Origin of the sequence: Spartinivicinus marinus, from assembly GCF_026309355.1 — a bacterium.
Lineage (GTDB): Bacteria > Pseudomonadota > Gammaproteobacteria > Pseudomonadales > Zooshikellaceae > Spartinivicinus > Spartinivicinus marinus.
This window is the reverse complement of record NZ_JAPJZK010000001.1, coordinates 977,740-1,208,425: the sequence shown is the minus strand read 5'-3', so window position 1 is coordinate 1,208,425 and position 230,686 is coordinate 977,740. Positions and strand designations below refer to the sequence as shown.

At 41.4% G+C, this 230,686-nt stretch carries 209 protein-coding genes and 1 tRNA gene (1 of these 210 cut by a window edge); 149 read left to right on the top strand and 61 right to left on the bottom strand.

The window, feature by feature from the left end:
• Positions 1–57: 57 nt before the first annotated feature.
• From OQE68_RS05685 to OQE68_RS05675, 3 genes are all read right to left on the bottom strand, one after another.
• Positions 58–927, bottom strand: a complete 870-nt coding sequence (locus OQE68_RS05685) for a DMT family transporter (RefSeq protein ID WP_180567727.1) — start codon at positions 925–927, stop codon at positions 58–60.
• 202 nt (positions 928–1,129) lie between these two features.
• A complete protein-coding gene (locus OQE68_RS05680) occupies positions 1,130–2,458 on the bottom strand; it encodes a dicarboxylate/amino acid:cation symporter (RefSeq protein ID WP_219339968.1) in 1,329 nt (442 codons plus the stop codon).
• A 265-nt stretch (positions 2,459–2,723) separates the two neighbouring features.
• Positions 2,724–3,536, bottom strand: a complete 813-nt coding sequence (locus tag OQE68_RS05675) for an SDR family oxidoreductase (protein ID WP_180567726.1) — start codon at positions 3,534–3,536, stop codon at positions 2,724–2,726.
• Positions 3,537–4,066: 530 nt separating this feature from the next.
• On the opposite strand from OQE68_RS05675, the gene OQE68_RS05670 reads away from it, so the two are divergent.
• The 7 genes from OQE68_RS05670 (at position 4,067) to OQE68_RS05640 (ending at position 12,014) form a co-directional block, all read left to right on the top strand.
• Positions 4,067–4,807, top strand: coding sequence for a substrate-binding periplasmic protein (locus OQE68_RS05670; protein WP_180567725.1), 741 nt, complete (start codon positions 4,067–4,069; stop codon positions 4,805–4,807).
• An 823-nt stretch (positions 4,808–5,630) separates the two neighbouring features.
• The gene (locus OQE68_RS05665) at positions 5,631–6,752 is read left to right on the top strand and encodes a branched-chain amino acid ABC transporter substrate-binding protein (RefSeq protein ID WP_180567834.1); all 1,122 of its coding nucleotides are present in this window, start codon (positions 5,631–5,633) and stop codon (positions 6,750–6,752) included.
• A gap of 283 nt (positions 6,753–7,035) precedes the next feature.
• On the top strand, positions 7,036–7,929 hold the full coding sequence (locus tag OQE68_RS05660; RefSeq protein ID WP_266195548.1) for an IS982 family transposase: 894 nt from the start codon (positions 7,036–7,038) through the stop codon (positions 7,927–7,929).
• Between the two features lie 399 nt (positions 7,930–8,328).
• Entirely contained in the window at positions 8,329–9,255 is a 927-nt protein-coding gene (livH, locus tag OQE68_RS05655; protein ID WP_180570298.1) for a high-affinity branched-chain amino acid ABC transporter permease LivH, read from the top strand.
• Positions 9,252–10,523, top strand: a complete 1,272-nt coding sequence (locus OQE68_RS05650) for a high-affinity branched-chain amino acid ABC transporter permease LivM (protein ID WP_180570299.1) — start codon at positions 9,252–9,254, stop codon at positions 10,521–10,523. The genes livH and OQE68_RS05650 overlap by 4 nt, the downstream gene beginning before the upstream one ends.
• 1 nt (position 10,524) lies before the next feature.
• Positions 10,525–11,280, top strand: a complete 756-nt coding sequence (livG, locus tag OQE68_RS05645; RefSeq protein ID WP_180570300.1) for a high-affinity branched-chain amino acid ABC transporter ATP-binding protein LivG — start codon at positions 10,525–10,527, stop codon at positions 11,278–11,280.
• A gap of 32 nt (positions 11,281–11,312) precedes the next feature.
• On the top strand, positions 11,313–12,014 hold the full coding sequence (locus OQE68_RS05640) for an ABC transporter ATP-binding protein (protein ID WP_180570301.1): 702 nt from the start codon (positions 11,313–11,315) through the stop codon (positions 12,012–12,014).
• Positions 12,015–12,329: 315 nt separating this feature from the next.
• Here OQE68_RS05640 and OQE68_RS05635 read toward each other — a convergent pair whose 3' ends face one another.
• On the bottom strand, positions 12,330–12,611 hold the full coding sequence (locus tag OQE68_RS05635; RefSeq protein WP_180570302.1) for a hypothetical protein: 282 nt from the start codon (positions 12,609–12,611) through the stop codon (positions 12,330–12,332).
• Between the two features lie 856 nt (positions 12,612–13,467).
• On the opposite strand from OQE68_RS05635, the gene OQE68_RS30755 reads away from it, so the two are divergent.
• Both OQE68_RS30755 and OQE68_RS05625 read left to right on the top strand, forming a co-directional pair.
• On the top strand, positions 13,468–13,911 hold the full coding sequence (locus OQE68_RS30755) for a YMGG-like glycine zipper-containing protein (protein ID WP_180570303.1): 444 nt from the start codon (positions 13,468–13,470) through the stop codon (positions 13,909–13,911).
• Between the two features lie 48 nt (positions 13,912–13,959).
• Positions 13,960–14,844 (top strand): lytic transglycosylase domain-containing protein, encoded by an 885-nt coding sequence (locus OQE68_RS05625; RefSeq protein WP_255490999.1) that lies wholly within the window; start codon positions 13,960–13,962, stop codon positions 14,842–14,844.
• A gap of 63 nt (positions 14,845–14,907) precedes the next feature.
• Here OQE68_RS05625 and pyrI read toward each other — a convergent pair whose 3' ends face one another.
• The 3 genes from pyrI to OQE68_RS05610 form a co-directional block, all read right to left on the bottom strand.
• Complete coding sequence (pyrI, locus tag OQE68_RS05620) at positions 14,908–15,363, bottom strand: aspartate carbamoyltransferase regulatory subunit (protein ID WP_180570304.1); 456 nt, start codon at positions 15,361–15,363, stop codon at positions 14,908–14,910.
• A gap of 8 nt (positions 15,364–15,371) precedes the next feature.
• Positions 15,372–16,304 (bottom strand): aspartate carbamoyltransferase, encoded by a 933-nt coding sequence (pyrB, locus tag OQE68_RS05615; RefSeq protein WP_180570305.1) that lies wholly within the window; start codon positions 16,302–16,304, stop codon positions 15,372–15,374.
• 393 nt (positions 16,305–16,697) lie between these two features.
• Positions 16,698–18,467 carry an adenylate/guanylate cyclase domain-containing protein gene (locus OQE68_RS05610; RefSeq protein WP_180570306.1) on the bottom strand — a complete coding sequence of 590 codons (1,770 nt, stop codon included), beginning with the start codon at positions 18,465–18,467 and terminating at the stop codon, positions 16,698–16,700.
• A 1,910-nt stretch (positions 18,468–20,377) separates the two neighbouring features.
• Between OQE68_RS05610 and OQE68_RS30750 the strand changes: the two genes are divergently transcribed.
• The 3 genes from OQE68_RS30750 to OQE68_RS05595 all read left to right on the top strand — a co-directional run bounded on the left by OQE68_RS30750 (position 20,378) and on the right by OQE68_RS05595 (position 24,875).
• Positions 20,378–21,529: a L,D-transpeptidase family protein gene (locus tag OQE68_RS30750; protein WP_180570307.1), complete on the top strand. Its 1,152-nt coding sequence runs from the start codon at positions 20,378–20,380 to the stop codon at positions 21,527–21,529.
• Positions 21,530–21,762: 233 nt separating this feature from the next.
• On the top strand, positions 21,763–22,758 hold the full coding sequence (locus OQE68_RS05600; RefSeq protein WP_180570308.1) for an AAA family ATPase: 996 nt from the start codon (positions 21,763–21,765) through the stop codon (positions 22,756–22,758).
• Between the two features lie 158 nt (positions 22,759–22,916).
• Positions 22,917–24,875: a ribonuclease R family protein gene (locus OQE68_RS05595; protein ID WP_180570309.1), complete on the top strand. Its 1,959-nt coding sequence runs from the start codon at positions 22,917–22,919 to the stop codon at positions 24,873–24,875.
• Positions 24,876–24,954: 79 nt separating this feature from the next.
• Here the strand turns inward: OQE68_RS05595 and OQE68_RS05590 are convergent, their stop codons facing one another.
• Entirely contained in the window at positions 24,955–25,737 is a 783-nt protein-coding gene (locus OQE68_RS05590) for a substrate-binding periplasmic protein (protein WP_219340150.1), read from the bottom strand.
• A gap of 272 nt (positions 25,738–26,009) precedes the next feature.
• On the opposite strand from OQE68_RS05590, the gene OQE68_RS05585 reads away from it, so the two are divergent.
• Positions 26,010–27,653 carry a M14 family zinc carboxypeptidase gene (locus tag OQE68_RS05585; protein ID WP_180570310.1) on the top strand — a complete coding sequence of 548 codons (1,644 nt, stop codon included), beginning with the start codon at positions 26,010–26,012 and terminating at the stop codon, positions 27,651–27,653.
• Between the two features lie 67 nt (positions 27,654–27,720).
• Here OQE68_RS05585 and OQE68_RS05580 read toward each other — a convergent pair whose 3' ends face one another.
• Positions 27,721–28,968 carry a lactonase family protein gene (locus OQE68_RS05580; protein ID WP_180570311.1) on the bottom strand — a complete coding sequence of 416 codons (1,248 nt, stop codon included), beginning with the start codon at positions 28,966–28,968 and terminating at the stop codon, positions 27,721–27,723.
• Between the two features lie 712 nt (positions 28,969–29,680).
• On the opposite strand from OQE68_RS05580, the gene OQE68_RS05575 reads away from it, so the two are divergent.
• Positions 29,681–30,466, top strand: coding sequence for a YadA C-terminal domain-containing protein (locus OQE68_RS05575; protein ID WP_180570312.1), 786 nt, complete (start codon positions 29,681–29,683; stop codon positions 30,464–30,466).
• Between the two features lie 20 nt (positions 30,467–30,486).
• On the opposite strand, the gene OQE68_RS05570 is transcribed toward OQE68_RS05575, so the two are convergent.
• Entirely contained in the window at positions 30,487–31,425 is a 939-nt protein-coding gene (locus OQE68_RS05570; RefSeq protein WP_180570313.1) for an ABC transporter substrate-binding protein, read from the bottom strand.
• Positions 31,426–31,614: 189 nt separating this feature from the next.
• Here OQE68_RS05570 and OQE68_RS05565 point away from each other — a divergent pair, with 189 nt between their 5' ends.
• Positions 31,615–31,815, top strand: coding sequence for a glycine betaine ABC transporter substrate-binding protein (locus OQE68_RS05565; RefSeq protein ID WP_255491003.1), 201 nt, complete (start codon positions 31,615–31,617; stop codon positions 31,813–31,815).
• A gap of 55 nt (positions 31,816–31,870) precedes the next feature.
• On the opposite strand, the gene OQE68_RS05560 is transcribed toward OQE68_RS05565, so the two are convergent.
• The 3 genes from OQE68_RS05560 to amrB all read right to left on the bottom strand — a co-directional run bounded on the left by OQE68_RS05560 (position 31,871) and on the right by amrB (position 34,534).
• Positions 31,871–32,677: a substrate-binding periplasmic protein gene (locus tag OQE68_RS05560; RefSeq protein ID WP_180570315.1), complete on the bottom strand. Its 807-nt coding sequence runs from the start codon at positions 32,675–32,677 to the stop codon at positions 31,871–31,873.
• A 518-nt stretch (positions 32,678–33,195) separates the two neighbouring features.
• On the bottom strand, positions 33,196–33,768 hold the full coding sequence (amrA, locus tag OQE68_RS05555) for an AmmeMemoRadiSam system protein A (protein ID WP_180570316.1): 573 nt from the start codon (positions 33,766–33,768) through the stop codon (positions 33,196–33,198).
• Positions 33,755–34,534, bottom strand: a complete 780-nt coding sequence (gene amrB / locus OQE68_RS05550) for an AmmeMemoRadiSam system protein B (RefSeq protein WP_180570317.1) — start codon at positions 34,532–34,534, stop codon at positions 33,755–33,757. The genes amrA and amrB overlap by 14 nt, the downstream gene beginning before the upstream one ends.
• Positions 34,535–34,682: 148 nt before the next feature.
• Between amrB and amrS the strand changes: the two genes are divergently transcribed.
• Positions 34,683–35,768 (top strand): AmmeMemoRadiSam system radical SAM enzyme, encoded by a 1,086-nt coding sequence (gene amrS / locus OQE68_RS05545; protein ID WP_180570318.1) that lies wholly within the window; start codon positions 34,683–34,685, stop codon positions 35,766–35,768.
• Positions 35,769–35,811: 43 nt separating this feature from the next.
• Here the strand turns inward: amrS and OQE68_RS05540 are convergent, their stop codons facing one another.
• A complete protein-coding gene (locus OQE68_RS05540) occupies positions 35,812–36,267 on the bottom strand; it encodes a hypothetical protein (RefSeq protein ID WP_180570319.1) in 456 nt (151 codons plus the stop codon).
• Positions 36,268–36,536: 269 nt separating this feature from the next.
• Between OQE68_RS05540 and OQE68_RS05535 the strand changes: the two genes are divergently transcribed.
• Positions 36,537–38,051 carry a thymidine phosphorylase family protein gene (locus OQE68_RS05535; RefSeq protein ID WP_180570320.1) on the top strand — a complete coding sequence of 505 codons (1,515 nt, stop codon included), beginning with the start codon at positions 36,537–36,539 and terminating at the stop codon, positions 38,049–38,051.
• A gap of 29 nt (positions 38,052–38,080) precedes the next feature.
• Here the strand turns inward: OQE68_RS05535 and OQE68_RS05530 are convergent, their stop codons facing one another.
• From OQE68_RS05530 to OQE68_RS05515, 4 genes are all read right to left on the bottom strand, one after another.
• On the bottom strand, positions 38,081–40,471 hold the full coding sequence (locus OQE68_RS05530) for a Lon protease family protein (RefSeq protein ID WP_180570321.1): 2,391 nt from the start codon (positions 40,469–40,471) through the stop codon (positions 38,081–38,083).
• Positions 40,472–40,592: 121 nt separating this feature from the next.
• Positions 40,593–41,018, bottom strand: coding sequence for a globin (locus OQE68_RS05525; protein WP_180570322.1), 426 nt, complete (start codon positions 41,016–41,018; stop codon positions 40,593–40,595).
• A gap of 236 nt (positions 41,019–41,254) precedes the next feature.
• Complete coding sequence (locus tag OQE68_RS05520) at positions 41,255–41,743, bottom strand: protease complex subunit PrcB family protein (protein ID WP_180570323.1); 489 nt, start codon at positions 41,741–41,743, stop codon at positions 41,255–41,257.
• Positions 41,744–41,989: 246 nt separating this feature from the next.
• A complete protein-coding gene (locus OQE68_RS05515; RefSeq protein WP_180570324.1) occupies positions 41,990–43,309 on the bottom strand; it encodes an OprD family outer membrane porin in 1,320 nt (439 codons plus the stop codon).
• Between the two features lie 625 nt (positions 43,310–43,934).
• Here OQE68_RS05515 and OQE68_RS05510 point away from each other — a divergent pair.
• Both OQE68_RS05510 and OQE68_RS05505 read left to right on the top strand, forming a co-directional pair.
• On the top strand, positions 43,935–44,435 hold the full coding sequence (locus OQE68_RS05510) for a hypothetical protein (RefSeq protein ID WP_180570325.1): 501 nt from the start codon (positions 43,935–43,937) through the stop codon (positions 44,433–44,435).
• Between the two features lie 74 nt (positions 44,436–44,509).
• Entirely contained in the window at positions 44,510–44,641 is a 132-nt protein-coding gene (locus OQE68_RS05505; protein WP_255491000.1) for a hypothetical protein, read from the top strand.
• A 73-nt stretch (positions 44,642–44,714) separates the two neighbouring features.
• Here the strand turns inward: OQE68_RS05505 and trmA are convergent, their stop codons facing one another.
• Positions 44,715–45,800: a tRNA (uridine(54)-C5)-methyltransferase TrmA gene (gene trmA / locus OQE68_RS05500; RefSeq protein WP_180570326.1), complete on the bottom strand. Its 1,086-nt coding sequence runs from the start codon at positions 45,798–45,800 to the stop codon at positions 44,715–44,717.
• 25 nt (positions 45,801–45,825) lie between these two features.
• Entirely contained in the window at positions 45,826–47,118 is a 1,293-nt protein-coding gene (locus OQE68_RS05495) for an NCS2 family permease (RefSeq protein ID WP_180570327.1), read from the bottom strand.
• 564 nt (positions 47,119–47,682) lie between these two features.
• On the opposite strand from OQE68_RS05495, the gene hutC reads away from it, so the two are divergent.
• The 5 genes from hutC to hutH all read left to right on the top strand — a co-directional run bounded on the left by hutC (position 47,683) and on the right by hutH (position 54,439).
• Positions 47,683–48,399 (top strand): histidine utilization transcriptional repressor HutC, encoded by a 717-nt coding sequence (hutC, locus tag OQE68_RS05490; protein WP_180570328.1) that lies wholly within the window; start codon positions 47,683–47,685, stop codon positions 48,397–48,399.
• Positions 48,400–48,790: 391 nt separating this feature from the next.
• Positions 48,791–50,044, top strand: coding sequence for an imidazolonepropionase (hutI, locus tag OQE68_RS05485; protein ID WP_180570329.1), 1,254 nt, complete (start codon positions 48,791–48,793; stop codon positions 50,042–50,044).
• Entirely contained in the window at positions 50,037–50,996 is a 960-nt protein-coding gene (hutG, locus tag OQE68_RS05480) for a formimidoylglutamase (protein WP_180570330.1), read from the top strand. Before hutI ends, hutG begins: the two co-directional genes overlap by 8 nt.
• Positions 50,997–51,193: 197 nt before the next feature.
• Positions 51,194–52,885: a urocanate hydratase gene (gene hutU, locus OQE68_RS05475; RefSeq protein WP_180570331.1), complete on the top strand. Its 1,692-nt coding sequence runs from the start codon at positions 51,194–51,196 to the stop codon at positions 52,883–52,885.
• A gap of 21 nt (positions 52,886–52,906) precedes the next feature.
• Complete coding sequence (hutH, locus tag OQE68_RS05470) at positions 52,907–54,439, top strand: histidine ammonia-lyase (RefSeq protein WP_266195547.1); 1,533 nt, start codon at positions 52,907–52,909, stop codon at positions 54,437–54,439.
• Between the two features lie 245 nt (positions 54,440–54,684).
• On the opposite strand, the gene OQE68_RS05465 is transcribed toward hutH, so the two are convergent.
• The gene (locus OQE68_RS05465; RefSeq protein ID WP_180570332.1) at positions 54,685–55,830 is read right to left on the bottom strand and encodes a methyltransferase; all 1,146 of its coding nucleotides are present in this window, start codon (positions 55,828–55,830) and stop codon (positions 54,685–54,687) included.
• A 302-nt stretch (positions 55,831–56,132) separates the two neighbouring features.
• Between OQE68_RS05465 and gorA the strand changes: the two genes are divergently transcribed.
• From gorA to OQE68_RS05410, 11 genes are all read left to right on the top strand, one after another.
• Entirely contained in the window at positions 56,133–57,497 is a 1,365-nt protein-coding gene (gorA, locus tag OQE68_RS05460) for a glutathione-disulfide reductase (RefSeq protein WP_180570333.1), read from the top strand.
• A gap of 191 nt (positions 57,498–57,688) precedes the next feature.
• Entirely contained in the window at positions 57,689–60,439 is a 2,751-nt protein-coding gene (locus OQE68_RS05455; RefSeq protein WP_180570334.1) for a response regulator, read from the top strand.
• A 1,464-nt stretch (positions 60,440–61,903) separates the two neighbouring features.
• Complete coding sequence (locus OQE68_RS05450; protein WP_180570335.1) at positions 61,904–64,627, top strand: DNA-directed RNA polymerase; 2,724 nt, start codon at positions 61,904–61,906, stop codon at positions 64,625–64,627.
• Between the two features lie 240 nt (positions 64,628–64,867).
• The gene (locus OQE68_RS05445; protein ID WP_266195546.1) at positions 64,868–66,022 is read left to right on the top strand and encodes a BRO family protein; all 1,155 of its coding nucleotides are present in this window, start codon (positions 64,868–64,870) and stop codon (positions 66,020–66,022) included.
• A gap of 50 nt (positions 66,023–66,072) precedes the next feature.
• On the top strand, positions 66,073–66,315 hold the full coding sequence (locus OQE68_RS05440; protein WP_180571881.1) for a hypothetical protein: 243 nt from the start codon (positions 66,073–66,075) through the stop codon (positions 66,313–66,315).
• A 3-nt stretch (positions 66,316–66,318) separates the two neighbouring features.
• The gene (locus OQE68_RS05435; protein WP_180571880.1) at positions 66,319–66,801 is read left to right on the top strand and encodes a hypothetical protein; all 483 of its coding nucleotides are present in this window, start codon (positions 66,319–66,321) and stop codon (positions 66,799–66,801) included.
• A gap of 95 nt (positions 66,802–66,896) precedes the next feature.
• On the top strand, positions 66,897–67,055 hold the full coding sequence (locus OQE68_RS05430) for a hypothetical protein (RefSeq protein ID WP_180571879.1): 159 nt from the start codon (positions 66,897–66,899) through the stop codon (positions 67,053–67,055).
• Entirely contained in the window at positions 67,055–67,711 is a 657-nt protein-coding gene (locus OQE68_RS05425; RefSeq protein WP_180571878.1) for a hypothetical protein, read from the top strand. The genes OQE68_RS05430 and OQE68_RS05425 overlap by 1 nt, the downstream gene beginning before the upstream one ends.
• Positions 67,711–68,097, top strand: coding sequence for a RusA family crossover junction endodeoxyribonuclease (locus OQE68_RS05420; protein ID WP_266195545.1), 387 nt, complete (start codon positions 67,711–67,713; stop codon positions 68,095–68,097). Before OQE68_RS05425 ends, OQE68_RS05420 begins: the two co-directional genes overlap by 1 nt.
• Positions 68,051–68,332 (top strand): helix-turn-helix domain-containing protein, encoded by a 282-nt coding sequence (locus tag OQE68_RS05415; protein ID WP_180570725.1) that lies wholly within the window; start codon positions 68,051–68,053, stop codon positions 68,330–68,332. Before OQE68_RS05420 ends, OQE68_RS05415 begins: the two co-directional genes overlap by 47 nt.
• Positions 68,310–69,941 carry a toprim domain-containing protein gene (locus tag OQE68_RS05410; protein WP_266195544.1) on the top strand — a complete coding sequence of 544 codons (1,632 nt, stop codon included), beginning with the start codon at positions 68,310–68,312 and terminating at the stop codon, positions 69,939–69,941. The genes OQE68_RS05415 and OQE68_RS05410 overlap by 23 nt, the downstream gene beginning before the upstream one ends.
• A 15-nt stretch (positions 69,942–69,956) precedes the next feature.
• Here OQE68_RS05410 and OQE68_RS05405 read toward each other — a convergent pair whose 3' ends face one another.
• Positions 69,957–70,253, bottom strand: a complete 297-nt coding sequence (locus OQE68_RS05405) for a hypothetical protein (RefSeq protein ID WP_180572042.1) — start codon at positions 70,251–70,253, stop codon at positions 69,957–69,959.
• Between the two features lie 121 nt (positions 70,254–70,374).
• Here OQE68_RS05405 and OQE68_RS05400 point away from each other — a divergent pair, with 121 nt between their 5' ends.
• From OQE68_RS05400 to OQE68_RS05325, 17 genes are all read left to right on the top strand, one after another.
• Entirely contained in the window at positions 70,375–70,920 is a 546-nt protein-coding gene (locus tag OQE68_RS05400) for a hypothetical protein (RefSeq protein WP_266195543.1), read from the top strand.
• A gap of 10 nt (positions 70,921–70,930) precedes the next feature.
• Positions 70,931–72,808 (top strand): DNA polymerase, encoded by a 1,878-nt coding sequence (locus OQE68_RS05395; RefSeq protein ID WP_266195542.1) that lies wholly within the window; start codon positions 70,931–70,933, stop codon positions 72,806–72,808.
• Between the two features lie 354 nt (positions 72,809–73,162).
• Positions 73,163–73,597 carry a cell wall hydrolase gene (locus OQE68_RS30745; RefSeq protein ID WP_353620495.1) on the top strand — a complete coding sequence of 145 codons (435 nt, stop codon included), beginning with the start codon at positions 73,163–73,165 and terminating at the stop codon, positions 73,595–73,597.
• Positions 73,598–73,609: 12 nt separating this feature from the next.
• Positions 73,610–73,786, top strand: a complete 177-nt coding sequence (locus OQE68_RS05390) for a hypothetical protein (RefSeq protein ID WP_180572034.1) — start codon at positions 73,610–73,612, stop codon at positions 73,784–73,786.
• A 192-nt stretch (positions 73,787–73,978) separates the two neighbouring features.
• Entirely contained in the window at positions 73,979–74,173 is a 195-nt protein-coding gene (locus OQE68_RS05385; RefSeq protein ID WP_180572035.1) for a hypothetical protein, read from the top strand.
• A 14-nt stretch (positions 74,174–74,187) separates the two neighbouring features.
• Positions 74,188–74,367, top strand: coding sequence for a hypothetical protein (locus tag OQE68_RS05380; protein ID WP_180572036.1), 180 nt, complete (start codon positions 74,188–74,190; stop codon positions 74,365–74,367).
• Entirely contained in the window at positions 74,357–75,196 is an 840-nt protein-coding gene (locus tag OQE68_RS05375) for a hypothetical protein (RefSeq protein WP_266195541.1), read from the top strand. Before OQE68_RS05380 ends, OQE68_RS05375 begins: the two co-directional genes overlap by 11 nt.
• A gap of 70 nt (positions 75,197–75,266) precedes the next feature.
• The gene (locus OQE68_RS05370; protein WP_266195540.1) at positions 75,267–75,803 is read left to right on the top strand and encodes a DUF3310 domain-containing protein; all 537 of its coding nucleotides are present in this window, start codon (positions 75,267–75,269) and stop codon (positions 75,801–75,803) included.
• 150 nt (positions 75,804–75,953) lie between these two features.
• On the top strand, positions 75,954–76,091 hold the full coding sequence (locus OQE68_RS05365; RefSeq protein WP_266195539.1) for a hypothetical protein: 138 nt from the start codon (positions 75,954–75,956) through the stop codon (positions 76,089–76,091).
• Entirely contained in the window at positions 76,091–76,276 is a 186-nt protein-coding gene (locus tag OQE68_RS05360; RefSeq protein ID WP_266195538.1) for a hypothetical protein, read from the top strand. Before OQE68_RS05365 ends, OQE68_RS05360 begins: the two co-directional genes overlap by 1 nt.
• Positions 76,276–76,509: a hypothetical protein gene (locus tag OQE68_RS05355; protein WP_180572077.1), complete on the top strand. Its 234-nt coding sequence runs from the start codon at positions 76,276–76,278 to the stop codon at positions 76,507–76,509. Before OQE68_RS05360 ends, OQE68_RS05355 begins: the two co-directional genes overlap by 1 nt.
• 3 nt (positions 76,510–76,512) lie before the next feature.
• Positions 76,513–78,057, top strand: a complete 1,545-nt coding sequence (locus OQE68_RS05350; protein WP_266195537.1) for a portal protein — start codon at positions 76,513–76,515, stop codon at positions 78,055–78,057.
• A gap of 3 nt (positions 78,058–78,060) precedes the next feature.
• On the top strand, positions 78,061–78,738 hold the full coding sequence (locus tag OQE68_RS05345; protein ID WP_180571855.1) for a capsid assembly protein: 678 nt from the start codon (positions 78,061–78,063) through the stop codon (positions 78,736–78,738).
• An 85-nt stretch (positions 78,739–78,823) separates the two neighbouring features.
• A complete protein-coding gene (locus OQE68_RS05340) occupies positions 78,824–79,852 on the top strand; it encodes a major capsid protein (RefSeq protein ID WP_180571854.1) in 1,029 nt (342 codons plus the stop codon).
• A 50-nt stretch (positions 79,853–79,902) separates the two neighbouring features.
• Positions 79,903–80,466 (top strand): phage tail tubular protein A, encoded by a 564-nt coding sequence (locus OQE68_RS05335; RefSeq protein ID WP_266195536.1) that lies wholly within the window; start codon positions 79,903–79,905, stop codon positions 80,464–80,466.
• Positions 80,466–83,231: a phage nozzle protein gene (locus tag OQE68_RS05330; RefSeq protein WP_491907758.1), complete on the top strand. Its 2,766-nt coding sequence runs from the start codon at positions 80,466–80,468 to the stop codon at positions 83,229–83,231. Before OQE68_RS05335 ends, OQE68_RS05330 begins: the two co-directional genes overlap by 1 nt.
• 153 nt (positions 83,232–83,384) lie before the next feature.
• Complete coding sequence (locus tag OQE68_RS05325) at positions 83,385–84,848, top strand: ISNCY family transposase (RefSeq protein WP_266195432.1); 1,464 nt, start codon at positions 83,385–83,387, stop codon at positions 84,846–84,848.
• A 233-nt stretch (positions 84,849–85,081) separates the two neighbouring features.
• On the opposite strand, the gene OQE68_RS30740 is transcribed toward OQE68_RS05325, so the two are convergent.
• A complete protein-coding gene (locus tag OQE68_RS30740; protein WP_180571646.1) occupies positions 85,082–85,405 on the bottom strand; it encodes an STAS domain-containing protein in 324 nt (107 codons plus the stop codon).
• Between the two features lie 106 nt (positions 85,406–85,511).
• Here OQE68_RS30740 and OQE68_RS05320 point away from each other — a divergent pair, with 106 nt between their 5' ends.
• Positions 85,512–85,961, top strand: a complete 450-nt coding sequence (locus OQE68_RS05320; protein WP_180571647.1) for a hypothetical protein — start codon at positions 85,512–85,514, stop codon at positions 85,959–85,961.
• A 10-nt stretch (positions 85,962–85,971) separates the two neighbouring features.
• Here OQE68_RS05320 and OQE68_RS05315 read toward each other — a convergent pair whose 3' ends face one another.
• A complete protein-coding gene (locus tag OQE68_RS05315; RefSeq protein WP_180571648.1) occupies positions 85,972–86,352 on the bottom strand; it encodes a hypothetical protein in 381 nt (126 codons plus the stop codon).
• Positions 86,353–86,380: 28 nt separating this feature from the next.
• On the opposite strand from OQE68_RS05315, the gene OQE68_RS05310 reads away from it, so the two are divergent.
• Complete coding sequence (locus OQE68_RS05310; protein WP_180571649.1) at positions 86,381–86,920, top strand: virion core protein, T7 gp14 family; 540 nt, start codon at positions 86,381–86,383, stop codon at positions 86,918–86,920.
• 2 nt (positions 86,921–86,922) lie between these two features.
• Here the strand turns inward: OQE68_RS05310 and OQE68_RS05305 are convergent, their stop codons facing one another.
• Positions 86,923–87,669, bottom strand: coding sequence for a hypothetical protein (locus OQE68_RS05305; protein ID WP_180571650.1), 747 nt, complete (start codon positions 87,667–87,669; stop codon positions 86,923–86,925).
• Positions 87,670–87,722: 53 nt separating this feature from the next.
• Between OQE68_RS05305 and OQE68_RS05300 the strand changes: the two genes are divergently transcribed.
• The 20 genes from OQE68_RS05300 (at position 87,723) to OQE68_RS05210 (ending at position 103,751) form a co-directional block, all read left to right on the top strand.
• Complete coding sequence (locus OQE68_RS05300) at positions 87,723–89,672, top strand: hypothetical protein (RefSeq protein WP_180571651.1); 1,950 nt, start codon at positions 87,723–87,725, stop codon at positions 89,670–89,672.
• Positions 89,554–92,841 (top strand): hypothetical protein, encoded by a 3,288-nt coding sequence (locus OQE68_RS05295; protein ID WP_266195534.1) that lies wholly within the window; start codon positions 89,554–89,556, stop codon positions 92,839–92,841. The genes OQE68_RS05300 and OQE68_RS05295 overlap by 119 nt, the downstream gene beginning before the upstream one ends.
• Before the next feature lie 3 nt (positions 92,842–92,844).
• Positions 92,845–93,876 carry a phage tail fiber domain-containing protein gene (locus OQE68_RS05290; RefSeq protein WP_180572028.1) on the top strand — a complete coding sequence of 344 codons (1,032 nt, stop codon included), beginning with the start codon at positions 92,845–92,847 and terminating at the stop codon, positions 93,874–93,876.
• Positions 93,876–94,733: a hypothetical protein gene (locus tag OQE68_RS05285; RefSeq protein WP_266195533.1), complete on the top strand. Its 858-nt coding sequence runs from the start codon at positions 93,876–93,878 to the stop codon at positions 94,731–94,733. Before OQE68_RS05290 ends, OQE68_RS05285 begins: the two co-directional genes overlap by 1 nt.
• Before the next feature lie 11 nt (positions 94,734–94,744).
• On the top strand, positions 94,745–95,209 hold the full coding sequence (locus OQE68_RS05280) for a tail fiber assembly protein (RefSeq protein WP_180571970.1): 465 nt from the start codon (positions 94,745–94,747) through the stop codon (positions 95,207–95,209).
• The gene (locus OQE68_RS05275) at positions 95,210–95,440 is read left to right on the top strand and encodes a hypothetical protein (protein ID WP_180571971.1); all 231 of its coding nucleotides are present in this window, start codon (positions 95,210–95,212) and stop codon (positions 95,438–95,440) included.
• Positions 95,427–95,657, top strand: a complete 231-nt coding sequence (locus OQE68_RS30735) for an HNH endonuclease (protein WP_353620489.1) — start codon at positions 95,427–95,429, stop codon at positions 95,655–95,657. Before OQE68_RS05275 ends, OQE68_RS30735 begins: the two co-directional genes overlap by 14 nt.
• Entirely contained in the window at positions 95,647–95,796 is a 150-nt protein-coding gene (locus OQE68_RS05270; RefSeq protein WP_266195532.1) for a hypothetical protein, read from the top strand. The genes OQE68_RS30735 and OQE68_RS05270 overlap by 11 nt, the downstream gene beginning before the upstream one ends.
• Entirely contained in the window at positions 95,789–95,962 is a 174-nt protein-coding gene (locus OQE68_RS05265; RefSeq protein ID WP_180572228.1) for a hypothetical protein, read from the top strand. The genes OQE68_RS05270 and OQE68_RS05265 overlap by 8 nt, the downstream gene beginning before the upstream one ends.
• Positions 95,963–95,973: 11 nt before the next feature.
• Positions 95,974–96,213, top strand: a complete 240-nt coding sequence (locus tag OQE68_RS05260) for a hypothetical protein (protein ID WP_180572229.1) — start codon at positions 95,974–95,976, stop codon at positions 96,211–96,213.
• Positions 96,214–96,278: 65 nt separating this feature from the next.
• A complete protein-coding gene (terL, locus tag OQE68_RS05255; RefSeq protein WP_266195531.1) occupies positions 96,279–97,961 on the top strand; it encodes a phage terminase large subunit in 1,683 nt (560 codons plus the stop codon).
• Positions 97,962–98,906: 945 nt separating this feature from the next.
• On the top strand, positions 98,907–99,239 hold the full coding sequence (locus OQE68_RS05250) for a hypothetical protein (protein WP_180571845.1): 333 nt from the start codon (positions 98,907–98,909) through the stop codon (positions 99,237–99,239).
• A 677-nt stretch (positions 99,240–99,916) separates the two neighbouring features.
• Positions 99,917–100,117, top strand: a complete 201-nt coding sequence (locus OQE68_RS05245) for a hypothetical protein (RefSeq protein ID WP_180571844.1) — start codon at positions 99,917–99,919, stop codon at positions 100,115–100,117.
• Positions 100,110–100,262 carry a hypothetical protein gene (locus OQE68_RS05240; RefSeq protein WP_180572158.1) on the top strand — a complete coding sequence of 51 codons (153 nt, stop codon included), beginning with the start codon at positions 100,110–100,112 and terminating at the stop codon, positions 100,260–100,262. The genes OQE68_RS05245 and OQE68_RS05240 overlap by 8 nt, the downstream gene beginning before the upstream one ends.
• Before the next feature lie 154 nt (positions 100,263–100,416).
• Complete coding sequence (locus OQE68_RS05235; RefSeq protein ID WP_266195530.1) at positions 100,417–100,950, top strand: antirestriction protein ArdA; 534 nt, start codon at positions 100,417–100,419, stop codon at positions 100,948–100,950.
• A gap of 270 nt (positions 100,951–101,220) precedes the next feature.
• Entirely contained in the window at positions 101,221–101,481 is a 261-nt protein-coding gene (locus OQE68_RS05230) for a hypothetical protein (RefSeq protein WP_180572018.1), read from the top strand.
• A gap of 184 nt (positions 101,482–101,665) precedes the next feature.
• A complete protein-coding gene (locus OQE68_RS05225; protein WP_266195529.1) occupies positions 101,666–101,923 on the top strand; it encodes a MarR family winged helix-turn-helix transcriptional regulator in 258 nt (85 codons plus the stop codon).
• Positions 101,924–102,034: 111 nt separating this feature from the next.
• Positions 102,035–103,021 (top strand): tyrosine-type recombinase/integrase, encoded by a 987-nt coding sequence (locus tag OQE68_RS05220; RefSeq protein ID WP_266195528.1) that lies wholly within the window; start codon positions 102,035–102,037, stop codon positions 103,019–103,021.
• Positions 103,022–103,092: 71 nt separating this feature from the next.
• The gene (locus OQE68_RS05215; protein WP_180567200.1) at positions 103,093–103,335 is read left to right on the top strand and encodes an antitoxin; all 243 of its coding nucleotides are present in this window, start codon (positions 103,093–103,095) and stop codon (positions 103,333–103,335) included.
• The gene (locus OQE68_RS05210) at positions 103,335–103,751 is read left to right on the top strand and encodes a type II toxin-antitoxin system VapC family toxin (protein ID WP_180567201.1); all 417 of its coding nucleotides are present in this window, start codon (positions 103,335–103,337) and stop codon (positions 103,749–103,751) included. Before OQE68_RS05215 ends, OQE68_RS05210 begins: the two co-directional genes overlap by 1 nt.
• Here the strand turns inward: OQE68_RS05210 and OQE68_RS05205 are convergent.
• Complete coding sequence (locus OQE68_RS05205) at positions 103,748–105,091, bottom strand: site-specific integrase (RefSeq protein WP_180567202.1); 1,344 nt, start codon at positions 105,089–105,091, stop codon at positions 103,748–103,750. The genes OQE68_RS05210 and OQE68_RS05205 overlap by 4 nt on opposite strands.
• Positions 105,092–106,125: 1,034 nt before the next feature.
• Between OQE68_RS05205 and OQE68_RS05200 the strand changes: the two genes are divergently transcribed.
• On the top strand, positions 106,126–107,445 hold the full coding sequence (locus tag OQE68_RS05200) for a Na+/H+ antiporter family protein (RefSeq protein WP_180567203.1): 1,320 nt from the start codon (positions 106,126–106,128) through the stop codon (positions 107,443–107,445).
• Positions 107,446–107,506: 61 nt separating this feature from the next.
• Here the strand turns inward: OQE68_RS05200 and OQE68_RS05195 are convergent, their stop codons facing one another.
• Positions 107,507–108,439, bottom strand: coding sequence for a GIY-YIG nuclease family protein (locus OQE68_RS05195; RefSeq protein ID WP_180567204.1), 933 nt, complete (start codon positions 108,437–108,439; stop codon positions 107,507–107,509).
• A gap of 455 nt (positions 108,440–108,894) precedes the next feature.
• Between OQE68_RS05195 and OQE68_RS05190 the strand changes: the two genes are divergently transcribed.
• Positions 108,895–109,437 (top strand): flavodoxin, encoded by a 543-nt coding sequence (locus OQE68_RS05190; RefSeq protein ID WP_180567205.1) that lies wholly within the window; start codon positions 108,895–108,897, stop codon positions 109,435–109,437.
• 34 nt (positions 109,438–109,471) lie between these two features.
• Here the strand turns inward: OQE68_RS05190 and OQE68_RS05185 are convergent, their stop codons facing one another.
• Entirely contained in the window at positions 109,472–110,452 is a 981-nt protein-coding gene (locus OQE68_RS05185) for a polyprenyl synthetase family protein (protein ID WP_180567206.1), read from the bottom strand.
• Between the two features lie 415 nt (positions 110,453–110,867).
• On the opposite strand from OQE68_RS05185, the gene rplU reads away from it, so the two are divergent.
• From rplU to proB, 4 genes are all read left to right on the top strand, one after another.
• On the top strand, positions 110,868–111,182 hold the full coding sequence (gene rplU, locus OQE68_RS05180; RefSeq protein ID WP_180567207.1) for a 50S ribosomal protein L21: 315 nt from the start codon (positions 110,868–110,870) through the stop codon (positions 111,180–111,182).
• Positions 111,183–111,201: 19 nt separating this feature from the next.
• Positions 111,202–111,459: a 50S ribosomal protein L27 gene (rpmA, locus tag OQE68_RS05175; RefSeq protein WP_163835145.1), complete on the top strand. Its 258-nt coding sequence runs from the start codon at positions 111,202–111,204 to the stop codon at positions 111,457–111,459.
• A gap of 111 nt (positions 111,460–111,570) precedes the next feature.
• Positions 111,571–112,770 (top strand): Obg family GTPase CgtA, encoded by a 1,200-nt coding sequence (cgtA, locus tag OQE68_RS05170; RefSeq protein WP_180567208.1) that lies wholly within the window; start codon positions 111,571–111,573, stop codon positions 112,768–112,770.
• Between the two features lie 9 nt (positions 112,771–112,779).
• Positions 112,780–113,904, top strand: a complete 1,125-nt coding sequence (gene proB / locus OQE68_RS05165; RefSeq protein WP_180567209.1) for a glutamate 5-kinase — start codon at positions 112,780–112,782, stop codon at positions 113,902–113,904.
• A gap of 54 nt (positions 113,905–113,958) precedes the next feature.
• Here proB and rpsT read toward each other — a convergent pair whose 3' ends face one another.
• Complete coding sequence (gene rpsT, locus OQE68_RS05160; RefSeq protein ID WP_180567210.1) at positions 113,959–114,225, bottom strand: 30S ribosomal protein S20; 267 nt, start codon at positions 114,223–114,225, stop codon at positions 113,959–113,961.
• A gap of 352 nt (positions 114,226–114,577) precedes the next feature.
• Between rpsT and murJ the strand changes: the two genes are divergently transcribed.
• From murJ to ispH, 6 genes are all read left to right on the top strand, one after another.
• On the top strand, positions 114,578–116,143 hold the full coding sequence (murJ, locus tag OQE68_RS05155) for a murein biosynthesis integral membrane protein MurJ (protein WP_180567211.1): 1,566 nt from the start codon (positions 114,578–114,580) through the stop codon (positions 116,141–116,143).
• A gap of 77 nt (positions 116,144–116,220) precedes the next feature.
• On the top strand, positions 116,221–117,153 hold the full coding sequence (ribF, locus tag OQE68_RS05150) for a bifunctional riboflavin kinase/FAD synthetase (protein ID WP_180567212.1): 933 nt from the start codon (positions 116,221–116,223) through the stop codon (positions 117,151–117,153).
• 107 nt (positions 117,154–117,260) lie between these two features.
• Entirely contained in the window at positions 117,261–120,083 is a 2,823-nt protein-coding gene (ileS, locus tag OQE68_RS05145; protein ID WP_180567213.1) for an isoleucine--tRNA ligase, read from the top strand.
• A 120-nt stretch (positions 120,084–120,203) separates the two neighbouring features.
• Positions 120,204–120,668 carry a signal peptidase II gene (lspA, locus tag OQE68_RS05140; protein WP_180567214.1) on the top strand — a complete coding sequence of 155 codons (465 nt, stop codon included), beginning with the start codon at positions 120,204–120,206 and terminating at the stop codon, positions 120,666–120,668.
• A 12-nt stretch (positions 120,669–120,680) separates the two neighbouring features.
• Positions 120,681–121,157, top strand: coding sequence for an FKBP-type peptidyl-prolyl cis-trans isomerase (gene fkpB, locus OQE68_RS05135; protein WP_180567215.1), 477 nt, complete (start codon positions 120,681–120,683; stop codon positions 121,155–121,157).
• Positions 121,157–122,101, top strand: coding sequence for a 4-hydroxy-3-methylbut-2-enyl diphosphate reductase (ispH, locus tag OQE68_RS05130; protein ID WP_180567216.1), 945 nt, complete (start codon positions 121,157–121,159; stop codon positions 122,099–122,101). The genes fkpB and ispH overlap by 1 nt, the downstream gene beginning before the upstream one ends.
• A gap of 52 nt (positions 122,102–122,153) precedes the next feature.
• On the opposite strand, the gene OQE68_RS30730 is transcribed toward ispH, so the two are convergent.
• The 9 genes from OQE68_RS30730 to OQE68_RS05085 form a co-directional block, all read right to left on the bottom strand.
• The gene (locus tag OQE68_RS30730) at positions 122,154–125,261 is read right to left on the bottom strand and encodes a pilus assembly protein (protein ID WP_180567217.1); all 3,108 of its coding nucleotides are present in this window, start codon (positions 125,259–125,261) and stop codon (positions 122,154–122,156) included.
• A gap of 22 nt (positions 125,262–125,283) precedes the next feature.
• Positions 125,284–125,595: a hypothetical protein gene (locus tag OQE68_RS05120; protein ID WP_180567218.1), complete on the bottom strand. Its 312-nt coding sequence runs from the start codon at positions 125,593–125,595 to the stop codon at positions 125,284–125,286.
• Between the two features lie 8 nt (positions 125,596–125,603).
• Positions 125,604–126,182, bottom strand: a complete 579-nt coding sequence (locus OQE68_RS05115) for a pilus assembly PilX family protein (protein ID WP_180567219.1) — start codon at positions 126,180–126,182, stop codon at positions 125,604–125,606.
• An 11-nt stretch (positions 126,183–126,193) separates the two neighbouring features.
• Positions 126,194–126,988 carry a PilW family protein gene (locus OQE68_RS05110; protein WP_180567220.1) on the bottom strand — a complete coding sequence of 265 codons (795 nt, stop codon included), beginning with the start codon at positions 126,986–126,988 and terminating at the stop codon, positions 126,194–126,196.
• Between the two features lie 2 nt (positions 126,989–126,990).
• Positions 126,991–127,557: a type IV pilus modification protein PilV gene (gene pilV / locus OQE68_RS05105; RefSeq protein WP_180567221.1), complete on the bottom strand. Its 567-nt coding sequence runs from the start codon at positions 127,555–127,557 to the stop codon at positions 126,991–126,993.
• Positions 127,558–127,577: 20 nt separating this feature from the next.
• A complete protein-coding gene (locus OQE68_RS05100; protein WP_180567405.1) occupies positions 127,578–128,156 on the bottom strand; it encodes a GspH/FimT family pseudopilin in 579 nt (192 codons plus the stop codon).
• Positions 128,157–128,277: 121 nt separating this feature from the next.
• Complete coding sequence (locus OQE68_RS05095; protein WP_180567406.1) at positions 128,278–128,850, bottom strand: GspH/FimT family pseudopilin; 573 nt, start codon at positions 128,848–128,850, stop codon at positions 128,278–128,280.
• A 283-nt stretch (positions 128,851–129,133) separates the two neighbouring features.
• Complete coding sequence (locus OQE68_RS05090) at positions 129,134–130,489, bottom strand: sigma-54-dependent transcriptional regulator (RefSeq protein ID WP_180567222.1); 1,356 nt, start codon at positions 130,487–130,489, stop codon at positions 129,134–129,136.
• Positions 130,490–130,516: 27 nt separating this feature from the next.
• Positions 130,517–132,124, bottom strand: a complete 1,608-nt coding sequence (locus tag OQE68_RS05085; RefSeq protein WP_180567223.1) for a sensor histidine kinase — start codon at positions 132,122–132,124, stop codon at positions 130,517–130,519.
• A 151-nt stretch (positions 132,125–132,275) separates the two neighbouring features.
• On the opposite strand from OQE68_RS05085, the gene OQE68_RS05080 reads away from it, so the two are divergent.
• Complete coding sequence (locus OQE68_RS05080; protein WP_180567224.1) at positions 132,276–133,898, top strand: NAD+ synthase; 1,623 nt, start codon at positions 132,276–132,278, stop codon at positions 133,896–133,898.
• Positions 133,899–133,979: 81 nt separating this feature from the next.
• Here OQE68_RS05080 and OQE68_RS05075 read toward each other — a convergent pair whose 3' ends face one another.
• Positions 133,980–134,999, bottom strand: a complete 1,020-nt coding sequence (locus OQE68_RS05075; RefSeq protein ID WP_219339940.1) for an outer membrane protein assembly factor BamD — start codon at positions 134,997–134,999, stop codon at positions 133,980–133,982.
• Between the two features lie 472 nt (positions 135,000–135,471).
• On the opposite strand from OQE68_RS05075, the gene rluD reads away from it, so the two are divergent.
• From rluD to OQE68_RS05055, 4 genes are all read left to right on the top strand, one after another.
• Positions 135,472–136,434, top strand: a complete 963-nt coding sequence (gene rluD / locus OQE68_RS05070; RefSeq protein ID WP_180567225.1) for a 23S rRNA pseudouridine(1911/1915/1917) synthase RluD — start codon at positions 135,472–135,474, stop codon at positions 136,432–136,434.
• A gap of 46 nt (positions 136,435–136,480) precedes the next feature.
• A complete protein-coding gene (gene pgeF, locus OQE68_RS05065; protein WP_180567226.1) occupies positions 136,481–137,266 on the top strand; it encodes a peptidoglycan editing factor PgeF in 786 nt (261 codons plus the stop codon).
• Between the two features lie 205 nt (positions 137,267–137,471).
• Entirely contained in the window at positions 137,472–140,036 is a 2,565-nt protein-coding gene (gene clpB, locus OQE68_RS05060; RefSeq protein ID WP_180567227.1) for an ATP-dependent chaperone ClpB, read from the top strand.
• A gap of 315 nt (positions 140,037–140,351) precedes the next feature.
• The gene (locus OQE68_RS05055) at positions 140,352–140,561 is read left to right on the top strand and encodes a cold-shock protein (protein ID WP_180567228.1); all 210 of its coding nucleotides are present in this window, start codon (positions 140,352–140,354) and stop codon (positions 140,559–140,561) included.
• Positions 140,562–140,760: 199 nt separating this feature from the next.
• Here the strand turns inward: OQE68_RS05055 and OQE68_RS05050 are convergent, their stop codons facing one another.
• Positions 140,761–141,144 carry a hypothetical protein gene (locus tag OQE68_RS05050; protein WP_180567229.1) on the bottom strand — a complete coding sequence of 128 codons (384 nt, stop codon included), beginning with the start codon at positions 141,142–141,144 and terminating at the stop codon, positions 140,761–140,763.
• A gap of 354 nt (positions 141,145–141,498) precedes the next feature.
• Positions 141,499–141,585 (bottom strand) — tRNA-Leu (locus OQE68_RS05045).
• Positions 141,586–141,774: 189 nt separating this feature from the next.
• Between OQE68_RS05045 and queA the strand changes: the two genes are divergently transcribed.
• From queA to secF, 5 genes are all read left to right on the top strand, one after another.
• A complete protein-coding gene (queA, locus tag OQE68_RS05040; RefSeq protein WP_180567230.1) occupies positions 141,775–142,806 on the top strand; it encodes a tRNA preQ1(34) S-adenosylmethionine ribosyltransferase-isomerase QueA in 1,032 nt (343 codons plus the stop codon).
• A 32-nt stretch (positions 142,807–142,838) separates the two neighbouring features.
• Complete coding sequence (tgt, locus tag OQE68_RS05035) at positions 142,839–143,972, top strand: tRNA guanosine(34) transglycosylase Tgt (RefSeq protein WP_180567231.1); 1,134 nt, start codon at positions 142,839–142,841, stop codon at positions 143,970–143,972.
• Positions 143,973–144,016: 44 nt separating this feature from the next.
• Positions 144,017–144,346: a preprotein translocase subunit YajC gene (gene yajC, locus OQE68_RS05030; protein ID WP_180567232.1), complete on the top strand. Its 330-nt coding sequence runs from the start codon at positions 144,017–144,019 to the stop codon at positions 144,344–144,346.
• Between the two features lie 154 nt (positions 144,347–144,500).
• Complete coding sequence (secD, locus tag OQE68_RS05025) at positions 144,501–146,363, top strand: protein translocase subunit SecD (protein WP_180567233.1); 1,863 nt, start codon at positions 144,501–144,503, stop codon at positions 146,361–146,363.
• Between the two features lie 31 nt (positions 146,364–146,394).
• Positions 146,395–147,315 carry a protein translocase subunit SecF gene (gene secF / locus OQE68_RS05020; RefSeq protein ID WP_180567234.1) on the top strand — a complete coding sequence of 307 codons (921 nt, stop codon included), beginning with the start codon at positions 146,395–146,397 and terminating at the stop codon, positions 147,313–147,315.
• Positions 147,316–147,394: 79 nt separating this feature from the next.
• On the opposite strand, the gene OQE68_RS05015 is transcribed toward secF, so the two are convergent.
• On the bottom strand, positions 147,395–148,207 hold the full coding sequence (locus OQE68_RS05015) for an inositol monophosphatase family protein (protein ID WP_180567235.1): 813 nt from the start codon (positions 148,205–148,207) through the stop codon (positions 147,395–147,397).
• 196 nt (positions 148,208–148,403) lie between these two features.
• On the opposite strand from OQE68_RS05015, the gene trmJ reads away from it, so the two are divergent.
• The 19 genes from trmJ (at position 148,404) to der (ending at position 166,142) form a co-directional block, all read left to right on the top strand.
• Positions 148,404–149,171 carry a tRNA (cytosine(32)/uridine(32)-2'-O)-methyltransferase TrmJ gene (gene trmJ, locus OQE68_RS05010; RefSeq protein ID WP_180567236.1) on the top strand — a complete coding sequence of 256 codons (768 nt, stop codon included), beginning with the start codon at positions 148,404–148,406 and terminating at the stop codon, positions 149,169–149,171.
• A gap of 6 nt (positions 149,172–149,177) precedes the next feature.
• On the top strand, positions 149,178–150,059 hold the full coding sequence (gene cysE / locus OQE68_RS05005) for a serine O-acetyltransferase (RefSeq protein ID WP_180567237.1): 882 nt from the start codon (positions 149,178–149,180) through the stop codon (positions 150,057–150,059).
• 372 nt (positions 150,060–150,431) lie between these two features.
• Positions 150,432–150,929, top strand: coding sequence for a Fe-S cluster assembly transcriptional regulator IscR (gene iscR, locus OQE68_RS05000; protein ID WP_180567238.1), 498 nt, complete (start codon positions 150,432–150,434; stop codon positions 150,927–150,929).
• A gap of 107 nt (positions 150,930–151,036) precedes the next feature.
• Positions 151,037–152,245, top strand: a complete 1,209-nt coding sequence (locus OQE68_RS04995; protein WP_180567239.1) for an IscS subfamily cysteine desulfurase — start codon at positions 151,037–151,039, stop codon at positions 152,243–152,245.
• Positions 152,246–152,278: 33 nt separating this feature from the next.
• Positions 152,279–152,662 carry a Fe-S cluster assembly scaffold IscU gene (gene iscU, locus OQE68_RS04990; protein ID WP_180567240.1) on the top strand — a complete coding sequence of 128 codons (384 nt, stop codon included), beginning with the start codon at positions 152,279–152,281 and terminating at the stop codon, positions 152,660–152,662.
• A gap of 219 nt (positions 152,663–152,881) precedes the next feature.
• A complete protein-coding gene (gene iscA / locus OQE68_RS04985) occupies positions 152,882–153,205 on the top strand; it encodes an iron-sulfur cluster assembly protein IscA (protein WP_180567241.1) in 324 nt (107 codons plus the stop codon).
• A 21-nt stretch (positions 153,206–153,226) separates the two neighbouring features.
• Complete coding sequence (hscB, locus tag OQE68_RS04980; RefSeq protein ID WP_180567242.1) at positions 153,227–153,778, top strand: Fe-S protein assembly co-chaperone HscB; 552 nt, start codon at positions 153,227–153,229, stop codon at positions 153,776–153,778.
• Positions 153,779–153,912: 134 nt separating this feature from the next.
• Positions 153,913–155,769 carry a Fe-S protein assembly chaperone HscA gene (gene hscA / locus OQE68_RS04975; protein WP_180567243.1) on the top strand — a complete coding sequence of 619 codons (1,857 nt, stop codon included), beginning with the start codon at positions 153,913–153,915 and terminating at the stop codon, positions 155,767–155,769.
• 10 nt (positions 155,770–155,779) lie between these two features.
• Positions 155,780–156,118 (top strand): ISC system 2Fe-2S type ferredoxin, encoded by a 339-nt coding sequence (fdx, locus tag OQE68_RS04970; protein ID WP_180567244.1) that lies wholly within the window; start codon positions 155,780–155,782, stop codon positions 156,116–156,118.
• Positions 156,119–156,132: 14 nt separating this feature from the next.
• Positions 156,133–156,333: a Fe-S cluster assembly protein IscX gene (gene iscX, locus OQE68_RS04965; protein ID WP_180567245.1), complete on the top strand. Its 201-nt coding sequence runs from the start codon at positions 156,133–156,135 to the stop codon at positions 156,331–156,333.
• Between the two features lie 96 nt (positions 156,334–156,429).
• Positions 156,430–156,861: a nucleoside-diphosphate kinase gene (ndk, locus tag OQE68_RS04960; protein ID WP_180567246.1), complete on the top strand. Its 432-nt coding sequence runs from the start codon at positions 156,430–156,432 to the stop codon at positions 156,859–156,861.
• Positions 156,862–156,974: 113 nt separating this feature from the next.
• Positions 156,975–158,117 carry a dual-specificity RNA methyltransferase RlmN gene (rlmN, locus tag OQE68_RS04955; protein ID WP_180567247.1) on the top strand — a complete coding sequence of 381 codons (1,143 nt, stop codon included), beginning with the start codon at positions 156,975–156,977 and terminating at the stop codon, positions 158,115–158,117.
• Complete coding sequence (gene pilW / locus OQE68_RS04950; protein ID WP_266195527.1) at positions 158,077–158,934, top strand: type IV pilus biogenesis/stability protein PilW; 858 nt, start codon at positions 158,077–158,079, stop codon at positions 158,932–158,934. Before rlmN ends, pilW begins: the two co-directional genes overlap by 41 nt.
• A complete protein-coding gene (locus OQE68_RS04945) occupies positions 158,924–159,970 on the top strand; it encodes a RodZ domain-containing protein (protein WP_180567249.1) in 1,047 nt (348 codons plus the stop codon). The genes pilW and OQE68_RS04945 overlap by 11 nt, the downstream gene beginning before the upstream one ends.
• Before the next feature lie 5 nt (positions 159,971–159,975).
• Entirely contained in the window at positions 159,976–161,088 is a 1,113-nt protein-coding gene (gene ispG / locus OQE68_RS04940) for a flavodoxin-dependent (E)-4-hydroxy-3-methylbut-2-enyl-diphosphate synthase (RefSeq protein ID WP_180567250.1), read from the top strand.
• A 227-nt stretch (positions 161,089–161,315) separates the two neighbouring features.
• Positions 161,316–162,587: a histidine--tRNA ligase gene (gene hisS / locus OQE68_RS04935; protein ID WP_180567251.1), complete on the top strand. Its 1,272-nt coding sequence runs from the start codon at positions 161,316–161,318 to the stop codon at positions 162,585–162,587.
• Between the two features lie 107 nt (positions 162,588–162,694).
• Complete coding sequence (locus OQE68_RS04930) at positions 162,695–163,357, top strand: YfgM family protein (RefSeq protein ID WP_180567252.1); 663 nt, start codon at positions 162,695–162,697, stop codon at positions 163,355–163,357.
• A gap of 13 nt (positions 163,358–163,370) precedes the next feature.
• Positions 163,371–164,543: an outer membrane protein assembly factor BamB gene (gene bamB / locus OQE68_RS04925; protein ID WP_180567253.1), complete on the top strand. Its 1,173-nt coding sequence runs from the start codon at positions 163,371–163,373 to the stop codon at positions 164,541–164,543.
• Between the two features lie 132 nt (positions 164,544–164,675).
• Positions 164,676–166,142, top strand: a complete 1,467-nt coding sequence (gene der / locus OQE68_RS04920) for a ribosome biogenesis GTPase Der (protein ID WP_180567254.1) — start codon at positions 164,676–164,678, stop codon at positions 166,140–166,142.
• 66 nt (positions 166,143–166,208) lie between these two features.
• On the opposite strand, the gene xseA is transcribed toward der, so the two are convergent.
• Positions 166,209–167,603 carry an exodeoxyribonuclease VII large subunit gene (xseA, locus tag OQE68_RS04915; protein ID WP_180567255.1) on the bottom strand — a complete coding sequence of 465 codons (1,395 nt, stop codon included), beginning with the start codon at positions 167,601–167,603 and terminating at the stop codon, positions 166,209–166,211.
• 109 nt (positions 167,604–167,712) lie between these two features.
• On the opposite strand from xseA, the gene guaB reads away from it, so the two are divergent.
• Together guaB and guaA are read left to right on the top strand one after the other, a co-directional pair.
• Positions 167,713–169,182 (top strand): IMP dehydrogenase, encoded by a 1,470-nt coding sequence (gene guaB / locus OQE68_RS04910; protein WP_180567256.1) that lies wholly within the window; start codon positions 167,713–167,715, stop codon positions 169,180–169,182.
• A gap of 84 nt (positions 169,183–169,266) precedes the next feature.
• Positions 169,267–170,844 carry a glutamine-hydrolyzing GMP synthase gene (guaA, locus tag OQE68_RS04905; protein WP_180567257.1) on the top strand — a complete coding sequence of 526 codons (1,578 nt, stop codon included), beginning with the start codon at positions 169,267–169,269 and terminating at the stop codon, positions 170,842–170,844.
• An 80-nt stretch (positions 170,845–170,924) separates the two neighbouring features.
• On the opposite strand, the gene OQE68_RS04900 is transcribed toward guaA, so the two are convergent.
• Positions 170,925–171,644: a hypothetical protein gene (locus tag OQE68_RS04900; protein WP_180567258.1), complete on the bottom strand. Its 720-nt coding sequence runs from the start codon at positions 171,642–171,644 to the stop codon at positions 170,925–170,927.
• A gap of 778 nt (positions 171,645–172,422) precedes the next feature.
• Between OQE68_RS04900 and OQE68_RS04895 the strand changes: the two genes are divergently transcribed.
• Positions 172,423–172,899, top strand: coding sequence for a Dps family protein (locus tag OQE68_RS04895; protein WP_289623307.1), 477 nt, complete (start codon positions 172,423–172,425; stop codon positions 172,897–172,899).
• A 75-nt stretch (positions 172,900–172,974) separates the two neighbouring features.
• A complete protein-coding gene (locus tag OQE68_RS04890; RefSeq protein WP_180567260.1) occupies positions 172,975–174,579 on the top strand; it encodes a Na+/H+ antiporter NhaC family protein in 1,605 nt (534 codons plus the stop codon).
• Between the two features lie 8 nt (positions 174,580–174,587).
• Here the strand turns inward: OQE68_RS04890 and folM are convergent, their stop codons facing one another.
• The 3 genes from folM to OQE68_RS04875 form a co-directional block, all read right to left on the bottom strand.
• Positions 174,588–175,313: a dihydromonapterin reductase gene (gene folM / locus OQE68_RS04885; protein ID WP_180567261.1), complete on the bottom strand. Its 726-nt coding sequence runs from the start codon at positions 175,311–175,313 to the stop codon at positions 174,588–174,590.
• A gap of 268 nt (positions 175,314–175,581) precedes the next feature.
• Complete coding sequence (locus OQE68_RS04880; RefSeq protein ID WP_180567262.1) at positions 175,582–176,964, bottom strand: class II fumarate hydratase; 1,383 nt, start codon at positions 176,962–176,964, stop codon at positions 175,582–175,584.
• 146 nt (positions 176,965–177,110) lie between these two features.
• The gene (locus OQE68_RS04875) at positions 177,111–178,349 is read right to left on the bottom strand and encodes an HDOD domain-containing protein (protein WP_180567263.1); all 1,239 of its coding nucleotides are present in this window, start codon (positions 178,347–178,349) and stop codon (positions 177,111–177,113) included.
• Positions 178,350–178,448: 99 nt separating this feature from the next.
• Here OQE68_RS04875 and tadA point away from each other — a divergent pair, with 99 nt between their 5' ends.
• Positions 178,449–178,955: a tRNA adenosine(34) deaminase TadA gene (tadA, locus tag OQE68_RS04870; RefSeq protein ID WP_180567264.1), complete on the top strand. Its 507-nt coding sequence runs from the start codon at positions 178,449–178,451 to the stop codon at positions 178,953–178,955.
• Between the two features lie 57 nt (positions 178,956–179,012).
• Here the strand turns inward: tadA and mltF are convergent, their stop codons facing one another.
• On the bottom strand, positions 179,013–180,443 hold the full coding sequence (gene mltF, locus OQE68_RS04865) for a membrane-bound lytic murein transglycosylase MltF (protein ID WP_180567265.1): 1,431 nt from the start codon (positions 180,441–180,443) through the stop codon (positions 179,013–179,015).
• A 364-nt stretch (positions 180,444–180,807) separates the two neighbouring features.
• Here mltF and purL point away from each other — a divergent pair, with 364 nt between their 5' ends.
• Both purL and OQE68_RS04855 read left to right on the top strand, forming a co-directional pair.
• Positions 180,808–184,713, top strand: a complete 3,906-nt coding sequence (purL, locus tag OQE68_RS04860; RefSeq protein ID WP_180567408.1) for a phosphoribosylformylglycinamidine synthase — start codon at positions 180,808–180,810, stop codon at positions 184,711–184,713.
• 225 nt (positions 184,714–184,938) lie between these two features.
• The gene (locus tag OQE68_RS04855) at positions 184,939–185,265 is read left to right on the top strand and encodes a YqfO family protein (protein ID WP_180567266.1); all 327 of its coding nucleotides are present in this window, start codon (positions 184,939–184,941) and stop codon (positions 185,263–185,265) included.
• Positions 185,266–185,401: 136 nt separating this feature from the next.
• Here the strand turns inward: OQE68_RS04855 and OQE68_RS04850 are convergent, their stop codons facing one another.
• Both OQE68_RS04850 and OQE68_RS04845 read right to left on the bottom strand, forming a co-directional pair.
• Positions 185,402–185,947, bottom strand: coding sequence for an NUDIX hydrolase (locus OQE68_RS04850; protein ID WP_180567267.1), 546 nt, complete (start codon positions 185,945–185,947; stop codon positions 185,402–185,404).
• Between the two features lie 55 nt (positions 185,948–186,002).
• Positions 186,003–186,380 carry a DUF3135 domain-containing protein gene (locus OQE68_RS04845; protein WP_180567268.1) on the bottom strand — a complete coding sequence of 126 codons (378 nt, stop codon included), beginning with the start codon at positions 186,378–186,380 and terminating at the stop codon, positions 186,003–186,005.
• Positions 186,381–186,826: 446 nt separating this feature from the next.
• Here OQE68_RS04845 and OQE68_RS04840 point away from each other — a divergent pair, with 446 nt between their 5' ends.
• Positions 186,827–187,450 carry an NUDIX hydrolase gene (locus tag OQE68_RS04840; RefSeq protein ID WP_180567269.1) on the top strand — a complete coding sequence of 208 codons (624 nt, stop codon included), beginning with the start codon at positions 186,827–186,829 and terminating at the stop codon, positions 187,448–187,450.
• Between the two features lie 72 nt (positions 187,451–187,522).
• On the opposite strand, the gene OQE68_RS04835 is transcribed toward OQE68_RS04840, so the two are convergent.
• Together OQE68_RS04835 and OQE68_RS04830 are read right to left on the bottom strand one after the other, a co-directional pair.
• Positions 187,523–188,785, bottom strand: coding sequence for an HlyC/CorC family transporter (locus OQE68_RS04835; RefSeq protein ID WP_180567270.1), 1,263 nt, complete (start codon positions 188,783–188,785; stop codon positions 187,523–187,525).
• Between the two features lie 108 nt (positions 188,786–188,893).
• Positions 188,894–189,697, bottom strand: coding sequence for a cytochrome C assembly family protein (locus OQE68_RS04830; protein WP_180567271.1), 804 nt, complete (start codon positions 189,695–189,697; stop codon positions 188,894–188,896).
• A 337-nt stretch (positions 189,698–190,034) separates the two neighbouring features.
• Here OQE68_RS04830 and ffh point away from each other — a divergent pair, with 337 nt between their 5' ends.
• The 6 genes from ffh (at position 190,035) to OQE68_RS04800 (ending at position 194,698) form a co-directional block, all read left to right on the top strand.
• Positions 190,035–191,423 carry a signal recognition particle protein gene (gene ffh / locus OQE68_RS04825; protein ID WP_180567272.1) on the top strand — a complete coding sequence of 463 codons (1,389 nt, stop codon included), beginning with the start codon at positions 190,035–190,037 and terminating at the stop codon, positions 191,421–191,423.
• 199 nt (positions 191,424–191,622) lie between these two features.
• Complete coding sequence (rpsP, locus tag OQE68_RS04820; protein WP_180567273.1) at positions 191,623–191,883, top strand: 30S ribosomal protein S16; 261 nt, start codon at positions 191,623–191,625, stop codon at positions 191,881–191,883.
• A 28-nt stretch (positions 191,884–191,911) separates the two neighbouring features.
• The gene (rimM, locus tag OQE68_RS04815) at positions 191,912–192,469 is read left to right on the top strand and encodes a ribosome maturation factor RimM (protein ID WP_180567274.1); all 558 of its coding nucleotides are present in this window, start codon (positions 191,912–191,914) and stop codon (positions 192,467–192,469) included.
• 3 nt (positions 192,470–192,472) lie between these two features.
• The gene (trmD, locus tag OQE68_RS04810; RefSeq protein ID WP_180567275.1) at positions 192,473–193,225 is read left to right on the top strand and encodes a tRNA (guanosine(37)-N1)-methyltransferase TrmD; all 753 of its coding nucleotides are present in this window, start codon (positions 192,473–192,475) and stop codon (positions 193,223–193,225) included.
• Positions 193,226–193,271: 46 nt separating this feature from the next.
• Positions 193,272–193,625: a 50S ribosomal protein L19 gene (gene rplS, locus OQE68_RS04805; RefSeq protein WP_163835080.1), complete on the top strand. Its 354-nt coding sequence runs from the start codon at positions 193,272–193,274 to the stop codon at positions 193,623–193,625.
• Positions 193,626–193,885: 260 nt separating this feature from the next.
• Entirely contained in the window at positions 193,886–194,698 is an 813-nt protein-coding gene (locus tag OQE68_RS04800) for a carbohydrate-binding protein (protein WP_180567276.1), read from the top strand.
• Between the two features lie 49 nt (positions 194,699–194,747).
• On the opposite strand, the gene OQE68_RS04795 is transcribed toward OQE68_RS04800, so the two are convergent.
• The 3 genes from OQE68_RS04795 to OQE68_RS04785 form a co-directional block, all read right to left on the bottom strand.
• Positions 194,748–195,497, bottom strand: coding sequence for a ParA family protein (locus OQE68_RS04795; RefSeq protein ID WP_180567277.1), 750 nt, complete (start codon positions 195,495–195,497; stop codon positions 194,748–194,750).
• On the bottom strand, positions 195,494–197,068 hold the full coding sequence (locus tag OQE68_RS04790) for a CHAD domain-containing protein (RefSeq protein WP_180567278.1): 1,575 nt from the start codon (positions 197,066–197,068) through the stop codon (positions 195,494–195,496). The genes OQE68_RS04795 and OQE68_RS04790 overlap by 4 nt, the downstream gene beginning before the upstream one ends.
• A gap of 150 nt (positions 197,069–197,218) precedes the next feature.
• Positions 197,219–198,100 carry an alpha/beta hydrolase gene (locus OQE68_RS04785; protein WP_180567279.1) on the bottom strand — a complete coding sequence of 294 codons (882 nt, stop codon included), beginning with the start codon at positions 198,098–198,100 and terminating at the stop codon, positions 197,219–197,221.
• Positions 198,101–198,196: 96 nt separating this feature from the next.
• On the opposite strand from OQE68_RS04785, the gene xerD reads away from it, so the two are divergent.
• The 9 genes from xerD (at position 198,197) to OQE68_RS04740 (ending at position 209,376) form a co-directional block, all read left to right on the top strand.
• Positions 198,197–199,090, top strand: a complete 894-nt coding sequence (gene xerD / locus OQE68_RS04780; RefSeq protein ID WP_180567409.1) for a site-specific tyrosine recombinase XerD — start codon at positions 198,197–198,199, stop codon at positions 199,088–199,090.
• A 181-nt stretch (positions 199,091–199,271) separates the two neighbouring features.
• Positions 199,272–200,003 carry a DsbC family protein gene (locus tag OQE68_RS04775; RefSeq protein ID WP_180567280.1) on the top strand — a complete coding sequence of 244 codons (732 nt, stop codon included), beginning with the start codon at positions 199,272–199,274 and terminating at the stop codon, positions 200,001–200,003.
• Positions 200,004–200,322: 319 nt separating this feature from the next.
• Positions 200,323–201,627 carry a homoserine dehydrogenase gene (locus tag OQE68_RS04770; protein WP_180567281.1) on the top strand — a complete coding sequence of 435 codons (1,305 nt, stop codon included), beginning with the start codon at positions 200,323–200,325 and terminating at the stop codon, positions 201,625–201,627.
• 102 nt (positions 201,628–201,729) lie between these two features.
• Positions 201,730–203,133, top strand: a complete 1,404-nt coding sequence (thrC, locus tag OQE68_RS04765; RefSeq protein ID WP_180567282.1) for a threonine synthase — start codon at positions 201,730–201,732, stop codon at positions 203,131–203,133.
• Positions 203,134–203,333: 200 nt separating this feature from the next.
• On the top strand, positions 203,334–205,076 hold the full coding sequence (gene recJ / locus OQE68_RS04760; RefSeq protein WP_180567283.1) for a single-stranded-DNA-specific exonuclease RecJ: 1,743 nt from the start codon (positions 203,334–203,336) through the stop codon (positions 205,074–205,076).
• Between the two features lie 76 nt (positions 205,077–205,152).
• Positions 205,153–206,251 (top strand): peptide chain release factor 2 gene (gene prfB, locus OQE68_RS04755; RefSeq protein ID WP_180567284.1). Its coding sequence is split into 2 segments (ribosomal slippage): positions 205,153–205,227 and positions 205,229–206,251, totalling 1,098 coding nucleotides; the frame shifts between segments, so codons are not numbered across the junction.
• Between the two features lie 42 nt (positions 206,252–206,293).
• Entirely contained in the window at positions 206,294–207,799 is a 1,506-nt protein-coding gene (gene lysS, locus OQE68_RS04750) for a lysine--tRNA ligase (RefSeq protein ID WP_180567285.1), read from the top strand.
• Between the two features lie 361 nt (positions 207,800–208,160).
• Positions 208,161–208,868, top strand: a complete 708-nt coding sequence (locus tag OQE68_RS04745; protein ID WP_180567286.1) for a TetR/AcrR family transcriptional regulator — start codon at positions 208,161–208,163, stop codon at positions 208,866–208,868.
• A gap of 205 nt (positions 208,869–209,073) precedes the next feature.
• Positions 209,074–209,376, top strand: coding sequence for a PA3694 family proteiin (locus OQE68_RS04740; protein ID WP_180567287.1), 303 nt, complete (start codon positions 209,074–209,076; stop codon positions 209,374–209,376).
• Between the two features lie 21 nt (positions 209,377–209,397).
• Here the strand turns inward: OQE68_RS04740 and OQE68_RS04735 are convergent, their stop codons facing one another.
• Positions 209,398–210,342 (bottom strand): HDOD domain-containing protein, encoded by a 945-nt coding sequence (locus tag OQE68_RS04735; RefSeq protein ID WP_180567288.1) that lies wholly within the window; start codon positions 210,340–210,342, stop codon positions 209,398–209,400.
• Positions 210,343–210,449: 107 nt separating this feature from the next.
• Between OQE68_RS04735 and ung the strand changes: the two genes are divergently transcribed.
• Positions 210,450–211,133 carry a uracil-DNA glycosylase gene (gene ung / locus OQE68_RS04730; RefSeq protein WP_180567289.1) on the top strand — a complete coding sequence of 228 codons (684 nt, stop codon included), beginning with the start codon at positions 210,450–210,452 and terminating at the stop codon, positions 211,131–211,133.
• Here the strand turns inward: ung and OQE68_RS04725 are convergent.
• Positions 211,119–212,018 (bottom strand): helix-turn-helix transcriptional regulator, encoded by a 900-nt coding sequence (locus tag OQE68_RS04725; RefSeq protein WP_266195526.1) that lies wholly within the window; start codon positions 212,016–212,018, stop codon positions 211,119–211,121. The genes ung and OQE68_RS04725 overlap by 15 nt on opposite strands.
• 145 nt (positions 212,019–212,163) lie before the next feature.
• Here OQE68_RS04725 and OQE68_RS04720 point away from each other — a divergent pair, with 145 nt between their 5' ends.
• The 5 genes from OQE68_RS04720 to mmsB all read left to right on the top strand — a co-directional run bounded on the left by OQE68_RS04720 (position 212,164) and on the right by mmsB (position 217,875).
• Entirely contained in the window at positions 212,164–213,666 is a 1,503-nt protein-coding gene (locus OQE68_RS04720) for a CoA-acylating methylmalonate-semialdehyde dehydrogenase (RefSeq protein ID WP_180567290.1), read from the top strand.
• 137 nt (positions 213,667–213,803) lie between these two features.
• Positions 213,804–214,964: an acyl-CoA dehydrogenase family protein gene (locus OQE68_RS04715; RefSeq protein WP_180567291.1), complete on the top strand. Its 1,161-nt coding sequence runs from the start codon at positions 213,804–213,806 to the stop codon at positions 214,962–214,964.
• A 9-nt stretch (positions 214,965–214,973) separates the two neighbouring features.
• On the top strand, positions 214,974–215,795 hold the full coding sequence (locus tag OQE68_RS04710) for an enoyl-CoA hydratase (protein WP_180567292.1): 822 nt from the start codon (positions 214,974–214,976) through the stop codon (positions 215,793–215,795).
• A gap of 48 nt (positions 215,796–215,843) precedes the next feature.
• On the top strand, positions 215,844–216,977 hold the full coding sequence (locus OQE68_RS04705) for an enoyl-CoA hydratase/isomerase family protein (RefSeq protein WP_180567293.1): 1,134 nt from the start codon (positions 215,844–215,846) through the stop codon (positions 216,975–216,977).
• 13 nt (positions 216,978–216,990) lie between these two features.
• Entirely contained in the window at positions 216,991–217,875 is an 885-nt protein-coding gene (gene mmsB, locus OQE68_RS04700) for a 3-hydroxyisobutyrate dehydrogenase (RefSeq protein WP_180567294.1), read from the top strand.
• Between the two features lie 73 nt (positions 217,876–217,948).
• Here the strand turns inward: mmsB and OQE68_RS04695 are convergent, their stop codons facing one another.
• On the bottom strand, positions 217,949–218,467 hold the full coding sequence (locus OQE68_RS04695; RefSeq protein ID WP_180567295.1) for an aminoacyl-tRNA deacylase: 519 nt from the start codon (positions 218,465–218,467) through the stop codon (positions 217,949–217,951).
• Positions 218,468–218,652: 185 nt separating this feature from the next.
• On the opposite strand from OQE68_RS04695, the gene OQE68_RS04690 reads away from it, so the two are divergent.
• On the top strand, positions 218,653–224,499 hold the full coding sequence (locus OQE68_RS04690) for a transporter substrate-binding domain-containing protein (RefSeq protein WP_180567296.1): 5,847 nt from the start codon (positions 218,653–218,655) through the stop codon (positions 224,497–224,499).
• 136 nt (positions 224,500–224,635) lie between these two features.
• On the opposite strand, the gene OQE68_RS04685 is transcribed toward OQE68_RS04690, so the two are convergent.
• Positions 224,636–225,472, bottom strand: coding sequence for an HDOD domain-containing protein (locus OQE68_RS04685; protein WP_180567297.1), 837 nt, complete (start codon positions 225,470–225,472; stop codon positions 224,636–224,638).
• 104 nt (positions 225,473–225,576) lie between these two features.
• Positions 225,577–226,605 carry a CAF17-like 4Fe-4S cluster assembly/insertion protein YgfZ gene (gene ygfZ / locus OQE68_RS04680; protein ID WP_180567298.1) on the bottom strand — a complete coding sequence of 343 codons (1,029 nt, stop codon included), beginning with the start codon at positions 226,603–226,605 and terminating at the stop codon, positions 225,577–225,579.
• A 155-nt stretch (positions 226,606–226,760) separates the two neighbouring features.
• On the opposite strand from ygfZ, the gene OQE68_RS04675 reads away from it, so the two are divergent.
• Both OQE68_RS04675 and OQE68_RS04670 read left to right on the top strand, forming a co-directional pair.
• A complete protein-coding gene (locus OQE68_RS04675; protein WP_180567299.1) occupies positions 226,761–227,018 on the top strand; it encodes an FAD assembly factor SdhE in 258 nt (85 codons plus the stop codon).
• A complete protein-coding gene (locus OQE68_RS04670) occupies positions 227,018–227,482 on the top strand; it encodes a protein YgfX (RefSeq protein ID WP_180567300.1) in 465 nt (154 codons plus the stop codon). The genes OQE68_RS04675 and OQE68_RS04670 overlap by 1 nt, the downstream gene beginning before the upstream one ends.
• A gap of 59 nt (positions 227,483–227,541) precedes the next feature.
• Here OQE68_RS04670 and nadB read toward each other — a convergent pair whose 3' ends face one another.
• The gene (gene nadB, locus OQE68_RS04665; RefSeq protein WP_180567301.1) at positions 227,542–229,152 is read right to left on the bottom strand and encodes an L-aspartate oxidase; all 1,611 of its coding nucleotides are present in this window, start codon (positions 229,150–229,152) and stop codon (positions 227,542–227,544) included.
• A gap of 534 nt (positions 229,153–229,686) precedes the next feature.
• Between nadB and rpoE the strand changes: the two genes are divergently transcribed.
• Together rpoE and OQE68_RS04655 are read left to right on the top strand one after the other, a co-directional pair.
• Positions 229,687–230,271 carry an RNA polymerase sigma factor RpoE gene (rpoE, locus tag OQE68_RS04660; RefSeq protein WP_180567302.1) on the top strand — a complete coding sequence of 195 codons (585 nt, stop codon included), beginning with the start codon at positions 229,687–229,689 and terminating at the stop codon, positions 230,269–230,271.
• A 104-nt stretch (positions 230,272–230,375) separates the two neighbouring features.
• On the top strand, positions 230,376–230,686 hold the 5' end (the start) of the coding sequence (locus OQE68_RS04655) for a sigma-E factor negative regulatory protein (protein WP_180567303.1). Its footprint extends 361 nt past the window's final position; 311 of the gene's 672 nt are visible here — the first part of the coding sequence; the start codon lies at positions 230,376–230,378; its stop codon lies off the right edge, out of view.

Sequence of the window (230,686 nt, the reverse complement as noted above, 5' to 3'; positions counted from 1 at the left end):
TTTTATTTTATTAGCTTTGACTGAAAGCCTTAATGTATCACTTGATATTAGAGTGACTCAGTTTGCTCGTTGGGGTTGCATGGTTTTTGTTGTTTTACTGATAGCGATTCCACTAGCGATAATAAACAGAGAACCAAGAATAATAAAAATGTCTGGTTTAGTTTGCCAAATCAGATAGCCTATGATCATTCCCCAGACAATACATGAATATTGAAATGCGCCGACGGTAGAGGCGGGAACAGTTTTTAACGCATTAAAAATAAAAATTTGGGCAAAGCCAGCAGCTAGTCCACAGGCAGCAAATAAACTTAAGTCTAATAATCCAGGCATTGAAAAAGAAGGAATTATCATTAATCCAGAAATAAGAATGGTAAAACTCATCCCATAAAAAAGCATTGCACCTTTATTTTCTGTTGCACTCATTTTCTTCATTAATACGGTATTCAGTGCGAAGCAGGTGGCCGCTCCTAAAGCGCCTAAAATACCCAAATTAAAAATTGTAAACCCTGGTCTTAATACAATTAAAACGCCGATAAAGCCAATTCCTATAGCCAGGTATTGGTAGATAGTATTTTTATCACCCAGTAGGAAAGGAGAGATAATACAAAGTATAATTGGCCCAGTAAGGATAAGAGCAAAGCCATCAGCCAGTGGCATTAAGCTAAATGCAAATAGTGCTGTTAAACGGAGGCCTAGAATAATTATGCCTCTCAATAAATGAAGGCTTGGGCGTTGAGTGGTCAATAGCTTTTTGAGTGGTACCTTGGTTAGCATAAAACTAACGGGCAATAAACTAAATAAAGAGCTAAAAAAAGTAATTTCAACAATGCTATAGGTTTGGGTTAGCCATTTGCCTATCGCATCCATCAGGCTAAATAAAAAGTAACCAAAAATGGCACAGTAAATACCAGAGTGTGCAAATCGCAAAATATAATCCTTCACTACTTAGAAGCAGGTATGTGCCTCAAAGACACTGTATATATGAACGTTAGGTTAGTTGATATACCCTGTGCGAGTCATTTTTAGGCTTAGCCTCTATATTCCCCTAAAAATCTTTTGCACTGGGTATAAATACTGACTGTTGAAATATAACAAGGACAACCGGCCAGCTGCCTGGCCGGTTAATGTGCTAGGCTGACTTATCAATTAAATCTGAAGTGGATGCAACAGCATAAGTGCAGACTAAGTCTCCAGTTACATTATTGGCTGTTTCAAACATGTCTAAAATTGGGTTAATGCCTAATGCCAGAGCAACAATAATGGAAATTTGAGTCGGGTCTAAGCCCATTGCTTGCAAAATAATAAACAGCAGCATCAGGCTGCCACCAGGTACACCGCCAGCACCAATTGATGCAAGTACAGTGGTGATTACCAATACCACCAGAGCACTAAAGCCTAAATCAAGGCTAAACATATTAGCAGCTAAGATAGCAAACATAGGTAGGTGCACACATACGCCATCCATATTAATGGTTGCACCTAATGGCAAAGAGAAGCTGGCTAACTCATTCTTTACCTTTAAATCATCTTCTGCTACTCGAATTGATACTGGCAAGGTAGCAGCACTACTACGGGTAATGAAAGCAGTGATAATTGCTTCTTGCATAATTTTCATTATAGGGATGGGGTTGCGCTTTGTAACAACAGCCAGTAGCAGGGGATAGGCAATGAATATCATGACTAGCACCCCAGCAATGACACCAAGGGTTACTTCCACATAGGGGCCGGCAATTTTAGGGCCGTAGGCGCTAAAATTAGCAATAGATAGGGCAAATACGCCAATTGGGGTGTATTCCAAAATCCAATCGACTAGTTTAAAGATAATATCCCGGCCTGCTGAAATCATTTCCATCAGTTTATTTAATGCACTTTGTTGCTTCGCCTCTTTACTACCCTCTAGTAAAACTCTAAGTGCTAGGCCAAATAAAATAGAAAAGGTGATAATGGCTAAGAAGTTACCATTGGAGAGTGCGCTGAATGGGTTTTCAAACATACTCAATAAAATACTAAGGATGCCGCCTTGCTTGGTCTCAGCCTGAACAGCTTTTAATTGAGCTGCTTCTTGAACTTGGCTAGAGGATGCAATGCTTTCCCATGCTTGTAGAGCCGCTTCACTGCCTGGATTAAAAGCTGTAGCCATTAAAGCGCCTACAGCAGCAGCCAGAAATGAGCACAATAAATACCAGCCGATGACTTTTAAGCCCACTTTACCAAACCGTTGGATCGGTAAACTTGCAGCACCAACAATTAACGATAAGCAAATGACTGGCACAACAATCATCTTTAGCATGCTGACCAATAAATCACCAAAAGGCTTAATATATTGCAATGCACTTGTCGTTTGCTCAGGGGTGCCTAATAGCCACATAGCACAGCCTATGGCTGAACCAGCTAAAAAGCCAATAAAAATACGCATTAGCAGCGATGACGAAAAATAAAGCTTAGCAAGTTGTTTCACATTACATCCTATTACTAACTATTGCTGACTCGCTGATTCATCAATGGCTGCTTACAATAAGAAACCAAAGGAATCACAGGCCAGCCCGAATTTCGCCAGGCCATAGAAATGTTCACCAGGCCATGGCAGTACTTGGGCTAGCTAAACTTAAAGCGGGCATATTTTATACGTAGTAGTACTAAGAAGCGAGTATACGAAAGCATGAGGTGGGATAGACAAAACTTCCGCTTGCTTAACTCAAGTAGCAAGCGGAGAGAAAAGTGGATTAGCTTTTCCCTTTAAACATTTTAAGTAACTCATTCATAGCTGTTGTTGTTCCTGCAAGAGACCAACCTCCATCAACAGGAATGACTGTACCACTGACATAACTGCCATAATCAGAAGCAAGAAACATAGCCATATGGCCAATATCATCTGTCGTTCCGAGTCGATTCAAAGGAACAGACTCTTGAACCATTTCTTGGATTGCTGGCGTTGGTGCCAATCGCTTCATTCCTTCAGTATTTTCAATGGGGCCAGGTACAATAGAGTTAATTCTAATGCCATCAGCTCCCCACTCTAGTGATAAGACTCGGGTTAGCATATCAACGCCTGCTTTAGCTGCACATACATGGCTTTGCATGGGAGATGCAACAAAGGCTTGTGGAGCAGAAATATTAATAATTGATGCGCCAGGTTTAGTGAGGTAAGGGTGAGCTGCTTGCAATACGTTAAAACTTCCCAGTAAATCAATATCAACTACCGATTTAAAACCATTAGCAGACATACCTAAGGCTGGTGAAGGAAAGTTGCCTGCTGCTCCAGACACTAATACATCAAAGTTGCCCCATTGACTGTGCGCTTGCTTAAACGTTTCTTTGACTTTCTCTGCATCACGAACATCAACGCTAAAACCGATGGCTATTGCTCCTAACGCCTGCAACTCACTAACGGCTTTATCTACTTTATCTTGAGAGCGACTGGCAACTGCAACCTGTGCACCATGGCTGGCAAAGCATTTAGCAATGCCAAGGTTTATGCCGCTAGTGCCACCCATTACAAATACTCGCTTGTTATTAAAGTTAAATGCTTGGCTCATACTTTCTCCTAATTCTACTGATCTTGCAGTTTAGTAACTAAGCAGCACGCTAGTGGATTACTCTTGTTTCAAGTAAATAAGCTAAAAGTGCCTTTCTGTTCTGAGGTAGTTAGCCTGAATGCTCTGAAGGTCTGCTATCTCATGGGATAATCGAATAGCTACTCTTACAAAGCCATTTTTAATGGCAGCCCTCTGATATACTAACATAGTTAAAACGATTGTTTGAATTATGGTGGTGGTATTCATCAATACTGCTGAATAGAAAACACACTACTGTTGATGAAACTACTGATAGCACTGGCTAGTCCATATGAACTTGACTAACCTGATGTCAGGTAAGCCCAATAATTGTACGCTGTTAGTCTTATGTTGCGAAAGCAGGCTGTAAGTAAATACCAAAACGGGCGTATAATAAATTAAACTGCCCTCATATGGGGCTGGGTGGCTGGCTAGAGATAGGAGGCTCATTTATAAGTGTCAGAGTGATCACCAGCTAGAAAGATAAAAACTGAGTAGTTCGAGAGGAATTAATGTACACCAGAATATTCACTCTTATCTGTTGTAGCTTGGTTACTACAATAGCAATGGGGGCCAGCTATAAATTAAACCTGCTCACAGAAAACAACCCTCCGTTCAATATGAGTACTAATGGGAAAAAGTTCGCACGAGAGGAGCAGGTGGATGGGCTAGCAACAGTTATTCTGCGGGAAATGTGCAAGCGTGCCCAGATAACTTGTACTTTTACACTACGCTTTCCTTGGAGTAAGGTTCTAGAGCAGGCGCAAACGAAACCTGGCTATGCTGTTTATACGACAGTTCGAACCCCAGAACGTGAGCCTAACTTCAAGTGGGTTGGGCCAATTACACGAAATGATTGGATATTTGTTGCGAAAGCAGACAGTACCATCCAGTTGAAGACACTAGATGAAGCTAAGCAGCTTAGAGTAGGAGGTTATAAAGGTGATGCTAAGGCTAAGTTCTTAGAAGGCAAAGGGTTTAGCTTGGTTACATCGTTGCAAGATATACGTCTTTTAAATAAACTGGATCAAGGAAAAATTGACTTGTGGGTTACCAGTGATCCAGCTGGACCACAGCTGGCGCAAAAAAATAATATTGCAGTTAAAAAGGTCTTTGTTATTCAACGAAAAGATCTTTACCTTGCTGTTAATAAGCAAGTACCTGATGAAATTATAGACAAATTGCAAAAGGCTTATAAACAGCTGGAGCAAGAAGGAGTAGTCAAGCAAATTGAAGAACGCTTCTTACAATAAATGCATCTTACGGGAGAAGTATCTGTTGTTTTTTCTCTAGCGATATTGTTAAAAATGTACTAATTAGGGGTGGGCAACCTCAGCCCACCTAAAGCTTTTGTTGAATAGATATTTTTCTTAGAACTCATACATCTTTTGAGTTTCTTGTTAAGTACGATACATACTTATCCCCATTAATTTGTTAAATATTTATTTGTTTTTTGTTTCAATAAAAATAAATAAATAATTTATATATTAGCAATTCAAACATTAACCTACTTTTGTCGTAGTTCTTAACCCTTTGCAAGCTAGCGATACTTGATGTACTTTAAGTATTATTAAGGAATAGAACTAAAACCAGTTTGATATAAGCAATAATTATTTAGGCGTCATATTGTTGTCTAAAATTATATAAAAACATGTTGCTAGAACACATTTTTTAAGTCAAAAATTGCATAGACTGTAAATAGAATGTAAGTTTTTATAAGTACAACCTGAAATAAGACAGCTTATATACCGATAAACATAATAAACAATAAGTGTAAAATAATTAAAATTACATGGGGGAAGAAATGGTATGGACAAATAGCTATCAACAATTAGCTATCAACAAATTAGCAGTAACTGAAATGGCAATAGGCAACCAGCGCTAAAAATAGGAAGGGCCATATTGACTATATGGATGCTACTACCTGTAATATATAAGTAATAACTAATAATGCTGCAAATAGTTTATTGTGTAAGGCCCTATATCAATATAAGAAAACTTGTACATGGATAGGCATGAGGCAAGGTAATGAAAAAAATAATGAAAACCAGTCAGAGAATACTAAAAAAACAAACAATGATAAAAAAAATTACCAAATTAGTAGCTACTACTTTGGTAGCATCTGTATCATTATTATCCTCTACAATCGCATTTGCTGAAAAATTAAAAATAGCACTCGCTGGGCCTGTAACTGGTCCTGTTGCTCAGTATGGTGACATGCAGTTCATTGGAGCCAAAATGGCAATTGAGCAAGTGAATAAAATGGGAGGAGTAAACGGCCATACACTTGAAGGAGTTGTATATGATGATGCTTGTGACCCTAAACAAGCAGTAGCCGTTGCAAATAAAATTGTAAATGATGGGGTTCGTTATGTGATAGGCCATTTATGCTCAAACTCTACACAACCTGCTTCAGATATTTATGAGGATGAGGGAGTGTTAATGGTTACTGCTGCATCGACTAACCCTGAAATTACCACCCGAGGTTATCAACTTGTGTTTCGGACCATTGGTTTGGATAGTTTACAAGGGCCAACTGCTGGAAAGTTTATTGTTGAAAAAATTAAGCCTAAGCGGGTTGCCATTATTCATGATAAACAGCAATATGGTGAAGGAATAGCAACCGCTGTTAAAGACGTGTTAGAAAAACATAAGATCACTGTTGCATTATTTGAAGGGGTGACATCTGGAGATAAAGATTTCTCTGCACTGATAGCTAAACTGAAAAAAGAAAATGTCGACTTTATCTATTATGGTGGTTATCATCCTGAGTTGGGATTGATTTTACGTCAGTCTGCAGAAAAAGGCCTTAAGGTACAGTTTATGGGACCGGAAGGTGTTGGCAATAAAGATATTAGTGCTATTGCAGGAAAAGCATCAGAAGGACTGCTGGTTACTTTACCAAAAAGTTTTGATGAGGCCCCAGAAAATGCCAAACTTGTAAAAGCTTTCAAGGATAAAGGTGAAGATCCATCAGGGCCTTTTGTATTTACCGCATACTCTGCTGTACAAGTAATTGCAGACTCTATAAAAATTGCTAAATCAACCGACCCTGAAGCTGTAGCAAAAACGCTACGTAGTAATCAATTTAAAACACCTACCGGTGATCTATCTTTTGACAAAAATGGAGATTTAAAGGATTTTAGTTTTGTTGTCTATACATGGCATGCAGATGGAAGTAAGTCAGTTGTAAAATAATAAAAGGGTTTAAATGTTAATAAAGAGATAAAAGCCTTTTTGTTATATACCCAATACGAATGGCTTTTGGGTGCGGCCATCGAGTAAAGAAGCCTCATGAGGCTATAAATAATAGGTGATTGGGGTGAGGAATGAAGATAACAAAACCTAGAAGTCATTCGTGAAGGGTATAGCCTAATTTAAAATAGTATAATATAACGCGATGCTCGACTTTTAATAACTTGAAATGACAAACCCTAACCCCATCCTAAGTTTGCGAAAACAGGGATATCAAGGAAAGGGAATGTCACTGGAAGAGTTTATCATAACTACTTATTGTTGGGTCGATGATGTTTTAACTGATTTATTAAAACAACGGCGATTACGTCAGCGAGGAATTAAGCCCTCACTGTCGGATGCAGAAGTCATTACCATGGAGTTAATTGGTGAATTTCAAGGCCTTGATGCTGATACCGCTATCTGGAAATACTTCAAAGAGCATTGGAAAGCGTATTTTCCAGGCATAGGCTCAAGAAGCCAGTTTGCTAAACAAGCTGCTAATTTATGGGCGATAAAACAACAATTACAAAAGCAAGTAACAGCTGAGCTGGGTACTATTAATGATCCTATACATGTTGTCGATGGTTTTCCTTTGCCTGTTAGCCACTTTAAACGTGCAAGAAATTGCCGCCGCTTTAAAGAAGAGGCTGAGTATGGCTATTGTGCATCCAAGGGGGAAACCTATTATGGCTTTGAAGGGCACCTCATTATTGACTTTCATGGAGCCATAGCAGGATTTACATTAACCCCAGCAAGTGATGGCGAAAGGGAAGCTGTATGGGAGTTAACAGAAGGTATGCCGTCAGGCATGTTGTTAGGGGATAAAGGTTATTTGGGGGCTGAATTTAAAGCTGAATTGTTAGAGTTAAAATCGCTTCAGCTAGAAACCCCGGTTAGAGATAACATGATTGATCCTTTACCCAAGTCCTGGAGGAGCCAGCTTAATCGGTTACGACGACAAGTTGAGACAACCATTGGTCAGCTAGTAGAAAGGTTTAATATTCAGCGGACCAAAGGCAGAACCCTGTGGAGTTTGACTAATCGAATGACCCGCAAGCTGTTATCGCACAGCTTATGTGTATTATTTAATAGGAACCAAGGCAATGCTCCACTACAGTTATCTAAATTAATAGGCTGAAAAGTCGAGCATTGCGTTAATATATTAAATAATAAAAACTGGACTGGTGCTCATCGTGAGAATTGTATTTAATTTAACTCACATGAGCTATTTTACGTCAATTCTTACCTATAGAAGAATGTTGCAAAAGCGAAGAAATATAGAGTGATAGGGTATTCTGGAGTCGCTAGAAGAGTGAGACAGTGCTTCTGGGCGAACGACAGTAACTCTAATTTATATACAGCAAGAGCATTGACTAGACCAAACTAAAATTTTAAAGGTCATGGATGACTCTTCTAGAGTGGCTGCAAAATACCCTGTTACTTCAATAGTTTTTTCAAATACCTTTTCGCAACATCTTTATAGAAGAGAGTAATACCTTATAGCTGGTACTTTTCTGGGTACTTAAAGGCTTAAATAATGTCTGAAAGCATTTACTATTTTATTCAGCAGTTATTGAACGGTTTAACTATTGGTAGTACCTATGCACTTATTGCTATAGGCTACACAATGGTATATGGCATTATAGGAATGATTAACTTTGCTCATGGCGAAGTATATATGATAGGCAGTTATATAACATTTATCGTGTTAGCTGGGCTGATGATGTTTGGTGTGGATAGCCTTGTTGTATTGCTGGTAGCTGCCTTTATTATTAGTATGATTATTACCAGCACCTATGGATGGAGTATTGAGCGAATAGCTTATCGGCCATTAAGAGGAGGGAATCGACTCATTCCATTAATTTCTGCTATCGGCATGTCAATATTTCTGCAGAATTATATTCGTTTAGGTCAAGGGTCAAGAGATATTGCTATGCCTTCATTAATTGAAGGAGGTTGGAGTTTTGGCCCAGAAACAGGGTTTAATGTCACATTATCCTACATGCAATTAGTCATTTTTGTGGTGACTGTTGTTGCTATGTCAACTCTCTCACTTTTTATAAGTCGATCTAGGATGGGAAGGGCCTGTCGAGCATGTGCAGAAGACTTAACAATGACGAGCTTGTTAGGTATTGATACAAATAAAATCATTTCGCTTACTTTTGTAATAGGAGCTGCTTTGGCGTCAATTGCAGGGGTATTACTAGGTTTGTATTATGGCGTGATAAATCCTTACCTAGGGTTTATGGCTGGTTTAAAAGCATTTACTGCAGCAGTATTGGGCGGTATCGGTAGTATTCCTGGCGCTATGTTAGGAGGTATTTTATTAGGTATTGCAGAGGCCTTTACGGCTGGTTATTTAAGTACTGAATATAAAGATGTTGTAGCCTTTTTATTTTTGGTTTTAGTTTTATTGTTTATGCCGACGGGTATACTAGGTAAACCAGAGGTTGAAAAAGTATGAATATAAATCTACTTAATGCTCTGGTTGCGTCCATTGCAACACTTATTTTAACGGTATTATTATTAGGCGTGGATTTATCTCCGCAAGGAACGGAGCTGATAGTAGTCAGTGCTGGTCAAACTGAGTGGTTGCTGATCTTATCTGCAATAATCATTGTATTTTGTTTTCAGCTATTTAAAAAGCAGCTACCATTAGCTGCTTTGGCAAATCTAGGGTCTAAGCTGCCTGCATTGCCCAGTAAAATGCCTGCAATTATTGGGTCAAGTGATACGACAAAAAAATTATTAGTCATGTTTGGTTTAAGTCTGATTTTGCTTTGGCCTTTTGCTGCAACCCGTAGTTCGATTGACTTGGCGACACTCACCTTAATCTATGTCATGTTGGGTTTAGGTTTAAACATTGTTGTAGGATTAGCGGGACTATTGGACTTAGGTTACGTTGGCTTTTATGCTGTTGGTGCTTACAGCTATGCATTACTGGCTGATTATTATCAATTTTCGTTTTGGATGAGCTTGCCTATAGCTGGCTTATTGGCTGCGCTTTTTGGTTTTATTCTAGGCTTTCCAGTATTAAGGTTAAGAGGAGATTACTTAGCTATTGTTACCTTGGGGTTTGGTGAAATTATTCGAATCCTACTAAATAACTGGACTGCACTCACAGGTGGGCCAAATGGCATTGGTCAAATTCCAAAGCCTACGCTATTTGGGCTTGAGTTTGGCCGGCGTGCTAAAGAAGAAGGTAATATTCCTTTTCATGAGTTTGTTGGAATTCCTTATGACAGTAGTTATAAAGTTATCTTTTTATATATCTTGGCAGTTCTTTTAGTGTTAGCAACTTTATTTGTTATCAACCGAGTATTGAGAATGCCCTTGGGTAGAGCTTGGGAAGCCTTGAGAGAAGATGAAATTGCCTGTCGGTCACTTGGCTTAAACCCAACTGTAATTAAGCTATCTGCGTTTACTATGGGAGCAACTTTTGCTGGATTTGCAGGTGCTTTTTTTGCCGCGAGGCAGGGGTTTATTAGTCCTGAGTCTTTTACATTTATTGAGTCAGCCATTATCTTGGCGATTGTTGTATTAGGAGGAATGGGGTCTCAAGTGGGGGTTATTTTAGCTGCAATAGTGATGACTGTATTACCTGAATTAGCAAGAGAGTTTCAGGAATATCGGATGTTATTATTTGGTTTACTAATGGTGCTTATGATGATTTGGCGTCCTTCAGGCTTATTACCTATGAAACGACCAAAAATTGAGCTAGCCAGGTTATAATATGTTAAATGCCAAAAATCTAACTATGTGTTTTGGTGGGTTGGTTGCAGTAGATAATGTTGAGCTTTCTATTGATAAGCACCAAATTGTTTCTATGATAGGCCCTAATGGTGCAGGTAAAACAACCGTATTTAATTGTTTGTCTGGCTTTTATAAGCCAACATCTGGAGAAATATTATTTGAAAATAACCCTATTCATAACTTACCTGGCTTTAAAATAGCGCGTAAAGGGTTGGTTAGAACCTTTCAGCATGTGCGATTATTTAAAGAAATGACCGCAATAGAAAATTTATTAGTAGCGCAGCATTATAATTTAAATACTAATTTATTTTCAGGGCTGTTCAAAACCCCAAGTTTTAGAAAAAGTGAAGCGATAGCCTTAGATAATGCTGCATTTTGGCTTGAACAGGTGCAACTGATTCAGATGGCTAATAGACCTGCGGGTAATCTTGCTTATGGACAGCAGCGTCGTTTAGAAATCGCAAGGTGTATGGTTACCCATCCCAAGTTGCTTATGTTGGATGAGCCTGCTGCAGGACTAAATCCAAAAGAAACCAATGAACTGGATGAGTTAATTCTCATGCTTAGAAATGAAAATGGTATAACGGTCTTATTGATTGAGCATGATATGAAACTGGTAATGGGAATCTCGGATAAAATTATTGTAATTAATCAAGGAAAGCATTTAGCAACAGGCACACCTGATGAGATAAAAGCAAATCGTGAGGTTATTAATGCTTATTTGGGGGAAGAATAGGGTGTTTACCAATATGCTGGTAAAGGTGGCTTATGCTGAAAGTTGAAGGTATCTCAGCTCATTACGGTAAAATTCAAGCATTAGATAAAGTAAGTATTGAAGTTGAAGAAGGTGAAATCGTTACGTTAATTGGTGCCAATGGTGCTGGTAAAACAACGCTACTAATGTCTATTTGTGGTGATCCCCGAGTATCTGAAGGCTCTATTCATTATCTCAATCAAGATATTACACAGCAACCTACGTCTAAAATTATGCGCTCAGGTATCTCAATAGTTCCAGAAGGTAGGAGGATTTTTGCGCGTTTAACTGTTGAAGAAAATCTTCATATGGGAGGTTTTTTTACCGAGCCTAGGACATTTGATGAACGACTTAATTTTGTTTACCAACTTTTCCCTCGCCTTAAAGAAAGAGAAAAGCAACGAGGAGGCACAATGTCAGGTGGCGAGCAGCAAATGCTTGCTATTGCCAGAGCATTAATGAGTCAGCCTAAACTCTTGTTTCTTGATGAGCCATCTCTTGGTTTGGCCCCCATTGTGATTCAACAGATATTTAGTATCATCCAACGGTTAAGGGATGAAGGTGTCACTATATTTTTAGTGGAGCAAAATGCAAACCAGGCTTTAAGATTAGCTGATAGAGGGTATGTATTGGAAAATGGTAGAGTTGTATTACAAGATGTTGGCAGTAAGCTACTAACAAATAATGATGTAATTAAAGCATACTTAGGTGGTTAAAAAATACCAGCAGCAATCGATCACTTATACAGCTTAATACTACTACCTAATCAATTGTACTGGTTACAATTTACTTTAAACATGCCAATAAATCGCACGGGACGTCAGTTATTTTATTAGAAAAGTGTTGTTAAAATATATACGACGAAAGGAGAATAAAAACTGATTTAATTTTGAGCTATGTTACGTTAAATGTCTATAGACTTTTGGGTTAATACTTATTTTCGGTATTCAGGTTAGGTGCTTTTGGTTGGTAATTTGATATTCCTAACTAAAGGTATAAAGAGCCCGATCACAGGCTCTTTATAATTAAACTTAAATAGCGAGTTGTTGGATACTATCAATAAAAATAGCTCCCATTAATGAGTCACCTTTCAAATAATCATAACGCTCACTTTGACCTTCGAGTTGGTCAGAAACTCTATCTGCCATTCTGGGTCGATCTATATTGATATTAAATCGCTCAGGCTTTTGGAAAGTATGTTGTATCTGGCTCTGCGGTTCTTGCCAGTTAGTCCCGGCGCAGTGGTCATATAGTTCTTGTAAGGCTAGGCTGTCTACATTATAAAAATGATCAATTGTTATACTTTGGTTCATGGTGGCTTCCTTTCCCTTTAAGAGAGTGCTGTTATTGACGCACTCCCGGATTTAGTTACACTGCTTTAGCATAGCTAGGCATAATATATGCCAACTTTTTAGCTAACCTTGGTTTTTATTTTTTTAATTAGGTCTCTGCTAAACTGGTTCATCACACAAACAACATTAGTCTACTGTATAAATATTTCATTGATATAAATTAACTTTGCATTCAATAATGCCATCTACATTTCAGTGTGGATACTCTCTAGCGTATTGCTAGCATATAAAAAGAGGCTACTTAGCTGGGGTTGCTTGAATACTAAACTACTGACAGGTTATTTTGAAGCTTATTACGAGAAGTTAGCCTGTAGGCTTGCACTAATTTAAAGTAATGCACACCATTTTGGCGCATATTAATAGTGAGGAAGCGTTCAAATATGCTCTTTATTACACTCTTTCAAGTGTATATACCCTTCACGAATGATCTCTAGGTTTTGTTATCTTCACTCCTCGCCCTGCCCCAATTACCTAGTGTTTGTAAGCTCATGGCTTCGTCACTCGATGGTTGCACCTAAAAACCATTCGTATTGGGTATCGATATACAGCTTATAAGCATTTCAAGAAATTAAACCAAGTGATACTTAACAAACTTCTTGTGCTTTCTATGATAATAAGAAGTAAATATTTCACATTTATGTAATGAAAAACCGAGAGATAGGCTTTATAACAGTTTTTTCATTGCAGTCACCTGGATATTACGCTTATAAATCATTTTTGGTATAGCAGATTGAGACTCGCTGTTGTGGGGACTATTAGTATTTTTCTACATCAAAAGTGAATCGTGACCAGTATATTTTGAGGGAGAGGAGTTTTGGTGGCCTTCTTAAAACGTAGTTTTATTTTGCTCATAGTTTTATCTTTGAGTAGCTGTGCTGAGTTTCAGCCTTCAAATACTTTTATGGGGTCACTATTGGGTGCCGGGGTTGGTGCAGGTATAGGTTATGCCGCTTGTAAAGATAAGAGTAAAGTTGCTCGAAGGAACTGCATGATTGGTGGTGGTTTAGCGGGGGGCATCATTGGTGGAGTCGTTGGCTCCTATATGGATAGTAGTGACCAGCAACGGGCTTATCAGGGGCTGCGTTCAACTCCCTCGAAAAAACAGTATCATTGGACGAACCCTCGAACGGGTAATCGATTCACCATTAAACCTCTGAATAAGCAATCAAAAAAAGGTTCTACTTGTCGTGATTACTTAGTCTGGAGCAGGCCAAAAGGGGCGAAGAAAGCCCATAGGCAAAGAGGCTCAACATGTTACTAATCAGTTGGCTGTTGTCTAATAAAAGGCTTAAATTGAAGTATTGATAATATGATGAAGAGTAAGTGTTCCTATTGGTCAATATTGTTTGGTTGTGTATTTATATCAAGCTGTATGCTTGCTCCACAGACAGGAGTTGAGCAGCGCCTTTATGATGATACTCAAGCATTGCTTGAGTTTCAGTTAATGGATGGTGAAATAGCCAGTTGGGAAGATAAAGAGCAACCTGGAGTAGAAAGAAATCTGGCCATTTTTCTTACCCATCACTACCGAGGAAAAGTTTGTCGGGATTATTATACGGTGATTGTTGATCATGGCCGCCAACAACCAAAAGTATATGGTACCACCTGTAAATTGCCTAATGGGCAATGGCAAGCAGTGAGATGGAGTAAATCTACAAAAGCAGTTAATTCTGGTCGTAAAGCTCAACGACGATATCAGAATTTAAAGCAGCTTGGAAAGCAGTTGAAATATAAAGGCTATGCTGGTAATTACCGTTTACCTACAGGGTTGGCAAAAGCCAGCCAGCGGGCAGAGAAAAAATACCGCTTACCACTAAGGCAATATATAGATACTGCCGCTAAGCGTAATAACCTAAGCCCTGTATTAGTGCATGCTGTTGTAAAGACGGAATCAAACTACAATCCACGCGCTGTATCACGGGTAGGAGCGAAAGGCTTAATGCAGTTGATGCCTGCTACAGCAAAAGAAGTGGGTGTACGTAATCCATTTAATGCTCAGCAAAATGTTCATGGTGGTAGTCGTTATTTAAAGAAAATGCTAACTCGGCCGGGTATTAATGGCAATGTGGCATTAGCGCTAGCGGCTTATAATGCAGGCTATGGTAACGTACGTCGCTATGGCTATAAAGTGCCACCATATCGAGAAACAAAGGCATATGTAAAGCGGATAGTAGGGCTTATGCATTCAAGCTAACCCTTTAATATTTTTGAATTTATTTTATAAGCGCAAAGATAGCGCTTATAAAATAGGAAGAACCTATACACCAGCGACAATTTCCTTATTAAAGCTCTTCTCACAGTATTTGCATTTTAAGAATATGGCATTATTTGTCTGTTTAACCGAAAAATAACTTTTTACAGGCTCTGTTAAAGAGATACAGTTTGAGTTAGGGCAGGAAAAAATCCCTTCTATAGCATCGGGTATAACCATTTTAAATTTATCAATGACTTTATAATCTTCAATGACATTGATGGTAGCGCTAGGTGCAAATAATGCTAATTGATAGGCTTCATGCTCTGAAAAAAGTCTGTTTTCAACTTTGATAAGATCTTTAAAACTGAAGTTTTTGCTGGGTAAATTAAAACCAACCGTAATTTTTTGTTTGCCTTCAATTAAATGTAACTGCTTAAGAATTTTAATACCTTGCCCGGAAGGAATATGGTCTATCACTGTGCCAGTGCGGATAGCTTCTACCATTAATTTATTAGCCATGATGCTACCTACCCTTTAACTAATGATTGATTTAATACCAGACTTAACAATGCTTCTCGAGCATAGACACCATTTTTTGCTTGCTCAAAGTAATAAGCGTAGCGGGTTTCATCGACGGCCACGTCGATTTCGTCTACCCGAGGCAACGGGTGTAAAATTTTCATATTGCTTTTAGGGTTAGTAAGTTGAGCTTTTCCTAAAATATATTTGGCAGCAATGTGTTGGTATTCAGTTTCATCAAAGCGTTCTTTTTGTACTCGGGTCATGTAGATAATATCTGCCTGAGGAATAATTTCTTCGAAATTATTGCAAGTCTGAAAATTAACATGCCGTTCGTTAAGCTCTGCCAAAATATAATCTGGCATGGCTAAAGCACTAGGGGATAAAAATTGAAACTGGCAGTTAAATAATGAAAGGGCTTGTGCCAGTGAATGAACAGTGCGGCCATATTTCAGGTCACCTACAAAAGCAATATTCAGATTATCCAAACGTTGTTGGCACTCATAAATACTGAATAAATCTAATAAGGTTTGTGTAGGGTGTTGGTTGGAACCATCGCCACCATTAATTATGGGAACAGATGAAAACTCACTGGCTAAGCGTGCGGCACCTTCTTTAGGGTGTCGAATGATGACAGCATCTGCATAGGAGGAAATAATACGAATGGAGTCCGATAATGTTTCCCCTTTTTTGCCAAGTGATGTATTAGTTCCGCTGTCAAAGCCAATAACAGTTCCTCCAAGCCTTTGTATTGCAGTCTCAAAAGATAGCCGAGTCCGGGTGGAGGGCTCAAAAAAACAACTGGCAATCACTTTGTTTTTTAGTGCGTCATGCTTTGCAGCGTGTTTTAGCTGCTCGGCTGTAGTGATAATCAGCTCCAACTGGGCACGGGTTAAGTCAGAGATTGAGATAATGTGTTGTTGAAATAATGGATTCGACATAGCAACACTCTCATTATATAAGCCAAAAAAAAGCCCCTAAGTTAGGGGCTTGAATAAAAAACGTGCTAACTGCACTTGTAAACAGTTGGTTTGGTTGTAGTATGAAAAAGTCTTAATAAAATTTGATTTCATATTAAGTACTACAATTGATCCAGTTGGCTATCAATTAGCTTACAGCTTGCCTTTGGGTTATTTAAAGGCAGCCCTAGAGGTTACAGATTACTGAAACCTTATTGAGTATGAGTAATAGTTTAGCTGAACTCTTTGCCGTTGGACTTTTCTTGCCATTTTATACTAGAGTACCTGTTAAGCAAGTGCCGCACAAAATTCACGGAATTTTACAGGTTGATGAAGAAAACTCAACTCTTTTTTATTATGTAGTATCTCAACTTGCTATGCGGGCGTAAAAACACGTACTGTGTTGTGTTTGCCTCGTATAGGAATATCTCCGATTTCTTTAAAAAAAGCTTGGCTACACTGTCGAACTGTGGTTTCTGAGACCAAGATAGCTGTACCATATTCTTTATTTAAGCTTTCCAGGCGAGCAGCCAGATTAACTGAGTCGCCATGTACGGTGTAGTTCAATTGATCTTGAGTACCAACGCTTCCTGCAATAACTTCACCTGTGTTGATGCCTATCCGACACTGTATGTTAACGCCATTGAAATATTCTTGTTTTAGTTGAGTTTGAATAGCTATGCTAGCATTTACAGCTTGGTTGGCATGATCTGGCTGAGGGTTAGGGATGTTAAATATCGCTAAAATAGCATCGCCTTGAAACTGAGTGATAACGCCGCCATGCTTGTCTAGTACTTCTGCCGTTAGTGAGAAATACTGATTCAGTACTGTAACTAACTGGCTAGGTGATAACTGTTCAGCCATGCTGGTAAAGCCCACTATATCTGAATAGAAGATAGTAGCGGTATGGATTTCTGGTGTGACCTGGCCGTTGGCAGCCAGAATTTTTTTTGCAATATCAGTGGGTACATATTGACCAAATAACCGTCTGACTTCTTCATGCTCTTTGAGTTTATTGATCATTTGGTTGTAAGCAGTTGCTACTGAGTCAAACTCGGCAATGGGGTGATGGGGAAGTTTTTCTAGATCAGTAACTGCCATATCTGCAATGTTATCGAAGCCACTAGCAATGCGCTTGAAGTCTTTACCAATCCGATTACCAAACCAGAAGGCCAATAGAACAAATACAATTAGCAGCACTATACCAACGACCAACAATTTGACCATTGTCTTGATAGGCTCAAATACCTGTTCGTGAGCCAAGTGGATACCAACTAGCCATGGTTTGCTACTAAAACCACTCAGCCCCTGAAAAATAAAATAATAACGGTTATCTTGCCAGTGAACCCGATGTTCATTGAAGCTTCCTTTACCAATCAGATACTGATGATGATTGTTGTTTTGCCAAAATATTGAAAGAGGGCTTTCTGTCAATTCAGTGAGTTTGGGTATTGGCTGTAAGGGAGTAAAAGGTAATTGAATGGGCTGATTGGGTTCAGCTACTGCAATTGCTTGTTGCTGTTGGTCAATAATGAAAATAGGCTTTTTAAACTCATGACTAATTGTGGCTATTAGTTGGTTTAGCTTAGTAAGACTGATGCCTGCAACCAGTACGCCTCGGGTTTTATCTGGCAGTAATACTGGGCGTAGTATGGGAATGATACTTTGTTTTAGTTCATGAGAATAAACAGGATCAAGCCATTGGTTTTGGTGGTTAATAGTGGTGTTGTTTAAGGCCTCTTGTAAAGGTTGGTAACTGAGCCAATAATCAGTTACCAACAATTGTTTCTTTCGGTTATAAAACCGAGAAAAGTATAGGTCATCCACATAGGCAATTCCTACTGACTGTGGCACAGCAGCTAAGGTACCATTCATCATTTTATTAAACTCTGGTGAGTTGTCTACTTGTAGTGTACCTGACTCTAAAATAGAGGCGGCATAATCAAGCTGCTCATTAATGGGGTTTAGGTATTCAGAAACCTGCTCTTTGATAGCGAATAGGGAAACTGTAGCCAGCTCTTCAAGTAAGATCATGGTGTTTTTTCGTGTGCTAGATATCCCTAAATAAAGCACTAAACCCACGGCAATGAGTAAGATTAAACCAAAGCCAATACTTAAAATAGAGCTAATTGAAGGTTTTCTCATGGCCCTCATTCACAATGAAAGATAGAAGAACAGTCATACTCATCAACTGTTGTATCCTTTATGAAGTTTAAAATCAGTATTATTACAAACAATACTACTTTATCACTTAGATGATTTTGATAACACCGTGTTTTACTTGGTTAATATACCCAATACGAATGGCTTTTAGGTGTCTCTATCGAGTGACGAAGCCTTATGAGCCTATGAATAATAGGTGATTGTGGAGAGGAATGAAGATAACAAAACCTAGAAATCAATTGTGAAGGGTATAGATAGGTATAGAAGTAGCTGGTATGGCTTATAGCTGGAGAATAGTGAATGCTTTAAAGTATATAAGTGTTGCTGCAAAAGCCTTCATGCCACTAAAAGGATTTGTAGTCAGTCAATACAGTTTGTGAGTGGTTGCTTGTAATGATGTAGCTTTAATTTATTTATAGCGTTTTGCGTAGGATACAAATTAAGTACCTGTGGGTGAATGGTAATGTATGACTATAAACTGTAATAACCCACGCTGGGGTCAATAAAAATGCAGTTTTACTTACACTTAGAAATAATGACGCATATTGTTCGATTATAATGATATGGGTTTCAACCGTCGTACAGTAAAAGCTTCATCAAATCTAAATAAAGAAAATAGTTTAACTATACGCTATTACAGCGTGTTGGTTTTTCTTTGCTGAAATTTAAATATTTTTTATGTTGAGTAGAACTCCTAAACAGAGTTGTCTTATGCTAGCTTTCTTTTACATCAATAATATCAGTATAGTTATGGCTTTATAGGTCAATATAAGGGTGCCTCTAAAATTTAAATATAGCTTTAATTTTAGAGATGCTCTATAGAGGGCCTTGGATTTATAGCCAAAGCGAATTTTTTCGGGGCGGCCGTCGAACGATGAGGCCCCATGAGTTTATGTATTTATAAATGATTGGCAAGATTTAATCAGTAACAAAAATTGCGATAAATATTATTGTACAGTTAATTATAACTGTTTGATTGCTGCTATCAATCACTTGTTGCTTTTATCCTTTTTTGAGGATAGCTCTATTAGTTGCAAGGGTAGTAATAGTAGCAATGTGTTAGGGACGTTCATCTTTGCCTAAAAATCTTCATATTGGTTATAGTTCAATAGCTAATCAGAATAGTGTGAAAAAAATCAAGTTTTTTAACTAACCCGCGTCTCATATTTAAAAACTATTAAGCAACAAGTGATGTAGTTGTCAGAACCTCCTGCCTAGGAAGCTATAGAATTCACGAAGATGAAGTCGAGTGATTCTCAATTTTTTAATTAAACTCGACACAGTAATTGTGGTAAATGTAAGCGCTATTTAAATCCATGTGTTTAGAATATTATGGGTTAAATACAGAAGCTTTGATTATATGACTGGTTCAAATATAATGTGTGACCTGCCTTTAAATTATAAATGGCAGCTAATGATGCGCTTAATTATCGGTTGATTTATGGTGCTTGCTTGTCATCCGGGTGAGTGAATTAGTATGTTTTGAATTAATGGATTGAGTGGAGGTTTTTTGTTAATAATGGATGATTAAGTTTTTATATGATTATAGATCAGCTGTAAAAATAGTTGACTGTATTTTCTGTAACAAATAAATGGCTCGTTTATATAACTGACAATATCATTAATCACTGAACTTAAGAGTGATTTTGTAATTCGAGACTTTTTACTACCGACTATAATTTGGCTTACAACTAATATAACTCTAGACAATAATTACTGGACAGGATATGTGCAGCATTAGCTGAAACCAGTAATTGATCAAAAGGCTTAAATAAGATGTTATTAGCCTTAATATAGAGTGATGTAACCCACCATTAGGTAGCGGAATAAAGCCTCGTATGGCAATGGTCTGTAAGTGATGAATTGTCAACCGGATACATGGAGGAAGGTTTGTGCTACTTCGCAGTCTAAGACTGGTGATAGCGTTCATAATAACACCTGTCGCAGTTGCCAACACTACGTCTAATCACACGCCTAATAATCAACAGTACCATCATCTGTCGAAGGCGTTACAACACTATAAACAGTTGGAAGAATCTGGTGCGTGGAGCCAACTACCCACTTATTCTCAGGTTTTAACTCTGGATCCGGTAAAAAGAGCAGCACTGTTACATAACCTACTGCTATTGACTGGGGATATAGTGAAACCGGGGGGCTCTTTGCAAAAAGGCTTAATCAGTTTTCAAGCCCGGCATAAGCTACCATCTAGTGGCATACTGGATTATAAGAGTTATCAGGCATTGGCGCGTCCACCTGAAGAAAAAGCAGCGATTATTGCCAAAAATCTTACGCGGTTGGACCAGTTACCAGAAAACATGGGAGATCGCTATGTGTTGGTAAACATAGCTGACTATAGTTTGAAGTTGGTAGAAGACAGTAAAACCAAATTAACAATGAAAGTTATTGTGGGTAAAAAAGCTCGGCAGACGCCAATCTGGGCTGACACGATTAAGTCGATAGTTGTAAACCCGCCTTGGAATGTACCAAGAAAAATAGCGGTGAAAGATATTTTACCAAAGCTAAGGCGACAGCCTGACTTTTTGCAAAATCATAATTTTCTTGTCTTGAGAGGGTGGGGGCAAAATGCCCAAATGGTTCCCCCTTATTCACTAGTCGAATCAGGAATGCCTTGGCAAAAAGTGTCGTATAAACGGTTTCCATATCGGTTAAAGCAACTTCCTGGGCCGGGAAATGCGTTAGGGCGGTTTAAATTTGACTTTCCAAATAAACACTCTGTTTACTTGCATGATACATCTCAGCCTCATTTATTTCGGCAAAATAACCGGGCATTAAGCTCAGGTTGTGTGCGGGTAGAAAAACCAAGGGAGCTGGCTGAGAGCTTGTTGGGACTCAATCGAGGGTGGCAGCCGACAAAGCTGGATAGGTTGTTGGATACAAGTAGAACCGTTACATTGAGGTTAGAGCAACCTATTCCCATTTATTTGGCTTATATGACGGCTTGGGTTGATACACTTGGTAAAGTGCATTTTGCCAAGGATATCTATGGGCATGATCAAAGGCCGCTTGAGGTAGCCAGACGTTAGTTTGGTTGGATTCTAGCCCATACCTACGTGGGCTAGATTATACCCTTCCCATTTATTACGCAGAAATAACCCCACTCCAAAATACCTTGCGCTAACCTGAATATTTCACTAGTCCTCAGAAGTTCACCATTGCAGCCCAATGAAAGAATATCTGGCGAAAGGGTATACATTGACTTTGTTTGCTTATAGTTTAGCTGCCTGTTAAGTAGCACTAATAAGGTATTTATCCATTCATGAATAAAGCAAGTGGCAGTCACTATGTCATGAGTGATGAGCTAGTGAACAGTGGAGAAGTAGAGCACTGTTGGCTAGTAGGTCCTTTTCCAGAGCATCAACCCTTCTGCGATTACCTTTTTTATTTTGCTTACCATTTTGCTAACAATGTTCATGTTGTTGTAAAGAGTATTACTGAGAAGCAGAAGGTTAGCCAGAGGTATCCTTTTGCCCATATCCATTTGGGGGCCCGAGTTAGTTTCTCTGCGGTTGTGGTATCAGAGACTGGTAGAGTGAAAGCCAACCAGTTTTTTATAGTGTTTAAAGATGCTGACTGGGTAATGGCAAAAAGCGTCGGCATGACTCCATTACCTATTGAGAAAATGCTTGTTAATGCTGAACTACTCCAGACGGTTGCTTTTCAGCCCAGTTCAATATCTGCTAACTCATTAACACAAAAGCCAGTTAAACCAAGACAATACCTACCTGTTAGTCACAATAAAGTAGCTATTATGGGGCCGGAATCTGCTGGTAAATCGACGCTAGCTTTAGCGTTAGCGCAACAACTGAAGCTTCCATTGGTTAATGAGTATGCAAGGCTTTGGTTGTCATACCAAGATGATGTTGGTGGCTATGAAGATATTGCCTTAATTGCCAAAGTACAGCAGGCTTTTGAACAAACTGTTTCAGCGCAATCGGAAATAGCATTGTTTGATACCGGCCCTATGACGACCCAGGTTTGGAGCCAGATGTTATTTGGCAAAGTGCCTGAGTGGCTGGTAAAGCAGGTTCAACAAGATTGCTATGCCTTAGTATTGCTTGTTGCCCCTGACATACCCTGGCACTTTGATCCTCAGCGTTGCCAGCCTGCACTAGAAACGCGAGAGCGTTTTTTTCAGCTATGTGAAACATTATTAGGCCAGCTTGCTATTAGCTATCAGGTTATTTCGGGAGCAGACCGGTTTGAGCAGGCAAAGCAGGCCCTAATAACTAAATTTTCTTGTATTAGCTGCTGATTTCTAAACTGCCAGTTTATTAACCACTAGGTATTCAGTAGAATGGCCCGAATCCTAGCGCTTCATCCTATTTATCAAAGTTACTTAAGTAAGATGCAGCACAAGCCTTAATGGCTATTAAAAATTGAACGAACCAATACGCAGAAGTCCTTTCACTCATGTTAAGTAATGATTCATTAGCCCAGCTGAAACAATTAAAACAACAACTCAAGGCTCAAAAAAAACTATTTCAAGGGAAAGTAAAAGACTCTCCTCTTAAGACAACTACTGTCCAATTGGATGATGGCAGACAAGCATTATTGAATGCAGAAGAAGCACAAAAAGTTCTCCCTCATGATTTGGTGAAAGTGACTGTAACAGGGGGGAAAGGCAGCCAACTGACTGCTGAGATAGAAGAGTTAGTGCGTAGTGACTTTAAAGAATTCACAGGCAAGATAGTAATAAAAGGCAAAGCTGTTTTTGTTGATCCTGACTATGGACGGATGAGCCGCTGGATATTTATCCCACCTAAACAACGGGGTAAAGCACAAGCAGGGGATTATGTTCGTTGTCGTCTGATACAGCACCCAATAAAAAATGGAAAACCACAGGCAGAAGTGCTCACGGTGATTGGCAGTGATAAGCAGTCTGGTATTGAAGCAAGCTATGTCATTAACAAGTATCAACTCCAAGATGGTTGGTCAGAGACTGTACAGCAGCAGGTTGAACAGATTCTGGCTACTAGCGTGCGAGATAAAGTCACTGAGCAACACCAAGACTTAACAACTACCCCTTTTGTGACTATTGATTCAGCAACGACTCAAGATATGGATGATGCATTGTTTGCTGAAGCCAATGAAGATGGCAGCTGGCGGGTAATAATTGCAATTGCTGATCCCGCGAGTTGGGTGGAACCAGGTTCACCGGTTGATCAAGCTGCCCGTGAGCGTGGTATGTCTGTTTATCTACCTGGTAGTACGCTAGCTATGCTGCCAGAAGCCTTATCTAATGATCGTTGCTCTTTAATGGCTAACCAAGAGCGGTTAGCTTTGGTTTGTGAGATGCAGCTAGCAACAGATGGCGAAATTAAAAGTTATCAATTTTACCCTGCTGTAGTTTGCTCAAAGGCAAAGCTTAGCTATGAGTTGGTAAGTGAGTATATCGAGCAGGGAAATAAAGCTGCATTGGGTGAAGATAGCGAAACGCTAGCGAAAACGGTTGATTCCCTTTATACGGTGCAACAGGTATTAACTCAGTATCGTGAGCAGCAAGCAGTTAGTTTTGACAATAAGCCTGACTACAAGCTGGTGCTGAATGAACAGCAAAAAATAGCCAGCATTGAAAAACAGCAGCGGTTTACAGCTCATAAACTAGTTGAAGAATGTATGGTGGCTGCTAATCGTTGTGCAGCTCAGTTTATCAAAACGAAAGCGGCTAGCTCAGGTATATATATTACCAATGCAGGTCTGAGAAAAGAGCGCCTGGACGATGTGGCTAAATTGCTTGAACAACAACTACCCACGTTCGATTTTGCCCAGCTATCCGATCCTATGGGCTATCGTCAGGTATTGCTTGCGCTTAATAACCATGCCACTGAGGTGCCAGTAAAAGCAATTCTTAGTCGTCAGTTAGAGCGTAGCTTATTCAGTAATGAGCCGTTACCTCATGCTGGAATGGGGTTTGATATTTATACAACATTTACTTCTCCTATCCGTAAATATAATGATTTATTAATGCATCGCTTGATTAAAGCATTATTGCTTAGTCAGCCAGTAGAGCCGATAGCTAATGAAGTTCTTGAGCAGTTGCAACAACAACAATATCGTACTCGCCAGGCAACGAATGAAATGGAGCAATGGTTGATTTGCCAATATTTACAAGATAAAACAGGCGAGGTATTTCAAGGTAAAGTAGTTCAGCTTAATAGCTTTGGTTTTACTGTCCGGTTAGATGATAATGGTGTTGAAGGGTTTGTAGATGCCCGAAAACTACCACAAAGCTATAGCTTTGATCCTTTGTATCAAACTCTTCATAGCAAAGATAAAGAGCAGCGTTTTACTTTAGAACAAACCGTTAGCGTACAACTATTACAGGCTGATGTTAAGCGGCGTAGTGTTCGATTTACTTTAGTAAATTAGGCTCATTAGAAAGAAAAGCAAAAGCCACATAACTAAAACAAGGTATATGGCTTTTGCTTTAAAGGTTTATTTAACTTATTTATTTTTTATACCCACCAGCCATTAAGTCTTCTCGCCATTTTTGATCTAGTCCCTCATCCTTAAGCTTTTTTAGTCCTGCATTAAATATTTTTAATAATTCCTCATTGTCTGCTTTTTGCTTAGAAAATAATAAGTGCCCAGTAGACTCCACAAGAGGTTTAGGATGGAAAGTAATCAAATGGAGTGATGTTTCATCAAACTTATCAGCAAGCAGGCCATACCCTGCCACTGTGCCCATGGGGAATAGATCTACTCGAGAAGCTAATAGCTTTTTAAAGTTTTTATCATCACTGGAGGCGGTGCTGATTTTTATGGTGCCATTTTCTCCTGCTTCCCAAAATTCTTTGGTATAAGTGTACCCTGTGGTGGCACCAATCGTTTTGTCTTTTAAGTCTGCTACTGTGTTCCAGTCAGCTAACGGGTTAGTTTTTAAATGAAAGAAAACAGTTTTTTCGGTAGATACTGGATCACTATAGTAAAAGTCTTTTTCTCGATCAGGAGACTTAAACCAAAAAGAGGTAGCGTGGAACTCTCCTTTTTTAGCTGACTCATAAGCTCGTTTCCAAGGAAAAAACTTAAACTCTACGGTATAGCCTTCACGCTTGAATGCTTCATTAACAATGTGGCTGACATAGCCAAGATGTTTAAGTTTTTTAGAAACCCAGGGGCTATACTCACCCGTAGAAATAGTCACTGTTTTATCTGCATAACTGTTTAGGGAGTAAACGCTTGCAATTGAAGCGAACAGAGCATAGCAGGCTATTTTCTTCATAAATATCATTATTACTACCTATGCAAGTGGCACCACTTTTAGATGAGAGTAGTACAAAATTCTAGAAAAAGTAGTTGGGTATTACAAAATCAGATCCTGTACTAATGCATCAGTTTAAAATGATAAAACCAGTGATGGTTGAAAAAGAGAGTAACTTAAGGGCAAACAGTAACAAAACTAAAAATACTGAAGAGTATTCTCGCATTGAGTCGGGTGGATATTTCCTGTTATATATATGAACGAAATAAAATGGACTAGTACAAAAGGACGAGGCAATAATAATGAAACTTTATTCATGGGGGCTAGCAGGGGTAATGCTAACAGGGGCTGTTGTTGGAGTTGCCCATACGAGTGATGACCTTATTAGCCAACCAAAAAAAACAGTAAAAGCTTTCTTTCCCAATCTAACTAAAGCGCATCAGGCCGTTGTGCAGTTTGATACCCTTGAATCTGACTATCAAACAGGGTATTTGACAATTGCAGCTACTTCTCAAGAGCAGCAAAAGTTGCTTAGGATGGGCTTTAAGTTAGAACCATATCCAGGCTATCAGGAGAAATTAGATAACATTCGAAATCGAGCAGACAATGACAGTGGTATACCTGGTTACAGTTGTTATCCAACAGTTGAGGAAACTTTTCAGCAAATAGTAGCTTTTCAAGCAAAATATCCAGATTTAGTGCAGGTGGTTGATATTGGTGACTCATGGGGTAAAAGCAATAATCAAGGAGGCTATGATTTACTGGTACTTAAGTTGACTAATCGCACCCATGATGTTGAGCCTAAACCTAAGTTAATGATTAACAGTGCTATTCATGCCAGGGAGTATGCAACGGCGGGTTTGACTTTAACCTTTGCTCAACAGTTATTATCTGGATATGGCAAAGAAGCAGATGCTACCTGGGTTTTAGATCATCATGAGGTTCATATTTTGTTACAGGCTAATCCTGATGGTCGAAAAAAAGCGGAGCAGGGGATATTATGGCGTAAGAATGTAAACCTGGATGCAAAGTGTGCTTGGAGCAGTAACCGCACAGGGATTGACTTAAATCGTAACTTTAGTTATGCCTGGAATACGACCAGCAGTGGTTCAAGTGGTAATGTTTGTAATGATACCTATCGTGGCACTGCTGCTGGCTCAGAACCTGAAGTGCAAGCACTTGAAGCGTATTTAAAAGAAATCTTTCCAGATCGACGTGGGTCAGATCGTGATGATCCCGCACCAGAAGACACTCGTGGTATTCACCTAGATATCCATAGTCACGGCAAGTTAGTGCTTTGGCCTTGGGGCACTAAGGGAAGTAATGCACCTAATCATTTGGCTTTACAAACCTTGGGGCGTAAGTTTGCTTATTTTAATGATCATACTCCTTATCGGTCAGTTGAGTTGTATGAAACTGATGGTACCAGTGATGGCGCGAGTTATGGTGAGCTAGGGGTGGCTGCATTGACTTTTGAATTAGGAAAAGCATTTTTTGAGTCTTGTGATTATTATCGGAAGGAGATTTTACCCACCAACTTACCAGCACTTATGTATGCGGCCAAAGTTGTAAGAAGCCCTTATAAAACACCGGCGGGCCCAGATATTGTTGATTTAAAGCAGCAGGCATTGGGAGATGGACTTAGCCAAACCATTGAACTGGTTGCAACAGCTGATGATCGTCGATATAGCAATAAAAGAGGAACAGAACCAACTCAATCTATTCAAAAAGTAGCTTATTTTATTGATGAACCACCTTGGTTAGCAAATACCCCCAGTGGTTGGTTTGAAGCTGTTGATGGTAGTTTGAATCAACCGGTTGAGTCAGTTAAAGCTATTCTTGATACTGCAGGTTGGAGAAAAGGAAAGCATACGGTGTATGTAAGTGCACAAGATACAGATAATAATTGGGGAGCAGTAAGCGCGATATTTGTTGATAAAAAGTAAATAATTAAAAAAGAGATGCCCCAGCTTTGTTAGTGGGGCGTATTAGATACAGTACTTATTTAATAATTTACTGCACGGCTATTCCCACAGCGCCTCCAGATATTGATAGCCCATTTTCAAAAGTACCTAGCGGGTTTAGCTTTGAACGTCTAACAGAGTACGCACTAATAGAACCGTTAGCTGCATTGACAACATATAGGTAACGACTGAATTTATCCATGGTTAAATCTACTGGATTTTCAAGGCCAGTGGCTGCCGTTTGGTTGGCTATTGTTACTTTTCCATTTCTTTTTACATAGTAGGTAGAAATTGTACCGCTTCCGTTATTACTTACAAATGCATAACGATTAAGTCTGTCTAAAGTAATCCAGCAGCTAAGGGCTTGTTGATTTGGTATGGAGGAACTAACAGGATTAAATGCTTTATTTGGATACGAGTAATATTGGTAAGCGTTTGGCTTATAGGAAGAAACAGCGCCGACATTTAAGTCTCCAGGGCTGCCTGCACCGAAAGCCTCAGCTATTAAAAGCCGGTTTCTTCTGGTAACAGTAAAACCAAAAGGCGTTGAACCACTGGAGTTAGTGGTGATGGCTTGCTGGCTGGGGCGGCCTTCATCATCTAAATCAAACAGTTGAACTTGGTTGAGACCTTTAATCGTAACAATTAAACGGTCTTCATTTTGATCAAAGCCAATTTGTGCCGGAGAAGTTGCAAAAAAAGGTGGATTGCTACTATTCGCATTTAAATTTCGAGTGGAATTGTCAATAGGTGTCAACTGTCCGGAATCATGATTAAATCTAAAGCCTGTAATATTGCCCTGGCCACCAGCATTGAGTACATATAAATAATCTTCAGATATAGCAAGACTAACAGGAAAACTACCGCCAGATGGAAAGTTTCCACCAGTAGTCTGTATTACCCGCTCTAATTGATAATCTACCTCATTATTTGCAACTCTTGTCATAACTTCAAAGACAGTAATGTCATTACTACCAGCATTTACTGTCAGTAACCATCGGTTATTTTTGCTTAATATTAAAGAGCCTTGAGAGCCCAAAGCATCTTCTAAGGCTGCTTCTGTTTGTTCTTCATCTCCACCATTTGCAAGCCCACCACGTCCTCCTGTGGGGTATGCTTTAGAAAATGAAAGGGTTCCATCTAGATGTCGGTTAAAAACGACAACTTGATTACCCTCTACAGCATTTGTCATAGAATAGACTGCACCTACAACAGGTTTAGTATTGTTGCCTGCTTGGGTATTAAAACTGATGCTGGCAAGGGCTATATAGATAATAAAGGCTATCTTTATAGGCATTGGGTTTCCTTATTTGATGGTCAGTGTCGTCAAGTCGAAAGGTTTTTTAGGAGACGAGGTTACGAGTTTGAAGTTAGCGATAGCATCACTTAATTACTTTTGAGTTGAAATAAGGATGCTTGATAACAATCGTGCTAACTTGATTTAATCTGTTTACTCAACGTTTTGATGTTTTTGACTAATCATCGTTTGTCTGTAGAGGAAACGATTGAATTGATTAGTTGATTATATAAGAGCACTTTTAAAGTGAAAATATTTCAGGCAGTGTAATTTTCTTATATAAGCTCATTTCATTAAGTCTGGCTATATATCTGTGGTTATATAGGCGTAAGAGTAGTCTAGACCGGCTGGATGATACAGTGTTGTTACAAGGTTAAATGATAAGTGAGTATACTTAACGTAGGGTTTCTATTGAGGTTGAAATTTGTTTTTCGCGATATAATTAATTTTTGATTGTTGTTGGAAAATAAATTCACTTAAATTGCGGGTTAAGAGGTTTGATTATAACTTGTTGATTATTATGGGTAAGTGAGTTATTTGTAGCTGTGTTTTATAAAATAATGCCGTCTATTTTTGATAATTTTTTGATAAATAATTAATTCCCGACAGTTGATTTGGGTTGGGTGGCTTTGTAGTATTTCGCATAATTTATGTTTACTTGATGTTTTTGGGTCACTGATTTATTTAACAAATTGATTCAGGTAGGTTTATTATGCAGTCAACATTTTTAATACCAGCGGCGTCGTTATCACTGATTTTTTTGTCGATCAATGGGTATGCCCAAAACCACGCTGGTGTGGGCGAAAATACAGCTATAGAGTTGGATAGAAATAAGACCGCTATAACAATAAATAGTCAAAACATAGAAAAAAATAAGCAAAATATAGAGAGCAATAGGATAAGTGCTGAACAAAATGACGGCGCTATTCAAAAAAACGTAGCAAATATTGAAGGTAATAAGAAGACATTGGAAAAAGTTAAGGGAACTAATGGTCGGCAAACACGACGGTTGAATAATCACAATAAACGGTTGAAGAATCATAATCGTCGTTTAAACAATCAAAATGATAGAATAGAAGCTAACAAAGAAATTATAGAATTTAACCAAATAGATATTGGTAATAATAGTGATCGACTAAACAACCATAATGCACGTATTTCATCTAATTCTGAAAGATTGGGTGTTCATGAAGGACAAATCTCGGCAAATACCAATAGAAGCTTAAATAACAGTGCCCGTATTGATAATTTACAAACTCAAATTGATCACTTAGAGGATGATGCGTTTTCTGGTATTGCTACTTCAATGGCGATTGCGGGTATGCCACAAGCGGTGGGTGGTAAAAACCTAGTTTCTTTCGGTGCGGGTTACTATAAAGGTAAACAGGCAATTGCTGTAGGAATTTCAACTAACCGCGGTAAGCATACCACTAAGTTTTCGCTTGGCTCTGGTGGGGGCGAGGTATCTGGTTCTGTAGGCTACGGCTACTCTTTTTAAAAGCTGTAGTTTAAGCTGCATTATTCATCATAAATACTCATAGAGTCTCTTTTGCACTCAGGTGGTATCCATTGTTGCCAGATATGCTTTTTAGTTTTAATCCATTGTTGTGCGGCTTGTAGATGGGTTAAATATTGCCCATCTACCCAGTAAACAAGTTCGGCAATTAATTCATTGGTAAAATTCATTTTATTTGCAACTTGATAGGCACAAGGCCATTTATTGGGAAATTTAATCCAGGCAATTTTTTTTAGCCAACCATTTTTAGGGTTGCCACAATCATAAGTTGCTTCTGGATTAATTCCCCATGATGGATCTGTCTCGCATTTTGTAGAGTATTCTGGAAACTCTACAAATTTGCCTTTGTATTTATACTCAATCCAGTTTGGTGTCCAGTTGAAAAGCACTATGGGTTTTCTTTTATTGTAAGCTTGTTCTAGTTCGATCCATAGTTGATCGCCATGAGAAACCCTTTCTACATTAAAATTAAGCCCTAATACTCTTATTCGTTTGGCATCTGGTTTTTCCCATGGGCCACCTAAGTAAATACCTTTACCATTAGACTTCTCATTTGTAAATAATTCTGAGCAGCCAAGAAGCGCTTTCCAATCTGGTAGGCCAGGGCATTGTTCTTCTACATAGTCAGGATACCACCAGTCTTCCCGAGTTTTAGCATTGTGGTTACCAAGATCAATAATTCTATTGTTATCCATCAGTTTTTGGTATTGGGTAGCCATGGTACCTTCCCACACTTCTAACTGTAAATGAATATGTCCTCTGCTGATCATACTCCACTGAGCATCAGTCGTTAGTTGAACAAAGGAAGCTTTATAACCCATCTCTTGAAAAAAAATAGCTGCGATATTTGACATAACAATCTGGCTGGTCCAGTCATTTATCACTATTTTTATCCGTTCATTAGAGCTTCCAATAGCAAACTCTGACATTGAAACTGACATCGATAATATGATGCTTTGAAGCAAAAGGTTATAAATGCACATTTTAAATAGCAATTTAATAGGCTTATATACTATTGTAAATATAGTCTACTAATGGAAGTTAAACTAAATTGAAAATTGTATATAAAGCGCAGTTGTTAAAACAAAAAAATTGATTGTGGTAGCCCTAAAGGTGGTTGGTTGAAAAAAATGCTTTCTGTAAAAATGAAATCTAAATGGCCTTGTGTCTATAAGCTAGTTAATAATTTTAATTTTTCTAATGAGATGATAGCAGAGGTTGCTGTCTGGGTAGATGTAGATAAAATGTCCCACAATGAGGCAGCAGATAAATGGATTAAACAGTATGAAGAAAAGTGGAAAACTTGGATACTCCAAGACTGTACTGCATAAGGGTTAATAAATGATATACCTAACCTATAGAAGAAGGCGCATATCTTGCCTTCTTCTACCAAGTGCTAATTCCATAACTGATAGAATATTTTTTAACGATTTTATCATAGCCCCCGTTTGATCTAAGTGCTACTAATGCAGAATTAAATGCATTAAATAACTCTGGAGAAATGGTTTCTTTACTTAATAAATAGTGTACTTGCCCAGTTTTTATGACAGTTTCATAGTGTAAAGAAAATTTATCATCTAAATTATTTCTGATCAGTTGAATGATTTCTGTCACAGGATAGCCAATAAAACCATCGATTTTTCCTTGGCTTAATAGTGGATAAAAATCTGAAGAGTCAGTTACAAAATACAATTGATTTTTATGGCTGGCTAATAAAGTATCTATTTTAGAACCATAGGTATTAGCTTTAGTAACACCTAATGTGAAGGAGCCTGATAATAGTTCGGGTAAGGTTTTGTTAGCAAAGCGATTTTCATCAGATCTTTTGATGTAAATACCAGCATATTCATTACGATAAGGGAAACTATAATGAGCCCACTCTGCTCGGCTATTATCCCAAGAGGCGCCAGAAGCAATGTCTAGCTCTCCTTTCTTTATCATGCTTAAACGCTTTTCCCAGGTTAGGTCTTTATTATTGATTAGTTTAAGTTTGCAACCTGATTGTTTAACAACTGATCGCAATAAATCAATATCAAACCCAGAAATAGTTGTATTTTTTTGTTTTATAACAAAAGGTTCTCGTTGTGTGCCAATAGCCATTCGTAATGTTTGATTACATTTGAACTCACTGGCAGTTGCTATTTGCGGGTTAAACCATATAAATAGACAACTAAAAAAAATACGATATTTCATACTATAAGTGTTCGGTTGTTTATGAGTTGTAAAAAAGTCTATATTGCTAATGTTAAATGTACCCGACTAATTTACTATTTGGGATAATTTGTGGTTGATCGCTTCCTTGGTAATGCGGCTCTCGTTAAAAAAGGATAAGTGCCTATTTTACCTGTTATCACAAATGTAAATATCTTAATGGTCGTTAATTTATAGTCAGAGTTAGTCTGGTATTGCGAAATATGGTTTCAACGGTAGACAGATAGTAACTATTTTATACTTTTTGTGTCAACTATATTTACATTGAATTGAGGGTGGGTATTAGAAATGGATGTGCAATGAGTGTGATGAGTTTTAATTATTGAAAATAGTTATATTTATATTATTTCTAGATTAAGCGTGTGGTAATAATCGGTTTTTAAAGTTTGTGTGGTGGTTGAGTTAGAATGTCTGTTGTATTTTATTTAATGGTATGAGAGTAGTCAGGCATGAAAATAACTTTTGTTAACCAGGTTTTATTAAAATGAGTAATGACGCTATTAATTTTCATGAAAGGCAAATACTTGGTATGTGTAGCATTTTATTTGTTCGCTCCAAAAATCAGGAGGCAGGTTTGCTTTTTGCTTGAGTTGTTGAAAAAAGTCGGTAGGTTTGGGTAGTTTTTCCCAAACTTGAGGTAAAAAGGTACCACGGTGTTGTTTGTATTGCAGAATTACACCATCTTGAAAAGGCTTAAGTTGATTTATTAATGATGCTTCGTCAATAAAATTAATGAGCTGATGAGGAGATAATATGGATATTTCAATTTTAACTTGGTTCAGCTCGCTACTATCCAGGTTAGGAAAACGATAGTCCTCAAATGCACTAGCATGGGCATTATGACTAACTTCTAGGACTAAAGGGCGGGTAGGGTTAAGACTGCCGATACAGCCCCGTAATAAATGTTGCTTTGTTAATGTAACAAAAGCACTGCGTGTTTCCTGCAAATCAGAAGAATATTCAGCAGGATTAACCTCAGGCAGTGCCTGTTTTTGACAGCCAGCAGTGATCACTTGGCGTGCCAGTTTTAATAAGGTGTGCTGGTCATCTAAGGTAAGTTCAGCGGAGGGCATAAGCTCCATATCCTACTACGGTATCTTTAGGGCCAGCGGTATCGCCAGAGTTACGAGTATCTAATGTTGTGACTTCTAATCCTTTACGTTTAGCTGTTAGTAAAATGCCATTGATTGGTTTACAGCCACAGGCTTCTTCTCCATGTAAATGGTAGTCAAGCAGTTTAATTTTTTCGGTTGTAGCTGCATCAATAGTCTTGGCTTCTTGGTAGGGATGGTAATGACTCAAATCTGAACTAATGACTATCAGGGTTTCTGGCCCTCCCCAGAATTGTTCAATGACATTGGCTACAGACTCTGCACTGGCGTGACCGACAACAAAAGGGATTAGCTTGAAGCTGGCTAGCATAGTTTGTAGAAAAGGAAGCTGTACTTCTAAACAATGCTCATGGGTATGGGCAATATCCAGAATTTGCACGTCTTCCAGTTGAGCTGCTTGCTCTATGGCTATTTTATCTATGTTAATCATTCCAAGCGGGGTATTAAAGGCTTCGGCGGCTGGTAGTGCTAAGCCAGTAAAAGGAACTCGGTGAGAGGGACCAAACATTACAACTCGCTGAATGGTGTTTTTTAATGGTTCAAGCAAGTGATAAGCCTTCGCTGCTACGGTTCCTGAATAAATGTAACCCGCATGAGGCACAATTAATACTTTAGGGACCATTGTGATTGGATCATCAATGGCTAGTAAGCTTTTGACTGTATTACCGAGATCTTGAGGCGACTCTGGGTAAAACATGCCGGCAACTGCAGGCTGGCGAATCTCCATAGCGAACCTCCTAACTCGGGTGTACTCTAATGGGTAACATCGTATTTGAATTTAATACCACTCTATATGTAGGAGCATAGGTGAGAGGAAATAGTTCGCGCAAGTAGATCGTATGTATACATAGCCTGCTGGCTGGTAGGGTAGCTCAATGGCTTTTGAAAGTGAAAGTACTGTTGCCACAAAATATTGGCATCAATTAGAAGATGGTCGGATTCAATGTGATGTTTGTCCACGGCATTGTAAGTTACGGGAAGGACAGAGAGGGTTATGTTTTGTTCGGGCCTGCGAAGATAATCAGATTGTCTTAACCAGTTATGGTCGGTCCAGTGGCTTTTGTGTTGATCCTATAGAAAAAAAACCCCTTAACCACTTTTATCCGGGTACACCTGTACTGTCGTTTGGCACTGCAGGTTGTAATTTGGCCTGTAAGTTTTGTCAAAACTGGGATATGAGCAAATCCAGAGAAATGGATACTCTGGCAGATCAAGCATCACCTGAGCAATTAGTAATAGCAGCGAAAAACCTGGGCTGTCGTAGTATTGCTTATACTTATAATGATCCTGTCATTTTTATGGAGTATGCCTTAGATGTTGCAGCAGCCTGTAGAGAAAGTGACATTTTTTCTGTTGCGGTAACAGCAGGTTATATTTGTAAAGAGCCGCGCGTTGAGTTTTATCAGGGAATGGATGCTGCAAATGTAGACTTAAAAGGTTTTACTGAACGATTTTATAAAAAAATTTGTGGAGGTCAACTCGGTGCGGTATTAGATACCCTGAAATACCTAAAAAATGAAACAAATGTATGGTTTGAAATTACCAATTTACTTATTCCTGATGAAAACGACAGTGAGGCAGAAATTCATCAAATGTCAGAATGGATTATGGAAAATCTGGGGCCATTTATACCGGTTCACTTTACGGCCTTCCACCCAGACTGGAAAATGCTGGATAAACCTCGCACCCCATCCCAAACGTTGACCAGAGCAAGAAATATTGCGATCAGTAAAGGGTTGCACTATGTGTATACTGGTAATGTATTTGATGTAAAAGGTGAGAGTACCTATTGTCATCAATGTGGTGCTATGTTGATTGAGCGTAACTGGTATGTACTTGGTTACTGGGGGCTGGATGACCAAGGTTGCTGTGCAAGCTGTGGTACACCACTAGCGGGTTTTTTTGAGCCTCATCCAGGCATTTGGGGAGCCAGGCGGTTACCGGTGCGGATGGTTTCCTAACTCATAAACTTTCTGTAAATAGATGAAGTTTTCAGGTAAAAGCTTAATCTATATTGAGTTGTAAAGCATTTAGCAGAAATTGTTTTTTTCGCTGTTTTTCTAGATAAAGTAAATTATTAAGTGTTTCTTTGGCTTGATGTGACTTTGCATGACTGGCGAGTAATTGATACAAGTCAATCAGTCGGTCATCCAGCTCTAATGCAATTTGCATAACATCATTAAGGGAAATATCCTTATCAAAGTCCTTGGCATGGTATTGCCTGAATAATGGGTCGTTAGTTAGCTCTTGATACCATAAGTTAATCACCTGACTTGGCGTGTGTTCTTCAATTTTTATTAAATAATCACTGATTGCTTTTTCGTGTTCTACTAAGTAATCCAGTAGTAGCTTCACTTTTTCTTGTTCTGCCTTATGGCTTAGCTTTTGATAAAGCTGACTCATCTGCCAGTGGGTCTTAACCACATAATCCAATACATCGTGTAGCTTTGGAAATTGCATAAATTCACATTCCAACATGGGTGAGGATATCTAAATATAAGTTTAGACTTACTATCGTGAATATTTCATCTGATCACAGGAAATTTCTATGTGGCCCAACGAGACTGTAGCTATTAGATATCTTTTAGATATCTGGGCTAGAATTTTTATGGGTTATACTGTTCCAAGCAGTAAATTGCTTTGACTGCTAATGGAGGGTAGTGTTGTATTAGAGGTGCCCTTGATTATAATTTTTTTGTTAGTTATTGCTTTGTTACTGAAGGACCATAATGGAAGCAGAAAAACAACCATTGCGACTACGTAGAATTGGCATTGATACCCACCAAGAGCCGGTTGCTTATTTACGGCAAGACTGCCATGTGTGCAAGTCAGAAGGATTTTCTGTTCATTCACGAATCAAGATAGCCACTGAAAATCGAAGTATAATTGCCACAATACAATTTATTACTAATCAGTTGTTAACTAATCAAGAAATTGGCTTGTCTGAGGCAGCCTGGCAACTATTAAAAGCAGATGAAGGTGAACAGGTGCATTGTAGTCATGCAAAACCTGCGGAGTCTTTTGCTTGTGTGAAAAGTAAATTGGCTGGTAAATCGTTTGAGGAAAGCTCTGTCTTTGAAGTGATGCACGACATTTGCCTGGGACATTATCCTGATATTCAGTTGGCCACTTATTTAGCGGCTTGTTCTGGTACCCATTTGTCGCCCCCAGAAGTGCTTGCTATTACTAAGGCAATGGTAAACTCTGGACAACGAATTGATTGGAATATACCGCAGGTGCTGGATAAACATTGTGTAGGAGGCGTGCCAGGTAATCGCACTTCACCGTTAGTCGTAGCAATAGTTGCTGCTGCTGGTTTAACCATGCCAAAAACCTCTTCTCGGGCAATCACTTCGCCTGCAGGTACTGTTGATACGATGGAAGTGATGACCCCTGTTAATTTGAGTTTGGAGCAAATTCGTCAGGTGGTAGAACAAGAAAATGGCTGTCTAGTCTGGGGTGGTTCGGTTAGCTTGTGTCCTGCTGACGATATTTTATTAAGAGTGCAGCGAGCCTTGAACCTTGATAGTGAAGGGCAGATGGTTGCTTCGGTATTAGCCAAAAAAATAGCGGCTGGTTCCAGCCATGTACTTATTGATATCCCTATAGGTCCTACGGCTAAAATTAAAAATCAATCAGCTGCTTTTCGTTTGCAGCGGTTATTGGTTGCTACCGGTGAAGCACTGGGCATTGAAGTAACCGCAATGACTTCTGATGGAAATCAACCGATAGGCTTTGGTATAGGCCCTGCCCTGGAAGCAAAAGATGTGCTTGCTGTCTTACGCTGTGATCCTGATGCACCAATAGAACTGGCACAACGAGCCCTGATTATTGCTGGAAAATTATTAGAAATAGGCAGTAAAGCGGATGAAGGAGAAGGTTATCGGCTTGCCCAGAAAATCTTAAACTCTGGGGCAGCCGAGAAAAAGTTTATGGCCATTTGTGAAGCACAAGGCGGCTTCACTGAACCGCCGGTGGCTAATAATGTTTATGAGGTGACGGCCTCCCATAATGGTATAATTACCTATATTGATAATCGCTTTATTGCCAGGCTGGCCCATTTTGTTGGGGCGCCAGTAGTGAAAACCGCAGGCCTTGAAATGCAAGTTAAATTGGGTGATCAGGTTGTATCTGGACAACCGTTATTTACCTTACATGCGGAAGCAAAGGGTGAATTAAATTATGCATTAGAGTTTTTGCAACAGCACCCTGATGCTATTCGGATTGAGGAAACCTGGCTGTAAAGCTTATTGTTATTGTAAATGTTAATCGCTTAATGGTGATGATTATTAGCCAGCTCAGCCAATTTTTTTAATTTAGTAATGGCAATCCCATTAATCGAATTAGTAGGGTATTGATGGTTTTCATCAAGTTCACCTACTGGACGGTGGGTGAGTAATTCTAATGCTTGATCAACTTTGTTAATGGCATAAATAGCAAACTTATCGGCAGTGACGGCCTCGACCACTGGTTGATTAAGCATTAGGTTTTTTACATTGGCAGCTGGAATAATCACTCCTTGATTACCGGTGAGGCCTCTTTTTTCACACAGCTTGAAAAAGCCTTCTATCTTTTCATTAATTCCGCCAACGGCTTGTACTTCACCATATTGATTAATTGAACCGGTTAAAGCTAGGCTTTGGGAAAGAGGGATTTGAGTGATGGCCGAGATCAAGCAGCACAGCTCAGCCAGAGAGGCGCTATCACCATCCACCTTGCCGTAGGATTGTTCAAGGGCAATATTGGCGGTCAAATTAAGTGGAAAATCCTGCGCATATTTTTGACCTAAATAACCTGATAAAATCATGACGCCTTTGGAGTGAATAGCCTGACCTAGCTCTGCCTCTCGTTCAATATCAACAATACCGGCAGTGCCTGGAAAAACAGTTGCGGAGATTCTTGAAGGGGTTCCAATGCAATTGTTGCCTAAATCCAGTACAGTTAAGCCATTTATTTTACCAACATATTCTCCTTGAGTATCAATTAAAATAGTATTGTCCAGCATGTCATCCATAATCTCACTAGACAGGCGATTAGTGCGCCACTCTTGGCCATGAAGGGCTCGTTCAATATGTTCTACCTCAATTAATTTATCTCTCGCCATTCGTCTTAAGCAGTTCGCTTCACTGACTAAGTCAAACATATCTCTGAATGAGGCTGATAGTTTAGATTTATTTTCCGCTAACCGTAAGCTATGTTCAATTAATCGTGCAACAGCTGCAGAAGTAAGCGGTTTAAATAGATTTTTTTCGACATAGGTTTGCATTAGTCGGGCAAAGCCATCTTTGGTTTCTTCATTAAGTAATATTTCATCATCAAAATCGACGGTCACTTTAAATAGTTTGTGAAAATCGCTGTCGTAGGCTTGGAGTAGGTGGTAGGTTTCTCGGTCGCCAATCAGTACTATTTTTACCTTCAAGGGAATAGGTTGAGGATTCAGGCTTATCGTATTGACTAACCCCAGTTCAGAAACAAGCGACTCAAGCCGTATTTCCTCTTCTTTTAATGCTCTTTTTAATGCATCCCACACATGAGGTTCAGTCAGTAGTTTATCGGCATCAATAATCAGGTAACCACCATTAGCTTGGTGTAGCGATCCAGGGCAAATGTGACGAAAATTAGTGACTAACGTACCTAAGTCACTGCTGTATTCAACTCGTCCAAATAGGTTTCGGTAGCTAGGGTGTGACTCATGAATAACAGGGGCGCCTGCTGTTTTATCTCGTGCTACGACTAAATTAGGAGCAAACTCACTAGTTAATGCTTCTTTCTTTTCGGCATCTTCTCGCGCTTCCTCACTTTCTTCAACTAATAACTCGATCACTGTCTTGTGTAACTGCTCTTTAGTGGCTTGAAGAAAGTCTTGGATTTTTGCCATTCCTTTATATTTATCATGTAAGGGACGAAATAGAGGAGCGATAGCTCGATTAATGGTTTGCCGGTTAAGTTTGCGCATTTTGTCCGATGATTCCCGCTTCCATTGTGGGAGTCCTACCAGAGCCTCATTGAGTAATATCTCCAGGTGAGAAATATGTTGATGAAAGGCTTCTCGTTCGTCATCGGGTAAACTGGCAAACTCGGCTTCATCCATCATTTTCCCCCCTTTCACAGGAGTAAAGCTGATGGTGTTGGTATCTTTGAATAGTGCAATGCTATGCTTTAAAGCTGCTTTTTCGACTGTATCGATAGCACGGTCGTATTGTTGGTTAAATTCTTGTTCAACTCTGGCTTTTTGTTGTTGATAACTGGGATGTTCAAAGGCGGCGGGGAATGTGGCTAATAAATTATCCAATAGCTGTTCAAAATCATCTCTAAAAATATTAGCCATCCCTGCAGGCAAAGCTAAAACAAAAGGCTCTCTAGTGAGTCTATAATTATTTACATATAAATAATCATGCGGGGTCGTTTGTCGCTTAGCTTCTTTATCAAGAAAAGCTTTTACATAAGAGTTGCGACCGCTACCAGGTCTTCCCATCACATACATATGATAGCCACTTTGCTGCATAGCCACGCCGAACTGCAAGGCAGTAACGGCTCTATCCTGGCCTAAAATGCCATAGTAGGGCTTTAGCTTATCTGTGGTAGCAAATGGAAAGTCATTGTGAGAAATAGTGGTCTTCAGCCGTTCAACACTGAGCTTTAACTTGTCTGTTTGTTGTTTCATAGAATGACCCAGCCATACTTTCTTATCAGTTTAGCTTCAAAGTATCAAAGGCTGGGGGAAGGGCTGAAAATTGTACTGTTATTGGTCTGGAGGGGACTGCTTCGCCTGAAAAAAGGAGGGTTTACTCCTCAACATGACTATATTTAAACTTCATATAGGTGATTCCACTAGCTAAAACCAGTCGCCAGGCAAGCTCTATATTATCTGAAAACTCGTCATCATATTGGGCAACGGTTTCTACAAGGGCTTCTAACCAGATGTCATACCATTCAGGCAGAATATTAAGGTGAAGGCGATTGTGCTGAATCGCAATTTTTTCTAAATAGTCTGTGGCATTATTGGTGGCATAAAAAGTGAGTAGTTTATAAAAAGACTTTTCTAATAACCGTTTTTGCTTGCTCATATCAGTGTTAGCAAAGGCTCTGGCAATTGCATCTGATTTATTGGTAAAGTTAAGATAAAAGGCATCAAAAAATGATCTGGCATTAATTTCTTTGCCTAACACTCGCTCATAACTGGCGTCGAATATATTTTCAAAGTCGCTCATCGTGTTTTTAACATAATTGTGAGTGCAATACTCGGATCCTCTTATAAATATAGCATTTAAGTAAAGTGATGTTTTTGTGTCAGATCAATGGATGTTGTATTAATAAGGGGCTTCTCTCTACTATATATTTTGATGGCTTCGCAAAAATTGATGCCCCCTTTGAAAAAAGGGGGCGGTTGGATTGTGCCATTGTGCTAATCTTCCCTTCCTTTTCGGTGCTGGGAGGAAAAACTTACTTATTCACACTCCATAACCTGATTGGTTTCTTTAAATACTACCTGCATTGGAGCATGAGGAATTTTTACCTGCACTAACTGGTAGGGTGATGTAAGAGAAGTAATCACTGCGCAGCGTTTTCCCGGTTCTATTGAGTTAACTGTCGCAATGACTTTATTTTCTTTCTCCCGTACATCTGCTACTTCAATCATAAAACCGCCGCTGGGTTGAGTACCCATATAAATGCCCAGCACTAAATATTCATTAAAATCAATAATGGGTAACCCTGTGCCTCCACTTGGATTTTCTGCATAATAGCGGGCTGCTAAAGTACCTTGGTCGGTAATCACTTCGAGCTTTTTAGACTCTTCAACACTATAAACTCCTTGGTCAATGACTGAATAGGGTAGAGGCTCTGAAATTGGGTCAGCCAGGCTGTAATCTGCCATGGTGACATTGGCAGACAGTAATGAAATGGCCGCAAATGTATTGATGAAGAGTTTTCGCATGATTAACAGTCCTTGTTAGTCGCTATTTACATTATTCAATTTGATTGCAAAATGCCCAAAGTAAGGGATATAGTCCATTTAAACGACAATCATTGTATTAGCAAGGACTAAAAATAACGTGATTTCTTTCACAGTTGCGGTAAGTGTTGTAAATAAAAAAGCCTGTCAAAAATGACAGGCTGAAAGGAATAGTAGGTCATTAGATAATGTACACGTCTAGTCGTGTTTAATGATTAGGAGTAATTACTAGAAGATGTTGAAGGTGTAATCAATGTAAATTTGGTTGTTGTCTATATCTTCATTTTTTAGGCCAGATGCTTCTCTATGGGTATAGTTAGTCCACTTAAGTTTTAAACCTTTAAGTGCAGCTGTTTGAAATTCATAAGCGATGGTTGTATCCCTGCCCCATTCCTTGTTGCCACGGCTAGTCGTCTCAATGCCAGTGTTGTTCTTATCGCCATCAAAGCCTTTTCTATAGCCTGCTTCTAAGGTAAGTCCAGGTACCCCAACTCCTGCAAAGTCATACTCAAAGCCAACCATTATTGCCTTTTGGTCTTTACAAATAAAGTCTGACCAGTAGGGAACCATGGAATTAAATCCTCCAAAACCTGAGGGAGAAGCTGCCCAATCATATTCAAAATCTGCACCTTTAGTTTGATGGTAAGCTGTTTTTAGCGTTAATTCATCTACTGTAAGTTTGGCTAGGAGTTGGGTGTTTTGGGAATCATAACCGTCAAAACTAGCTGCTTGGGCCGCGGTTCTGTCTTTATTTATTTTACTTCGAATAAAAGCATCACCATTTTCTTTAACTCTATGATGAATGCCTTCTAGATAGAGTTGGGTATTATCAGCTAAGCTGAATGTGTGGTAAACCTTGAACTGTTGTCCTTCTAAAAAGCTGTTTGATTCTCCCCAGTCATATTCAAAGCCTAAGCCATTATCAAACTCATAAGCTAAGCCATAGCTTTGAATGTAGTTAACTTCTTCAGTACCATCACCAAAGTGCTCAAAGTGTCCCATATTACGCCATGATCCTTCGGTTAAATAAGTACCATGTAACTTTAGTCCATGAACATTGATGTCAGCTGCAGTGCCATATACAGAGCTGGGTACAGCACGGGAACCAGAACCTTGAATTAGGTTCGTGTCACGACGCATTCGACCATGTTTGAAATTAAAATTTAAATCATCGTCACCTAACTTTACTTTCACATAAGCTTGGCCTAGCAGGCTTATATCGTTAGTTTCTTTAGGATTTCTTCCATCTGCAGGTAAATGAGTAAAATTATTACCTGGGGAGTCTAAATCCCAAGCGCCATAATAAGAAGCATCAAACCCTATGATGTCTGCAAAGTAACCGGATGTATAATTGAGTTGGAGACCTTGTATCCATTCTCTATTGTCATAGTCAGAGCCGTGGCGGCCATCCCGGTTAAAATAAACATTCCGAAGAACTGCATCTAACGAGCTGCCCTCAATAAAACCTTCATCTGCATGGGTTACCATATTAAACGAAGATGCGGCCACGATAGCGGTACAAAGCGCGGTGCGTTTGAATATATGCATTGTTATTATCTACTCCTAAAGGTTGTTTTATACCCTTTTTTATAAAAGGCTATAGCTACTTCTTACTCACTTACCTGCCGTATTTTTTGGCAAAAAACCACCTGCCCGATAAGTTTTAATAAACTAATAGGCTAAAATGTAACCTGCACACTACAGCTAACTGCTAGTTAGTAGTGGTAGGATTTAGATTTATTAATGGTTAAGTAAGTGAATAAAAACTTTTTATTATTATGAAACTCGCTTTAGTTATTTGTCTGGTTAATATCTGTTATGACTGAGGGTGTATTGTTACTAAACTTTAACTTGAAAAGAAAGTTTTTTTTATTCGACTTTAGTAAATGTTGGATTGTTAAATGCGATATAAATGGCTTTAGGGAGTAAAAGTCCTTCAATTAAAGTCTATCTCTAAAGATTCTTAAATACAGCAGGATGTTGCATCTAGTCTATTGGTCTATAAATGACTATTCAGTCTGAATAAAATATTTATTGTATGTTGCTTTTTTTGTGTTGTTTTTATTTTATAAATAAGAAACTGCTGTTTTAGTGTTACTTAAAACTAAATTGAAGTTTTTTTGGTTTTAAGTTGTTTACTTTCAAAAGCAAACCTTTACTTAAGGAACCAACCTTGAAACGTTATTGTTTATTTTTTGCTTCACTTTGGGCTGCCAGCAGCCAAGTAGCAATTGCTGATGATTATGTAGCACGGTATTTGTGTTATGCCGATGGAAAAATACGTCAGAATGGAGCGGGTGCGCCAGTGAATTCTCGGTTTGAGATGAAGTTGATGAAGGATGAAAAGGGGTTAATTTATTTAACTCAGGCCCTTGGTCATGTGTTAGTAACTGATGAAACTGGGCCTTCTATTTTAGCTGATCGTTATGGTTATTATGCTTTATTTCGATTTGGCCGACTTTATCAAAACCCAGATTATAACCCCGTTGTTTACCATGATCATTATCAGTTTAAGCCTTTTAATGCAGTGACCACCAATGGTTTTGATGGTGGTGGTATGTGGGGTTCTTTTGTTCTACCAAAAAGTCTCAATAAAGAGGTGAGTGCTCATTATATTTTTCAAGCAGGCTCCCATATTGGTGGAACTATTGATTATAAATGCAAGCGCCGTTGATCTTAATCAACTCAGGAGTTAATCCTCTCTTTTAATCTATTGCTTATATTCTTTGATAGATGCAAAGGGGTGAAATGATGGGCTCAACAGTTGCGGTTGCTGGTATGACATTGATGATTTCTCTGGGCACTATCTTGATTGCAGGGCTTGCTGTAGGAATTATCGTTGCGCTAGTAGAAAGCCGAATTGAGCGGCCGGATCATTAGGAGGCAGTTGAGCTAGTGCAGTTGAGATAGCACAGTAGAAAAAAAGGCTGTATTTTACAGCCTTTTTTTGATGTTATCTTTTTTGCAGCAATACACCTGCTTCCATATGGTGGGTGTAAGGAAATTGATCAAATAAAGCAAAACGTTTTACCTGATGGGTATCCATTAGGTTTGTAATATTTTGCTGTTGTGTAGTTGGGTTGCAGGAAATATAAATAATATTATCAAACTGCTTAACCAACTCTTCTGTTGCTGGATCAAGCCCAGCTCTGGGTGGGTCGACAAAAACCGTGGAAAACTGATAATCGTCTAAGTCTACATGGGCTAAACGGCGAAAGGCTCTGACATTATTCAGAGCTTCTGTTAATTCTTCACTAGCCATTCGTGCAATGGTGACATTCTTAATATTATTACGCTGAAAATTGTACTCTGCTGCTTTGACAGAGGTTTTTGATATTTCCGTTGCTAACACTTTATTGAACTGCTTAGCCAGTGGCACGGTAAAATTACCATTCCCACAATAAAGCTCTAGTAAATCACCACTTAGCTCTTCAGCGATCCCAGTTGCCCAGCTCAACATTTTCTCGCAAACATGAGCGTTAGGTTGAGTAAAACTGTTTTCGATTTGTTGATAGAAGTAGTTTTGCTCATCAATGGTCAACTTTTCAATAACATAGTCTTGACTCAGTACAATACGCTGTTTTCGTGAGCGACCAATAATATGAATATTCAGCTGCTGCTCTAGTTGCTTAGCGGCTTGTTCCCAGCTGGCATCTAATGGCTTATGATAAATTAAACTGACTAATACATCACCTGTTTGACTAGCAAGAAATTCCACTTGAAATAGCCGCTTGTGTAAAACTTCCTCAGCTTGTAAAGCGATTAATAATTTAGGCATCAACTCAGAAATGGATAAGGTCGCTACTGGAAACTCAGTGACCTCAATCACTTGCTTATTTTCTGGGTTGAACATGGCGTAATGAATACGGCCATTATCTCGCCAAATTCTAAATTCTGCCCGCATTCGGTAGTGCTGTGGCAGCGAAGGATAAATTTCCAGCTGGGGTGGGTTAAAGTCAGCATAAGCTGCACTGAGCTGTTCCGCCTTTTCCTTGAGTTGCTGGGGGTACTGCTTAGGGTCGATATCAATAACAGCCATGAGCTCTATACCAATCAGAATTCAATTAATTAAAAAGGGATAACTTAACTAAAAATAAAACACTCAAGATTAATAGCGCTGGGTTCAATTGGCTGGTTTTACCACTGAGTAATTTGATAATAGTGTATGAAATAAAACCAAGCGCTATGCCATTAGAAATAGAAAATGTGAGCGGCATAGTTACAGCTGCAATCACGACAGGAGCGGCATCAGTAATATCATCCCAGTTAATATGAGTGAGTCCGCCAGTCATGAGTACTGCTACGTAAAATAATGCGGGAGCTGTAGCATAGGCAGGTACGGTACCAACCAGTGGCGAGAAGAACAGGCATAATAAAAATAAAATAGCGACAACTACTGCAGTTAAACCGGTTCTGCCGCCTGCTTCGATACCTGCTGCACTTTCAATATAACTGGTGGTAGTCGAGGTACCTAACATGGCCCCGGCCATTGAGGCTGAGCTATCAGCCATTAAGGCTTTGCCCAGTCGTGGTAATCGGCCCTGCTTATCAAGCATTTTACCTTTTTGGGCAACAGCAATCAGAGTGCCGGAGGTATCAAACAAGTCAACGAAAATAAACGCGAAAATAATACTGATCATGCTGACTTCTAAAGCATCAGCAATATTTAGCTTCATTAAGGTTGGGGTCAAACTGGGAGGCATTGACACAATGCCTTGGTATTCGGTTTGGCCGGCTAACAGGCTAATCATTGTCACTGCTAAGATGCTCACCATAACGCTGCCAGTTATTTGGCGGTAACTTAGGGCAATGATTAAAAAGAACCCTAGTGCAGCCATGGCTACAGGGAATGAGGCAATATTGCCCAAGGTAACAAATGTTGCAGGGTTATCGACCACCAAGCCGGCATTCTTTAGTGCAATAAAGCCTAAAAATAAGCCAATCCCTGCGCCAATCCCTACCCGTAATGCCATGGGGATACTGTTGATGATCCATTCTCTAATACGAAAAGCGCTTAATAAAAAGAAACAGATACCGGAGATAAAGACAGCTCCTAATGCGACTTCCCATGGATAATGAAGCTGATTGACGACGGTAAAAGTAAAAAAGGCATTAAGTCCCATTCCGGGTGCTAAGGCGATGGGGTAGTTTGCCCAGAGCCCCATAATCAAACAACCAATAGCGGCTGCCAGGCAGGTAGCGACAAACACAGCCCCTTGATCCATTCCCGCTGCGGCTAGCATATTGGGGTTAACAAACACGATGTACGCCATCGTTAAGAAAGTGGTAAAACCGGCTAATACTTCAGTTTTTACACAGGTATTGTGGGCTTTGAGTTTAAATAATGCCTCAAGCATTTAATAACTTCCTCATTGACCAAAATGTAGGGCTGTAGAAGCTAATGGATATGGAATGACAGGGTATTCTGTAGCTGCGACATGGGTTAACCAGCTACTGCATGGTTAACGACAGCAACTCTACTTTGAGATAAAGAGTGTTGGCTGGGCTGTCGCTTTGACTCTTGATGAGCCAAGGATGGCACTTCAAGAATGGAGGATGAATATCCTGTTATTTCATATCAGACACACAACTTACTTCAACCCCTTTTGAGATACCTTAGTTAGGTATGGTGTTGAAAAGATGGGCGATCTTACCGCAAATTGATTGCAGGTTCGAATAATGTTTGCTTGGAAGTAAGTAATTGATGGTATTCTAAGAATGCCTGTTAATTTCTACGCATGAGTGGTTATGGGAGTAAGGGTGTTTTTTGGAATGCCCGCCAGTAAAAAGGAGTAGTTGCCAAATTGAGCAGCTGTGCTAACAGCTGGTAGATTCATTAATACAGGCGTTTGACCCAAACAAATTCACATACTTATCCACAGTTTGTGTGAGTAACTCAGAAAAAGCAGAACTAGAGCGTTATGGTGACAAACGATAAACCCCGCTACCAACAGATAAAAGACTTTATTTACCAGAATATTCGTGATCGTCACTATAAGCCGCATGAGCGAATTCCTACAGAGCATGAGCTTTCTGACAAGTTCCAAGTAAGTCGAATGACGGCTAATAAAGCGATTAGGGATTTAGTAAAAGAAGGGTTATTGGTGCGTTACCCTGGGCAAGGGACGTTTGTGACAGACCTGAAAGTCGAATCGCCGCTGTTGGAAATAAAAAACATTGCTGATGAAATCCGTAGTCGAGGCCATGTGCACAGCAGCAAGGTGGTTAAGTTGGAGGCTGTTTTTGCCACTGAGCAAACGGCTTTAAAACTAGGAGTGCAAGAAGGGGAAACAATTTTTTATTCACTGATTGTACATCAAGAAAATGACCAGCCATTACAGGTGGAAGAGCGTTATGTTAACGCAACAACAGTGCCTGACTATTTAAAACAGGACTTCACTGCTACCACCCCTAATGAGTATTTATCAAAACATTGTCCATTATCAGAGGCAGAGCATGTCGTTGAAGCCATTATGCCTGATGAAACCATCCAGCAGTTGTTACATATTGAGTCTGCTGAGCCCTGTTTATTGGTTAATCGTCGTACTTGGTCAACAGGTCAACTAATTAGCGTTGCTAAGCTGATTCATCCTGGCTCTCGTTATAAGCTTCGCTCCCAAGCAATTTTGGCTGAATAAAATTCAGCCAAACTTCCCATTCTTATGAATTAAGTCAAAAATTAGCAATTGACGAGCAAGTTGAACTCGATCTATATTTGTATATACAAATATGGTTTTATAAGAGGCTAGCAGTTTAGCTAAGCCAATATGAATAGCTAGCCAGAAGTGGAAACGAACAATGTTGCGCGTGGCTAGATACAGGATACAGAACACGCCTCAATCCTGTATCTAGTTCTAAGCTAGGAAGCATCTACTAATTCATACCGGCATCAAAGTTAGTACTCTATCTGCTTTAAGGTATATCTAGTAATAGAAAGAACAAAAGAAGAAGTAGTTGATAAATAGTAAGCTAGTTTGTATATACAAAATAACTACTAAATAAAGTAATAGCAATTAGGACCAAGTCTGAATGGAACAAACACATTCTACAGCCATAGCAGATACTGTCTGGACCAACGTTAACCTGATAACCGGTGAGCTAGCAGACCAAGGACTAGTGACTGCAAAAAATCAGTCGGTAGTGGTCAAGGATGGCCGGATTATGGCTATTTTTGATCAATCTTCAGGGGCTGCTTTACCACAAGCTGAACGAATTATTGATGGTGAAGGTGGCTGGTTAAGCCCTGGGTTAATTGATTGCCATACTCACCTGGTATTTGCCGGGAATCGGGCCGATGAATTTGAACAGCGCTTAGAAGGTGTTCCCTACGAAACCATTGCTAAACAAGGTGGTGGTATTCTATCCACCGTTATTGCCACCCGATCTGCCTCTGAAGAAGCGCTGCTTAAGTTAGCTTTGCCACGCTTGGATGCACTCATCGCTGAAGGGGTTACTACGGTAGAAATTAAAAGTGGCTATGGCTTAACCCTGAACGATGAATTAAAAATATTGCGAGTTGCCAAGCAATTAGCTAATCACCGGCCAATCAATATTTCTACAACTTTATTAGCTGCTCATGCGGTTCCTCCTGAGTTTAAAGGTAAGGCAGACCAGTATATCGACTTAGTCTGCAATGAAATTATTCCTCAAGCAGCGGAACAGCAATTAGCGGATGCAGTTGATGTATTTTGTGAAGGTATCGGGTTTAGCCCTGCCCAGTCAGAAAAAGTGATGCAAGCGGCTAAAGCTTGTGGATTAGGGGTTAAAGCCCATGTGGAACAACTGTCGAACTTATCTGGTGCGGCTTTAACGGCAAAATATCAAGGCTGGTCGGCGGATCACTTAGAGTACTTGGATGAAGCCGGAGTAAAAGCGCTTGCTGAAAGTAATACTGCTGCTGTGTTGTTGCCAGGAGCATTTTATTTTTTAAGGGAACAGCAATTACCCCCAATTGACTTACTTAGAAAATACCAAGTACCCATGGCGTTAGCCACAGACTTTAATCCCGGTACTTCGCCGTTGGCATCCATACGGCTAATGATGAATATGGGCTGTACCCTGTTTCGCATGACACCCTCAGAAGTGATTGCTGCTGTTACTGCTAACGGAGCTAAGGCGTTAAAAATGGAGGAGTCCAGGGGGATAATAAAAGAAGGTATGGCTGCTGATATGGTGCTTTGGGATATTCAGCACCTGGCAGAATTAGCCTATCAATTTGGTCCACAAGTTATTAAACAAAGAATGGTTAATGGTCAGATCACAGGGAGTGGCGCACATGTATAAGCCAGCCAATATGTCGCTCTGGCAAGGACGAGTGGATGAGTTTGAAGGTGAAGCTGGGCTACGCTGGCATCAATTAATTCAGCCCTTTAAACCAGGGGTGGCTGCTGGGGTCACTATCTTGGGTTTTGCCAGCGATGCGGGAGTTAAGCGTAATCAAGGCCGGCTCGGTGCCAGCCAAGGGCCGTTTAATGCACGGCAGGTGTTGGCAAATTTACCTAATCGATTATCCCGGCCGGTTTATGATGCAGGCGATATTATTTGCTCTAATGATCAACTGGAATTTGCTCAATTAACCTTAGCTTGCCAGGTGGAAATGCTATTAGCAGCACGGCATTTTCCATTAATTATCGGTGGTGGCCATGAAGTTGCCTGGGGTAGTTATCAGGGGCTAGCTAAATACGCTGAAGGCTGCCATCAACAACCTGTAATCGGCATTATTAATTTTGATGCCCATTTTGATTTACGACAGGATGCTAAGCCCAGTTCTGGGACACCTTTTCGACAAATTGCTGAATACTGTCAAACCCAACAATCCCCCTTTAAATATTGCTGCTTAGGTATCAGTGAGCCCAGTAATACTCCTGCTTTATTTAATCGTGCTCAACAATTGGAAGTGAGCTATCGATTGGATCGAGACATGAGCTGGCAACAACTGCCGGCTATTGAAGCTCAACTTGATCAGTTTATTCAGCAATGTGACTGGTTGTATCTCACCGTTTGTTTAGATGTTTTTCCATCAGCAATTGCACCTGGAGTAAGTGCTCCTGCTGTGTGTGGAGTGGAGTTAGCTCTGATAGAACATTTAATTCAAAACAAAATTAAACCTGCAATCGATGCTAATGGTTTTCCCAAACTTAAATTAGCGGATATTGCAGAATTTAATCCAGAGTTTGATCGTGACCAACAGACAGCAAGGTTAGTGGCGCGATTAACCGAATTAATAACACGATAAACAAGAATGTTTACCCAAAGCGTAGGGTTTTTAGACGAGGCCGTCGAGCGATGAAGCCCCATAAGCCTATTGAAATAGGTGATTGGGGTGACAGTTAAATGCTCCATGCATTAACTGTATTTCCACCTTCCATGGTGGTCAAGAGCGACGACAACAAAGTATAAAAATCATTCGCGAAGGGTAATAGGAGACAAGTGATGAGTAGAGTAGACAAAACTAGAAAAATTAAAGCAGCAACTGGTACAAAATTAACAGCCAAAAGCTGGCTCACTGAAGCTGCTTTACGAATGCTAATGAATAACCTGGATCCCGAGGTAGCAGAAAAACCTGAGGAACTAGTGGTTTATGGCGGGATTGGTCGTGCTGCCCGCAATTGGGAGTGCTACGACAAAATCGTTGAAGTATTGACTCGTTTGGAAAATGACGAGTCTTTATTAATTCAATCCGGTAAACCGGTAGGGGTTTTTAAAACCCACCCTGATGCTCCTCGGGTATTAATTGCGAATTCTAATTTAGTGCCTCATTGGGCTAACTGGGAACATTTTAATGAGTTGGATAAACAAGGGCTAATGATGTATGGCCAAATGACTGCTGGCTCTTGGGTGTATATCGGTTCTCAGGGAATTGTTCAGGGCACCTATGAAACCTTCGTAGCAGTAGGCACTAAACATTTTAATGGCGATTTATCGGGTAAATGGATTTTAACCGCCGGTTTAGGGGGAATGGGCGGTGCTCAGCCACTGGCTGCAACCATGGCTGGTGCCTCAATGCTAGCAGTTGAATGCGACGAGAGCCGAATTGATAAGCGTCTGGAAACCCGTTATCTGGATTATAAAGTCAACAATCTCGATGAAGCTTTACAAATGATGAATGATACTGCCAAGCAAGGTAAAGCCATTTCGGTAGGGTTATTAGGTAATGCCGCGGATATTTTTCCAGAATTAGTTGCTCGGGGTGTAATTCCTGATGTGGTGACGGATCAGACCAGTGCCCATGATCCACTTAATGGTTATTTACCTAAAGACTGGTCGTTGGAATATGCCGATGAAATGCGCCAAAAAGATCCACAGGCGGTGGTAAAAGCAGCGAAAGCTTCTATGGCAATTCATGTGAAAGCAATGTTAGCGCTGCAGGAAAAAGGCGCTGCTACCCTGGACTATGGTAATAATATCCGACAAATGGCGTATGAAGAGGGAGTGGAAAATGCCTTTGATTTCCCTGGTTTTGTTCCTGCGTATATTAGGCCATTGTTTTGTGAAGGAATAGGGCCATTCCGTTGGGCGGCATTATCTGGAGACCCTGAAGATATTTATAAAACCGATGCCAAGGTAAAAGAATTAATTCCCGATAATCCACACCTGCATAACTGGTTGGATATGGCACGGGAAAAAATTCAGTTCCAAGGCTTGCCTGCTCGTATTTGCTGGGTGGGTTTAAAAGACCGGGCAAGGTTAGCGCAAGCATTTAATGATATGGTTGCCAGCGGTGAATTAAAGGCACCTGTTGTGATTGGCCGAGATCATTTGGACTCTGGTTCCGTTGCCAGCCCTAATCGTGAAACTGAAGGGATGTTGGATGGGTCTGATGCAGTATCAGATTGGCCTTTACTCAATGCTTTATTAAATACCGCTGGTGGTGCCACTTGGGTCAGTTTCCATCATGGTGGTGGCGTTGGGATGGGCTTTAGTCAGCATGCGGGGGTGGTGATTGTGGCTGATGGTACCCAAGAAGCTAAAGCAAGACTCGGTCGAGTTTTATGGAACGATCCAGGTACAGGGGTGATGCGCCATGCGGATGCAGGTTATGAAATTGCGGTCGACTGTGCTAAAGCAAATGGTCTTGATTTACCGATGTTAGAAGCAACTGTTAACAGTAAGCATGCTGAATAGTTTGGTTGGGAGGTTATTGCAGTGTATCAATTAACATTAAAGCCAGGCCAACTTACGCTGAATACATTACGTTGTGTACTTCAGTCGTCGGTTAATGTTCAGCTGGCTGAAGAGGCCTTGCCAGCTATTGAAAAAAGTAATGCTACAGTCAATAAAATTGTGGCAGAAGACCGAGTGGTTTATGGGGTGAATACTGGTTTTGGTTTGCTGGCTAACACCCATATTAAAAAAGATGAACTGGAAACATTGCAACGCAGTTTGGTGCTATCCCATGCAGCAGGCACAGGTAATTTCATGAGCGATGATGTGGTTCGGCTGATGATGGTATTAAAAATTAACAGCCTGGCCAGAGGGTTTTCTGGAATTCGCTTGGAAGTCATTGAGGCTCTGACGGCGTTGCTTAATAAAGAAGTGTATCCACTCATTCCTGCTAAAGGGTCGGTGGGGGCATCTGGTGATTTAGCACCGCTGGCCCATATGAGCACCGTATTATTAGGGGAAGGGGAAGTACGCTATCAGGGGGAAAGGCTTTCAGGGGCTGAAGGACTAAAGATAGCAGGGCTTTCACCAATAACCTTGGCACCCAAAGAAGGGTTGGCGCTACTTAATGGCACTCAGGCATCAACAGCGTTTGCATTGACTGGCTTATTTGCGGCAGAAGATTTATTTTCAATGGCGGTGGTGGCAGGTGCCATGTCAGTAGAGGCAGCTTTAGGTAGTCGTCGACCGTTTGATGAGCGGATTCATCTTGCCCGTGGTCACCAGGCACAAATTGATGCTGCAGCCTGTTATCGGGATTTGTTGGAGCATAGCGATATTGAAAAATCCCATCAGAATTGCGAAAAAGTGCAGGACCCATACTCCTTGCGTTGTCAACCTCAGGTAATGGGTGCCTGTTTGCAGCAAATTCGTGATACTTCAAAAGTGTTGTTAACTGAAGCGAATGCGGTGTCTGATAATCCGCTGGTGTTCAGTGATGATGATGAAATTATCTCCGGAGGTAATTTCCATGCTGAACCCGTTGCCATGGCGGCTGATAATTTAGCTCTGGCGATTGCTGAGGTGGGTGCACTCTCTGAGCGGCGGATGGCACTGTTAATAGACAGCACATTAAGTAAGTTACCACCCTTTTTGGTGGATAATGGTGGGGTGAACTCAGGGTTTATGATTGCCCAGGTGACTTCTGCTGCCTTGGCCAGTGAAAATAAGTCCCTAGCGCACCCAGCGTCTGTGGATAGTTTGCCAACCTCTGCTAATCAGGAAGATCATGTCTCAATGGCTACCTTCGCAGGTAGACGACTAATAGAAATGGCTGACAATACGGCGGGTATTTTAGCGGTTGAATGGCTAGCGGCTTGTCAGGGTATTGATTTCAGAGCGCCACTGACAACTTCACCCAAGCTGCAAGAAGCTCATCAGCTGCTTAGGACAGAGGTGAGCTTTTACGACAAGGATCGTTATTTTGCTCCTGATATTGAGTTGGCCAAGCAACAGATAAAGTCGGGACAGTATCGAGGATTTGTTGCGCCGGAAGTATTACCCAGTTATACCTGAGTATTGGAGTTGGCTGAGATAAATAAAAACCCCTGTCAATAGAGGTTTGTATTTATTGCAAAAAGCTAATTTTTAGCCTGTTAATGAAGTAATAAAAACCGTATTGTCATGAATATATTGTGACCGATTTGTGAAAGTTACTGAAATTAAAGCCCCTTTTTTAGTTAAACAGTAAGTCGTTAACAGGGTTATCCACAGAATCTGTGGGTAAGTGTTGATGTGGGTAAACACTTCTTGTTAACAAACTATTTTTTAACAGCCTGTAGGATTACGAACTTACTGTTGCTGGCCAACATTTGGACATTGCCAAACAACCGCTTCAATTTAATGTGATAACCCAAATGTCGGTTACCAATAATTCTTAACTCTCCACCTTGTTGCAGTACTTGCTTGGCTTGGCTAAACATTCGCCATGCAATATGGTCACCCACAGTATGCTGCTGGTGGAAGGGTGGGTTACAAACAATATAGTCAGCACTGTTGCTTGCAAAGCCTGTTAAACAGTCATTAACAACAAAGCGGGCTTGGTTTTCAGGTAACTCGCTGCTTAACCAGCCAGCTTTGGCAGAAGCAACCGCAGAAAAAGACTCATCAACCAGGGTAAATTGCGAGTCTGGGTGGTGTTGATAAGTGGCCATTGCTAGTAAACCGTTACCACAGCCTAAATCGATAATCTGTTGTGGCTCATGATCACATGCCAGGTTTTCCAGAAAAAAGCGGCTGCCGATATCCAGTTTATGTTGCCCAAATACATTGGCAAAGTTGATGAGGTTGAGTTTTCTATTGCCACCAGGCAGCTCAACACACAATTCCTTTGGATATGGGTTTTTAACCTTGGCTGTTAATAGGGAGTGGTCTGGGGTGATATGTATTAGTCGGGCTTTTTTCTTGGCTAGTGACGGCCTTGTTGGACCAACGAGTTGTTGAATAGATTCAATCATACTTGTCTGGATGTATTTAACCATTCCTGCCGCAATTATTAGTGTATCGGAATTAATCAGTGGTCTAATTTTAAGTAAAGCAGCCTCTAATAATGCTAAGGTTTTAGGTATTTTGATAATGATGGTTTTAAAATAACCACATGGTTTTTCAAGAGGCTTGATTAGCGGCAAGATAGTAGGGCAGTCAAGCTGGTTTGTTTGGCTATTGGCTATGATACTCTGCTGACTGAGGAAAGAATCAGTAATAACTGTTGGGCTTAGCTGATGTAGGCTGGTACTTAGGGCTCCAAAACCATCATTGATAATTAAACAAGGCCCTTGAATATTTTGCTCATGCAAATAGCTAAGCAAGTATTCATCTGCTGCATCCCAGGCTCTAAGTGTTTCATTTTTTTGCTTTGGATAGCGATTAAGTTCTAAGCTGTGCCAGACAGTAGTTAAGTGATTCATACAAAACATGTAAGGTATGTTAAAGAAAGTAGGGTAGGCCCTGGTAACTGGAAAAAACATTATATACTGTTTTGCAGAGGGGATGTCGTAAAAGGCTTCGGTGTATAAATATGGAGCAACAGAGTATTCTTCCACTGCTCTACAAGGCCTTCCCTGGCCTTTAGAGCTTTCGCTGTTCCCGACAGCTGTTACAGAATACCCTATTGCTCCATATAGCCAAGTCTGTACGGATTACATCAACATAATTTCAGAGAAGTGTTTGAGGCATCCTGTGGATTTAGGGCGTGGTAAAGAGAATATAAATGACTAGCTCAAAATATGATTATGATTTATTTGTTATCGGTGCCGGCTCTGGTGGTGTAAGAGCCAGTCGTATGGCTGCAAGCTTTGGTGCCAAGGTTGCCATTGCTGAAGACCGTTATATGGGGGGCACCTGTGTTAATGTGGGTTGTGTACCTAAAAAGCTTTATGTTTATGGTTCTCACTTCGGTGAAGATATTGCCGATGGAGCTGGCTATGGCTGGCAGGCTAGTGATGTTTCATTTGATTGGACGACATTGCGAGATAATAAAAAGCAAGAAATTTCTCGCTTGAATGGTGTTTATCGCAATTTACTTAAGAATGCAGGGGTAAAGTTAATCGAGGGGCGGGCTGCTTTGGTTGATGCACATACCGTTAAAGTGGGTAAGAAAAAATACTCTGCAGAGCGTATTTTAATTGCCACTGGTGGCTGGCCTTATATTCCTGAATTTCCTGGTAGTGAGCATGCGATTACTTCTAATGAGGTTTTTGATTTAGATAAATTTCCACAGCGAATAATTGTTGTTGGTGGTGGTTATATTGCGGTTGAGTTCGCTGGTATTTTTGCTGGGTTAGGGGCTGAAACCCACTTAGTTTATCGCCGAGACTTGTTTCTAAGGGGTTTTGACCAAGATATTCGTGAATTTGTGCGCGATGAAGTAGCTAAGAAACATGTCAATCTACACTTCAATACTGAGATTGATAAAATTGAAAAACTGGCTACCGATGCGTTAGTGGCACACACCAATAAAGGTGAGCAAATTGCTGCCGATGTGATTTTATACGCTACTGGCCGTAAGCCTAATTTGCATGGACTTGGTTTGGAAAATGTTAAAGTCAAACTCAATGGCGATGGTACTATTAAAGTGGATGATTACTTTAATAGCAGTGAGCCATCTATCTATGCAGTGGGTGATGTGATTGGTGGTCCAGAACTTACCCCGGTTGCATTGGCAGAGGGAATGGCGTTAGCCAAAACCCTTTATTTAAATGAACCAAACAAAGTTGACTATGACAATATTCCAACGGCGGTATTTTCCCAACCTAATATTGCTACTGTAGGACTCACTGAAGAGCAAGCCCGTGAGCGAGGCTATGAACTGGAGATTTATAAAGCTAGCTTTCGGCACTTGAAGCACACGTTATCAGGCCGAGATGAACGCACGATGATGAAGCTGGTAGTAGAGAAAGAATCGCAAAAAGTATTAGGCTGTCATATGGTGGGAGCCGATGCTGGAGAAATTATTCAAGGCATGGCTGTGGCGATTAAGGCAGGAGCGACCAAAGCTGTGTTTGATAGCACTATTGGTATTCATCCGACAGCTGCTGAAGAGTTTGTGACTATGCGTGAGCCTGTCAGCAATTAATCCTTCATAAAACTCTAATAATCTTACCATTAAGGGCACCTCTAATAATTGTTTGCAGTCTCTTATTAGAGGTGCCCTTAAAATGACTAACCTTTGAAAGTGCACATACTTCATATTTTTGCTGCATTTTCACAGGTTAGATCGTCTATGCTTAAAGTAACTGCATCAACTCCACGGATGGCTGATGAGAGATGTTTTTTAGTACGATCAAAGGAAAAATATCTGCTGTTTTTAGTTGTTTAGTATTAATCATCATTGGTGTTGCAGTTAGTAGTTATTGGAGTGTAGACAAAATCCAATCTCTTTTTGAAGAATACCGCGATGAAGATGCGGTTGCTTTTACCATGGCTGGTATTAAGCACCAGGCCAATACCCTTCATAACACGCTCCTGCTTTATCAAGCAACAGGTGAAGAGCGTCATCAGCGAGAGGTTATTGATCTGATGACTGGTTTGCAGCGTGAGATTAATCAGACGATAGAACGCTTAGAGGATGAGCGAAAAAACAATGCCAAACAGATTAGTGAACAGCTGCTGGCGTATGAACAGTTATTTAGCCAGATGGCACTAGTGCAGCTGGAGTATGGTGAGTCGATTACTCGGGCCGGTTATCACTTTAATCGTTTTTTTCTTGCAGCTACTAGCAGTTTGCAGCGTTTCAATCACAATCACAACCTGGATGGGCTGATTCGCCAACAGCAGTTATTAATCATGTTGCATACCCAGGTGGTGGGGCAGCGCCTTTTAGCTGCGTCGCAAAATTCGCTGACTAGTAGAATATCTGAGCAGGCAGCAGATTGGCAGCTTAATTCTAAAGTCCCTGCTTGGCAACTAATCGCTAATGATTATATGTCGGAGTATGACAAGCTGGTTAGTTTTCAAAATAGTTATCGATTATTGAAAAAAAAGCTGCAGCAGATGACAAGTGAGTTAATGACACTTGTCACCGAAGCAAACCAACAAACGTTTGTAGCGATGAACTATTGGCAAAGTCAGATTAACCAATCGGCTAACTGGATTAACTCAACAGTTAAATGGTTAGTTTGGCTAGGTATTTTAACTGGAATAATGCTTGCGTTATGGATGGCAAATTCGATAGCTAAACCACTAGAGGCAATTAAAAGGGCATTGGTGCGTTTAGCGGAAGGTCAAGCTGAAGAAAAAATTCCTTATCTAAGTAGAAGTGATGAAATTGGGGATATGGCCAAGGCGGCAGATGTGTTTAAACAGGCTAATCAAAAAACCCAGATGTTATTAAATAAAACCAGCATTTTAGTGACGGAACAACAAAATGCTAACACTAAATTGCAGCAAGAAATCAAAGAGCGTCAGCGAGTTGAAAAAGCGTTGGTCAAAGCTAGACAAGCAGCAGAGCGGGCCAGTCAATATAAAAGTTTATTCTTAGCCAATATGAGTCATGAGGTTAGAACCCCTTTGGGTGGTGTAGTAGGGATGTTGTCTTTGTTACAAGAGTCAGAGCTTGCAAAAGAACAACATGGTTATGTTGATAGTGCAATGAAGTCATCAGAGGCTTTACTTTCGATACTTAATGACATTCTAGATTATTCAAAAATTGAAGCAGGAAAATTGACGTTACAATTAGCACCATTTAATTTACGATATTTGGTTGAAGATGTCGTATTTCTGTCGGCGTTTAGAGCAGCACAAAAAAATATTAATTTACAGTATGTTATTGCTAAGCATCTGCCCTTACATTTAATCGGTGACGTGGGAAGAATAAGACAAATACTGACGAACTTTGTAACCAATGCAATTAAATTCACTGACAAAGGTCATGTACTAATTACGGTGTCTGGACATTGTGAGTTTGATGAAGTCATTCTTGAATTAAATGTGGAAGACACCGGCTGTGGTATACCGCAAGAGCAGCTTGATATTATTTTTGCAGAATATCAGCAGGCAGACCAAGTGGGGAGAGGCGGAACGGGCCTGGGACTGGCGATTACGAAAAAGCTGATTGAAATTATGTGGGGACAGGTTAAGGTTTCAAGCGAGGTGGGCAAAGGTTCTTGCTTTAATGCCACTTTACCCTTAACCATTTGTCATGAGCCATTGCCTGTGATGAAACTCTCCAATGCGATGGTTAAAGGTTTAATGATTGACCCAGATCCTATCAATGGAAAAGCAGTATCATTGCTGGTTGAAGCGTTGGGAGCTGAACTGTTGTATGTACAACAGCCGACAGATGTTGCTGATGTATTGCGGCAGTATCCTGAGCAGGTAAGTTTTGTTTTACTCAATGCCCTTTGGATTGAACAAACCCAAAGCTTGATCAGTTATCTTCAATCATTACCTCTCCTCACTAAAGCGCCCATTATTGTATTAGGCCCACTGGGTAGCATACAAACGGTAGATAAGTATCAAGCTGACCATTGTGCAGGCTATTTGGCTTATCCAATAAAATTGGAGGCACTTTGCCGAACACTAAGACAGACTGGTACAGAGCAGTTTAAATTAATTGAGCAAGGGAAGGCTGTAGAGGAGAGTAAAAACTCAAAAGCACTTGATAAGAAGCCGATTTGTAAACAAAAACTTCGAGTATTGCTGATAGAGGATAACCCTGTTAATCAAAAAGTCGCAGCCAAGATGCTGGAAAAACTAGGGTGTGCTGTTGCTGTGGCAAATAATGGGCAAGAGGGGGTGGCTCAATGGCAGCAACAGTCGTTTGACTTAGTGGTAATGGATTGCAATATGCCGGTAATGGATGGCTATCAAGCCACTCGAAGAATTCGCAACTTAGAACAAGAACGAACAGATTCCCTACATACAACAATCGTAGCGTTAACGGCAAATGCCATGAAAGGTGAGCGAGAAAACTGCTTATCAGCTGGAATGGATGATTATTTAACTAAACCAGTAAAGCTAATCGATCTGAAGCGAGTGGTTGACCAGGTGGCAAAAGAGGTTGTTTTTAGTGCATAGGATAAGATGGCTGATAGCAAAAAAATGGCTTCTTTTATTTTTATGTGGGAACTAACTTAACGACAGTCAGTCTTACTTTTTACCAAGATATAGTTGATAAGGTGTTCTTATAGCACTACCTATCCTTCAAGCCACCTTATTGGTAAGCAATATCTGGTTTTCATTGAGTCTCCCCGGATACAGGCAGTCTGTATTTCTTTAAGAAATATAGCTGTCTGTTTTTTTATGTAAGTAAAATCACTGATTTTTGTTTCATTTTATATTGAAAACCGATGCAATTGTTTTTCTTAGCAGAGTGTTTACATTGGCTTCATAGCTACGATTGATAGCAGGCTTGTAGCCAGATAAGTTGGAAAATTGATTTTTCCACAAGCAAAACAGACGAAATACAAAATATCCTGCGTCATTTCACAATAATTTTTTGACATTTGTCACATTTTTGGGCAGAGTGTAGCCGCTGGCTAACAATATTGGTCAGTTCTTAAGGCTTTACTTTGTGTGGAATTTATTACGCCAAAGTTTGTCTTACAGTAGTTCCCGAATTAAGAATTTTGCCCAAAAATCAATAACTTACTGCCTTTCCTCAACTTTCTTCCGCATCCACATCTAATTGTAAAGCATTACTGATACAAAAGTAAGCCGAATTTTTGAGACAAAAATTTTCTCTTCTTTATTAGTTTTTTCTGATGTTATGGAGGGGCACCATTATGTCTAATGATGTGCTGTTATTTTTGTAGCTAAATTGTCATAAATCTTACTATATAGGAGTGTGGTTTTATATAAAAATTAAGTTTTCAGTTCTAAATAAACTCTACAGGAGGTACCTAATATTTACTACCAATTCAGATTCGTGTGCAGATATAGGAAGTAGCTTTGAGTTAAATTAATACTAAATCAGCTTTAAGTCTCTTAACCGGGACTAAATAAAAATAAACAACAAAAGTGTACCAGTGGCCGCCAAAAGCACCCACAAGACAATTAAAATTATAAATAAGATAGTCTAAATAATAAGCAAGAACTTCTTGCGCCATCTAAAAATAATCCCATTTGTTAGTCTAAATATTCCTTGTTACATACCATAATGCGACATGAGGCGTCTTCCCTTCACCCTGGCACAAGTCCGTCTCATCCGCTTACGTTAGCAGATGAACACCACTAGATTTATAGCTTTATATCTAGCTATACCTGCCTGTTAGCTTTACCTATCTACCCTTACTGTCTTACTCATATACGACACTGTGATTAAATATTCATGACAGTCTTGTTGTGGGTATAGTAGTATCCGATATATCCCATTTGCGGGACATAATAGCGAGGCATCTTGTGTGCGCATCTTTATGTGCTCTCTTTGTCTCTGAATAAATGCTGACCACAAAATTATGGGGCTCCAATGAGCGCTCAGGGCATTCCTACGCCCAAATCATCCCTTTATTGGGATTCAACTAACTATTTAAGGAAAGAAGCATGAATAAATACGTTAACATTAAGCGCGTTTTAGGCACTGAAGAAGACCAAGTAAAGCTTGAGTCTGACATGGCTCAGGAAGGACGTGATAGTTACATTAAAAGTACGCTACGTGCTGTAGAACGAGGAGAAGAAGGGAACACGGCATACGGCAACCGCCTTGTTTCAGGAATGACAGATGAGCTGGCCGCTGCAATTACAGAATGGGTTGAAGCACCAAGAAAAGGACCCGGAAGACACCATAAAGCTCTGCCTTATTTAAAAATGTTAGATGCACGTACAGCAGCCTACATCACTTTACGTATGCTTGTTGACAGTATCTCTAAAATGACCTTGATGAGTGCCACTGCAATAAAAATAGCTGAGGCATTAAGCCTTGAAGTTGCTATGCGTAACATGTCGCAGGAGGACAAGATATTACATAAAGGCATCCTTACCTGTGCCAATAAGCGCTCTCAATATCACCGCAAGCAATACACAGCGACTTACATGGCTGAACAACACGGTACTGCGTTACATGAATGGGACAAGGATATAAACACATCAGTAGGCACAGTGCTTATAGAGCTATGTGTAAGTAAGCTTGGAATCATTGAAGTGGCCTTAGAATTGGGTAAGAACAAACAAGAGTACACAATAAAGCCAACTGAAGCCTGCTTAGAGTGGATACGTAAATGCAACGCTAAACACCTGGACATTGCCACTATTTATCAGCCCATGGTGGTCCAGCCTTTCCCCTGGCAAGACCCATTTACCGGAGGATACCTGACAAATAATGTACGTCCACTCACCTTTGTTAAAACAGTAAATAAAACCTTCTTAGAAAAATTAGAAACTGTAGAAATGCCTGGAGTATACGAAGCGGTTAATAAGGCACAAAGTACAGCCTGGAGAATCAACTCAGAAATACTGGACTTGTTGGATAACCTTATTGAAACAGAGAGCGAGCTAGGCAAGCTGCCACCAGCTAAAGATAAGAAGCCAAGAGAAGTTCCTGAAGACTTTGATACTAATGAGGAGGCTAAAAAGAAATGGAAAGCTCACGCATCCAAGGTATATAAAGATAACCGAAGTAATAAATCTAAGCGCTTAACACTGCTCTCAATATTGCAGACTGCTAAGAAGTACGCTTGTTATGAAAAAATATACTTCCCCCATCAGCTTTGTTTTCGTGGTCGTGTTTACTCAGCAACTAATGGCTCTTTATCTCCGCAAGGCCCTGACTATGTTAAGGCGCTGCTTCAATTTGCTGAAGGGGAAAAGTTGGGGACTCAAGAAGCCGCCGATTGGCTAGCAGTTCATGTAGCTAACGTATGGGCAATCGATAAGATTGATAAAGAAAGCTTTGCAGCTCGTATAGCGTGGACCAAGGCCAATACAGAAATGCTCTGTCGTGTAGCTGAGAATCCCTACGACTTCAGACAATGGACTGATGCTGATAAACCCTTTCAAGCTGTAGTCGCTGCGATGGAGTGGAAAGGCTACATTGAGAATGGCTTAGACCACGTGTCTCGTATACCTGTTGCTCTTGATGGGTCTTGTTCTGGATTACAGCATTTAGGTATGGCTTTACGATGCAAGGAGACAGGGAAAGAGGTTAACTTAATGCCAGCAGAAAAACCCCAGGATATTTACCAAACTGTAATTGATAAGGTTTTACCTGAATTAATTAATATTGTTGGTCCTGGTTGGGAAGACCTAGATTACCCAGGGATAATTAAACACGCCGAAAATGCAATGGAGGAAATTTATAATAAAAATAAAAGTAAGTTTCGAATTAAAAAACCTTTTGCTGAGTGGAAAGAAATAGCTAAAAAAGAAAAGAAAAAGAAAGATGGAACATTAGCTAAGCGAATTGCACCAGAGCAGGAGGCGTACGAAACTTACCACAGGATAATTGCAGCCTTCGCTTGGCTTAATTTCGGGTACGACAAAAAGACCGGAAAATTAAGCCGTAAATTAGCTAAAAATGCTGTTATGACTTTCGCTTACGGTAGTGAACAATATGGCTTTACAGAGCAACTAAAGGTCAGGGTAATCAAGAAAGCCATGGACGAGGGAGGGAGCAATGAGACCTTTGACGGGATAATTGCGCCTGTATACTCCCTTATATGGGATGAGGGCAAGTATAAAGCCCTGTCTGCTAGCTTACTCGCAAAGCTTTTATATAAAGCTGTTACGGGGACTGTGGTCAAAGCTGCTGAAGGAATGAAGTGGTTACAGGAGGCTGCAAAAGTAGCAGCAGAAAACGGTAAGCCTCTCCATTGGCAAACGCCTTTAGGTTTCCTGGTGGAGCAGAATTATTGGAAAACTGAAGATAAAAGAACACAAACTAGCTTTTTAGGAGGCGAAAAAGTCCGCTTTCGTATCCAAGTTGAAACTAGTGAGTGTGACAAGGAAAAACAAGCTTCAGCAATAGCGCCTAACTTTGTTCACTCATTAGATGCAACACATTTAATGATGGTAGTAAATAAGAGTGAGTTTAAAAATTTTGCCTTAATACACGACTCATTCGGTACATTACCAAGCCAAACTCAAAAGTTGTATGAAAATATTAAGGAGACTTTTTATAAGTTATATACAGCGAAAGACCACTTTGAAGATTTAAAAGAGCAGTTAACGAAGCGAGTTAAAGATGTAGAAGGAGCGCATTTGCCAATGACTCCTATAAAGGGCAATTTAGACCCGCAAGAAATCCTCAACTCCCCATACTGCTTCGGATAGAAGGCCATGCCCTGGTGTAAAAGCTGGGGCTTTTCAACCCAAAAGAGGTATATGTAAATCGTATTTTTCTAATATAGCTGCAACCCTTACCAGCCGTGGGATACAAAAAGTAGCCCGTATTGATAACACATCGCAAAACTAAACTGACCAAAAATCAATCAATCAGATTAACCTAAAGATTAACTTTAAGATACCTAAAGATAACTCTAATTATCTCCTTAACTAAAAGGACCTCAATCAATGAATAATATTAATTCTTCATCATTAACAACCACAGCACCTATCATCATTGACCAAGTTGAAATAAAACAAAACGAGGATGGCCTCTACTGCCTTAATGATATCCATAAAGTCTACGGACGTAATAAACCAAGGAAACATAACCAGTGGATAGACCGTAGGTTAACTCAGGTCCTAATTAACGTAATTGAGCGTGAGACAAAGGCTCCCCGTGATAAAGTTATCTCAGGTCAAAGAGGAGCTAATAAGACAGGAGCAGGCACTTATGCTTGCCTAGAGCTTGTCCTTGATTATGCTTCATGGGTATCTACATCTTTTGGTATTAAAATTAAAAAGGCATTTGATAAGGTTAATAAACCAGTTGTCGTACAGCCAGTGGTGCAACCAGAGCCACCTAAAACACCTAGCACAGAGTTAAGCACGTTTAATCATGCCCTTTTCGGGAAAGTGCGCGTTGTTAATAAAGGTGGTGAGCCTTGGTTTATCGCTAAGGATGTCGCTGATGCTTTAGGTTATTCTCTACCTAGTGCTATGACCCGCTATTTAGACGAAGATGAAAAGGGTATGTCAATTAAGCATACCCTTGGTGGCCCCCAAGAATTACAGGCTATCAACGAGTCAGGCCTTTATTCAGCCATACTACGCAGCCGTAGACCTGAAGCCAAAATGTTTAAGAAATGGATAACTAGTGAGGTCCTACCTACCATTAGAAAAACAGGCTCTTACTCATTACACCGAGAAACGCAGACACATCAACTACCAGACTTCACCAATCCCTCAGAAGCCGCTAGAGCTTGGGCTAATGAGTACGACGGTCGCCTTGTAGCTGAGCAGAAGGTAACAGCGCTTGAGCCTAAAGCAGCCTTTGCTGAGGAGTACTTAGAAGCTGACCACAACGTTGCTCTTCGATATGCCGCACAAGAGCTTGGTCTTCCTCCAAATATATTTAATGAAAAGCTGCGCGCAGATAAAGTGCTTTACACCATAGATTCACGTAAAAACATGCCTTATCAATATTATTTAGAGAAGGGCTACTTTGTTGTGAAGACCCGTATACATGCTAGAACAGGTAGAGCCCATTTACAGACTTTGGTTACACCTAAAGGTCTCTATTGGTTGAATAAAAAATACAGCCACTTAAAAGGTTTTGTTTAATTATTTTTGATGTGGTCCATTAAATTAAAATTAATTAAGGAAAATAGTATATGGCCTTAGTTTCTAAGGAGTATGCAGAAAGCCGTATAAAAGACGTTGAGTATATTTATAGGAATAAATTAGTTATCTGCGTTATTACCACAGTAGACGATGACCTAATTGTTGGAGATTGTGATTTTAAAAACCGGGGCACGCTAGAACGAAGCCGTAAGCTATCATTCAGCCAGGCTTTTCGTAGTATGCGTCACAGAGAAACCCATCGTCTTTTTGTCGAATCTGAACGAGGAAAATAATTTATGGCTTTTTCACGCGAAGCTCTAAATAAACACTGGAAAATCATTGACGCTTACCGTAAAGGCGCTGAAATTCAAACTCAGTGTGCATTATCAAAGAAATGGCAAAATGACCCAGAACCGAGCTTTATTGCCCCACAAGAATACCGAGTTAAACCCAAGGGACTAGAGCACGTTAAGCCCGGCCAGCAGGTTTACCATAAAAGAAATGATGGCACTTATGGTCCCCTATTAGTAACTTACACCCCATGTAAGTACCGCTTGTTTTATGTGTCTACGGGTAAGCAATACGGTCATAGTGAATCTTCAAACGATACTTCCTCTGTAGAAGCGTCATCTCTTTTCTCTGGCTCAGGCTACTTAATCTCAGAAGAAGAGTATGAAAAAGAACAAGATATAAAGCGTAGAGAAACAATGAGAAATATACTGCATTCTACACATATCTTTCATCCACGTAGCCCAGTATTTAAATCAACTGACTTTTAAAAATAAATAATTCCCCCTCCCAGCGCTCAGCCTGTGACCGTGCGGCCTCATCTGGTCCGCCCTAAATAAATAAAGAAAAACAAAAGGATTTTCCCATGACTAATTTGACACGCGCCTATCTTCATTTCTGGGACCACGGCAAGACACTACCTTTAGACCTTGCAGCTCGCCTAGTAGAAGATGGGTATGACGTAGAAGCCCTTGAACAAAAAGAAGTAAACAACGAGAAACAACGGAGAAACAAAAAGCACTAATGACAAAAGAAACATATATCTCACCTCTTGGAACTCTTGGCCCCTTCCCACGCTTAAATAAACCAGATACAAAGTTCAACGCTGATGGAGAATATAAAGCCCAGCTTGTTGTCCCTGCTGAAGATGCCCAAAAGCTTATCGACAGAATTAATAAACAGTACGAAGAGTTTTATAATGAGTTAACGGAAGAAGAGCGTAAGAAAAAGAAAAAGCCAAAGCTAAAATTGAAAAAAGCTGATTTGCCTTATGAAGTTGACGAAGATGAAGGTACAGTTACTTTTAAATATAAGCTTAAAGCCCTAATCAAAAAGAAGGATGGAACAATAATTAAACGCAGGCCTATTATTTATGACTCTAAGGGAAAGAAGGTTCCTGAAGTCACAGATATATTTATAGGCCAAGGCAGTGAGATTAAAATTTCAACTTTATTCTATACTTGGTATACACCAACATTAGGTGCAGGCATTACACTTCAGTTTGATGCAGTCCAAGTCATAAAACTCGAAAATAAAGCTTACTCTCCTGATGCTTCTTCCTTTGGATTTGTTGAGCATGAAGACGGCTTTTCAATTGAGGACCAAGCACCTTTCGATACAGATGAAGATGACGAAGAGCCAGAAGATAGTAACGAAGAGGAGGACGACGGCGACTTTTAGTGAAGCAACCTATCACAGTTAAAACTAAACCCCTCTCAGTCAATGAAGCCTTCCTTGGCCGCAAGGTAAAAAGCAAGAAATATCGTGATTACGAAGAAATATTAATAAGCACCTTACCTGACGTATCCGTGCCTGAAGGTAAATTAACGCTAAAACTTCTTGTTTCTTACAGCAATAGTAGAGCTGACATTGACAATGCCCTTAAGCCCTTCATTGATGTTCTCCAAAAAAGATATGACTTTAATGATAATAAAATTTATCGCTTAGTTATCGAGAAGAACATTGTTAAGAAGGGTGAAGAATTTCTTAAATTCCAATTGATACCGTATGAGAAACAAAATGGCAAAGAAGAAAACAAAGAAACCCCAGCGCCAAATTATTTCTGAACATATTTTAAAATATGGACACATTACAAGGAATGAAGCCATTGGCCTTTATCGTATAACCCGGCTAGCAGCCGTTATCCATAGCATAGCTAAAATAACCAATGCGTCTTTCATAAAAGAAGAACGGGATGGTGACTATGTTTACAGCCTCCCCTGGCCTTATATAGAGGAACTCCGGGCCTATCTTGCTCTTCGGGCAGTAGATAACAGAAATGCACCCGCATTTATCCACTAGAGTTGTAAGCCGCGAGCCATGCCCCAGGTGTGGCTCACAGGATAATGTTGCAGTTTATGATGATGGACACGCCAATTGTTATACCCCTAACTGCAACTATTTTCTTAAAGCCAATGGAGAGGAAGGAGGGAGTAAAAAATCAGTGTCACACTCTTTAATTGAGGGTAATTATAAAGAACTAGTTAAACGCAAAATTAGTGAGGAAACATGCCGTAAATTAGGCTATAAAATAGGCCGCTTTAAAGATAAATCCGTTCACATTGCTAATTACGCTTGCCCTAAAACACGAGTCGTACAAGCCCAGAAAATACGCTTTCCTGATAAAACTTTTACAATACTTGGAAATACCCGAAAGCTTCCCTTTTTCGGCTGGCACACTTGGCGTAACGGTGGGCGCAAGCTTGTAATAACTGAAGGTGAAATAGACGCTCTCTCAGTCTCTGAGGTCCAAAATAATAAATATCCTGTTGTGTCCTTACCGAACGGAGCCTCTTCTGTTAAGCAAACCTTCATTGATAACAAGGCTTATCTCGATGGCTTCGAAGAAATTATTATCATGTTTGATAATGACGAGGCGGGCCAGATAGCAACAGAAGAAGCTTGTCGTTTACTTGGTGCTAAAGCTCGTGTTGCCTCTCTCCCATTTAAAGATGCCAATGAAGCGCTTGTGGCAGGGCGTAGTGATTTAATTATACCTGCCATTTGGGACGCAAAGCCTTATAAACCCGCTTGTATATTCACTGGTGAGGAAGTCTTAGCAACAGCTTATCAAGAGCCTGAAATGGGCTTGTCCTGGCCATTCCCCACGTTAACCCAGGCAACCTACGGTAAAAGACCAAATGAAATGTACGCCATCGGCTCAGGCACAGGTTGCGGTAAAACAGATTTATTAAAGGAGGATATTGCCCACAATATTAGGGTCCATAACGAAAAGTGCATGACCTTTTTTCTTGAAGAACCTAATTTACAGCTAACGTTAGACACTATCGCTGGCAAGGTGGACTCAAAGTTATACCACGTTCCTGGTGCTGAGTATGACAAGGAACAGTTTAAAAAGACCAGGGAAAAAGTAGCCAAAAATTTATTAATGTATTCTGTGGATGGCAATACGGAACCTGAAGATATTCTTCAATATATCCGGTTAGGCGTTGAAGGTTACGGAGCACGTCATGTCTACCTAGACCACATCACCTACATTATGGATGCAGTAGGAGAAGGCCAAGGGCTTGAGGTCCTTAAATCTTTTATGCGAGGTCTTAATGACTTAAACAAAGAGCTTCCCTTTACCCTTTATTACGTTTCGCACCTACGAAAAAAAGACGGTAAAAAGAGCCATGAAGAAGGCGGCCGCGTTACCCTTGACGACTTTGCAGGAGGAAAAGCCAATGTCCAATATGCCAATTTCACCTTTGCCCTTGAACGAGACCAACAAGCGGAGGAAAACGAAGAAAAAAATAAAACTGTATTTAGGATACTTAAGGATAGATATACCGGCCAGTCCACGGGAACCACAATACAGCTGCTGTATGACCCCACCACGGGTAGGAAACAGGAATATGACCCCTTTGATGTAGAGGATGTAAAGGAGTCATCAACGAGTGAATTCTAATAGAAACTGACCCAACTAAGAATCATGCTTTCTTATTTTTTTATACCAAAAAATACTAACAGCAATAGATAAGCAGTAAAACAGTAACAGGCTGATATAGGCACCATAAGTGCTTGAGTAAACTTCTGTTATAAATTTCCTTGGTATTACAAAATATAATAATGACTGCGTAGCAGATACAAGATAAAAAATGCCCAGGACTGCTAGGTAGTTTGTAACTTTATTTATCTTGCCTGTTAAAAACAATGCAAAAATAAAAGGAAACAAGGCAAGCAAAATGCCAATAAAATAAATGCTATCCATACCATCCATAAAAGTGCGACTCATCAAAGCATAAAAGAGCCGATTGTATTGTATCTAGTATAAATTATCAACAGGAATAACTCCTTCAATTGGTTTAGCAGATAAACAAGAAAAGAAAGAGGATTTCTCAATGCAAATGCAAATTAAGCCAATCCCTTCTGAGTGGTCCCAGCTAATTTCCATGGTCAACAAGCTAAGAAAAACCAATGTAGTTTATTTAGCCGGTGGTGCACCACGAGACTACCTTTTAGATAAACCAATAAAAGACTGGGACCTTTTCGTTTACACAGAGAGCCCTTTAGCTATCCGAAGCTGTCTCCAAGATGACTTTAACCTTCAACGCTCAGTCGGTAATGCTGATGGCTTTTACGAAGGCTTAGCTGAAGAACGAGGCGTTCAGGCAATTGATTACTTTGTGAATATGAATGGTGAGCTGCAAGTCATTTACCTATCACGCAACATGCCCCTTGTAGAGCTGCTAGAAGGTATGGACTTCGGGCTTTGCCAAGTGGGGACTGACGGTAAAAGCTGGACATTTACAGAAGCCTTTATTAAAGACATGGAAAACCAGACCCTGACGCATTACCGCTACTTTGAAGCTGAAAAGCGGATGAAGGAAAGGTACGCCCGGCTTAGTAAAAAATATCCAAATATGAAATTAAAATTCGCTTATTAAGAGGAGGTAAATGACTTCAATTGAATTTGATATAGAAACCAACGGCCTCCTTGATGTCCTCTCAAAAATCCACTGCATTTGCACCTACGATAAAGTAAACGATATAAAAGAAAGCTTCCGCCCTAATGAAATTATGGATGCTATTTTATACCTTGAAGACGCCGACGAGCTTATAGCACACAACGGATTTGGGTTCGATTATGTAGCAATTAAAAAGCTGTACCCCCGCTGGAAACCCCGTGGCGTATTGCGTGATTCCCTGGCAGAAAGCCGCCTCATCTACTCCAACCTAAAGGACATAGATTTCGAGAAAGGCCGGAAAAAGAATTACGCCTTACCGGGTAAGCTATACGGCTCTCATTCTCTCAAGGCTTGGGGTTACCGTTTGGGCGTGCTTAAGGGTGACTTTTGTGAAGACACTGATTGGCAATTCTTTTCTGAGGAAATGCTTTCTTATTGTGAGCAGGACGTGGAGGTCACTAGAAAGCTTGTAGCCCTGCTAGAAAGCAAAAATTATTCGCCTATGGCACTGGACCACGAGAACCGTATTTCTGCTCTCATGGCACTACAGGAGCGCAACGGCTTCGCTTTTAATAGGTCGGCTGCTGTTAAGCTTTATCAAGAACTCGCACAGAAAAGGGCTGTAATTAAGGAGGATTTAATTATTTCCTTTGGCTGGTGGAATAAAAAGAAGGAGGTCAAAAAGCCTAAAAAATCTCTGAATTATAAGGACCCACAAAGAGCAAGTGTTGTTGAAGGAGCACCTTACACCACTTTTGAGCGCATAACATTTAATCCTGCTAGTCGTGCGCATATTGTCCAGCGCCTTAAAAAGCTTTACGGCTGGGAACCAAAGGAATTTACAGATAAGGGGCAGGCTAAAATAGATGAGAAAATATTAGGTCGCTTAAATAACCCTCATGCCAAAGCTTTATGCGAATATTTAATGATTAATAAGCGCATTGGCCAACTAGCAGAAGGAGATAACGCTTGGCTGCGTATGGAACGCAACGGCTTTATCCACGGTCATGTTAATCCCAATGGTGCAATTACAGGTCGAGCTACCCACGCTTATCCTAACATTGCCCAAGTGCCAAGCACTAAAGCGTCCTATGGTAAAGAGTGCCGGTCCCTTTTCACGGTTCCTGAGGGTTGGGTATTACTAGGCAGTGACGCTGACCAGTTGGAACTCCGCGTCATGGGGCACTACATGGCTCGCTATGACAAAGGTAGATATGTCGAGGCTATTAAGGCTGGCGATATTCACTGGACCAACACATTAGCCCTTGAGCTTTTACCAAAGGGTACTGTGCGAGATATACATAACCCTGAGCATGAACACGCTCGTGACAAGATAGCTAAGCGCTTTGTATATTTATTAATTTATGGAGGAGGTGATGAATTAGCAGGTTCAGTAATTAAACCAAATGCACCACCAGAGCTGCATAAAAAATTAGGTAGAAAATATAAAAATAAATTACTTAAAAACTTACCAGCTCTTAAATACTTACTCGACGTTGTAAAGAAAACAGCAAAGGACCGTGGCTATCTAGTAGGTCTCGATGGTCGGCATGTAGCTGTTTCTTCACAGCACAAAGCCCTCAATTATTTACTCCAAGGCGCTGGTGCTCTCATTTGTAAACGTTGGCTTTTAGAAATAGAGGACATGTGCCGTGATGCTGGCTTAATCCATGGGTGGCAAGGAGATTACGCCCTCTGTGCTTGGGTCCACGATGAAGTACAAGTGGCTTGCCGTAATGAAGAAGTAGCTAAGCAAGTAGGCTCATTCTGTGAGCTTGCGATGGGTACAGTAACTGAAATATTTAAATTTAGGTGTCCATTAAAGGCCAGCTATAAGCTTGGATATACTTGGGCTGATACACATTAAATAAGAAATAATTATGGAAATTTCAAATTGGACTTATTGCATGGCGTCGGAAGAAAGGCTCAAACATGCATTAATCCTATATGCTGATTATATATAAAAAAGGGCAATCCCTATAGAAAAGTAGCACATAACAACGACGTAATAGCATATTGGATAAGCTTTTCTTGCAACAGGTGTTGTCTTGTTTTCTTTTCTAAAAATCCAGCGTACTGATGGGAACAGCTCTCCAGTAACTAATGAATGTATACCTAGGAGAATCAAAATCGCTCCAATTACAGAAATAATTACTACATACTCTTCCATATTTACCATTCAAAGTAAAAAATAATTATATTAATTATAGTCTATAAAGTGATGATACATGTACCACTTTTATTCTCACTTCTCATTTTACTAAATGCTTGTACCACTCATCCTCCATCAACCAAAGACTTACAATGTCTAACCCTGAACATTTACCACGAAGCCCGTGGTGAAGGGCTTATGGGTATGTTGGCAGTAGGTGAAATCACGATAAACCGTGTGAATAATAAGAAGTGGCCTAACTCTATATGTGCTGTGGTCTATCAGGACAAGCAGTTCTCATGGACTCACGACCAGCTAACAGACAGCATGAAGGAAGAGGAAGCTAAGCACCTATCACAACTAGTAGCCAAGCTAATTCTTTCTGGGGTGAGGCTTAATTTAACTAGGGGAGCAACACATTATCATGCAAATTACGTAAGGCCCTACTGGGCTGAATCTTTAATTAGGACCACAACAATAAATAAACACATTTTTTATAAATAAGGAAAATTAATTATGACTGAAGAAAAAGTCACAATTACAAAAGAAGAATACGAACAGCTTCTTTACGATTCTTGTAGCCTCGCAGCCTTGGAGTGTGTCTATCCTACAGATTGGGATACATGCAGTGAAGTTACAGACCTAAGAAACCAGATGCTAATCTTGGATGGTTTAGAGCATCGAATTGACTAGAAAAAGTATGCGTGACGTTCTCGGAAACACAATCAGCATAGGCGATAAAGCTCTCTACTCATCAATCGGTGGCTACCTTCTCTTTGGCCTCGTAGAAAAACAAGACGAATATTTAAAAGACTATTTATGGGTCGATGGCTGTCGTTGCTACTACAAGACCGTGATAAAGGTAGAAAATAATAAAGGAAAAAAATGAATAAATATCTACGCAATAACCCTCGGATTACTGTAGGTGAACTAAAAGTTTTTCTTGAAAAAAATAAAGTGCCTGATTATGCGCTGCTACAGATAGAAGACAGTCAGAAGCCATATTGTGGCTCAGGTCGATTATACGCAACTAACGCTTTCTACGATGCAGAAGAAACAGCCTTAGCTTTTGAGTTTTAAAGAGAGGAAAATAAATGGTCGAATTTACTACAGAAGACATTATTACAGTTAAAGATTTGAAGCAATTTCTAGATGAATATGAAGTCCCAGATGACACCATGCTTTGTAGTAAGGCATTTGAGCATTTCGCAACAACACCCACAGATAAACTCTATTTCGATAAGGTAGACAGGAGCTTAACATTTGAGTTCTAAAAGAGTAGGACTCCTCGACACAGATATACTTTGTTTTCAGGCTTCCTCAGCTGCTCAGACCGCTATCAATTGGGGCAACGATTGGTGGACTTATCACGCTGACTTCTCTGTTGTTCGGTCCATATTTGAAGGTAAATTAGATTACATTACCAAGGCTTGCCAATTAGACGAAGTAATTATGTGCCTAACGGACGCAGGAAACTTTCGTAAATCTATTTATCCAGAATATAAAAGTAACCGGAAAGAAGTACAAAAGCCGTGTGCTTATGCTGGTATCGTTGAGTACGTTAAAGATAATTACGAAACCTTCCAGCGGCCAACGCTAGAAGCTGATGATGTAATGGGCATTCTGGCAACGTGGCCTAAGTACAAGCCTGGAGCATCTAAAGTTATTGTGTCCGAGGATAAGGATATGCGTACCATAGGTGGCGTATATCTATTTAATCCCAACAGAGACCTTGAACCAACCTTTAATAGTGAAGAAGACGCAGAGCTGTACTTTATGCAACAGGTGCTAACAGGAGACGTAGCCGACGGTTACCCAGGCTGCCCAGGCGTAGGCGAGGGACTAGCAAAAGAGCTGCTTAAAGGTGGCTTAAAGTTTGAGCCTTACGAGCACACATTTAAATCAGGTCTACGCAAGGGGACCACAGAAATAAGGTGGCAAAAAGTTCCTTCTATCTCTCTCTGGGAAACTGTTGTGTCTTGCTACGAAAAAGCTGGATTAAGTGAGGAGGCCGCCTTGATTCAAGCCCGGTGTGCTCGGATACTAAGAGCATGTGATTATAATTTTAAAAATAAGGAAGTAAAACTATGGAATTATTCTTAATTGATTTTTGTGTGACATTTATTACTGGCGGTATTATTTATTTAATTGCAACTCAGGAGAAGAAAGAAGCTTGAACTTTAAAGTAGGTGAAAAAATAGCTGTAACAGATGAGTATGTCCAAACATGTAATGCTCGTGGCTTTAGGATACTTTTAAACCCTAACGTACTTTACACAGTCAAAAAAATCTGTAGGGATTGCAGTTTAGAGCTAGAAGAAATTGATGGTCAATACCATTTTAGCCATTTCAAAACAGCTCCATATAATACTGAGGAATTCTGGACGGGTATTGGCCAAAATACTTCAAGGGACGCTTCTATAGTAAAAGCTATTCAATACAAGTTCAGTGAGCCTGATTACCTAAAAGAGCTGGAGCAATACGTCGACAGTACCTACAGCCAGCACTATGCATCAAAAGGCGTACAAACAGCAGAACTTATTTTCGCAGATGCCCAACGTGGTCTACATTACACATTAAGTAACATTGTGAAGTACGCTGACCGCTTTGGGAAAAAGGACGGTAAGAATAGACAGGACTTACTGAAGATAGCTCACTACACCATACATGCCCTTCATTGCTTAGATAAACTGGAGGATAACAATGGCTAAGAAGAAAAAGAAAGACAAAGAACCCAAAATAACAGCACTGGATTACCTAACGTTAATTTCTGAGACTCTGCGAATACAAGACACAATGGAACTTAAACGGTTTCTTGAGGACGGCTCAGTGGAAACTTTCATCGTGAGGAGAGCTGATTAATGAAGCAGGCTATTAAAGCAGTTATTAACTACTTTCTTGACAGAGAAGAAGATAAAACTATTTTTACTTACACCTTACCTGATGGCCGTAAAGCATACTTAACCTGCCTCCTGGTAATTGACGAAATGGCTAATTAATGGACGATATAGATTTAATAAAGCATAAAGAATTAATCCACTTCCTAGACAAAGAATTTCCATTCAGGACACCAGGACCTAGCGATAGTATTGCAGACATTATGTATGCCGCTGGTGCTAGACATACAATAGATGCACTTGTATTCGGGCTTAAAGACCAAGAGGAGGGAGCTTACCAGAAGTAATGTGTTCATCAAGACGCCCCAAAATCCCCCAGCAACCACCACCTCCACCGCCGCCTCCACCTCCCCCAGAACCCGCTCCAGCTCCCGCTCAGATAGCTACACCCGACAAGGGTAGCGCTCAGAGTCCATCAGCTAAAAAAGCGAAAAAGAAAAGTGGACGGTCATCACTACGAATTAATCGGGCGACTCGCATTGGTGGCTCTGGTGCTGGTTTAAATATTAATGCAGGTTAACCCTTGGAGTTAAATAAAAGTACAGCTAAAGGAAAATACGAAAAATTAAAATCAGAGAGAGGTCCATTTCTCGAAAGAGCACGTAAATGTGCAGAGCTAACCATTCCAACCTTAGTCCCACCTGAAGGGGCTACAGGTCACACAAATTACGCAACGCCTTATCAATCAATTGGCGCTCGTGCGCTTAACTATTTAGCTGCTCGTTTCCTGTTAACCTTGCTGCCACCTAATGCTCCCTTTTTTAGATTAAAAGTAGATGACGAAGTAATGAAAAAAGTTAATGCAGGAGATAAAGGTAAAGTTGAGCAGGCACTTTCAGCGATTGAAAGACAGGTGATGGACGAAATAGAACAAATGGCTTTACGTGTCGCCTGCTATGAAGCCCTTAAACACTTAGTTGGCACAGGGAATGCTTTGCTCTATATGGACCCAAAAGATAATAAGACGCGTGTCTTTCACCTATCATCTTATGTTATCTCGCGGGACCCATTAGGCAATGTGCTTGAAATAATTACGCACGAAACCTTGAGCCCTTATGTACTGCCTGAAAAAGTCCTGATGTATCTGGCAGAAGGCAATACAGATAAAAAGGAGGAACTGTCAAATCAGAAAACACTTAACTTATATCGTCATATTAAACGAGTAAAAAATCAGTGGGTGTCGTATGAAGAAATTAACGGAAAAGAACTGCCAGAAACAAGGGCTATATTCCCGCTTGATGGCTCACCTTGGCTACCTCTGCGCTTCACTACAGTTGACGGTGAGTCCTACGGTCGCTCTTATGCTGAGCAGTATTATGGCGACCTACATAGCCTAGAAAAGCTTAGCAAAGCCATTGTAGAGGGCTCTGTTGCTGCGTCTAAAGTTCTTCTCATGGTTCGTCCTGATGCCATTACCAAGCGTAAAGATATACAAGAAGCAGCTAACGGAGAAACAATAAGAGGTGACGTTAATGATGTCGGTGTCCTGCAATTAAATAAGTTTGCTGATTTTCGTGTCGCCTCAGATACCATACAGCAGTTAACCCAACGCATAGCAGCAGCTTTCCTAATGAATAGCAGTGTGCAGCGAGACGCTGAAAGAGTCACTGCTGAAGAAATCCGCTTTATGGCTCAAGAATTAGAAACGGCGCTAGGTGGTGTCTATTCGATATTAAGCCAGGAATTCCAATTACCTATCGTTAAAATAATTCTTAAACGGTTACAACGGAAAGACAAAATACCTCCGCTTTTTGACAAGGTGCGTCCATTTGTAACTACTGGTATTGAAGCGTTAGGTCGTGGTCAAGACTTAGATAAATTAACCACATTCTTGCGTTATCTTGAAGTTTTAGGACAAGAAACCATAGCTCGTGAATTAAATCTTAACGATTACATGGCACGTCTTGCGGCATCCATAGGCATAGACACAAAAGGCTTAATTAAGAGTGCAGACCAGAAAGCAGAAGAAGCTAAGCAACAGCAAGAGGCAATGAGCCAACAAATGATGCAGCAGGCGGCACTTAATGCTGCTGGTCCTGTAGCAAATAATTTAACTAAAGGAGAATAATCTTTGGACGTAAACGAACAAGAAAATAATACGCCAGAACAAGAAACACCCGAAACACAGCCGCAAGAAAGTCAACAAGATATACCACAAGAGCCACCCCAAGCTGAACCTGAAGCAAAACCCGAAGACCAACCAAAAGCTGACGTTGACGAGGAGCAAGTTAAAAGCCTCGTTGAACAGGCTGGTCTTGATTTTGATGTATTTCAAAGTGAATACGAGGCTGGTGGTAAATTATCTGATGAGAGCTACCAAAAGCTAGAGGCTGCTGGTTTTCCGCCAGAAATTGTAGATGCTCATATAGATGGTCTGCGTGCTACTGAAGAATTACAAATGCAGGCTTTATATAACACAGTTGGAGGTGAAGAAAATTTAAATCAACTTTTATCCTGGGCTGGTCAACACTTGAAAGAAGAGGACATTAATTCCTTTAATGATATAGCTGCTAATGGAGACATGAGCCAACTCACACTAGCTTTAAATGGCCTCAAGGCCCAATATGAATCACAAAATGGCTCAATGCAAATAACGTCGTATAGCGGGACTCAGCCTCAAATCACTACTGATATTTTTCATTCACAAGATGATGTCCAAGAGGCAATGTCAGACCCGCGTTATGGCGTTAATGAGACTTACACAAAAGAAGTTGAAGCAAAAATGATGCGTTCTTTAAGAGCTCGTTAATCCCTCCCTCCTTTATTTTTACCCTTCCTAAACAATCTTCGGTGTTGCCATTCGAGCGACACCACCTAATCCGCAATGGAACTAAATGACAACTAATACAAACTTTCCCTTAAATCAAACCGTATCTTTCACTGGCCAAGAAAATATTGCTGGTGATAAACGTGCTTTATTCCAAGAGCTTTTTGCAGGTGAAGTATTAACTGCTTTCAAAAAGAAAAATATTATGATGGACAAGCACCGAGTTAAAACAATTAAAAATGGCCGGTCTTATTCCTTTCCTATGGTAGGTACTACGGGTGCTAAATATCATATTCCTGGTCAAGAGATTGAAGCTGACCCAATGGCACATGCTAAACGGACAGCAACAATTGATGAGCTGTTAATTAGTCCAGTCTTCCTTGATAACTTAGACGAGGCTATGAATCATTATGATGTTAGGTCCATTTATACCACTGAGTGCGCCAAGGCATTATCAAACACGGCTGATAAAAATATTATCCGTATGGCATGTAAAGCGGCTGCAATTACAAACGAAGAGCAGTGCATTGCTGCTGGTATTACCCCAGTAAAAGGTGAAACCTTCACTAATAATATTGCACTCAAAGCAAAAGGTGATGAAACAAAAGCATCTAAAGTCTTTGCGGCTTTAATGCAAGCTGCTGAAGAATGGGATACGAAAGATGTAGACGAGGAAGCTGTGTGCATATTACCTCCTTCTACTTACTACGCCCTTTTTAATGATACAGATATTTCTAAATTAATTCACATTCACCGTGATGTTGGTGGTGAAGGCTCTGTAGCGAAAGGCACAGTTGCTGAATTGGCAGGCTTTAAACTGTTCAAAAGTAATAACATGCCTAACGCTAATGAGACTACAGGCTTAGTAGGCACACCTGAGTCACGTGTGCGTCCTGAAGCTTATCGGGGTGATTTCTCCAAGGTAATTGGTTTAATTATGTCACCAAGTGCTATATGTACCGTGAAGTTAATGGACTTGCAGACCGAGAGTGAATATCAGTTAAGTCGCCAAGGTTGGCTTTTTGTTGCTAAGTACGCCATGGGTCATAACATTTTACGCCCAGCGTGTGCAATGACAATTAATAAAGCCGGTTAATTTAAATCGGGGGAGTACTTAGCTCCCCCTCTTATTTTTTGTCTAACTATATGAGCATATTTGTTTTAAGCGCAGTAAATGAAATGTTGCAATCAATAGGCGAAAGTCCGGTCACTTCATTAGACAGCGGCCTTTTGGAAGCAGCAATAGCACTCGATTTACTGGACCAACAAAATGAAAAGATACAGGCTATTGGTTACCCTTTCAATACAGAAAAGAACTTTCGCTTATCCCGAGACATTGATGGAATAATTCACTTACCTGATAACACCTTAAAAGTCTGTGGTCCACTTACTGATAACGGGTATGTAAAACAAAGAGGTCAAAAGCTTTATAACAGCAAAGAACAATCATTTACCTTTTCAGCAAGTGTCGTAGTTAACTTAGTCCTGAAGCTTCCCTTTGATGAACTGACAGTCACAACGCGTAATTATATCACGCTTAAAGCTGCTCGAATTTTCCAAGATAGAATAATAGGTGCTAATGATTTACACGGCTACCAAAAGCAAGACGAGGAAGAAGCAAGAAGACTCTTCTTAGATGAAGTAGACACAGAAAAATACAACATATTCCACGGACCGATGAGGTATGACTTACAACGGGATTTATTTTAGTGCTAATTGAAAAACCAATACCTAACTTAATTAATGGAGTCTCGCAGCAACCGCCGGGCATCCGTTTGCCGACCCAATGTGAGGAACAGATAAATGGCCTATCTAGTGTAGTCTATGGGCTGCAAAAAAGACCACCAACGGAGCACTTAGCAAGAATATCTAGCTCTAGTTTTACCGGCTCTTTTATCCACACAATAAACAGAGATAAATGGGAAAAATATATTGCTGTCATTGCTAACGGTGATATTCGTGTTTTTGATTTAAACGGAAAAGAGCGGACAGTTAAAAAGCCAAGTGGCGTAACTTATTTAAAAGCACATGACCCATCAACAGCCTTTTCAGCTGTCACAGTAGCCGACTACACTTTTATAGTTAACAAAGAGCGTATAGTCAGAAGCTACGACCCAACCAAGAATATAAAGCTCACGCCGGTTAACCAGCGATACCAAACAATAACAATTACGCCTATCGTGCCAGCTTACAAAGATGAGCTGTGGAAAAGGGAAAAATGGTTTCGTTGTTGGTCACTTTATAAATGTCGCATTGGTGGCCGTACCTATTCCTACTCAGCCGAGAATGGTGGTGCCTCGGGTTTCGCTTCGTACCTTGCAGCTAAGCTTAGAGATGACACAGGGCTTCACGTAGTTAATAACGGCCATGCTGTCGAAATACCCTTAAATAGTGGTCAGCAGCCGTTCCCAGTAGTCGACGAGAGCGCTACAAGTTACCTCACTTGGGATACCCGCACGTATTACAGAGATAAGCGGGAGGGCGTCGAGAGGATTACAGAGAAGACAAACCCAAGGTGTACCTACAAGCAAACTAGCGGGATTGTCAGGAGCACGACAAGTACTCGCCTAATTGGGTATAGGAGTGAGACAGGCGATATTCTTCCAGCGCCAACGCCTACAAATAAAATGGGTATTGTGCATGTTCGTGTGGGCGACTACGGGACAACATATAATGTTAATATTAATGGTGTTCTTCAAGGACAAGTTAAAACAAGCGATAAAAATAGAACGGAAATTTCTACTGTAGCGATTACTGAAGGACTGTATTCACAGTTAAGTAAAAAACTAAGTGCTTCTTTTACAGTGGCACAAAAGGATAATGTCATATCAATTACTGCAAAAAATGCTAACGCAGACTTTACGTTAACTTGCAGCGACAGCTTAGGTGATAAGGCTATTTTTGCTTGTAAAGGCCGTGTCCAATCATTTACCCATTTACCCGCCACTTGTTTCCACGGTTTCACAATTAAGGTGGCTGGCGAAAATGGCGTAGCTGATGATGATTATTATGTGCAGTATCAAGAAAATACTAAAGGAGAAAGAACGTCGGGCTCATGGGTTGAAGTAGCTAAGCCAGGATTAAATAGGCGTCCATCTTATCAAACTATGCCGCACCGTTTAGTGTCCAATGCTGACGGAACATTTACTTTTGAAGCTATCGATTGGAACGCAAGAAAGGCTGGTGATGAGGACACAGCACCTGAACCCTCATTTATCAATAAGCCCATTAGTGATATTTTCTTCTTTAAAAATAGGCTTGGTTTACTCTCAGATGAGAATATTATTTTTAGTGAGCTTGGGTCCTATTATAATTTCTACCCTGCAACAGTAGTTCAAATGCTGGACACCAACCCGATAGATATTGCTGTAACCAATGACACAGTATCCTTATTACGTCATGCAGTCCCTTTTAATGAGACTCTTTTATTATTCTCGGATTTAACCCAATTTATTATTCGTGGGCAAGACCGATTAACAGCAGAAGAAGTTTCTGTCGATGTTACAACACGTTTTGAGTGTGAGCTTAAAGCTAAGCCTGTAGGTGCTGGTAAGAACGTTTATTTCTCCACAAGACGTGGTAATGCAGCAGGTATAAGGGAATATTACGTGGACCCTGAAAGTAAGGTTAATGACGCTGCTGATATTACTTCACATTGCCCGACGTATATTAAAGGCAGCGTAAGGCACCTGTCGGCTTCTTCAAACGAGGATATGCTACTTACTGTCACAGACCAGGACCCAAGCTCACTCTACGTATATAACTACTACTGGCAAGGGAACGAAAAGCTACAAAGCTCTTGGTCCCGCTGGGAGGTTGACGGCGTTATTCTGGCAGCTTCTTTTATGGAGTCGAACATAATTTTAGTTATCGACAGGACAGATGGTGTGTGCCTGGAACGCATCACGTTAACACAGATTAATGAGCCCTCTTCACGCTCGTTCCCGACAGAAATAAATTTGGATAGACGCTGCTTTATTCCTAAAGGTGGCAGCAGGCCATATCAGGATAACAGGACACGAGCCGTAGATATTGAGGGCAACATTTATGAAGGCGACAGGTTAACTGCATTCTTTGCTGGTGGCGCTAAGCAGGACTGCTACATTGGCATACCTTACCGCTTTTATTATCTCTTTTCTGAACAGGTAGCAACTGATGGGAATAAGGTAGCTATTTTAGATGGTCGTTTGCAGCTTAAGCGCTTTACGGTGTCCTACGTTGACAGTGGGTTCTTTCAGGCATCCGTCGAACCTGAAGCCAGACCAGAGCAAAGCTACACATTTACAGGTCGCCTTATTGGGTCCACTAGAAACCGTATTTCACGGGTGCCCATTGAAAGCGGCAAGTTCTCTTTTAATATCCAGTCAGAGGCAAGCAAGGTAAAAATAGCGCTTCACTCTGATTCACATTTACCACTTACATTTCAGGCGGCACAGTGGACAGCTCGATTTTACAAAAGGAATCAACGAATTTAACTATATAGTGCTTGACCGAAAAATCATAACTGATTGATAAATAAGATAATTCATCATAAATCCGTCATCGAAGATTGCTATATTAAGTCCTCATAAAAATGAATCGGCCTAGGTTTTTAGTTAAAACCAGCCAAACTTCGCGGAGAATACGATATGAGGCAAGTCCAAAACCCACAACTTCAATTCGGCCAAACAGATATTACCGAGATCAAGTTTGACCCGAAGTCTAGAGATGATGTGCCTCAATTGTTAAAGGGATTACAGTACATTTATATTACACCCGAAGTTAGAGAGCAGGTATTCACTATTTTAGAGGAGTCTATAGTGGGTAAAACGAATCCAAGACTTGGAAGGCCAGGCATGGAACTTTGGAAAATACTGGTGATGGGGGTTTTGCGCATCAACTTAAATTGTGACTATGATCGTTTGCATGAATTAGTGAATCAGCATCGAACTATTCGAGCGATGTTAGGGCATGGTGTCAATTGGGAAGATCTGACAGAATATCACTTGCAGACCATAAAAGATAACGTCTCTCTTTTGACCCCAGAAATTCTGGACAAAATTAACACAGTTGTCGTCGAGACAGGGCATAAACTGTTAAAAAAAAACGAAGAAGCAAGCCTTGAAGGGCGTTGTGACTCATTTGTGGTAGAAACAGCTGTTCATTATCCCACTGATATCAGTTTATTATGGGATGCAATGAGAAAAGTGATTAATCAACTAGCTGATATGGGCGAAAACTACCATTTAAGTGATTGGCGACAACATAGGCACAATCTGAAGTCACTTAAAAAATGCTTTAATCAGGCAAGGCAAAGCAACCAATCAAAAGCAAAAAATGCCGATGACAAGAAACGTGAGACACATATCAACTATCTGAATAAAGCGCAATGGTTTATTGATAAAGCTGAACTCACATTGGATAAGCTTAAAGCCATAGCAGCCCCGATTTGGTTATTACGAAATATTGCCAACAATCTTTCTCATGCTAAACGGCAGGTGTCGCAAATTCACAGGCGAGTAGTCGAAGATGAAAAAGTCCCAGCTGATGAAAAAGTTTACTCAATATTTCAACCTCACACTGAGTGGGTGAGCAAAGGGAAAGCAGGGGTACCAGTGGAATTAGGTATTAAAGTGTGTGTTATGGAATGTCAGCATGGCTTTATTCTTCACCATCGTGTGATGGAAAAAGAGCAAGATGTTGATGTTGCCATCGTCATGATCAGAGCAACCAAAGCTAAATTCCCTGAGCTCAACCAGTGCAGTTTTGATAAAGGGTTTCATTCACCTGAGAATCAGTTGAAGTTGGCCGAAGAATTAAATCGGGTAGTGCTGCCTAAAAAAGGACGTTTATCAAAAAAGGAAACAGAACGTGAAAACGATGAGGCTTTCAAAAAAGCAAGAAAGCAGCACTCAGCGGTTGAGTCTGCTATTAATGCGCTTGAAGTACATGGCCTTGACCGATGTCCAGATAGCGGTATTAATGGCTTCAGGCGTTACGTTTCATTTGCTGTATTAGCACGAAATATCCAAAAGTTAGGTGCCTTATTGTATAAACAAGAAAAAGAGGAGCAATACCGTCAAGCCAAAAGAATACGTAAAAAAGCAGCTTAATAGTCCTTAACTGAGATTTAAAATAATTTTCCAGTGAGCCTTTGCCTAACTGGCTAGGTTTGGCTGTCTGTGAAAAGACGATTCTAAAGAAGCTTGATCAAAAAACAACCTTATTTTATATGCCCAAGTCAAAAACAGTCATAAATGAGTAATATTAACTTATAAGACCAAAATAGTTGCCCCTTCAACTGGCAAACTAGACTACTTTTCTGTCAGGCACTATATAGTTAATTCTATGTAACACTCTCAGAAGTTTTTATTTCAATAATATTGCGAAGAATAGTATTTAATATTTCTTTGCATTCAGGGGATGGGTTAACTATAACAAGCCTACCATCACGTTTATAAAGCATGGAATGAATAACTAATAATTCACCGATGCCCGCAGAGTCAATGTACTTAATACCTGTAATATCTAGGTGAATAATTTTGGGGCAGTGTGTTATTATTTTTTCAATACTATTACTCAGGTTAGATTTAATGCTTTGAGTCAATTCTCCAGTAAGAAATACATGTGTTATCTCATTTATTACTTTATATCGCAATTTACATGGCATGTCGGAATACGACCATAGATAGGGTATCTCAACTAAGTGTAATATAAAGCAGCCAAACATCAATAAGAGAAATAAAAGTTATATAATTATTAAGAGGAATACTTATTTGATAGAAATTAGAGAAACAGATAAAAGTGATTGCTATTTATTGGCTTCAAGGTTACGACAGCAAGATTTAGACGAGCTAGAAGCCCTTGGAAGTAAGCCATTAGATGCCCTTTTACGTGGACTAAACTGGGGCCTGGAGTGTTACACGGCATGGAAAAATGGAAAGCCTATTGCTATGTTTGGCGTTGCTGAGCAGGACGGACAAGCTATTCCTTGGCTCCTTGGTAGTGCAGAATTGGAAAATAAGGGCATGGCTTTATGTAAGCTAGGAAAAAAATACATAAATAACTGGTTAAATAAATATGGCTACCTTACGAATGCTGTTTCTACTAAAAATACAGTAGCCATATCTTGGCTTGAATATTTAGGAGCTACTTTAGGCGCCTTTGGGGTTTTTGGCACTAATACATTTCAAATATTTTCTTTTTCTTCAAGCATGTCCGAATAGGCTTGAATATTTAAATGTCCCATTTAATTTTCTTGAAGACATAATTTATATAGTGAGGTGTTGTATCATTAGGAGATTCCTTATAGGTCACAATTACACTCCACCCTTTTTTTGTACAAAGTTTCTTAACTGTGTTGCCGATTATGCGAAGCTCATTTTCGCCTACTTCATTCTTATAGTGACTCTGTGAAATTTCATTTTGTAATGTTCTACTATTATTTGTAATACATTTATCCATCGCCTTTACAGTATTTTTAACTGCATTTATAAGTACATCTTTATGTGCCTCAGACATAAAAGCGCTAATAGAATAGGAACTTGGAGGCTTGACTATGTCAACTAACTGTTTATCAGTACATAATTCATTTACTTGTGCTTCCAATTCATCCATAACCAAATCTCCATATAAAAAGTAATATATGTGTCATCCAGCAATTCCCGCAGCAATCGCGGCTGTAACCTCTGCTTATAGTATACACGAGCAAGGCCAGCAAGCCGCCTTTCAAGACGCTCTCGCAGAGCACAATCAAGACAGGCAAAATAAAGCCTTATTAGAAGATTACAAAAATCAGAATTCTCAATTAAATATTCAAGAAGCCGAAGAAGACGACGCGGCTACAGAAGTAAAAATAAGAATACAACGAGAGACCCAGAAGCGTATAGCAGAAGCTCGCGTTAGCTCAGCGGAAGCTGGCGTTTCTGGTCTATCCATCGACTCCCTAGTTAGCGACATAATCAGAGGAGGAGCCAATAACGTTAGCACAATTGAAAATAACTTGGAGTCATCCGCTTGGCAAAGAAACAGAGAACGACAGGCGCTGTGGAATAATGCCCGGTACGGATTAAGGACACACGCCAGTTATAAGCCAAGTAAGATGGCTAAAAGTGTTGGGGCTGCTTTGCAGATAAGTAGCGCTGCTATGGGTGCCTATTCTTCTGCTGGCGGCTCCTTCGACTAAATTCAGGTCTTAATCGCTTTGCCTATGCGCATCTCAACATCACTCGGAGCGAAGTCCCTTACTGTCCAGACTAACTGTATTATTTCTTCAGGTGTTTGTGGGTATAACATAAGCTGCTTACCACTTTTTAGTAGTAGCTGCAGCGGTAGGTGTCTATATCTTCTCTTATATTTTACTCGGTCAGAAACGGACACATATTGTGTTGCCAGTGTAACTTTATCTAAATCCTTTAATCTAACTACTCTTTTTCTAAGAAAACGCTTGAAGTTTATAATTATATGTCTATCGTCTACGGTCACTTCAGCTATAGGTAAGTACCAGTTAAAAAAAATCATCACGATGATGCTAATTCCTACTAAGGTAATAGCAACGATGTCACTAGGATTTACAAAATATTCTACAAGCGAATAAGTCAAATTAGGTATAATAAAAAGAAGTACTAATAAAACTGAAGCAAAATGAGTAGTTGCTCTACATTTAAAGAATTTCTTATTTATATCTATTTTGCTGTGTTTCAGACATTCAAAAAGTACTGTATCAAAAAACTCGTCCTTGTAATGTAGTGTTATTAGACTGATACCTTTAAATTTAATAAATAAATTGCCTTCCTTGGAATAGTCCAAATACTCTAAGTCACTCCAAAAGACCTTACGAGGCTGTGTTTTACTCTTTTTGTCAGTAATAATCAAAGTATCTCCCAAAAACTCTAGGAAAAAATCTTTGTTATAAGCTCTTTTAGTTGCATCCACAATAAACCACTCTTTATCAAAAACTTTACTTATACAGAAAAACTAGCAAAACTATGGTAAGACAAAAAGTAGAACCCAAGGGCCAATATAGACGACAGGTCCACGCTAGGCCCACAACTTCCTTTGCCTCTGCTGCTCCCATCACTGGTTCCATAGACCCTCAAAGTAACGCGCTTATCCGTGGGTTAACATCCTTTACGCAAAGCCTTGCAGGAGCTGTACGACAACAGCGGCAAGCCACCTTTGAATCTCAAGCCCTTACAGCTCACGCCAATAAATCAGCGTACATCAAAGAGGCTTCAGAGTACCTGGAAAACACACCTGATGGTGGCTTAGGTGACCCAGCGCAGTATCAAGAAGAGTTAGGTAAGCTGCGTGAGAAGTACTTCAGCAGTATTACGCATGGTCGTTTGAAAGAGAGCATAAATACAGAAATAGATGCTTGGAATTCAGGACATTTAGGTGCACTCCAGCAAAATGCAGCAGCTAAACAACGCTTGGAGTTAGGCCAAAATGTTCTTGAGTCCAAGGTAAAGGAATTAGGTGCTCTGCTTGATAAAGGTGAAATAAATCAAGACCAGTATAACCAGGAAATAAGCACTGTATTTAAATATGCCCGTGAATCTGAAGCTATCGCCATGAGCGAGGAAGATGTAGGCCGCTTTGCTATTCAGTTACAAGAATTAAATGGACGGAACCCTGCCTTAGCAAAGGCTCTGGAAAACTCGGAGCTACTCTCAGTTGGTCATAGGGCAACCCTGAAGAAACAAAGGGCAGAAGCTGAGGCCATGCAGCCAGCTGAACGACAGCTGAAGCAATTAGAAGTACAGCCTGCAATTGAAAAGTTGATGGCTCAGAACCAGCTAACCCGCGCTTGGTTTAAGCCTTATGTGGCTAAGGGCATCTTCACGGCTGGCCAAGTGCAAACTTATTTAAATCAGCAGAAAAAGCTACAGGAACAGGCCAAGACTAACTTTAATTATCTTGCTATTTTTGGGTCTGAAAATATTAAGCATCTTCAGCTAAAAGACCAACAAAAGGCTCTGCAATTTAGCCACCATGAATATATAAAGCAATACGGGTCCAAGCAGGGCCAAGACCTTTTCGATACGAAGTTACGGAAAAATGGCATTGTCTATAAGCCGTATCAGGCTACGCTACAGGCTGGGCTTCCTTCGCTTGGTGCTGTCATTAATTCAGAGAAGGATATTCCTAAAAATACCATAGAAGCGGTTAATCTTTATAAGCGGCTAAAGGCAATGGGCATGGTTGATTTGTATCTATCGAATGAAGAGGCCACGGCTTATGCTGCTATTGATGCCTATGTGGAAACGGGCGATACAATGGAAGAAGCTTTAAATAAGCACTTAGCTGTCGAAAATGACCCAAACACACAGCACCTTGTGCCTACCTGGAATGAGCTAAACGATGTGGCAGCAGATATTAGAAGCGAGATGTCGCCTTATTGGGGAGATGCACCTCCTATGCTTTCGGGTCTTGAAGCTTCCGCGAAGGCTATGTACACCAATCTGATTAAACGCAAAGTTTCCCCAGAAAAAGCGAAAGAGCTTGTCGTTAATCGACTAACAAATACCTATGACGTTATTGATGGTCAGTTAATTAATAAAAGGCTGCTCGGCTTTAATTATGACAGAGACGACTTAACCACACGTTTTCATCATTTAATTGACCACTATAAACGAGAGAATCAGGGTATTGATGCAGATGAAGAGTTAGCCCTGGAACCCATGGAAGGAGGGTTTTTCCGTTTGGTTGATAAAGAATCGGGCTTTCCATATTTTGATAATAAGGGCAAAGCTTACCGTTTTTCTTATCAACAAATGATGGGACAAGGCGAAGATACAGTGTCAAAAATAATGAAGAATGCTAAGTTACAAGCTTTGCAGGAGGAAATTAAAAATAGAAATCAAATTAGACACAACAAAGCCGAAGCAAGAAGGCTCTTTAAATACAGACACATTCCTTACAGCCCCGAAGACTAATCAACAAGGTATCTTAAGCGAGCCTGAAGATACTGATATAACTTCCATGCGGCCTATTTCAGATAGGCAATACGAGCAGTACAACGCTTACTTAGAGCAAAAAGAAGATGCGTTAGCGGACAGCGTTTCTACCAGCGAATTTATTTCTACCACATTTGACGAGCATTGGATTTCATCTCATGCCCTACGCCAATTTAACCGTGACGACCTTGTACCTGACCCCTCGTGGGTCCCCTCAATGGAAGAATACGACCAGTTAATTAATGGGATACCTGAAGATTTACACGACGAATTTAATAGTGCGGTAAGTCGTGGTCATGCCTTTCAAATTAAGAATGAGATTTTAGAGTCCTTAAAACGAAAAGAAACGCTAATGTCTCAAGGTGCCTTTATTGGGATTAGCGCTGGCTTGGCTGCGTCCATAATTGACCCCGGAGCCTGGGGAATGGCCGTGGCAACTGAGGGCTTAGCCTCGCCACTCTTAGCAGCCCATAAAGTAACGCGGTTTAAACGTATTTTATCCTCTGGTCTTCTTACAGCGGCAAGCTCAGCGACAGTTGAAGGCTATATTGCATCACAGGACCCAACCTATGACGCAACAGATGTGCTCATTGGGTCAGCTGCATCCTTCTTAATGGGGGCTGGCGTATCAACTTGGCGTACCCGCTTTGATGCTAAAGTAAATGAGTTTAGGCAGGTGCAGGAGCTTGAAGAAATACGACAGGCTGGCGGTGAACTGAGCGAGGCAGGAAAAAAGAAATATAAAAAGCTACTTAATGCTGATGGCTCAATTCCAACCCCAGAAGAACGAATAGCCGCTATTTTTGAAGATGGCGCAGAGCGTGGAACAGAGTTTGGTAAGCAGCGCTTTGACAGAGCAGGCATTAATTTAAGCTCAGATTTAGACGAAGTTAGAGGACTTTCAGCCGCTTTAATGTCAGATGCATTAGGCGGAAAGAAAGGCGAACTAGTTAAAGAAGCGGCTAGCGTCTGGAAACGGATGAAAACCGATGGCTTCATGGTTGCCTTTTACAAAAGCCACAATCAACATTTTAATAACTTTTTACGTGCTGAAGGTATTTCTACTGTTGGGTCCAGTATGAAGCACCAGCACAGAGAGCGCTTTAATGAGATGGTAACCCGTTATATTCGCGGAGAAGCCATTGATAATGTGCACGTAAAAGCCCATGGAGATATGCTGAAAGACGCCTACAAGCGTATTTTATCTATGGCGAAGAAACCCCAAGGTGACGAGACTATACCGAATGCTGTACCTGTGCGGGGCTCTGAAGAGGTAGATTTTAACGAATTTTATAGCCCTCGACACTGGAGCGCCGCAAAGATAGTCCAGCAAATTCAACAAGCCGGTTACACCAGAGTTCAACATACCATAGCTGGTGCATTTAATAATGTTGAAGGCGAAGCTGCTTTAGAACTAGCTGGGGCTTTTATCGATATTATTACCACGGCAAAAAAAGGTAATGTTAATTTACCTCAGTTAAATAAAGCCATTAATGAAAATATTTCTGAGCAGTTAATTAATGAGCTTGGTCTCGATGCAACAAAAGCAGCTGAAATTGCTAAGCGAATCCAAAAGGCCATTAAAGAAAAAGACCAGGGCAAAACGACACGCTTAAAGAGTCGTGTTGATATGGACGAAAATAAAATAGCTGACTTGCTGGAGAATGACTCAGAATTACTTTTCCTTAATTATTCCAATACGATGCTGGGTCACATTGCCTTAGCTCGCCAAGGGATAGACAGCGAAGGCACCTTTAAGGCCGCCATGGAGAAAATCGAGAAGAAGCGAGCTTATAATCCTGGTAAAACAGAAGCGGAACGGACACGGCATAAGCTCGAAATAAAGCAACTGTACGATGCCTATAACCACCTTGTCGGTCGTCCCATTGATACAGACCCAACCGCCAGAAGTAGCCGTATTCTTCGGACAATAAGAAAGATTCAATATGCCCGGAACATGAACCAAGTAGGCTTTGCACAGCTAATGGAAATGGGGCCAGCCTTAAGTCACGTTGGGTGGCTGCAATTTATGAAGCATGTCCCAGAGCTGCGTAAAATGATTAAGCGCATGGAGAATGGCAACTATAAAGATGACTTGTTAGAAGAACTCTCAGACGCGATGGGTGGCTGGGTCAATGGTCGGCTTATGCACCAAGTGACTAATCAAATAGACGACTTTGGTGCGACTTTTAATGGTCATACAAATAAGTGGGATAAGCTGGAGCGTGGATTAGACCACATGGGAAAGTTTACAGCTAACATGTCGGGTTTCCATTCAATTAACCACATGCTGCAAAACCTAACTATGAAAGGTATGGCTCAAAACTTTCTGGATTATAGCCTGAAAAATAAAAGAGTTATGTCAACAGATAGGTTACGGGAGCTAGGTATTGATGATGCGCTATTAGCAAGAATTAAAAATGAATATCGGCACGTTGAGCATAAGAACGGCAAGTTAACCAAAATGAATTTCGATAAGTGGGACCCTGACGTTTACGCTAAATTTTCCTATGCAATAGGCTTGTGGGGCAGAAGGATAATTCAGGAACAAGATTTTGGTGACGGCGTTTCCTACTTGATGAGCAAGGAGCTTGGCAAGACCTTAATTCAATTTCGTACCTTTGCTATCACTGCTTACTCAAAACAGTTGTTGCATGGTCTAAAGCACAGGGACCTACAAACCGCTTCTCTGTTCCTACATTCAACTTTCTTTGCTGGTCTTGTCTATGTTGGCCAAACTCATTTACAAGCGACAGGCAGACACGACAGGCGGGAATTTCTACGTAAGCGGTTGGAGCCTGAAGCTATCGCTAAGGCTGCTTTTCAGCGCTCGGCGTATGCCTCAGTATTCCCCATGTTTGCCGATAGTGCCGCAGAGATGGTGACAGGCGAACCTTTCTTTAATTCACGTATGTCAGAGCTGGCAACCAATGTGTGGACTGGTAACGCCTCGTATGACTGGATAGAAAAAGCTTCTTCAGGTGTGTCAGGTCTAGCTCAAGCAGCATTAAGTAATAATTATGACTTTTCACAAAGGGATTGGAATAATTTATACCGCACCTTACCTTTTCAAAACATGTTAGGCATACAACAATTTCTACATAATTTAGGTGGAAACCTACCCAAATATTCGGAGGACAGATATTAATTAATGGCATTATCATACAAAGATTATATTGCCGATGGACAAACTAAAGACTTTGCTATTCCTTTTAAATTCTTAAACTCAAGCCACATTAAAGTTTATGTAGCTGGTAAAGAGGTTAGCTGCTCAATAAATAATAATGTTGTTTCTTTATCTTCACCGCCAGCAGCTAATGTTGTGGTCCGCGTTAAACGAGAGACACCATTGCATGAGCGCGCTGTTGATTTTGACGATGGCGCTATTTTATCTGAGGCAGTCTTGGACATGGCTAATGAACAGCTCTTTTATGTTGCGCAGGAAGTGCTCGATTATTCCGAGGGCTTACTGAAGATGAGAGAAGACGGACACTTCAGTGCTATTAATAGGCGTATTCGTAACGTGGCAAATCCAGTTGAGAATAATGACGCTGTTAATTTGGGTTATATGCAGTCACAATACATCCCCGCTGCGCGAACTGAAGCAAACCGGGCAGAAGCTGAGCGGATAGCAACCGGGGCAATTCGTAACGAGGCTGCTGCTATTCGTGATAATACTGGTGTAATTCATAATCAGACTGTTGTTGTAAAAAAACAGACTGAGCAGATAAAGAACCAAGCTGAACAGCATAGGAACACAGCCAATGCGCACAAAGAGAAAGCTATTGCAGAAGCAAATAAGGCAACGTCGGAGGCTAATCGGGCGCATGGAGAAGCCAACCGAGCAAAGGGCTATGTTGACCAATATAAGCCAGAAATAAAAGGCGCTTGGACTTTTGATGATTATGTTCAGTGGCCAAGCCTTGGCTATGGAAAAGGCCACGGCTCAATTTATAACGATGGTCTATACCATAAGTGCCTTATGATTCACGGAAATGATTCTAAGGTGGCTGGAGAATTTCGTGTAGGCATGTGGAATCATGTCACGGTCTACGGCAGTTTATACATCACAGGTGAGCTATACGTTAAAGATAAGCCTGCTTATCACCGAGGAAATATTCATATAAGCACTGGAAATCCTTCTGGCGGAGCCAATGGTCATATATGGTTTAAATACAGCTAATGTCAGAAACATTTTTAAATATTAATAATAATTGGCGCTCTCTATCTCAGGCTTATGTAAATGTACAAGGCTCCTGGCGTGAGGCTGATGTCTACGTTAATGTAAATGGGACCTGGAAATTAGTTTCATTAAAACGTACTACAGTAACTGGAGGCGTCAACTTTGATTTATTTGGGAATTTACTACCCCATGTTGGCGGTGCCAGTAACATTGAAATCACTTTAACAGGCACTTTCCAAGCTTCTACGACAAGTAACGTGGCCTTGGCGTTAGGCACTCACTTTGCCGGGAGGAAAGTTAAAATAATTAATAATGCCCTCATTTTAGGTAAAGAAGGTGCCGGAGGTCCTGGCGGTCATGGAATAAAAAATAATAACGGTACAGGGCACGCAACAAATGGACACGGAGGAGGAGCTGGTGGTACAGCGTTATGGATTAACCCTAGTCACGGCTGCAAACGCTTAGAATTGTACAACACATCAGGTGGACGTATTTATGCCGGTGGTGGTGGCGGAGGCGGTGGTGGTGGCTCATGGGGCCAACGGCGTAACGATGGTGACCGTCATCAGTTTGTAGGCTCAGGCGGTCACGGTGGTAGAGGGGCTGGCTCAGGCGGATATGCAGCAGGAGGTGCCGGTGGTAGTGGCAGAGAGACTGCTCGAGGTGGGGCAGGGGGCCATGGCGGTAACTACGGGGCAGCAGGTGCTGGAGGAGGTCGTGGATTCAGTATCATGCAGTTTCCTAAGTTAGGCTCGGGTGGCGCTGGAGGCACAGCCGGTATAGCTATACACAATGTTGGGTCCATTGCTTTAACTGGCTACAGAGATACAAGTTACATAATAGGAAGGAGAATTTAATAAAATAAAACATGAAATTTAAAATAATAAATTACCACAGAAATACAGGCTCACTTGATATTGAGCTGGAAAATGGATTTAAAATAAATATTGGTCTTGACTCCCTCATTGATGAAGATAACCCAACAGAACAAGCGTTAATAAAAGCAATATCCCGGTCCCTGCCTGAAGATGCCTACTTTAACCGTAATATTCCAGAAGCCCCTGTCATAAGCACCATGCTTAACAAGCTGTATAACCCAGTTGTTACCGAGGACCACTCAGAGATAAGCACCTGGGACATTATACGCGGCCACAGAAATAATTTATTGCGTGCTACAGATTGGACCCAAATGCACGATAATAAACTGTCTGAGGAGCTGAGAAAGGCTTGGTCTTCATACAGGCAGAAGCTAAGAGATATACCGCAAACAAATAATGAACCACAGGAAGTAACGTGGCCAATTCCACCAGATACAGAAGGACTTGATATATAAGTGCAAGACTGGTTTAAAACCTCCCTCCCTGCAATTTTAGTTACTCTCACATTAGCCTTTGGTAGCTACGTCGTTCTTATAGAGCAGCGGCTAAGTAATTTAGAAGCTAATTATAAGCACCTCGAAACGCTTACTCAGGTAGTTAATGATTTAACCAAGCTGAATTATAAAATGGATAAACGTATTAGCATTATGGAGACAACACTATTAGGTGCAAATGAGGAATTATAAAAAAGAATATAAAGAATATCACAGTAAACCTGAACAAAAAAAGAGACGCGCAATGCGTAATGCCGCGAGACGCTTAATGATTAAAAAAGGTCTCGCTACGAAAGGTGATGGTAAGGATGTAGACCATAAAGATAGAAATCCCTTAAATAACAGTGTTAGAAATTTACGAATAACAAATCAAAAGAAAAATAGAGGATGGAGAAAACATGATAAGTAGTTTTATTTTACGATTTCTTGCGACAAAACTAGTGAAGAAAATAATCCTAACCTTGTTAAAAGAAATGGCTAAACGGACTGATAATAAAATAGATGATGCAATTGTGGCTATCGTTGAAAAGGAAGCTCTAAATGACTGATGACTTCACTAAGACACTGGTAGATTACGAAGAATTATTTAGACAGATTAATCACCCATATAACTTAATCGAGCACGAAAACGGCTATTTTACGATGTCTTATGCAACTGCTGTGGGTAAAGAGTCAGCCTTAGAATTTCGTCCTGATGGCTCTTTAATTAACTAATAGGAGACTTTTTGACTGATAGAGATGTAAACGTATTATTAGCTCAGCTACATAAAGAGCTAGCCGAACACCTTCTTGAAAAACTCCGCAACGGAGAAATGAAAGCAGCAGAGCTAAACGTGGCTCGCCAAATGCTGAAAGATAACCATATTAATGAATTTCCTTCCCCAACGAGTCCGCTAGCTGAACTTGAAAATAAACTGAATGAAGTAGACCCATTCGACCCGGACGACGTTCGTTATACCCACTAAATAAACAAGTTGAGGGCTGCTCTAAGCCCTCCTTGTTCCCGCCTATATTAACCCACCAGGAATTAATGAAACAAAGAGAGAAAGAACTAGAACACCGATTAAAGACAGATTTTACCTTCTTCTTATCCGTTATATGGAAATATTTACGGCTACCGCCTCCAACGGAGTTACAAAAGGACATAGCGCTTTATTTGCAGGAGGGACCCAAACGAAAAATAATTATGGGGTTCCGTGGCGTAGCTAAAAGTTGGATAACGTCAGCTTATGTACTCTGGCGGTTGTATAAAAATCCTCAAGTGAAAGTATTAGTTGTGTCCGCAAGCAAGGAGCGGGCTGACAGCTTCTCTACGTTCACCAAGCGGCTAATTGATGAAATACCCTTCCTCAATCATTTAAAGCCCAGGAGAGACCAGAGGGACAGTAAGATTGCCTTTGATGTAGGTCCAGCAGCAGCTGACCACAGCCCCTCAGTTAAATCTGTTGGAATTACTGGGCAACTGACAGGCTCACGCGCTGATATTATTGTGGCTGATGATATTGAGGTCTTAAATAACAGTGCAACGCAAACTGCCAGGGATAAATTAGCAGAGCTGGTTAAAGAGTTTGATGCTATTTTAAAGCCCTTAACAACCTCTGAGATAACCTTCCTTGGGACCCCTCAAACGGAAATGTCCCTGTATAATAAGCTGGTTAAAGAACGGGGTTATAAAGTCCGTATCTGGACAGCGCTTTATCCTGACCCTGATGTAATCGAAAAATGGCAAGGCAATTTATCCGCGCTTATTTATGACAAAGTTATTCGCAACGCTTCCTTAGCTGGCACTACAACAGAGCCTTCCCGGTTCCCTGATTCTGATTTAGCTGAACGGCGGCTGTCGTATGGTAAAGCAGGCTTTGCCCTGCAATTTATGTTGGACACGAGCTTAAGTGATGCTGATAAGTACCCGCTTAAATTAGCTGATTTAATGGTGATGTCCCTTGACTTAAAACGGGCACCGATTGATTTAGCCTGGTGTAACTCAGCAGATAAAGTATTAGAAGTGCCAACCCTTGGTTTAACAGGTGACCGCTTTTACTCGCCAATGTGGATGGACAAGGAAATGGCAGAATATACAGGCTCAGTCATGTTTATTGACCCAAGTGGCCGGGGAGCTGATGAGACAAGCTATGCTGTGGTCAAGTTTTTACACGGCTATCAGTTTCTAATTGATGCTGGAGGCTATCGGGACGGCTATACACCTTCCACATTACAAAAATTGGCGAACACTGCTCAGCAGCATAAAGTGAACATGGTGCAAGTGGAAGATAACTTCGGTGATGGCATGTTTATCGAGTTATTTAAACCCATACTGAGGAAGGTACACAGTTGCCAAGTTGAGGGCAAAAGGGCTAAAGGACAAAAAGAAAAGCGTATTATTGATTCGCTTGAGCCTGTCATGAGCCAGCACAGGCTAATAGTCGACACCCGTCTTATAGAAAAAGATTACAAGGAATGTGAGGGTGACTTTAGCTACTCCCTCTTTTATCAAATGTCCCGTATAACACACGACAGAGGAGCCCTGAAGCACGATGACAGGCTTGAAGCTGTCGCAGGGGCTGTTGCGTATTGGGTAGAGCAGATGGCTCTGGATGGGGCTGTGGAGGCGGAGAGACATAGGGCTGAAGCTCTGGAAGCTGAGTTTGAAAAGTTTGCTGAAGGGTGTCTTGGGTTAAAGCCAAAGAAAGAGGTAGGGACTTTTTGTAGTTAAGCGTTATTTGTACAAAAAATGGTTAAAAAGTGTACGTAAAACTTGTTTTTCTAATATAGCTAGAGATTACGGCTGGTAAGGGCTAGAAAAAGTGTACCGTATTGAAGAAAGGAAAAAGCCTCCAGCCTGAGTAAAGATTAAGCTAAGAATCTTAAAGATACTTATAGATATCTAAAGATTACCTTAAGGATACCTAAGCTAACTTTAAGACCACTATGGACATAGTTTACTTAAAGCTGCCTTAGCTAAACCTTAATACACCTTCAGCTTTGTTTTCCTTTGTTGTTTATATTCCAAGTAAAAAGAAAAATAATAACCTACTAAGACACATAGTCTGTAAGCTACTTAAGACCAAGGCTAAGCTTTACCTTGGTCATCTTTTAGCTGACTTTCTCTTCTTCTTTAGTCAAGCTTATAGAACCTTTACATAAAATGTATTTGCTTATAAACATTACATTTTTTTGACTCTCATTCTGTACAATGGTACTTTCTTATTACACTTTTATTTTGAAATAGGGAAGTTCATATCAAATGGAAAAATTAATTCTTGCAGCTGTTGTTATTATTCTTACAGGGTGCTCTTCAGCTGGTCCTTATGTCACTTCTATTAGTAGCAATGGCAATGGGACGCTTAACATTGAAAAGTGTATGGCTTATTTTAATTCATTTACATACACGATAAGTAATAGTGATTGTACGTCAACTTCAATATATGTTGATAATACACAGGGACTAAGTAAGAACAACTAAAGTCGAAGATGTATTGTATAGCCTCTGAGAGCTTATCTGGGAGGCTTTCATGATAATATATTCCCTATCTCTTTCAGTTAAAATTAACGGCTCCTAAGGTGTCTCAGTTAGAGTGTAGTGTCATGTAGACGCCTGCTGTAGTCTCAAGTAAACTCTGGTGTCTTTTAAACTAGAGTTGATTGGAGAGCTTGTAAGTTGCCTCGTTTTAAAGACATTGCGCACATGCGGAAAACTCTTGCAGAGTATGACTTAACATTATTTCAACTCGAAATCTTGTTAGCTGTCGAGCTGAATGAAGGCGCAACTTTGTTCGACATATTTGGGAGAGGTCATCTTGACGAAAGTGTAGGGGTGTCTGTCACAGCTAAAGCCATACAAAGGCTTGCAGAAGGTGTATCAGGAGCAGTTGGGCGTAACTTGATATTGAAAGAAGTAAGTTCTCACAATGCAAAAGCTAGAACTTTACGGTTGTCTTCTGAAGGAAAAACCCTTGTGACAACAATAAAAAAAGAGTTGGGCATAAAATAATTTTCACTAAAAAATCTGAGTCCTCTTTTTGAATAAAGCCCGCCGAGAGTTTCCCCCGTGGGCCTCCTAAATCACTTAACTTATCATTATGTAGACACACAGTTTAGTCACATGTAGTGCTGAAAGTACCTATAAATAAGGGACAGAAAGAAACAGTATATTTTATACTTATCATTTCTTTTTTATTTGGCAGTGGTTTTTTTTAATTTTTTCATTGTTTTCTTTATCCTGTTTTTATTATTGACAACACAAACTAAATTCGCTAGATTATATGTCACCCGAGGCGAGTTAAATGAAAACAATAACTCCTATACATCTTAGGGGCAAAGAGAAAGATGTAAAAATAAACCCTAGTTATTGCTTTTAGATGCTTATTGTTACCTATATTGGTTCTCTGTAAGTATATATAATAAGTCTCCTTAGATACAATTAATTGCAGTCACAGCACGTTTCCAGTTAAGCCTAGATGCCTAGCGCGCGCTTGTGTTAGTCCGCTCTTTAACAATTTGGATAAATAAGCAGACAGATTTAGTGCAAGTAATATTGTGCCTCTCTCTGCTTAAACTGAAGCACAGCAAGTGCGTTTTAAGTAGGTCATTAGTTATCTAGTGGCTTACCTAAAGTCTACTAAAAGAAAATAAATACAATTTTAATTTAATAAAAGGAGACCACAGCCAATGGACCTATCATTAAATAAATCTACAACAGATATACATGCAGGCCCTACATGCATCTTATGCAACCAAAGAGCCTACAGCTTACATTTAGTCACAGCAGAGAGTAGCGAGGGAGCAAGTTTTATTTGTGGTCTTCTTTGTCCGTCTTGTCATGGCCAAGTACTTAATAATAAAGAGCAAGGAGAGCAATTAAATGACTAATTACATAGCAGGTTGGAATGTTCCCGGCTATTTGCCTGAAGTTGAACCTGCCACATTTAGCACCCACAGCGAAGCCTTAGATTATATAAAAGATGAGATTAAGAAGCATATAGACCTACTTATAGACTCAGGCCAGAGGGAGTAGATAGCACCTAACTTAAAAGCTTTATGCTGTCTTGAGCACTGCCAGAAGGAAGGTAAGCCTGTTGCTGTCTTCTTCGCTGATTATGTTTACTGGATTCAGCCAGAATAAAAATAATTATTTGTTTTTTCTCTATTAATTAAAAGGATATTTAATCATGGCAACAATCACTTTCTACTCTCTCTATGACTACAACTGTGGTGAACTCCTTGCTAAAACTTTTGACCTTGACAACTATGAAGAATGCGCCGAATTAATCAGCGATATACATGCATGGCTACAAGAATTAACCAAGCAGATTAATGACGGGGTTCTTCGCGAAGAGTGGATAGTCGCTGATTATGAGGATATACCCGAGAAATATGTGGGAGAGCATAGCCTTGACTCGGAATATTTTTCTTACGTTTCTGTCCTTAACGAGCTTAGTGAGTGGTACACGAATGACGCTGAGAACATACTGCAAGCCTGGATTGACTACGGCTACCCATTAGACGCAGAGCAGGTAAAAGACGCTTACGTTGGCCACTATGCGACACCTCGCGACTTTGGAGAGGAATATTTAGCAGAGCTTGAAGACTTGTCTAACATTCCTGAACGCTTACGCTATTACATTGATTGGGAACGAATGGCAGGAGATGCCTTAATAAATGATTTTTGGGAAACAAAAGGTTACACCTTCCTTAGAGTATGAGTGATTTGTGCAATAAAAAATAATTGCAGATAAATAAATATTGTTCGGAAAGTACTATATTCACAGCACTTGACTTGGTTTTCTGTTGTCACCTACTATTTAATTCTTCTTGTTGAAATAAATACCTGACAGGTGACGTATGAAAGTGAAAAATTTCACCTTCCATTTATATACAAATTCCGTTATGTTACACAGTTCAAAAATAGAACAATCGTTTGGTTTTGGTCATATTGTTCATATGGCCGATAGTAATGTAATGGAGTCTTGCGTATGAGTAGCGCAAAGCATAAGAAGTATACAGATGGAATTTTTCTAGAACAGACTGAACTTGTAGGCAACCTATTTAATGCTTATGAACAGTATCCCGATGTTATCGAGTGGTGGGCTGTGGCCCCTGAAATTGGGAGGCTGCTGGCTAAACAGACAACAGATTGTGTAGTTATTGATTCCGTTTTAGGGACCTGGGTCGGGCTTTATTCATACAAAATAACTATAGATTGTATGGTTGAAAAGGCTTTACAAAGGTTTTAAATTTGTGTAAATGTTCCCGTATGCGGTATAAAATAATTGCATTTCAAATGTGAGGTGAATATAGTTGAGGCCAATTTTAGGCGCAATGTACATTAAAAAACACTGAGAGTACTAAGGTATGGGCGGGTTAAAGTTATTAAAGTTTTTAAGTGCGGTACAAGCTCTGCGAGAAGTGGACCCTAATATGACACTAACGCAACTTGAGGCACTACTTACAATAGCTAAGGATGAGGGGATAAGCGTTGTTGAGGTCCAACGCCGCGCTAACCTATCAAGAACAACAAGCTCACGTATTGTCCGAGCCTTGGCAGGTGAAGACGAGACAAGTAAAGGCTATAAATGGGTAGAAATGCGGACAGACCCGCACGACGTCCGCCGCCGCGTTTTGTATTTAAATGAGGAGGGAAAGAAAGTAATACAAGGCGTATTAAAGCATATATAAGTACTCACTGTAAGAGTAAGTAAAAAGCCTTGCTCTTACCTTTTCCTATTTTTTTTCTTCCTTCTCTTTCTCCTCAAATTAAATAAACACCTATCATCAAAAGGAATTCCTATGGCTATCCGTAAGCGTGGCCAAAGGTGGCAAGTTGACGTATATATAAATAAAAATAGAGTACGTGAAAACTGTGCTACCAAGGCAAAAGCCCAAGCAAGAGAGGCTGAGTTATTAGCAGTCAAAGCAGGCAATGAAGAAAACCCACAAGCTCCCCAGCAGTACAAAAAGCTAACCTTAAGCGAGCTTTTAGAGTTAACCACAGCGCGCTACTGGACCGGTACAAAAAGCGAGGTGGTGCAATATAAAACAGGAATGCAGATAATAAAATTGCTTGGTCCGTCTACATTAGCAGCTGATATTAATCTTAATACAATTGATGCCTTTATTAGCTCTTGTAAAACTGAAGGCAACGCGCCAGCAACAATAAATAGAAAAATAGCTGTACTACAAAAAATGCTCCGTTATGCCCACGAGCGCGGCTATATTTCCTCAATGCCACGCTTTGAGCGCATGAAGACAAGGCAAGGCCGTATCCGTTACCTATCATATGAGGAAGAAGAGCAGTTGCTTTTATTAGCTGATAAAGATTTGGCCGACTTTATTTTGCTCGCCATAGAAACAGGTGGCCGCCGTTCAGAAATATTTAAATTAAAGCCGCAAGATATTCTCGACAATAAAATTATTTTTAGCGATACGAAGAACGGCAAAACGCGCTCAGTCCCATTAACCAGAAAGGCCAAAGGTGTCTTACAGCGTCGTTTAGAATCTGCTGGCAACCTGTGGCCTGCCCAATGGACAATCGACAGCATTACTCAAGCCTGGGCCAAGCTGCGTAAACAGATGAAGCTGGAGCACGACACTGACTTTGTATTTCACTGTACCAGACACACATGCGCTACCCGCTTACTTAGGGCTGGAGCCAGCTTGAGAGAGGTTCAGCACTGGCTAGGCCATTCGAATATTACGCAAACGGCTATCTATGCTCACCTTGAAGAAGACGCCTATTACAGCCTTGCAGAGCGTTTAGAGGAGGTAAGAAAGTGAAAAGGATATACCTTGATATATCACATATTGATGCATATACTTTGGTATATGACAGTGAGAAGGGGCCACCCATGAGACATACCGCAAAACTCTTTATGAACGGACGGAGCCAAGCAGTCAGGCTACCTTCAAGTTTCCGCTTTGATTGCGACGAGGTTTATATACGCAAAGACCCCGAAACTGGTGACGTAATTATTTCTAAGAAGCCGGGTAGCTGGGATGATTTCTTCAAGCTTGTTGAAAATACTAAAGTGCCTGAAGATTTCATGGCAGAACGAGACAACGAAGTCGAGCAAGAAAAGGATTTATTTTAATGGATAAGCTTTACATGCTAGACACCAACACCGCTAGCTACATTATCAAAGGAGTGTCGCAGGTCAAGGAGCGCCTTTGCTCGGTGGCTATGGCTTCTGTGTCCATCTCAGCTATTACTGAAGCCGAGCTATTGCGTGGAGTTGCAAGGAAGCCCGAGGCTAAACATCTTGCTAACCTTGTTAAAGAGTTTTTACTTAGAGTCAATATTCTACCCTGGAATTCTGATGCGGCTGAAGCATACGCCAAACTACGTACATCTTGTGAAAAAGATGGGTTTTCTTTAGGTACAATGGATATGCTCATAGCCTCGCACTCTGTAGCAGTCAAAGCCACGTTGATAACAAATGATAAGGCTTTTTATAATGTTGAAAGGCTCTTGTCACTAGAAGACTGGACAAGGCCCTTAGAACATTAAGCTTCCTTTATTAAAATATCCCTCACGCAACTAAAGTCTATCTGCTGCATACTTTCATTAAGTAAGGACAAGCTAAAGCCTGAACCATAGACACCATGGGTCATATCGCCTTGTGTGTGGCCTAAGAGCGCCTTTATGTGCTCACTAGGAACACGACTCTCGACGGCAAAATCACGGAAGGTATGACGGAAGCTATGGAAAACTTTTGTTGAAGGGAAGTTGAGCTTATTTTTTATAAAGGTAAACCATGCAGATACAGTCTTACCATAAATACCTTGTAGTAGGGATAAATTAAATAATTTTACTTCATCTTTACGACTGTTGATGTATTCTAAAAGGCCAATTTCCAGTAGGTCTTTATGTAAGGGAGTCTTACGTATAGACGATTTATTTTTTAGTTGATGGCTGCCTCTGTCGTGGATATCTAAATAATAAATACCTTCGCTTTGTTTTATATCATCGACGTCAAGTTGTGAAATTTCTTCAAGACGCGCTCCTGTATATAAAGCGAGAACAGGAACCCAAAAGCGCCAGGGTTTATCTGGGTCTTCTCCTTTAATAATCCGTTTGGTGAATAAGGTATTAAGGTCGTTTGCTGTGAAGGGCTCCTTGGTTCTTGCCGCTGCTTTTTTGGCTCTAGGTTTTAGTCCAGAAAAGGGATTAGCTGCCATATATTCTCTATTGACCAACCAATTAAAGAAGGTTGTTAAATGCATGAAGTGTTTTACAGCGGTTGTTGGAGCAATTGTTGGTACACCTAATTTTTTAAGTTCTTCTAGACTTAGGTTTCTATTTTTCCATTGATTGCGCTTTGCTGGGTAGTCATAAATCTGTTGTGTAACTTCAATAGCAAGTCCTTTGCTGAGCTTGTTAAGCCTTATATTACCCACAATATCTATAAGGCAATTAAAGGCTTGAACTCCATCGGCTTTAGTCCTCTCATGCCAATCCATTTTTATCTTTTCATCAAGGTAGAGAGCGTGAGCTTCTTTTAGCGTAGGGCTTTGCTCTTCTTTTTCTTTTTGGTCAGCCGTGGTGTTTGAGGGAGTACTTACAATGACCCTTTTCAGCTTGGCGTTACCTGTTGCACGAAAGTCATCCAGATAGGTCACTAGCTCTTTGTGAACAGTCCTTCTTTTAGCAAGGTCAGTTAGCTCACGCATTTCATAGATTGCAGTGTCAACTGCTCCAAGAGCAACAGCAGCTTTTGACCTAGCTAACCGCTTAGATTTAGTTTGAAGTGAAAAGGTTATTTCCCTCTTACGAAAGGTATCGTATACATCTACAGGCACTACTTTACGAAAGTAATATGTAGAGCCTCTTACAAAAATGTTATGCATCTTTATGTCTCACTTTTGTAACAAATTCCAGTTGAAAAAGTGGTTTATAGATGCGGATTTACAACCAATTTTGTAACAAGAGCTGAGGTTAAATTTGTAACAAGGCAAGCTAAAAGGCAGTTTTTCCACAAGCAAAACAGACGAAATACAAAATATCCTGCGTCATTTCACAATAATTTTTTGACATTTGTCACATTTTTGGGCAGAGTGTAGCCGCTGGCTAACAATATTGGTCAGTTCTTAAGGCTTTACTTTGTGTGGAATTTATTACGCCAAAGTTTGTCTTACAGTAGTTCCCGTACGTTATTTATACCCTGTTGTTAATCAATAGGGTTTTTTTTGCCTTATCACTCTCCCTCTCTTATTTATATACGCCTTTAGTATTACGCTGTTATTACTGATGATTTGCTGCGGGGTAGTATTTTAAATGTGCTTTTCTGTAAAACCACGTTAGTTTTATGCTTTGCTCGCATATTTTTCAACAAAGCTGCAAGTTTTGATGGTGTATTACTTTATTTCAACGTTTTTGGTGTCTTGATAAAAACTAATTTTTTATTGAGGCTTTTATAGATACCATCAGTGAAAGAAGATACAAGTGGTTAAGGTGAAAAGAGGTTTGGTTTCGTATTTTATCGGAAGGAAAGATAAAAATATTTGGCGGTTAGTAACTATTCGGGTACCATCGTGACTTTTTGGTTGGAAAGTGACAAGTGCTGCTGGGTACTTGTTTGGCTTTTCTTTATTTTGCTTTTACATGATCGCTTGCTGCTTTTCTATGAAAGCTGCTTGCAGGTGTCGCTTTGCAGATGATGTTCAACACTTTGTATAGACCTTTCCGAGCATTCTACCTGCAAAAAACGCTAGGGTCACTACTTAAAGTGTAAATTTTTTGTGGTGAGAGGTAAGACTTGCTGATATTGATTTGCAGATATGTTGGTGTGATTAAAAAAGTATCAATTTGAGATGTCAGTAGGTGCAAGTAGTGCATTTTTTGTGTGCGCTATGTAGGTCAATTAATGGGGAAATATTAAATAATGAATGCAGTGGTTGTTGCCGTAGCCACCATGTTGTTACTGAGCATTTTGCGACTTAATGTTGTGATGTCATTAATCATTGGTGCTTTAGCGGGTGGTCTAGTTGGTGGTTTAGATTTTTCGGAAACACTAAAGGCTTTTAATCAAGGGTTAGGTGGGGGAGCAGAGGTAGCACTGAGTTATGCTTTACTTGGTGCTTTTGCTGTAGCAGTTGCCAAGTCAGGCTTACCCCATTGGATTGCAGACAAGTCATTAGCACGGCTTAATCAGCAGGGAGGTTCAGCAACGGGCTATTTGAAATGGTTGATTATTCTGGTGTTAACCTTCGTGGCAATGAGTTCGCAAAACCTGATACCAGTGCATATTGCATTTATTCCCATGTTGATTCCTCCCTTACTTATAGTATTTGCGAAATTGCAGCTTGACCGTCGTTTAGTTGCTTGTGTACTTACATTTGGGCTAATCACGCCTTATATTTTTCTGCCTGTAGGGTTTGGTGGAATCTTCTTAAATAATATTTTGTTAGCCAACCTTCAAAACTATGGTATGGATACCAGTCAGGTAAGTGTTATGCAGGCAATGGCTTTACCTGCACTAGGTATGCTGTTTGGTTTGCTGGTTGCTGTGCTGTTTAGTTATCGCAATCCTCGTCAATACAATGTAGATGCGATAAAACAAGTAGAAAAAGCAGACGTCAGTTATTCTCCTAAATCTCTGTTGGTGGCCTTGATAGCTATTGTTGTGACATTTGTTGTGCAATTGGTAACTGACTCGATGGCACTGGGTGCCCTAGTAGGTTTTGTCGTCTTTTCTGCAAGTGGTATTTTTAAGTGGTCTGAGGCTGACGGCTTGTTTGTTGAAGGGCTGAAAATGATGGCCATGATAGGTTTTATCATGATAGCAGCAAAAGGTTTTGCTGCTGTGCTGCAGCAAACGGGTGATATTAAAACACTGGTTGATACATCCGCAGCCTTGTTTGGTTCCAATAAAGTGCTGGCTGCTTTGGTAATGTTATTGGTGGGATTATTAATTACCATGGGCATAGGCTCTTCTTTTTCAACCATCCCCATTATTGCGGCGATTTATGTTCCATTAGCGTTAGAACTAGGGTTTAGCCCTATGGCAACAGTCGCACTGGTTGGAACTGCTGCAGCTTTGGGGGATGCAGGCTCACCTACCTCTGATTCTACTTTAGGGCCGACTGCAGGTTTAAATGTTGATGGTCAGCATAATCATATTTGGGATACCGTTATTCCTACTTTCCTTCACTACAATATTCCATTATTGGTTTTTGGTTGGATGGCAGCGTTGGTGCTTTAACAGAATATCATCAAGCTAAAAAAGGGGCCTATAGGCCCCTTTTTTAGCTTAAGAATTAAGTTTAAGAGGCTGCTATTGGCTGCTTAAGTTCAACAGCTCTTAACTCTAATTTAGTTAATAAGTCTGCCAGCTGCTTACGCTCTTGCTCAATAACCGTTGGTGTCCTCTCACTTCGCAACTGTCGTTGTTTATTGATGGCAGCTAAAATACGTTGTTGATGCTCATTATATACAGGCTCTGGTGCTTCAACCGTTTTTGTCTCAACTAGGCTGTCACTGCTAGCTAAGCCACTGTCATCAATTTTGTTGCTTACTGCTGTTGGCTGCTCTGATTCTGGTTTGGCTTGAGAGCTATATGCACTAACTTTTGCAAATAAAGAGTCTAGCTGCTCTGAGTCAACCTCAACGAGACCAGATGCTTCTTTATTGCTTTTAGCGGCTGCTTTATTCTTGGTTGCTGGTGTACAGCTTCGCTTATAAGCTTTTGCACTAGCCGTTAACTGAGCCAAAATAGAAACAGGTTTTTCTACCGGTGCAACGGGTTGCGGTGCTGGTACTTCTATTTCAGGCTCTGGCTCAGGCTGTACTTTTGCTTCAGTAGGTAAAACTGAAGCAGTTTTTTCTGCACTACCTTCTTCTGTATCGCTCGGCTCACTTGTCGATGGTTTGGCGCGACTGGATGAGGCTCTTTTTTTAGGGGCTGTTACAACTCGCCTTTGGGTAACAGCTGTCTTATAGCCTCTTAGGCTTTCTGCTTGCAAAGAGTCTACCGCTTCTTGCTCAAGCGCCATTAACTCTTCTCGAGTATCGGCGAAGTCCCACTCTTCAACATCAAATTGGTCATCGCCATAACGACAGATTTGCTTGTATAAAGGGTAATCTAGACCTTGCTCGGCAGCAGAGACAATTTTAGCCCACTGAGACTCAAGGCTGTTTCGGGTAGAACCGACAAACACTTGACCTGTAACTTTATTGGTAATGGTGAAAATAATCAACACGACACCTATACAGCACTGACTACTCAGAAAAAAAGGCGAAATTATACAGATGAAAAACTATCTCGGTAGGGGTTGACAGAGCCTTTTGTGAAAAAAAAAATTCAACGTAGATATTAGTTTAAATCCGTTCAAAATATAGTCATAAATTAAAAATAATTGTATGTTTATTGAGCAGGGGTGGTGGTTGCTTGTATACAAAAAGACAACAGTTAGTTTCTATTAAGTATTTATTGAAAATGCGTCCTTAGTTTAAACGTTTTTACTAAAACAAGCATTCAATACCAGCGTGATTGGTTTTTAGTTGGTGTTTTGTTGGATGTGTTCACATGTGAGTCATAGGCAAAAAAGACAGGCTTTTCAATTAAGTGTTTTAGATTTTGCATTGAGAACAGAGTAGAGCTTGGTTATTATTACTTAAAGATAATGTTTCTCATTTGTATTTGGAGGCGTTTGTGCTCACGATTGGACTGTTTTATGGCAGTAGCTTGGGAAATACGGAAGCTGTTGCAACTAAAATTCAGCAAGGATTAGCCGAAGTGGTCGAAGTGGTATTACATGATATTGTTGAGTCAACACCAGAAACATTTGAACTGTACGATTTTTTGATTATGGGGATTCCAACCTGGGACTTTGGTGAGTTGCAGAGTGATTATGAAGACCAGTGGGAAATGCTTGAGCAGGTTGATTTTTCAGGTAAAGTCATTGCGCTGTTTGGTTTGGGCGATCAGTTTGGTTACGCTGATTACTTTTTAGATGCTATGGGTGCATTACACCAGTTAGTGATTTCTCAGGGGGGGATTACTGTTTCAGAGTGGCCTGTCAGTGGCTATGATTTTGAGGCTTCTAAAGCATTGACTGAAGACGGCCAGCACTTTGTGGGGTTGGCTTTGGATGAAGACCAGCAATTCGAATTAACTGACGAGCGAATTGCTGGCTGGTTGGAACTGATCAAAGAAGATTTTGGCTTACAAACAACCGACTTAGCAATAGGGTAGAATCGAAGGCTGCATACTTAAATAAGATAAGAGGCTAGTGATTTCTATTAACAGAAAAGTGAGCTAGCTCTATCATTGCTTGTTTATGCTCCGACTCAGGTAAATCGGCAATACATTTGATAGCAAGATCAGCCTGTTGCTCTGCAAGCGACTGGGTATAATCTAGAGCACCACTGCGTTTAACAGCTGAAATAACTGCCTTTAGGTCAAGCTGGCTGGGGTTTTCAATGGCTTCCTTAACCAGTTCGGCGTCATTGATAGAGCCTGCTTCAATAGTGTGAATTAATGGTAAGGTAGGTTTGCCTTCTGCGAGATCATCACCCACATTTTTACCCATTTCTTCGGCACTGCCCTGAAAGTCCAGTACATCATCAATTAGCTGAAATGCCATGCCTAGATGGTAGCCATATTGGCGTAAATTATTCTCTTGTTCAGTAGAACTGTTAGCCAAAATGGCTGCAGTCTGAGAGGAAGCTTCAAATAGCATGGCAGTTTTACAACGAATCACTTCGAAATAATCTGCTTCAGTGGTAGCTGAATTGCCAATATTCATCAGCTGCATGACTTCGCCTTCAGCAATGACATTGGTGGCATCAGCTAGCACTTGCATTATCTGCATATTGCCAAGCTTAACCATCATTTGAAAGGCACGGGAGTATAAGAAATCGCCAACTAGTACACTGGGTGCATTACCCCAAATGGCATTTGCGGTTGCCCGACCTCGACGGAGGTTTGAAGTATCTACTACATCATCGTGGAGTAACGTTGCGGTATGTAAAAACTCGATGATGGCTGCAAGTGGAATATGGTCCTGCTGTTTATACTGGCAAGCTTTAGCTGACAAAAGTACCAGTAACGGCCTGAGGCGTTTGCCTCCTGCTTCGGTAATATAGTGGCTGATTTTATCCACCAAGCTAACATCCGAGTGCAGCTGGCTAATAATCTGGTCATTAACACCACTGAAATCTTGTTCAACAGTTTGATAAATACGCTTTAGGGGGTTGGCCTGAGACATGTCAGCAAATCATGCAAATTCAGCTAGGATGGGGCCGAATCCTATGGGTTGATGCCAGGAGTGTCAAGGTGATCCTTTAAATCAGCTATGCTTGTACCTATTAAGTTGTGTTGGATCATGATGTTAATGGTACATCGCAAGCTTGCTTAGAGGGTTGACATCCCTTAAAATGCACGCCCCAAATTCGAAGATCCAGGACTCAAACTAGCTTTGTTATGTCGGTTAAGGTGATATCTGCCTCGACATGGGGTTTGTTAGTCCTATTATGTGCGGGTTTGAGAGGTAGCCAGCTGTCAGTGACATAAATATTACTGTTAGTCAGGGCCCACCTAAGCGCAGGGTTTTTCGAGCTGAAATCCGGTTTGCCGGATGCCTTTAACAAAAAGGCTTAATTTAGGATTTTCGGAGAAAAATTATGTACGCTGTGATTGTTAGCGGTGGTAAACAATACCGCGTTGCTGAAGGCGACACGCTTAAGCTGGAAAAACTGGATGTTGCCACAGGTGATAACATCGAGTTTGATCAAGTACTTTTAGTTGCTAACGGTAGCGAAGTAAAAATCGGTGCTCCTGAAGTTGCTGGTGCTAAGGTTGCTGCAGAAGTAGTAAGCCATGGCCGTGGTAAAAAGATTCAGATCATCAAGTTCAAGCGCCGTAAGCACCATCGTAAGCAAATGGGCCATCGTCAATGGTTCACAGAAGTTAAGATCACTGGCATTAATGCAGGTTAATTCTTAGGAGAGGTGAATCATGGCTCACAAGAAAGCAGGTGGTAGTACCCGTAACGGTCGCGACTCAGAAAGTAAACGCCTTGGTGTGAAGCGCTTTGGTGGTCAGGTTGTTAAGGCCGGTAACATTTTAGTTCGTCAGCGTGGTACACGTTTTCACGCTGGAGACAATGTAGGTCTGGGTAAAGACCACACATTGTTTGCAAAAGCAGACGGTAAAGTTGTATTTGAAGTAAAAGGCCCGAGCAAGCGTAAGTTTGTACGTATTGAGGCGGTCTAAGAAAGCAAATACCTTGAAAAAGCCCCGTCTCTGACGGGGCTTTTTTGTATCAGGCCTAAATTTTTAAAGGGCTTTTAACATTGAATAAGTATCTGGCCGGGAGGTTGAGACATGAAGTTTGTAGATGAGGCCTTAATTTCCGTAGAAGCAGGTAACGGAGGGCATGGCTGCCTCAGCTTCCGGCGTGAGAAATTTATCGCCAAAGGTGGCCCTGATGGTGGTGATGGCGGTGATGGCGGTAGTGTTTATCTGGAAGCTGATAATGACTTGAATACCTTAGTGGATTTTCGCTATCAGCCTAAGTATCGAGCTCAGCGAGGTGAAAGTGGTCAAGGCAGTAACTGTACAGGCAAGTCTGGTGAAGACTTGATTCTAAAAGTACCTGTAGGTACCACAGTTATTGATGATGAAACGTTGGAGGTGATTGGTGATATGACAGCAGTGGGTCAACGCCTGTTGGTGGCCAAAGGTGGCTTTCATGGTTTGGGTAATACCCGCTTTAAGTCCAGTACCAATCGTGCTCCTCGAAAAACTACCAATGGTAAGGAAGGTGAAAAACGCAGTCTGCGCTTAGAGCTGAAAGTGATTGCCGATGTGGGGTTGCTAGGTTTACCCAATGCCGGTAAGTCTACTTTTATTCGCGCGGTCTCAGCTGCCAAGCCGAAAGTAGCTGATTACCCCTTTACCACGTTAGTACCTAACCTCGGGGTAGTGAAAGTACAAAATCATCGTAGCTTTGTGGTAGCTGATATTCCAGGGTTAATTGAAGGTGCTGCAGAAGGGGCTGGGCTGGGAATTCGCTTTTTAAAGCACTTGGCTCGTTGTCGCATTTTATTGCATTTGGTCGATATTGCACCGTTGGACGAATCTGATCCTGTCGAAGCAGCTAAATCTATAGTGAATGAGTTAGAACAATTTAGCCCAGCTTTGGCAAACCGAGATCGTTGGTTGGTTTTTAATAAAACCGATTTATTACCTGCTGATGAAGCAGATAAGCGCTGTCAACAAGTAGTCGATGCTTTGCAGTGGCAGGGGCCTGTTTATCGAATTGCAGCAATTGCTAAGCAAGGTACTGAACAGCTTTGTCAGGACATTATGCGTTTTATTGAGGCAAAAGCTGAGCAGGAAGCAGAGAATGTTGAGTTGGCCGAACAAGAGGTTGAGTTCCGCAGCCGTATGGAAGCTGAAGCACGTGAGCAAATGCAGCAGTTGAGGGAATCTCGCCAGGCTGCCCGTCAAGCAGCTAAGGTGCAGGACGATGACGACGATGACCTTGATGATAGCGATACTGAAGTTTTCTACGTCCAATAAGCTAAGAAAATGAGTAAGCGACAGTTGTTAACCCAGGCTAAGCGCTGGGTAATAAAAATTGGCAGTGCGTTATTAACAGATAATGGCAAGCGGCTTGATACCCAATCAATGGCGGGTTGGGTTGATCAAATAGCCGAGCTAAGTCGGCTAGGCCATGAAATTGTTTTGGTTTCGTCTGGCTCCGTAGCGGCGGGAATGTCTCGCTTAGGTTGGACAGCTCGACCAAGTGCTATTCACGAGTTACAAGCAGCGGCTGCTGTTGGGCAGATGGGGTTGGTCCAAGCGTATGAAAGCCACTTTGACACCCATGGCATGACCACGGCGCAGGTATTGCTGACTCATGCTGATTTATCTGATCGGCAGCGTTATCTCAATGCGAGAAGTACACTCAGGTCTTTACTAGGGCTGGGTGTTATCCCTGTGGTTAATGAGAATGACACAGTAGTGACGGATGAAATTCGCTTTGGTGACAACGATACCCTGGGCGCTTTGGTTGCTAACCTGATTGAAGCTGATCTATTGGTAATCATGACTGACCAGCAGGGACTTATGACGGCAGATCCTCGACAAGAACCTACTGCTGAATTGGTTTCTGAGGTAATGGCCAGTGATCCTAAACTGGATTTGATGGCTTCTGGTGGCAGTGGGCAGCTGGGGCGTGGTGGAATGGCTACTAAGTTGAGAGCTGCAAGACTAGCTGCGCGCTCCGGTGCGGCTACTGTAATTGTAGGGGGGCGAGAAGCCAGAGTGTTAACACGCTTGCAACAAGCTGAGTTGTTAGGCACTTTGCTGCTGCCTGAACATGAGCGATTAGTTGCACGAAAGCAGTGGCTAGCAGGACATTTAAGAACCAAAGGCCAGCTGGTGTTGGACCAGGGTGCGGCTCGAGTGCTGAGACAAGAGGGACGTAGTTTATTACCTGTTGGGGTGAAAGCAGTTTCAGGCGAGTTTCAGCGAGGAGAGATGGTGGCTTGTGTTGATGAAAATCACCAGGAAATTGCCAGAGGATTAGTTAATTATAATGCGCTTGAAGCAGCAAAAGTCGTGGGTAAGCCCAGTCATCAAATTCAGGCTATTTTGGGCTATGTGGATGAACCTGAGTTAATTCATAGAGATAATCTGGTGCTAGTCTAAGCGCCAAAATAAAAAAAACCGGCATTTGCCGGTTTTTTTGCATTCACTTTAGTCTTAAGCAGCTAATGCTTTGATTTTGGCATTTAGGCGGCTTTTATGACGAGCAGCTTTGTTTTTGTGAATGATGCCTTTGTCAGCCATTCTGTCGATAACAGGTACAGCTGCAGTGTAAGCTGCTTGAGCTTGTTCCAGGTCTTTTGCTTCAATTGCAGCAATAACCTTTTTGATTACTGTACGAACATATGAGCGCAGGCTGGCATTGTGTTGACGACGTGATTCAGCCTGGCGCGCACGTTTTTTTGCAGAGGGAGAGTTTGCCACCGTCTTGGTCCTCGAATTCTATATGCACTAAATTAAAGACGCGCCACTATGCCTACTTGCAAGACACTTGTCAATATTTGTCCTAATGAGTGGCAGCTACCTGTGAACACTATAGCCATTGTATAACGATAAGCTAGCTCATCGTTATACTAATCAGCGTATAATACTGCTCCTGTTTCTACCTTAGGGTGTTACAAAAGGTTGTTGGAAAGAAGTCTAGTGTCTGCTATAGGCAGCAGGCCATAGCTGCTAGCTTTTGCGACAGCCTCTAAATCTAAAGTAGGGAGGCTAGGTTGTACCATATTTCTAACCCTCGCCTTTAGTGACGCCCTCCACTGGCTTAGGTTTTGATATGTCAGATAATTCAGTTGAACAGCCTACCAGTAAGCCTAAAGGATTATTAAAATCCAGCTTATTGGTAGGTGTGATGACAATGCTTTCCAGAGTGCTGGGGTTAGCAAGAGATATTGTAATTGCCAATTATTTTGGCGCTAAAGCTGAAGCAGACGCTTTTTTCGTGGCTTTCAAAATCCCTAATTTTTTGCGCCGTTTATTTGCTGAAGGGGCTTTTTCGCAAGCATTTGTCCCAGTACTTTCAGAGTATAAAACCAAGCGCAGTTTTGCTGAGGTGCAGTTGCTAATTGCCAGTACAGTAGGGACTCTGGCAACGATTTTAATGCTAACCACCATAGTGGGAGTACTATTGGCTCCTTGGCTAGTGATGTTATTTGCTCCTGGTTTTCATGATATGCCAGAAAAAATGGCATTAGCGGGGGAGCTGTTGCGCCTGACCTTTCCCTATTTGTTACTAATATCACTAACGGCTTTTGCTGGCTCAGTGCTGAATAGCTTTGGTCGTTTTGCTGTACCAGCTTTTACGCCAGTCTTGCTAAATATTACATTAATTGGTTGTGCCATTTTTCTAAGCCCTTATTTGGATGTGCCAGTGATGGCATTGGCTTGGGGGGTGGTGATTGCAGGCATTGTTCAACTGGTTTTTCAGTTACCATTTTTGGCTAACATTCACTGTTTACCGGGGCCTCGCTGGGGAGCAAAACATGAGGGGGTAAAACGTATCATGAAGCTGATGCTGCCCGCTTTGTTTGGTGTTTCAGTGAGTCAGATAAACCTATTGCTTGATACTGTACTGGCTTCTTTTTTGGTAAGTGGTAGCGTGTCTTGGTTGTATTACTCAGACAGGCTTTCGGAGCTGCCCTTGGGGATTTTTGGGATTGCCATTGCTACAGTAATTTTACCCAGTTTATCCCATAAGCATGCGGCTGATTCAACAGACGCTTTTGCTAAAACCTTGGATTGGGCGGTGAGGATGGTGTTGCTGATTGGTCTGCCTTCTGCTGTCGCTTTATTTATATTGGCTGAACCACTGCTTGCTACGTTGTTTCATCATGGGCAGATGACTGACAACGATGTGTATATGGCATCGTTGAGTTTAAGGGCCTATGCCTCTGGACTGCTGGCATTTATGCTGATTAAGGTGTTAGCGCCTGGCTATTACGCCCGACAAGATACTAAAACACCAGTAGGCATCGCTATAAAAGCCATGATTGCCAATATGGTATTTAATTTAATTTTGGTTTACCCCCTCAAACATACTGGACTAGCCTTGGCAACGTCATTATCAGCCTTTTTTAATGCAGGGTTGTTATTTTGGGGGCTTTACCGTTCCCAGGTATTTCAATTGCAACCAGGCTGGTTTAAATATTTAGCTCAGTTGCTGTTAGCGAATGGAGTAATGGGAGGGTTAATTTTTTATCTGGTAGCCCCTGTTGAGCAATGGTTGGGTTGGAGTTGGTTTGATAGGGCGGTGTCTGTGGCAATTTTGGTTGGTGCTGGAGTGCTAGCTTACGCTTTAGTGTTATTACTGGTTGGGATTCGCCCACGACAGTTTAAGCATTAAACTCTATACGGGTGTTTTCTGGTTATAGCTACGATATAATCAGCCATTTCGTTAAATTCACTAGATTAGGATTTTTCATGCGCTTAATTCGTGGTCTTCACAACTTAAAGCCGGAACATCAAGGCTGTGTAGCCACAATTGGCAATTTTGATGGTGTCCATCGAGGCCATCAGCGTATTTTAGCCAGCTTACAAGCAGAAGCTAAGCAACGGTCATTACCGGTTACGGTCATTACCTTTGAGCCACAACCGAGAGAGTATTTAACTCCACAGCAGGCACCTGGCCGACTCACTAGTTTTGCTGAAAAATATCACTGTTTTGCGAAATTGGGCATCGATCAACTGCTGTGTTTGTATTTTGATCAAAAACTACAACAGTTGTCGGCAGATCAGTTTATCGACCGGGTGTTGGTGCAAGGGCTCCAGGTTAAGCATTTGGTAGTGGGTGATGATTTTCGGTTTGGCTGTGACCGTAGTGGTGACTTCAAAAAACTAACTGAGGCAGGGCAGCGTTGTGGTTTTGTAGTGAAACCAACAGAAACAGTAACCACTGATGATGGGGAAAGAATTAGTAGTACCCGGATTAGACAGCTTGCTTTTGCTGGTAAGTTTCAGCAGGTTAAACACTTGTTAGGTCGTCCTTTTCAGATTTGTGGTAAGGTCATTCATGGCCAAAAACTTGGTCGTCAGCTGGGTGTGCCTACTGCGAATATAAAACTCAATCGTCTTCAGCTGCCTTGTAGTGGTGTGTTTGCCATTAAAGCTATCATTGGTGAACAGCGCTTTAGTGGCGTGGCTAATTTAGGTATTCGTCCCACAATTAATGGTCGCCAGCCATCGTTGGAAGTACACTTATTCGACTTCCAGGGAAATTTGTACGGTCAGCGAATGGCAGTTGAATTCCTGCAGAAAATCAGAGATGAAAAAGCATTTAGTGGCTTACCTGAGTTGCAAGCGGCGATTCAGCAGGATATAAGCATTGCCCGCAATCTTTTAATTGCCCAATTATAGTATCATAACCAAAGCGAAGGCATTTTAGGGAGACTAGTTATTGGTCACCGGCACTAAAAGTATTCGTGAAGGAGTGTTTGTTAACAGAGCGTTTGGTATTAACCATCATGACAGATTATAAATCGACATTAAACTTACCCAAAACCAGCTTTCCTATGAAAGCTAACTTGGCTCAGCGTGAACCACAAATGCTCACTCGTTGGAACAAAATGGGCCTTTACCAGCAAATTCGGAACATCAGTAAAGGCCGGGAAAAATTCATTCTTCATGATGGCCCTCCTTATGCAAATGGTGATATTCACATTGGGCATGCTGTTAACAAAATATTAAAAGATATTATTGTTAAGTCGAAAACCTTAAGTGGTTACGACGCACCTTATGTTCCTGGTTGGGACTGTCATGGCCTGCCCATTGAACATAATGTTGAGAAAAAAATTGGTAAAGCAGGGAGTAAGGTTGATTACCCAGCATTTAGAAAAGAATGCCGTAAATATGCGTCCAAACAAGTGGCTGGACAAAAGAAAGACTTTATTCGCTTAGGTGTATTAGGGGATTGGGAAAACCCATACCTCACTATGAATTATCAGTTTGAGGCAGATATTATTCGTGCCTTGGGCCGTATCGCTAAAAATGGTCATTTGCATAAAGGCTATAAGCCTGTTTATTGGAGTGTGGTCGGTGGCTCTGCACTAGCAGAAGCGGAAGTGGAGTATCAGGATAAAACTTCATTTTCAATTGATGTGCGTTTTAGTGTTGTTGATCAGGCGACAGTCTTAAACCACTTTAACATCGCGGATAAAGGTGCTGGTCCTGTCAGTGTAATCATCTGGACTACCACTCCGTGGACGTTGCCAGCTAACCAAGCCGTTGCTGTACACAAAGAGTTGAATTATGCACTAGTGCAAGTAGATCTTGGCCAAGGTGCTGAGCGGGTTGTTTTGGCTGCTGATATGGTGGAGGCCATCATGCAGCGCTATGAGGTAACCGCTTATGAAGTGCTGGCCACTTGCAAAGGAAGCGATTTAGATCATTTAGCCTTACAACACCCGTTTTATAACAAGCAAGTGCCTGTGATTTTAGGTGATCATGTGACCACTGATGCTGGTACTGGTGCTGTTCATACGGCACCTGATCATGGTGTGGATGACTTTAATGTGGGCAAGCAGTATGGCCTTGGTACTTTGAACCTGATCGATGATGGTGGTGTTTATCGGGAAAGTACGGAGCTATTTGCGGGCGAACATGTTTATAAAGTTGATGAAAAAATTGTTGCGGTTTTAGAAGAGCAAAGCAAATTGGTTCGTCAAAGCAAAATTACTCACAGCTATCCTCATTGTTGGCGGACGAAAACGCCACTGATTTTTCGGGCGACCCCACAGTGGTTTGTTAGCATGGAGCAGCAAGGGTTATTAGAACAAGCTGAAGCGGCTGTAAAAAAAGTGCAGTGGACACCCGCCTGGGGACAAAACCGTATCGAAGCGATGCTGGAAAGTAGCCCTGACTGGTGTATTTCCCGTCAGCGTACTTGGGGTGTACCTATTGCTTTATTTATTAATAAAGAAACCCAAGAGTTACATCCAAATACCTCTGAATTGATTGAAACCGTTGCTAAAAAGGTAGAGGAAAAAGGTATAGATGCTTGGTTTGCATTAGATACAGAGGCGCTACTTGGTGATGAAGCAGATCAATATACTAAAGTGACCGACACTTTAGACGTTTGGTTTGATTCAGGTGTTACTCATGCGGCAGTACTGGAGCAGCGTGAAGAACTGCAGTTCCCTGCTGATTTGTATCTGGAAGGCTCTGACCAGCATCGAGGATGGTTCCAGTCATCACTGAAAACAGCCATCGCCACTCGCGGCGAAGCACCCTATAAAGCCGTGTTAACCCATGGTTTTACCGTGGATGCACAAGGCCGCAAAATGTCTAAGTCGGTGGGTAATGTGGTGGCACCACAAGAAGTGGTTAACAGCTTAGGTGCTGATATTTTACGGTTGTGGGTGGCAGCCACTGACTATAGTTCTGAAATGTCCGTTTCTGACGAAATTTTAAAGCGCACCGCAGACGCCTATCGTCGTATTCGTAATACAGCACGGTTCTTGTTGTCTAATTTGCATGGGTTTGAACCAACTGAACACTTAGTGCCATTTAATGAAATGCTGGCATTAGATCAGTGGGCTGTTGATAGAGCTTATCAATTACAGCAAGAAATAGTTGCAGCCTATGACAGCTATGAATTAATTCAGATTTATCAAAAAGTCCATCATTTCTGTTCGCTGGATATGGGCGGCTTTTATCTGGATATCATTAAAGATCGACAGTACACCACTCAAGCCGACAGTTTAGCTCGTCGCAGTGCACAAACGGCGCTATATCATATTATTGAAGCATTCAGCCGCTGGGTTGCGCCAATTCTTAGCTTTACCGCTGAAGAAATCTGGCAAGCGATTCCAGGAGAGCGGGCCGAGTCAGTACAGCTAACTACTTGGTACGACAAATTGGAGCAACTGCCTGAGTCTTCAATTATGGATAGAAATTATTGGCAGCAGGTCTTACAAGTGAAGACAGCTGTGAACAAGGCGCTAGAGGCTGCCAGAAATGAAGGAAAGATTGGTGGCTCTTTAGAAGCGGCTGTCACTTTGTATGCCTCAGATAAGTTGCAACCAGTGCTGACTGCCTTAAGTGATGAATTACGGTTTGTTTTAATCACTTCACAGGCAGAAGTGAAATCATTGACTGAGTCTGATGAAAGTGCAGTGGAGACTGAGTTAGAAGGGTTAAAATTAGCTGTGCATAGCTTAAGTCATTCAAAATGTGTACGCTGCTGGCATCGCCGTGAGGATGTAGGGCAGCATACTGAACATACAGAATTGTGTGGTCGCTGCGTTGAGAATGTGGCAGGAGCAGGAGAAAAACGCTTATATGCATAACCAAGAAAATTTTGGTTGTAGGCATTAATGAAATAAAGCCACTCTAACAGTTAATGTAGGGTGGCTTTTTGTTATCGGAATTATACCTAAAGTGAAGGGTATATAGGTGTAGAGAAGACTATGTTGAAATGGTTATGGATTTCTGTATTGGTCATCATTCTTGATCAAGTGACTAAAGCCGTCGCTGTGGATGTGCTGCAGTTTCGCGAGCTGGTGCCAATTTTGCCTGTTTTTGGTTTTACCTTAGCTTATAATACAGGTGCAGCCTTTAGCTTTTTAAGTGATGCCGGTGGTTGGCAGCGTTGGTTTTTTAGTGTTATTGCCATCGCTGTGAGTGTTTTTTTAGTCTTATGGCTAAAAAAACTGAAGGAATATGAGCGTTGGCAGGCCATTGCATTAGCGCTTATTTTAGGTGGTGCGCTAGGTAACTTGTATGACAGGGTTGTGTTGGGTCATGTGGTAGATTTTCTTTTATTACATTACCAAGATAACTATTTCCCCGCTTTTAATATTGCAGATACGGCTATCAGTATGGGTGCGGTGATGCTTGTTATTGATATGTTTAGAAAACCTCAGCAGCAGTAGGAAATCAGTTTTATGACTTCATTAGCCATAGGTCCCAACTGTCAGGTAACCATGCACTTTGCTTTGAAGCTAGCTGATGGTGCGGTAGTTGACTCAACATTTGACAAACAACCTGTCACATTTGTGGTAGGGGATGGCAACTTACCTGAAAATTTTGAGCAAACCATTTTTGGTTTACAAGCAGGAGATTACAAGGAGCTGGTATTAACCCCCGAGTATGCGTTTGGTATGCCAAACCCCAATAATATTCAGCGGATTGCGCGTAAGTCTTTTGCTTCTGATATGGAATTATCCCCAGGCTTAGTCTTGTCTTTTGCTGATGCGAATAAAGCTGAGTTGCCTGGTGTGGTGAAGTCGTTTGATGATAAAATGGTTGAAATAGATTTTAATCATCCCTTAGCTGGACAAACCCTTAATTTTGAGGTGAAAGTAATAGCTGTTGAGCCAGCAAATGAAGTAAACCAGGTGATTGATCAGGAGGGTCGCTAATGAAAATTAAATTAGCCAATCCACGAGGCTTTTGCGCGGGGGTTGATCGAGCCATTGAAATCGTCAACCGAGCGTTGGATATCTTTGGCCCACCTATTTATGTCCGTCATGAAGTAGTCCATAACAAATTTGTCGTCGAAAACCTCAAAGAAAGAGGTGCAATTTTTGTTGATGAGCTTCATGAAGTACCTGATGATGTCATTGTCATTTTTAGTGCCCATGGTGTTTCAAAAGCAGTACAAAATGAAGCGCAGGAGCGAGGCTTAAAAGTATTTGATGCGACTTGTCCATTAGTCACCAAAGTCCATATGGAAGTGGCACGCTATAGTCGTGACGGTATGGAGTGTGTGCTGATCGGCCACAATGGTCACCCAGAAGTTGAAGGTACCATGGGACAGTTCGACTACAGTTATGGTGGTAATATTTATTTAGTTGAAAATGAAGCGGATGTTGCCAAGCTAGCAGTAAAAAATCCAGAGAAACTGGCTTATGTTACCCAAACCACTTTATCAATGGATGATACGGCAAAAGTTATTGATGCCTTGAGAGCCCACTTCCCAAAAATCCAAGGGCCTCGAAAAGATGATATTTGCTATGCGACCCAAAACCGGCAGGATGCAGTTAAAGACTTGGCTGCTCAGTGTGATTTAGTGTTAGTTGTAGGGTCTCCAAATAGCTCAAACTCTAATCGTTTGCGAGAGCTGGCTGAGCGGATAGGTGCTACGGCTTATCTCATTGATAACGAAGATGAGATACAAGCAGAATGGTTGAAAAATACCAATAATATAGGCTTAACCGCTGGAGCATCAGCACCAGAGGTTCTGGTTAAAAAGGTTATCAACCGACTACAACAGCTAGGTGCTGATGCTCCAGAAGAGTTACATGGCTGTGAAGAAAATGTGGTGTTTTCGATGCCAAAGGAACTAAGGGTAAAGCAGGTTTGATTATTTTTGGTTTGAGGAAATAAAAAAGGCAGCGGAAGCTGCCTTTTTTATATTAATTATTTTTATTATCTCTCCAGAAAGTCCTGGTTATTTTTTCACCAATAGGTAGTTTTATAACATCCTCTGTGCCAACAATGACTTTGCCTTTACCTTTTGTATCGCTCTTAGGATATACAAAGGGGGTTGAAGGGATACCGCCAGCTGAGAGTTTAACAATAGTTCTACTATGATTTGTCTCTCGTTTATTTGGATCAGGCACATCACCAGCATTAAGGAACGAAGTACCATCCAAAATATTGATCAAATATAACCTGTTGTCAGCAGGAAAACCGGAACATGAGCTGGTATTAATACCGAGGTTAGATGGTGGGGAGTAAGTAGTAAACATTAAAATCCCTTCAAAGGTAGTAGAGCGACTTAATACTTTCTCACCACTAGCTGCATCTAGGTTAATAAACCAGCCTTTTTTGTTATTAAGTGCGTTGATTGCATTTTGTTTTGTTGTGCCTGTAGCGGTACCAATAGTATTGCTTGTTGCATCATATAAGTCTGATGATGTGATAGTGGTATAACTGCTTGGTTCAGAAAAAACATCATAATTTTTAAAAACATAAAAACGATCATTAATGCTGCTGTCAGACTTTGGAAACGCTCGGTTTCCTGATCCAATAGCTACTACAAAATAGGTTGCTTGACCACGCTCTTGTACAAATGAAACGTCAGGCATTTCAAAGAAACGTCTTGCATCTGTTGCATTTGTAGCACTTCCAAAATTTGCGATGCGTCCTCCTTTAATGGATGAGGCATCAACATTAATGGTTTTATCTAGTGGGATATCAAAGCGCCAAATTTGTCCGCCAATATCTGAAGCAAATAGTTTGTCTACTAGGTCATCTCCATTGACATCAATCCCAGAGATTTCGCCAGGAATACTGTATTTCATGTTGGAAAGAGAAAGGTTGGCACCGCTTGCAGAAGAGGCCCACCATAGTACATCGCCATTCTTAGCATCGACGATGTAGACAGCACGCCCCATAGTACTTTCACTGGTATCATTTTTAATATCTCTAGAGGTAGCGCTTTCAACATAACCACCACCAAATACAAGAACAACTTTAGTGCTTGAGCCCCAGCGAATTTTCATCACTTTGGGCTTAGACCAAGTGTATCCAAGCTCACTATAATCTGAGTCGGTATGGGTTTTCTTCCATAATAGCTTGGGGGTACTTCGGTTAGTAACATCAAAGGCGTATAAAATACGTCCTCCTCGGCGCATACCTGCATAAAGATAGGCATGCTCGCCGCTATCAGCAGAACTATTTACACCACTACCGGTCAAAATGTCTCCATCATGGTTTTTGTCATTAACCCACACATCAATAGGTCCATCTAAGCCGTATGTTTTGGTAAATTGAGTAGGGGTTTTTCCTTCACTATCACGATATATTTTTAAGTTTTTGATTAACTCACTAGGAATATATGCAAACTGTTCTGTTCCGCTATCACTTGTTTCCTTTGTTTCGGTTACTTGTTTACCGCCTGTAGTAGTCGTTACTTCTGTAGTTGAGACATTAAATCCATGTAAAAATCCTAAATTTGAACCAAAAAATGCTGTTGCATCTAATTTTTTATTATTAACATCAGAATTATCTTTATAGTATGTGATTACTTGCAGACCAGAGTGAAGCGGGTCGCCGATACGTGACTTAACCCAATTTAGAATTTCTGTTCGTTCAGTTTCAGGGTTAGCACTTGATATTCCAAACAATGAATAATCCTTTTGCTCACTGATAGGTTTATTTTCGATGACACTGTTACTAGGGTTAATAATATCAGTAATCATAATTCGATTATTTGGTAATTTATCTAGAGCTCCCCCTTTGCTTACATCCTGACCATCTTTTTGCGTACTCCAAAAACTAAAAGAGCTATCTTTAAAAAAACCTGAATTACTAATAGCAACGCTTTTATTTTTATCAATAATCTCACCTATATCATTAAATTTATAGTGCTTTAAGTTGCCAATCCAATGAGGCCCGACTTCAGGCTTGAATAGCGGATAATATAGATCCTTAGTTAAAGAAAGCACATTAAATGAACTGACAGGCACAGAGGGTGGAGCAAGAGTACTGCCCCCTGGAGGAGCTTTTCCTACAGCACTTTCTAGTGCTTTTTTGATTTGTGCTGGTGTATTTGCAGAACTGAAGGTTCCACCGCTCCTTGCAGCTGCACTGATTATTAATTGGCTATTACTATAGTTTAAACCAAAGCCTCCTATTGTATGAACAGCTATATTGTGATCCCCTGCAAGCCTAGTATTTAAATCAGTATCACCTAGATACCATGCAAGTTCATCAAGGCAATTAGTACCACTTTTTGGTCCGTGACAGCTTTTAGATAGCGCCAATAGTTTTGGATCTGAAGGTGTGCCAGTAGGTTTGGATGAGAGAGAGAAGCTTGCAGGAAAATCAGTACTAACTGGTAATTTACTTTTAGAAATTAAGGTTTTAATTTGTCTATCATATGTTTGATCTGTAGATGGTTCTCCATCTGTAAAATAGACAATGCTATTTGTTTGGCAGGCTTTAAAAGGGGAGCTACCTCCAACGAAATGTTGATATGCTTGATACAAGGTATCAGATAGTGGCGTGCCACCATTAGCAGGTATTCCGTATATTTTATTAATTATATTCTGTCTAGTTGAGTCGGGAGTATTTTTATCTAAATGGATAAAATTCTGAACAACTCCGTTGAAAGTACGAATAGCAAGGTATATATCACTTTTATTTGCAACTAGGTCTGCTGCTGCGTCTTTTATGATTTGGCTTCGAGTGCGTGTTCTATTAACGCCTAATCTGTTTATAAGTCTTCGGTTTGACCCATTGACATTATAACTAGTTTGGTCAACCTGGTTAGTAGGGCGATCGCTAGTGGCAAATTTTCCTAGGTTGTAGTTACTTCTATAGTTTGATTTAACTTCAACTACTCCACCATTGAATTGTGTGCTCATGCTTCCTGAAGAGTCTAAAATAAGTAAAATATTAGGATCTTCATTTTTAGTGAAGAATACTTCAGTATCATCTGCCTTTAAGAAGAGGCTTGTAAATAAAGTAGTTGAAAATAAAGTGCATGAAATAAAATAACGATATAACTTAGTCACGAATTATTTCCTCGATAAAAAACTAGTTTGAGGTGGTTACTTCTACTATTTCATTGGTTGTGTCGGAGTATGAAACCACACCACCTTTAAACTCCAATGAAAATAGCTTTTCTGGAGTTACTTTTTTACCATTTAAGTAGATAGATTTTTTTTTATGTACTTTAAGAACTATAGGAGGACATTCTTTGCAGGCATAAACTTCTGTAGTAACATGTTTTCCCTTTGAACCAAAATAGAATTTTATGATCGATGCTTCAATTGAAACTTCATCGCTTAATGCTATTGAGGGAATAAGTAATAAAAATAGTGAGTAAGTTAGTATTGTTTTTTTCATTTTTTTTTTTAATCCTCGACAATTATGTTTTGGTTTTTATTTTTATAACTAAAACCGTAGGTTTGCCTGGATGCGGCAATTATATTTCTATCAGTTGTTCCAGGGGCGTCACCCATTTCGGAATTAGAGTTTAGATCAAAGTGATACAAAACATATCCTTCTTTTATATCAGCAGAGCTTGTAAACTTTTTAGATGGTCCAATTGATGCAGTTTTGTAGTTATAAAGAACACTAGAGTTTATGTGTATACCTCTCTGATTTTCGTAGACAGTTTTATTTTTTGGGTCGTACTGACTGGCATCAGTAAACTTATATGTCTTTTGCTCTTTCGTTCCTGTTTTATTGGCATTAGCTTTGTCTATTGCTTTGACAAGGTCTTTATCTGTTGCATCACCAAGTAATCGAACAATTTGTGAATCTAACTCACTTAATGCCACTTGAAAGTTTTCTAGCTGTCGCTGGGTATTTCCAGTCATGGTTTCTTCAAGAGATGAGGTTGAAATAGCTGCTAAGCCAATGATAGTAAATATTGTTAATAACACTAGGCTTACAATTAAAGATGAGCCTTGTTGAGTATTAATTTTCATATTAATTCCTTTTAAATAGAATTATTAATTCGAACGGTGGTAGTATAGATGTGTCGTTGTGTACCTCCGTTGAGTTTGATTTCTTGGCCGAGTACTTTATATGTATTTTTTGGCCCTACAGCAGGTTTTTCCTCTCCTGAATTGACTAATACTCCAATTTTAACTGTTCGTATATTTTGCCACATGCCTGAACCAACTTTGTCTGCACTTAAGTATTGAGTTTTGTCATCGTTATCTCGAACACCATATAGCACTTGCATACTTTGAACTCCGCTCAATAGTGCCTGATTATTTGTGATTTTGACTTCTCGTGATGGGCTGTAACTACTACAGGAAAGGTCATCACCATCTATAAAGTAAATATTTACAATGGTTTGATTGGCTGATGTATTCGATGGGTCTCTAATATCTGCTCCAGCACAATCTAATTGATCAGTAGGCTCAAAAAATACAGATAATCTATCCGAGCTATTATTAGCAGGATCATTTCCTTCTACTGCTAATAGATCATTTGTACAGTTTGCTAAGTTTGCTGTTGTTGAACCAGGTTTTAAACAATCTTTAAGAAAAAATGGAATAGCATCACGCTTACCTGGTTCTTGGTAACCTGCAGACCTAATATCTTGTGCAATAAAGTCTAAGGAAAACCTTCCATTTTCTTGAATTCTAGATAAAGTTTCATTTTGGCGAAATGTTTGGGTGACTCCTAAAAAAAGTTGTAAGATACCAGCGATTAATAGTAAGCCTAATACTAGTGCGATCATCAACTCAACTAGTGACATCCCTTGTTGTTTATAAAAATGCATGGTTAACCTTCTAATCTAATTATTAATTCAACTGTTGGATTATCACTACCGCTTCCAGTCGTTTTGGTTGTTCTTTGAAAGCTTGTTTGTGCTTCCTCCCACTCTAAGGTAATGTGTATGTCTGATCCGTCAGCACAACTTGTAGGTGTACATACTAGGTAGGGATTAACTCTAGGCAGTGGAGTGGTACTTGCATCTGCACAAAAAAGATCCCAAGCATCATATCTTGCTAACTGTTCATCGTTGCAAGTATTTGTTGCGTCACAAGCTTTACTTGGAGTGGAGCAGGGTTTGTCTGAGCCTGGGTTGGCAGAGATCTCAGCTCTAACAGTATTAATAGCATTTAAATAGTGTTGATTACTGACAGCACTTGGATTTGCTCTCATTCTCTCTGCAAGTTCTTGTGCCATCCAAATAGCTTGTGAGCGTTGGCCTGACTGATAGGTGCTTTTCATTGATTGTGCTTGCATACCTGCTAAACCAAGCAAACCAATTGCTATCACCAGAATAGTAATTAAAACTTCAATTAAACCAATTCCTTGTTGTTTATTTATTGCTTGATATTTCATCTTTGATTCCAGGTAATTATTTAAAGTCTGTAGTTGCATTGGTTTGCTGGAATAGGGTTAGCAGGACTATTTTTGCTACTGTGCTTAGTCTTTTCTGCTCTACCAATTCGGTTTAACTCAAAAGCAGTGCCATCTCTACGTTTATCGCAGACTCTTAGTATGAAGTTTCCGTTGGTATCCTGGGGGATGTTAGATGCAGTGATTAAACCTTTTGCGTTAAAACGAAAATTGCCTGCATTAGTGGTAAGATTACCCGCTATTGAAAGTTCAAGATCACCTCGACCTTCTTTAATGATCGATTCGCCTGTATCTAGGGTATTGTTTGAGTTTGCATCTAAATAAATTGACCAGTTATATCGCCAGTCATTGAGAGAGCCTGCATTAGTGTTTCTGGTGAATTCTAAGCTTACTTCAGTGCTTCTTTTAATCGCCTCACTTTTAGCCAAACTAAGACTGTTAACCAATTGATTTGTCTCAGAAAAGACCCGATAATCCTGTATAAAATTTCCAAACCACGGAATACTAAAAGCGGCAATAAAACCAACTATAGAGATTACTATCAACAACTCGATCAGTGTAAAACCTTGAGTGCGCTGCATGATGCGTGGCCTCCTGTAATAAACTTATCACGCATTCTCCATACAGGCTTAATATAGTCACTGATCAACCGATAAGCAGGATATTTTGTAACCTAACTGGTTATTTAGCTGAAAAAAACTACTAACAGTTCTCGTTTAGTATTTTTTCGGCGTCACGACTTTGACGAGGTGGGGTGTTGTGGCGAACTCTGCCAACAAAATTGACAATTAATTGTCGGGGAGGGTAACTTTCTTGACTTATAGGACATAAAGTAATGCGGCCAAAAATAGGGCGGGATAGTCCTTCTGGGTGATACCGCAAATACTGCCTTCGTGATGATAGGCGAGCATTAATATAGCCATTGATATTAATATGTATGATTTTTAATAATTTCTCGTCATTATCTAATTGGCCGTTTTTATTTGGGTCTGTAAAGATCATTAGCTCTTCAGTTTGCCAGTGAGGTAAACATTGTTCGCCTTTACTTGGGCAAATAGCTACAAAGGTTTGTTGAGTAATGGCATAGTCGCGAGTTAGATGAATAGCGCTATGCAGTTGCAGCATTGTGGTGCGTTCTTGATAGTTATGAATCATTGAACTCAATGCTGGAATGCCAATGCTGATTATCAGCGAAAAAACTGTAATAGTTGTAAGTAATTCAATTAATGTGAAACCTGCTGAATTTGCTTGATATAAATCCTTATATTTGTTCATTAGAGTCCCTATTAGTGCTGTTGATTTTTTTGCAGTGTAAGGATTCTTAGAAAGCTATGTTGTTAACCACTGAACAGAATTATTTTTGTATTGCTCGAAAGAGAGGGTTTTAAATGAAAATGTTAATTGCTTATTATTGTGGGTTTTGATTTTGCTAAAAAGAAGTAGGTGTGTTGATAAGTACGATGTGTTGAATGGTAGATTAAAAGTAAAAAATGCTTGATGAGTGATGTGGTATTTTAAATGGCTAATTAATAAAAATTGAGTTTGGAAGCTGTGGATTTTATTCTAAATCAAGTTTTTTTAATCGATAACGAAGTGCGCGAAAAGTAATGCCAAGTTTTTTTGCTGCAGCTGTTTTATTCCAGCGAGTTTCTTCTAAGGCCTGAACAATAGCTTTGCGCTCTAGATCTTCTAAATAGTCTTCCAATGAACTAACCCCTTCAACTGGTAGTGATTTATCTTGTATAGTCAATAGACTATTAGAGTCAATGTCGCTTAATCTTAGATCATCTTTTTTAATTAAATCCTCTTCACAAAGGGTAAATGCTCTTTCGAGAGTATTTTCTAACTCTCTGACATTGCCTGGAAAAGGATAGTTTTTTAATGTAGTTAAGGCTTCATTTGAGAGTTTTGGTGGATCAAGGTCACAGCTGTTGGCAATTTTTTGCAAAAAGTGTTCTGAGAGTAAAGGTATATCTTCAGAACGATCTCTTAATGGAGGAACTTTTAATTCGATAACATTAATCCGATAAAACAAGTCCTGGCGGAAACTCCCTTCATTGACCAGCTGACTCAGGTCTTTATGGGTGGCGCTAAGGATTCGAACATCTACTTTAATTTCGGTTTCGGTGCCTACTGGACGGATGGATTTTTCTTGAATTGCCCTTAGTAGTTTTACTTGCATCGACATTGGTAAATCTGCGACTTCATCTAAAAATAATGTACCATTATCTGCCGCTTGAAATAAACCTGGCTTATCATTTACGGCCCCGGTAAAGCTTCCTTTTTTATGACCAAAAAACTCACTTTCCATTAGCTCTGTGGGGATTGCACCACAATTAACGGGGATAAAAGGCGCATCTACTCGTGGGCCTTCATCATGAATGAGTCTGGCTACTAGCTCTTTGCCGCTGCCTGATTCACCACTGATATAAACAGGGGCTTGGCTTCTGGCTAGTTTTATTACTTGCTTACGTAATTGTTTAATGGCTTTAGATTCTCCTAGCAGTTTGATTTCACTGGTTGTTTTCTTGGTATCGTGATGGGGTTTGTTAAGTTTTAATGCTGAGCTGACCAAATCACGCAGTCGTTGTAAGTCGACTGGTTTCGATACAAAATCAAATGCGCCAGCTTTTAATGCGGTAATGGCTGTATCCATGTTGCCGTAGGCTGTAATCATTGCGACAGGTGTTTTACTGTATTTTTGTTGAATATATTTTACTAGGTCGATGCCGTTACCATCAGGCAGGTTCATATCGGTTAAACAGAGATCAAATGTTTTATGGTTTAAGTGCTGGTATGCCTGGTCGAGGCTGTCAGCAGACTCTGTATCAATTTTCATTCTTCCTAGAGTGATTTCCAGTAGTTCCCTAATATCAGGCTCATCATCAACTATTAATGCCAAGGGATTTGCCATGGGTAATATTACCTTATTCTTACCAAATTAATGCTCTAAATAACTTTGATTTCGTTGCGGATGGGCAAAAGTGATTCTAAAGCAACACCCACCCTGACTCCTTTTGATTAAGTCTAGGCTGGCTTGGTTGGCTTCACATAATTCCCTTGAGATATATAGTCCTAATCCTGTACCTGTGGTTTCAGTTGTATAAAAAGGCTCAAAAACTTGTTCTGCCAGACCATTTTGGATACCTGGCCCTTTATCAATAATATCCACACAAGGTTGTCCTGTATCGGATTTAATATGAGTAATGATTTTTATATAGGCTTCACCACAGGTTAGGTAGCTATAGCGTAGGCCATTTTGGCAAAGGTTGGTGACTATCTGACTTAATTGGTGGGGGTCAAATACCACTTCGATAGGTGTACTGTTGTTTTGAATATCAAATACTGGAGACTGAATATTGGTAAAGTGTTCTTCATTTAAATGTTTTTTTAACCAAGGCTCAAGTAAAAATGTTTCTGGCTGCGTTTGTTTGCGCTTAGCCACTTGTAAAATATTTTCAATAATATTATTCACTCGTTTAGAGTGGTTTTGGATGATCTCAATCAGACGAATATCAGCGGAGGTAATATCCGGTGACTCGTTAAGTAATTGTGCGGCATGACTAATGGCACCTAGAGGGTTTCTGATTTCGTGAGCAATACTGGCAGTAAGGCGGCCCAAAGAGGCTAGTTTAAGCTGTTGGGCTTGCTGGGTAAGCAATGATATATCATCTAAAAATACTAATGTATTAATGTGGCCACTAACGGGAAGTCGAGTGAAGCTTGCTTTTACCTTTGGACTTGCGGAGGTTGCTTGAAACGGTTCAATGTGAGCTCTAGGATTGTTTTGCCATAGTGTGAGTGCTTGTTTGAGTTGTGGTGATGCCTGCTCTAGTGTTTTGGGATAATCTGTACTGTTAAGTAATAATTTGGCGGCTTCATTCATCATTACCAATAATTGATCATGACTGATTACAAGAATGCCTGTACGCATTCGTTGAATGATAACCTGATTGAGTTTTTGTAAGTTAAAAAATTCTGTTCGGCGTTGTTCTGCAAGTGCTTCACTGCGACTTAATCGTTCGGATAAGCTTTGGATAAAAAAAGCAGTAGCAAAATAAATAATACCTAATAAACCACTACTAATATGGGTTTGTAAACCAATAGTTAATTGAGTGCTGCGAAATAAAGTAATTACAACAATACAAAGTGAGGCAATAGCAGCAAGTAACAGGCCTAGCTTACCTCGAATAAGAATATTACCCGCCGCCACAGATACGACAACTAAATTACCAAAAGCCAAGTTTTTTGACGTCTGCAATGAAAGTAGCAAGCTTAATAGCAAAATATCTGTGCAGCAGATACAAAAAGTGACAGGTGAAGACGTCGAGTGATGTATGCTGATGAGAACAATGATATTAATGAATAAGTAAACAACAGCGAATAGCTGTAGTGACTTCAAATTAGTAGGGTTAAACAGTACCGTATTGATGGGGCTGAATGCACTAAGGGTAAGTACCAGCCCTAAAAAGGTGCGATAAAGGTTATATATACGCAACACTCTAAGATTAAGGTTGGCTGGTGGCCCAGTTGAAGTCTTATTGTTCATTTTAATGACGAAAGCAGTTTTTATTCGGTTTGTTTCAGTTTAGCAAACCCCGTTATGGTTAAGAGAAGAAAAGGGTTAGTGAACTCTGTTCTTTAACTAAAATTAATGGGACAATAGGCTTGTTAACAACCAGTTCAATGTGGGGATGGTTATGGCGGCTGTATTACGAATTGTAATGGCGCAAGTGAATGTGCTGGTGGGGGATTTGGAAGGAAACACCCAGCGAATCATTGAAACAGCACAGCAGGCAAAGCAGCAGTTTGCGGCGGATATCGTTGTTTTTCCAGAGCTATGTATCTGTGGGTATCCACCAGAAGACTTATTATTGCGAGACAGTATGCAAGTTCGAGTGCAACAGTCGCTTAATAAGCTGAGCGAAGTTACTGATATTTGCCTGGTATTAGGGGCTCCTGGAGGAGTCAATAGCGAATATAACCAAGCTGTTGTACTAAATGGAGGTCAACAGCTGGCTGTGTATTCAAAGCAATGTCTGCCCAATTATCAGGTATTTGATGAGCGGCGTTACTTTGTGCCTGGCCAGGAGGCTGGTGTATTTGAATACAAGGGAGTCAAGATTGGCTTGACGGTTTGTGAGGACATCTGGTTTTCAGAGCCGGTTATGCAGGCAAAAGCGGCAGGAGCTGAGCTGATATTAAGCCTTAATGCATCACCCTTTCACCGTGGTAAAGAGGTAGAGCGTAGAGAAGTTGCTAAGCAGCGCTGTTTAGAGGCACAGCTGCCAATGGTTTATGTTAACCAAATAGGTGGGCAGGATGAGCTGGTATTTGATGGTGGCTCTTTTGCCATGGATAAGGATGGAGAAGTGGCAGTGCAGGCTGAGTTTTACCAGGAAGGACTGTACTTAGCCGAATATAATATTGCTGACCAACACTTTGTAAAGCAAACCAACCAGCCTGAAATCCCTGAATTACTTCCCAGTATTTATCAAGCGCTGGTGCTAGGTGTTCGAGATTATGTCAATAAAAATGGCTTTAAAGGCGTGGTATTGGGTTTGTCTGGGGGAATCGACTCTGCATTGACTTTGGCAGTAGCTGTGGATGCTTTGGGCAAAGACCGGGTTGAAGCGGTAATGATGCCGTTTCGCTATACCTCGCAAATGAGCTTGGAAGATGCTGAGCAAGAAGCAAATACGCTAGGGGTACGCTATTCTGTGCTGCCAATAGAGCCAATGTTTAATGCTTTTATGGAAACATTGGCTGAAGAGTTTACTGGTACCAAAACAGATACGACAGAAGAAAACTTACAAGCCCGTTGCCGTGGTGTGTTACTCATGGCTATTTCTAACAAGAAAGGCTATTTGGTATTAACTACGGGTAACAAAAGTGAAATGGCTGTGGGATATGCCACTTTATATGGTGATATGGCGGGGGGCTTTGATGTCCTGAAAGATGTGCCAAAGTCTATCGTTTATCAACTGTCGCGCTATCGTAACCAGCATGGCGTTGTTATTCCTGAACGAGTGATTGAGAGACCACCTTCTGCTGAATTAGCACCGGATCAAGTCGACCAGGACTCACTGCCTCCTTATGACATACTGGATGAAATTCTGGCGCTTTACATAGAACAGGATAAAAGTGCTGAGGCTATTATTGAAGCAGGTTTTAATCGTGACGATGTGTATCGAGTTTTACGGTTAGTGGATATTAATGAATATAAGCGACGTCAGGCTGCTATTGGGGTGAGGGTTACCGCTAGAGGGTTTGGTCGTGACCGACGCTATCCAGTGGTCAATGGCTGGAAGCTGGGTATTTAACTAGCAGCTCTTTGAAATAAAAAAAAGGGAAGTATTACTTCCCTTTTTTGTAAGTTGTTGGCTAACCTGTTTAGGTTAAATCTACTCAGTAGCTTCGGGCTCTTCTGAATGCTCAGAGCCATCATCTCCCACCACGCCAAAAGTCATTATATTTAACCAGGAACGGTCACCACTGGTTTGTTCATCTTCAGTTTTTTCCTGCTCTTTCTCTTCAGCAGGCTCTACTGCCTGTTGACGGCTTGGCGGAATGCTTTCTTCTGGGTCGTCTAATAAGCCAAAGCTGACAATATTCCAAACTGATGGGTCAACATCATAGTAAACCTTGTACTGAACAAAGTTGCCCTGACTATCCAGTGCTGGGTGTTTAGGGTAGTTGGTTCGCAGGACCTTTAAGGCATTGTTAGACGCTTTGGTTAGCCCTAAATGCTGGTTGGCTTCAACTAATATTGCTAGTGCATCAGGAATAGCGGGGGTTTCCTGCATGTTTTCAACCACGAAACGAGCTCGGTTAGCAGCCGCTACATACGCTTTTCGTTTCATATAGTAGTTAGCCACATGAATTTCATAGCGTGACAATTGGTTACGTAGGTGAATCATCCGCTTTTGGGCATCAGGTGCATAGCGACTATTTGGGAAACGCTTAAGCAGTTCAGAAAACTCATTGAACGAATCTCTTGCCTGACCGGGGTCACGCTTACTCATATCAATTTCAACAAAGCGCTCGATAAAGCCTACATCAGCAGTATAGGAAGCCAGCCCCTTCATATAATAGGCGTAGTCAACATTCTCATGCTGGGGGTGCAAGCGAATAAAGCGTTCTGCTGAAGCTTTTGCCGCTTCTTGCTCCTGGTTTTTGTAGTAGGCAAAAATAAGGTCAAGCTGGGCTTGCTCAGCATAAGAGCCAAAGGGGAAGCGAGACTCTAAGGCGCGGAGTTTATCAATTGCATTGCTATAGTTGCTGGTATCGAGTGCAAGCTGAGCCTGTTGATAAAGCTCGGCTTCAGTTAACTCTTCAGGGATATCTTGCTTGCTATCGGAAGCACAGGCACTGAGCAATAACGCCAGGCTTAGCAATAATGAATACTTGATCATGCGCACCATTAATAGAGTTCCTTAGCTGTGGCTTAAATACCCTTCACATTGGGTATAATGTAATCACCAATAAATAAAATGGCGTTTATTTAAATACTAATGGGGTAAGCTTCCCATAAGCTGCCATTGGTTGACGATAGCTGTCAAATAAGGCTTTTGTACTGCAATTTGAAACACTTTCATTAAACACTGCTGTTTTTTAGTAGTGCTCTTTGCTAACACATTCTACAAGGTGCTTATGAATGGCATAACGGCTGATAGTTGATGTTCTAGTTTGCCTGAAGCTTAACTGTGGTAAACTTTCAGGTGCTTATATCATGACTATCATTCACTTATTAACATTAACCGTTTTAACATTTACCATTCACACCGGTTGTAAAAACGTGAAGCGGCTTCAAAATAATCGCTGTATTTAACCACAGCTAGTGAAGTAAACCAAAGTAAACCCCTGTAGTTGACAATATTTTGCGAAAATCATCCCATGGCTGAACATATTGTACTGGAATCTGTTGTACCTTTTGAGCAGGGTGGTAGCCGATTAGACCAAATTGCGGCCCACTGCTTTCCTGATTTTTCCAGAGCTAAGCTGCAAGCTTGGATTAAGCAAGGGGAGTTAACTGTTGATAATGAAACTCGCAAACCAAAAGATAAACTCTACGGTGGTGAACTGTTGCGTTTGAATGCTCAGGTCGAAAATGATGAAACCCATCAGCCGGAAGAAATCAGCCTCAATATTGTTTATGAAGATGACGATATTGTGGTGCTTAATAAGCCTGAAGGTTTGGTAGTGCATCCTGCAGCTGGTCATCATAGTGGTACATTATTAAATGCCTTATTGCATCATTGTCCTGATTTAGCCAGTGTACCTCGTGCAGGAATAGTCCATCGGCTGGATAAAGACACTACGGGCATTATGGTGGTGGCAAAAAATTTAGCCGCACATACCAGTTTAGTGGCTCAGTTGCAGGATAGAGTGATATCCCGTGAATATGAGGCAATCGCTTGCGGGGTAATGACGGCGGGAGGCACAGTAGATAAGCCACTAGGCCGTCATCCAACTCAACGAACCAAAATGGCAGTGATTGATTCTGGCAAAGAAGCGGTTACTCATTATCGGGTATTGCATCGGTTTCGTGCCCATACCCATGTACGAGTAAAACTGGAAACAGGGCGCACCCATCAAATCAGAGTGCATATGAGTCATATTCACTACCCACTGGTTGGCGACCAAGTTTACGGCGGGCGCCTGAAACTGCCAAAAGGTGCAAGCAGTGAGTTTATTAACACACTACAGCAATTTAAACGACAGGCGCTGCATGCTCGGCAACTGGGTTTATATCACCCAACAACTGATGAATATATGGAGTGGGAAATTCCCTTACCTGATGATTTTGAGCAACTACTACAAATGCTGTCTGATGATCTGCATCAGTGTTATGAGTAGTTAAACTGTGCAATGAATAATTGAATAGAGCTATGAGTCGCTAGTGGTGGAAAATATTACCCCTCAATTGTTAATACCTGATTGGCCTGCCCCTGCTGCTGTGCGCTCACTTGTGACTACCAGGCAGTGTGGTGCAAGCCAAGCACCTTACGATCATTTTAATCTTGCATTACATGTTGGCGATGATGCTGAGCAAGTTAAAGCTAATCGGCAGTGGTTGAAAGATCAGTTTTCCCTTCAGCACATTCAATGGCTTGATCAAGTGCATGGTACGGATGTCATTGCAGCACAATATACAGCTGCTGAGGTAGAATCAGTAGAGGAAGCGGTAGACGAAATAGTGCCAAAAGCTGATGCTGCTGTTACGAGTCAGCCCCAACTGGCTTGTGCAGTGATGACGGCAGACTGCTTACCCGTCCTATTTTGTTCCAAGCAGGGAGATTGGGTCGGTGCAGCCCATGCGGGTTGGCGAGGGTTGGCTGCGGGTATATTACAGCAATTGGTTTGTGATTATACGGGAGAAAAACAAAACTTAATGGCCTGGCTTGGCCCTGCCATTGGTCCTCAGCATTTTGAGGTAGGGCCAGAAGTGAAGCAGGCCTTTCAGTACTTAGGTGTCGATGCCAAAACAGCATTTCAGCTAAGCAATAGGCCAGGTCATTATTATGCTGACCTTTATTTGTTAGCAAAGTTGCAGTTGAATCAGCTAGGGATTGACCAAGTTTACGGTGGTGGCTTTTGCACCTATAGTGACCACCAACGTTTTTATTCTTATCGGCGCTCCCCGCAAACGGGCCGAATGGCATCTTTGATTTGGCGAGAAGCGCCGTAAATCTATTCAACTGCTTTAAGTCAACAGGCAGTCCTTGAAAACTTTTTAATAAGCTCCATATAAACTAGTAAGTAAGCATCCTGGTAGGCTCAGGAGCAAAAGCGCGCAAATCTCACCGGTGAAACTTTCCTTTGACTAACTGCTGCTATTTTTAAACAACAGTTATGGCCTACTTATGTAAAAAATTTATAGGTGGAAACAGCAAATGAGAGTTGATCGACTGACCAGTAAACTACAAATGGCATTGGCTGATGCCCAGTCAATAGCTGTGGGGCGTGATCACAATTACCTTGAGCCAGTGCATTTAATGATGGCCCTGTTAGAGCAAAAAGGTGGCTCTATCAGACCTTTATTGATGCAGGTGGGTTTCGATGTTAATCAGTTAAAGCAAGGTTTTGAAAAGGCATTAGATAATCTTCCTGTTGTATCAAGCGGTGATGGCGATGTTCAAATGTCACCCCAGCTTGGGCGGCTATTAAACCTGGCAGATAAATTATCGCAAAGGGCGGGTGACCAGTTTATTTCCAGTGAAACTATTTTGTTAGCTGCAATGGAAGACAAAGGCCAAGTAGGAGAGCTGCTAAAGACCCAGGGAGTTAGTCAGCAAGCGCTTGAAACAGCAGTTAAAAACTTGCGTGGTGGCCAAGCAGTAAATGATCCTAATGCAGAAGAACACCGTCAGGCACTGGATCGCTACACCATTGATTTAACGGTTAAGGCAGAAAAAGGTCAGCTGGATCCAGTGATTGGTCGAGATGATGAAATACGCCGGACTATACAAGTATTGCAGCGTCGCACCAAAAACAACCCCGTTCTGATTGGAGAGCCTGGGGTGGGTAAGACTGCAATTGTAGAAGGTTTAGCCCAGCGTATTATTAATGGTGAAGTACCCGATGGTTTAAAAGACAAGCGTATTTTAGCGTTAGATATGGGAGCACTGATTGCCGGCGCAAAATTTCGTGGTGACTTTGAAGAGCGGTTAAAAGCCGTTTTAAACGAGCTGGCGAAACAAGAAGGACGAATCATTTTATTTATTGATGAGCTGCATACCATGGTAGGTGCAGGTAAAGCTGAAGGTGCAATGGATGCCGGTAATATGCTAAAGCCTGCTCTGGCTAGAGGTGAATTGCACTGCGTCGGTGCAACGACTTTAGATGAGTACCGACAATATGTAGAAAAAGATGCAGCACTGGAGCGTCGCTTTCAAAAAGTCATGGTTAATGAGCCCAATGAAGAAGACACTATTGCTATTTTGCGTGGTTTAAAAGAGCGCTACGAAGTACATCATGGGGTGGATATTACTGACTCTGCCATTATAGCGGCTGCTAAGCTCTCTCACCGATATATTACTGATCGACAACTGCCGGATAAAGCTATTGACTTAATTGATGAAGCGGCCAGTCGGATCCGGATGGAAATGGATTCTAAACCAGAAAGTATGGATCGGTTGGAGCGGCGTTTAATTCAGTTAAAAATTGAGCGTGAGGCACTGAAAAAAGAAGATGATGAGGCATCCAAAAAGCGTTTAACGAAACTTCAGGATGATATCAGTAAACTGGAAAAAGAGTACTCTGATTTAGAAGAGGTCTGGAAGTCTGAAAAAGCATCATTACACGGTTCGCAAAAAATTAAGGAGGAGTTAGAGCGGGTGCGTACCGAACTGGATGCGGCCCGTCGGAGTGGTGATTTAGCCAGAATGTCTGAATTGCAGTATGGTCGAATTCCAGAGCTGGAAAAGCAGCTAGATTTGGCAAGTCAGGCCGAAATGAGCGATATGCGCTTGCTGCGAAATCGTGTGTCAGAGGAAGAAATTGCTGAAGTGGTGTCGAAGTGGACTGGTATACCTGTTGCCAAAATGTTGGAAGGTGAGCGAGAGAAACTGCTTCGAATGGAGGATGCCCTACATAAAAGAGTCATTGGTCAGGATGAGGCAGTGCTTGCCGTATCGAACGCAGTGCGTCGATCTCGGGCTGGGTTAGCTGACCCTAATCGCCCCAATGGTTCATTTATGTTTTTAGGGCCAACTGGGGTTGGTAAAACAGAGTTATGTAAGGCACTTGCTGAGTTTTTGTTTGACACTGAAGAAGCGATCATTCGTATTGATATGTCTGAGTTTATGGAGAAACATTCAGTCGCTCGGCTAGTAGGTGCACCTCCAGGGTATGTTGGCTATGAAGAAGGAGGTTATCTGACCGAGGTGGTGCGTCGTCGCCCTTATTCAGTAGTGTTATTGGATGAAGTGGAAAAGGCTCATCCGGATGTATTTAATATTTTGTTGCAAGTGTTGGAAGATGGGCGTTTAACCGATGGCCAGGGGCGTACGGTTGATTTTAAAAATACCGTAGTGGTCATGACATCTAACCTGGGTTCAGACTTAATTCAAAAGCAAACTCATGACTTTGAAACACTAAAAGCAACCTTAATGGATGTTGTGGGAGATCATTTTAGGCCAGAGTTTGTTAACCGAGTTGATGAGCTAGTGGTTTTTCATGGTTTATCGGTAGGACAAATTAAAGGTATTGCTGAAATACAATTGAGTCGCTTACGGCAGCGACTACAGGAAAAAGATTTAAATCTACAGCTGGCAGACAGTGTGATTGATAAGTTAGTGAATGTAGGTTTTGATCCTGTTTATGGTGCTCGACCACTAAAAAGAGCGATTCAGCGCTGGCTGGAAAACCCATTAGCACAAGAAATATTAGCTGGTAAGTATAGTCCTGGTGAAACTATAGAGGTGAACTTGGTGGATGACCAAATAAGTTTTGGCTAATAGAGGCTATTACAGGATTCAGCGCTAGTACTTGACAACTAACGGCGTAACTGCTGTAAAGTGGGAGTCTAAATTGCAGTCAATAGTGCATTCTGTATGTTTGAGTGTTTAGTAGCCAATAACTTACTGAGCGCTTCTAGTTTATAGAGTGCTCAATGAAGTGTAACGTTGTAAGCAGCGAATGCTTCAGACTGCGGGTTAGCTTTACTTTGTAAAGTAGTGTTAAAAGTTCTGCACATGAGATGTAATTATATGAGTTGACGGCACACCTGTTTACCCTATAATTCATGTGCTTAATTAATATCGGATCGATCTATGTCTAATCAACAAACTGGCACAGTTAAGTGGTTTAATGAATCTAAAGGCTTCGGGTTTCTTGAGCAGGAGTCTGGTCCAGATGTATTCGTTCACTATAGTGCTATTCAAGGTACTGGGTTCAAAGTGTTAACTGAAGGTCAGCAAGTACAGTTTACTGTTACTCAAGGACCTAAAGGATTACAAGCTGAGAATGTAGTTCCTCTATAAGTAATAATTGTTGCTTATATTATCTTGTGGGTGGTGTGTTGCACTGCCCCTATCTTTTAAATCCCTCCTTAAAAACCACTTCTTTTGCTTTTATGAGTTATTAATAATCAAATGGCTGGTTCTATGACACTATATAGCCACTGCATACTATTTCATCAAGTTATTAAATAATCAATTCTGGTTATTATTTAATTATATTTTAGGTTTCAACACTAGGAGTAGTGCGGTTTAGTTTTATTGTTACGAACACAGTTTTGGTGTTGGAAAAACTTAGCAAATAACCACCTAGTAATAAAACAATTCCGAAACAGAAGAGCATACCTGCTAGGCCGATTTTTTGGATAATATCATGAGTAAAAAAAGGGCAGTAACATTGGCCAAAGAGGATCTCAGGAGTAAAGTTAACCCATAGATCTGACTCAATAAAGTGTAATAGTTGTAGTAGTACTACGAAAATTGTAGCCACTAATGCAAAAGTGCCTGCTGTAGACAGAAGTAGCGCAATGAATTGGATGAATAAATTGAAAAGTTTAGAGATTGCTGAAATAAAGTTGTAAGGTGAGGAAGTATTAGGTTGGTTCATACTCAGCCCTTATGATGTCAGTAGTAATTCACGACTGCTTCTAAAAGTTTAGTGGGATAGAGTAAATGTGTTTTTGAATTTATGAATAATAATTTGCTGCCCAACAAATAAAAAATATAAAGAAGAGATTAATTAAAATATTATTAAAGATGCCCTTAAGGTTTGGGGCTGTTGATTTTGCTAAATCAATATTAAATAAACGATTAAAACATAGTTGTCATTAGTTGCTGCTAGCTAAAGGAAGAGCTAAACCTAGGCAAATGAGTTTTAGTGGCAGAGATTGGGGTTAAACAATAAGGAAAGATTAAGGAGGTTTTGCTAGTTTGATCGGTCAATAAGCTTATAAAATAGATGTGGTACCAGCGGGCGGACTCGAACCGCCACGCTATTGCTAGCAATGGATTTTGAATCCATCGTGTCTACCAATTTCACCACGCTGGCACAATTGCAGCGAAGTATAACAAAGGTTTATGTAAGGTCAACTGTTAATTTCCAATCAGTCATTAAACGCCTTTCCTTTGCTTTTCACTGAGGAAGCCCGCTATTTTCAGAGGAGAATAGCTTTTTCTGATTGGTCCAGCGCCACTTTTTCGGTAAGCTAGCGTGTTTTTATAGCTGTTGTACTGAGACATGCAAGTTAAAGATTTTAGCTTTGAGCTACCTGAAGAGTTAATCGCCCAGTATCCCTTAGCGTCGCGCTCAGCAAGCCGACTACTGTGCTTGAATGGTAAAACTGGCGATATTACTCATCAACAATTCAGCCAGTTAGTGGACTTTTTAGAGACAGGAGATTTACTGGTGTTTAACAATACCAGGGTGATTCCTGCTCGAGTATTTGGACAGAAGGCAACTGGTGGCAAGCTTGAGATATTAATTGAGCGGGTTGAATCTGATAATCAAGTGTTAGCTCATATTAAGGCAAGCAAGCCTCCTAAACCTGGTAGCAAGCTCAAACTGGCCAATGGCATTTGGGTAACCATGCTGGAGCGTGTAGAGAGTCTATTTCGGCTGCAGTTTTCTGAAGAACACTCAGTGTTAGATGTACTGGATGAAATTGGCCATATGCCACTTCCACCGTATATGAAGCGAGAGGATGAGCTGGCTGATCGTGAGCGTTATCAAACGGTATACGGCAGTAAGCCTGGTGCAGTTGCAGCACCAACAGCAGGCTTACACTTTGATGAGGCTCTGTTCTCACTGCTTGAAAAAAAGGGTGTTAATAAAGCATTTGTGACTCTTCATGTGGGCGCAGGAACTTTTCAGCCAGTGAGGGTAGACAATATTTTAGATCACAAAATGCATGCAGAACTAATTGATGTATCTGCTGAAGTGTGTCAGCTAGTTAGGCAAACCAAGGCAGCTGGTAAACGAGTGATTGCGGTAGGCACAACTAGTGTTCGTTGTTTGGAAACGGCGAGCAAGATGGGTGAAATTGAACCTTATCAAGGAGAAACCGATATCTTCATTTACCCTGGTTATCAATTTAAAGCGGTTGATGCTTTGGTAACTAACTTCCACTTGCCAGAGTCCACGTTATTGATGTTGGTATCAGCATTTGCTGGTATGGAAGCAACAAAGAAAGCTTATCAGGAAGCCGTTGAGCAGAGGTATCGCTTTTTTAGCTATGGCGATGCCATGTTTATCAGCCAGAAACAGAATTAATAGACTTTTTGTAAAATAGTATTGAGTACTTTATGGCTCGTGAATGTTTTTTAAAATTTGAGCAAATAACCACTGACGGCTTTGCTCGTCGATCCAGATTACATTTCCCCAGAGGTATTGTTGAAACGCCAGCATTTATGCCAGTGGGTACTTATGGCACGGTTAAAGGTATGTTGCCCCGAGATATCGAAGGTATCGGTGCGCACATTATTTTAGGCAATACTTTTCACCTAATGTTAAGGCCTGGCACTGACATTATCTCAGCTCATGGCGATCTCCATGATTTTACTGGCTGGGAAAAACCAATTCTGACAGACTCTGGTGGGTTTCAGGTCTTTAGCTTGGGTGAAATGCGAAAAATTACTGAAGATGGTGTGACTTTTCGCTCCCCTGTTGATGGCTCCAAAGTATTTATTAGTCCTGAGCGCTCTATGGAAGTGCAGCGAGCACTTGGTTCAGATATTGTGATGATATTTGATGAGTGTACACCTTATCCTGCCTCACATGATCAAGCCAAACGCTCAATGGAATTATCGCTGCGCTGGGCGGAGCGAAGCAAACAGGCGCATGGGGATAACCCTTCCGCTTTGTTTGGCATTATTCAGGGAGGCATGTACCAAGACCTTCGAGAACAGTCATTACAAGCGCTAAATGGTATTGGTTTTGATGGTTATGCCATTGGTGGGCTTTCTGTTGGTGAGCCGAAACATGAAATGATGCAGGTCTTATCGGGTGTTACCCACTTGATGCCTGAGAATAAGCCCCGATATTTGATGGGAGTGGGAACCCCCGAAGATATTGTTGAAGCAGTCAGGCGAGGGGTGGATATGTTTGACTGTGTTATGCCAACACGAAATGCCCGTAATGGCCATTTATTTACTTCCACGGGAGTGGTAAAAATTCGCAACGCTGTCAATAAAACGGATACTGGGCCACTGGATGCTGAATGTGATTGTTACACTTGCAATAACTTTAGTCGTGCTTATTTGCATCACTTGGATAAATGTAAGGAAATTTTAGGTTCTCAGCTGAATACGATTCATAATTTGCGCTATTACCAGCAACTAATGGCAGGGCTGCGAGAAGCTATTGGAAATCATCAATTGACAGAGTTTGTTACAGCGTTTTATCAAAAACGTAGTGAGGCGGTGCCTGCACTGGGTTAGTGAATACCAATACTGATTTATATTAACGACGGAGTAATACAACCATGAGTTTTTTTATTAATGAAGCTTTTGCTGCCCCCGCTGCTGCAGCGCAAGGTGGTGGAATGATTCAAATTGGTATGCTGGTGCTAATGGTGGCAGTATTTTATTTCCTGCTAATTCGCCCACAAAAAAAGCGTATGAAAGAGCACCAGCAGCTGGTTGAAAACCTGAATAAAGGCGATGAGGTAGTGACTAACGGAGGGATTGTTGGCAAGGTCACAAAGGTATCTGAACAATTTGTCACATTACAGGTTTCTAACAATGTGGAGTTGAATTTTCAGAAGCAGGCCATATCTGCTGTATTACCGAAAGGTACTATCAAAGCAATCTAATTATTCAGGCGAAGTATCCTAATCATCATTCAAGGCTTGGCTAAGTAGCGCTTTTTTAGCAGCCTTTATTAGATTAACCCGCCAACTACCGACCCGTCAGGCAGGCTTAGGCTTGCCGGGTTCTGTTGAACAAGAAGGAATATAGGGCAGAACCATGCTCAATAAGTATCCAATTTGGAAGTATTTCCTCGTTATTTTTATTGTCTCGATAGGGGTGATTTATGCATTACCCAACTTATATCAAGATGATCCAGCCATTCAAATCTCCCATCACCGCTCAGCAACTGCTGTTTCTGAGTCGACGCTGCAACAAGCTCAAAAGCGTTTGGAAAAGCAAGGTATTGGGATAAAAGGATTTGAAGTAACTAATAAAGGGGCGGGTTTGCTCCGGTTGAATAGCTTTGAAGACCAATTAAAAGCTAAGTCAATGGTAAAAGACTGGTTGGGTGATGACTATATAGTGGCACTTAACCTGGCTGCGACTACGCCTGACTGGCTTCGCTCAATGGGTGCTGGGCCAATGAAGTTAGGTTTGGACTTAAGTGGTGGGGTTCACTTCTTATTGGAAGTGGATATGGGTAAAGCCATTGCTACTCGCTTAAAAGGCATTCATAACGAAATTCGCTCTGAGCTGAGTAAGCAGGATCTGCGCTACAAAGTAGGTAGTAGCTCTACCAGTGCTCGCTGGGTGTTAAATTTCAAAAATGAAGCTAAGCGTGATAAAGCCATGCAGGTGGTTCGCGGTAAATACTCTGACTTGAATATTAATGCAGGCGAAGATAGCGCTATCTACTGGCTTAGCTATCAGTTTTCTGAGTTAAAAGTAAAAGATATCGAAGACTATGCGATTAAGCAGAACCTGACTTCACTTAGAAACCGGGTCAATGAGCTGGGAGTTTCTGAGCCACTGGTCCAGCGGCAGGGGCGTAATCGTATAGTGGTGGAGTTGCCGGGTGTTCAGGATACAGCAGAAGCTAAAAAGATTATTGGTAAAACGGCTAACCTGGAATTTCGCTTAGCAGCACAGCTTGACGCTAAAGCAGGGCAATATGAAACCCTTAATCGTAAAGAAGGTGGTCAGGCCAAGCTAGAAAAGAAAATAATAGTGACGGGTGATCAAGTGGCAGATGCTCGTGCTAGTTTTGATGAAAATGGCCGCCCTCAGGTAAATATTACCTTAAGCGGTGGTGGTGGTCAGCTTATGAATAAAGCTACACGTACCAATGTTGGCCGCCAGATGGCAGTGATCTTTATTGAAGAGCGTCCTTATACAAAAGAGGTTGAAAAGGTTGTTGACGGTAAGGCGACGGTTGTTAAAGAAACCCGCTTTAAAGAAGAGCGCAAAATTATTAGCCTGGCGACTATTCAGTCTGCATTAGGCACTCAGTTTAGGATTACTGGATTAGATTCAGTTGGCGAATCAAAAGAGCTAGCGCTGCTATTAAGAGCAGGTGCTTTTGCTGCTCCTATGTATTTTGTTGAAGAGCGTACGGTTGGTCCAAGCCTGGGTAAAGAAAACATCGAGTTAGGCTTTAAATCAGTAGTAGTCGGTTTTGTCCTGGTGCTGCTTTTCATGCTGGTTTATTACAAGGTGTTTGGCTTGTTTGCTAATGTGGCTCTGGGGCTTAACTTAGTTTTGCTGATAGCCTTTATGTCTATATTATCAGCCACCTTAACTTTACCTGGTATTGCGGGGATAGTGTTGACTGTAGGGATGGCAGTAGATGCCAATGTGCTTATTTTCTCTAGAATTAAAGAAGAAATGAAGCGAGGACTACCCCTTCAGCATGCTATTCATGAAGGTTACGACCGAGCGTTTGTGACCATCCTTGATGCCAATATAACTACCTTATTAGTCGCCATTATTCTTTATGGTGTAGGCACTGGTCCAGTAAGAGGTTTTGCTGTCACATTGTCCATTGGTATTGTGACTTCAATATTTACTGCCATCGTTGTGACTCGTGCATTGGTCAATATGACCCACGGTGGTCGCCAGTTGAAAAAATTGTGGATTTAGTTCCTAACTTAGCAGATTTAAAGGCAAAAGGATGAATGACAACGAAAAAGTGTTAAATTTTATGGGGGCGCGGGTGATAGCTGCCGCGCTCTCTATAGCGCTCGTGTTGGGTTCGATTATTTCTCTGTTTTCTAACCAGTTGCAGTTCGGGTTGGATTTTACAGGAGGGACTCTGATTGAGCTTGGTTATGATAAAACGGCTAATTTAGAGAATATTCGTAAAGAATTACAGGCTGCTGGCTACCCTGATGCGGTTGTTCAGGACTTTGGCTCTGACAAAGATGTGCTGGTACGGATTGCTGGTGATAAGCCTTCACTAGGCAATGATGTGGCTGCAATTTTGAAGTCATCCTATGAGGGGGAAATTGAGCTAAGGCGCTCTGAGTTTGTTGGCCCTCAAGTAGGTGAAGAGCTGCGAGAAGATGGTGGTCTGGGTATGCTACTTGCGCTGGGTGTGGTGATGCTATATATAGCAGCTCGCTTCCAGTTTAAGTTTGCCTTGGGTGCTGTATTAGCACTGGCCCATGATGTAATCATTACGCTTGGTGTTTTTTCTGTCTTTAATTTAAGTTTTGATCTGACCGTGTTGGCTGCATTGCTAGCGGTTATTGGTTACTCATTAAACGACACGATTGTTGTGGCTGACCGAATTCGTGAAAACTTTAGAAAACTAAGAAAAGCAACGCCAATTGAAGTAATCAATTCATCGCTCACTCAAACGTTAGGTCGAACCTTGGTTACGTCGCTGACTACCTTGTTAGTGTTAGTAGCTCTGTTTATTTATGGTGGAGAACTTATCCATAACTTTGCGTTAGCGTTAATGATTGGTGTTGGTGTAGGTACTTACTCTTCTATTTATGTGGCAGCTAATATTTTGTTGGTGATGAAAATCAGTCGTGATGACTTAATGCCTCCAGAAGTAGAGCAAGAAGCGGTTGACGAGCTTCCCTAAAATCAATTCTTGAATGATTTTTAAAGAAAAAAGGTGGCTAGGTTGGCCACCTTTTTTTGGAGTGTTAATAACGATATGGTTATTTAGAGCCTTTGGAAAAGTGAGGCTGGATTTGTTGTAGCACAGATTTAAAACACTTTGGGTTGCCGCCTACGATTTGCCCATTATCCATAAACTCATGACCTCCTTTAAAGTCGCCAACCAATCCACCTGCTTCCTGAATAAGTAGTACACCTGCAGCGATATCCCACTGGTTTAATCCGAACTCCCAGTAAGCGTCGTAACGACCAGCCGCAACATAAGCTAAATCCAGGGCTGCGGAACCTGCTCGGCGTATACCAGCAGTTTGCTCGACTAGAGACTTAAATATGCCAAGGTAATCATCAATTTTATCCATTTGATCGGGGCGGAAAGGGAAGCCTGTTGCAAGCAATGACTCATTTAGCGGTTTGTTTTTACTGACCCGAATGCGCTTACCATTTAATTGAGCACCTCGGCCACGGCTTGCTGAAAATTCTTCTTTACGGATAGGGTCTAAAACAATGGCGTGCTCAATACGCCCTTTATACTGGCAGGCAATTGAAACTGCAAAGTGAGGAATGCCATGAATAAAGTTGGTGGTGCCATCTAATGGATCAATAATCCACAGGTAGTCCTGTCCTTCACCATGGCCTGGGTGATGGCCTGTTTCTTCTCCATAGAAACCATGATTAGGGTAAGCTTTTTTTAACGTACGCAGAATTACTTTCTCTGCTGCCTGGTCAACTTCAGTAACAAAATCGCGGTCGCCTTTTTTGTTAACAGTGAGTACATCTAACTGCTCAACAGCACGCTCTATCACGTCACCGGCATTACGAGCAGCCCTCAAGGCTATATTAAGCATTGGTTGCATAGGAAAATCACTTTGGCATGTAAAAGAACAAAAATTAATTATATCAAATAATAAATCATGGCTGTTAACTTTAGTGTGTTGGTATTTATACATAGCTGATTTATCTGCATGTGTTTACAGTCAGTTACCTTATGAATCCGAACTCTGTTAAAATCTGCAACTTGATTTTATTGAAGACAGTTGGGTGGTACGGCTTGTGTTGGACAATATTAGAGTGGTGTTAGTGAACACCTCTCACCCTGGTAATATTGGTGCAGTTGCCAGGGCGATGAAAACCATGGGGCTTAGTGACTTACGGTTAGTTGAGCCTGATCAGTTTCCCCACCCTTATGCGACTAGTCGCTCTGCTGGAGCAGAAGACTTGCTAAATCAGGCGTGTGTGGTGAGCACTCTTCAAGAGGCTGTAGCTGATTGCCAGCTAGTGATTGGTACCAGTGCTCGTGAGCGTAAGATCCCCTGGCCGCTGATAAACCCAAGAGAATGTGCGGAGCTAGCAGGGCAGGCAAGTCGTAGCAATAAAAAAGTGGCTGTTGTTTTTGGTAGAGAGGATCGTGGCTTAACCAATGATGAGCTAGCTCTGTGTAATTACCATGTTAATATTCCTGCCTGTGAAGGTTATAGCTCTCTAAACCTCGGTGCAGCAGTTCAGGTTATTGCTTACGAGCTGCGAATGAGTCACCTGGAGCAACAGCAGCCAGAAAAGCTATCAAGCTCTGTTAGTCAGGACTGTGCTTTTCCTGATGCGTCACATGAAGAAGTAGAAAGGTTTTTAGCTCACTTTGAGGAGCTGCTGACTCAAATTGAATTTCTTGACCCCTCTAATCCGGGTGTGGTGATGACAAGGTTTCGTCGCTTATTTCAACGTGCCATGTTGGATAGTAAAGAAGTAAATATGTTACGTGGTGTACTGTCTGATACTCAGCGGATAATCAAACAACTTAGCAAGACTCAACCCACAGGTTAACTCCCCATGTTTGAGCGCCTTCGAGAAGATATAGCTAGTGTTTTTGATCGTGATCCTGCGGCTCGTAATACCCTTGAGGTATTAACCAGTTATCCAGGGGTACATGCTTTATTATTTCATCGCTTGAGCCACATACTTTGGACTAAAGGGCTTAAATGGTTAGCTCGGTTTATTTCATCTATTGCCAGGCTACTAACCGGTATTGAAATTCATCCGGGTGCAAAAATTGGGCGACGATTTTTTATTGATCATGGTATGGGAGTAGTTATTGGTGAAACCACGGAAATTGGTGATGATGTGACACTCTATCAAGGAGTTACTCTGGGAGGAACTAGCTGGAATAAAGGAAAGCGTCACCCCACTTTAGAAAATGGGGTTGTAGTTGGTGCGGGTGCAAAAGTTCTAGGCCCATTTACCGTAGGAGAAAATGCCAAGGTGGGCTCAAATGCGGTAGTGACCAAACCAGTCCCTGCTGGTGCTACTGTGGTCGGTATTCCTGGTCGTATCATTCAAAAATCGTCTGCCAATGGAGTTGACCCTCGACATCAGGCAATGGCTGAAAAAATAGGCTTTGACGCTTATGGTGTGACGCAGAATATGCCCGATCCTGTGGCTAAGGCAGTCACAAGCTTGTTAGGACACCTACATGCAGTGGATACCAAAATTGATGTTATGTGCAAAGGGTTGAAAGACTTGGGTATTAATTACTGTGATAAAGCCTTGCCTGAACTAAACGATGAAGACTTTGCTTCGGTGAAAGAGAATGGTAGTGCAAGCTCTGTGACTACAGAGGATTCAAATGAAAAACCAGTCGAGACTGTTGTAGTCGCACAAAACTCTTCATTAGAGTCAAGTGAGTCTGATAAAGAAAAAGACAATATTATATAGCCTGTCTATTTAGCTATAAATGCTTTATATATAGCCAGTTTAAGTAATATGCATAGTACTTTTAGTGTAGTGGCTAGTGGCACTTTCACGCTATGGTTCCTGGTCTGGCTGTCACCCATTAAAACTACTGACCTGCTTGTTCTATTAGGTAAGTTTTTTAGAGTTAAAAATACTTGACTAAAATACTAGGATAAATACTTGATCAATTTGGTTGGTTTTAGCATAATCTTTAACTAGAGTTTGCTAATAACTTTTTGAAGTTTAACTGAAGAAAAGTTTTAAAATTCTTAAAGCTCAAGAGAACCGCGATTATATACCATAGCTTCTCAAAATTGTAAGCGATAACAGCAATCGACACACAGAGTAATCGACATGCGCTTAACTACCAAAGGCCGTTATGCAGTTACAGCAATGTTAGACCTTGCCCTACATGCTGATAAAGGGCCAGTTGCGCTTGCAGATATATCAGAACGTCAAGGAATTTCATTGTCTTACCTGGAGCAGCTGTTTGCTAAGTTGAGACGTAATGAGTTAGTTACTAGTATTCGAGGTCCTGGTGGAGGCTATCGGTTGAGTCGCTCCTCCCAGGCAATTCATGTAGCACAAGTCATTGATGCAGTTAATGAGTCGGTGGATGCGACCCGATGTCATGGCAAAACCGGCTGTCAACAAGGTGATACCTGTTTAACCCATCATTTGTGGTGTGATTTAAGTAAGCAAATACATACATTTTTAAGTGGAATTAGCTTGGCTGATTTAGTGGCCCAGCGAGAAGTACGTGATGTTGCAACTCGCCAAGAAGAGCGAGTCAATAACCAGAAGCAAAGTGAGCAAAAGTTAGTAGAGCGAATTGATGCCTCAACCTTGTGACCTGACTCGCTGCTAGCTAGAACCGTTTATAAAATGAGAGCAGCTGTAGCTGCTTGATAGAACTGAGATTAAGCCTGGAGCGTAGTAAGCGCTGGAGATAGTAATCAATGAAACTACCGATATACCTGGACTATTCTTCTACCACTCCGGTTGACCCAAGAGTGGCTGAAAAGATGTCGGAATATCTAACGACACATTTCGGCAATCCTGCCTCAAGGTCTCATGCCTTTGGCTGGAAAGCAGAGGAAGGAGTTGAGAATGCCAGGCGTCAGGTGGCGGACTTGGTAAACTGTGATCCGCGTGAAATTGTTTGGACCTCTGGTGCTACTGAGTCTGATAACTTAGCTATTAAAGGTGCTGCCCGTTTTTATCAGAAAAAAGGTAAGCACATCATCACTTCTAAAATTGAGCACAAAGCAGTGCTTGATACTTGCCGTCAACTGGAGCGTGAAGGCTTTGAAGTCACTTATCTGGAGCCTAATCCCGAAGGAATTATTGCCCCACAAGTCGTTGCAGATGCCATTCGTGAAGACACTATTTTAGTGTCCTTAATGCATGCTAATAATGAGATTGGTGTGATCACTGATATTGCTGCGATTGGTGAAATTACTCGCGAGAAAAAAATTATTTTTCATGTCGATGCTGCGCAAAGTGCAGGGAAAATTGATATTGACCTGACCACTCTGAAAGTAGATCTAATGTCGTTCTCTGCTCATAAAGTTTATGGCCCTAAGGGCATTGGAGCCTTGTTTGTTCGGCGTAAACCTCGGGTAAGAATAGAAGCTCAAATCCACGGTGGTGGTCATGAACGTGGAATGCGCTCAGGTACGCTGGCAACTCACCAAATTGTTGGGATGGGCGAAGCTTTCCATATTGCAAAAGAAGAATTGGCGGCTGAGCAGGAACGTTTATTAGCGTTACGCAATCGCTTCTGGGATCACTTTAAAGATATGGAAGAAGTCTATGTTAATGGCAACTATACCCAACGCTTACCTGGAAACTTGAATGTTAGCTTCAACTTTGTTGAAGGAGAGTCACTCATCATGTCGCTGAAAGATTTAGCTGTTTCCTCAGGCTCAGCCTGTACTTCAGCCAGCCTAGAACCTTCTTATGTGTTAAGGGCTCTGGGTATTAATGATGAGCTGGCTCATAGCTCACTTCGCTTCACACTTGGACGTTTTACAACTGAAGAAGAAGTTGACTATGCCGCGAAGGAAGTGCGTAAGGCGGTGTCTAAGTTAAGAGAGCTTTCGCCTCTATGGGACATGTATAAAGACGGCGTAGATATTTCAAAAGTTGAGTGGGTTGCGCATTAATAGCAGTCGAATATCAAGGGTGAGGAGTTCAAAATGGCTTACAGTGATAAAGTAATAGATCATTATGAAAACCCGCGTAATGTGGGTAAGTTGGATGCAGAAGATCCTTCTGTCGGGACTGGAATGGTAGGTGCTCCTGCGTGTGGTGATGTGATGCGCCTGCAAATCAAGGTAAATGACGAAGGTATTATCGAAGACGCTAAGTTTAAAACCTATGGCTGTGGTTCAGCAATCGCTTCTAGTTCTCTTGTAACTGAGTGGATGAAAGGCAGAACTATTGATGAAGCTGAGCAAATTAAAAACACCAATATTGCTGAAGAGCTAGAGTTACCTCCAGTGAAAATTCACTGCTCGGTGCTGGCAGAAGATGCAATCAAAGCTGCAGTCACTGACTATCGCAACAAGCGTAGTAGTTAAGTCTTAACCTAGTGTTATTAAAAACCAGAGCTTTTGTAGGGAAGTACCCAGCGAAAGTTTTGGTTTTTACTGAGAGTGAAAGCTAGCTGCTGATGCTTCTATTATGATGCAAAATCTGCAATGCAAAGTACTTAGGCATAATTGAATTGAGCTTTAATTTGCGAGTTTTCAGCCTATTAAAGGCAGGCAGCATAGTGACAAGACAAAGGTGTTAATATTATGGCAATTACCCTTACGGAGTCTGCAGCTAAACACGTGACCCGTTACTTAAGTAATCGTGAGAAGGGTGTAGGTGTCCGGGTTGGTGTTAAAACCACCGGTTGCTCAGGGCTTGCCTATGTACTTGAGTTTGTTGATGAGCTGGCAGCAGAAGATCAGGTATTTGAAAGTCGAGGGGTGAAGGTTGTCGTTGACCCCAAAAGCCTCCTGTATATTGATGGTACCGAGCTCGACTTTGTTAAAGAAGGCTTGAATGAGGGGTTCAAGTTTAATAACCCTAATGTCGCCAGTGAATGTGGCTGCGGCGAAAGCTTTAATGTGTAATCTGACTTTTGAAAGTAGCCAATGACGATCAACGCTTTAGATTTAACTGCCAGCTTTTTTGAGCTATTTGACCTTCCTGTTCAATTTGACCTTGATCTTGCCGATTTAGCCAGCCGCTACCGACAGCTCCAAAAAGTGACTCATCCAGACCGGTTTGTGGGAGCTTCAGATCGAGAGCAGCGGCTTGCTGTTCAATATACAGCTCATGTTAATGAAGCTTACAACACGTTGAAAAGTGCCACCCAAAGAGCGATCTACCTATTGTCGCTAAAAGGTATTGAGCTAAATATTGAAAATAATACTGTCATGGATCCAGGCTTTTTAATGGAGCAGATGGAATGGCGGGAGCAGCTGGAAGAAGTGAAAGGTGCAAGTAATCCCGATGAAGCAATAGCTGACTTAATGGCAGCCGTTGAGGCAAAATCCACCCAGCTCCAGCAGCGTTTTGTAAAAACTTGGCAGGAACAGTCGCCACAATCCCTTAAACAAGCTGAAACCATAGTAAAACAGATGCTGTTTATTGATAAGCTACTGGTAGAAGCTGAGCTTCTGGAAGCAGAACTTGACAGTTGAATGCTTAATTAAGTTGTTGATGAGCTTTTGACTTCCTTAGATTTACAGTCATCAAGCAACTTGTAATGTGGCTGGCTAGTTACTCGAAGCTGGCAAACTAAAGAAATAGTGCTAAGACGACATACAGATTTATCATGGCTTTGTTGCAAATATCAGAACCCGGTGAAAGCCCAGCACCTCATCAACGAAAGTTGGCAGTGGGGATTGACTTGGGAACCACTAACTCATTAGTGGCGACAGTAAAAAGTGGCAGTCCTGAAACCCTAGCTGATCAGCAGGGGCAGGTTGTACTACCTTCAGTGGTTTATTATGGTCAGGACCAATTTCTGGTTGGTCAGTTGGCAAAAGACCAGGCTACGATCGATCCATTCAATACTGTTCAATCTGTTAAGCGGCTAATGGGAAGAGGCGTCAGTGATGTGAAGTCACTGGGTGATGTGTTGCCTTACCACTTCAAAGGTGATGAGGGGATGCCGCTGATTCAAACTGCCGCAGGTGACAAAAGCCCAGTTCAGGTTTCAGCTGATATTTTGCAGTCTTTGGCAACACGTGCTGAGCAGACTCTAGAAGGTGAGCTGACTGGGGCAGTGATTACTGTGCCAGCCTATTTTGATGAAGCTCAGCGACAGGCAACGAAGGATGCAGCAACTTTAGCAGGTATTAAAGTGTTGAGGCTATTGAATGAGCCTACTGCAGCAGCAGTTGCTTATGGGCTGGATCAAGGTAAAGATGGTGTTATTGCTGTTTATGACTTAGGTGGTGGCACTTTTGACATATCAGTTTTGCGGTTGAACTGCGGTGTATTTGAAGTGCTCGCTACAGGTGGAAATTCAGCATTAGGTGGTGATGATTTTGATCATGTCGTTGCGAATTGGATTCTTCAGCAAATGGGAAGCAATGCCAATGATTTTAATGCAGCCCAGCAGCGCCAATTACTTGCAACGGCTTGTGAGATAAAAGAACAATTAGCTAAGCAGCAACAAGTTTCAGTGGCATTTGCTGGCTGGCAAGGAATACTAAGTCAGCAGCAACTAGCTGAAATACTGAGCCCCCTGATTCAGCAAACCATTAAATCCTGTCGCCGAACCTTGCGTGATGCCGGCTTAAAGCCAGCTGATATTAATGAAGTTGTCATGGTGGGAGGCTCTACCCGCACGCTGGCTGTGCGTGCTCAGGTAAAAGACTTTTTTGCCCAAGAACCATTAATTGATATTGATCCCGACCAAGTAGTTGCCCTGGGTGCAGCAATTCAAGCTGATGTATTAGTGGGTAATAAATCGGGCGATGACATGTTGTTGCTGGATGTTATTCCTCTTTCTTTAGGAATTGAAACCATGGGTGGTTTGATGGAAAAAATAATCCATCGAAACTCCACGATTCCTGTGGCTAAAGCCCAAGATTTTACTACCTACAAAGATGGCCAAACGGGCATGGTGATTCATGTTTACCAAGGTGAGCGAGAGCTGGTACAGGATAATCGCTCTCTTGCCCGCTTTGTTTTGCGTGGTATTCCACCAATGGCCGCCGGTGCAGGTAAAGTACGTGTCACTTTTCAGGTTGATGCAGACGGCTTGCTCAGTGTTAGTGCAAAAGAGCTAACCAGTGGTGTTGAAAGCAGTATTCAAGTAAAACCTTCCTACGGTTTAACAGATGAGTCTATTAGCAATATGTTGCAGGACTCATTTGGTCATGCAGCAGAAGATATGGCCGCAAGGGCGCTACGAGAGCAGCAAGTGGAAGCGGAACGGCTTCTAGAAGCCGTGGGTGTTGCTATAGCTGAAGATGGTGAGAAATTGCTAACAAATGTTGAGTTACAAACAATTAATGATGAAGTTCAACGTTTAACTCAGCAGCTAGCAGATGAAAAGGATCACCTGGTGTTAAAGAGTCAGGTAGAAAAAGTCAGTCAGCTTACAGAGTCATTTGCAGCTAAGCGGATGAATGAGTCCATCAAAAAAGCCCTAACAGGCCACTCAGTCGATAGTATTTAGGTAACCGATAATGCCTCAAGTGATTTTCCTGCCCCATGAAACCATTTGTCCGGAAGGTGCTGTTGTTGAAGCAAATCCGGGAGAAAGTATTTGTGATGTTGCATTACGCAATGATATAGAAATTGAGCATGCATGTGAAAAGTCCTGTGCTTGCACTACTTGTCATGTCATTGTCCGTGAGGGGTATGATTCCTTAGAGGAAGCTGACGAACTCGAAGATGATCTACTAGATAAAGCTTGGGGATTGGAACCTGAGTCAAGATTAAGTTGCCAGGCTTTGGTTGCTGAGCAAGACTTGGTGGTGGAAATTCCAAAATATACTATTAATCAGGTTTCTGAGCGTCATTAGGCGAGGTGAGGGATATGAGCTTAAAGTGGACTGATGTTCAAGAGATAGCCATTGAGCTGGCTGAGCGTCACGAAGAGGTCGACCCTCGTTATGTTAACTTTGTTGACTTACGCAACTGGGTGGTGGCTTTAGAAGAGTTTAATGATGATCCATCCCATTGTGGTGAAAAAATCCTTGAAGCAATACAAATGGCCTGGATTGAAGAAGCTGATTAACAGACTGTCCCTAGCAGGTGCATTTTCCCTAAACCCGCGTATAATTCGCGGGTTTAATTTATTCAAAATAACTTTTTTAACTTGGAGAAGTGATCAATGGCTGTTGAACGCACTTTATCAATTATCAAACCAGATGCTGTTGCTAAAAATGTAATTGGCCAAATTTATAGTCGTTTTGAACAAGCTGGCTTGAAAATCGTTGCAGCAAAAATGTTGCATCTTTCTCAAGAAAAAGCAGAAGGCTTTTATGCTGAGCACAAAGAGCGCCCTTTCTTTAAAGATTTGGTTGCTTTCATGACGTCTGGCCCTGTAGTTGTTTCTGTTTTAGACGGTGAAAATGCTGTTATTGCTCATCGTGACTTAATGGGTGCGACTAACCCTAAAGAAGCGGCTGCGGGTACTATTCGCGCTGATTTTGCTGAAACAATTGATGAAAATGCGGTGCATGGCTCTGATTCTCCTGAGTCAGCAGCCCGTGAGGTTGCTTATTTCTTTGCTGATGAAGAAGTTTGCCCTCGCACTCGCTAAAAACTAAAGCTATTGTGCAGGCAAAAATAGAGGAGCCTTGTTTTTGCTTGCACTTATAACACTGCTCTAAAAGCAGGGTGAGTTAATGTTGTCTGCGTTGAAAGGTGAAGAAGATGACCAGTGTTGTTGCTAAAACCAATCTGCTAGGTTTAACCAAGCCTAAATTAGAGGCTTTTTTTGAGTCGATTGGTGAGAAAAAATTTCGAGCAACTCAAGTCATGAAGTGGATTCATCATTATGGCGTGGACAACTTTCAGGAGATGACTAACTTAGGGAAGTCACTCCGTGAAAAGTTGGCAGAACTGGCTGAAATTAAAGGGCCAGAAGTTGTTAGCCAGCACTTTTCTGAAGATGGAACGCGTAAGTGGGTTGTTAGGGTTGCTAGTGGTAGTTGTGTCGAAGCTGTTTTTATTCCTGAGCGTGGTCGTGGCACCTTATGTGTTTCTTCGCAAGCAGGCTGTGCCTTGGACTGTAGTTTTTGCTCAACAGGTAAGCAAGGCTTTAACTCAGATTTAACAGCATCAGAAATTATTGGCCAAGTATGGATTGCAGCCAAGTCATTTAACAGTGTGCCTCATAAAGAGGATAGAGCTGTTACCAACGTTGTTATGATGGGAATGGGCGAGCCACTGCTTAATTTTGACAATGTAGTAGATGCCATGAACCTTATGATGGATGACTTGGGTTATGGTATTTCCAAACGACGAGTCACATTAAGTACATCTGGTGTGGTACCTGCGTTGAAAAAACTAGCCGATGTAACAGATGTCTCTTTAGCACTTTCGTTACATGCACCAAATAATGAACTTCGTAATGAGCTGGTGCCTCTAAATAAAAAATACCCCCTTGAAGTACTTCTACCCACTTGTATGGAATATATGTCAAGATTAAGCGACAAGCGGCGTATTACAATTGAGTATACTTTAATTAAAGGTATTAATGATCAGCCTGAGCATGCTAAACAATTGATTAAGCTGCTAAGAGATATTCCTTGTAAAATTAACTTGATACCTTTTAATCCGTTTGCTTTGTCGGATTATCAAAGGCCAAGTAATAACGCCATCAGGGTATTTCAGCAACAGCTTCTAGATGCAGGTTACAATACTACGGTAAGGCGTACCCGGGGCGATGATATTGATGCGGCCTGTGGGCAGCTGGCGGGGCAAGTGAATGACAAAACCCGCCGTAGTGAGCGCTATCGTGATAAGTTGTTGAATGTTAAGCAGTTGGCATCAGAACAAGCTAGACCACTTTAATTATCAGCTAACTACTTTTTTGTTTCTAATGGGGGCTATGGTGACTAATAAAAGAACAACCATTTGGGTAATGTTAGGTTGTATGTTGCTTCTCCTGCAAACGGGTTGTGTTACAACAGCGCCGAATGGCAAAGAAATTGATGAAGATAAAGTTGTAACTGCACAAATTCGCCTAGCTAAAGCTTATATTCGAGAAGGGCAGGCAGGCTTAGCACGTAAACCACTGGAGAAAGCGCTTGATTATGATAGCCGCTCAGGTGAGGCTTATTCCGTGCTGGCTATGGTTAATCAACTGGAAGGTGAGAATGAGCTAGCTGAAAAAAGTTTTCGTAAAGCCATTCGATATAGTGATGAGCCCTCTGATGTACACAACAACTATGGTGCTTTTTTATACGCACAGAGTCGTTATGAAGAAGCATTAAAACAGTTGGATAAGGCAGCCTCTAATGTGCATTACCCTAAACGTAGCTATTCCTATCAAAGTATGGGGCTTGTAGCGCTTAAACTGGGCAAAAAGGAAGAGGCAAAGGAATACTTTGAAAAAGGACTTCGACTAAATAATAGGCTTCATAAGGCTCACCTTGAGCTGGCTGACATACTTTTTCAAGAGCAAAAATATATACCAGCAAAGAGCCATTATGAGCGATTTAAACAACTAGCCCGCCAAAATGCGCGCTCTTTATGGCTTGGGGTGAAAATTGCCAAAGTCTTTGAAAATAATGATGTAGTTGCCAGTTATGGCTTAATGCTGAAAAAGATGTATCCTGGCTCAGAAGAGCTAAAGCAGTACCAGGGTTTATTAACGAATGAAGAGTGAAAATATCAAACCACTGGAGTCATATCAGGATCATATTACTCCAGGGGAAATGCTAGCTCAGCAACGGCAGAATCTTGGTGTTGGGCAAGATGAAGTTGCTGATAATCTGAAAATCAGTGTTGACTTTGTTCAGGCAATAGAGTGCTCTGCATTTGATAAGTTGCCTGGGTTAACCTTCGTTCGAGGGTATTTAAGGCGTTATGCTGATTTTGTTGGCCTGGATCCAAACCAGGTAATTCAGGCATTTGATCGCTTTACCGGCGCTGCTGCAAAAGAGCATAAACCAATCTCAGTGACAGAGGTTGAAGCCCCTGATGAAAGCAGTCACCCAGTCTTTAAATGGTTTACTTATTTATTGATTGGTGGGCTCGTGGCACTAACGGTTGTTTGGTGGCAAAACGAGGTTAATCAGCCAATGACTGAAAATCCTACTGCTGACTTGGAAGAAAATGAAATTACTGTTGAAACTGTAACAGGGGAGACAGTGGTGAATGTGCTGGCTGAGGCTCAGCAACAAGAACAACAAGCAGTTGATACTAAACCAAGTGTAGAGGTGGCTGTTGCTGAAGCAATCGCCGAACAAGTTTTGCCTGAGCAAGAGGAAACTCAGGTGTTGGCTGTAGCGGAAGAGCCAGAAATAAGTGAGACTACCGCTTCTCAAACTGAAGAAATATCAACCGCTACCCGTCAAGCAGGAGAGGCTGTTGCAGAAAATACACCTGAATCATTGGATAGTGAGGTTGCTTCAGAGCAATCTACAGTTGCTTTAACGGCTACTGAGGAGGGGGTTAATCACTTACTGATTACTTTTGATGGTCCTTGTTGGACAGAAGTGAGAGATGCTCAAACGGGTAACGCATTAGTCAAAGCTTTGTATCGGGCAGGTAGTAAATTAGAACTCAAGCAAGCTGGACCGATAAAAATTAAGCTAGGTAAAGCAAGTATGGTAAAATTGCTCCAATTTAATGGGGGTGCAGTGAATGTTGCCCCATTCACCCGTGGTGATGTCGCCAAGTTAGTACTAGGTAAGGAGTAATCTTCATGTTTGCTGAATCCCCCATTAAAAGACGTAAGTCACGCCAAATTCATGTGGGAGATGTTGCGGTTGGAGGGGATGCTCCTATTTCAGTGCAAAGCATGACTAATACGGAAACCTGCGATGTTGCTGCTACAGTAGGGCAAATAGAAGCGTTGCAAGAAGCAGGTGCTGATATTGTGAGAGTATCTGTACCTAGTCTTGATGCGGCGGAAGCTTTCGCTAAAATTCGCCAACAAGTGACAGTGCCTTTAGTTGCAGATATTCACTTCGATTATCGTATTGCCCTGAAAGTAGCTGAAAACGGTGTTGACTGCTTGCGGATCAACCCAGGTAATATTGGCAGAGAAGATCGGGTGAGAGCGGTAGTTGATGCTGCAAAAGATAAAGGTATCCCCATTCGTATAGGGGTTAATGCAGGCTCACTTGAAAAAGATCTGCAAAAAAAATACGGCGAGCCAACGCCGGAAGCTTTGGTAGAGTCTGCTTTTCGTCATATCGATATTCTCGATAAGCTTGATTTTCAAGAATTTAAAATTAGCCTGAAAGCTTCTGATGTATTTACTACAGTAGCAGCCTATCGCTTGTTGGCTACTCAAATTGATCAGCCACTCCATCTAGGGATTACCGAAGCAGGTGGGTTTCGTTCTGGAACTGTAAAGTCTTCAGTTGGCTTGGGCCTGCTACTGATGGATGGCATTGGTGATACCTTGCGAGTATCCTTGGCCGCTGACCCTGTACAAGAAGTGAAAGTGGGCTTTGATATTTTAAAAAGTTTAAAACTACGAACGCGTGGCATTAACTTTATTGCTTGTCCAAGTTGCTCAAGACAAAATTTTGATGTTATTAAAACCATGAATGAGTTGGAGCAGCGACTGGAAGATATTAATGTACCCCTAGATGTTGCTGTAATAGGTTGTGTGGTGAACGGACCAGGTGAAGCGAAAGAAGCGGATATCGGTTTAACGGGCGGCACCCCAAGTAACCTGATTTATGAAGATGGCAAGCCCAGCCATAAGTTGAAAAATGATACTTTGGTGGATCACTTGGAAAATATGATCCGTACTAAGGCTAAGCAAAAAGAAGAAGAGCTAGCTAACGTAATTGCTAAAGCTTAACCTTATTAGTCACCTACTTTGTTCGTAATCAAAAGCCCTTTTATTAGGGCTTTTTTGTGTATTTACCTTTTGCAGTAGTTTCTCTAGTTAACAAGCTATGGCCAGCAGCACTTAATATCCGTAAAATCACTTTTCTTATACCTGGTGGCTACTATTAATGCCGGGCCGGGGCTTGAACAGATTAATTACAATTTAGTAGCAGACTTAGATAAAAAAGGTACAGTTCCTTGGCGAAAAAACTTCAAGCAATTCGTGGAATGAATGATATTCTGCCAGCTGAATCCAGTAGTTGGCAGTATGTTGAGCAAATAATTCGCCAACTACAAGCAGCCTATGGTTACCATGAAATTCGTACCCCCATCGTTGAAAGCACTGACTTATTTAAGCGCTCTATTGGTGAAGTCACTGATATAGTTGAAAAAGAAATGTACACCTTCGAAGATCGCAATGGCGACAGTTTAACCTTGCGCCCTGAAGGAACAGCTAGTTGTGTTCGTGCTGCAATTGAACATGGTTTGATTTTTAATCAGATACAGCGCATGTGGTATATGGGGCCAATGTTTCGTCATGAACGGCCTCAGAAAGGTCGCTATCGCCAGTTCCATCAGTTAGGGGTTGAAGCATTTGGCATGCAAGGCCCTGATATTGATGCAGAGCTAATCATAATGACTGCGCGTTTATGGAAAATGCTAGGCATTGATGGTGTGGTGCGTCTAGAAATTAACTCGCTTGGTACCACTGAGTCGCGAGCTCGTTATCGGGAAGCACTGGTTGAATATCTTAATCAATATAAAGATCAGCTGGATGAAGATAGTGTACGCCGTTTATCGTCTAATCCACTGCGGATTTTGGATAGCAAAGACTCTCAAACTCAAGCCATCTTAAAAGGTGCGCCGGTTTTAATGGAGTTTTTAGATGAAACTTCTAAAGTACATTTTGATCAATTATTAGCAATCTTAGATCAGGCTAAGATTGGCTATCAGATTAACCCTAAACTTGTGCGCGGCTTAGATTACTACTGTGACACGGTTTTTGAGTGGATTACTGACGAACTAGGGGCGCAAGGTACTGTTTGTGCTGGTGGTCGTTATGATGGTCTGGTCACTCAGTTGGGTGGTAAGCCTTCTCCTGCGGTGGGTTTTGCGATGGGGATGGAACGACTGATTTTAATGCTGGAGTCACTAAATAAAATCCCCGCCGCAGCCAAGCAACAGGTTGATGCTGCCTTGCTAGGCGTGGGAGATGTGACTGGATACTCGTTAATGGTTGCAGAACAGATTCGCTCTGCTTTACCTGGGTTGCGACTGCAATCCCAGTGTGGCAGCAATAGTTTTAAAAGCTTGATGAAGCGGGCTGATAAATCAGGCGCTGCTGTTGCACTGATTATTGGTGAGTCTGAGCAAGAGCAGCAACAAGTAACCATTAAATGGCTGAGAGAGGATAAACCACAGCAAACGCTCGGTTTTGATCAGTTAATCACTGAGCTTAAAGCCCTTTAATATGATATGGCAGCTTATGCCTTATTTTTGTGCTACCATGTGCGGCTGCAAAATCGCAGCCCATTGAGTAAATGAAAGATAGATAAAAATTTGTACAGGAGTGAAGGGTGGAAGCCTACCGTACTGAGGAAGAGCAGTTAGAAGCACTGAAAAAATGGTGGAAAGAAAATGGTACGGCCATTTTGGTTGGTGTCAGTGTCGCGCTGGCTGGTGTATTCGGTTATAAGGGCTGGCAAAACCATAAACTGTCGGTTGCTGCTGAGGCGTCAGCAATTTATAGCGACCTGCTGGAAGTGTCTAGCAAGTCTGCTCAAGGAGAGTTAAGTGAAGAAGATAAATCATCTTTGGAACATCTTGCCAACCAGTTAAAAACAGAATTTTCTGATACGACTTATGCTGTATTTGCTGCGTTTGTCAAAGCAAAGCAAGCTGTAGCTGAAAAAGACTTAGCTGCAGCCAAAACTGAATTGGAATGGGTATTAAAGCAAGATATTGATGTTAATCTCAAACTGGTTGCCAAGCTGCGTTTGGCGCGGGTAACTTTTGCGGAATCTACTGACCAAGCAGGTCAAGCATTGGCATTGGTTGAAAATGTTGATGCGGGTAAATTTACTGCTAATTATGAGTCCTTTAAAGGGGATGTTTATTTAGCTCAAGGTAATCAGGCCAAGGCGCGAGAAGCATACCAAAAAGCATTAGATGCCAGTAAAGATAGTGGTCAGCCCAATCCGTTTGTTCAAGTCAAGCTAGATGATTTAGCTGCTCAGTAAAGGAAGGTGTTAAGTGAAGCAAAATAGTCACACATTCCTCAAGTTAGTCAGTACAGTGACCTTCTTTGCATTGGTCTCTGGCTGTAGCTTGTTTGACTCTGATGATAGTGATACTGCTCTGGAACCAAAGCCTTTAACCGATATTGAAAACTCCATTAAGGTTCGCGAAGTTTGGAGCCATCAAATAGGTGATGGCTATGATGATAAGTACTATAAGCTGACCCCTGCAATTGATGGCAACCGGATTTTTGCTAGTGATGTTCATGGTGAAGTGGTCGCACTGGATCGTGACTCTGGAAAAGAACTATGGGAAGTTGAGCTTGAACTGCCAGTGAGTGGTGGTGTTACTGCTGGTTTTGGCAAAGTACTGCTAGGTACAGAAACGGGTGAGGTAGTTGCACTAAACCAAGATGATGGCAAAGTCGCCTGGAAAGCCCAACTAACCAGTGAAGTGCTTGCTGCACCACAAACCGATGGTCAAGTCGTTATAGCTCGCAGTATTGATGATAAATTGGTGGGGCTAAATGCTGATACGGGCGAGCGTCTTTGGATTTATGAAGGTAATCCGCCAGTATTAACCCTTCGAGGTACTAGCTCCCCATTGTTGATTAAAGGGCTGGCTGTCAGTGGCTTTTCTGATGGCAAAATGAAGGCATTTGCTGCTGATAAGGGAATTCAGGTTTGGGAACAGCGTGTGGCTGTACCTCAGGGACGTAATGAGCTGGAACGAATAGTCGATATTGATGCAACACCACTATTCCATGAAGGTGTCATTTATGCTGTCAGCTATCAAGGGCAGTTGGTTGCACTTGATCCTCGTTCAGGTGAAGTGCTGTGGCAGCGTAAAGCCTCCAGCGCAGAAGGCTTAGCTCAGGGTTTTGGTAATATCTATTTATCTGATAGCCAAAGCTATGTAACAGCAGTCGACTTAAATTCCAGCTCTACATTGTGGCAACAGCAAGATTTGGAAAACCGCAAAATCACTGCTCCTACACCAATCAGTAATTATGTCGTAGTGGGCGATTTTGAGGGCTATATACATTATATTTCCCAATTAGAAGGGCAGTTTGCTGCAAGGGTTAAAGTAGATAGCTCAGGTATTCGTACTCAACCAGTGACGGATGGCGTGTTTGTTTATGTATATAGTAATGATGGTGACTTAACTGCACTGGAAATTGTTAAGTAAACGATCTTACTTTACTTTAAAACGGCTGCTTGTGATCACAAGCAGCCGTTTGTTGTTATAAGCATTTAAATTAATAACCTATCATTGGGTTAATTCGGCACTTAGGGTGCTTTTGAAGTTGTAGGAAATGTTATGACACCAGTCATTGCTCTAGTGGGAAGACCAAATGTAGGAAAGTCGACCCTATTTAATCGACTCACCCGTTCCAGAGATGCATTAGTTGCAAACCTGTCTGGCTTAACCCGTGACCGCCAGTATGGTGAAGGAAAGCTTGGTAATCGTGATTACTTAGTGATTGATACTGGAGGTATCAGTGGTAATGAAGAAGGTATAGATGCCATGATGGCTGGTCAGTCGTTGCAAGCGATTGATGAGGCTGATGCGGTGTTATTTCTGGTTGATGCTCGAGCAGGATTGACTCCAGCCGATGAAATGATTGCTAAGCATTTACGGATAAATAATAAGTCTGCATATCTAGTGGTAAATAAGCTGGATGGTTTAGATGCAGATGCCGCATTGGCCGACTTTTATCAGCTAGGTCTTGCTAATGTTGAAGGTATCGCTGCAGCACATGGTCGTGGTGTAAAAACGCTGATTAATAAGGTTTTGGATGAATTCCCCAAACTTGAAGAGTTGGTTGAGCTATCAGAAGAAGAAAAGGCTGAAGAACAGCAAACAGCTGAAGCTGAACAAAAAGCTCAGGGGATAAAAATAGGTATTGTCGGGCGGCCAAATGTTGGTAAGTCTACGTTGGTCAATAGAATGCTGGGTGAGGATCGGGTGGTAGTGTTTGACCATGCAGGTACTACGCGCGATAGCATTTATATTCCTTTTGAACGACAAGAGCAAAAATACACGTTAATTGATACAGCTGGTGTACGTCGTCGGGGTAAAGTCAAAGAAGCCGTTGAAAAGTTTTCTGTTGTTAAAACCTTACAGGCAATTAGTGATGCTAATGTCGTGATTCTGGTTTTAGATGCTAAAGAAGGTTTGGTTGATCAAGATCTGCACTTATTGAGTTTTATTTTAGAGTCAGGCCGAGCGGTTGTAATCTCACTAAACAAGTGGGATGGCATGGATGCAGATATGAAAGCCCAGGTTAAAGAAGAGCTAGAGCGCCGTCTGGGTTTTATTAATTTTGCTCGAATTCACTATATTTCTGCACTCCATGGCTCTGGCGTAGGAAATTTATATAAGTCAGTAGAAGAAGCCTATCAAGCAGCAATGAGTCGCTGGTCAACTAACCAACTGACGCGTTTGTTAGAGGATGCAATAGTTGAGCACCAGCCTCCTTTAGTGCGAGGGAATCGAATTAAATTACGTTATGCTCACATGGGAGGGAGTAATCCACCCATTATTGTGATTCATGGTAATCAAACCAGTGAAGTGCCTGCTAGCTATCAGCGCTATTTAGAAAATACTTTTCGCCGGGAATTAAAGATTGTTGGTACGCCAATACGTATTGAGTTTAAAGGCAGTGAAAACCCTTATGCAGGGAAAAAGAATAAATTATCAGACCGTCAAGTTAATAAGAAAAAACGTTTGATGAAACACGTGAAAAAGGCAGAGCATAAAAAGAAACGTAAGAAAAAAAGCTAGCCACGCACAAGGAACAACTGATGTAAGAAAAAGCCCTGATTAATAACAGTGTCAGGGCTTTTTACTTTACTTGGTCTTTAAAACACTGCGCTTTGTTGTTTTTTCGACCCGGCAGCTAATTTCTCCATCGGCCACTAAAGTCGTTAGCTGGTCACCTGGTTTTACCTCACTATAAGAACGAATAGCCTGGCTTTTATCTTCAGTTAAGGTAATCGAATAACCACGACTTAATGTAGCCAGTGGACTAACCATCTGTAACTGTTTGGCTGCGTGCTGCATTTTAAGCTGGTTGTTTTTTAGGGCTTGTTGAGTGCTGTGATATAAGCGATTGGTGAGTAGCTGGACGAACTGTTTATACTGCAACAATTGTTTAGCTGGTGACTGCTGCTGGATGGCATTATGTTGAAGTTGCAGCTGATTTTTGGCTATAACCAGTTTTTTATCCATTGCTTGTTTTAAGCGAATCTCTAAGTCATCAAACCGTTGACTTAATTCCTGTAAACGGTGACCAGGGTGACGAAGTCTTTTTTGCAGGCTCGTTAATTGGTGCTGGTGAAAAGCAAGGATGCTTTTTAATTTTTCTGTGAGTAATGTTTGGTAGTTTGAGATGGCTGATAGCCACTCTTGTTGGCTAATGCTACATAGCATTTCGGCAGCAGCAGAAGGGGTTGGGGCACGTAAGTCAGCCACAAAATCGGCAATAGTGAAATCTACTTCATGACCTACCGCGCTGACCACTGGAATTGAGCAATTATAAATAGCATGGGCGACCATTTCTTCATTAAAAGGCCATAAATCTTCTAAAGAACCGCCGCCTCTACCAACAACTAGTACATCACATTGGCCATAGCGTTCAGCTGCTCTAATTGCGGCGACGATTTGTGGTGCGGCTTCTTTGCCCTGAACAGCAGTGGGAAATACAGTAATGGGAATGGCAGGAAAGCGCCTTTTCAGTACTGATAAAATATCATGAATAGCAGCACCAGTCGGTGAGGTAACCACCCCAATATGCTTAGGTAGTTCAGGAATAGGTCTTTTATGTGCTTCTTCAAAAAAGCCCTGTTGAGCCAGCTTTTGTTTTAATTGCTCAAATGCTCGTCTAAGAGCTCCATTACCAGACTCTTCTAGATACTCAGCGATGAGTTGATAGTCGCCACGCCCTTCATACAAACTCACTTTGGCGCGCATTAATACCTGAGTGCCTTCTTCAGGAATAAACCCTAATAGTTGGTTTTTATTGCGGAACATGGCGCAACGGACTTGAGCGTTAGCATCCTTTAGAGTGAAGTACCAATGACCAGAGGAAGGAATCGCCAGGTTAGAAATTTCACCTTCTACCCAAATCTGGCCTAAGCTAATTTCCAGCAGTCGGCGTACCTGTTGATTGAGTTTAGTAACACTCAGCACCTGCCGTTCTGGAGTGGATTTGGAAGTATAGGGGTCCGCTGTTGGTATGGTCATAGCAGCCTTAGATGATTTTAAAAGCAGTCGATATTGTTAGCAGTAGCTAAAAAAGCTATACTGGCGGGATTTATTTACCCACCTTGCAAGCCAATACGGTAGACATAGTATGTTGCGCGTTGCCCAAGAAGCCCTAACATTTGACGATGTTTTATTAGTTCCAGGTTACTCTGAAGTATTACCTAAAGATGTATCCTTAAAAACCCAGCTTACCCGGGAAATTCAGCTGAATATTCCCCTGATATCTGCAGCAATGGATACAGTGACGGAGTCTCAGCTTGCCATCGCCATGGCCCAAGAGGGTGGTATTGGCATTATTCATAAAAACATGACCATTGCTGATCAAGCTTACCATGTTCGTGCGGTTAAAAAGCACGAGAGTGGTGTGGTAAAAGATCCTATCACGATTGAAGCAGGGGCGACAGTTAGGCAGCTACTGGATCTTACCCGCCAGAATAAAATCTCAGGCGTACCCGTTATGCAAAACGGTGACTTGGTAGGGATTGTCACCAGTCGCGACGTTCGATTTGTTTCTGAGCTGAATACTCTGGTTTCGGAAATAATGACCCCGAAAGAAAAATTGGTAACAGTAAAAGAAGGGGCTGATCCAAGTGAAGTGCAACAGTTGTTGCATAAGCATCGCATCGAAAAAGTCTTGGTGGTTGATGACAAATTCAACTTGACTGGGATGATGACCGTAAAAGACATTCAAAAAGCACAAGATTTCCCAAATGCTTGTAAAGATGTTGCTGGTCAACTGCGGGTTGGTGCAGCAGTAGGCACAGGTGTTGAAACTGAAGAGCGGGTAGCTGCATTGGTTGAAGCAGGTGTTGACGTAATTGTTGTGGATACGGCTCATGGTCATTCTAGAGGAGTATTAGACAGAGTAACCTGGGTTAAAAAACAGTTTCCGCATATTCAGGTTATTGGCGGCAACATTGCCACGGCTGAAGCAGCTAAAGCATTAGCAGCTGCGGGTGCTGATGCAGTAAAAGTAGGGATTGGACCTGGCTCAATTTGTACCACTCGAGTGGTAACAGGCATTGGTGTACCTCAGATCACAGCGGTAGCCAGTGTGGTAGAAGCGTTAAAGAACGAAAATATCCCAGTTATTGCTGATGGTGGTGTCCGCTACTCTGGTGATATTGCCAAAGCGATAGTTGCAGGTGCTAGCTGTGTCATGATGGGTAGTATGCTTGCCGGTACTGAAGAAGCGCCGGGTGAAGTAGAGCTGTACCAAGGTAGAAGCTATAAAGCTTATCGTGGCATGGGCTCTTTAGGTGCCATGTCTCAGGCTACAGGCTCCAGTGATCGCTACTTTCAGGATGCTCAGGCTGGCGTTGAAAAGTTGGTACCAGAAGGCATTGAAGGCCGGGTACCTTATAAAGGCCCGATGGCCAGTATTCTTAACCAAATGATCGGTGGTTTGAGAGCAGCCATGGGATATACCGGTAGCCCGGATATTCAAACCATGCGTACCGTTCCCCAGTTTGTTCGGATCACTAATGCTGGGATGCGGGAGAGTCATGTCCATGATGTAACAATTACTAAGGAAGCGCCCAACTACAGAGTGGGTTGATCCACAGGCTATGAATGAAAGTTAAAGCGGGGCTGATTATCAGCCCCGCTGCTCTTTTACCTCGATAAAACTTTGAGATTAATTATGTCTTTAGATATTCATGCTGAACGTGTCTTAATTTTGGATTTTGGCTCTCAATATACCCAGCTAATTGCAAGACGGGTGCGTGAAATAGGGGTTTATTCTGAAATCCATCCATTTGATATGGCGCCAGAGGCGATTAAAGCATTTAATCCAAAGGCGATCATTTTGGCGGGTGGTCCTGAATCTGTTGCGGCGGAAAACTCGCCTCGGGCGCCAGAAATTGTTTTTCAGTTAAGTGTGCCTGTACTCGGTATTTGTTACGGCATGCAAACCATGGCTGAGCAATTTGGTGGAAAGGTATCCTGCTCTACTAAGCAAGAGTTTGGTTATGCGCAGGTAGATTTAACAAATCCAGGGAAATTATTCAGTGGCATTGAAGACCATGTTAATGCAGAGGGTACTTTTTCTTTAGATGTGTGGATGAGTCATGGCGATAAGGTGACGAAATTACCCAGTGGGTTTGAGCTAGTAGCAAAAACCGACAGCTGTCCTATTGCTGCTATGGAAAATCCAGAAAAGCATTTTTATGGTGTGCAATTTCATCCAGAAGTGACTCATACTAAGCAAGGTCAACGGATTTTAGAGCGTTTTGTGCTAGACATCGCTGGTTGTCAGCCTTTGTGGACGGCCAGCAACATTATTGACGATTTAATTAATAAGGTAAGAGAGCAGGTTGGTAGTAATAAAGTACTGCTTGGCTTGTCTGGTGGGGTTGACTCCTCGGTTGTTGCGGCTTTATTACATAAAGCTATCGGTGATCAATTAACCTGTGTATTTGTTGATAATGGCTTATTACGCCTACGTGAAGGTGATCAGGTAATGGCCATGTTTGCAGAAAATATGGGAGTGCATGTTATTCGTGCCGATGCCGAAGACTTATTTTTAAATAAATTAAAAGGCATCAATGACCCGGAACAAAAAAGGAAAATTATTGGTAATACTTTTATTGAAGTATTTGACCAAGAAGCTACAAAACTAAAGGACGTAAAATTCTTAGCGCAGGGGACTATTTACCCCGATGTTATTGAATCTGCAGGAGCTAAAACTGGGAAGGCTCATGTCATTAAATCACATCATAATGTTGGTGGGTTACCAGATGACATGGCTTTTGAACTGGTTGAGCCTTTACGTGAATTGTTTAAGGATGAAGTCCGTAAAATTGGTTTAGAGCTAGGCTTGCCTTACGACATGGTTTACCGCCATCCGTTCCCTGGTCCAGGCTTAGGAGTACGGATTTTAGGTGAAGTAAAAAAAGAGTACGCTGATATTCTCCGTCAGGCTGATGCTATTTTTATCGAGGAACTACATAATGCAGATTGGTATCATAAAACCAGTCAGGCATTTGCCGTATTTTTGCCAGTGAAGTCAGTTGGTGTCGTAGGTGATGGACGTCGTTACGAGTATGTTGTTGCTTTACGTGCCGTAGAAACGATCGATTTTATGACCGCTCGCTGGGCGCATTTACCTTACGAGTTACTTGAAAAAGTATCTAACCGAGTTATTAATGAAATCAGTGGTATCTCACGATTGACGTATGACGTGTCGAGCAAACCACCTGCAACGATTGAGTGGGAATAGTTGTATTTAGTCTTTTGAAATAAAAGAGGTAGGCTATAAATTTAGCCTACCTAAAATATTACTTTATTTTATTGTCTGTATTATAAGCTAGTCAGAGCTAATGTAGCGCCTTCAGAGTTTTGTTCACTGTCAGCATCCATCCAAACAAACTGTTTTCCATTACCTGATAGGTAATGAGTAATAGTTTGTGGAGTTGGGTTTGCGCCTTTTACGATAGTGTAATCTTTGTTTTCAGTGACTGTGCCTAACGCAGTAACACGTGCATTTGCGTTTGGTGTTGGGTTGACGATGTATACAGTAGCTGTGCTTTCTTGGAACTGTACACTGATAAATTGGTTAATATTGCTGTTGATTGATACGTTATACCAATGTGAGGCAGGTACAGAGTAATACCGGCAATATTTGTTAAATTGCTGTGGTTGACCTGTTGCGTCTAAATGCTGATTATTTAAACCAGCAGTATTAGTTGGCATTTGAACACTGCCCATCCAAATATCCAAATTATTAGTTGAGTGAACTCCATTAGGAACAATAGATATAGATACAGTATCAGTATCATTACCAGAAACTAACACTATTGAGGCCAAACCTTCGTTAGCAGTAGTACCTGGTACAGTTACCTGTACAGGAGGGGTAGAGTTGCTGCCCACTACAGTAGCTTGTATATCATGATCGGCATTGCTGCTGTTATATAAAAATAGAGCATATAGTTGGCCTGGGTTTAAAGCCTGACATTTAGCAGTTGCTCCAGTTGAAAGATTGAGTCGACGTCCATCATCCCAATTAATATATTCATTCATTTGAATATCCCTTAAATTCATTTCAAAAATAGATGTAGTGATGAATTGTATGTGGTGTTACATACCACTCGAATGGAGTATAGGGTAGCTTTTAAAGTATATTATTAAGTTTGTGTGAAGAAACTTGCCTAATTGCTCCTTACATGAATTACCTTGAAAGAGCTAGTTCATGGAACTTTGTCATTAGATAACTCGCTTGACTTTTTTACTTTAATTAGTACAGCTATTGTTAGCTGTGTAGTAGCAAGCTGGCTCCCTAAAAATCATCAAGAACGCTTGTCGAAATACTGTAATTAAAATAATAAAAAACAGTTGTGAATAGCAAAAAACCTACTTTTAATAACTCAAGTAATGTGTATATTGCACTTGAAAAATTAACCCATTGTAATTTGGAGGAATAATGTTTTTTTAAGAAAAATTGCCTAGCTGAAATTAGATTATTTATATGGAGGGAAGGGTAAGAAAGCCCCCCAAAAAACCAACAGCAAAGATTTAACGTTTAGGACTCTGTTAATAAAGTGGTTTAGAAGAAAGGCGATATATTATTCCAGGGGTAGTAAAGTACATGATATTGAATTTGAGGTTTATTTGGCCGTTATAAACGAGGTGGTACTATCGATTGTTTTAGTGGTTTTGCTAAACAAGGCCTTGGATTATTTCGATAGTTTTTTTCTATTGCTGGAATTTATTTAATTGGTTTTATTGTGTATGCTGTTCGTCCTATACTATCAACCAATAAACTAAACAGAAATAATAGCAAATGGTTGAGGAGAGCGTGATGAAACAAGTACAAGATGTCAATATTGGTATTTCAGCTGAAGCTCGGGAAAAAATTGCACAGAACACATCTCGGTTGTTAGCCGACAGTTACACTTTATATTTAATGACCCATAATTTTCACTGGAATGTAACAGGCCCACAGTTCCGCGATTTGCATTTAATGTTTGAAGAGCAGTATACCGAGTTGGCGACAGCCGTGGATGAAATTGCCGAACGAATTCGCACTTTGGGCTATCCTGCACCAGGCACTTATAAGCAGTTTGCTGAACTTTCTGCTATCAAAGAGGTAGAAGGCGTTCCTTCTGCTAATGAAATGCTGAAGCTATTAGCTGAAGCGAATGAGACGATAGTTAGAACTTCTAGGGAAATTTTACCAGCGGCCCAAGAAGCAGACGATGAGTCGACTGTTGGATTAATTTCGGATCGAATGCGCTTGCATGAAAAAAATGCTTGGATGTTAAGAAGTATGTTGTAAAACAAAGCGGTTCTCATTTACTAGTCAGTCAGTATAATGCAGTGCTTAATTTTCACTAAATTAAGGGGCTGCTTAATGGACTTTTCCGTGCCTAATGCATGGTCGTTATTACCGCCAATTGTGGCGATTGCTTTAGCGATTATTACTCGCCGAGTGCTTGTGTCTCTTGGTGCTGGTATTTTAGTAGGCATTTTATTACTAAATAGTGGCGATATATTAGCCAGTGTTGGGCACCTGGGCACCGCTGGATTAAGCCTGTTTTGGGAGGCTGGTGAAAGTGGTCAAGCAGGCAGTATTAACCACGGCAAAGTTGATATTATGCTGTTTTTATTGTTGCTTGGGGTGATTACCAGCATGGTCACGTTGCTTGGTGGTGCTAAAGCTTTTGGGCGATGGGCACGGCAGCGGGTTAGAACTGGAAAAGGCGCGCAACTAGCAACCTTTTTGTTAGGTATTATTGTTTTTATTGATGATTATTTTAATAGCCTTGCGGTAGGTAGCACTAGTCGCCCATTGACTGATCAGCATAAAGTATCTCGTGCCAAGTTAGCTTATCTTATTGACTCAACTGCAGCCCCAGTTGTAGTAATTACCCCTATTTCAAGCTGGGGGGCTTATATTATTGCGCTAATTGGCAGTGTGTTAGCGGCTCATCAACTTACTAGTGAAGCACCATTGACTGCTTTTGTTGCAATGATTCCCATGAATTTATATGCGATCTTTGCATTATTAATGGTATTGGCAGTTATTTATTTTAAATTGGATATTGGCTCAATGAAGCGCCATGAAATGATGGCTGCTGAAGACCAGCTTTACGATCCTGCTAAAGGTACCCCAGCAGGTACAGTTAGCTTTAAAAATGAACGAGAAGGTAGGGTATACCAACTGGTGTTGCCTATTATATCGTTAATTTTTGCTACTTTATTTTTTGTTTGGTTTACTGGTTATCAGACCTTAATGGCTGACAATTTACCCATTACTGTACTAGGGGCTTTTGAAAATTGTGACCCAGCAGGAGCAATGCTTTATGGTGGATTGGTTGGTACAGTAATAACACTCGCAATTGCTATTAAAGAGCGGTTATCAGTTAAAGAAATATTGATAGGGATTGTTCAAGGCTGTCAATCCATGCTATCAGCTATCATTATTTTAATCTTTGCTTGGGTGCTAACAGGTTTAATAAAAGAACTATCAACGGGGTTATATTTATCAAGCTTGGTAGAAAGTTGGTTAAGCCCACAGTTGCTACCTGTCATTTTATTTATAGTGTCTGGCGCTATGGCGTTTGCAACCGGCACTAGCTGGGGAACTTTTGGTATTATGCTGCCAATTGCAGGCGATATGGCGGCTGCAATAGAAATCAGCTTAATGCTACCAGCGTTAGCCGCTGTATTAGCAGGCTCAGTGTTTGGTGACCATTGTTCGCCTATTTCTGACACAACTATTCTTTCTTCAACGGGTGCAGGTTGTCACCATATTGATCATGTTATGACCCAACTGCCATATAGTCTTGCGGTAGCTCTAATAGCTGGCTGCGGTTTTATTGCAATGGGAGTAGCTGACTCAGTAATTGCTGGTCTACTGGTATCTTCTATTGCTTTTGTGGTCGTGGTGATAGGGCTAAAGTGGTTAGCTGGTAGAAAAAATACTGGAGAATCTTTGCAAGCGATAGTTTCTTAGGCGGGACCTTATTTAATAGTCCTGCCACCATCCAGTGCAAGGGTGTGTCCTGTCATATAACGATTACCCAGCAAAAAACAAAGGGCTTCGTAAAGGACCTCGGGGCCGGGTTCAATGCCTAATAATGATTTACTAAGGGATTTTTCCTTATACTCTGTAGGGTCGTCAGGATGAAACATTAATAAGGCGGGGGCAATTGCATTTACTTTAATATCAGGCGCATATTGTTTTGCAAAGGAGCGAGTCATATTATCTAACCCTGCTTTACTCGCTGTATAAGCAATATGGGAGTAACTGCCTTTAGCTACTACACAGTCAGTGATGTGAATAATATCAGTGACAGCTTCCTCTGCGCTGTCCAATAATGACTGACAGTGCAGGTTAATTAAATAAGGCGCCACCATATGTACTTGGGTCATGGTGTTTATTAATTGCTCGGGTGGTACTTCAGCATCTTCTTCTGTCAACCAGCTTGAAGCATTATGAATAATTGCACGTAGTGAAGGAGTAGTACTGATTAACTCCTGAATAAAAGCCAGAGTTTGCTCTGAGCTGGAGAAATCAGCTTGGATACATTTAACGCCGAGGTCTGTGATTTTATCTACATTTTCATGGTGCTGGCGGTAGCTAATAATAACTGGCTGGCCCTGCTGAGCAAAACGTTGGGCGCAGTGGTAACCAATGCGTTGCGCTCCTCCAGTAATTAAAATAGGTGCTGTTGATGGCTTAAACATAAGGTGACAGTCTTATTTTTTATTAAGTATTGTTTCCATTATGCCTGAAAAAAAGTCTGAAATAGAAGAGAAGACTTAGAAGGCAAAGAGGCTGTCGCAAAAGTCAGTGGATATGGAGTAGGGTATTCAGTCGCCTAAGGCATGGATGCCTTGTTAGCTCCTGATAGACCAGGGATGGTCTTTCAGGAACGGCGAGGAATAGCCTGTTATTCCATATCGCACTCAACACTCTTTGAAAAAAGGAGCTAGGGGGAGTAAACAAAGAAAATTACCCTTGAATGCCGCCTTCCGCTAACTTGGCTGGGTCAAGTAGTTTCATTAATTCTTCACGGCTTAAATCTGTAGACTCTTCTGCTACATCAATAATTGGCCGGCTTTCCTGATAGGCTTTTTTAGCAATTTCAGCCGCTTTTAAGTAGCCAATAATGGGGTTTAAAGCAGTGACTAAAATGGGGTTTTTAGCCAAAGGCGCTTTTAAGTTATCTTCTCGCACTTTAAAACCTTCAATGGCTTTATCGGCTAGCACAGTGGCACCGTTTGCCAGTAACTCAATACTTTGCAGTAAGTTGTAGCCAATGACAGGAAGCATCACATTTAATTGGAAGCTGCCGGACTGAGCCCCAATGGTAATTGTGGAGTCGTTACCAATTACTTGTGCTGCAATCATAGCCACTGCTTCTGGAATCACTGGGTTAACTTTACCTGGCATAATACTACTGCCGGGTTGTAAAGCAGGTAATTCAATCTCTCCTAACCCTGCGAGCGGACCACTGTTCATCCAACGTAAATCATTGGCTATTTTCATTAAACTAACAGCAACAATTTTTAATTGTCCTGATAGCTCGGCAGCGGTATCTTGACTGCTCAAGCTTTCAAAAAAACTACTATTGGGTTCTAAGGCTAACCCAGTTTCTACACTTAGGCGGGCAGCCATTTTGCTGGCAAATTCTGGGTGGGCGTTTATCCCAGTGCCTACTGCTGTGCCACCTTGAGCTAACTTATGAAGCCGAGGCAGAGTGGCTTCTATACGGTCTATGCCATTGGCAACTTGTAAAGCCCAGCCTTCTAATTCTTGCTTCATGGAAACCGGCATAGCATCCATTAAGTGAGTGCGGCCTGTTTTAGTGTATTCAGCCAATTGATTGGCTTTATTGGTTAAGCCGTCTTTTAGGTGGTGAAGTGCAGGTAATAACTGCTCTTTAAGACCAATAGCGGCGCTCAGGTGAATAGCAGTGGGGATAACATCATTACTGCTTTGCCCCATATTGACATGGTCATTAGGGCTGACAGTTTCATTTAGTTGTTGGCTTGCTAGGGTGGCTAAGACCTCATTCATATTCATGTTACTACTGGTGCCAGAACCTGTTTGGAAAACATCTACAGGGAATTGCTCTAAGTGTTTTCCCTCAATAATTGGCTGGGCGGACTGAGCAATGGCTTCGCCAATGGGGTTGGAGAGAAGCTCCAGCTCAACATTGGTTAATGCAGCAGCCTTTTTAATTAAAGCCAGGGCTCTGATAAATAGAGGTGGCATCGCCAGGCTACTGATGGGAAAATTATTGATAGCCCTCTGGGTTTGAGCTGCGTATAGGGCCTGAGCAGGGACCTGAAGCTCCCCCATACTGTCTTTTTCAATACGAAATTCAGTCATAACTCACCTGTCTTGGTTTTTGTTAATAGTAATGATTTTTATTATTATCTTCTATGTCTATTAATTCCTATTCGGCAGTTAGCTTGATAGTAAGTGCCTTCTGAATAATGCCTGGATTATGAGTTAGGAATATGGCTGGCTGTAGGTTATTTATTGGCCACTAATGCATGAAAACTCTCCATGTTTTTATCCGCTTCTTTTTTAATCTGTAAGCTGAATTGTGGGTTAAAATCGCCAATGCCAATATGCTTAGATGCAGGAATTAGACTGATTCGAGGCAGCTCAGGAAAGTGTGTGCGATTGAACATGGCATAGTGTAATTGGGCCATGATTAAAAGGTTAGTGTAGTCTTCTGGCTTACTGCTGACATAATACCAGTCGTGGCTGTGTAATGCGGCCTCTGCAATATCTTCTGGGAAGTTCCATTTATGTAAGATCGCTTGAGTTATACGACGACCATACTCTTGGTTGAGTTCATCTAATTCAGCGATAGTACACTCTTCATCGGTATTATCGGCATACAACACAATAGGAATAAAACCAATGTTGTGTACCAAGCCAACCAACAAGGCTTTTTCTGGATTGAACTGATTGCTGTGTTTCGCTAAGGCGTGGCTTAAGCAAGCCACTTCAACGCTCTCACGCCAGAATTCATTAATCTGTGGCCGTAATAGGCGACTTTTGACTTGTAAAAGTTCCTGTAAACTAAGAGCAATCACCAACTGTTCTGTTGCTTTGGTACCGAGCTGGGATATAGCGCCAGAAAGTGTATCGCAAGGGTTGATTCCTCGAAATAAGGGACTATTAGCCGCTGCTAATACTTTGGCAGCAATTGCAGGGTCTTGTTTTAAAATTTGAGCGATGTCATTAAGGTGGTTGTTGCTTCGATTTAACTCTTCTTTTACCGCTACGGCGATTTGTGGCAATGTTGGGAGTTGTAGCCTGTTTTGGGTCAAATCCTCTGAAAACTTATCAAAGAAAGATTGCTCCTCTATTTCATCTTCGTGGATTAATGAACTTAAGGTTGTTCTGTTGCTACTTAAAAACTGATCAAGCCGGCTTTGATCAAACACCAGCAGTTGGCTTTTTTGGGTGGTTTCACCTTTAAATAGTCTAGGTTTCAGTCTTGCCAGTGGTGCAATGGCTTCTTTACTATCCGCTATAATCGTTTTACTAATACCATCGGCAGCAGTAAGTTTTATTGCCCCGCTGAGTAAAAAGTACTCTTTATCATCTGTTTCACCAATATTAAATAAGGTTTTTTTGGCGCCAACCGATAGCTGCTCACAGGCAGCTGCAATTAATATCAGTTGTTGCTTGTTAAGATTTTCAAAACAGGCAAAGCGCTGTAGTACATCAAGAGGGGGCTGATTGTTTTTTTCCATTGCCCATTCCTTGGCTGGAAAATTCTATTCGCTGATATAGTTATTTATTTTAGTGTAGACCGTTATTGTACAGTCAGTAAGATCACTTGAGACCAAATAATGACAGTAGTAAGTAGTAGCCAAGTTGATATTAACTGGATGCATCAGGCAATTGAGCTTGCTCAGCGAGGCGCTAAAGCTGGAGAGGTACCGGTGGGTGCGATTGTCGTCTATCAGGGTGATGTCATTGGGCGAGGTTTTAACCAGCCGATTAGTAGTCATAACCCTGTTGCTCATGCTGAAATGATGGCTTTAATCGAGGCTGCACAACACTTGAACAACTATCGGCTGGTTGATTGTGATCTCTATGTGACGTTAGAACCTTGCACCATGTGTGCTGGGGCAATTATTCATAGTCGAATTAATCGCTTGGTGTATGGTGCTTATGAGCCTAAAGCGGGTGCAGCAGGGAGTGTGACAGATGTCTTTAGTCAACCACAGATGAACCATATTGTTGAAGTGACAGGGGGGGTATTAGCAGAGGAGTGTGGGCAACTGTTGTCTGATTTTTTCAAAGCGCGTCGTCAAGCTAAAAAACTGCTGAGACAACAACAAAAAGAACAATAATAAAGTTATGGTGTAGCAATGGTATTAAAAAATCTTTCTAAAAGACAGGATGCAAAACTAGCCGTCTTTAATGCCGGGGGAGTGCTCACTTTTAGCAACGGGCAGGTTTTCAATTTGGGGAACAGTCAGCCATCGTAGTAAATCGTAATAGCGGCGAATGTTTTGCACATATAATACCGGCTCATAACCCCTGGCATAGCCATATTTAGTCAGCTGATGCCATTGTTTTTTGGAAAGGAGTGGTAAACTCTCTTTGACATCAACCCATTTATTAGGGTCACCACCACGTATTTCAGTTAGCTTTCTGGCATCTTGCAAATGGCCATAGCCTACATTGTATGCGGCCAGTGCCATCCAGGTTCGGTCTGGCTCTTTAATATCCTGGTTAATACGCGCTTTTATTTTTTTAAAATAGCGACTACCTCCCATAATACTTTGCTTTGGGTTTAACCGATTAGCAACACCCATTTCTTTAGCGGTGGCACGAGTTAGCATCATTAGGCCTCTCACCCCGGTGGGCGATTTTGCTTTAGGTCGCCAGTGGGATTCTTGATAACCAATTGAAGCAAGTAGTCGCCAGTCCATGTCATAAGACTCGGCGGCTTTTTCAAAGTAATTACGGTATTTAGGCAGCCGCTTTTGCATCTGCTTGGTAAAGGTCTTAACCCCTACATAATTAATTTGTTCGACATGACCATAAAAGCGCTCATAAAGATGGGCCAAAGTGCCGTTGGCTTTAATTTTGGCAAAAAATAAATTAGCCCGGTTGATTAAGCTAGCATCAACACTTTTGGGAAATGCCCAGGCGAGCTTGTCACTTGGAGCAAGGTCAAAGGCAACCCGGATATTAGGGAAATAAATAAAGTTCATGGCAAGCTCGTTGGAATCAACCACTGTGTAGTCGATTTCGCCATCATTGACCATTCTTAGCAGGTCAATATTTTCATGTACTTCCGTGGTTTCCCAGGGGATAGGAATTTGATCGCTGTACTGTTTAAGTCGTTCGGCATGACTGGAGCCTGCCAGTACTAGAAATTTACCTGGGGATAGGTCGGCAAATGATTTGGGCGCTTTCAGTTTAGCGTTATAAATCAGCTGCTGAGTAACATCCATGTAAGGCTGGCTAAAATGTACCTGTCGTTGGCGGTGGTCGGTGACAGCTAAACCAGCAGCAGCCAGGCTAATGCGTTGAGCTGCACCGTTATCAGCAAGGGCATGGAAAATATCGGGAAGCGAGTTTGCGGTGATAATCGTTAACTTGACACCTAACTCTTTGGCAAAACGTTTAGCTAACTCAAACTCAAAACCTGTCGGCTGCTCTTTGCCTTGATAGTATGTGGTGGGGCTATTACGGGTAACAATAATCAGCTCTTTTTGTCGTTTAACCTGCTGCAAAGAGGTGGGTTGTTCACAACCTGTTTGCAACAGACAGACAAACAAAGTGAGTAAAAGTCTTATTGTTGTATTGCTATAAAAACAACCAGTCATTCGGTTACGTAAATTACTTGCATGATGTACATCACAAATTTTCAGCCATCATACTTTAACCTAGGTGTTTCATAAAGTTCTGCATAACCTTATTTGCTCATTGTTTCAACAGAGAATATTTTTTCAGCCACTCGAAATCTCTAAAACGAGCCTTTTCCAAAAATTTCGCTGTGAAAGTCTATGCACTTACAAATAAGGGCTCTACATCATTTTTATGCGAATTCATAAAACATCCGGATTAAGTTATCTACAATTGGAAAACCAGGTGTAGCGTGTTGACCATTAAGACAAGTAGCTGCCTGAGGTCAGATACAGTATGATACGCCCGATTTTCAACCCTCATCGCTCACTCAGAGGTCCTAGAATGCTTGAGTTGCGTGGAACCCCTGCACTATCCGACTTTCGTCGTCAGAAGCTGTTACAAAAACTGAAACAACTTCATCCGGAAACAACTGATATTTATGCAGAATATATCCATTTGGTGGATTTGGCAGAGCCATTATCTGTCAAAGAACAAACTGTTCTAACCAAGCTGCTGACTTATGGTCCGAATATTAAAGAACACCACACTCAAGGTGAAAGGCTGCTGATTATTCCTAGGCCTGGTACTATCTCCCCCTGGTCAAGTAAGGCGACCAATATTGCACACAATTGTGGTCTGCAAAAAATAAAGCGGGTTGAGCGTGGTGTAGCTTATTTCATCACAACCAATCACCCGTTAAATAAAGGGCAACTGCAGACATTATCACAGTCACTGTATGACCGAATGACTCAAGCAGTCTGCTATACCACAGATGAAGCGGTGGCTTTATTTGCAGAGGACGCTCCAGCACCATTGAACTATATTCCTGTCCAGGAAGAGGGGCGAGAAGCATTAGTGCAAGCAAATACGACGCTTGGCCTGGCATTAGCGGATGATGAGGTCGACTATTTATACGACAGTTATCAGAATAAATTACAGCGAAATCCTACAGATGTTGAGTTAATGATGTTTGCCCAGGCAAACTCAGAGCACTGTCGTCATAAAATATTTAATGCCAGCTGGTCAATTGATGGTGAACAGCAAGGTCGCTCGCTATTTGCGATGATCAAAAATACTTACCAAATGCACAAGGAAGGGGTGCTATCTGCTTATAAAGATAATGCAGCGGTTATTGAGGGACATCAGGCTGACCGCTTCTTCCCCAACCCGGCAACCAAAGAATACGGTTACAATCAAGAGGATGTGCATATCCTCATGAAGGTGGAAACCCATAACCACCCCACTGCAATTGCTCCCTACCCTGGTGCTTCTACCGGATCTGGTGGCGAAATAAGAGATGAAGGTGCAACGGGATGTGGGGCTAAACCCAAAGCAGGCTTAACAGGTTTTACCGTTTCTAATTTAAAAATCCCTGGCTTTACTCAGCCTTGGGAAGTCGATAATGGTAAGCCAAACCGGATTGTGTCTGCACTGGATATTATGGTGGAAGGCCCACTGGGTGGTGCGGGGTTTAATAATGAGTTTGGTCGCCCGAATTTGTGTGGCTATTTTCGAACCTACGAACAAACCATTAATGGGCCTGATGGTGATGAAGTCAGAGGTTATCACAAGCCAATCATGATAGCGGGTGGTTTAGGCAACATTCGCGCTGAGCATGTGGAAAAAGGTGAGATCCCTGTTGGTGCCAAGCTGGTTGTGCTTGGTGGCCCGGCGATGCAAATTGGTCTGGGGGGCGGTGCCGCTTCATCCATGACTACCGGTGAGAGTACCGAGGATTTAGACTTTGCTTCTGTGCAGCGGGATAACCCGGAAATGGAGCGTCGTTGTCAGGAAGTCATCGATCAGTGCTGGCAGTTGGGTAGTGATAACCCGATTGCATTTATTCATGATGTAGGTGCAGGTGGACTTTCCAATGCGTTTCCAGAACTGGTGAGTGATGGTGACCGCGGAGGAAAGTTCGAGCTGCGTAATGTCCCCAATGATGAGCCAGGTATGTCACCTCTGGCGATCTGGTGTAATGAATCTCAAGAGCGCTATGTATTAGCTGTTGCCCCAGAGAACCTACCCCAGTTTGAAGCGATTTGTCAGCGTGAGCGCTGCCCTTATTCCATTGTGGGTGAAGCGACTGAAGCAAAGGACTTAGTAGTTACTGATGAACATTTCGACAATAAGCCAGTAGAAATGCCGCTTGAGGTATTGTTAGGCAAAGCGCCACGGATGCACCGGGATATTACACGGGTAAAAACAGAGCAGGTAGCATTTAACAGTAAGAAAATTGACTTGGCTGATGCTGCTGAGCGGGTGTTGAAGCTCCCAACAGTAGCCAGCAAAAGTTTTTTGATCACTATTGGTGACCGTACTGTGACTGGCTTAGTGGCTCGTGATCAAATGGTTGGCCCTTGGCAGGTGCCAGTAGCAGATGCTGCAGTGACAACTTCAACACTGAATAGCTTTACTGGTGAAGCTATGGCAATGGGAGAGCGTACGCCAGTAGCACTATTGGATGCAGCCGCTTCAGGCCGAATGGCGATTGGTGAAGCCATTACTAATATCGCTTCTACTAAAATCAAGCAAATCAGTGATATCAAACTGTCTGCCAACTGGATGGCGGCGGCAGGTCACCCAGGGGAAGACGCTAACCTCTATGACGCAGTCAAAGCAGTAGGAATGGAGTTATGCCCGGAGTTGGGGGTTACGATTCCAGTGGGTAAAGATTCCATGTCGATGAAAACCCAGTGGACCGATGAGCAAGGTAATGATAAGTCGGTGACTTCTCCACTGTCTTTAATCATCTCGGCATTTGCGCCTGTTGAAGATGCTCGTTTATCTTTGACGCCACAGCTAAGAACAGATCAAGGTGAAACAGTTTTACTGTTTATCGATTTGGGACAGGGTAAGAATCGCTTAGGTGGCTCAGCATTAGCGCAAGTTTATAATGCGGTTGGCCAACAAGCAGCTGACTTGGATGACCCTCAATTACTAAAAGGTTTTTTCTCTGCAATACAAGCATTAAATGCTGAGCAAAAGTTGTTGGCCTATCACGACAGATCGGATGGTGGTCTGTTTACTACGCTGGTAGAAATGGCTTTTGCTGGCCGTACAGGTATTTCTATCGACTTAACTGGGCTTGCAGCTAGCCAAGAGGAGTTGGCTGCAACATTGTTTGCTGAAGAATTAGGTGCTGTGGTTCAAGTTAAACAAGCTGACTTGGCAGTTGTAAAGCGGCAGTTTGAACAAGCAGGTATTGCTGAGCTGGTTCATGAAGTTGGTCAGCTTAATGCTGCCCAGCAAATAGACTTCAAACTAAATGGCCAGCAGGTGCTGAGTAATAGCCGTCAACAGTATCAGCGCTGGTGGGCTGAAACCAGCTATCAGATTCAAGCCCTTAGAGACAACCCCGGCTGCGCACAGCAGGAGTTTGACCAACTGTTGCAGCAGAATGATCCAGGGCTGCATGCTGAATTGAGCTTTAAGTCTGAGGAAAATATAGCAGTTCCTTACCTAAACTTGTCCGCAAAACCCAAATTAGCTGTATTACGTGAGCAGGGGGTGAATAGCCAGGTTGAAATGGCTGCGGCTTTTGATCGGACAGGCTTTACCTCAGTCGATGTTCACATGAGTGATATCTTGTCAGGAAAAGCTTCGCTTGCTGAGTTTAAAGGCATGGCTGCCTGTGGTGGCTTTTCTTATGGAGACGTCTTGGGTGCTGGTGAAGGCTGGGCCAAGTCAATTCTATTTAATGATGTCGCCAGACAACAGTTCGCTGATTTTTTTGCCAGACAAGATACGTTTGCGCTAGGGGTATGTAATGGTTGTCAAATGCTGTCGAATTTGCGAGAGCTAATTCCGGGTGCAGAGCACTGGCCCCATTTTGTTCGCAACCAGTCTGAGCAGTTCGAAGCCCGTTTAGCCATGGTTGAAGTGCAGGATTCTCCTTCGGTTTTATTGCAAGGCATGGTTGGTTCAAGAATGCCAATCGCTGTTTCTCATGGCGAAGGTTATGCAGAGCTAACAGCTGACCGGCAGCAAAATCTGGATGCAGCAAAACAAGTAGCCTTGCGCTATGTCGATAACCATGGCCAAGTGACGGAAGCTTATCCTGCTAATCCTAATGGCTCCCCTGCCGGTATTACTGGGGTCACAACTAGCGATGGGCGCGTCACTATTATGATGCCGCATCCTGAGCGAGTGTTTCGCACAGTGCAATACTCTTGGGCGCCTGATAGCTGGGGAGAGGACTCTCCATGGCTACGCTTGTTCCAAAATGCACGGGTTTGGCTTGGGTAAGTCATTAACCAATATTTAAAATCAAAAAGCCTGGCTATTTTCCAGGCTTTTTGATTTTGGAGGGGGTTGAAAAACTAATGTGCTTGAAAGTGCTGTGTTAAAAATTAGCTCAAAATGCTCATTTATTAAGTATAAACTCCGCCTTTTTGCTGATTTTTGCCTTGTCTTTGCTGTACTCATAACATATTACAATACCCACTTTATATCAGGGAGGCGAATTATCAAATGTATAAGATAGCGGTTTTTATTCCAGAAGAAGCATTAGAATTAGTAAAAAGTGCCATGTTTCAAGCTGGTGCAGGAAAAATTGGGGATTATGATTGTTGCTCTTGGCAAGTAAAGGGGCAGGGGCAATTTCGACCACTGGCTGGTAGTAACCCTTATTTAGGACAAACGGATCAGGTAGAAACAGTTGAAGAATATCGGGTGGAAATGGTTTGTGCTGATCAGTATGTGTCTAATGTAATTCAAGCTATGAAGCAGGCTCACCCTTATGAAGAGCCTGCATATGATGTATGGCAGTTAGCTGACTTGTATACCCTTCGCGAATGACTTTTAGGGTTTGTTGTCATCGTTCTTCACCCCAATCATTGATAAAAACATAAACTCATGGGGCTTCATCGCTCGACGGCCGCCCCTAAAAGCCATTCGCTTTGGCTATAATTAGTTGGATGAGTTAAAGCTAGCTTTATCGCTTTTTGATCGATTGAGTAATATCTTCAACCCTGACCGGAAAACTACCTGATTGACGATCGACAAAGTAATGCTGAAGGGTTTTTTCGATGGTAGGGAACGCCAGTTGCTGCCAGGGTATATCAGTTTCATTGAATAATTGAACGTCATAAGATTCTTCTCCAGACCCAAACTTTGGTTCTTTAAGTTGGGCGCGGAAAATCATATAAACCTGGCTGATATGGGGTAGATTAAAAACAGTGTATAACTCTAGTTGTTCTACGGTCGCCAGGGCTTCTTCCCAAGTTTCTCGTTGAGCGGCCTGAAGAGTCGTTTCGCCTAGCTCCATAAAACCTGCAGGAAGTGTCCAAAAACTCTTTCTTGGCTCAATAGCTCTTTTGCAAAGCAGTATTAATTCTTTATAAACGGGCAGGCAACCTGCAACTATTTTAGGGTTTTGGTAGTGGATGGTCTGACAGTGACTGCACACATAGCGAGGGCGGTTGTCACCTGTCGGAATGAAGAGTGCAACCAGCTTTCCACATTGAGAGCAGTATTTCATAGCCTCGCCTTTTTCCATTTGAGGCTATGAGTATATACTGGATAGTGATGTGAAGTTAAATAGAGGGTGCAGCTGTGCGGCGGCTGGTTAAGCAAATTACATCAGCAGGAGCCGTTCCATCTTCAGCAGGCAGTTCGCCATTGAGTCGTTTGCGAGTAAGTTGTGCATGCTCAGGGTCGGTAAGAGATAGTTGCAGTTGATGTAAAGACTCATACATTAGTTTTGATATAGCAACACAAGCACTCATAGGGTTTGATGATTGGCGGATTTTCATATCAACCTGAAATTGAATGCCGCGTAATCTTCTTTGGTATTCAGGGGGGGCGTCTTGGATTGCTTCTTCAATTAACTGTTTCCTGAGCCTTTCCAGATCATCTGGCTTGTTATTGGCGAGAAACAACAACTCATCAAAATCTGGAAGGTTTGACTTCATATAATCACCCATTACTTCTTCATGAATTACAGCTTCATCCTTTAACCTGCGCCTGTTTCCGTTTGACAGAGCTAACTGATGAAACTTTATCCTACCTGACTATTAGAACACTTGTATGTTGACTGATTCACACGCAATTTAGAGGCCAGCTAGAATAAGCAGAAAAATAAGGAACTCTGAAATAAAAAAGGTAACCAAAACAGAATGTTAGGCTGTCAAGTTTAGACTAAGTGCTATTTTAGTTTTGTAGAGGTTTTATTAGATGAATTTGCTATATGTGCCTGTGAAGTACACTGACATCACTGCGTGTTGCTGAAGCTTATTATTTCTTTCACAATAGCAGCATTACATTAACTTTAATGGCAGAAGCCACTGCTAATTTGCCAGGAGCTGGTGTCATAATCCAAGGACTGAGTCTCTGTTAAACATTATGTTTTCTATAATTAATGATAAATAAACTGTATAAAGCCCTAACGAACAACCCTGAAAGTGAGCTGGCTGTAGATTTGCCTGAAGCGGCTGTATTGCTACCTATAACGGATCACCCTAGAAATCCAGAAATTATTTTTACCTTACGTGCTGCTCACTTATCTACTCACAGTGGTGAAGTGGCTTTTCCTGGTGGTAAGCGGGATGAGTCAGATCAGAGTTTGTGGTTTACTGCGTTGAGGGAGTCTTATGAGGAAATCAATCTTACTGCAGACCATGTTACGCCATTAGGCCGGCTCAACCCTTTAGCTTCCCGATTTGGATTAAAAGTGGTCCCATTTGTGGGGTTAATTCCATCCCAGGTAGCATTAACCCCAAACCTGGATGAACTGGACTTGATCTTTAGGGCACCCTTGGCATTTTTTTTAGAGCCAAGACACCTGAAATTTGATCAGATTGAGTTTTTTGGGGAGTTTTATCAGATTCCTTATTTTTGTTATGAGCAGTTTAAGATCTGGGGGCTAACTGCACTGATGCTGGTTGATTTGCTAAATATTGGCTTTGATGCAGATATCAGTTGTGACTGGCCTCAACGAGACCCTGAAATTATTGATAAATTTGTCAGCATGAAGAATAAGTAATCTGAATATTTCTCCAGCCGATATATGTTTAGGTGAAATATTCAGTTGTAAGCCTTGCTTTATTGAGAGGGGCTATCTTTTCTTTTTTAGTGAAACTTTTGCTTGCTTAATAACATTGTCTTTAATTTGTAGAATTTCTATTAAGTAGGTGCCTACTTTTAAGCAAACTTTGGTTTCGGGAATAGTTTCAAGATACTCAGTAATCAATCCATTTAGTGTTTTAGGACCATTGCTGGGTAGGTCCCATTTCAATAGTCGATTGATGTCTCGAATATTAGCTGAGCCATCAATGAGAAAAGAACCATCAGGTTGTACTTTGATACCCTCACTATCATCAGACATATCGGTGGTGAATTCACCCACAATTTCTTCAAGAATATCTTCTAAGGTAATTAAACCTTCAACATCACCATATTCATCTACAACAAAGGCAATACGTAACTTTTCTTTTTGAAAGTTAAATAGCTGAGTGTGTAATGGTGTGTTCTCTAAAATAAAGTAAGGCTCTGCAATTTCCTGTAATAAATCTGCTTTACTTGGTGTGCCAGTCGCTAAAAAGCGAGCCGCATTACGCATATGAAGGACGCCAATAATGTTGTTGATATCGTCTTTATAAATAGGTAAGCGAGTATGCTGACAGTCTTGTAGCTGGCTAATGATAGTTTCTATGTCATCGTCAATATCAATACCAATAATCTCTTGGCGGGGCACCATAATGTCATCAACGCTGACATTTTCTAGGTCTAAAATGCCTAATACCATTCCTTTGCGCTTGCGGGGAATAATACCTGGTGTTTCATGAACTAGAGTGCGAAATTCCTCGGTGCTAAGGTGGTCTTGCTGATTTTCATTAGGATTGACACCAAATAAACGCAGTAAGTTATTGGTGATGCCATTAATAAGCCAGACCACTGGAAATAATAAGATGAGTAGTGGGCGTAAAAGGTATGCTGCTGGAAACGCAATACGCTCTGGGTGTAATGCTGCTAGTGTCTTAGGTGTTACTTCGGCAAAAATCAAAATAACTAGAGTAAGTAGCACTGTTGCTATAACAATGCCTGCTTCCCCCAAAACTCTAATGGCAATTACAGTAGCTATTGAAGAAGCAAGAATATTAACGAAGTTATTGCCGATTAAAATGACCCCGATGAGCCGATCAGGCCGCTCAAGCAAACGGCTGGCGAGGGTAGCCGCACGATGTTTGCTATTGACTAAGTGACGAAGCCGGTAGCGGTTTAATGCCATCATCCCGGTTTCGGAGCTGGAAAAAAATGCTGAAAGTAAAATGAGTACAAACAGGGCTCCAAATAGGAAGCCAAGGGGCACTTCGTTCAAGAATTAACCTCATGTTGCCAAGCGTAATATGCTCACCCAAATTGTTCATGAATAAGTGGTTACGAAAAAACCAGTAAGCACTTGGATGAGTTTGTTTGTTAAATCAGTTTATCTTCCCTGCAAAACCAGGTCTAGCACAAACTTGCTGCCAAAATAAGAAAGCATAAGTAGTGTAGTGCCACTAATCGTCCATTTAATTGCGGTATTGCCTCGCCAGCCTAACTGATGGCGACCCCATAATAGGGTGGCAAAGACCAGCCAAGCGAATATAGATAAGAGTGTTTTATGAGCCAAGTGTTGTGCTAGTAAGTCATCAACAAATAAAAAGCCAGTGGCAAGTGATGCAGTAAGTAAAATTAAACCTGCCCAGACAAACTCAAATAACAGACTTTCCATTGTTTGTAGTGGTGGAAAAACTTTAAGGATTCCCTTGAGCTGATGATGTTTGAGCTTATAGTTTTGGTAAGCCAGTAGAACAGCCTGAAAAGCCGCAATAGTAAGAATACTGTAGGCCAGAATTGAAAATAGGATGTGGCCAAGCATACCAAAATCACGCTCAGGTATGACGGTTTTTGGTGCATCTTGGGTCACAGCAAAAATGATTGTTAATGCTGCTAGTGGTGCAAGAAATATTAACAGGCTTTCGACAGGCTTTTTTAAAGCACTGAGTAATACAATGTTAATAATCATCCAGGAAATAACTGAGCTGACATTATAAAAGCCTAGGTTAATACCGTTTGGCTCATGAATAAGCAGGTAGAGACTGATTGCTTGAAGTAGGGATGCACTAAAACCCAGAAATAAAACAAGAGATTTACGGAACTGTTTATTTTGCTTGATGGCCAGTGCCTGACCTATAGCAGTCGTGCAATAACAGATAATAGCAAACAAGCTAATGATGATTATATTCATAACTGTATAAAAGGCTGGGTCATTATGTACTGCAATCGTCCATTCTGCATAAAAGTTTATCCAGGTAAAGGCTTATTTTATTGAATAACTGGAAAATAGCTTAGTTTCCTTTGACATTGCTTGGTTTAATAGGCAGCGGCTGTTGAGTTGCGTTATAATCACAGCGAGTTAGCAAGCTGTCTTGATATGGGCTGTCTGGCTGTGAGCAGTAACTTGAATGGGTGGGTAGTAGCTTACACAAGCCTTTAGCAGTTTATATCAAGACAGCTTATAGCATTTGTAGTAGGTACCTAATGCTACAAATGAATGAGCAAAGGTTATTAATAGGGCTGGTTCCATGTTTGAAAACTTAACAGATCGACTCTCACAAACCCTTCGTAATGTAACAGGTAAAGCAAAACTCACCGAAGATAATGTTCGAGATACATTGCGTGAAGTGCGAATGGCCTTGTTGGAGGCGGATGTTGCGCTACCTGTAGTGAAAGACTTTGTTGCACGGATTAAAGAGCGAGCAGTTGGCCAAGAGGTACAAAAAAGTCTAAGCCCAGGCCAGATGTTTGTGAAAATCGTCCAGTCTGAGCTGGTTGCCATTATGGGCGAAGCCTGTGACGACTTGAACCTAGCTGCGCAGCCCCCAGCGGTTATCTTAATGGCAGGTCTCCAGGGTGCGGGTAAAACTACATCTGTTGCTAAGCTGGCTAAGTTTCTGACTGAGCGAAAGAAAAAGTCAGTGCTAGTGGTAAGTGCCGATGTCTATCGTCCTGCCGCAATCAAGCAGCTGGAAACACTAGCAAATGAAGTTGGAGTACACTTTTTTCCAAGTCATACAGAGCAGAACCCTGTTGATATTGCTAATGGTGCGATCAGTGAGGCGAAAAACAAGCATTATGACGTGGTAATTGTGGATACAGCAGGTCGTCTCCATATTGATGAGCAAATGATGGAGGAGATCAAGGTCCTGCATAGTGCAGTCAACCCAATCGAAACCTTGTTTGTGGTAGATGCGATGACTGGGCAGGATGCGGCTAACACAGCAAAAGCTTTTAGTGATGCCTTGCCACTCACTGGCGTGATTTTAACCAAAGCAGATGGTGATGCTCGTGGAGGAGCGGCTTTATCCGTTCGCCACATTACCAGTAAGCCAATTAAGTTTTTGGGTGTTGGTGAGAAAACAGATGCCCTTGAGCCATTCCATCCAGACCGGATTGCCTCCAGGATTCTAGGGATGGGGGATGTGCTTTCCTTAATCGAAGAGGCAGAGCAAAAGCTTGATAAGCAGAAAGCGGATAAGCTGGCTAAAAAGCTGAAAAAAGGTAAGGGCTTTGACTTAGAAGATTTTCGTGACCAGCTCCAGCAGATGAAAAAGATGGGTGGCATTACCAGTATGATGGATAAGCTGCCTGGCATGGGACAGATGTCTCAGCTGGCACAACAAAAAATTGATGATAAACCCTTAGTCCAAATGGAAGCGATTATCAGCTCCATGACACCTGCTGAGCGGTCTAACCCAGACATTATTAATGGCTCACGGAAAAAACGGATTGCATTGGGTTCTGGTACCCAGGTTCAGGACATTAACCGTTTGCTTAAACAGCATAAACAAATGCAAAAAATGATGAAAAAAGTCACCAAAAAAGGTGGTTTGACCAAGTTGATGAGGGGAATGGGGAACATGAAAGGGATGGGTGGTATGATGCCCCCTGGCGGTAAATTCCCTGGGATGTAAGCTATTCTTTTAAAGCAATAACGCATATTCAATGCAAAAGCCTGCTGCGGATTACTTCAGCAGGCTTTTCATTATGGTTGATATTCCGTAGAATATGCGCCCTTCCGAGTAGTGGTTGAACAGTTGGCTGGCTACTCGAAAGTAAACACCTGAGCAGTAATAGCTCATTTGTTGTAAATAGAGAACTAGGAAAAGTCTAATGGTAACAATTCGTTTAGCACGTGGTGGCTCTAAAAAGCGCCCGTTCTATCACTTAACGGTGACTGATGCGCGCAACTCTCGTGATGGTCGCTTTATTGAGCGAGTAGGTTTCTTTAACCCAGTTGCTCGTGGTCAAGAAGAACGCTTACGCGTTGATAATGATCGTGTTGAGTACTGGTTAAGCAAAGGTGCTCAAACTACTGATCGTGTTGCTAAATTATTAGCTGAAGCTAGTAAGCAAGCTGGTCAAGCGGCTTAATTTTCCGTGTGAGCAGTTTGAGGTGGTTATGGCAGTAACGAGTAATGTAAACCAAAACGACTTATTGGCACTGGGGCGTATTTCTTCAGTGTATGGTGTGCGTGGTTGGGTTAAGGTTTACTCTTATACTGACCCTATGGATAACATTTTTGGTTATTCGCGTTGGCTCCTCAAGCAAAAAGGACAGCTTCGAGAGATTGCAGTTGTTCAAGGCAAAAAGCATGGTAAAGGCCTGGTTGTACACTTAGAAGGGTGTAATGATAGAGAGCTTGCACAGCAATACTGTGGTGCAGAAGTGTTCATTCACAAAGATCAGCTGCCTAGTTTGGTTGAAGGCGAGTATTACTGGCATCAACTGGAAGGCTTGCGAGTTATTGCAGTCGCTACGGGTGAATATCAACAAACAGACCTAGGTCGAGTCATTAGACTTATGGCTACAGGTGCGAATGATGTTTTAGTAGTGAAAGGCGATAAACAAAGCGTTGATCAGCGTGAACGATTGATTCCTTTCTTACCAGATCAGGTGATTGAGTCCATCTGTTTAAAAACAGGTGAAATACGGGTCGATTGGGATCCGGAGTTTTAAATAGTGTGGTTTGGGGTTGTTTCCCTCTTCCCTGAAATGTTCAATGCCATCATTGAGTATGGCGTAACAGGAAGAGCGGTAAAGCAAGGTTTACTTGAGGTGGCATTTTGGAATCCAAGAAGCTTTACTCATGATAAACACCAAACAGTGGATGACCGACCTTATGGCGGTGGTCCCGGCATGTTGATGAAAGTTCAACCTCTGCGTGATGCCATCCAGGCAGCAAAGCAAGCTGCTGGAACTGAGGCTAAGGTGATTTACATGTCCCCTCAGGGGCGCCAGCTAACCCAGCAAGGGGTTGTGGAGTTGGCACAAAATGAAAAACTCATCATAGTCGCAGGGCGATATGAAGGTATTGATGAGCGCATAGTCGAAACCGAAATCGATGAAGAGTGGTCGGTGGGTGACTATGTCTTAAGTGGTGGTGAAATTGCTGCCATGACGCTAATTGATGCGGTCTCACGCTTTGTCCCGGGCACTCTAGGTCACAAGAATTCCGCTTTGGAAGACTCTTTTGCAGAAGGTTTACTTGATTGTCCTCATTTTACTCGGCCAGAACAGGTGGCAGGGTTACAGGTTCCACCCGTATTACTGAGTGGCAACCATGAAATGATAAGGCAATGGCGACTGAAACAGTCGTTGGGAAGAACCTGGTTAAGACGTCCTGATTTATTAGCAAAGCATCAACTTGATGGCGAGCAGCAGGCGTTACTTGCTGAATTTCAGCAGGAATATCAGGCTAACCAAGGGCAATAAGGTCTGTAGCTAGCGGAAAGTGTTTGTATCTAGGAGCAAACAAGAGATGAGCAAAAACAAGATTATTCAGCAAATTGAAAATGAGCAAATGAACAAAGAGATCCCTGCCTTTGGGCCAGGTGATACAGTCATTGTTCAGGTAAAAGTAAAAGAAGGTAGCCGTGAGCGTTTACAGGCCTTTGAAGGGGTTGTGATTGGTAAGCGTAATCGTGGTCTGAACTCTTCTTTCACTGTTCGTAAAATTTCCAATGGAGTAGGGGTTGAGCGTGCGTTCCAAACTTACAGCCCGTTGGTAGATAGCATTACTGTTAAGCGTCGTGGTGATGTACGTAAAGCGAAGCTTTACTACTTGCGTGAGCGCTCTGGTAAAGCAGCAAGAATTAAAGAAAAACTTTCCTAGTTCCAATAAAAAAAGCAGCGTTAGCTGCTTTTTTTATGTCCTTTGTAAATGAATCGACTTTGCCTTGTTTGAAGTATCTACTCTTTGTCTGGTAAGAGCTTTTACATATTTTAAATGTAAAGCATGTCTTTTTTCTTGTCTGTTATGGGTTCTTTGATAAAATACGACACTTGTTACCGTTAATTTTACCGATTATACCACTTGCTTAGTGCTTTGGGACACTTACAGTTATTACGTGGTATAAGAAGACAAGGATGCTTATGAAACGCTTACCACTAAAGTGTATTGCCTGTTTTGTCACTTTACTTTTTTCTTCTTTAAACTTTGCCGGACAACCTATTAAGCTAGTTAAGGCGATGAGCTCTGGTTATAGCTTTTATGGTACTCGCTCTGAACATCAATATTTTGAAATTTTGGTTGAGCGTAATCTCAAAGCTGAAGTAGTTGGAGTACGCTTAATTAATAATGAGGGCGAGTGGCAAGATTTGCCTGCGAAAAAAATAGCAGTTATTGATGGGCAAATAGAACGTTGGCAGTTGAGTCATCAGTCTTGTATGAGGGGCTTAGTGCTGTGTAGTAGTCATTATCAGCAGCCAAGTATCAACTTTATTAAGTTTGCTGTTTATGCAAACACTGCAACAGGGCAATACTGGGATAATAACCAAAGCAAGGATCATTGGTTAACTAAAGGTGCTGGTTGGTTATTGGCCAAAGATATCAATGTGACAGTAAACAATGCTTTTTCAGGCTCGTTATATAAAGAGCAAAAGAGTTTTTATCCACAAGTGTTGGTGAAAAATATTGCACATGCTAAGCAGGTGCAAGTGGTTTATAGTTTTGACAGCTGGTTAACAAGTCATACCGTTGAAGCCAAGTATCAAACTTACCAGATCATTGGACCCAAAGGAGGCTTGGTCAAAAATCCAAGTAAATACGGAGTAGAAAGTTGGGGAGCCTCAATACCTGTGGCCAAGGAAAATCAGCTGGCGTACTTTGTAAGGTATAAAGTGGATGGACATTGGTATACAGATAATAATTTAGGGCAGAATTATCGAGTTATTCGAAAACAATAAGTAACCCTATATTGAGATGATTAATGTTGAAGCCCATCATAAATGGGCTTCAAGCTAAATAATAGGACTCAATTTTTTTCCAAAGCGTTTGATAGGCAATGGCTCCAGATTTTTTAGGTGCAAAAGTTGCTACTGGTTTCTGGTGAATACCCATATTTTCAATTTCTGCACAAAAAGGGATAGATTGGCTAATGATACTATTAAAGTGCATTTTTATCCTGGCTTCAGACTGTTGATGCAATTTTTTGGATGCTTGAGCCATAGAAAAGAAAGGGTGAATTTTGCTTTCATCTAGTGACTTTTCTTGAAAAAAATTAACTAGCTGATTTAAAGTGCGTTCAGATAAAGTGGTGGGAATAACAGGAACCATAATAATGTCGGCAGCATGAAATACATTTTCAGACAATAGACTGATGCTGGGAGGACAGTCGAGGAAAATGACATCATAGTGCTTCTTTAGTGGTTTTAATAATCTTGCTATTTGTTTTTGTGGTGATTTTTTAAATGCGCCGAGTTTGATATCAAAGTGTCGATAGGATAGTTTGGCTGGCAAGATGTCCAACAATGGGTAGTCTGAAGCTTTGACATGTTGAAATAGCTTATAAGACTGACTGAAAAACCATTTACTTTTTTGTTTTTTAGATGCACTTACTCGAAAATAAAAGGAAGAGGCGCCTTGTGGATCTAAATCGCATAGTAATGTTTGATAGCCAGCCTGACTAGCCTCATAGGCTAAGTTGACTGCTGCAGCTGTTTTACCTACGCCTCCTTTAATGCTGTAAACCGCTATTATCTTCATTGTTGACTAACCTTTTGAAAGAGCTGACTAAACTTGTTGTGAGTGGAAAATGAACAGAAATCATTGAGTTGACTGATTATCTCTGTTTTTAAAGAAGCTTGTTGCTGATGCATAACACTAACTAACCCACCAATTGCCGCTGCTTCGAGAGAGTCGATATTATTGCCATCTAAATAAGACAAAAGCTTTTCTTGTTGAACAGACAGGTCATTGAAGTGACCTAGTTTGTCTTGAAGTTTTTTTAAACTGCTAACTGCTTGTTTGTTGGTAGCCGTGTCCATTAAGTCAGCGAAGAGTTCTAATAAATAGCGGAGCTTTTTGCACTCTAGTCGTAAGTCATGGAATGCTTCATCATCTGTTGTGGCTGTTAGTAAACTGCCATTATGACAAACTAGCTGATATTTATTATGAACTTCTTGTATTGCTACTTTTATGATGGGCTTATGGCTATTCTTGGTTTTTGCTGCTTTTTTGCAAGTTTTTAATGTGTTTTTAATGGTGGCAAAAGTGTCTTGGTAGGTTTTGTTTTGTAAATGTTGAACAATATTTTTACATTCGGCTTTACGTAAATCAGCAAAGGTTTGAAATAATTTATCTAACCCTGGTTGTAGTTGGGTGGGCAGTTGCACTTTTAGTTCGTCTTTAGCAAGTAAGTAAACATCCAGGTCTCTTAATAAATTGGTTTTTTGAGCAAGTGTTTTTAGCTGTTGTTTTAATTGTTTGGTTTCAGCTTTGGGAAATACCTGTTTGATTAAACTTAGCAATGAGCGGATTTTACGAATAGCTACTCGGTAATCATGTAAATACTCAGTATCAATATCATCAATTACACCCTGCTCATTTTGTTGGGCAAGTGCCAGCATGGTATTAACCATATTAAGCACTGCTTCGCGTGTAGAGGTTTCAGGCTGAATAGCGAAATGAGGCTTGATACTGTAGGGTTGGGGGGCTAGCCTGTGCTTATCCCAATAATCAACGAGTGGTGGTTCTGCAATGGTTGTGAAATGCTGTTCTAGAAACTGAGTAAATTGTTCAGCCTCTTCATTAAAGCCTCTTAAAGGTTGTAACTCTAAATACTCTATAGTGGTAGCGCCGTTACGCTGATCGGATAAAATATAGATAATTGCTTTACAAACCGTTTTTTGGTCGGAGTTAATCATTTTGATTGTATGGCTATCACAGGTTAAGGTAGCCATTTGTTGCAACGCTCTAAGTTTAATAAGAGGTTTTACTTTATTTTTCAGTATTCCGCTTGGTAGCTGGTTTATCTCTAATACTTGACCATTGTTGTTAAGGTTGTTCGCTGTACAGCTTGCAATTAAGCTTTCATAAGCAAAGCAGCCTTTTGGGGCAAGAATAAGTTGGCTGTCGTATTGGTATAGCATGACATTGTCAAACCAAAGGGGCCAGCCAAAAGCATCATATAAAGGGATTGACTGAGTTGCTTGAGAGTGACAAACATTTGGAAATTGTTTCTTTATTAAGCGTACGACAGATTGCGGATTTTTTCGACCAGGTAACTGCCAATAAGATACGACAGGTTTAGCCAACGACTGGGCTAAGAGTGTCATTGTTTACTCCTCTTCCGTGACTTCACATAGCCGCTCCATAATTCTTATGAAGAGCTTTAGTTTATCTTCGAGCCACCCCACTCGGTTGTATTGCAAAAGCTTGGTACTGCTTCGCAGTGCTTTTACTTCGTTTCTATAGGTAGAGCGCAGCTATTTATTTTGCAGGTTTTGATTAAGAAAATCCAATAGCATTTGACGGTGTTGGTTGTAGCTAAAAGTGGCTATATGGGGGCCTTTGGTTGTAATTAACCGGCAATTATCTGGACAGGACTCTACTAAAAGCTTTCCATGATAATAAGGAATTACTTCATCTTCACTGCTGTGAAAAACCAGGATAGGAGAGCGAGTAATTTTAGTTAGTTGATTAATAGGCTCATACTCGTCGGGTATTAGACGTGAAAGAGGGTATTGTAAAGCCCAGGTCAACCAATTTGCATTTAAAACGTCCTGAGCAATAGTACGAAAGCCAGTAAAAGGGGCGTCAATAATAATTACATTAAACGGAGTGTTGCTAATAGCAGCATGATTAATAGCTAAAGCAGCACCAAGGCTTTGTCCCATTAAAATATAAGGAGGAGTGGTATTTTGTTGGAGCCACTGGCTGGCAGCAGCCACATCTTCAAGTACCTCGGGCATAATCGGGCTACCTGTAGATTTACCGTAGCCACGGTAATCCAGCATAAATACCTGGTAATTGTGCTCAACTAGCCAGGCAACGCTATGAATATGGGTGCTGATGTTTTGAGCATTACCATGTAAAAATAAAATAGTGGCCTTGGGTGTATCCTTTGGTTTAAGCAGCCAGTTTTTGAGGGTATTGTTTGATGAGGGTTGTAGAGTGATAGTCTCATACTCAATGCCTAGTTGAGTAGGCGTAAGTCGATAGTGGTTATCAGGATAAAAAAACTGTCGGGTTAACCAGTAATTAGCAGGCATGGCAGCGGGTAATATGAATACTATTAATAAGCAAAGGGTAATGGGTGATAGAAGAAGCCGCAAAATACGACTTTTGTTGATTAGTTGTTGGCTCATAACCTTTAATATGCTGAAACTTAGACTTTTTTGGGTACCTTTAATAAAGTTGCTCATTTATACAGCAGTTAATCAAGTTAATATGTGATGACAGGAATGACAACAGTAAAAGCAGACCAGTTAATTAATCAGTTTCTTGATCACTTATGGTTGGAAAGAGGCACTAGCCAAAATACCTTAACTGCTTATCGGAGTGACTTGTCTGGGTTTGCAAACTGGCTTGAGTCTAAGCCGCTGCTATTAGTAACGGCTGACCATATCCAGTCCTACCTTCAACACCGGCTACAAGCGGGATACAACAAGCGTTCTCAAGCGCGATGTTTATCTGTGTTGCGTCGCTTTTATCGGTATCTACTATTGCAGCAATTGCGACAGGATGACCCTACCCAGCATATTGCGATGCCAAAACTGGGCCGCTATTTACCCCGGTCATTGTCTGAAGAGCAAGTTGAAGCATTACTTGAAGCCCCTGATTTATCAACCTTGGTAGGGCAACGAGATAAAGCCATGCTTGAGCTCTTATACAGTAGTGGGCTACGGGTATCGGAATTGGTAGGTTTAACTGTACATCAACTCAGTCTTAACCAAGGAGCACTGCGAGTTGTAGGTAAGGGCAATAAAGAGCGCCTGATTCCTGTCGGTGAAGAAGCACAAGACTGGCTTGAAAGTTATCTAGCAAATGCTCGGTCCCACTTAGTGGGAGGTGTTAGCTGCGAAGTGTTGTTTCCGTCAACACGGGGCACAGCGATGACCAGACAAACATTTTGGCACCGAGTAAAAAAATACGCCGTATTGGCGGGAATGGGCATTGAAGTTTCTCCTCATACGCTACGCCATGCCTTTGCTACACATTTACTCAACCATGGGGCAAACTTGCGGGTAGTCCAGATGATGCTTGGACACAGTGATTTATCTACTACACAAATTTATACCTATGTGGCTCAGCACCGATTACAAGAGCTTTATAAAGAGCACCATCCAAGAGCTTAGTTTGTTACATGCCATTACTTTAAGAATATAGCACTAGCGGCTTATTCAGAAACAGCCTTGACGCAGGTGCAATTTAATCAAGTGGTCAATCTGTTATAATCGCCCGTGTGTAGGAGGGAACCTTTTGCTTAAATGTCTCTCTCTAAGTGCAGGTGGATTTTAAAACACAACGAGGATTTGTATGACTCCCTTTCGTAAATTAGCCCTTGGAGCAATAATTGCTTTAGCGGCAAGCTCAGCGATCGCTGCTTCTCCTGAGGAGGCTATTAAAGCCAAGTTAAGTCAGTTGGGCGGTAAAGTGACTATAGACCGAATTACTGAAACACCAGTGAAAGGGGTCTACGAGGTGCAGTTTTCTGGTGGTCAGCTAGTTTACACAAGCGCTGATGGTGGTTACCTGTTTCGTGGCGATATGTTAAAGATTGATGGTAATAAGTGGACAAACTTAACTGAACAGGCTCGTAGTAAAGCGCTGGCTAAGTTAATTGATGGCGTACCTAAAGAAAAGATGGTGGTTTTTTCTCCAGAGGGTAAAGCCAAGTCTCATATTACGGTATTTACGGATGTTGACTGTGGCTACTGTCGTAAGCTGCATACTGAAGTGCCAGAGCTTAATAAAATGGGCATAGAAGTCCGTTATTTGGCTTTTCCTCGTGGTGGTAAGCAATCATCAGCCTACTCTGTAATGGAGAATGTTTGGTGTGCCAAGGATCCTAAAGATGCCATGACCAAAGCCAAAAAAGGTGAAAAGGTAGCGGATAGCAAGTGTGCAAGCCCAGTTGAGGAGCAGTATAAGTTGGGCTTACAAGTCGGTGTGAGTGGTACACCTGCTTTAGTTTTGGCTGATGGTCGTTTGATTCCAGGCTATCAGCCTGCTGAAAACTTAGCTAAGTTGCTAGGCGTTAAAAAATAGCGATCTAAGTTGTCCGACACTTTCGTGATTTGATGTTAATTATCAATTTATTTTGTCGGTTATCGTTTTATCATGTCGGTATAGTGCCATAGTGTATTATATCGACAGTCTATGTATTCTGTTCACTTTTGCCCTCTTAATTAGCGTCCTCATGCTAACTATTCCAGTTATGTTGTTTGCATAGTAATAATTGTTCTGCAATTCCTGCTCCACTCATTGATTAATGGCGCTATAATAACCGGCTCGATAAAAGAGGTTGTGGTAGGTTAGCTATATAAATACCCAATCTGATGATGGCTAAGTCAACTGGGGGTCTATTTTGAAGCCCGTAAAAGTAGGAATATGTGGGTTAGGTACCGTGGGTAGCGGTACATTCAATGTGTTACAGCGCAATGGGGAAGAGATTGCGCGGCGTCTTGGTCGAGAGCTTGTTATTGAACAGGTGGGTGCTAGACGGGATAACCCGGCTTGTAATCTTTCTGATACCAGTATCACGCGTGATATTTTTGAGGTTGCCAAGAACCCTGCCGTAGATATTGTGGTTGAGTTAATCGGGGGGTATGACACTGCAAAAGAGCTGGTTTTAACGGCTATCCAACATGGTAAGCATGTGGTGACAGCTAACAAGGCTCTGATAGCTGAGCATGGTAATGAAATCTTTGCCGCCGCAGCAGAAAAGGGTGTTATTGTCGCCTATGAGGCGGCCGTAGCGGGTGGAATTCCAGTGATTAAAGCTATTCGTGAAGGGTTAGCGGCTAATCGGATTAATACGATTGCTGGCATTATCAATGGTACGGGTAACTTTATTCTGACTGCTATGGCAAAGGAAAAGCGAGAGTTTGCCGATGTTTTGGCCGAAGCTCAAGCGTTAGGCTATGCAGAAGCTGACCCGACATTTGACGTAGAAGGTATTGATGCAGCACATAAGCTGACGATCTTAGCTTCTATTGCATTTGGTGTTCCACTGCAGTTTAAGTCTGCTTATACCGAAGGCATTAGTCAGATCACTCCAGAAGATTTAGCGCATGCCAAGGAGCTGGGATATCAAATCAAACATCTAGGAATTGCCCGGCGCAAGCCAGGTGGTATTGAGCTAAGAGTACACCCAACGTTGATTCCAGATACAAAGCTAATCGCCAAAGTCGATGGCGTAATGAATGCGGTGATGGTTGATGCCGATGCTGTAGGACCAACTATGTATTATGGCCCTGGTGCCGGTGCAGAACCTACTGCTTCTGCCGTAATAGCCGATATTGTGGATGTGGCACGCTCAATCGATTCAGTATCTTCAGTAGTTGCTCCTTTAGCCTTTCACTCTGAAGCAATTGATGACACTAAAATTCTTGATATTGAGGAAGTTGAGTCTGCTTACTACTTAAGAATGCAGGCGGCAGATCACCCAGGTGTGATGGCAAACATTACCCGTATCCTTAGTGATTTAAATATTAACATTGAGGCAATTAATCAAAAAGAAGTGCCTGAGGGCGAGCAGTTTGCTGATATCTTTATGCTAACCAGAGAAGTGCGGGAAAAAGATATGAAGGCGGCAATTGAAGCTATTCAAGCATTAGCCGATGTGTCGGGGAGTGTCGTAACTATTCGAATGGATCATTTAGGTCATTGATAAGCGACTAATAAAAGACTATACCTTTCAAGAAAATCTGACGTAAAGGGTATAGTTTAAGCAACACACTAATTATGTAAAATTCCATAAATAGGTAATACTGTGAAGTATATAAGTACCCGTGGGCAAGCACCTGCGCTAAACTTTGAGGATGTCTTACTGACAGGACTTGCCAGTGATGGTGGCCTGTATGTACCTGAAACTTTACCTAAATTTTTGCCTGAACAAATTTCAGCGTGGGCAAGTCTTAATTATGCAGAACTGGCAGAAAAGGTAATAACCCCTTTTGTTGCCGACAGCATTCCAGCTCAAGATTTACACCGGATTATTCAAGATACTTACGCAGGTTTTAGTCATACGGCAGTTGCTCCCATACAACAATTGGGAGCTAATGAATGGGTGATGGAATTATTTCATGGGCCTACTCTGGCATTTAAAGACTTCGCTTTGCAACTATTGGGGCGATTATTAGATTATGTGCTTGCTAAGCGTGATGAGCGGGCAGTGATTGTTGGTGCTACGTCTGGGGATACGGGCTCGGCTGCAATTGAGGGCTGTTGCCCTTGTGAGAATGTCGATATTTTTATTATGCATCCCCATAACCGTGTATCAGAAGTACAGCGCCGGCAAATGACTACGGTTATTAGTGATAATGTATTTAATTTAGCCGTTGAAGGAAATTTTGACGATTGTCAGGCCATGGTAAAAGCCTGCTTTGCTAATCAAGAGTTTTTACAAGGCAAGGCACGTCTGGTTGCGGTGAACTCTATTAACTGGGCCAGAATTATGGCGCAAGTGGTGTATTATTTTTATGCGGCAATCCATTTAGGTGCTCCTCACCGCAGCGTCAGTTTTTCAGTGCCAACTGGCAACTTTGGAGATATTTTTGCTGGCTATATTGCCAGGCAAATGGGCTTGCCAATTAATCAACTAGTGGTGGCCACTAACCGCAATGATATTTTGCACCGCTTTATCAGTGGTAATCAGTATGCTAAAGAGCAGTTGCACCCAACGTTATCGCCTAGCATGGATATCATGATTTCCAGCAACTTTGAACGTTTACTGTTTGATTTGCATGGTCGTAATGGGCAAGCAATTGCAGGTTTAATGGAGCAGTTTAACGAGCAAGGTACTATTAGTATTGAGTCTTACCGCTGGGAACAGGCGCAACAATTATTCAGTAGTTGTCGGGTTTCAGATGAAGAAACTGTCTCGACGATTAACCAGGTTTATGCCGAAACAGGCTATTTGCTAGACCCTCATACCGCAATTGGTGTAAAAGCGGCGCGGAGTTGCCGAACTAATCAAGCGGCGCCAATGGTGACATTGGCAACTGCTCATCCGGTTAAATTCCCAGATGCTATTTTGCAAGCTGGACTGGCCAGCCCAGCGCTACCTCATCACCTAACGGATTTATTTGAGCGGCAAGAGCGCTACCAGGTGCTGGAAAATAAACTGGCTGATGTACAACAGTACATTCAAACTCATGGGCGCTTTTTTAAATAAAAAATAGATGAGTTTATACCCTTCGCGAATGATTTATCCCTACGCTTTGGGTATATAAACTACATTTATTTAAGGGCTACGCGAAAATGTTTATTTTTAGTAGTGCCCTAAAGAGATAGGCATTTGCCTATCTTAACTAAAAAAACACAGCTCATATTTTTCAAGCACTTTTTAGTCAGATATCTTTATAGAAAGCCTCTATGCAAAAACGCATAACCCAACGTTCTTTTGATCTTAGTCGATGCCAGTTTTCGGATTCCCTTCACCCCGTATTGCAACGTATTTATGCCGCGAGAGGAATCAGTGAAGAAAAACAACTTAATCACTCTCTACAAGCCCTTTTATCATTTACCTCACTTAAAGGAATTGAGCGAGCTGTTGAGGTAATTGCAGAGGCTATTGAGGCTCAACAACAAATTTTGATTGTTGGTGACTTTGATGCTGACGGAGCAACCAGTAGTGCTTTGGCTGTGTTAGCACTGAAAGCATTGGGTGCAGAAAAAGTTAACTATTTAGTACCGAATCGGTTTGAGTATGGCTATGGCTTATCGCCAGAAATTGTTGCAGAAGCACTGAAGTATCAGCCTGAGTTAATCATTACCGTTGATAATGGGATCTCCAGTATTGCTGGGGTAGAGTTCGCAAAAGAGCAAGGAATTAAAGTGGTAGTCACTGACCACCATTTAGCAGGTGCTGAACTGCCCCAGGCTGATGCTATTGTAAATCCCAATCAGCCGGGCTGTGATTTTCCCAGTCGTAATCCAGCTGGGGTTGGTGTGATTTTTTATGTGATGGTAGCGCTTAGGCAGCAGCTACGTGAACGGAATTGGTTTGCTACTCGACCAGAACCCAATATGGCAAATTTTCTGGATATTGTGGCATTAGGAACAGTCGCTGATGTGGTGCCATTGGACGACAATAATCGAATACTGGTTCAGCAAGGGTTGAAACGGATTCGTGCAGGGAAAGCCCGGCCAGGTATTTTAGCGCTTATTGAGGTAGCTGGTCGGCATCGGGAACAACTGGTTGCAACCGATCTGGGTTTTGCTGTAGGGCCAAGATTAAATGCTGCTGGGCGTTTGGATGATATGTCCTTAGGTATAGAGTGCCTGCTAACAAATGATCATCAACTAGCAAGAGAAATTGCTTTCCAACTAGATGAATTAAATCGTGATCGCAAGCAGATTGAGTCTGATATGCAACAACAGGCGTTAACTGAATTGCAGCGATTACAGCTGGATCAAGAGGAGCGGCTGCCAACGGGTATTTGCTTATTTGATGCAGCTTGGCACCAAGGTGTTATTGGCATTTTAGCTGCCCGAATTAAAGAGCGAACCCATCGCCCAGTGATTGCTTTTGCTGAAGGAGATAATGGGGAAATTAAAGGCTCTGCTCGCTCTATTCCTGGTTTCCATATTCGTGATGCACTGGATGTGGTGGATAAAAAATATCCTGAACTGATTATTAAGTTTGGTGGTCATGCGATGGCAGCAGGTCTTAGCATTAAGCATGAAAATTTTGCAGCTTTTAGCCAGGCCTTCCAAGAAGTGGCTGCCAGCCAGTTGACTAAAGAGCAGCTGGAAGCGGAAGTATTAACCGATGGCGAGCTAGGCTGCCACGAAATTAACTTATATCTGGCATCTTTAATAAGAGAGGCAGGGCCGTGGGGGCAGCACTTCCCTGAGCCGGTTTTTCAGGGATATTTTCAAGTTGTTCAACAGCGCATAGTGGGTGAAAAGCACTTAAAACTATTATTAAAACACCTTAGCGGAGAGTTATTTGTTGATGCTATTGCGTTTAATGTTGATTTAACGGTGTGGCCTGATCAGTCTATCGCGCAGGTCAAGCTAGCCTATAAACTTGATGTGAACTATTTTCGGGGTAAGCAGAATTTACAGCTGATGATTGAGTATATTGATCCTGTAAAGCCAAACAGACATTGATTCTCCATTTCTAAATGGCTGGCATTCGGTTAAAATGCCAGCTTTTTTACGCAAGATTTTTTGGAAACTATTCTCAATGCAAGAAATTAATCCGATCCTGCAAACGATTGATGACTTAAAGCACCGTACTGAAGTACTCAGGGGGTATCTTTGACTATGCTGGCAAGCAGGAACGGCTAGTTGAAGTTGAACGTGAGCTAGAAGACCCCAGTGTTTGGAATGAGCCTGAGCGGGCGCAGGCACTAGGTAAAGAAAGGTCTCAGTTAGAGTCAGTCGTAGGCACGATTGATAAACTCTCCCAGGGTGTTGATGATGCTAAAGAGTTACTGGATATGGCGATTGATGAAAATGATCCCGATTCAGTAACAGAAGTAGAGGCTGAGCTAAGTGAAATGTCGAACTTACTTGGTCAGCTTGAGTTCCGGCGGATGTTTTCTGGCCAGATGGACCCCAATAATGCCTATCTTGATATTCAAGCCGGTTCTGGTGGCACAGAAGCTCAGGACTGGGCCAATATGCTACTACGGATGTATTTGCGCTGGGGTGAGCAAAAAGGTTTTAAAACTGATTTGATTGAAGTATCAGCCGGTGATGTGGCTGGTATTAAAAGTGCCACCATTCAGTTTTCGGGTGATTATGCATTTGGTTGGCTTAGAACCGAAACTGGCGTACATCGGCTAGTGAGAAAGTCACCTTTTGATTCTGGTAATCGACGACATACCTCATTTGCATCAGTATTTGTTTCACCTGAAATTGATGAGGATATTGAAGTAGATATTAATCCGGCTGATTTACGGATTGATACCTATCGTTCCAGTGGGGCTGGTGGTCAGCACGTTAATACGACAGATTCAGCCATCAGGATTACTCACTTACCTTCAGGTATTGTTGTTCAGTGTCAAAACCAGCGTTCGCAGCATCAAAACAAAGATAAAGCCATGCAACAGTTAAAAGCTAAGTTGTATGAGCAGGAAATGCAAAAGCGTACTGCAGAGCAGCAGGCACTAGAAGACAGTAAGTCAGATATTGGCTGGGGCAGTCAAATTCGCTCTTATGTGTTGGACTCGTCCAGAATTAAAGACTTACGAACTGGGGTGGAAACCTCAAATTGTAATGCCGTATTAGATGGTGACCTTGATAAGTTTATTGAGGCAAGCTTAAAGAAAGGCTTGTAATTTTAGCCATTAAAGTAAGTAATGTAATAACAGGTAACCCGTATGACTGAAGAAACTCAGAATGCAGTTGAGCAACAGGATGAGAATAAGCTGATTGCATTGCGCCGGGAAAAGTTAGCTGCAATTCGAGAGAAACGTAATGCTTTCCCTAATGGCTTTCGGCGCGATAGTTTAGCCGGAGATTTACAAGCCAAATACCAGGATAAATCGAAGGAAGAGCTGTCTGAAGCAGGCATTCGGGTAAAAATCGCTGGTCGTATTATGCTGAACCGAGGCGCTTTCATGGTGGTTCAGGATGTTAGTGATCGGATTCAGGTATATGTTAATCGTAAAGTGCTCGCTAAAGATGTACTAAGCGATATAAAAACCTGGGATTTAGGTGACATTATTGGTGCTGAAGGTACTTTACAGCGTTCAGGTAAAGGCGATCTTTATGTCGATATGGAATCGGTGCAATTATTAACCAAAGCACTGCGTCCACTGCCAGATAAGCATAAAGGCTTGGAAGATACGGAAATGCGCTATCGCCAGCGCTATGTTGACTTAATTGTCAATGACGAATCACGTCAGGTATTTAAAGTTAGAACGCAAATAGTGGCAGCAATTCGTCAGTACCTAAATAACCAGGCATTTATGGAAGTGGAAACGCCAATGTTACAGGTTATTCCTGGTGGTGCGGCAGCAAGGCCATTTATTACCCATCATAATAGCCTGGATATTGATATGTATTTACGTATTGCACCAGAGCTATACCTCAAACGCCTTGTAGTGGGTGGCTTTGAAAGGGTTTATGAAATCAACCGGAACTTCCGTAATGAAGGCTTATCAACCCGGCATAACCCAGAGTTTACCATGTTGGAGTTTTACCAGGCTTATGCAGATTACCATGATTTAATGGATTTAACAGAAGATATGTTGCGTGCAGTGACGCAGCAAGTGCTTGGTAGTACAGAAGTGGTGTATCAAGATAGTACTTATGATTTTGCAAAGCCATTTCAGCGAATGACAGTATTTGATTCTATTTTGCACTTTAATTCAGAATTAACAGCCAGCGATATTGATAATCTGGAGTCTGCTCGTAAAGTGGCTGAAAAACTGGATATTCCATTAAAAGATAGTTATGGATTGGGTAAGGTACAGATTGAAATTTTTGAAAAAATGGTTGAGCACCGCTTAGATCAACCAACATTTATTACTGAATACCCAACGGAAGTTTCTCCATTAGCTCGACGCAATGATGAAAACCCATTTGTCACAGATCGATTTGAGTTTTTTGTGGGTGGTCGAGAAATTGCCAACGGTTTTTCTGAGTTAAATGATCCGGAAGACCAAGCTGAGCGTTTCCAGCAACAAGTTGCTGAAAAAGAAGCTGGTGATGATGAAGCCATGCACTATGATGCCGACTACATCAATGCACTGGAATATGGTTTACCTCCTACTGCAGGAGAAGGTATTGGGATCGATCGTTTAGTTATGTTGTTTACCAATGCCGCTTCTATTCGCGATGTTCTACTTTTTCCCCACATGAGACCTCAAACTGAAATTTGACGCATTTGACCATTGAGTTGTGGCTCAATGGTCAGTTATCCTTACACTGTCGCCTTAATAATAATTATTAGGGCGCTTTCAACGTTAAAAGCACTTTTACTCAGTTCTGACTGTAGTCACTCATTCAGTAGTCTTTTTAATAAGGCTTATGTTTGTCTGATGCTTAGCTTGTTATTCGACTTTTACTGGATTGAGTTTTTATCAGCTCAACGCTTTAAGTGCTTTTAAAGTCAAAGCATATTTTATAAACAAAACTAAAAATCGCTCATCCGGTTTATTGATAGTTAGTAAGTACTGCCATATCAATAACAAGCCGTTTTCTTGAGCAGTAAAAAAGTACAGTGACGGGATCTTACTAATCATGTCTGAATTAAGGGAGCAGCTAGCGCAAACCATTCCTTACCAGGGGCGTAAAGCCAGTCGGGTGGGGAGTGAGCAAAGACGCCGAGCTATTTTAGAAGCAGCACTTAATATTGTAATCAAGGAAGGGGTACGTGGTGTTCGCCATAGAGCTATTGCTAAGGCCGCTAACGTACCATTATCAGCAACGACTTACTATTTTAAGGATATAAATGATTTAATTAGTGACACCTTTTCTTACTTTGTTGAGCTAGGAAATGCCAGACTAAGTAATTTTTGGATTGAAGCTGAAATAGCTATTAGACAACAGTTGTCGCAGTCAGAATCAGCTGATACCACTAAGCGGCGGTTACTTAAGCATTTTACTGAGTTAGCCGTAAGCTACATCGAGCAGCAAGTGACTGATCGCCGCGATGAGCTGATTGCTGAGCAGGCTTTTTTACTAGAAGCACTTAGATCTTCTCACTTACGACAATTGGTGCATGTGCATCACCAAAATCTGTTAAAGGATCTAACTCGCTTTTATCAGCTGTTAGGTACAACGAAGCCTGAGCTGGATGCTGTATTGACCAAGGCTGTAGTGGTTGAAGCTGAATATTATTGCTTGCTTGATCCAAGCCGCTATGGACGTGAATATATACGAGCATTTTTACAGCGACATATTCAGCTAGTTTTACAAATCCCTGATGAGGAGGAAGTCGTAAACTAATCAGCACTGCCTGAGTATTTCTGCGGATAGCAAAAAATTCTGGAAATACTCGGGTTAATTTTGGACTATTTAAAGCTCACTGAAGGGCTCCTCTACTAATTGTTTATGGTCTCAATTATTAGAGGCACCCTAAAGATAGTGACAATAAAGGCTGTGAGTGTAAGAATCTACTGACTTAAATGAAGGCAGGCTTTTTGAGGGTATTATGAAAAATCAACCCGTCATGCTAATAGTTGTTGCAGTGGTTAGTGTGATAGTTACGGTATTTGCTTTGGACTGGTATGGCTATCTACGGCACTCAACTGAACAAGACTCAGTTTACTTGGCGGAATTTAACCTGATTAAAAATATTCCAGGACAAGAACAGTTTCTTTCTCATAAAACAGCACCTTTTTTAGCCTATTGTGCTGGTGGTTATTTAGTCATGAGTCACCAGAAAAAGCCGGGGGTTGCAGGTGTTTTGACCTATAGAAATAAACAACCTATCCCTTGCAAGGCCAGCCAGTAACTGAGTGCATCTATAAGGAAACTATTTTTCTTTACTCTGAAAGTGTTTCTTAAGCGTTTGGAAAAAAGAAGGACGAGAGTGCTGCTTGGTTTTTTTAGTTGAATCTTTTTGTGGATAAAAATTAACTTGCCCGCCCAGCATTTCTGTCATTTCACACGCATCCTGATAAATAAAGTTCATAAGATGGGTGTGGTCTGGTAGCTGATGTTGTACTAGTGGGGACAGCTGATAAGCAGGTAGCTCATCAATGGCAATCAGTTTGATTGACTTGGTTTGATGAGTCAGCCAAAGATATCTGGCCAGTATGCAATGACAGGTTAAATCATACTGTTGAGGAGCATACTGCCAATAAGTTCGATGTTTGACTGCTTCTATAAAGGTAATGGGCATATGCCAGTGATTTAAAAGTAAACTGGTTAAGCGGTTGTTTAAGCCGCGGCACATTTGTTTTACTTTTTTTTCGCTCGCAAGCAGGTTGGGCTCTTTTGCCAAGTTGATAATCAGTAACATGCTGCCAGCGTCTTGTAATAATGATGCAAGCATTGCTTCATCAGTACTTAACTGTGGAATGTGCTTGGCCATTATGGTGCTGATAGCTGACAAGGCGATACTGCGCTGCCAGTAGTGGGCTAAGAAACGTTTGGCTAGCTTTGAGTCAGAAGGAAACAGCTTTTTTATCGTGTATGTTAAAACAAAATTACTAACAGTATATTCTCCTAGCCGTTGGATTGCTCCTCGTAAATCTGCAGGGGATGTGGCTTGATGGAAAAGAGGAGAGTCAGCCAACTTCATTAGCTGGTCAACGAGCACAGGGTCTTGCTCTAACAGCTGAATAATGTCGTTTTGATGATGGCTGGGGTTGGCAATAATTTGGCGAATGGTAACAACTGTTTCAGGCAGACGAGGAAGCGGCCTTTTACCTTGCTCTAACTGTTGTGCTATTTGAATATGAGGAGCCGTTGCCATTGTTATCTATAGAATGCACCACTAGTTAATTGCAGTTGCTTTATAGCCACTTCTTATGATGGTTATAATAGCACTTTGAATGATAGTGAGTGAGGGTGAAGCAGCAGATGGCTGAAGTAAAATTAGAGGTGAGTTGGAAGAAGCGCCTGGTTGAAGAGTTTGAAAAGGACTATATGAAAAGCCTGCGTGCTTTTTTACAAGCAGAAAAACAGGCGGGCAAGGTGATTTATCCGCAAGGCTCTGAGTACTTTAAAGCCTTTGAGTTGACCCCTTTTGATCAGGTAAAAGTCGTGATTTTAGGGCAAGACCCTTACCATGGACCAGATCAAGCCCATGGACTTTGCTTTTCTGTTAGACAGGCTATTAAAACACCGCCCTCTTTAGTCAATATGTATAAAGAGCTGGAACAGGATCTTGGTATTTCTCCTGCTAATCATGGCAACCTGGAGCATTGGGGAAAACAAGGCGTATTATTGTTAAACAGTGTGCTCACCGTTGAGCAAGGGAAGGCTGCGTCCCATCAAGGCAGAGGCTGGGAACAGTTTACTGATGAAGTGATTGCGCGACTAAATGCAGAACGGCAGGGTATTGTGTTTATTTTATGGGGCAGTTATGCACAGCGTAAAGGTAGTTTTATTGATACCCAAAAGCATATGGTAATTAAGTCTGTGCACCCATCACCTTTATCTGCTCACCGAGGCTTTTTTGGTAGTCGTCCCTTTTCAAAAACCAATGCCTATTTGCAGCAGCAAGGATTGCCTCCCATCGACTGGCAATTACCCACGCTTTAATTTTCGGTATTCCCTTGGAGGAATACCAATCACTCGTTTAAAGAGACGTGAAAAATAATAAGCATCTTCATAGCCTAAACTATGGCTGACTGCCGATATGGGTTGGTCAGTTAAATCTAACAAATAACAAGCGCGTTGCATTTTTAAATGGATAAAATGCTGAATGGGGCTGTGTCCTGTTAGTGCTTTAAAACGCTTACAAAAGTGGTATTTTGATAAGTTAACACTGGCGGCCAGCTGTTCTAATTTAAGCTGGCCATGGATATTCTTTTGCATATTACTCAACACTTTTTGTAAGTCAAAGTGCTCAGTCTGTAGTTGAGGCTTAATCACTGCTACCAGGCTGAGCAGCTGAGTTAGATGATTAGCAGCATAAATCAGTGGATTAAGCTGATAGGCAGCCTGGTGTAATGACACTAGTGTATCAAACCCTGCCACGAGTTCTGGGTGCAAGCCAAGAGATAGTTTTACGGTGGTTGGCCCTGGCAACAAGTGTTGTACATAAGTATCACTTAATACGCCATCAAAGTGTACCCAATAAATTGACCAGGGATTTGTATTGCTTGCTTGGTATTGGTGAGATAAGCCTCGGGGTAATACAACAAAATCACCCGCTATGATTGTGGTTTTGTGTTGCTGAGCTTGTAATTGTCCTTCACCTGCAATGCAATAAATTAATAAGTGGTCTACATGCTGATGGCGTTCCATTTGATGGGATGTTGCTTGAGGGTAATAGCCAAACCCTAGTGGATAGCAGTGCTGACTAAGAGGGTGCAAACTTAATTGCCTGGTGAGTGAGTCTGGCGTTATATATCGAATAGCTGTATGAGATAAGGGCCAGTCTGAGGTAAGCTCAGGCTCGGTAGTTGATGTTGATAAAACCACAATAAAGTCCAGTTTTCTGCCAAGATAGTTAATCCTGGATTAGCGGCAAGCATGTTACAAGGGAATTATGAAACTCTAAAGCAAGAGCCGTAGCAATAATAATAACAACAATACAATTCTTACCCATCAAGTAGGTAACTTTATAATGACTACTCAACCTAACTGCTTAAACCAATTTATTGATGGTGAGTTTACTGTCAGTGAAGCCAAGCGGTGTATCCCCGTTACTAATCCTGCTACCCAAGAGGTGTTGTGTGAAGCACCTTGTGCTACGGATCAGGAAATTGAAACTGCAATTGTCAGTGCTCAAGAGGCTTATTATCAGTGGCGGGAAGTGCCTACTCCAGAGCGAGCGAGGTTAATGCTCAACTACCAGGGGGTGCTGAAGCAACACCAGGAGGATATTGCCGTCACCCTCAGTAAAGAAACCGGAAAAACCCTGGCAGATGCAAAAGGAGATGTTTGGCGGGGAATAGAAGTGGTTGAGCAGGCAGCAAACGTTAGTAGTTTAATGATGGGGGAAACAGTCGAGAACGTTGCTCGTGCTATTGACTGTTATAGTTATCTACAGCCGCTAGGTGTATGTGTAGGGATTACCCCCTTTAATTTCCCTGCAATGGTACCTTTGTGGATGTACCCAATGGCCATTGCCTGTGGTAACAGCTTTATCTTAAAACCATCAGAACAAGACCCGATGACACCCACTCAGTTGGCGGAGTTGGCGGTGGAGGCGGGCTTTCCTAAAGGAATTCTACAAGTGTTGCATGGTGATAAGGAGCAGGTGGATCGATTAATTACTCATCCACTGGTGAAAGCCATCTCTTTTGTTGGATCAGTAGCAGCCGGGCAACATATTTACCGTACTGGTACTGATAATCTAAAACGGGTACAGGCATTTGCTGGGGCAAAAAATCATATGGTGGTAATGCCGGATGCTGATAAAGACCAGGTGATTAGTAATCTGATTGGCTCTAGCGTAGGAGCAGCTGGGCAGCGCTGTATGGCAATTAGTGTAGCTGTGATGGTGGGTGATGCTAAAAACTGGGTAGAAGATTTACGTGATGCAATGGCCAATGTTAGACCAGGGCTTTGGGATGATCCGCAGGCCAGTTATGGGCCACAAATTTCACCCCAGGCTAAACAACGGGTGTTGAGTTTTATTGCTAAAGGTAAAGAAGAAGGCGCAACCTGTTTACTCGATGGCTCTGACTGTAAAGTCCCTGAAGCACCAGATGGTAACTGGGTAGGCCCCACTTTATTTACTGATGTAACACCTGAGATGAGTATTTATAAGGAAGAAATATTTGGTCCGGTACTTGTCGTATTGTGTGCAGATACTCTTGATCAGGCAATTGAACTAATTAATCAAAACCCTTATGGAAATGGAACTTCTATTTTTACTGCTTCTGGTCAGGCTGCACGACACTTTCAACATTATATTGAAGTAGGACAAGTGGGTATTAATGTACCCATTCCAGTGCCATTACCCTTTTTCTCTTTTACTGGCTGGAAAAATTCCTTTTACGGCGACCAACATGCTTATGGTAAGCAGGCTGTGCGATTTTATACTGAAACTAAGACAGTTACCGCTCGCTGGTTTGATCCGGGTATGAGTGCATCACCTAATATGACTATTCACTTACGGTAGAAGTATCTGTTAGAGAACTTTGCAAAAGGGTGTTGAAAATAAGTCTAGTGTCCGATAGGGGGGAGTAGATTTTTCGATAGCCTCTAGAGAGAGGGAGCTAAAAACACCCTTTCGCAGTAGTCTCGTTAGGAGAAAATATGGATTTTAATTTATCAGAAGAGCAGTTAGCGTTTCAGGGAACAGCAAAACAGTTTGCAGAAAAAGAGTTAGCTGAAAATGCAGCTGAGTGGGATCAGCAAGCGCACTTTCCTATTGATGTGATTAAAAAAGCCGGCAATTTGGGTTTTTGTGCGATTTATGCTCCTGTTGAGCAGGGGGGGATGGGATTAAGCCGACTGGATGCTAGTTTAATTTTTGAGGCTTTATCACAAGGATGTACATCTACCACAGCCTATCTAACCATCCATAATATGGTGACCTGGATGGCCTGCAAGTTTGGTCAAGCAACTGTGCTGGAAGAATGGTGCCCTCGTTTATCGACAGGTGAATTATTAGGTTCTTATTGCCTAACTGAACCTAATGCAGGCTCTGATGCAGGGTCGTTAAAAACCAGTGCCACAAAAAAGGGGGATTATTATCTACTAAGTGGCAGTAAAATGTTTATTTCTGGGGCGGGTTCAACTGATGTACTGTTAGTGATGGCTCGTACGGGGGAAGCAGGGCCAAAAGGAATTTCCAGCTTTTTAGTGCCTGCTGACTCGGCAGGAATCAACTATGGGCGTAAAGAAGAGAAGATGGGCTGGAATAGTCAGCCTACCCGCACTATTAGTTTTGATCAGGTAAAGGTACCCGCCAACTTGCGTTTGGGCGATGAAGGGCAAGGCTTTAAAATAGCTATGCAGGGACTGGATGGTGGCCGAATTAATATTGCGTCTTGCTCATTAGGTACTGCACAAGCCGCATTAAAGCAGTCTCATGATTATCTGCATCAACGCCAGCAATTTGGTAAACCCTTAGCTGATTTTCAGGCGCTGCAATTTAAATTTTCCGATATGGCAACGCATTTAGTGGCTGCTCAACAAATGGTGCGCCTGGCTGCTTTTCATTTAGATCAACAGTCTAGTCAAGCTACCACTTATTGTGCGATGGCAAAAAGGCTAGCAACTGACTTATGTTTTGATATTTGTAACCAAGCCCTGCAATTACATGGCGGATATGGCTATATCAAAGAATACCCTTTAGAACGCTATGTAAGAGATGCGCGGGTCCATCAAATACTGGAAGGCACCAATGAAATTATGCGGGTGATTATTGCTAGACGCCTATTAATAGAAAATGGCTTGGAGATGATTTTTTAAGGAAATTCCATGACAAAACAATTAGAGCCTATCACAGCAGGACAACTAACCGCTATTACCAATAAATTATTAGTTGAAAAAATTGGTCATACTGCATTAATTACGATTAATAACCCATCAGCCAATACCTGGGATAGTGAAAGTTTATTGGGGTTAAAAACGATTGTTGAGTTATTAAATCAAGAACGCTCTATTTATAGTTTGGTGATTACTGGCCAGGGAGAAAAGTTTTTTTCCGCAGGAGCAGATTTAAAACTGTTTGCGGAAAGGGATAAAGCTAAAGCACGTGATATTGCTAAACATTTTGCAGATGCATTTGAAACGCTTAGCCAATACCAAGGAGTGTCTATTGCGGCCATTAATGGTTATGCAATGGGAGGAGGGTTGGAGTGTGCCTTGGCTTGTGATTTGCGGATTGTAGAGTCTCATGCGGTATTAGCCCTACCTGAAGCGTCGGTGGGGTTATTGCCTTGTGCCGGTGGTACTCAACAGTTGCCGTGGTTAGTCGGTGAGGGTTGGGCAAAACGAATGATTCTTTGTGGTGAACGAGTCACTGCAGCAAAAGCGGTTGAAATTGGTTTGGCTGAGCAGCAGGTAGAGTCTGGCAAAGCCAGAGCAACAGCGCTGTTGTTGGCCGAAAATGTCGCTAAACAAAGCCCTTCAAGTGTGCGCGCTTGTAAAAGATTAATTCAAAAAGCTCGCTTTCATCCCATGTGGCAGGCATTGCCAGTTGAACGAGAATTGTTTATTGATTTATTTGATACAGAAGACCAACAGGAAGGGGTTGGGGCTTTTTTAGAAAAAAGGCCTCCCGTTTGGAAAAACCGTTAGCAAGTTATGCAAAAACATAAAAAAGAAAAAGTGGCTAGGAGATTATAAATGTCACAGTCTGCAGTGTTATTTGAAGAATTACCTGTCAGTAAAGGAAAGCGGCTGGCTAAAATAACTTTAAATCGTGCCAAAGCACTGAATGCGATCGATTTAGAAATGATCATGGCCATTTTTCAGCAGCTACAACAATGGCGTAGTCAGCCGGATGTGGTAGCTGTTTGGCTGGAGGGCGAGGGTGATCGGGCCTTTTGTGCCGGTGGTGATATTCGTAAATTATACCAAATGCTGATAGAGCAATCAGACCATCGATTAGAGCATGCAACCGTATTTTTCCAGCATGAATATCAATTAGACTATTTAATTCATACCTACCCAAAGCCCATTATTTGTTGGGGGGCTGGCATTGTGATGGGAGGGGGGCTTGGTTTAATGGTGGGAGCAAGCCACCGAGTGGTTACCGAAACCAGTCAAGTTGCTATGCCAGAAATTAATATTGGACTATATCCGGATGTATCTGGTACCTGGTTTTTGTCCCGTTTGCCTACCGATTTGGGCTGTTTTGTTGGACTAACAGGTGCTGTATTAAATGCAACTGATAGTATTCGGTTAGGTCTTGCAGATTACTTTATTGCTGCTGAATTAAAGGCTGAGTTGTTAGATAGCTTAATTCAGGTCGATTGGGAGCAAACGGATGCAGCGAATAAAATATTAGTGGGGCAGCTCTTAAAGCCATTGGAAAGTCAGGCCTGGTGCCATCTTCCAGTATCTAAAATTGTTGAACATTGGCAAGATATACGTCATCTGTTTGGTTTGCCTTCGTTGCAAGAAATCGATGTGGCTGTGAAATACCATGCGGCAAAAACAGGAGATGATTGGTTAACGGGTACATTACAAAGCTATATTAATGGCTGTCCAACAACGGCTTGGATTGTATGGGAGCAGATGCAGCGTGGTCGTCATTTAGCGTTGGCTGAAGCTTTTCAATTAGAACTAATTTTATCAGTGCAATGCTGTCTACATCCTGACCTGGCGGAAGGCGTAAGAGCCAGGTTGATTGATCGAGATAATCAACCGGATTGGAAATTTAAATCAGTAGCTGAAGTACCTACAGAATGGGTAGAAGCTCATTTTCAAGCTCCATGGATTGATAAAATTAATCCACTAAAAAGTTTATTGAAATAAGCAAGAGGGATTTATGAAAATCGGATTTATTGGCGTAGGGCTAATGGGCGGACCTATGGCTCATAATTTGTTAAAAGCCGGTTATGAGCTGAAAGTATTTGACTTGGTACCTGCACTGTTAAAGCCATTAATTCAAGACGGGGCAATAGCTGTTGATAATGCGCGCTTAGCAATAGAAGGTGTTGACTGTTTGATTACTATGCTACCAGCCAGCGAGCATGTGTTGAGCTTGTATTTAGACGAAGAGGCGCTGCTGGAGCATATTGATCCAAAAACACTAGTGATAGACTGTAGCACTATAGCGCCTGATGTTACGAAAATCGTAGCAGGTGCGGCAGCTAAGCAAGGCATTACTATGCTGGATGCCCCTGTTTCTGGAGGCACTAAAGGTGCTAAAGATGGCACGCTAACATTTATTGTCGGTGGTTCTGCAGCCGGTTTTGAAGCAGCTCAACCGGTATTGTCAGCAATGGGAAAAAATATTTTGCATGCCGGTGATCATGGGGCCGGGCAGATGGCAAAAATATGCAATAACATGTTGCTAGCCATTCATATGGCAGGTACAGCAGAAGCGATTCAGTTAGGGGTTAATAATGGTTTAGATCCAAAAGTATTGTCGGATATTATGGTGCAAAGCTCGGGTAGAAACTGGTCACTTGAGCTGTATAACCCCTATCCAGGTGTAATGGAAGCTGTTCCTGCATCAAAAGCGTACCAAGGTGGTTTTAAAGTCAATTTAATGGTGAAGGATTTAGGCCTGTCTCAACAAGCTGCATTGTTAAGTTGTTCTAGTACACCATTAGGAGCACTTGCTCGTAATCTATTTAATCTTCATGCAGCTCAAGGAAGTGAGAAGTTAGACTTTTCAAGTATTCAACAGTTTTATAAGCCAAAATAAGACTCAGTCTTCTAGCAGTCCTTAAATTTAGCCAAACAAACGGCTCTTATATGAGCCATTTGGTTTTTGGAGTTTAATGTTTCACTGTACCCATCCGTGGACGGTCATGTTCGTAATGACTGCTTTGGGTATAAAAGCCTCCTCGCACGATTTTAGGTTTTACCAGTCGCTCAAAGTCTCGATAATCCATGCGGATTATTTCATTATGATTGCCTGCATTGAATGCAATCTTATGGTCGTCAACCAATGCTTCTGCTACATAAACAGGGATATTAAATAAATTACCAAAGGGGGGCATAGCGCCAGTTTTGCAGTGAGGAAATAAGTCGCTGAATTCACTTTCATGGGCTAATTCAATATCAACTGCACCTAAGTATTTGCCAATAGTATTTAAGTCGATAGCATAATTGGATGGCATCACTAACATTGACATGACATCATCTACTTTCACCATGACTGTTTTGGCAAAGTCTTTGCCACTAACATGTGCCGATTGTGCTACTTCTTGTGCTGTAAAGCCTACAGAATGCTCATGAATACTGTAAGGAACGTTTTTATCCTGTAAGTATTCGGTTAGTTGGGGAATGGCCATAGCAGCCTCCGTTATTTCAGAAGCCTGAAAACAAGGATATGTTTAAATTATAGATCAATAGCATCGGATTTATTTCCCCGTTTCTTTCATTACCCTGCCATGGTTATAATTCATTACATAGGGTTCTAAGAGTGCCCTAATAATAAAAATGGGTTTATCTCAGTCAGCATTGCCATGGTCTATTGATGAAGCAATTTACTTTTTTTCTGTTGTTCCCGTTATGGTTCGTTATCACCACTTTTTGCAGTATTCTCCAAGCCGAACAGGGAGAGCAGGCTGGTAATAACCAGCCTCAAGAGACGATAACGGTAGCCTACTCACTAGGCCAAGAACCTTATCAGTTCACAAATGAGCAAGGTCAGGCTGATGGTTTTGTGATTGATTTGTGGCGGCGCTGGGCTGGTCAAGCCAATGTGCAGGTGCGTTTTTTGGGTGCGCCAGCGATAGTGGCTGCGGAAATGGTGGCAAGAGGACATGCAGATATTCATGCTGGTTTACTTACCAAAGATCTAAAGGCAATTAACCTAAAAGGTGTTACGCCAGTAGGAAAAAGTAGTATTTACTTTTTTTATCATCGGAATGTTTTGGGTGTTAAAAGCTTGCAAGACTTGGCAGGCTTTAAAATAGGCATAGTTAGTGGCTCCGACACTGAAGAGGAAATAACAAGTCGATTAAAAGATGCCTCATTAGTTAAGTATCAAAACAATATGGCAATGTTGAAAGCTGCCCAGGCTGGAGAAATTCGAGTCTTTGTAGGCAGTGGACCTACTTTGCGGTTTTTAATGGCCAAGCAGGGGATCTCTCGGGAATATAATTATCAAGCAGAACAGCCTCTGTATCAGCGAACCCTTTATGCTGCTGTAAACCCTGAAAATGAATCAATAGACGCTTTAATTCGAGAAGGCATGCAAGAAATTTCGGCAGCTGATCGTAAAGCAATAGAAAACAAATGGTTGGAACAAACCCAAAGCTACACCAGTGGAGCTTTAATTATTGCTATTGATACTGACTTCCCTCCTTTATCATTTTTAAACTCCAAAGGTCGTCCTGCTGGGCTCTTTGTCGATTTATGGCGGTTGTGGGCTAAAAAAAATGGCAAACAAGTGCGCTTTAAGGCAACCGAGTGGCAGGAAACATTGGAATCAGTACAGGATGGGGAAGTTGATATTCACTCCGGGCTTTCGGAGACTACTGCTCGTAAAGAATGGCTGGAATTTTCGCAACCTTTTTATGAAATGAGCTCGGTGTTGTTTTATGACGCGTCGAGTGAGCCTGTTCGTAATAAAGAGCAACTAGCCGGTAAACGGCTAGGGGTAGTAAGAGGAACATCCCATCAGGTGCATATAGATAAACATTGGTCTGATGCACGAGTGATAACCTTTGAAAACAATGAAAGCCTGATTCGTGCGTTACAGGTGAAACAAATCGATGCGTTTATTGCTGAACGAGTGTCGATTAATATTTTGTTGAATCGGCTGGGGCTAGTGGGTGAAATAAAAGCATCTACCCAGTTTTCTTTCCGAGAAAAATTTCATGCGGGGGTGCTAAAAGGCCGTCGAGACTTATTAAATGACATTAATAAGGGACTAAGCCTGATCACTCATGAAGAGTTTCGAGAAATGGAAGCTCGTTGGTTAGCTGACCCCAAAACTCGTTATTTCAGTGATCAGGCGGTTCCCCTTAAATTAACAGAAGAAGAGAAACAGTGGCTGGCAGATCACCCAGTAATAACTTTTACTGGTGACCCCAAATATCCCCCTATCGAGTTTTTGGATGAAGATGGGAAGTACCAAGGGATAGCGGCAGACTATGTAGCGATAATTGAAAAGCGCTTGGGAATTACCATGAAATATATCCCGTCCGCTAACTGGGAGGCCGCTAGAGATAAATTACGTCGTCGCGAAGTGGATATGCTGAGTGTGATTGCCTGGGATGAAGATCATGCTAAACGCTATGCTTTTACCCAGCCTTACCTTGAAATACCCACTGATATTATTGCTCGTAGCACAGACGACAGTATAAAGAAAATAAAAGACTTATCAGGTAAAAAAGTGGCCACCTTGCCTGACTTTGAAGCTACTGAGTTTATTAAATCTCAATACCCAGATATCGAATTTATTAATGTTCCTGATTTTGCTAGGGGTATTAAACAGGTGTCGTTAGGGCAGTTAGATGCCATGATAGTGAATCGGGCAACCCTTTCCTACTCAATTGATCGAACCAAGATTACTAATTTACGTAATGTGGCTGAAGTGGGTTTTAATTATCGATACCGAATGGCTACCCACAGACACTGGGAAGTGTTTAGTACGATCTTAAATAAAGTATTGAGTAGTATTCCAACCAAAGAAAAAAATGAAATCGAAGGAAAGTGGATCTCTATCCAGCCCCGGGTATGGAAGCCGACGAAAGAATTTATTATCGGGGTGGTTATTACCCTGGCCATTATCTTATTGATCATTTACTGGAACTGGCGTCTATCCAGAGAAATTGATGAGCGTCATAAGGCAGAAAAAGCCTTACGCATGCGAGCACAAATGGACCGGATGATCAGTAATATTACCCGGCAGTTTATGGATCGAGAGCTTGATGAAGCAATTCAGTACACCATCAGGGTGATTGGCGAATTCATGGGAGCTGATCGCAGTTATGTGCTGAATTATGAGTCTGACTATAAAAGTGCTGGCATCACCCATAACTGGCATATTAAATCAATGCCAGATTATACCGAGCAACAGCAGCAAATGTTAACCGAGCATTTTCGGGCTTTGGATAGTCGGCCGCTAAAAGGGGAAGTGTGCCAGTGGTCGCTGGGTAGCTTTGGTGTGCATGAACCATCTTCTGTGCGCCATTATTTAGAATCACTCAATATACGCTCAGTTATTCATGTACCAATGTTACTGTCAGGGCGGGTCGTTGGCTCCATTGCTCAGGTTACAGTCGATCAAGATAAAACCTGGACCAGTGAAGAAGTTGCCCTGTTATGGCGTGCTGGAGAATTAATTGCCATTGGGCGGGCTCGTAAAGATGCTGAAGATGCATTACGTATCAGTGAGGAGCGTTATCAACTGGCAATGGATGCTGCCACAGATGGACTATGGGACTGGAATATTCCTGCAGGCAAAATTTATTTCAGCCCTCGTTTTGCCATCATGTTAGGGTATCAGCCTGATACGATAAAAGGAACAAAAGAAGCCTGGGAAGATTTAATTCACCCTGATGATAAAGCGCAAACAACGGCATTTTTAGATCATATGTTTGCCACTCAAAATGACAGTTTCGAATGTACTTATCGAGTACGTCGACAAGAAGGCAGTTATAGTACAGTACAAACTCGCGGTAAGGTGGTTAAGCGAAATCATAAAAATGAACCCTTGCGTGCAGTGGGTACTCATGTAGATATCACGGAAGAATTAACCCGCCGACAAGAATTATCATTAGCACGCTTTTCTTTGGATAATTCTGCAGATGATGTTCTTTGGGTGCGCCAGGATGGTAGCCATCGTTATGTGAATATGGCCTTATGCCGCTCATTGGGCTATGAGCACGACGAATTACTCAATAAAAAAGTCACGGATATTGACCCGGAATTGAATCAGCGAGCCTGGGAATCTTTGTGGAATGTGTTAACTCGTGGAAAACCCAGAACCTTTGAAACCCTTCGACGACGTAAAGATAATTCTGTTTATCCTGTGGAGGTAACAGCTAATTTTATGGAGTATGACGGCGAAGGTTATGTGTTTATGTCTAGTCGGGATATTACTGATCGTAAGCACGCTGAAGAAGCACTTCGTCAAGCCAAAGAAACAGCTGATCAGGCAAATTTAGCTAAAAGCGAATTTTTAGCCAATATGAGTCATGAAATTCGTACGCCAATGAACGCCATTATTGGTATGAGTCATTTAGCTCTTCAAACAGAGCTTAGTAAAAAACAATACGACTATATTAGTAAAATTAAATCTTCATCCCATGCTTTGCTAGGCATTATTAATGACATTCTAGATTTCTCAAAAATTGAAGCGGGCAAAATGGATATGGAGTCCATCAACTTCGATATAGAGGAAGTCTTTGATAATTTGTCAAGCATGATGGGAGTTAAAGCAGAGGAAAAAAATCTAAAAGTAGTCTATCAAATAGAGCCTGATGTACCTCGTCAATTAATTGGTGATCCGCTACGGCTGGGCCAAGTCTTAATTAATTTAACCCATAATGCGATTAAATTTACCCGTAAAGGCCAAGTGACGGTTAGCGCTAAAGTACGTTCGAAAGGTGATGAAGAAGTCGAACTGGTATTTACTGTTAAGGATACAGGTATTGGAATTAGTGAAGACCATTTAACTCGCTTATTTGACTCATTTTCTCAGGTGGATGGCTCTACTACTCGTAAATTTGGTGGCACAGGATTAGGCTTGGCTATTTGTAAAAAACTGGTGGCCATGATGGGGGGGGATATAAAAGTAGTGAGCGAAGTGGGGCATGGCAGTGAGTTTGTGTTTACCGCTAAACTTGGCATTCATCGTTCAGAAGATCAATTAAAAAGACTCAGTGAAGAGCTGCAAGGGGTTCGCGTACTGATAGTGGATGATAATGAAACATCGCAAACAGTGCTCACTGATATGCTGGAAACATTTAGTCTTAGGCCTGAAGCGGTCAGCTCCGCGACAGAAGCTTATGAGCTAATAAAGCAAGCTAATCACACCCCTGGTGATTGTTTTGAATTGGTGTTAATGGATTGGCGAATGCCCGACACTGATGGTATCGATGCCTCAATTCATATTAAGCAAATGGAAGGGCTATTTAAAATACCTGCAATTGTGATGGTAACGGCCTATGGCCGAGAAGAAATTATGCAGCAGGCACAAGGTGCAGTAGATGGCTTTTTAATTAAACCTGTTAGCCCTTCTGTATTACTAGAAACTGTCTTAAGAACCTGTGATCGCTGGTATCGAGCCAGAGTATTAAAAGGTAGTCAGCAATTAACTCAAATAGCGCCGCAATTAGCCGGGGCTAAAGTGCTGTTAGCAGAAGATAATGAAATTAACCAACAGGTTGCTCAGGAGCTGCTATTAGCGTTGGGCCTAGATGTTGTTATTGTCAATAATGGCCGAGAGGCAGTAGAACGAATTCAGCAGGATAATTTTCAGCTGGTATTTATGGATATTCAAATGCCAGAAATGGATGGTTTTCAGGCAACGGAAAAAATTCGCAGTATGCCACAGTTTGATAAGCTGCCTATTGTGGCAATGACAGCTCATGCAATGCGACGAGATCGAGAAAAATGCTTAGCTGCAGGAATGAATGACCATATTGCAAAGCCATTAAACCCCGATGAATTAAGCGTCATGATTGCCAGGTGGTTAAAAGCGAAACCAATTATCAGTAATAAAAGGGTCAATCAACCACAGTTAGAATGGCCAGAGCAGCTTGCCAGTATTGATTTAACTGCAGGCTTATCCAGGGTTATGCAAAATCAGGTTTTATATTGTAAGTTGCTTCGAGACTTTATTAATCAGCAGCCAGCAAATTTACAGTCGCTGGAGCAGTCACTTACCAGTCAAGACTGGGAACAAGCCCTTTATCAAGCACACACAATGAAGGGGGTTGCTGGTAATATCGGTGCCAATGAATTACAAGACAGTTGCTTGGCATTAGAAAAACTACTTAAAGCAGAGCAGTTTGAACAAGCTGAACAGGCACTTAATCAGCTAGAAGCTTGCTCTCAAATGTTGTCCGAAGAGTTGAGTCAGCTACCAGGCGTGATTATTGATGATACGACAACTGACACCCAAACAACGGTTGAAGCTGAAGTAGCTGGTGAGCACGACAGTAATAATGCCCCCTCTACAGATGAGCTTGGTCAATTGAAAAATATGTTGGCTAGCGGGGATACTGAAGTAATGGCCGTTTGGCAGAAGTTAATGCCCCAGTTAACAAATGCGCTTGACCCTAAACTATTAGGCCAAATTGGAGAAAAAATTGATAACTTTGATTTTGATGAAGCGTTGCACTTGGTAGAAGAGAATATACCTTAAATATAGTGTTGCGAAAGGCTAGTAATACGCTTACCTATAAACCCTGTTGCCAGACGCTAAAAAAAGAGCATATGGCAGCAGGGTAAGCGATAGTGTTAAACCATTAAAAGCAGTTAGGTTAAAAGCAATTAGGTCATTATTGGGCTAGCAGGGCCATAGCGGCTTCCATTTCATCACTCAAGTCTTCCGCTTCGTTCATATCCACATTTGGATCTAAGCCGAGCTTTTCAAAAGCCTTAATTGAACTCCAGTCCATTTCTGTATAAGGATGACCGGTACCGACTAAGCTTTGTAAGTTAGCGACCATCACAATATCTACGTAATCTACCTTAGGGGAGTTTCGATCAAACTTGATATATTCTTCTGGTACTTTGGCAATCATGCTGGGGAAATCCCAAGCTTCTAGAATCTTCGTGCCCAGAGTGGGGTGGGTTTTTTCAATGACATGGGCCAGGGTAATACTATCAGGAATGCTGGAAATACTTTCCACGTAAGTAAGTACGGGTAGTGCACCAATTTTATGCATGAGTCCTGCTAGCATCGCTTGGTCTGGCTGCAACTTAGTATAGTGCCTGCATAATACATTACAGATACCTGCGACTTCAGTGCTTTTAGACCACACATCGCGCATCATTTTATCTACAACATCTGAAGTGGCTTGGAACATTTGTTCCATTGCCAGGCCAGTAGCAAGGTTAGCGCTATAGGTCATACCTAGTCGATTAACCGCCATTTGGATATTGTCGATTTCACGGCTGGTCCGCATTAAGGGGGAATTGACCACTTTGATAATACGGGCAGTAATGGCAGCATCATTGCTAATGACTTTTGCCAGCTCATTAACGCCTGCTTCAGGGTCTTCAGCGGTTTCCCGTACCTTTAATGCGACTTCAGGAAGGGTTGGCAGGCTTAATTCATCGTTTCTAAGTGCGTCTAAAATCTCTTCTTCAATTCGTTCTGACAGGTTAGCCATAAGGGAAGCACCCAAATTAATCAGTCCGGGATTAGAGTATAGTCCGTATAATTGGCGAACAAGATAAATATACCCCTAGCATATTACCAGGGGGGTGTATCTTTTTAGACAGTATAGGGCAAATCCAGCAATGTCACTTTTTCATTTGGTTGTTTGGCAAAATATAAGTCGTCTGTTGCAACTGCTTTATCTTGCAGCACGGCTAGCGCTTGGTATTGGTTATCAGTTATTTTTGCGCTATTAATCAAGTGGCCTACATTTGCCGTATGTGAGTGAGATTGCAGGGGAGTCATGCTAGGAATAGGCTGATCTGTTTGGTATTGAATGCGATACAGGTGATTTTTTTGTTTCCCTAAGTATTGCATACGAGCAACAATTTCTTGACCTGTATAGCACCCTTTTTTAAAGCTTATGCCTCCTGTGACCTGCATATTAAACTGTTGAGGAATAAACTCCAGGCGGGCCTCTTGATTTAGCCAAGCTAAGCCTGCCTGGATATCAAGTAACTGCCATTGGCTGTAGTTGACAGGAACCACTTCAGCGGGAAGGCTTTCCCATAATTGGATTGCAGCTGCTGTGGTTAGCCAAGCCTGATAACAGTGGGGCTGATTTGGTAGCTGATAAACTACCTGGTTATTAGAAGACAGGCTTTGCCCAGTCTCTGTCGGTGCTGGGATTTGCTGGCTATTGAGCAATGAGGGAATATTTGAGCCTGTCAGCCCAATGCTTATATATTGATCAGTTGTGTTAAGCATTTCAGCTTTAAAAAAAGCACAGTATTTTTTAAGTTCTGCAATCATCGGGTCGACTAAATTGCGATCCATAATTAGCCAAAAACGATCAGGCAGGCGAAGTAGGTAAAAGTTGGCAAGCATTCGTCCTTTATTATTGCAACAGGCACCTAATGTTAGGGTATTTTCCGGAAGTGCTTTGACATCACAAGTCAGCTGTCCTTGTAAAAACTGCTCAGCACTTTCTCCGGATACTTGTAAAATTCCCAGTGGCCCAAGGTCGCTAATGATGGATTGCTGCGTTGTGTCTGGTAACGCCTCTTTGTTTTGGAAGCATGTCAGTTGATGGCCATCAAAGGTTGCACCCTGTTTAATTAGAAATGATTGCCATGTGGTGGTCATGTTGAACGTTTAACCCATTGTGAGTGATGATAAAAGAGAGCCTGATTGACATATTACTGAGTTTATCAACATGAATAAATGCGTAATTTGTTAAGGATGCATATAATGCTAAGGGGGTGAAACAGCCCCTTATCTCAAAGTAGTAGAGGCTTGTTATGAAATCACAAACTGAACTGAATCGGTTATTTTGGCATAGTCGGCGCGGTATGCTGGAGTTGGATGTACTATTAGTGCCTTTTTTAAAGGAAGCTTATCCGCAGCTGAGTCCTGAAGATCAAGCCCACTATGAAAAGCTGCTAAGCTGTGAAGATCAAGATATGTTTGGCTGGTTTATGCAAAAGAATCGTCCAGAAGATCCGGATCTGGCTCGGATAGTTAATATTATCTTGGACCGAGTGCAACCTAAGGATTAATGTCAGCTAGTAATAGTCACCAACTTGATTTAAAAGTCGGCCCTTCAAAAGTTTTGTGTATTTATCTTGCCAGCCTATATGCGGGGTTGGGAGTTTTGCTTTGTTGGCTGGCAGATATACATTGGGTGTTTAAGTTGGCTGCGGTTGGCGGCCTGCTAATTTTTGGCTGTTATCAGGTTTTGTTGTATGGTCTGAAAAAGTTACCTAATAGTGTTATTGAACTGAAGCGGTTGAGCCAAACACAGTGGCAGCTATTAACCAGTCAGCAAAAAGCTTATCAGGGAGAGCTAGCAAATGACTGTTTTATCACGGTCCCGTTAACCATTGTAAGGATTAAAAGCAGCCGGCTGTCACAACGCTCCCTGGTGATTACCCCTGACTCTGTTGATAAAGAAGCCTATCGTCAGCTGAGAGTAATCTTAAGTCATGATTTTACCGCTGAGCCAGAAAACCCCTTTCTTTAAAAGCTAACTTTGCAAAAGTCTATTTTGTAGTAGTTTGTTCAGCTTTCTATGGGTTACCGTTAGAAGTTTGCGCCGAGAAAATTCTCAGGAGTTAAAATGGTATCAGTAGCAACAGGTAGTTGCTCTGGGTAGTCAAGGGTATAATGTAACCCACGACTTTCTTTTCGTTGTAAGGCGGACTGAATAATTAAGTCTGCAACGACAGCAAGGTTGCGCAATTCAATTAAGTCATTACTGACTTTGTAGTTGCTGTAAAACTCATAAATCTCTTGTTGTAACAGGTTAATACGGTGTTTGGCGCGTTGTAAGCGCTTATTAGTTCTGACGATACCTACATAGTCCCACATAAACCGTCTTAATTCTTCCCAGTTGTGGGCAATAATAATGTCTTCATCAGAGTCAGTGACCTGGCTTTCATCCCATGCAGGTACAGCGGGTGTTGTCTGGGTATTTGGTAGTTTTTCTAAAATATTTGTCGCTGCAGAGCGGCCATAAACAATGCACTCTAGTAATGAGTTGCTGGCCAGTCGGTTGGCTCCATGCAATCCTGTAAAGCTGGCTTCACCGATAGCGTAAAGGTTGGGGATATCTGTTTGACCATGTTGATCAACTAAAATTCCTCCGCAAGTGTAGTGAGCTGCTGGTACTACAGGAATTGGCTCTTTGGTGATATCAATACCAAAGCTGGCACAGCGTTGTAATATGGTGGGGAAATGTTGCTCGATAAATTTTGCTGGCTTATGACTAATATCTAAAAATACACAATCTAAACCCAGACGCTTCATTTCATGGTCAATACCTCGAGCCACAATATCGCGAGGAGCTAATTCGCCGCGTGGATCGAACTGATCCATAAAACGCTGACCATTCGGTAATAGTAGTTTTCCACCTTCCCCTCTAACGGCTTCAGAAATTAAAAACGACTTGGCATGGGGATGAAATAAGCAGGTGGGGTGAAACTGATTGAATTCCATATTAGCTACCCGGCAGCCTGCCCGCCATGCCATTGCAATACCGTCACCTGAAGCACCATCCTGATTACTGGTATATAGATAAACTTTGCTGGCACCGCCTGTAGCAATGACTGTGAACTTAGTTTGAAATAGTTCCACTTGATCAGTGCTAAGATTCAATACGTAAGCACCTATACAACAGTTGTGAGGATGGCCAAATTTTTGGCTGTTAATCAAGTCAATAGCAACGCGTTGGTCAAATAGGGTGATGTTTGGGTGAGCCTGGGCTTTTTCTATGAGTGTTTCAAAAATTGCTTGGCCTGTGGCATCGGCTGCATGGATAACACGACGATGGCTATGACCACCCTCTTTAGTCAGGTGAAAACCATTATTACTTTTTCTATCTCTGGTAAAAGGTACACCACTATTAATTAGCCATTGGATACTTTCTTGACTATGGCTAACAGTGTATTTAACTGCATCTGCATGGCAAAGACCGGCTCCAGCCTTTTCAGTATCGTTAATATGCGCTTCTATGGTATCGTCACTGTCAATTACAGCTGCAACACCTCCTTGGGCCCAATAAGTTGAGCCTGCAGCCAGGTCGGCTTTGCTTAATACGGCTACACTAGACTGTTCAGCAAGGTGAAGGGCTAACGTTAGGCCTGCTGCACCGCTTCCAATAATGAGGACATCAAAATGATGGGCTGTTTTCATAAAGTGGGAGCTAATCAATGAGCATTTAACAAAAAACGCTAGTATAACTGCATACCCTTTATGGCGGCTAGCATGATTACGACACTAAAACTGTTAATTAAATAACGAGACTACTGTGGCGCTAATCAATCAATTTTGTGAAAAAGCTTGAAGTTCTGAAAGGAACTTAAGGCGATTGAGTGAATCAATTATCCGTCGGGAAATAGAAAGTTGTTTTCTATCAATAGGCTACAACTGTTGTTAGTTTGGCTTAGGTGCAACCAGCTTGATAGCTGAAAAGCGGTTTGACAGACAGATAATACAGATAACTAAGGCATTTTTAGGTAGTTTAAGAAGGCAGTTGAGTAAAGTTAATTGGATAAGTTGGTTTATTAAATCCTGCGGGGCAAGATCAGATGACTTATCCTAAAAAAGCAGAGAACTTTTGTTATTGAGTATGGTCTACACAACAGAACAAAATGTGATGCTTCGGCAACTCCCACGTAGTTTTCAGCTGCAAGTGCAGCCTTTAGCCATTGAGCGGGGGAGGTGACGATGGTAAGTACGCAAGACTCGGATCAGCAATTAGTTGAGCGAGTGCAACAGGGGGATAAGCGTGCTTTTGATATGTTGGTAATGAAATACCAGCACAAAATCCTGGGACTGGTTAGTCGTTATATTCATGATCATCAGGAAGTTCAGGATGTTGCTCAAGAAGCGTTTATCAAAGCTTACCGAGCACTTGATAAATTCAGAGGAGACAGCGCATTTTATACTTGGTTGTATCGAATTGCGATCAATACAGCAAAAAATCACTTAGTATCCAAGGGGCGGCGTCCACCTGATACTGATGTTGATACTGAGGATGCTGAGTACTTTGAAGGACAAAATCCTCTTAAAGATATTGAATCACCAGAAAATCGGCTTTTTCGTGATGAAGTAGAAAAAGTGGTCTATAAGGCAATTGCGGGCTTGCCAGATGACCTAAGAACAGCGGTGACATTACGAGAATTTGATGGCTTAAGTTATGAAGAAATTGCTGAAGTTATGCAGTGTCCCGTCGGGACAGTGCGGTCACGAATTTTTCGTGCAAGGGAAGCAATTGATAAACAAATTAGGCCATTAGTTAACCAAGCTTAATGTTTTAATAATTGGTTTGAGATTATTGAAGTTAAGCTATTTAAAGTTAGGCATGAAAGAGAAAGAAATGCGACAAAAATATAGCTATTCTTGTGAGGTGCCTCATGAATCAAGATGAACGTTTGTGCGAGTCATTGTCCGCATTCATCGATGGTGAGGCCAGTGAGTTAGAAACACACCGACTGCTTAAACAGTCGCAAGAAAATGATGAGGTTAGGCAAACATCATTTCGGTACCACCTGATTGGTGAGGCCATGCGACATGAAACACATCAGTTTTCCTCCATTGATATTTCCTCTGCGGTGAGTGCTGCCATAAAGGAGGAGCCAGCGTTACAAGCTAGCTCTGAGAGTGGAGCTGAAAAAACTATGGTGGGACGTTGGTTGCAACCTTTAGCCAGTGTTGCCGTTGCTGC

Coding starts and splice junctions, on each gene's coding strand:
- OQE68_RS05675 (WP_180567726.1), bottom strand. CDS start 3,536: ATGAGCCAAGCATTTAACTTTAATAACAAGCGAGTATTTGTAATGGGT.
- OQE68_RS05670 (WP_180567725.1), top strand. CDS start 4,067: ATGTACACCAGAATATTCACTCTTATCTGTTGTAGCTTGGTTACTACA.
- OQE68_RS05665 (WP_180567834.1), top strand. CDS start 5,631: ATGATAAAAAAAATTACCAAATTAGTAGCTACTACTTTGGTAGCATCT.
- OQE68_RS05660 (WP_266195548.1), top strand. CDS start 7,036: ATGTCACTGGAAGAGTTTATCATAACTACTTATTGTTGGGTCGATGAT.
- livH (WP_180570298.1), top strand. CDS start 8,329: ATGTCTGAAAGCATTTACTATTTTATTCAGCAGTTATTGAACGGTTTA.
- OQE68_RS05650 (WP_180570299.1), top strand. CDS start 9,252: ATGAATATAAATCTACTTAATGCTCTGGTTGCGTCCATTGCAACACTT.
- livG (WP_180570300.1), top strand. CDS start 10,525: ATGTTAAATGCCAAAAATCTAACTATGTGTTTTGGTGGGTTGGTTGCA.
- OQE68_RS05640 (WP_180570301.1), top strand. CDS start 11,313: ATGCTGAAAGTTGAAGGTATCTCAGCTCATTACGGTAAAATTCAAGCA.
- OQE68_RS05635 (WP_180570302.1), bottom strand. CDS start 12,611: ATGAACCAAAGTATAACAATTGATCATTTTTATAATGTAGACAGCCTA.
- OQE68_RS05625 (WP_255490999.1), top strand. CDS start 13,960: ATGATGAAGAGTAAGTGTTCCTATTGGTCAATATTGTTTGGTTGTGTA.
- pyrI (WP_180570304.1), bottom strand. CDS start 15,363: ATGGCTAATAAATTAATGGTAGAAGCTATCCGCACTGGCACAGTGATA.
- pyrB (WP_180570305.1), bottom strand. CDS start 16,304: ATGTCGAATCCATTATTTCAACAACACATTATCTCAATCTCTGACTTA.
- OQE68_RS05610 (WP_180570306.1), bottom strand. CDS start 18,467: ATGAGAAAACCTTCAATTAGCTCTATTTTAAGTATTGGCTTTGGTTTA.
- OQE68_RS05600 (WP_180570308.1), top strand. CDS start 21,763: ATGAATAAAGCAAGTGGCAGTCACTATGTCATGAGTGATGAGCTAGTG.
- OQE68_RS05595 (WP_180570309.1), top strand. CDS start 22,917: ATGTTAAGTAATGATTCATTAGCCCAGCTGAAACAATTAAAACAACAA.
- OQE68_RS05590 (WP_219340150.1), bottom strand. CDS start 25,737: ATGATATTTATGAAGAAAATAGCCTGCTATGCTCTGTTCGCTTCAATT.
- OQE68_RS05585 (WP_180570310.1), top strand. CDS start 26,010: ATGAAACTTTATTCATGGGGGCTAGCAGGGGTAATGCTAACAGGGGCT.
- OQE68_RS05580 (WP_180570311.1), bottom strand. CDS start 28,968: ATGCCTATAAAGATAGCCTTTATTATCTATATAGCCCTTGCCAGCATC.
- OQE68_RS05575 (WP_180570312.1), top strand. CDS start 29,681: ATGCAGTCAACATTTTTAATACCAGCGGCGTCGTTATCACTGATTTTT.
- OQE68_RS05570 (WP_180570313.1), bottom strand. CDS start 31,425: ATGTCAGTTTCAATGTCAGAGTTTGCTATTGGAAGCTCTAATGAACGG.
- OQE68_RS05565 (WP_255491003.1), top strand. CDS start 31,615: ATGCTTTCTGTAAAAATGAAATCTAAATGGCCTTGTGTCTATAAGCTA.
- OQE68_RS05560 (WP_180570315.1), bottom strand. CDS start 32,677: ATGAAATATCGTATTTTTTTTAGTTGTCTATTTATATGGTTTAACCCG.
- amrA (WP_180570316.1), bottom strand. CDS start 33,768: ATGCCCTCCGCTGAACTTACCTTAGATGACCAGCACACCTTATTAAAA.
- amrB (WP_180570317.1), bottom strand. CDS start 34,534: ATGGAGATTCGCCAGCCTGCAGTTGCCGGCATGTTTTACCCAGAGTCG.
- amrS (WP_180570318.1), top strand. CDS start 34,683: ATGGCTTTTGAAAGTGAAAGTACTGTTGCCACAAAATATTGGCATCAA.
- OQE68_RS05540 (WP_180570319.1), bottom strand. CDS start 36,267: ATGCAATTTCCAAAGCTACACGATGTATTGGATTATGTGGTTAAGACC.
- OQE68_RS05535 (WP_180570320.1), top strand. CDS start 36,537: ATGGAAGCAGAAAAACAACCATTGCGACTACGTAGAATTGGCATTGAT.
- OQE68_RS05530 (WP_180570321.1), bottom strand. CDS start 40,471: ATGAAACAACAAACAGACAAGTTAAAGCTCAGTGTTGAACGGCTGAAG.
- OQE68_RS05525 (WP_180570322.1), bottom strand. CDS start 41,018: ATGAGCGACTTTGAAAATATATTCGACGCCAGTTATGAGCGAGTGTTA.
- OQE68_RS05520 (WP_180570323.1), bottom strand. CDS start 41,743: ATGCGAAAACTCTTCATCAATACATTTGCGGCCATTTCATTACTGTCT.
- OQE68_RS05515 (WP_180570324.1), bottom strand. CDS start 43,309: ATGCATATATTCAAACGCACCGCGCTTTGTACCGCTATCGTGGCCGCA.
- OQE68_RS05505 (WP_255491000.1), top strand. CDS start 44,510: ATGATGGGCTCAACAGTTGCGGTTGCTGGTATGACATTGATGATTTCT.
- trmA (WP_180570326.1), bottom strand. CDS start 45,800: ATGGCTGTTATTGATATCGACCCTAAGCAGTACCCCCAGCAACTCAAG.
- OQE68_RS05495 (WP_180570327.1), bottom strand. CDS start 47,118: ATGCTTGAGGCATTATTTAAACTCAAAGCCCACAATACCTGTGTAAAA.
- hutC (WP_180570328.1), top strand. CDS start 47,683: ATGGTGACAAACGATAAACCCCGCTACCAACAGATAAAAGACTTTATT.
- hutI (WP_180570329.1), top strand. CDS start 48,791: ATGGAACAAACACATTCTACAGCCATAGCAGATACTGTCTGGACCAAC.
- hutG (WP_180570330.1), top strand. CDS start 50,037: ATGTATAAGCCAGCCAATATGTCGCTCTGGCAAGGACGAGTGGATGAG.
- hutU (WP_180570331.1), top strand. CDS start 51,194: ATGAGTAGAGTAGACAAAACTAGAAAAATTAAAGCAGCAACTGGTACA.
- OQE68_RS05465 (WP_180570332.1), bottom strand. CDS start 55,830: ATGAATCACTTAACTACTGTCTGGCACAGCTTAGAACTTAATCGCTAT.
- gorA (WP_180570333.1), top strand. CDS start 56,133: ATGACTAGCTCAAAATATGATTATGATTTATTTGTTATCGGTGCCGGC.
- OQE68_RS05455 (WP_180570334.1), top strand. CDS start 57,689: ATGTTTTTTAGTACGATCAAAGGAAAAATATCTGCTGTTTTTAGTTGT.
- OQE68_RS05450 (WP_180570335.1), top strand. CDS start 61,904: ATGAATAAATACGTTAACATTAAGCGCGTTTTAGGCACTGAAGAAGAC.
- OQE68_RS05445 (WP_266195546.1), top strand. CDS start 64,868: ATGAATAATATTAATTCTTCATCATTAACAACCACAGCACCTATCATC.
- OQE68_RS05440 (WP_180571881.1), top strand. CDS start 66,073: ATGGCCTTAGTTTCTAAGGAGTATGCAGAAAGCCGTATAAAAGACGTT.
- OQE68_RS05435 (WP_180571880.1), top strand. CDS start 66,319: ATGGCTTTTTCACGCGAAGCTCTAAATAAACACTGGAAAATCATTGAC.
- OQE68_RS05430 (WP_180571879.1), top strand. CDS start 66,897: ATGACTAATTTGACACGCGCCTATCTTCATTTCTGGGACCACGGCAAG.
- OQE68_RS05425 (WP_180571878.1), top strand. CDS start 67,055: ATGACAAAAGAAACATATATCTCACCTCTTGGAACTCTTGGCCCCTTC.
- OQE68_RS05415 (WP_180570725.1), top strand. CDS start 68,051: ATGGCAAAGAAGAAAACAAAGAAACCCCAGCGCCAAATTATTTCTGAA.
- OQE68_RS05410 (WP_266195544.1), top strand. CDS start 68,310: ATGCACCCGCATTTATCCACTAGAGTTGTAAGCCGCGAGCCATGCCCC.
- OQE68_RS05405 (WP_180572042.1), bottom strand. CDS start 70,253: ATGGATGGTATGGATAGCATTTATTTTATTGGCATTTTGCTTGCCTTG.
- OQE68_RS05400 (WP_266195543.1), top strand. CDS start 70,375: ATGCAAATGCAAATTAAGCCAATCCCTTCTGAGTGGTCCCAGCTAATT.
- OQE68_RS05395 (WP_266195542.1), top strand. CDS start 70,931: ATGACTTCAATTGAATTTGATATAGAAACCAACGGCCTCCTTGATGTC.
- OQE68_RS30745 (WP_353620495.1), top strand. CDS start 73,163: ATGATACATGTACCACTTTTATTCTCACTTCTCATTTTACTAAATGCT.
- OQE68_RS05390 (WP_180572034.1), top strand. CDS start 73,610: ATGACTGAAGAAAAAGTCACAATTACAAAAGAAGAATACGAACAGCTT.
- OQE68_RS05385 (WP_180572035.1), top strand. CDS start 73,979: ATGAATAAATATCTACGCAATAACCCTCGGATTACTGTAGGTGAACTA.
- OQE68_RS05380 (WP_180572036.1), top strand. CDS start 74,188: ATGGTCGAATTTACTACAGAAGACATTATTACAGTTAAAGATTTGAAG.
- OQE68_RS05365 (WP_266195539.1), top strand. CDS start 75,954: ATGAAGCAGGCTATTAAAGCAGTTATTAACTACTTTCTTGACAGAGAA.
- OQE68_RS05360 (WP_266195538.1), top strand. CDS start 76,091: ATGGACGATATAGATTTAATAAAGCATAAAGAATTAATCCACTTCCTA.
- OQE68_RS05355 (WP_180572077.1), top strand. CDS start 76,276: ATGTGTTCATCAAGACGCCCCAAAATCCCCCAGCAACCACCACCTCCA.
- OQE68_RS05340 (WP_180571854.1), top strand. CDS start 78,824: ATGACAACTAATACAAACTTTCCCTTAAATCAAACCGTATCTTTCACT.
- OQE68_RS05335 (WP_266195536.1), top strand. CDS start 79,903: ATGAGCATATTTGTTTTAAGCGCAGTAAATGAAATGTTGCAATCAATA.
- OQE68_RS05325 (WP_266195432.1), top strand. CDS start 83,385: ATGAGGCAAGTCCAAAACCCACAACTTCAATTCGGCCAAACAGATATT.
- OQE68_RS30740 (WP_180571646.1), bottom strand. CDS start 85,405: ATGCCATGTAAATTGCGATATAAAGTAATAAATGAGATAACACATGTA.
- OQE68_RS05315 (WP_180571648.1), bottom strand. CDS start 86,352: ATGGATGAATTGGAAGCACAAGTAAATGAATTATGTACTGATAAACAG.
- OQE68_RS05310 (WP_180571649.1), top strand. CDS start 86,381: ATGTGTCATCCAGCAATTCCCGCAGCAATCGCGGCTGTAACCTCTGCT.
- OQE68_RS05300 (WP_180571651.1), top strand. CDS start 87,723: ATGGTAAGACAAAAAGTAGAACCCAAGGGCCAATATAGACGACAGGTC.
- OQE68_RS05295 (WP_266195534.1), top strand. CDS start 89,554: ATGCTAAGTTACAAGCTTTGCAGGAGGAAATTAAAAATAGAAATCAAA.
- OQE68_RS05290 (WP_180572028.1), top strand. CDS start 92,845: ATGGCATTATCATACAAAGATTATATTGCCGATGGACAAACTAAAGAC.
- OQE68_RS05285 (WP_266195533.1), top strand. CDS start 93,876: ATGTCAGAAACATTTTTAAATATTAATAATAATTGGCGCTCTCTATCT.
- OQE68_RS05280 (WP_180571970.1), top strand. CDS start 94,745: ATGAAATTTAAAATAATAAATTACCACAGAAATACAGGCTCACTTGAT.
- OQE68_RS30735 (WP_353620489.1), top strand. CDS start 95,427: ATGAGGAATTATAAAAAAGAATATAAAGAATATCACAGTAAACCTGAA.
- OQE68_RS05270 (WP_266195532.1), top strand. CDS start 95,647: ATGATAAGTAGTTTTATTTTACGATTTCTTGCGACAAAACTAGTGAAG.
- OQE68_RS05265 (WP_180572228.1), top strand. CDS start 95,789: ATGACTGATGACTTCACTAAGACACTGGTAGATTACGAAGAATTATTT.
- terL (WP_266195531.1), top strand. CDS start 96,279: ATGAAACAAAGAGAGAAAGAACTAGAACACCGATTAAAGACAGATTTT.
- OQE68_RS05245 (WP_180571844.1), top strand. CDS start 99,917: ATGGACCTATCATTAAATAAATCTACAACAGATATACATGCAGGCCCT.
- OQE68_RS05240 (WP_180572158.1), top strand. CDS start 100,110: ATGACTAATTACATAGCAGGTTGGAATGTTCCCGGCTATTTGCCTGAA.
- OQE68_RS05235 (WP_266195530.1), top strand. CDS start 100,417: ATGGCAACAATCACTTTCTACTCTCTCTATGACTACAACTGTGGTGAA.
- OQE68_RS05230 (WP_180572018.1), top strand. CDS start 101,221: ATGAGTAGCGCAAAGCATAAGAAGTATACAGATGGAATTTTTCTAGAA.
- OQE68_RS05225 (WP_266195529.1), top strand. CDS start 101,666: ATGACACTAACGCAACTTGAGGCACTACTTACAATAGCTAAGGATGAG.
- OQE68_RS05220 (WP_266195528.1), top strand. CDS start 102,035: ATGGCTATCCGTAAGCGTGGCCAAAGGTGGCAAGTTGACGTATATATA.
- OQE68_RS05215 (WP_180567200.1), top strand. CDS start 103,093: ATGAGACATACCGCAAAACTCTTTATGAACGGACGGAGCCAAGCAGTC.
- OQE68_RS05210 (WP_180567201.1), top strand. CDS start 103,335: ATGGATAAGCTTTACATGCTAGACACCAACACCGCTAGCTACATTATC.
- OQE68_RS05205 (WP_180567202.1), bottom strand. CDS start 105,091: ATGCATAACATTTTTGTAAGAGGCTCTACATATTACTTTCGTAAAGTA.
- OQE68_RS05200 (WP_180567203.1), top strand. CDS start 106,126: ATGAATGCAGTGGTTGTTGCCGTAGCCACCATGTTGTTACTGAGCATT.
- OQE68_RS05185 (WP_180567206.1), bottom strand. CDS start 110,452: ATGTCTCAGGCCAACCCCCTAAAGCGTATTTATCAAACTGTTGAACAA.
- rplU (WP_180567207.1), top strand. CDS start 110,868: ATGTACGCTGTGATTGTTAGCGGTGGTAAACAATACCGCGTTGCTGAA.
- rpmA (WP_163835145.1), top strand. CDS start 111,202: ATGGCTCACAAGAAAGCAGGTGGTAGTACCCGTAACGGTCGCGACTCA.
- cgtA (WP_180567208.1), top strand. CDS start 111,571: ATGAAGTTTGTAGATGAGGCCTTAATTTCCGTAGAAGCAGGTAACGGA.
- proB (WP_180567209.1), top strand. CDS start 112,780: ATGAGTAAGCGACAGTTGTTAACCCAGGCTAAGCGCTGGGTAATAAAA.
- murJ (WP_180567211.1), top strand. CDS start 114,578: ATGTCAGATAATTCAGTTGAACAGCCTACCAGTAAGCCTAAAGGATTA.
- ribF (WP_180567212.1), top strand. CDS start 116,221: ATGCGCTTAATTCGTGGTCTTCACAACTTAAAGCCGGAACATCAAGGC.
- ileS (WP_180567213.1), top strand. CDS start 117,261: ATGACAGATTATAAATCGACATTAAACTTACCCAAAACCAGCTTTCCT.
- lspA (WP_180567214.1), top strand. CDS start 120,204: ATGTTGAAATGGTTATGGATTTCTGTATTGGTCATCATTCTTGATCAA.
- fkpB (WP_180567215.1), top strand. CDS start 120,681: ATGACTTCATTAGCCATAGGTCCCAACTGTCAGGTAACCATGCACTTT.
- ispH (WP_180567216.1), top strand. CDS start 121,157: ATGAAAATTAAATTAGCCAATCCACGAGGCTTTTGCGCGGGGGTTGAT.
- OQE68_RS05120 (WP_180567218.1), bottom strand. CDS start 125,595: ATGAAAAAAACAATACTAACTTACTCACTATTTTTATTACTTATTCCC.
- OQE68_RS05115 (WP_180567219.1), bottom strand. CDS start 126,182: ATGAAAATTAATACTCAACAAGGCTCATCTTTAATTGTAAGCCTAGTG.
- OQE68_RS05110 (WP_180567220.1), bottom strand. CDS start 126,988: ATGCATTTTTATAAACAACAAGGGATGTCACTAGTTGAGTTGATGATC.
- pilV (WP_180567221.1), bottom strand. CDS start 127,557: ATGAAATATCAAGCAATAAATAAACAACAAGGAATTGGTTTAATTGAA.
- OQE68_RS05100 (WP_180567405.1), bottom strand. CDS start 128,156: ATGCAGCGCACTCAAGGTTTTACACTGATCGAGTTGTTGATAGTAATC.
- OQE68_RS05095 (WP_180567406.1), bottom strand. CDS start 128,850: ATGAACAAATATAAGGATTTATATCAAGCAAATTCAGCAGGTTTCACA.
- OQE68_RS05090 (WP_180567222.1), bottom strand. CDS start 130,489: ATGGCAAATCCCTTGGCATTAATAGTTGATGATGAGCCTGATATTAGG.
- OQE68_RS05085 (WP_180567223.1), bottom strand. CDS start 132,124: ATGAACAATAAGACTTCAACTGGGCCACCAGCCAACCTTAATCTTAGA.
- OQE68_RS05080 (WP_180567224.1), top strand. CDS start 132,276: ATGGCGGCTGTATTACGAATTGTAATGGCGCAAGTGAATGTGCTGGTG.
- OQE68_RS05075 (WP_219339940.1), bottom strand. CDS start 134,999: ATGGTGCGCATGATCAAGTATTCATTATTGCTAAGCCTGGCGTTATTG.
- rluD (WP_180567225.1), top strand. CDS start 135,472: ATGGCTGAACATATTGTACTGGAATCTGTTGTACCTTTTGAGCAGGGT.
- clpB (WP_180567227.1), top strand. CDS start 137,472: ATGAGAGTTGATCGACTGACCAGTAAACTACAAATGGCATTGGCTGAT.
- OQE68_RS05055 (WP_180567228.1), top strand. CDS start 140,352: ATGTCTAATCAACAAACTGGCACAGTTAAGTGGTTTAATGAATCTAAA.
- OQE68_RS05050 (WP_180567229.1), bottom strand. CDS start 141,144: ATGAACCAACCTAATACTTCCTCACCTTACAACTTTATTTCAGCAATC.
- queA (WP_180567230.1), top strand. CDS start 141,775: ATGCAAGTTAAAGATTTTAGCTTTGAGCTACCTGAAGAGTTAATCGCC.
- tgt (WP_180567231.1), top strand. CDS start 142,839: ATGGCTCGTGAATGTTTTTTAAAATTTGAGCAAATAACCACTGACGGC.
- yajC (WP_180567232.1), top strand. CDS start 144,017: ATGAGTTTTTTTATTAATGAAGCTTTTGCTGCCCCCGCTGCTGCAGCG.
- secD (WP_180567233.1), top strand. CDS start 144,501: ATGCTCAATAAGTATCCAATTTGGAAGTATTTCCTCGTTATTTTTATT.
- secF (WP_180567234.1), top strand. CDS start 146,395: ATGAATGACAACGAAAAAGTGTTAAATTTTATGGGGGCGCGGGTGATA.
- OQE68_RS05015 (WP_180567235.1), bottom strand. CDS start 148,207: ATGCAACCAATGCTTAATATAGCCTTGAGGGCTGCTCGTAATGCCGGT.
- cysE (WP_180567237.1), top strand. CDS start 149,178: ATGTTTGAGCGCCTTCGAGAAGATATAGCTAGTGTTTTTGATCGTGAT.
- iscR (WP_180567238.1), top strand. CDS start 150,432: ATGCGCTTAACTACCAAAGGCCGTTATGCAGTTACAGCAATGTTAGAC.
- OQE68_RS04995 (WP_180567239.1), top strand. CDS start 151,037: ATGAAACTACCGATATACCTGGACTATTCTTCTACCACTCCGGTTGAC.
- iscU (WP_180567240.1), top strand. CDS start 152,279: ATGGCTTACAGTGATAAAGTAATAGATCATTATGAAAACCCGCGTAAT.
- iscA (WP_180567241.1), top strand. CDS start 152,882: ATGGCAATTACCCTTACGGAGTCTGCAGCTAAACACGTGACCCGTTAC.
- hscB (WP_180567242.1), top strand. CDS start 153,227: ATGACGATCAACGCTTTAGATTTAACTGCCAGCTTTTTTGAGCTATTT.
- hscA (WP_180567243.1), top strand. CDS start 153,913: ATGGCTTTGTTGCAAATATCAGAACCCGGTGAAAGCCCAGCACCTCAT.
- fdx (WP_180567244.1), top strand. CDS start 155,780: ATGCCTCAAGTGATTTTCCTGCCCCATGAAACCATTTGTCCGGAAGGT.
- iscX (WP_180567245.1), top strand. CDS start 156,133: ATGAGCTTAAAGTGGACTGATGTTCAAGAGATAGCCATTGAGCTGGCT.
- ndk (WP_180567246.1), top strand. CDS start 156,430: ATGGCTGTTGAACGCACTTTATCAATTATCAAACCAGATGCTGTTGCT.
- rlmN (WP_180567247.1), top strand. CDS start 156,975: ATGACCAGTGTTGTTGCTAAAACCAATCTGCTAGGTTTAACCAAGCCT.
- pilW (WP_266195527.1), top strand. CDS start 158,077: ATGTTAAGCAGTTGGCATCAGAACAAGCTAGACCACTTTAATTATCAG.
- OQE68_RS04945 (WP_180567249.1), top strand. CDS start 158,924: ATGAAGAGTGAAAATATCAAACCACTGGAGTCATATCAGGATCATATT.
- ispG (WP_180567250.1), top strand. CDS start 159,976: ATGTTTGCTGAATCCCCCATTAAAAGACGTAAGTCACGCCAAATTCAT.
- der (WP_180567254.1), top strand. CDS start 164,676: ATGACACCAGTCATTGCTCTAGTGGGAAGACCAAATGTAGGAAAGTCG.
- xseA (WP_180567255.1), bottom strand. CDS start 167,603: ATGACCATACCAACAGCGGACCCCTATACTTCCAAATCCACTCCAGAA.
- guaB (WP_180567256.1), top strand. CDS start 167,713: ATGTTGCGCGTTGCCCAAGAAGCCCTAACATTTGACGATGTTTTATTA.
- guaA (WP_180567257.1), top strand. CDS start 169,267: ATGTCTTTAGATATTCATGCTGAACGTGTCTTAATTTTGGATTTTGGC.
- OQE68_RS04900 (WP_180567258.1), bottom strand. CDS start 171,644: ATGAATGAATATATTAATTGGGATGATGGACGTCGACTCAATCTTTCA.
- OQE68_RS04895 (WP_289623307.1), top strand. CDS start 172,423: ATGAAACAAGTACAAGATGTCAATATTGGTATTTCAGCTGAAGCTCGG.
- OQE68_RS04890 (WP_180567260.1), top strand. CDS start 172,975: ATGGACTTTTCCGTGCCTAATGCATGGTCGTTATTACCGCCAATTGTG.
- folM (WP_180567261.1), bottom strand. CDS start 175,313: ATGTTTAAGCCATCAACAGCACCTATTTTAATTACTGGAGGAGCGCAA.
- OQE68_RS04880 (WP_180567262.1), bottom strand. CDS start 176,964: ATGACTGAATTTCGTATTGAAAAAGACAGTATGGGGGAGCTTCAGGTC.
- OQE68_RS04875 (WP_180567263.1), bottom strand. CDS start 178,349: ATGGAAAAAAACAATCAGCCCCCTCTTGATGTACTACAGCGCTTTGCC.
- tadA (WP_180567264.1), top strand. CDS start 178,449: ATGACAGTAGTAAGTAGTAGCCAAGTTGATATTAACTGGATGCATCAG.
- mltF (WP_180567265.1), bottom strand. CDS start 180,443: ATGACTGGTTGTTTTTATAGCAATACAACAATAAGACTTTTACTCACT.
- purL (WP_180567408.1), top strand. CDS start 180,808: ATGCTTGAGTTGCGTGGAACCCCTGCACTATCCGACTTTCGTCGTCAG.
- OQE68_RS04855 (WP_180567266.1), top strand. CDS start 184,939: ATGTATAAGATAGCGGTTTTTATTCCAGAAGAAGCATTAGAATTAGTA.
- OQE68_RS04850 (WP_180567267.1), bottom strand. CDS start 185,947: ATGAAATACTGCTCTCAATGTGGAAAGCTGGTTGCACTCTTCATTCCG.
- OQE68_RS04845 (WP_180567268.1), bottom strand. CDS start 186,380: ATGAAGTCAAACCTTCCAGATTTTGATGAGTTGTTGTTTCTCGCCAAT.
- OQE68_RS04840 (WP_180567269.1), top strand. CDS start 186,827: ATGATAAATAAACTGTATAAAGCCCTAACGAACAACCCTGAAAGTGAG.
- OQE68_RS04830 (WP_180567271.1), bottom strand. CDS start 189,697: ATGAATATAATCATCATTAGCTTGTTTGCTATTATCTGTTATTGCACG.
- ffh (WP_180567272.1), top strand. CDS start 190,035: ATGTTTGAAAACTTAACAGATCGACTCTCACAAACCCTTCGTAATGTA.
- rpsP (WP_180567273.1), top strand. CDS start 191,623: ATGGTAACAATTCGTTTAGCACGTGGTGGCTCTAAAAAGCGCCCGTTC.
- rimM (WP_180567274.1), top strand. CDS start 191,912: ATGGCAGTAACGAGTAATGTAAACCAAAACGACTTATTGGCACTGGGG.
- rplS (WP_163835080.1), top strand. CDS start 193,272: ATGAGCAAAAACAAGATTATTCAGCAAATTGAAAATGAGCAAATGAAC.
- OQE68_RS04800 (WP_180567276.1), top strand. CDS start 193,886: ATGAAACGCTTACCACTAAAGTGTATTGCCTGTTTTGTCACTTTACTT.
- OQE68_RS04795 (WP_180567277.1), bottom strand. CDS start 195,497: ATGAAGATAATAGCGGTTTACAGCATTAAAGGAGGCGTAGGTAAAACA.
- OQE68_RS04790 (WP_180567278.1), bottom strand. CDS start 197,068: ATGACACTCTTAGCCCAGTCGTTGGCTAAACCTGTCGTATCTTATTGG.
- OQE68_RS04785 (WP_180567279.1), bottom strand. CDS start 198,100: ATGAGCCAACAACTAATCAACAAAAGTCGTATTTTGCGGCTTCTTCTA.
- xerD (WP_180567409.1), top strand. CDS start 198,197: ATGACAACAGTAAAAGCAGACCAGTTAATTAATCAGTTTCTTGATCAC.
- OQE68_RS04775 (WP_180567280.1), top strand. CDS start 199,272: ATGACTCCCTTTCGTAAATTAGCCCTTGGAGCAATAATTGCTTTAGCG.
- recJ (WP_180567283.1), top strand. CDS start 203,334: ATGCAAAAACGCATAACCCAACGTTCTTTTGATCTTAGTCGATGCCAG.
- lysS (WP_180567285.1), top strand. CDS start 206,294: ATGACTGAAGAAACTCAGAATGCAGTTGAGCAACAGGATGAGAATAAG.
- OQE68_RS04745 (WP_180567286.1), top strand. CDS start 208,161: ATGTCTGAATTAAGGGAGCAGCTAGCGCAAACCATTCCTTACCAGGGG.
- OQE68_RS04740 (WP_180567287.1), top strand. CDS start 209,074: ATGAAAAATCAACCCGTCATGCTAATAGTTGTTGCAGTGGTTAGTGTG.
- OQE68_RS04735 (WP_180567288.1), bottom strand. CDS start 210,342: ATGGCAACGGCTCCTCATATTCAAATAGCACAACAGTTAGAGCAAGGT.
- ung (WP_180567289.1), top strand. CDS start 210,450: ATGGCTGAAGTAAAATTAGAGGTGAGTTGGAAGAAGCGCCTGGTTGAA.
- OQE68_RS04720 (WP_180567290.1), top strand. CDS start 212,164: ATGACTACTCAACCTAACTGCTTAAACCAATTTATTGATGGTGAGTTT.
- OQE68_RS04715 (WP_180567291.1), top strand. CDS start 213,804: ATGGATTTTAATTTATCAGAAGAGCAGTTAGCGTTTCAGGGAACAGCA.
- OQE68_RS04710 (WP_180567292.1), top strand. CDS start 214,974: ATGACAAAACAATTAGAGCCTATCACAGCAGGACAACTAACCGCTATT.
- OQE68_RS04705 (WP_180567293.1), top strand. CDS start 215,844: ATGTCACAGTCTGCAGTGTTATTTGAAGAATTACCTGTCAGTAAAGGA.
- mmsB (WP_180567294.1), top strand. CDS start 216,991: ATGAAAATCGGATTTATTGGCGTAGGGCTAATGGGCGGACCTATGGCT.
- OQE68_RS04695 (WP_180567295.1), bottom strand. CDS start 218,467: ATGGCCATTCCCCAACTAACCGAATACTTACAGGATAAAAACGTTCCT.
- OQE68_RS04690 (WP_180567296.1), top strand. CDS start 218,653: ATGAAGCAATTTACTTTTTTTCTGTTGTTCCCGTTATGGTTCGTTATC.
- OQE68_RS04685 (WP_180567297.1), bottom strand. CDS start 225,472: ATGGCTAACCTGTCAGAACGAATTGAAGAAGAGATTTTAGACGCACTT.
- ygfZ (WP_180567298.1), bottom strand. CDS start 226,605: ATGACCACCACATGGCAATCATTTCTAATTAAACAGGGTGCAACCTTT.
- OQE68_RS04675 (WP_180567299.1), top strand. CDS start 226,761: ATGAAATCACAAACTGAACTGAATCGGTTATTTTGGCATAGTCGGCGC.
- OQE68_RS04670 (WP_180567300.1), top strand. CDS start 227,018: ATGTCAGCTAGTAATAGTCACCAACTTGATTTAAAAGTCGGCCCTTCA.
- nadB (WP_180567301.1), bottom strand. CDS start 229,152: ATGAAAACAGCCCATCATTTTGATGTCCTCATTATTGGAAGCGGTGCA.
- rpoE (WP_180567302.1), top strand. CDS start 229,687: ATGGTAAGTACGCAAGACTCGGATCAGCAATTAGTTGAGCGAGTGCAA.